Origin of the sequence: Peribacillus sp. NPDC096379, assembly GCF_044762875.1 — a bacterium.
Lineage (GTDB): Bacteria > Bacillota > Bacilli > Bacillales > DSM-1321 > Peribacillus.
This window is the reverse complement of sequence record NZ_JBIWFD010000006.1, coordinates 1-162,819: the sequence shown is the minus strand read 5'-3', so window position 1 is coordinate 162,819 and position 162,819 is coordinate 1. Positions and strand designations below refer to the sequence as shown.

The window sequence follows — 162,819 nt, the reverse complement described above, 5'->3', positions numbered from 1 at the left end:
GCCAGCGTTCGTCCTGAGCCAGGATCAAACTCTCCAAAAAGTGTTTGACTTGCTCATTGTTTTTATAGTGTGTACTCACTTCAATTAAAACGTTGACGTTTCTGCTTTGTTTAGTTTTCAAAGAACTATTTGTTTAAGACAGGATATTAATATATCATCTCATCTTCCATTTTGTCAATTACTTTTATAAAATACTTTTACCTCGATAACTGAAAACAGAATAACTTAAAATCCATACCCGTTTCGTTATCTTCTGTAATATTTCACAAAATGAAAGTGTCTAATTTGCTAGAACTCCTTAGCAACAAATTAAATATTACTATTTCACAATACGGAAGTCAACAACTATTTCAAAAGAATTATAATTGAATGAAAAAAATCTGCGGCGCTTTAATTACTCCACAGATTTTTTCATTCATTCATTTATCAAACTTCAGCTTAGCTAATGCGTCAGCAAGTGCAGTATTAATAGGTTCTTCTTTTTTATCCTGGTGTTTAAGATACTTCGAAACATCTTGTTTGGTAGCCCTTTGATTGTTATTTTTCCCTTTTCTCTTAGTAAAAGAAGATAGTTTTTCATGATACCCACATTTGCAGACGAAGGTTTGCGCTTCTCCTTGACCACGCATTTCCATTTTCTTATGACATTGTGGACATCTAGCGTTTGTGGCACGAGATACACCTTTTCGATAGCCGCATTCACGGTCCTGACAAACAAGCATTTTGCCTTTTTTCCCATTCACTTCTAATAAAAGCTTGCCGCAATCCGGACATTTACTTCCTGTGATATTATCATGCTTAAATCTCTTATCACTGTTTTTGATTTCTCGGACAATATTTTTTGCATATTCTCTCATCTCACCAATAAAGGCTTGCTTCGGCAATTTCCCTTTGGCAATGGCTGTCAGCTTTTGCTCCCATTGCGCGGTTAATGCAGGGGAACGTAGCTCTTGCGGGGCCAAATCTAGCAGTTGCTTGCCCTTTGATGTAACATGAAGTCCTTTTCCTTTTTTCTCTATTAAAAAAGAATTAAACAGCTTCTCTATAATATCAGCTCTTGTAGCAACGGTCCCGATTCCACCTGTTTCCCCTATTGTCTTAATCAGTTCTTTGCTTTCTCCTGACATAAAACGTGCTGGATTTTCCATTGCTGAAAGCAGTGTAGCTTCATTAAATGGTTCAGGCGGCTTTGTTTCTCCCTGTGTTTCTTTAATAGATGAAATAGAAAGGATATCTCCCTTATTTATGGCTGGCAGTAATTGTTCAGCAAGACCATCGCCTACTTCCTCATCTTCAAAATGAGAATCATATACATCTTTCCATCCCGACTTCAGGACCACTTTTCCTTTGGCCGCAAAGTTTTCCCCGCCAATATTAACTTTGATCGTTGTTTGCTCATATTCAAATGGTGGCATTAGAACCGCTAGAAACCTTTTGACAACTAAATCATAAATTTTTAATTCCTTATCACTTAGCTTCCCCGGAAGCGGTGTTTGCTCGGTCGGAATGATGGCGTGATGATCGGAAACTTTACTATCATCCACAAAAGATTTATTAGCTTTAATCGGACTACGAAGAATTTTAGCCGCAAATGGAGCGTAAGGTTTAATGCTAACTGCTTGAAGCCGTTCCTTCAATGTATCTACTAAATCTGTTGATAAAAAGCGTGAATCTGTTCTTGGGTAGGTTAAGACTTTATGACTTTCGTACAATCTTTGCATGATCGATAATGTCTCTTTTGCTGAATAACCAAACTTTTTATTCGCATCTCTTTGCAATTCTGTCAAATCATATAACTGTGGAGCAAATGATTTTTTATGTGCTTTTTGTACATCCACCACTTCTGCTTTTTTATTTTTCACAGCAGTAAGTACATGCTCTACCTTTGCTTTATCAAAGGTCCGGATATCATTTGTCTTGCTGTCCTGCCAGACAAGACGGAGCTTAGGTTCAGTTGTTACAGATACACCATAAAATGGTTTTGGCTGAAATCTTTTAATTTCTTCTTCGCGTGTACCGATCATCGCCACTGTCGGCGTCTGCACCCGCCCACATGATAATTGGGCATTATGCTTTGTCGTTAATGCACGTGTCGCATTCATGCCGACAATCCAATCCGCCTCAGCGCGTGCAACGGCTGAAGCATATAGATTTTCATATTCCTTCCCATCACGCAACTTGTTAAAGCCATCTTTAATCGCTTTATCTGTTACAGATGAGATCCAAAGACGCTTCACAGGCTTTTTTATATTTGCCTTTTCTAGAATCCAACGAGCAACGAGCTCCCCCTCACGACCGGCATCGGTTGCAATCACAACATTCTTAACATCAGGACGGTTCAGCTGGGTTTTGACAGCTTGAAATTGTTTGCCTGACTGCTTAATCACGACCAACTTTAATGTAGGCGGCAACATTGGCAAATCTTCAAGCTTCCATGCCTTATATTTTTCATCATAGGCCTCAGGGTCTGCATGGGTCACTAAATGTCCGAGTGCCCATGTTACAATATATTGATCACCCTCAAAAAAGCCATTCCCTTTTTTGTGCGCATTCAAGACCTTTGCTATATCTCTTCCGACTGATGGCTTCTCAGCCAGCACGACAGTTTTACTCATAAAAAAACACCCTTTCAAAATTCCATAATAAGAAAACGTAAAACTTGTTAGAAATCTATACACTTTCTTATTTTTCCTTAAAAAGCTTTACGTTTATTATCTCACAAAATGGCTTGAAGGGCGAAACATCGATTTCCTGGGAAATTTGTCGATAAATCCTTCACTACGAATTCCCATTCAATTCTTCTTGGTGAAGCATAGTAATCTATCAAGGATTTTAGTATGATAAAAAATAGAGTTTTTTACTTTTCAATGGAGGTTCCAAAAGAAATGAGTTTACTTTCTATAGATAAATTAGGCCATTCATTCGGTGATCGTACACTATTCAAAGACGTATCATTCCGCTTGATGGCTGGTGAACATGTTGGGTTAGTCGGTGCAAACGGCGTTGGAAAATCGACCATGATGAACGTCATCACAGGACAGTTGATTCATGATACTGGACGCGTGGAATGGACACCCGGTACCGAATACGGATATTTAGATCAGCATACCGTCCTTACAAAAGGAAGAACAATGCGTAATGTGTTGCGTGATGCTTACCTTCCTTTATTCGAACAGGAAAAGTTATTGAATGAAGTAACGGAAAAAATGGGAACTGCCACTCCAGAGGAATTGGAAGATCTACTCGAGCAAATGGGGAAGATTCAAGATAAGCTAGAAGCTGGCGGTTTTTATAATTTAGATATTAAGATTGAAGAAGCTGCCCGTGGCCTTGGTTTGGATGCCATCGGTCTCGATCGTGACGTCGCTTCCTTGAGTGGTGGCCAGCGAACAAAAGTATTATTAGCTAAGCTCTTGCTTGAACAACCTGAGGTCCTTTTACTCGATGAGCCTACCAACTACCTAGATGTGGAGCATATTCGCTGGTTAAGCAGTTACTTGAAAGAATATCCACATGCTTTTCTTTTAATTTCCCATGATACAGAATTTATGAACGGGGTAGTGGATATAATTTTCCATCTTGAATTTTCTAAGCTAACTCGATATACAGCTACTTATGAAAAATTCCTTGAACTTGCGGAGATTAATAAAAATCAGCATATCAACGCCTATGAAAAACAAAAGGATTTCATTAAAAAGCAAGAAGACTTTATTGCCAAAAACAAAGCTCGTTACTCGACATCTGGCCGTGCGAAAAGCCGTCAAAAACAACTTGAACGAATCGAACGAATTGACCGTCCTGAAACAGCTATGAAACCAACCTTTGACTTCAAGGAATCACGCGGTAGCGGTCGTTATGTCTTCGAAGGCGAGAATCTTGAAATTGGCTATGACCACCCACTACTTCCGAAACTAACCATGACGATTGAACGCGGCGAAAAAATTGCAGTTGTTGGCATGAACGGGGTTGGAAAATCAACATTATTAAAAACCATTCTCGGGAAAATTGAACCGCTTAGTGGAAAACGGATCCTCGGAGACTTCCTTTTCCCTTCTTATTTCGAGCAAGAAGTGAAAGCTGGGGACACAACGCCGATTGATGAAATTTGGAATGCTTTCCCTGGCTTAGAACAAGCACAGGTTCGCGGCATTCTTGCACGCGTTGGTTTGAAAAATGAGCACATCACACGCCCAATGAATCAACTAAGTGGTGGAGAGCAATCAAAGGTACGTATTTGTAAATTAATGATGAACGAAAGCAATTGGCTTATTTTTGACGAGCCGACAAATCACCTAGATGTTGTAGCTAAAGAAGAATTGAAACGTGCGATGCAAGCATATAAAGGGACTATCGTCCTTGTCTGCCATGAACCTGATTTTTATGAAGATTGGGTGACAAAAGTTTGGAATGTAGAAGACTGGGTAGATAAAAACGAAGCACAGGCTTAACGTTTATAAAAAAAGTAAAGGGTCAGACCCCGCAACAACTAAACCCAGTACAAGATAAGTGTATGAAACACTGCATACTGATTTAGAGTGCGAGGTCAGACCCTTATGAAACACCCTCGTTTTTTCAACTTAACAAAAGAGGCTCCTCCTAATTTTAAGGAGGAGCCTGCATTACTACTATCTAACAGCCTCTGTTGTTTTCAATTGTGCCCCTAAAAACTTCGCCAATTCAAGCATGCCATACTTTCCAGCTGCCTTCTCAGCGTCTGAATTATAATTAGTATTCGTATTCACATCGTATGTGAATATCTCACCTTTTTCATTGCGAATAAATTCGATGCCAGCAACGGTAATTTGATTTGCCTTTAAAAATTGTTCATAATTTTCAATGATTGACTCTTCAATACCTTCTACAATTTGGAATTTTGGCTTTTCTTCAACTTCCTCCCCCACTGGGCAGAATAGATCACCGATTTGACAAGCATCAGCTGGACAAAGTTCAAATCCTTCTGAAGTATCCACTTGAACCGCATAGACAAATTTCCCACCAACAAACTCACAACGCGTGATAAATGGTTCTGGAGCTTTAATATACTCTTGAATCAAAGTAATACCATCTATGGGTTCTTCGAATGCCGCCCCATCCAAATATTGTTTTAATCCGTCTATAGAATGGAATAATTGAACACCAAGCCCTTTTCCTGCCCGGTTATGCTTAGTAATAAACGAAGCTGTACCGATCTTTTCAGCTGCAGCAAGAATGTTATCTCTACCAATTGCCGCAATCGTTTTCGGTACCCTAATCCCTTGTTTTCTTAAAGCGGTATACTGATTAATCTTGCTTAACTCTAAACGTAATGCACGCGTGCCGTTAAATACAGTGCGATCATGTTCTTCTAGCCATGATAAGACACCTTCCGTTAATTCTGGAGCATAACGATGACCTCTCGTATGAGAAGAAGCACTCATCCGACTATAAAATACTCCTTCCGGCGGAGCTTCCGTCAAATCGACGATCCCTTCATCAAGATGCCACTCCTCATATGGCAATTGAAGTTCTTCTAACCGTTTCGTTAGATGGGCGGTCCACTCGCTATTTTCATGAATAACGTAAATTTTACTCATTTTATTGCCTCCTAAGTTCATCTTTGTCTTTATACTTGAATTCTTGTACGTTTTTCTTCAACGAGCGGCATTACTTGTTTAGCAAATCGCTCCATCTCTTCAAGCTGAGGAGAAAATTGCAGCAATAACAAATCAACGCCCACTTCTTCAAATGCAAGAATTTGGTCAGCAATTTGGTCGGGGGTTCCAATTAGATTCGGACGCAGCCCACGATTTGAAACAGAGTAGTCGAATAACTTGACCTGTTGCTCAAGCTGTGACTTGCTTATAAAGTCATTATATCCAGCATAGGCACTCGATTCTTTCACATCCGTAATTCGTGCTAGTTCTTCCTGGGCTTGTTCTTCTGTATCTCGGCATACGACGTAAGCAGCCATTCCGAAGCTTGAAAATGGTGATTTCCCTGCCGCTTCTCTTTGCTGCTTCATTCCTTGAATTTTCACAGCAACTTCCTCAACTGTGCCACCATGCATGACATATGCATCACACTGATTGACAATTGTCTCTTTGCCACGTGGACTTTCTCCACCCGCATAAAGAATTGGATTCGGGCGCTGTACAGGCTTCGGATGCAAATGAGTATTGGTAATCGAATAATACTTCCCATCATATGAAAATGTATCTTCTGTCCATAAACCTTTAAGCACCTCAAGGAATTCCTCTGTTCGCTCATAGCGTTCATCATGGGCTGTAAAAGCTCCGCCATACTGACGAGCCTCTTCCTCCCACCACGCAGAGACAACATTCAATGTAAATCGGCCGTTTGAGATTTGATCAATATTCGCCGCCATTTTTGCCGTTACCGCCGGATTATGAAAACCAGGTCTGACAGCTGTCATAATTTCAATCTTATCCGTCACAGCTGCAAGGGCAGCTGCCGTTGACCAAGCTTCAAGTGAATCACTCTCAGGACCTTTAATATCATTTAAATTGAGTTCAGCGACGAGGGTTGTATCATAGCCCCACTTTTCTGCAGCTTGTGTTACCTTTTTCGCATACTCAAAAGTTGGGGGCATTTTCTCATCTTCTACATTCCGTAACCATCCGCCGAATATCGGCAACCAATAACCATATCTCATTTCCCTATCTCCTCTATGATTAAATTATTGGCTCCTTCTTCGATAAGACAAAAAAACTTCTCCGATAAGAAGAAGTTTGCGATTGCATTCCACCTTATCTGCCAGAGCCATTACTCCGCTGGAATTAGCACCGTACTGACAATTGTCAACGGTTGCCGGGCTTCAAAGGGCCAGTCCCTCCACCTCTCTCGATAAGAACATATTAAATTATAGTAATAATTAGAATAATCTTATATTATACCTTTGGTGTTCGTCAAGACATATGTTTGCATAAATCAGAAAAATGAAATATCATTTATAAAAAAGAGGATATTCAAAAAAGGCCTGACCTTTTTTGAATATCCTCTCACCGTTCTTTCTAGTATCCTTTAAAGGGCATATCGACCACGATTCGCCACTTCCTGCGCCGGAAGTCAAATTTACCCATCCATTGTAAGTTAAACAAAAGGCCTTCCTATCCGCTGACTTGACTATACAACTTGCACAAAATAGATTGCTCAAGGTCTTAATATTCTTTATCCTTTTTCCGCTACAAGCGTATACGTTTTTGGTAATCCAATATCATGCATCTTATGATTCGGCTCTTCTTCAAGTACTTTGATAACGAGCCCTGATTTACCAACTGCAGTGACAAGCTCTCCTATTGTCCACTTCCGCTGTACTACTTGTAATAGTTTTTCTTGTTCACCATCTGGCATATGCTTGGAAAATGCTACATTATTTGATTCAATCGTGGGGTCAAAATAATTACCCATTACTTTATGCTTTTTTCCAGATGAAGTAATTAGTTTAGTAGATATCGGGTGAAACTCATGTAAAATAAAGCGGCCGCCCGGCTTTAGGATTGCTTGAACAATCTCCATTAACGGTGCTAAATCAATTAGATAATGCAAAACGCCAAGCTCCATCAAAACTAGATCATGATTATTATTAGCATGGTCCCCAGTTATCGACAGGACATCCGATATAATATAATCCACTGAAACTTGTGCTGCTTCGGCCAATTCCTTAGCAAATGCTGCATTTTCCCGCGAAAAGTCTACAACCTTAACCTCAGCCCCAAGTGCAGCCATTGCTACAGCCTTCACTCCATTAGAACCCATCAGATGCATCACTTTCTTCTTTTGCAAGTCCCCCATATACTGGTAAAAAGGTTGCAGACGCCATTTCGGATTATAGAGGATTTTCGATGCAAGCTGCCCAGGCTCTCCGTAGCGATTCACTAAGGCAACATAATTATTCTGATTCCACGCAGCTTCATTCCCTTCGGTAAAACCTTGCTGAATCCCCGCTAAATGGGCATGAATAGGTCCACTGAACACCGCCATCTCTTCATCATAAAAATAACTATAGAGAGATTGGCACCAAAGTTCTACTCCTTCGGTGACTATTGAAATCCGATACGGGTCGGTTTTTATCGTCGTATTATAATTGCAAACCACAGTAACTAACTGCTCTCCCACACTAAATTGAAATGACGCGCTCTCAGTCGTCTTTGTAGGATGAGATGGCGAAAAGCCCTTAAATAACTGATGAGCCTCATTAAATAAATCCCACTGTACATCAACTGTTATTTCAAATGGTTCTTGTACTGAGACACCTTGAATTAGCAGGGCCGCAGCATAAGTAAATTGATACGGGATACTCTCCCCTTCTAATAAACGACCTACCTCTATCGCAGTTTGTGCGTTTGATGATTTCATAAACCCTCCACATTGCATTTTCTTGTTTTACATCTAGGATAAAGACCTAGCTGCACTTACTTAAAAAAGTGTACAAAAAGCCCGCTATATAGCACTGGTCGTACTATCTAATTGGAGTTGAGTTTACTTTTTTAACGAAGAGTTCTTCATACTGGTAACAAGCCAATGAACGCCCCTCACTTCTTATTCCACCAAAGAATGTTTAAAGGCGTAAATAACCGCCTGTGTACGATCTTGAACATCAAGCTTACTTAAAATGCTGCTCACATGCACTTTGGCTGTTTTTAAAGCAATAAACAGCTCATTTGCAATCTCCTGATTTGTTTTCCCCTGAGCCATTAGTAGTAATATTTCCATTTCCCGATTGGTTAATGATTCATGAGCAGCTGTTTCTGGTTTCTTCCTCATCTTCGCCATCATTTTACCGGTAACTTCTGGTTCAAGAACGATTTGACCATGAAATGTAGAACGCACAGCGTTGGCAATTTCACTCGCTTTTGAGGTTTTTAGCATATAGCTTGTCGCTCCTGCTTCTAAAGCAGGATATACTTTTTCATCATCCAAAAAGCTCGTCACGATAATAATTTTCGCCTCTGGCCATTGTTCAATAATTAATCTGGTTGCTTCAATTCCGTCCATTTCCTTCATAACCAAGTCCATCAAGATAATATCAGGTCGCAATTCAAGCGCCATTTTCACACCTGTTGCTCCATCATCCGCTTCGCCAATCACTTGAATATCTGTCTGTGCCGATAAATAAGCTGAAACGCCAATTCGAACCATTTCATGATCATCGACAAAAATAACATTAATCATCTTGCTCACCTCCCGCATTTAGCATCGGTATTTTCACTTCAAGTCTTGTTCCTTTATCCAAGAGGCTAATCACCTTTAAGGTTCCTCCCACTTCAACTGCCCGTTCATACATATTGTTCATGCCATATGAGCCAGCTTTACTAGCTTCTATGTCAAAACCAACTCCATCATCGACGATTCTTAAAATCAACAAACCATCCCGCTCAATCAATAAAACTTCTAAAGAATTCGCCTTTGCATGACGTAATGTATTAGAAACAGATTCTTGGAGAATTCGAAAAAGATGATCTTCAATCCCTTTTTTCAACGGAATGGGCTCAAGCTTCCATTTTACCTTCATTGGCACTTTTTGCGATAATTCTACAAGCAATTCTTCGATCCCTTCTTGAAGAGATTTATCATGAAGCGGTACAGGACGTAAATGTAATAGCAACGCCCTCATCTCGAGCTGTGACTGATGAATCATACCCTCAACCATTCTTAGCTGTTTAGCACTGCCAGTATCTTCATCGCCGTTTGACTCAGTAATAGCCGACATAAGCATTGATGCGGCGAATAGTTGTTGGCTAACAGAATCATGTAATTCGCGCGCTAATCGGTTTCTTTCCCTTACAACCATCTCTTGAATTCTTTTCTCCTGATCTTCCGCTTTATCATTTGCTAACTTCTGTGATAATTTCGTTTGTTCGGAAACTTGGTGATGCACTCGGACAATTTGTTTAGAAATCGCCGTTAATTCCTGAACAAAGTAATTTTCATTACCGGCTGGCGGTCGTCCTTGTTCTACGAAATAGAGCTCGTCGCTAATCTCTTTTAGTTGCCGCTTCCAAGACAAACCTGTTATAAAACCACATCCGATCCCAATTAGGACAATCAAGCTAATATAAAACAAGATAAATGGCAGATCCATCACTTTTGTTTCCCACAACATCTCCCAATTGTTCAAAGGGAAGGAAAAAAATAGTCCTGCCGTTAACACAAGACCAATCAAAAATGCTAAACCCATAGAAGCTGCAATTTGCCGCGTTACAATGTTCATACTCGCTTCACCTCGATATCGCCTACGACAACCGAAGTGATGAGATGGATTCTTTGGTCTGCCGTTTCAAATTCTGTCGTTTGGTAAGAAAGAATTTGGTTGTATACCTTTGTTTCTTGCTTTTGAAAAATGGATGCTCTTCCAGCAATGACAGAATGATGGAGCCTGACTTCTGTATCGTATGGGATAAGGACTTGCAAATTACCAACAAAGCTTTGAATAGAGATGACCACTTCACCCTTCGGAAGGATTGTGTGACTTAAATCAATAACCGTATCGCCAATCCCACGTTGAATATTAATATTATTCCATTCATATACATCATCCGAGGTTTTCTGGTGACCCATCAGTTTATTTTCAAACAAGTACTCTTTTTTCAATAAAGGTTCTGACTCAATCTGTTCCTTTTTTCGTTCTGGTTCAATCAAATACGGTTTTACCCACTCTGGGTTTTTCTTCGATTGGAAATATACGAGCAAGATATAACCAAATACAGCAAAAACAAAAAATTTAAAAATCATCATATTTAACACAATAACAACTGAACTGACAATCCCAATTAAGTATAAAATTTTCCCCATAGAGCGCGGGGATAGTTTTCTACCGATATACAGACAACCCGTCGCTAAAGCAAGCGAGTAGATAAGTCCTCCATCAAAGAAGACGAGTTCAGATATAAGAAGGATGATACCGATGAGAAATATCCAACCTAAGTATTCTGTTTTCAGTTGTTTAAACAAGGGATCTCCTCCTTTAGCTGTCTCGTTCGATTCTATTAATTCGCTGTCATCCGCCACCTAGTTAGGAGATGAAGGTTTTTCAACAATTTAAGATAGAATGAAAGGCGCAGAAATCTACGCCTCTCTAGAATACCATGAGTTTTATATGAAGGAAAAGGGAACGAATTGTCATTAACTTAAAGGGCGTAAATAATTAAAGTGGATTCCCCATTCCTCCTCTATATTTAGACGGTTTTTTCTATTCTCACAAACGTGATTTATGATATTGATTGTGTATCTTTATTTTTCATATCCTTTTCCAACTGAATAATCTTTGCATCAATTGTGTTGCGGTGATAAGAAGAGTTAATCCCGTGTTCAAGCCGGTCCAAGTAGCTCTCCATTTCTTCAAATTTTGCAATCGGCTTATTAGGATGAATAGTCGTATCTAAAACCGTATTAATACGGTGATGAGCACGTGCGATGTTTTCACGCCCCATTAACTCCATACGCTTTATGCTCATGTCTTTTAGTTTATGCTTCATTTCACGATACTTTTGTTCAAGCTCGCTTAATTGCTTTTCATTTTCATGAAGAGCCTCTTTAAGACGTACAGCCCGCTCTGCGTATTGTTGACTTTCTATATCCGCAAAGCTTTGCAACTCACTTTCTCCTGCCTGTTCCGCAATCCCAGCTTGGTGCTTTCGTTTTTCTGCAAGATCTGCCGCTTCTTGAAGTTCTCTGTGAAATTCATTTTTTAATAGATATTGACGTTCTACCATTTTACGCACTTTTTCAGTTTCAGCCTCACATTGACGCAAGTACTGATTCAATAAAGCAATTGGATTTTTTTCTTCTTTTTTATCTAATATTTCATGAAAGTCTGCTGAAATAGTTTGCTTAATTCTTGAGAATAAGTTGGTCATTTGAATTCCTCCTAATAATTGGGGCGTGTTCTCCGCCGCCTTGTTATCCTAGCTAAACTAGCAACTCTAACGTATTTCATCGTTTACCTTTACGAATGATGTCGTAACTTTTTTCTTATTTGTTTAAATCTGCCCATTGCTTTTCAAAGTTTGTAAAAGGATCATTACTTTCTTCGATGATCGTTTCTTTAGATTTATTCCATTTGCGGTACACCACAAAGAGAATGTACGCCGCAACTAGCCCTAATACTGAAGGGAAACTTGAGATAGCAAAGCTTAGAGCAATTAATAGGACGATCACCCAAGCAATTTTTGCAAATACTGACTCTACACTTAGTAACTGTTTGCAACTGTAATACAGAATTCCTAAAGAGATAGCTAAACCGATGAGTGGTCCTACATTCGCCAGCAAAATGAGCGCTGCAATCGCCCCCACTATCAATAATCCGAATTTTTTCATTTCGTTTTCCTCCTTTCGTCATTTCGTATTACTAGCATATCTAGTTTTCATATTTCCCATAACGAGCTAGAGGTATATTTTCAAGTACGTCTTAAGGCGTATATTTTCTAGACAGGCCAAAAGAGCGTACAAAAAAAGGCCGATCCCATGCCTACTAGATACAGTATTAGATGCGTATGTTCCGCACTATCTACTATATAAAGAGGACGAGATCAGACCCTTATGGCATCTTTTTTACTATCTAGATCGCCGATCGCTATTTCCTTTTGATGAAGAAAAACGAGTAGAAGCTGTTGAATCCTGAGAACCCTTGCCTTCGCCCCCACGTTTTCTCCCGCTTTCTTTCTTCGTTCCTTTACTCTCTATTCCATGACGTTTGTTGTAATCCTGACGCGCATTATTTCCTTGAGAGCGTTTTGGCTTACGCGGAGCTTCTGTTGCTTCGTTCACTTTAATTCCTTCGATTCTTCTTCGCTCCAATTTCAAATGTATCCCTTTTTCAATTTCCATCAGTTCTTCCTCATCCTTTGCCGCGACAAAGGTAACTGCCAGACCATGTTCGCCAGCCCGTCCTGTACGCCCAATCCGATGAATATAGCTTTCTGTATCTTCGGGAATATCATAATTAAACACATGGGTAACCCCTTCAACATCCAGCCCCCGTGCAGCGACGTCTGTAGCTACCAATACTTGAATCGCAGCCTCACGGAAACTCTTCATTACCCGTTCTCTTTTCGCCTGGGACAGGTCACCATGCAATTCATCCACGTTATATCCCGCACTTTTCAATGCATCGTGCAGTTTAGATACTCTGCGCTTTGTTCTACAAAAAACAATCGCCAAAAATGGACGCTCTTCATCAATCATTTTAAACAATGTTGCCTGCTTGGCACGGTCTGTTGTTTCGATGACAACCTGGCGAATCTCTTTAACGGTCACACCTTCACTTTTAACCGATATCGTGACTGGACTTTGCATAAAACGCTTCGAAAGCTGTTTCACCTGATCAGGCATGGTCGCTGAAAACAATAAGGTTTGTCTTTCAGTCGGAAGATGCTCGATAATTTCTTCTACCTCTGGCAAAAAACCAATATGAAGCATTTGGTCCGCTTCATCCAACACAAGCTTGTCAACCTGTGAAAGATCGATCGTTCCACGTCTCATATGATCAAGAAGCCTCCCCGGGGTCGCAACGACAACAGAAATACCCCGTTCAAGCTTTTTCATCTGACGCTCTACGTCTTGACCCCCGTAAACGGCCAAAACATGTAAGCCTTCAATATTGTCTGCAAACTTCTGAAGTTCTGCAGTAATCTGCAGCGCAAGCTCTCTTGTCGGCGTTACAATTAACGATTGAATATGTCGAGCCTCGAGATCTACCGTTTCAATAATAGGAAGTAAAAACGCTAATGTTTTTCCTGTTCCCGTTTGCGCCTTTGCTATGACATCTTTTTTTGCTATAATTTCTGGAATTGCTCGTTCTTGAATCGATGTTGGTTCATGAATCCCATTTTGGTTCAACATCTGTTCAACTGTTAAACGAATCCCAAGTTCCGTAAATTTCATTTTACACCTGCCTACTCTCCGTACATTTTTAGTAAAATACTTATGCCAGTATACCATTTATTTAGGACGATATTGTCTTATAAACAGCATACATAAGCATTATTTTTAGGAAACAAAAATGCGTTACCATGCATCATTGTAGTTTAGAAAAAATAGACCTTTTTGAAATCTTGACTATAATTACTTCAAATATCGTTCCCCTTCTTAACCTACTTAAAACAGACAAGATGATTTCATTTTACAAGGGAGTATTATCATTAAATGAAATACTACAAGAAAAGCAGAACTGTTGGCTTGATTACTTAACTCACTAACTCTAACTTAGGCTCGCATAAGTATCCATACGCTGTTACCATTTCTGTCGTGTTCATAACCCATTTTTTCTTATTTTATTAAACTAGTCATCTTCACTGACAAAGCTGATTACTGCCATCATTATTTCCCAGACAACAAGAAAGGTGCCCCATAACACAAGGCCTGCCCCCACCCACTATCCACAGTTCAAATTAAGTGCATAACTGTGGATAGAGTATGAGGTCAGACCCTTTTGGGGCACCTTCGTTATTTATTCATTTGCGCAAGAAAGTCACCTAATAAATTATCTAGATCTTCTTCTTGTCCACTTTCTTCATGAGATTCTGTTTCTTGATTCATCTGGCCCCAATCGAAGTCATCCAAATCAAGTTCAGTGTCCTTTTGCTGATCCTGTACATCTTCCTCAATCATCTCAGGCTCTATTGAAGCAGCTGGTCCTTCTTGTAAGTACAAGGCATCTTCAATATCGAGTGCGCCGCTATTCAAAGAAGCAAGCAGAGTAGTTGCTCGAAGCGGATCCGTTAAAAGTTGGTATACAATACTCCCAAGCAAAGCTTCAGAGTGCGCATGCTTCAACCAATCCCGTTGTGCTTTACTTAATTTATGAGGCAGAGGAATCGCAACCATTTCTTGATCCTGAAATGCTGTACGGCCCACGCTTTCCATTACATATTCTGCAATCGTGCTGGAAAAGTTGCGTTTTTCTGTCTCCTTTAATTTTCGCAATTGCCTTAATGTGTGATCTGGAGCATCAGAAGGGATTCGGAAGGTAAGGGCTTGTCCCCTTTGAATACTTGAAGTTGGTTTTTTCATTCATTACACCTATTTAGTTGATCCTGCTTTTTGCTCTTGCTTCTTACCTTCTATTTTTGGGTTTTTCCTTACAAAGTCGGTGATCAATTTGTAATACGCATTAGACATCATCCAGATGCTTTCTTTCTCATCTTCAAAGAAATCAATGTTATAGCCATCTAAATGGTTATTCAATGTTTTCAAATAATCCTTCAATACGATGGATCCGCCGCCGATAAAATAACAAATTTCTGTTTGCGAATTTTTTTGCCAAACATTACGTAAATGACGGTATTGTTTTTTTGCAAGTTCGCCAAGAATTCGATCAGTAATATCATGAACACTCGTTCTTGATCCACGAACCATAATGTGATTACGATCGTTTTTCTTGGTAATAATTTCAACTACATCACGTCTACTATCAAGCTCAACTCCGTGTTTTTTGCGAATTTCCTCACGAATGGCTTCCAACGCCTCTGCTACACCAAGATTAAAGCCTTGCGCTTTATCGTCATCAACTTTGCGATTTTTAATCACAGCGATATCTGTAGATAATCCACCAATATCCTGAATTAATATTTGTTTGTCAATTAATTCTCTATTAATGACGTTTGAATTGTTATCCATCACAAGGTTAATATACGCCGCAAACCCTTCTGGATACACCTTCACTTCATCAAATTTAATATTTACTTTCACGCCTTGATATTTAGGTGTTATTAAAAACTCTACTTGATGGACAGAGCCCAGAAGTTTAGAACGATACCCAACATCTTTTCCTTCTTTCACTTCACGAAGAGGTAATCCTGTTCCAAGGGTATAGTTTGCATCGATTACATTATTTGTTTTTCTGAACACAGCTGCTTGTTTTTCATTAACTGCATCAAGCGCTAAAGCAGCAAACAACATAACAAGTGTTTGGTCTTCCTCTGATTTGCTACTTCCTGGATCTAATTCAAAAGGATTATCACTTTTTGTTGCCAAATTTCCAACTCGATAAATCGCATTGTTTTCCAGAAGGGCAGGGGAATGAATCCTAATGTGGATTCCTTCAACTGGATCTTGTTGATTAAGATCCTCTATTCCAATAACAGGTCGGTCCTCAATATCACGAGCAATAACGTTCGGGATATATAATTCCGAATCCATCTTTCCAAATATAGCTTTAATTGCATCATTTCCTACATCGACTGCAGCGATTCTTGACGTACTCATCTAATCAATCCCTTCTACTCACTCGGAGTATGTAATGTGGATATTCTATCTATATAAGAATATGAAAGTTTAAGAGATTGGTCAATAATCCAATAGATGCAATTATCTTTTTTTGTATACATTTTTGTACACAATTTCCTTAAACGCACACGCATGCCTACACACCAACATGTATACAGTTTCGTATACATGTAAACATATTTCGTATACACGTATACATTTTTGTTTACATGTATACGAAATTGTAAACAATAGTCCTTTTCTTATAAATGTGGTTAATATTACCGGAGCTGGGCGAATCGGAGAGCCCCTTCCACCCCTCCTTGCAGTTTCACTTTGTCCGGTACAACCTCCCCTTTTTGATTATAAATATCGTCTTAAAAAGTAATGTGTATAATCCAACAAACCTGGGTATGGTAATAATTGGACGGTATTGAGCAATATTATTCTTTCCCTTAGACGAGTTTCCGCTTGTATATAGGCAATTTTCACACAATGTTACACGCTTTAATTAATGAATTAGGAGGCAACATTCCATGCCAAACCAAAATAAACATTATCAAGATTTACCTCAATTCCCTGAACCTTATTGGCGAGACCATCTCTCCTTTCCGAATTTCCCAAAGCTTACACAAAATATAGAAACTGATGTCGCCATAGTTGGCGGTGGGATCTCTGGTATCACAGCCGCATATCTACTTGCGGAAAAGGGGATACGGACGGTTCTAATCGAAGCAGGCTCTATTTTGACAGGAACGACCGGACATACTACCGCGAAGATTACTGCACAACATGGTTTAATTTATGATCAACTCATTACAGATCACGGTGAAGAAAAGGCGAAATTATATTATCATGCGAATAAAGAAGCCATGGATTTCATTAAGAAAACAGCTGAAACACATGATATTGACTGTGATTTAACTATGGAAGATGCATATGTTTATGCTGAAACAGATGAATATGCTAGTAAAATTAAAAGCGAAATGAAAGCATATGAAAGGCTCGGAATTCCTGGTGAATATACGAATACCATTCCTTTTTCCGTTCCATGTCAAGCAGCAATCATCATGAAAAACCAATATCAATTCCACCCATTAAAATATTTAACTGGTTTGATCCCTCTTATCACAAACGCTAACGGGGCAATTTTTGAACATACGACAGCTATGAAAGTCGAAGATGGGGAAAAACCAGTGATTATTACAGACAATGGAGCAAAAATAGTATGTAATTACATGATCACAGCTTCGCATTTTCCTTTTAATGACGAAATGGGGCTTTACTTTGCGAGAATGCACGCAGAACGTTCTTATGTATTAGCTGTTAAAACGAAGAATGATTTCCCTGGTGGGATGTATATTAGTGCAGACACTCCATCGAGAACATTCCGTTATACCACTTTAAACGGGGAAAAGCTTGTTCTTATAGGAGGAGAAACCCATAAAACGGGGCAAGGAATTTCAATGATAGAGCATTACGAGGCGATCCATGACTTTGCAGAAAAGCATTTTGGAATTAACGACATTCCATACCGTTGGTCAGCCCAAGACTATGTAACTCCTGATCATTTACCATTTATCGGGCCTATAACGTCCAATCATCCAAACGTGCTGGTTGCAACAGGTTTTGCCAAATGGGGAATAACGAAAGGAACAATAGCCGCAAAAATCATGACAGATGCGATAACAAACGAGGATAATCGCTACGCAGAGCTCTTTAGCCCTTCACGCTCACACTTGAAAGGTGCAGCAAATATCGTAAAAGATAATCTTGATGTTGCAAAACACTTAATCCAAGGGAAATTCGCTATGGTGTCTAAATTGCCTGAGGAGTTAACAAATGACGAAGGAGCCATTGTAAGGGTTAATGGGGATAAGGCAGGCTGCTACCGCGACACAGAAGGAACTTTGCATATTGTAGACTCCACCTGTACCCATATGGGCTGTGAAGTGGAATGGAACAGCGGGGAGCGAACATGGGACTGTCCTTGCCACGCTTCTCGATTCTCGATTACAGGCGAGGTTTTAGAAGGGCCAGCAGTTGAGCCATTAAAACAAATTACATTGGAATAGCTTTCAATGCAAAGGTCACGACCCCGTAACATCTAAAGACAGTATAAGGTACGTGTATGAAACTCCACACACTGATTTAGAGTGCGAGGTCAGACCCTTATGTGACATCTTCTTTTTAATTCTTTTAAAAAAGAGGTATGTTCCCCTGACGATTATCGTATCTTAATGAATACTCCCGCCACAAAACTTTCTAACAAAAGTTTTATGGGGGTTTCTAACGTATCGAACATTTTTGAACGCTTAACGTACGTTGCGTTGACACCGTGGTGTACTAGAAACACCCAACCCTCTATCCCATTGGTCTTGCCGTTGGGACTTCTTTTTTCAGCTTATTGGGTTCACACCATTGTGTGTCTCGGCTGTTAGTTTTAGCTTGAACATCTTACGGTACGAAGCCTTTCTCGTACTAACCTCCTATGTTCAGTTGTCAATGAACAATCTGTTCAGGAATATCACACCACAAGAACATGTGTTCTGATACACGAAAAGGCCATTCATCCCCTCCCTACTCATTGGGCTATGCCCTTCACATTCCTTGAGGAAGGGGTACTCTTGCCTGAAGTTGATAGAAGGATCTAACGAAAGGATGTGTTTTCACTTATGAATTACCAGTCTTCCCCTTTATTTCGAGGCGAAGCCGATCAACATTCACGTGAAGGCCCAAACAAATTAACCGTCATCGGAGAAGCAACCATTCAAGCTCCTCCAGATCAGGCACTCATTACATTAGGTGTCATCACAGAAAATAAGGACCCTATCTTGGCGCAACAGCAAAATGCTACAGCAATGGCCAAAGTTTTAACAGGATTAGCTGACCTCGGCATTCCAGATGACCAAATTAAAACAAAGGAATACCGTATGGATCCTCAATATGACTATCTGGACGGTAAAGAGATCTTCAAAAATTATAAAGTACATCATATGATCGAAATACGAACAAAAAATATTGACCGGGTTGGCAATATCGTCGACACATCCATCAAAAATGGCTCCAATTCTGTTTCAAATATTCGTTTTTCATTATCTCAGCATGATATGTACTATAATCAAGCACTTGCACTCGCCTTACAAAATGCCAAACAAAAAGCATTAGCATTAGCGAAGGCTGCTGACGTTACTTTGCAACAAATTCCCGAAACCATTGAAGAAATCCCAGCTGGATCGACGCCAGTTCTTTATCAAACCAGCTTTGTAGCAAAGGCTGCCTCCACACAGATTCAACCTGGTGAATTAGAGATCAAGGCAATTGTAAAAGTCATTTATACGTTTCACTAACCTTTAAAATACAACCGTTTTGTTGTGATGAACGATGATTCGATCCTCAAGATGCCATTTGACTGCACGCGCCAATACTCTTCGCTCGATGGAACGGCCGATTTTTTTCAGGTCATTCGCATGATCGCGATGATCAACTCGATCGGTGTCTTGCTCAATAATCGGTCCTTCATCGAGGTCATTGGTCACATAATGTGAAGTCGCTCCAATTAGTTTTACTCCACGATCATAGGCCCGTTCATACGGTCTTGCACCGATAAATGCGGGTAAAAAGGAATGGTGAATATTAATAATTCGATTTGGGTGAGCTGAGACAAATTCTGGAGTCAAAATTTGCATATATCTTGCCAAAACAATCAAATCCACCTCATATTCCTCGAGAAGCTTTAGTTGCTTTGCCTCTACCTCTTTACGAATGTCCCTATTAGCAGGTAAATAATAAAACGGAATATGAAGAGATTCAACGATTTCACGAGCATCTTCGTGATTACTAATAACAAGTGCAATATCTGCTAGTAAATCTCCACTTTGCCATTCCCAAAGCAATTCCAGCAAACAGTGAGGCTCTTTTGAAACAAAAATGGCGATTTTCTTAAGGTCACTTACATTGGTACATGTCCATTCCATTGAAAATCTCTTTGCAATCGGTTCAAAAGTTTCTGCCATCCCCTTCGCCTTCTTCTCTAGATCCGGACATTCAAATTCGATTCTTGTAAAAAACGTACCACCATTAGGGTCCATCGAATATTGACTTAATTCGACGATATTCGCTTCAAATTCTTGTAAAAAAGAAGATACAGCTGCAACGATGCCTGGCCGATCGGGACATTTTATCATGAGTCGACCTGTATTTTTATTATTTTCCTTAAATGTAGGTAAGTGATCCTGAGCAAATGGTGTCATTGTTATTCCAACTTTCTTTACTAGATTTGCTCTATTATACTTCATTCCTGCAGTTGCACAAAGTGAATACTTGTAGAACAGCCGATACAAATGGTAGGATGCGTGTACTAGTGCGCTTTTTTTGGGAAACTCAATCCAAAAACAACGCTATCAAAATACATGATCTGTTTTGCCATTCCCCACTCTTCTAGTATCATTCTAAATCTAGGGTATTCCCTGCTTATTTGGAAAAGATATGAATAGGAAGCATGTACAATCATAATTGGTGCAATCCATGGAAAAAAGTCTGTATTTATGGTATATATGAAGATAAAACTAAATGTAAAGTATACGAGTTTATATATGAAAGAGGTCGAACTTAATTGGAACATAACTCTTCAAATTTTATAAGAAATATTATTAAAGAAGATTTAGAGACAGGGAAACGTGATCATATCATCACTCGCTTTCCACCTGAGCCTAACGGTTATTTACACATTGGACATGCTAAATCAATCATTTTGAACTTTAGTGTCGCGGATGAATTTGGCGGGAAAACCAATCTGCGTTTCGATGATACGAATCCGCTGAAAGAAGATATAGAGTACGTAAATTCCATCAAAGAGGATGTAAAATGGCTCGGCTACGACTGGGATAACCTTTTCTTTGCTTCCAATTACTTCGATGAAATGTACGACCGTGCTGTTTTATTAATCAAGAAGGGCTTAGCCTATATTGATGATTTAAATGCTGATGAAATTCGCGAATATCGAGGTACGTTAACGGAACCTGGGAAGAATAGTCCGTATCGTGACCGTTCAATTGAGGAAAACCTGGACCTTTTTGAAAAAATGCGCAATGGTGAATTTGCAAACGGTGAAAAAGTTCTTCGTGCAAAAATCGATATGACTTCTCCGAATATTAACCTTCGTGACCCCGTCATTTATCGAATCGCACATGCAAAACACCATAACACAGGCGACAAATGGTGCATCTATCCAATGTACGCTTTCGCTCACCCGCTTGAGGATGCAATTGAAGGCGTGACACATTCCATTTGTACCCTTGAATTTGAAGACCAACGCCCACTTTATAACTGGGTTGTTGAGCAATGTGAAATGGAAAGTATCCCACAACAATATGAGTTTGGTCGTTTGAACCTAACCAATACCGTAATGAGTAAACGTAAACTGAAGCAACTTGTCGATGAAGGTGTTGTAGACGGATGGGACGACCCTCGTATGCCAACCATTTCTGGGTTAAGAAGACGCGGTTACACACCTGAAGCCATTCGTGCTTTCTGTTATGAAATCGGTGTATCAAAAGCATATGGAACAATTGACAGCCAAGTTCTCAATCATTTCGTTCGTGAAGATTTGAAGCTAAAAGCACCTAGAACAATGGGAATCTTAAAACCGCTTAAAGTGGTCATTACCAATTACCCAGAAGGCCAAGTAGAGTGGCTTGAAGCAGAAATTAATCCAGAAAATCCAGAAATGGGCACAAGACAAATTCCATTTTCTCGTGAGATTTATGTGGAGCAAGATGATTTCATGGAAAATCCACCGAAGAAATACTTCCGCCTTTTTCCTGGCAATGAAGTTCGCCTAAAACATGCTTATTTCATTAAATGCGAGGAAGTTATTAAAGACGCAGAAGGCAATGTAGTTGAGCTTCATTGCACATATGATCCGGAAACAAAAAGTGGCTCTGGGTTTACTGGTCGCAAAGTAAAAGGAACCTTGCACTGGGTGGATGCTGCCCATGCAGTACCAGCGGAATTCCGCAATTATCAACCATTAATTCTTGATGAAGAGCCTAACGAAGAGGAAGAAGAAAAAACATTCCTTGAGCGTATTAACCCTGATTCTCTTGAGATTCTACAAGGATTTGTAGAGCCAAATATGAAAGATATTCTACCACAAGATAAGTTCCAATTCTTCCGTCACGGCTATTACAATGTAGATCCGAAGCACACAACAGACGGGCATCTAGTCCTGAACCAAATCGTTGAATTAAAAAGCTCGTTTAAACTATAAAATAAAAAGAAGAAGATGCCCCAAAAGGGTCTTGACCTCACACTCTATATATCGTTTATATTCTGTCATTGACGCAGAATATAAACGATATATAGTGGATGTGGGGTCTCCCTGCTTGTGGGCAGCCTCTTTCCTCTTTCATCTGATCATGAAATGACTACAATCTTATTCTTCCAATTTTAACCCCTGACTGTTCTAAGGCAGCCGATATATACTGAGCCATCTCCACTGCATGCTTCCCGTCTCCATGGATACAAACCGTGTCTGCTCGAATTGAAAAATCTGTTCCTTGAATTGTTTTCACCTTATGCTCTCGAACCATCTTCAGCACCTGACCAACCGCAAGCTTAGGATCTGTAATTAGTGCATCAGCTTCTTTTCTAGAAGTTAACGAGCCATCCTGTTGATACGTTCGATCAGAGAAAACTTCCGATGCAGTATGTAGACCAATTTTCTCTCCTGACTTTATGAGCTCACTACCAGCCAACCCAAACAATATAAGCTCTGGATCCACCTGATAAACAGCTTCTGCGATAGCATCGGATAAGGCCGCGTTTTTCGCTGCCATATTATAAAGAGCTCCATGCGGTTTTACATGCGCAAGCTTTCCCCCCTCTGCTTTTACAAATGCAGATAGTGCACCAATTTGATACAAAACCAGGTCGTTTATCTCTTTAGGGGTCAAGCTAATTTCCCTTCTACCAAAACCGACTACGTCTTGGAAGCCTGGATGAGCGCCAATTCCAACATTCTTCTCTAAAGCTAACTTCACTGTGTTCCTCATCGTAGAAGGATCGCCAGCGTGAAAACCACAAGCAATGTTGGCAGAGCTAACATAATTTAGTATTTCCTCATCTCTTCCCATTCGATATGCACCGAAGCTTTCACCCATATCACAGTTTAAATCTACCTTAAACATTTTGGTCCCTCCTATCCGTGTAAAAGCGAAATGCCTATTTTTAATTGTCTGATCTGCTCTTCCCTTTCCAAATAGATCAATTGTGACTCTTTGAGGGAAATTAGTTGAAATTGTAGCTTTTCTCCTGGTTTGGCTTGTGCGATGACTGGTAAATCAACCGTTGCGATTTGAGCAATCTTCGGATAGCCACCTGTCGTTTGCCGATCTGCCAATAAGACAATCGGGTTACCCTCAGCTGGCACCTGGATAGTTCCAAATCCCACCGCCTCGGAGACCATTTCTTCTTCAGTGGCCAAGGTAAGTGAACCCCCTTTTAATCGGTAGCCCATCCGATCAGATTGTGAGGTCACCATAAACTCTTCTTGGAACAAGGTCTGTTTGCTTTTTTCCGTAAACCAGTGATATTGGCGGCCTTCGATGACCCTGATTGGTTGTTTGCCCATATTACAAGACGAGATCACCGGATCGATCTTCCACGTAGCTTCGATATAATCTCGCTTACCAAGCTCAGTGGATAATCGTTGAATAATCCTTTTACTGCTTGAACTCATTCGTTCCATACTAAGGACATCCCCAACTTTTAGCGCCCGCCCCAAAAAGCCGCCTATTCCTGCTCTTAAATAGGTGGAAGCACTCCCCATGACTGTTGTGACTTGAAAGCTACCAGCTACCGCTAGATACGCACGACAGCCCGTTTTACACGGGCCGAATGATAGTATGCTCCCCTTGTTTACAAGAATCGGGCGCCACAAGTCAATTGAACATCCATTAATTTTTGGAGATAAATTCCCGCCCGTAAGCGAGATAAGGGTAGTTTCGGTAAATTCAATAACCGGACCTGTTAATGTAATTTCAAGAGTTGGTTTGCTTTCATCATTCCCAACTAGAAGATTGGCGATCCGATGTGACAACTGATCCATCGCTCCACTTACAATGACCCCATACTTCTGCGATCCATATCTGCCTAAATCCTGAACGGTCGTAAGAAGGCCTGGTTTAATAATTTTTATCATCCCTATCCTCCCAATCGATGTATTCCTGATACGTAATTTCTTTAAATGAAATTAAATCCCCTGCCTGCAATAAACTAGGCGCATTATTGAAAGGACGGAACAATTGAATCGGTGACCGACCAATAATCTGCCAGCCTCCAGGAGTTTCAATAGAGTAAATACCCGTTTGTTTACCTGCAATCCCAACTGAACCTGCTGGAATAGCTAAGCGAGGTGTTTCCTTCCTTGGCGCAGCAATTTTTTCAGACATTCCGCCCATATATGGAAAACCTGGCGCGAACCCAATCATATGTACGTTATAAGTAGTTGTTTTATGAATCCTAATGACTTCTTCAACGCTAAGTCCATTATGTCTAGCTACAAAATCCAAATCAGGTCCTAATTTCCCCCCATAGCAAACTGGAATTTCTACCACCCTCGGAAGCTGAGATTCTTCCAACACTAACCCCGCAATTCCCTCTTTCAGTTGCTCACATGCCTGCTCATATGGGTAACGACCATCCTGAATAAGTTCGTGATGCCCAATATCATACAACACAGTCACAGACGTAAATGCCGGAATATACTCAATCATCCACTCAAATTGATTTTGATCAAGAAAAGAAACAACTGCACGGACTTTCTTCTGTATATCTAGAGAAATTGTAGTCCCTAGTTCAATCATGATTCCATTGTCTCCAAATGGGTGTAATTGATAGTCCATGTTCCACCTCCAGCTAAAAAAGAATCGTTTTATTTTCTACCTATATTACTTTGAACTCCCTTTATACTCATCCTATCCATGTTACTCATTATTTCACATGAAATAACAGAAGCAAGTCACCGTAGCCTTCTTTTTTCATTTTCGCTTTCGGGATAAATCGTAAAGAAGCAGAGTTAATACAATAGCGGAGTCCCTTTGGACTAGGGCCATCTTCAAAAACATGGCCTAAATGCGAGTTAGCTTCTTTACTCCGCACTTCCGTTCTTGTCATGCGGTGGCTTACGTCTATGCTTTCCTTCACATATCCGGAAAGAATCGGCTTAGTAAAACTTGGCCATCCACAGCCGCTGTCATATTGATTGCTTGAACTAAATAAAGGCTCTCCCGAAACAATATCAACATAAATCCCTTCCTGCTTATTATCCCAATATTCGTTTTCAAAAGGTGGTTCCGTGCCATTTTCTTGAGTAACAAAAAACTGCATAGCAGACAATCGGTCCTTCAGCTCCGTTTTATCCTTTGGCCAGTGCTTCTTAAGAAAAAGTTCACGACCGCTTCCTTGTCGATATAAAGCATATCGAAATGCATTCTTTTTGTAAAAATCCTGATGATATTCTTCTGCTCTATAGAAAAGCTCAGCCTTCTGGATTGCAGTTACAATCGGTTCTTGAAACCGGCCACTTTCCGTTAATTGCACTTTAGACTTCTCAGCCTCTTGCTTTTGATGTTCATTATGATAAAAAATGACAGACCGATATGCTGGTCCTCTGTCAGAAAACTGCCCGACTGCATCTGTTGGATCGGTCTGCTGCCAATATAGCTCTAATAATTTTGTATAGGATATACTAGCAGGATCATACGTAATCTGGACTGCTTCTACATGTCCAGTGGTGCCTGACTTCACTTGTTTATACGTAGGATTTGGTTCATGTCCTCCTGTATAACCGGAAACGACCTGAAGGATTCCCTCTATCTCATCGAAAGGAGAAACCATACACCAAAAACAACCACCAGCGAACGTTGCTAATTCTAATTCCCTTGTATTACTAATATCATTCATCCGCATCACTCCTTGTTAATATCAGTGAAACTTCCATCAGTGGGATATTACAATTTGTTAAACCAGGATAAAAATACTCTACTCTGGTTCTCGGGAGTTGTCTCAAAAGAAAAAGGGTCCGACCAGGCAACAACTAAATACAGTAAAAGGCAAGTGTATATCACACTTTATACTATATAGAGAGTTCGAGATCAGACCCTTATAAGACAACTCTACCGCTTCAGATTATAGGATAAAGCTTACAATAACTGATGTTAATACACTGACTAAGGTTGCGCCGTATAAAAGCTTCAAACCAAAGCGTGCAACAACGTTTCCTTGTTTTTCATGAAGCCCTTTAACAGCTCCAGAAATGATGCCAATTGAAGAGAAGTTCGCAAATGAAACAAGGAATACAGAAATGATTCCGATTGATCTTTCACTTAAGGTAGAAGCTACATCGCCTAAAGAAAGCATAGCCACAAATTCGTTCGTGACCAATTTAGTCGCCATAATGCCACCAGCTATTACCGATTCTGAGGCAGGCACCCCCATTAGAATTGCAATTGGTGAGAAGACGTATCCAATTAAACTTTGAAAAGAAATCCCGAAAATCGTAGCAAACAAGCTATTCACGGCTGCCATTAGGGCAACAAAGCCAATTAACATCGCAGAAACAATAATCGCGACCTTGAAACCATCCATAATATATTCACCCAGCATTTCGAAGAAGCTTTGCTTATCCTCTTGAACAACGAGGATGTCTTCTTCTTCCGTCACTGTATATGGATTAATGATGGATGAAATAATGAAACCACCAAATAGGTTAATAACAACAGCCGTCACGACGTATTTCGGATCAACCATTGTCATATATGCCCCAACAATTGACATGGAGACCGTGGACATCGCTGATGCACATAATGTATATAGACGATGAGCAGGCAATTGATCGAGCTGTTTTTTTACAGTAATGAATACTTCAGATTGTCCAACAAGTGCAGATGCTACAGCATTGTATGATTCAAGCTTCCCCATGCCATTCACTTTACTAAGTGCCCAGCCAATCCATTTCATTATGAAAGGAAGAACTTTAATATGCTGTAGAATTCCAATTAATGCAGAAATAAATACAATGGGAAGTAGAACATTTAGGAAAAAAGGAAATTCGCCTTTATTGGTAATTCCGCCAAAAACAAAGCTAATCCCTTCATTCGCAAAGCTTAATAACTTCGTAAACCCATTTGCAATTGCTTGAATGATATCAAGACCAATTTTAGTATTCAATAATACATAACTTAAGATTAATTGGATAATAATCATCAGGATTATAGGTCTAATTTTTACTTTTCTGCGATTGTTACTTGCAATCCAGGCAAGAGCAAGAACTACAATTAGTCCTACGATTGAGATTAAATAATTCATTTGTTACCTCCATTAGGTAGTATTTTAAAGTTGAACGTCTGACTACTTATCTTCCATATAAGTTTTCATTTACAACTTATATCATGCCCAAATGCACAGTACATTTCCCATTAACGAAAACGTATTCAAAAATAAAAGCATTCCAATTTCCCCTTGCACATTGTACATATGATAAGATCATTAAGCAAAATTGATTATAGCAAAAACATATTAGGCTAACAAGGTATACTAAATAAAGACTCCTTCTAAAGGCATAAATTCGCGCTATTTTATTTGGTTCTATTATAGTAATCCCTTTTTTCTCAAACTTATTAGTAAAAATAATAATATGATTACGAATTACCAAATCTTTATTTCGTTATACTAATATAAAAATTATTTTGAAAAATAAAAGGCTGTTTTCGTATACTTTGTTGCTTTTAAATAATATTTACACTACTATCCTGGGTTGATTTCCGTTACAGGCACTCGCTTCCTGCGGGCGGTCTCAGGAGTCTCGCATCTTCCACTACAATCAACATCTGCTCGAATTTGTTACTTGCTAAAAACAAAAATCTTTACGAAAAGAGCCAAATAAAATGAAAGAGGATGTCCCAAAAATGTCTGATATTACACTTCATTCACTATTTATCGTGTCATGTACACGACATATACCTATGTATTTTATCCTAATAGAGCAAGTTTTGAAGATGACAAGCACTAGCTACGATTCCATCTTGCAAACGTCTACCCTCGCCATCCAGGTCTTTTCTTCATATTCTTTTAGTTCAGCTCTCTATTTTGCAAATATCCAATAGCCCTCAAAAATCGTATATGAATGCCTTCTTTAGCAAATACGATTGCTGTTACACGTCCACTTACCCCAGTAATAAGTGAAATCGTCCCATTAGATCTTTTACTTATGCACTTCCCTCATTTAGTTAAAAATAACCATCAATATAGATACAAGTCGTACTCTTGATTAGCCTTTTCTAAACGAGGAGGGTTTCGCCCATCAGATGGTTTGTGGGGTTGTTTTGCACTATATTCCAATAGACAAATTAAGTTATCTGCCCCATATAGTACGTTAAATAACAAAAAAGAACCAAGCCTAAGCTGGTTCCTCCTTATGTATCTATAAAACTTTACTTAAAAATGATTGCGTCCGCATATGCTGTGGATGACTAAATAACTCTTCAGGAACGTTTTCTTCCACCACATAGCCACCGTCCATGAACATGACTCTATCGCCTACTTCGCGGGCAAATCCCATCTCATGCGTGACGACAACCATTGTCATTCCCTCTTTGGCAAGTTGTTTCATGACATCAAGTACATCGCCAACCATCTCTGGATCCAAAGCTGAAGTTGGTTCATCAAATAGCATAATTTTCGGATCCATCGCAAGCGCCCTTGCAATCGCGACCCGCTGCTTTTGTCCACCAGAAAGCTGGGCTGGGTAGCTATCTGCCTTTTCTCTCAAGCCTACTTTATCTAGCAGCTCATATGCCCTTTGTTTCGCTGCATCTTTCGTTGTTAACCGAACCTTCATCGGCGCCAGTGTGATATTTTCTAGCACTGTTTTATGCGGAAATAAGTTAAACTGTTGAAACACCATACCAACTTCCTCACGTACTTTATTGATATTCACAGTTTTACTTGAAATGATATGACCATTCACAATGACTTCACCGTCAGTAATCTCTTCAAGTCGATTCAAGCATCGTAAAAACGTGCTTTTCCCAGAACCAGACGGGCCGATCACACAGACCACTTCAGTTTCTTGAATAACTGTACTGATATCCTTCAAAACTTCAAGATCTCCAAATGATTTCTTTAAATTTTGCACTTGAATAATGCTCATCGTAATTCAAATCTCCTTTCTAAGAAATTGGCTAGCAGGGTTAGTGCGTAAATAATAATGAAATAGATCACCCCTACCATCAGCCAAATTTTGAAGGATTCATAGGTAGCCGCTTGCTGGATTTGTCCACGCTGGGTTAAATCGGCTATGCCAATGATCGACAAAAGCGAAGTATCCTTTAAACTAATGATCGATTGGTTTGTAAATGTAGGTAACATCCGACGAAATGCTTGGGGAAGAACGATATATCTCATCGTTTGTGTACTTGTTAACCCAAGTGACCTAGCTGCCTCCGTTTGACCACTATCAACGGACTGTATGCCCGCCCTGATGATTTCAGCAAAATAAGCTCCGGCATTAATAGCGATAGTTACGATCCCCGCAGTTGTTTTGTCCATCGAAATCCACGGGATTGTATTCAATCCAAAATAAATAAAGAATAATTGTACAATGACTGGCGTTCCACGAATGGCATTTATATAGGATTTTGCAATCCAGTTCAGCGGTTTTATCGGTGCCAAACGTAGCAATGCTACGATTAAGCCAATAATGAAACCTAAAATAAGAGCAATTACAAAAATATATAGCGTAACCTTCAGCCCGTCCATTAAATAGGGAAAAGCATTCCTAATTACATCCATAACAGACTCTCCTTTCAAAAAAAGGCACGAGCAGTTTCGCGCCCCGACTAACTATATTCCCCTCCATTATTCATTCAGATATTTATTAATAATCTCATCGTATTTGCCACTAGCTTTCAAATTAGCTAAGCCTTTATTCATTTTCTTTAATAATTCATCATTTTTCCCTTTCAGAACAGCAATCCCGTACTCATCCCCGTTTAAACGATCGCCGACGACTTCTAGATCAAGAGTACTTTGAGCAATTGCATAAGCGATAACAGGGTAGTCTTCAATTAGCACATCTGAATTTCCATTCGCCACATCTTGGAACATTGCTGGGCTGTCATTGAATTGAACCAATTCAAAGCCTATTTCTTCGGCTTTTTCTGTTGCGAATTTAGCTCCTGTCGTTCCCTTTTTCGCAGCTACCTTTTTACCTGCAAGATCCTCAATTGACTTAATACCCGTTTCCCCTTGCTTCACAACCAATGTCAAACCTGCTTGGAAATATGGATCTGTGAAATCAACGACTTTCTTCCGATCATCTGTAATACTCATTCCAGCAATCGCAACGTCAAGCTGACCTGCTTGCATCGCAGGAATAATCCCACCGAAATCCATCGGTTTGAAGTCAATTTTGAAGTTTTGATCTTCAGCAATAGCGTTAATGAGATCAATATCGATGCCTGTGTAGTCTCCATTTTCTTCATATTCAAACGGTGGATATGTAGTATCAATTCCTACTCTATATACCTTATCCTTATCTTGCGTATCTCCTTCTCCAGCATTACCAACATCTTTCGTGCCACATGCCGCCAATACTAGCACTATTACAAATAACAAACTAACTAACTTAAATTTTTTCATCGGACCTTCCTCCTAATACATAATTTTTCCTAACAATTATGTAGCTCTTCGTACAGTACCCTATGTCCTAATACCCCTCCCCTAATCATATAAAACTATGATTATTTTTATTCATAATTATTAGAATAATCAAATAATTATCCACAATTATAATCCAAACTTTATATAAAGTACATGCTTATAAATATTTACAAGGAGAGAGTATATGAATCGAGCATAGGATTTACATGGCAACAACGCACCTAAAGATGATAGGAGGAGTAAAGCTGGGGTAATATACAATGTTCCAAACCGAAAAGACGATTTGAAGCATTCGGATCTTAAAAATAATTTGACATTAGATAGTCGGGACTGTTCAATTAATCTTAAATTTTTCACCCGTCCATTCGCCAATTTCTCTTAGCAAAAAGACTAAGGTAGGGTCAGATACACTCTCTTATATATCGTTTATTGATAAACCTCAGAGAGATATCAGACCCTTTAGGGACCTATTGTACTTTATACCTACTAATTAAACATACTTTAGACATAAATAAATAACTTGGCCCTGATTGTTTTTTTATAGATACATCGGTGCCTGATAAGATACAAATTGGTAAAAAACTGGCCCATTTAAACCATTTATAAAGTGGGTTAGCAATAGGTACCACTTCAAAGCCAAGACGATTCACACCTTTGTCCAACGAAGTAATACCGATGATGCCTTTGATTTGATCCACTTGATGATGCTTTTGAATATAAGACACCAAGTCGGGTAAAGATTTTCTGACAGCCTGAAAAATGAACCGGCCTCTGTAAAGATTACTTTTCGTTTGTCCTAATTCTTTTAAGAGAACGGCATTATGCAGATGAATTTTGACTAATGTATCGTTTTTGTTGATCTGTGTCCCGTCAGAAAGTACAACCATTCTACCTTTGTAACGAGTGAGCTTAACACGTAAAAAATTTTTCTCTGCTTTTCCGTTATGAATGCAAGTCAAATTTGATAGATGATAATATAATGGGTCGATCATATTCCATGCAATGATTAAATAACTTTTCATTCCCTTTCATAAACCTCTCTTCCCTAACGAATGACTACTATTTCTCCAAGTTAGCCTTCCAAAGAAAAAGGGATCTCATTCACATTTATATAAAGTCAAATTTACACCATCAAACTAGTAGTACTGCCTACAAATCTAGGGTAAAGTAAACCTCAATCAGTGGGGGTTTTCTTCTTCCCCACTGATTGTTAGTCACGTTCTAGTGTCGCTAAATCTCCGCGTAGCAAAGGTAAGTTTCACTGTATCTCACCAATCGGCCATTTACAGGCAGTTATCTCCCAACTACGCTTCTTCGATTCCTCTTAGCCTTGAAGTGGGGGTCTTACTGCCCGTTATGTGGGATAAAAAAAGAAGAGGTGCCTCACCCCTTCACAGTCATCCTTCAGTTTTTCGTGACAATGATATTCCCGCTCTCTGTTTCTAGCATGATCGAATGGATGCCATTGCCAAGCTTCGCGGTTCCTTGTCTTTTTTCTTCCGATTCGTTTGCTAGAGTGGAAACTTTCCAGTCAATATTCCCTTTGATTTCCCCATAATTTGTGGAGGCATCCAGTGTAATTGGCTGCTCCTGTGAAAGATTCCAAACAATATCCCCACCAGCTGATTCAATGATCGAACTTCCTGTAAGAACACTATCTGTCAGCACCACATCTCCCCCACGAGTCTGTGCAAACAACGCACCGGTATAGGCATTCGCAGTGATATCTCCATTAGACGTTTGCAGTTTTGCTGGTGCCTGGATATTATCAATCCCGATAGAACCCTTGCCTACATCTACTTTCACCACCGCCTGCTTTGGCACAGATATATGCAGTCGTCCTGTTATTCTTGTCAGATCATTTAGTTCAAACTCAGAATCTAACAAGTCAAGATACACTTTATCTCCAATTTGTTTCAGTGAAAACTGCTCGTCAACTTTATTCTTTAGCTGTTTATCACTTTTTACATTTGCATTCAATTTTCCTTCTATCGTCACTTTCTGTTCATCTGTTCCTGTTATAAATACATCTTCGCTCGGTAACGAAATGATCACTTCCTGAATCGTCGATGATGACGCAAGCTCTTCTTGCATGTTGTAGGAAGAAGCTTGGAAGCTGAACCCTAGTTCATCCATGGCTGCTTTTCCAAAACTGAAGACTAAGGATGCCCCGCCAATTACCATTAATAAAATAATACTAAGCCAATGGATACCTAGTTTTTGATCTTTTCTAAAAAAGTGAAGAACAAGAATTTCCACACCAAGAAAAATACAAATGACCGGCCATGAGTAAACTAGTACTTTTGCAAATGGAATGGATAAGAAGGACTGCAGGAGCCAAAGAAACCCAATGACGATTAAAAGAGTACCTGCTGTAATCGAACCAATCTTCCAATTCCTCATTGCGCTTCCTCTTTCCTACCACGAAGAAGTTTAAATCCGAATCCAACTAAAATAGATGCTAAGATGACTTGTTGCAGGAAATTATAAGGAATATATTGACTGATTGCACTCGGTAGCCAGTTCATGAACATTTGCAGGAAACTAATCAGACCAACTACTATTAGAATCCACCCAACTATATTCTTCTTGCCTTGGAGAACATCCCATTGCAGTAGCATTTCATCTTTTCTTTCTCCAGTTTCAATAATCATCCGATAATGATTTAAGGCATCATAATATGCATAAAAAACAAGCACTGGCAGGAATATAGCAAGACTTCCGAATGATTGGGCGGTAATGAACACTCCCCCGAAAAATAACAACATTAATTGCAGGCCTCTATTCATCAAGCCTAGATAAAATTGCCCAAGTCCCGGTAAGAATGATAGGATATATATCCATTTCTTTGGCTGTCTCATTTATTTTCTCCTCCAGTTTTTGATTGTATTTTCAAGTTAATTTTATTAAGAGAACTCATTCCTTTTTCTAAAGAATGATTGGCTTGCTCTACTGTTACTGACGAAATCCCTACTACATGATTAGAAGTATCGATGATATAATCGACAATCTTCAGTTGAGAAAATAGGATGGTCGCCGCTACTGCAAGGATAAAATGTAGATAGGTATTGCGTTTGTTTTTCCGTGCAGATTTTTGCTTTTCCGTTTTCTCAATCACACCCATAACATCAAGCGTTACATCAACGGATAGCTGAAGAGATGGCTCATTCCATTCATTAGTTAATTCTTCAAGTACGACAAACTCTTTCTGACACTGACTACAACCTGTTAAATGGTTCTCTAGATTTTCTATTTCTTTGCCGGAGAGTTCGTTTTGTATATATGCGATAAGTTGTTCATCAGTGATGTGCTTCATCAAAGTTCCTCTCCCTTCCCCTGTTTCTTCATAATAAGCTTGGCTCGATATAGTCTAGATTCTACGGTTTTGACCGCAACATTTAATGTAGAGGCTATTTCACGATAAGACTGCTGCTGAAAATAATACAGATGGACAACTTCCTTATATGTATCTGGGAGTTTTTCCATATAAGCACGTGCAAGTTCTTTGTCTTCTTTATCAAGAAGGAGGTCTTCCGGTGTAGACCCAAAAGGAATATCATAAAGATTTCCCTCCTCTTCATGAGTTACTTGTCTGATCTGCTTGCGCCGATAATCAAGAGCCTTACTCATCGCAATCTTGTAGATCCATGTAGAAAGACTAGAATCACCTTTGAACTGAGAAAGAGAGCGATACAGCTGAAGAAATACTTCCTGGGTGATATCCTCGGCATCTTTTGTATTCTTACTTACTTTATATGCAACCGCAAATACCCTAGTTTGAAAACGTGTTATCAGCTCACGAAATTGATCCTTTTCTCCAGCTATGATTCGCTTCACAAGCTGTTCATCCTTCTCCACCTGCATCACCTCTTTTCTCTCTATCTATTTAGACGCACAATTATGTAAATACCCTGCAAAATTTTTAAAAAATTGTTTTAGAACAAAAAAAAGACCGAAACAAATTCAGTCGTTTTCCATATAAAAGGGATTTATTTGCACACCGGGAATTTTAATCCTTCTCCAAAGTGCCTGTTACTTTCCTTCGCTTTATAACCTTTTGGTATAACTGATTGATCGCTTCTGAGAACAGCAATCCCATCGCAATGGCTCCTGAAAGCATGACTACTTTGGCTGCAAGCTGAATGGCCATATTATAATCATTTTCAACAAAATGGCGCATGGCGTCATACGATAGTCCCCCTGGTACAAGCGGAATAATCCCTGCCACACTAAATATAATAACCGGCATTTTGTACGTCTTTGCAAAGAACTGACTAATAATAGCCACAATTAATGATGCCACGAGTGTAGCCACAATACTACTAACATCCCGGGAATAAAGAACATAATAGACAGACCATCCTGCCATTCCGATAAAACCGCATTTCACTAAAGATTCCTTTGGGGCGTTAAAAATAACCCCAAACGCTGCTGACGCAATAAAACTAGTAATAAACTGTGTAATCATTTACGTCTCCCTCGCATTATTACAAAAATATTAAGGCAACCGCAATCCCTGACCCTATGGCTGATGCGGTCAAAAATGCTTCGGCTCCTTTAGCAATTCCTGATACTAGATGACCAGTAATTAAATCCCTCACTGCATTTGTAATGAGGAGGCCAGGTACAAGTGGCATAACTGCTCCAATAATGATTTTATCTACATATGTACCCCAGTTATACGAAACGGCGATAAACGCAAAGGTACCAATGATTAAGGAAGCAATAAACTCAGCAAAAAACTTAATCTCCAACAGTTTGTGTAGATAAACAAGAGCTGAAAAGCCCAGTCCTCCAGCCAAACAGGCTACCAAGAAGTCCGTCCATAGCCCCTGATACATGATCATAAAGCAGCCGCTCGCAATAAACGCAGCAAAAATCTGAAGCCATATCGGAAAAGCATAATTTGAACTCTCAATCTCCTTTAACTTTACCAGTGCTTCTTTCGCTGTTAATTCACCATTACTTATTTGCCGGGAAACACTATTCACAATCGTTACTTTATGGAGGTCCGTGGAGCGATCTGAAATTCGGATCAACTTCGTCGGATCATTTCCATCCATTGAAAATATAATGCCTGTAGGTGTCACAAACGAATGACTAGAGCTAATTCCATAAGAAGCAGCAATCCGAGTCATCGTATCCTCAACCCGATACGTTTCGGCACCACTGCGAAGCATAATTTTCCCTGCCAATAAACAGACCTCAATAATCTCATACGTGGTCGTTGTGCGTATTTCCATTGACATCTCTCCAAAACCTATTTTCCTTAATAGTATCGCTATTTTCATGAAAATCAAATGGCTAGTTAATTAATAACAAAAGAAATAAACTAGAACCTGTACATTTTGGATTTGTATTTTTCATCTAGTGCTAATACTTCAATAAATCATCATGATCATGACACTACTTCTCCATACACTTTTCACAAATAAACTGACCCTCGTTTTGTAAATAGGCTTTGATTTCAGTAGACCCTTTCTCTGCAGGGTATTTCATCTGAATATAGACTTCTTCATCACCTTTAATCTCTTTTTCACATTTCGAACATTTTGGTTCAACCTTAAACATGTCTATCCCCTCCTATCCTTATTACGGAAATTCCGGTAAAAGGATTCACTAATAAATGGATTCGACATAAAAAGGCATGGCAAGATGACCATGCTTTTTACAAACTTTCCTAAACGAGAAAACCCACTGCTTTAGCTGTGGGATTGGTCAACAGCTATACAGTTTGTATAAACTGATCAACTACCTCGTTAAACCTGTCTGTTTCTTCAAAAAATGGACAATGGCAGCTGTTCTCAAAGATTTCAAGTTGTGAGCCTGATATATTTTCTTTCAGATGTTCGCCAGCTGCAACAGGAATAACTTTTTCTTCTCGGCCAAAGCAAAGCAGAGTAGGTACCGCGATACTTGGTAGAAACCCCCGATAATCCACAATTGACTGATCAAATAAAATGGCACTCGCAATAGATTCAGGCATCTTTGTTACTTCTTCAAGCATCCAGGCTGCTTCATCCGGTTTCAATTCAGCTTTAAACATGGAAGTTAGAAATCCTGCCAAAAACTGAGAACGATTCGTCTGGATTTCTGTCATGAAGGCACTTAATGTTGCAATATCGAAAGCTCCAATGTCAAAGTCGGGCCATTTAAAGTCCGAAGCCAGCTCATCGACTATGATCGTTGAATGAATATTTTCTGACCCAAACTGCTTCATATAATCCCATACGACGAAAGCACCCATCGACCAACCAACAAGCACAACACCCTTTAAGTCCAATTTTTTAATAAATGTATGCAAATCCTTTGCATAAGTCGCTACTGTATTTCCATGGTGAACATGTGAAGAACTTCCATGACTTCGAAAATCTAGAAGGATCGAGCGGTAATTCTCTGCAAAAAACAACTGCTGCTTTTCAAAAAAACGACTGCTCATCCATACGCCATGCAGGAAAATCACCGGTCTCCCTGTCCCTTTTTCTTCATAATAGATGTCAATTCCTTGCTCAATCGTTAAATAAGCCATCGAAACCCTCCCATTCTGAGGAAAAGGGGCGGGACTTCTAAAAAATCAGCACCGCACCGCCACCTTCATTAGATGATACAATTTGAGACTCTGAACCTTTTTTATCGTTAAGCTGGGGCAGACGTACTCATGGGTGTTTTTATTAATAAATTGGACAGAGTTTACTACAGTCCTTCAAAAGTTTGACTGTAAAACTGTATTTTACATATAATAATAAACTCTATGTATCTATATCATTTTTCATGAAAGTAGGATTAGATGTTTTGAAAAAATTTTTTTCCAATTATAAATCATCACTTACGTTACTTATCGCAATCATCATTGGTGGTATTGCTGGAGTTGTATTCGGAACAAAAACATCTGTTGTACAACCATTAGGTGATTTGTTTCTTAATCTAATGTTTATGATGATTGTTCCTCTCGTATTCTTTAGTATATCAGCGGCCATCGCGAATATGGGCGGTATGCAACGCCTTGGTAAGATTATGGGGAGCATTTTCATTGTCTTCCTTGGGACGGCAATTATTTCTGCTCTGCTGGCCTTTTTGGGAACAAGTATTATAAATCCATTAGAAGGCACAGATACTTCTGCTATTAAAAATTTAATGGCGCAAGCGGAAAAACCAGAAACTTCATTAGAAGATATATCTGCACTTAGCCAGCTGGTAAATACCTTTACCGTTTCTGACTTTTCTTTATTGTTATCTCGAAGCAATATGCTTCAACTCATTGTTTTCTCTGTTCTTTTCGGCCTTGCTACAGCATTGGCAGGGGAAGTGGCCAAGCCAGTTGCTGCATTTCTAACAGGCGGATCAGCAGTAATGATGAAAATGGTCAAGATCATCATGTATTATGCTCCCATTGGACTTGGCGCCTATTTTGCAGCAGTGATCGGTCAGCTTGGACCACAGATTCTTGAAGGGTATGCCAGAGGATTTGTTCTTTATCTCGTATTAACTCTTGTGTACTATTTCGGATTCTTCACGTTATATGCTTATTTTGCGGGGCGCAGTGAAGGCGTTAAGACTTTCTGGAAAAATGCATTTACACCATCCATCACAGCCATCGCTACCTGTTCAAGTGCTGCCAGCATTCCAGCAAATCTTGAATCTACCCGCAAGATGGGTGTACCAAAGGATATCGCCGAAACAGTGATCCCACTTGGTGCAAACATGCACAAGGACGGCTCTGTATTTGGCGGTGTATTGAAAATCGTCTTCTTATTTACTTTGTTTGGCAAAGACATGACAAGCCCTTCAAGCATTTTAAGTATTCTTGCTGTCTCTTTCTTAGTCGGAGCAGTAATGGGTGCAATCCCTGGAGGTGGCATGATTGGCGAAATGCTGATCCTTAGCATTTTTGGCTTTCCACCAAGTGTTCTGCCGATTATCGCCGTAATTAGTACGATTATTGATGCTCCTGCGACCCTTTTGAACTCAACAGGCAACACAGTATGTGCCATGATGGTCACACGACTTGTTGAAGGGAAGAATTGGTTGAAGAAGTCTTTTTCAAGAAGTGAAACCGTATAATGTATGAAAAGAGGATGTCTCGAAGGGTCAATACCCTTCGAGACATCCTCTTTTTTTCTTAATGAATTTCGAACGCTACATATTATGGTGAAAAAATGTTCCACGTGAAACAAAGTTGTCCTAAAGGACGAGCCTGACTCGTTCGTTATCGGACAGCACCATCTTGGTTATCACTTCAGTTTTCTAATAAAAACAACCTTCAAATAATTTCCTTCTTTGAATTCCTTAATCGTATGATAATCATCCGGTAACGAAAATTGCTCTTCTATTTTATATGTAAATCCACTTTCTTTAAATGCTGCGTCGATGAAACTTTTGAATTTTTTCATATCAAAGGAGCTACTGTTGGTAGAGGCGACTATTACTCCCTCATCCTCTGTGATTGCGATTGTATCCTTTAATAGATTCTTGTAATCCTTGGCTGCACTAAAGGTAAATTTCTTTGATTTAGCAAAGCTTGGTGGGTCAAGGATCACCATATCAAACATTAAGTTCTTCTTGATTGCATATTTAAAATAATTGAACACATCCATCACAACAATATTCTGCTCTTCAGGGTTAATACCATTAATGCTAAATTGCTCACTCGTTTTTGGCAGGCTGCGATTAGCAAGGTCAACACTTGTTGTTTTAATCGCTCCACCCACTGCTGCAAAAACAGAAAAAGCTCCTGTATAAGAAAACATATTCAGCACTGTTTTCCCTTTTGCATATGTATCACGAATGGTCTTTCTGACTTCCCTTTGATCAAGGAATACACCAACCATAGCTCCATCATTTAAATACACAGCGAAATTCACACCGTTCTCTTTAACAATCAGCGGAAATTCAGGCGCTTCTCCCATGACGAAATCATCTTCGTCCATATACTGCCCCTTCGTATCGAAGCGTTTCTTTTGATACACTGATTTAACCACAACACTATTAAGCAAGGCTTTTAGCACAAGCTCTTTAAATGAGTAAATTCCCGCACTATACCAACTCAACACAAAGTGACCATCATAATAGTCAATGATTAAGCCACCAATGCCGTCGCCTTCGCCATTAAAAATTCGAAAAGCGGTCGTATTAGGATCTTCAAAAAACGATTTTCTTAACGCAATCGCCTTTTGCAGCTTTTTATCAAAAAAGGACTGGTTCACATCTTCCGATTCACTATGCGTAAGAATCCAGCCAATTCCTTTGTTTTGAATGCCATAATATCCTTTACCTAGAAATTGCCCTTTCTCATCTGTTACTCTGATGATTTTTCCCTCTTCTTTGAGGTCTTGGCTGTTTATCACAGCATCTTTTTCAATTAACGGATATCCCTTAACTATCTTATTAGTGAAGCTGTTTTTAATTTTTATATTCATTTGTAACATCCTTTAAAATAATTTTCACGCTTCTTTCTATCATCTCATGCATAGCAGGAAAAATGCAAAGTGGTTTAAGCATTTTATTGGCATTACCAGATATCTTTTTTGAAAAAAAAGAGAGAATGTCTCATTAGGGACAGTCCTTGAAACACTCTCTTTTCTTAATATCATTTTATTTGTAAGTAAGGCCTCTATTTACAATGGGATAGTCTTTTATTGAATTTCCATTCTCAAGTCGCCAACTTTTACCCAGCCAACTATTTTAACTGCTTTATATAAACCAAGAGTTATTGCAATGGGCAAGACAACACCTGTTGCCATGTAAATTAAAAAGGCACTTACTCCTTGTGTTGATACGATATTAATTGGTGCGATCAATGAATTCAATCCTAATCCAGCAATCTCATAGGAGACTTGAAAGTCAAACCCTAGTGTTGCAATGGGTGCACAAATGATCGCTGCCACAAACGGTGGAATAATAAGCAGTGGGTTTTTTACGATATTTGGGAACTGAACCTTTGGTGTGATTAATGATTGCGCCAAAAAGCCACCCAAATCATTTTGTTTCATCGACATAACCGTAAATCCTACAAACTGAATGGTACAGCCAATTAAAGCAGCCGCACTTGAAACAGGATCTAACTGCAGTGCCATTGCAATGGCTGCAGATGATGCCGGTGACATTAAAAGCATACTAAACACTAAAGATATGACCATCGGAGCAATAAGCGGTGACCCTTGAACCGATGCTGTAATGGCTGCGCTCAATTTCTGTATTAGTGGTGTCGTAACTGCCGCTAGACAGACACCTGAAACACCGCCAACAAGAATGGCTGCAAATGGAATGGCTACCATATCGAGTTTCGTACGTCCAATAACCCATTTGCCTACAATTGTTGCAACAACCGCGGCTAATACGGCACTGATTGGCTGACCTGTGACAATGGTAAACGCCCCTTCAGACGTTTGATGAATGGCCGCCCCGCCAATCGTGCTACAGGCCATTGCACTAAAGATGACCAGTGTATTACCGCCTAGCTGATAGGCAATTCCCGCACCAAGTGCAGGAGCAAGTAACATTTTCGTTGCTCCTCCTATCGTAACAAATGCTTCCCAGCCGAGTAGCCCACCAAATGATTCAAACAAGAGCCCGATCCCAAGTGTCACCAATACCGCATTAGCAATTCCCGCCGAAGCCTTACTTACATGTTCAACCCAATTCCATTTCATCTTGTTCACTCTCCCGTTTTGCTTATATTCTAGTTGGTATAAGATAAATAGTTAGCTCGTTTATTTTGTGAGTGAGTGGTAAACGTATCATACCAGTGTACCTTGTTGAATAACATGAACAATAGAACGAAAACATTCATTTTATATACGGTTACTTCAATCCCATTTAACATAGTAAGAAAATATAATTCCTGTTGTTTATATCTATGTTTCAAACGACTAAAATCTCCCTAATATTGTATATCAATATACTATTATAATATTCAGAAAATGTAAATAATTATTTTCCTTGACAACGCTACCAAAGTTATATTCTAAATATATTAATATGAACTTTAATAAAAAAGACCCCAATACGGGTCTTTTCTTACTAATTCATTTTCCATATCCATTAAGTTTGCAAAGAAATCTACTGTAAAATCATAAAATAACTGTTCAGTAGGTAAGAGCCAACGTTCCTTTGAAATAATAATTCCAACATTTCTCCTTACTACAGGTTCAACGATTGGGACCTTGACTGCATCGTGCGGAAGGCTATCCATTAAGGTAATTTCAGGTATTAAAGCAATCCCAAATCCTGCAGCTAGCGCCCCATAAAGCGGCACAATATTTTGCACTTCAAAAACACCCCGTGGTGTAAACCCAATTGACCCGCATGCCTTAATAAAGATCTCACGTAAGACACGCCCTCAGGAAACAAAATGTAGCCTTCTCCCTGTAACTCCCTCCATCAAATAGAAGATCGATTCGTAAGTGAATGTGTAATTGGCAGGAGAGCTATAACTCCATTGTCAAATAACACTTCGCCCTAACCCTTCTTCTCATCATGTGACAAAGGGCCAAGAAAGACTATTTCGATTTCCGCCATTGCTATTTTAGCTATATAAGCCGCATTATGAATTGTGCTTGATTAAAATAAAATCTTGAATTTGCCCTAGTTTCATAATGTAAACCATCTTTCATCTCAAAAAGGCATGATTTTTATCTATTATTCAGATTGTTAAGGTTACCCGTAAGAGATAAACTATATTCAAAGCAAAAGTAAATTATTTAAGGAGTGATACATCATGGTGGTTCAAGAACCATTACACGGTCAATTACAAGCAGCTGAAGAATATGTAAACAGCGTATTTGAACTAGTTAAAAAACGTAATCCATATGAATCTGAATTTCATCAAGCCGTTAAAGAAATCTTCCTCTCTCTTACTACAGTATTCGCAAAATACCCTCAATATATGGAACACAACATACTTGAAAGGCTTGCAGAGCCTGAGCGAATGATTACCTTTAGAGTACCGTGGGTTGATGATAAAGGTAAAGTTCAAGTAAATCGCGGCTTCCGCGTTCAATTTAATAGTGCAATCGGTCCATACAAAGGCGGACTTAGGTTTCACCCGACTGTGAACGCAAGCATTATTAAATTCCTTGGCTTTGAACAAATTCTTAAAAATTCATTAACAGGTCAGGCAATTGGTGGGGGCAAAGGCGGATCTGACTTTGATCCGAAAGGAAAGTCAGATCTTGAAGTTATGCGTTTTACACAAAGCTTCATGACAGAGCTTTATCGTCACATCGGTCCTGATATTGATGTTCCAGCTGGGGACATCGGCGTTGGGGCAAGAGAAATTGGTTACTTATTCGGTCAATACAAACGCATTCGAGGCAATTATGAAGCTGGAGTACTTACCGGCAAAGGAATTGGCTATGGAGGAAGTCTTGCCAGAACAGAGGCAACTGGATATGGTGTCGTTTATTTCGTACAAGAAATGCTACAGAGCAAAGGATTGAGCTTTGAAGGCAGTACAGTTGTAGTATCAGGATCAGGTAATGTATCAATTTACGCCATTGAAAAAGCCATTGCGCTTGGAGCAAAAGTTGTTGCATGCAGTGATTCAAATGGATATATTTACGATGAAAAAGGCATCGATTTAGCTACTGTAAAACAATTGAAAGAAGTCGAAAGAAAACGACTTAGCGACTACACAGATGTTCATCCGCATGCGATGTACTTTGAAGGTAGCAAAGGCATCTGGACTGTACCTTGTGACATCGCCCTACCATGTGCTACGCAAAACGAATTGGATGAATTTGACGCAGAAATTCTTATTTCAAATCAAGTAAAAGCAATTGGAGAAGGAGCAAATATGCCTTCTACATTAGAAGCAATCGACCTTTTCCACACTAAAGAAGTTCTCTTTGCTCCAGCAAAAGCTGCGAACGCTGGTGGAGTAGCTGTTTCCTCTTTAGAAATGGCACAGAATAGTTCACGAGTTTCTTGGACATTTGAAGAAGTTGATGCAAAATTGCAAACGATTATGAAAAACATTTATGAAAATAGCTTAAAAGCATCAGAAGAATTCGGTGAACCTGGAAACCTAGTCCTTGGATCAAACATCGCTGGCTTTATTAAAGTTGCGGACAATATGATTGCACAAGGTGTTATCTAATTCGAATCGATTTATGTTATACAGCCCAAAACAGATTATCCTGCTTTGGGCTGTATTTATTTAGCGTGCGATTTTATCAGCCGTTTCACGTACTCTATCAGCCTATTCACAAATAAAGGATACTCCCCCTGTCTGAACACTTATGAAGTTGTTATTAATCGCTGCAACGATATTTGAAGAAAAAATAAAAGAGATTGTCTCATAACGAAAGAGTCAGCCCCCACACACCTACTATATACCGTTTAAGACGTGAAAATGACACAATAAACGGTGTTATAGAATGTGAGGTTAGACTCTTTTTTAGACAATCTCTTCTGTTTCGATTACATCGTATTTATTTTCACAGTAACCTTAAATAAATCCCCATCAATTTCAAGATCTAAATCACCGCCATGCATATCCATAATGGACTTAGCAATGGCGAGCCCTAGTCCTGATCCCTCTGTATGACGCGACGTATCGCCTCGTTTAAATCGTTCAAACATTTCATCGACACTGTCGCCAAGCTCATACTTTGTCACATTTTTAAATGTAATCACGGCTTGATTGTTCATTTTTTCAACGGAAATATAAACTCTTGTATGTTCCATTGAATACTTCAAAGTGTTACCAATCAGATTGTCAAACACCCGCCATATCTTCTGGCCATCAACAATGGCATATACAGGATGATCTGGGCAATTCACACGAAATTGTAGCTTTGAATTCTTTATGGCTTCATCATGTTCGGCAAGCGCTTGCTGAAGAAGCTGAACGATATCCGCCTGTTCCTTGTTAAGATTAATACTGCCACTTGCCATTTTTGAAGCTTCGAAAAGATCTTCAATCAATCCTTGCAACCGCTTGGATTTTCGATTGACGATTTCAATATAAGCATTCCGATCTTCATCTGTTAGATTCGGATTCCTCAACAACTCAGAATAAGTAATAATCGACGTAAGCGGTGTACGTAAATCATGACTAACATTCGTAATTAATTCTGTCTTTAATCGTTCACTTTTGGCCTGCTCAGTCTTTGAAGATTTAACCCCTTGTTTCATCGTGTTAATATCTCGAGCTAAGCCAGCTAGTACAGATTTCCCTTTCACCTGTATCTCACCGTTCATATTTCCATTTACAAGCTCATTCGTATGCTTAATGATCCTATTTAAATAACCGATACGACTAAATATATACAATACGGTTGGCAGTCCTACAAGTAATAAACCTAGGACATAACCGATAATAAGCGAAGGTTCCCAAACAACGGCAGCAAATGCAAAACCACAGGTGAAAATAATGAATAGAATAATCATAATCCGGACCCCGACACTTTTATAGAGAAATGACTGCTGCAATGCTCTAAACAAACGAGATAGGAGGGATCGTTCCCATTCAGCTTTTAGATGATTGCTACCTTTTTTATAGGTATTGATTAGTTCAACTGCCTGGAGCATAACCAACACAATCATACATATTGTAATGGCAAAAAGCCCAAGTAGATCGATTACCCAATCGATGCTATTGTCATACCCATACCCATAAGAACCTAAATTGCCATAACTGCCAGGTTTCATATTGAAGGCCAAAGTTGGTAAAGCAAACGTCATAGTAATTCCGAAAATAACCACCCTGAGATCTACTGGAACCCACTCATAATAATTTAGCCACATAGCTCCCGTCATCCGCTGAAACGGCCTTATTTTTTTATAAAAATAGAGGCATAAACAGATTGACAGAACAGTAAGCCCAAGAACTAGATAAAAATAAGCTTTATCAATCTGAAAGTCTTTGTAATCTTGAATCACTGGATTTGCTGCTGGAATAGATTTCGAAACGGCTATTTTCCCCTCAAACTGTTTATCGGCTCCTATTCTTGGAATATCAGTTAATAATTCTAATTCTGAATCATAACTTCCTGGTGTTAGATAATCATATTTATTAGAAGGAAATGTCCGTACATACCGCATACTTTTATTCGTAAAAATCTCATTGATATTGTCGTTTCCATCCATATTCACATTTGTGAACACTTTACCAGTTGAAGTATCTTTAAGGTAGTACCGGAACACATCTTTATACTTATTTAATACATTACGATAATTCAGTTCGCGCTCTTTGAAGTAACGATCTACCTGTTGCTCTTTTTCCTTGCGAATCTTAGCTTCTACATATTCATCACTATTAAAGTTTTTCGTTATATCTGCTATTTTTCTATCACGTTCTTTTGTGTAAGCTTCAGCTGATTCCTTATTTCCCACAACATTCGCTTCAGAAATCCGACTCTCGTATTGATTTTTAATTGTTTGAATCTGCTCAGACAGGCCCCCATACCGATAACGATGTTCTTCAATTTCCTCAGGTGCCACAACAAGATCTCTTTTTACATCATCTGCTGTTACGTCATTTAATTCTAGTAAGTTAAGAGTATCGACAAATTGACTGAAATGATCTTCAAAAAAACCCGTTTCATAATAATCCTTGTTTATATACTGTCTTCCTTGATCGGCAATAAAAAATACCCCTTTTAGACCAATCACAAATAGTACCAACCATATAATTAATGGATAACTATTTCTCCATCTTATACCCAATTCCCCATACCACCTTTAAATATCTTGGATTTTTCGGATCAATTTCAATTTTTTCACGGATTTTTCGAATATGTACGGCAACTGTATTTTCCGCATTATAGCCTGGCTCTTTCCAAACACGTTCATAAATGTCTTGAATCGAGAAGACCCGTCCGGGATGATTCATCAGTAGCTCAACAATTCTATATTCAATCGGCGTCAACTTTACTGCCTCTCCATTGACCTCTACAACCTTCGCTTCCGGATCCAGAGTTAGTCCGTTTAAATCGATGACCTTATTGCTGTCTTCATACGTCCCAAGTGTCACATATCTACGGAGCTGCGATTTAACGCGAGCTATTAACTCAAGCGGATTAAAAGGCTTTGTGACATAATCATCTGCACCAACTTGAAGCCCCAATACTTTATCGGTATCTTCGCTTTTTGCACTTAAGATAATAATTGGGATATTCTTTTGTTCACGAATTTTGAAAGTTGCCGCAATCCCATCCATTCTTGGCATCATCACATCTAGGATAATCAGGTGAATCGGCTGCTCATCCAACTTTTCTATAGCCTCAATACCATCACAAGCTTGAATGACTTTAATGCCTTCATATTTCAAATATATTTCGATCGCATCGCGAATTTCTTTTTCATCATCTACTACCAATACAGAAAATAGTTTTGTCATTTTTTTCACACTCCTTTCTTTACTATAGCAGAGTTAGTTTGAATTAATTTACATTCTAAAGGGTAAATCTTAACATTTACTTACTAGAATTCTTAAGAATTTCTTAAGGTTTTAAAGTAGCACTATCTAGGGTACAATTTGAGGTAACTCGGTTTATACAAAACCTATCTGGCGTTAAAACGCCACCATCTACCATGAAGGATTAATCGTGTATAAAGAAGTGTCGAGATGAGGGATAATCATGAAACGTAATCATACGATGATGCAGTTTTTTGAATGGCATGTTGAGGCAGACGGTACACATTGGAAGCGGTTGGCTGAAACTGCACCGAAATTGAAAGAAAGTGGCATAGACTGTATATGGATTCCCCCTATAACAAAAGGGCAAGCAGCTGAAGATAACGGTTATGGAGTATACGATGTTTACGACCTTGGCGAGTTTAACCAAAGAGGAACGGTACGAACTAAATACGGTACGAAAGATGAATTGCACGAGGCAATCGCTACCTGCCATGATCACAAGATCAGTGTCTATGTCGATCTAGTCATGAATCATAAAGCAGGTGCAGATGAAACGGAAGCATTTGAGGTCATTGAAGTGGACCCATTCAATCGAAAAGATGAGATTTCCGAACCATTTGAAATTGAAGGCTTTACGAAATTTACTTTTCCGAATCGAGATGGTCAATACTCTACCTTCACTTGGAGCTATGAACATTTTAATGGTACCGATTATGATGCCAGAACGGGCAAGATAGGCATCTACCGCATTTTACATAAAAAGTGGAATGACAAAGTGGCAGATGAATTTGGAAACTACGATTATTTAATGTTTGCGAATATTGATTATGAACATCCGGCTGTTACCCCAGAGATGATTTCATGGGGGAAATGGCTGATCGATACCGTTCAATGTGATGGGTTTCGATTAGATGCAATTAAGCATATTAACTACGATTTTATCCGAGACTTTTCAGATGCCATGCTTGAACACACAGAGGGAAATTTCTATTTCGTCGGGGAATTCTGGAATCCTGATTTAGAAGCTTGCCGCTCCTACCTTGACCATACTGAATATAAGATTGACCTCTTTGATGTGGCTCTTCATTATAAATTATGCGAGGCTTCCAAGGCTGGTAGGAAATATAACCTCGCAACGATATTTAATGATACACTTGTCCACTCCCATCCAATGAATGTCGTAACTTTTGTTGATAATCACGATTCACAACCTAACGAATCCTTAGAATCTTGGGTAGAAGATTGGTTCAAACAAATAGCCTATGCATTAATCTTGCTCAGAAAAGATGGCTACCCTTGCGTCTTTTATGGCGATTATTATGGCATAGGTGGGCCTGAACCCATCCCAGGAAAAAAGGCAGACATCGATCCCCTTCTCTTTGCTCGTTACCACAAAGCATACGGCGATCAAGAGGATTACTTCGATCATAAGAATATCATCGGCTGGGTTCGCCGTGGCGTCCGAGAAATTGAACATTCTGGCTGTGCTGTTATTGTTTCTAATGGTGACAGTGGCAAAAAAAGAATGTTCGTTGGCGAAGACCGTGCTGGTGAAGATTGGACAGATCTGACGAATAATCGGCAAGATAGAATTACAATTGCCGATGATGGTTTTGCAGAATTCCCTGTTACAGGCGGAAGTGTTTCAGTGTGGGCATTGGATGAAGTGAGTTCAGACGATGAATAAAACTTAAATACTACAGTAAATTGGATGTTTTCATACAAAACCTATATGGCATTAAAACACCACCATTTACTATGAAGGATCAATCACACGCTACATTCACCTAATCACAATGGTGGCGGTGCGAAGCTGAATTTCAAGGTACTTTCTATAATAAAAGAAGTAGATTGTCTTGATTAATAAGTCGCCAAGCCCCATATCCTTCATACAAGACAAAAGGGGGCAGATTTTGTCTGCCCCCTTTTGTCTCTCTAAAAAGAACTTTCCTTAGCATCTGCAAGCTTTCGCCAGTTTCCCAGTTCCGGATGCTCATACCCCATGATCTTATAATAGCTGTATGCAAGCTGTTCTGATTCAATCATAAACGATTCAATGCCTTCTTCCATATATCCGTCAATGAACGGTTTTGCTTCATCCGTTAATTGATGGGCTAATGCTTCAATGAGAAATGCTGCATCTTCTTCATACTCTAATGCATCGAAGGCTTTCTTCAGTTCTTGCACAGCCAAATCTGATTTAATCGTACCAAGAATGGACGTTCCGTAAATAATGGCATCAGGATTCTTTACATAAGGAGAAACCTCATTCACCACTTGGTCGCTTTGAAAGCTGATCAATACATCTGCTGTAACTTCCAATAAAATATCATCTTCTCTTGTCAGAAGGCCCGCCAGTAGTGAAATATACTCTTTTTTCCCGAGCGCTCCAATTAAATAAACAGTGAAGATCCCTGCAAAATTGAAATAGTCTTCATTCAAATTTTCATTTAATATATGAGCAAGCTCAGCATCCTTAATCCAACCTTTTTTTGCAAGAACATTGGCTGTATGCCTTGTCTGTTGAAAAAGGGCTTCATTATATTCCTGGGAACGATTTAGTGCATCAAGTAACCGACTATACTCCGTCCATACTTGGCGCTCATCTCCATGCAGAAGAATGTCATATAATCGAAAGACATCCTCAGATAAAAGAGCAGATAATTCTCTTTTGTACTTCATCGCTAACTCCGGCTCTACTACTGTAAGTATCTGCTGATACGTATGTAGCTGTTCTGGGGCTGTAGCTTTTGCTCCTTCAATTAGAAACCTTACAGCTTCTTCGTTCAATGTATGCTTTTTTAACTCCATAAGCAGAGAATTAGACTCGGAATCAACCATCCCTTTAACCAATTTTGTCGTCCACTCTTCTGGGACACGTGGAAAATCACGCAATACTTGTAAAACGAATTCCTTGATATGAACATCTTCGCTCATTAGATGAGGTTCAATTCTTTCTAGAAAATGCAATGGTTCTGCTCCCTTCAATTGTAAATCGTACTACAGTTATATCATAAGAAGTGTAGAAAACCCACCACTGAACATTCGTCCTTTTTTCAGTAGGAAACGATGAGCAGGATACTTCCATTCATTCTCATTGTGAAGCTTTGATTAGTTGAGTGAAGGTTGTTTCATGAACCCTCTATGTGAACGGGTGAGCTAATCGTGATAAGATAATCATATCTATTCAAAGGAGCTGAACTAAAATGAAAAATGAAATCATCAAACGCTTTACTACTTATGTTAAATTGGATACCCAATCAAATGAAGAAAGTCCAACTTGTCCTTCAACACCTGGTCAGCTGACTCTCGCACAAATGCTTGTTGAAGAGCTAAAAGAAATTGGCATGATAGAAGTGACGATGGATGCAAACGGGTATGTGATGGCAACATTGGCAGCAAATACAACGAAGAACGTACCAACAATCGGCTTCTTAGCACATATTGATACAGCAACAGACTTCACAGGAAAAAATGTCTTGCCGAAGCTCATTGAAAATTATGATGGAAATGATATTCACTTAAACGAAAATCTACATATCACCCTTTCACCAAAAGATTTCCCTTCTTTGACAGACTATAAAGGCCACACGCTCATTACAACAGATGGCACGACGCTTCTTGGCGCTGATAATAAAGCCGGGATTGCTGAAATTATGACAGCCATGAGCTATTTGATTCAGCACCCTGAAATCAAACACGGGAAAATTCGGATTGCCTTTACACCTGATGAAGAAATTGGACGTGGTCCTCATAAATTCGACGTTGTTGCTTTTGATGCAAAATACGCATACACAGTAGACGGTGGTCCACTTGGTGAACTAGAATACGAAAGCTTTAACGCAGCTGGCGCTAAGATTACAGTGAATGGTACCAATATCCACCCTGGCACAGCAAAAGGTAAAATGATCAACTCGATGAAAATTGCTATGGAGCTACAAAACAAGCTACCAGCTGAACAAGCTCCAGAGCTAACGGAAAACTACGAAGGTTTTTATCACCTGCTTTCATTCCAAGGAGATGTTGAACAAACGAAGCTCGTTTATATTATTCGTGACTTTGATAAAGACGAATTCCAAGCGAAGAAAACGAAACTTGAAAACATCATAAACGAATTAAAAGAAAAATACGGCCATGACAGCATTCTACTCGAAATGACGGATCAATATTACAATATGAGAGAAAAAATCGAACCGGTCAAAGAGATTGTTGATATCGCTTATGAAGCAATGAAAAAATTAGATATCGAACCAAAGATTTCACCGATTCGAGGTGGAACTGATGGATCTCAGCTATCTTATATGGGACTGCCGACGCCGAATATTTTTACTGGGGGAGAGAACTTCCATGGAAAATACGAATTTGTTTCAGTAGACAATATGATGAAATCTGTAAACGTAATCGTTGGCATTGCTGAGTTATTTGAGGAAAAGGCGAAGTGAGCTGATAAGGGTCTGAACTCGCACTCTATATAAAGTCCAGAGTAATACTTACGCTTAATTTGAACAGTATATTGGGATTTGCGGGGTCTGACCCTTTCACGAGGTCAGCCCCTAAGGCATCCTCCTTTATGTTGCACAATATAAGATGCGGTCACCAGTCACTTTGTCTATTTTAAGTCTTCATGCACGATCGCTGGATGAAACTGAAATTCCTGAAGATTAATGGAGCCGTCTAACAAGAATTCAACCCCCTCACTTTGCAAGGATAGCTTTTGAATCTGAAAGTGCTCATCATCTTTCATGGAAATCTTGCCTTTTGCATTTACGACCCGATGCCATGGAAGATGATGTTTTCCACTCATGGAGTGAAGGATTCTGACAACCTGTCGCGCCCCTCTTGGACTACCTGCTAATTTAGCAATTTGGCCATAGGTCATGACGTTTCCTTCTGGAATATTTTGAATAATAGTAATTACCTTTTCAGTAAATGGCTTCATGTTCATCCTTTCATTTTTACTCTGATTAACCATATTTTAACCTTATCGATTAAGAAAGAGTACGAAAACTCTCTTAAACAAGTATAATTCGCTTTATATGAAATGATCTGATTATTATTAACCTTTAATGTATACATAAAAAACTTATAATGAGATGGAAAAGGCAAATTTCTATCGATTACCTATCTCGCGTTTGAATGAATAATAAAGGACGGGTGACTATGTTTAATCTAGCACCATTAATGCTTGAAAAAGTCGGAATTATTGTTATTGTTGCTTTTCTATTCTCTCAAGTGAAATCGTTTCGCCAAATTGTACAAAATAAGCACAAAACAAATGAAAAAGTCATGCTCATTTTGCTTTTCGGGGCATTCGGAGTCATCAGTAATTACACTGGAATTGAAATTCATCATAATACCATTGCGAAAGCTGAGTGGCTATCAGAAATAGACCCTGAAAGTGCACTGGCGAATACAAGAGTGATGGGTGTTGTTATTGGCGGATTACTCGGTGGGCCAACGGTTGGTATAGGAGCAGGTCTAATTGCAGGTGTTCACCGGTATACACTTGGTGGGTTTACAGCTTTTTCTTGTGCACTCTCTACAATATTGGCTGGAATTGCTGCTGGATATTTTGGCAGCAAACGAAAACAGAATGGGAAAAAAATAACGTCTACTTTTGCTGTCTTGATCGGAATGACATTAGAAACTGTACAAATGTTAATCCTTTTAATGACGGCTAAGCCGTTTGACCATGCACTGAATCTTGTTCTAATCATCGGGCTTCCTATGATTTTCGTCAATGGATTCGGTACATTGTTGTTTATGTTCATCATTCAATCGATAATACGTGACGAAGAACGGGCACGCGCAAGCCAAACCAACCGAGCCTTTCATATCGCCGACCAAACCTTACCTTTCTTTCGACAGGGTTTAAACAATCGTTCTTGCATGGAAATATCAAAAATTATGCTGAAGCTAACAGATGCCGATGCAGTGGCGATAACAGATGAACATCAAGTCCTTGCTCATGTTGGGGAAGGTTCCGACCATCATAGACCTAAAGCACAACTTGCTACAGGTTTAACCAAACGAGTCCTTGAAATCGGAAACATTTCTGTGGCAAGGTCAAGAGAAGAAATCTTCTGCTTTCATAACCATTGTTCATTACAGGCAGCCATCGTATTGCCTTTAAAGGTACAAAGTAAAACAGTAGGTACATTAAAGATGTACTTTACCCAACCAGATAAGTTAGATCGGGTACAGCAACAGTTAGCAGAAGGTTTAGCTAACTTATTCTCCACACAATTAGAGCTTGCAGAGGCAGAAAGGCAAATGAAACTGTTGAAAGATGCAGAAATTAAAGCTTTACAAGCACAAATTCACCCGCATTTTTTATTTAATAGCCTGAATACAATCTCCATACTATGTCGTACAGATGTACATAAGGCTCGAAAGTTACTTCTTGATCTAAGTTCATTTTTCCGAGGCAATTTACATGGTGCGAGACAGATGCTCATACCCTTAGAAAAGGAATTAGAAAATGTCAAAGCCTACTTGTCATTAGTACAAACTCGTTTCCCAGACAAGTACGACATTAACTTTCAAATAGAACCCGGTCTCGAGAAAGTACTTATTCCGCCATTTACCTTGCAACCGATCGTTGAGAACTCCATTCATTACGGCAATGGAAAAAGCAAGAACGAAGGATACATCACCATCCAGATTTTCACCCAAAATAAGACCATGCAAATTATTGTCACAGATAATGGGAAAGGAATTCCCGCTGAAAAAATTGAATTACTTGGTAAACAAATCATGCAGTCAAGAAAAGGGACAGGCACTGCCATTTTTAATATTAGTCAGCGCTTAAATGGCATTTATAATGGCCAAGCTAGTTTAACTATAAACAGTGAAGTAAATCTTGGGACAACCATTACGATTGCCATCCCGCTTGATAGTAAAGGAGTTTTCGATCAAAATGTTGAAAGCCTATATAGTTGACGATGAACCATTAGCAAGAGATGAATTGAAATATCTACTCATTCGAAGCAAACAAGTCAAAATCTTAGGGGAAAGTGATTGTCTCGAAGATGCTGTTGTAGATATTCCTAAGTTAAAACCAGATCTAGTTTTCTTAGATATTGAGCTTGCTGAAGATAACGGCCTACAGCTGGCCAAGCAGTTGCTCACTCTAGACCCAATCCCAGCAATTGTCTTTGCGACAGCCTATGATGAATATGCCCTACAAGCCTTTGAATTAAACGCACTCGACTATCTATTAAAACCCTTTGATGAAATTCGCATTCAAAAAACACTGGAGAAAATCCAGCAAATGCAAAGAATAGGTGAGAAAGAAAACAACATTTACCATTCTTTGAAAAAGGACCACACTGGAAAAATTGCTGTCCTTTTAGATGAAAGAATTATTTTATTAACATGTGCTGACATTCATTATTTAGAGTCATTTGAGGGGAAAACCATCATTAAAATGATGGAACACACATATAAAACCAGTGAAGCACTGGTTGTTCTAGAGAAAAAGCTAAACGGAAGACAATTTATCCGAGTTCATCGCAGTTTCATTGTGAACATGGACCATATTATAGAAATAGAACCTTGGTTTAATTCTACCTATCATTTAATCATGAACGACAGCTCCAAAGTTCCTGTTAGCCGTACCTATGTAAAAGAATTAAAGCAACTACTCGGTTTTTGAATATTTTGCATTTCACCTTTCCATTTCTGCAACTCAACTTTCTATTTTTGTATTTCAAAATGAAAACGCTCTAATTTATGTTTTCATTTAGTATGATGGCAGTAGAGGACAAAGGAATGGGGGAACAGGAAAATGAATGCGATTACAATCGTTATTGGCTCTATCTGTACACTCTTAATTGTATACCGTTTATATGGTACATTCATGGCAGCAAAGGTCTTGAAACTTGATGATTCAAAGCCAACACCAGCCCATAAATTAGAAGATGGACAAGATTATGTACCCACAAATAAATGGGTTACGTTTGGACATCATTTTGCGGCGATTGCTGCAGCGGGTCCGTTAGTTGGCCCAATATTGGCTGCTCAGTTTGGTTATTTACCTGGATTACTTTGGTTGCTGATTGGGGCAGTAGTCGGTGGAGCTGTCCACGATATGGTTGTTCTCTTTGCTTCCATGCGTAGAGATGGAAAATCCTTATCAGAAGTGGCAAAAGAAGAACTTGGTCCTGTGGCGGGATTTTGTACAGGTTTAGCGATGTTATTCATTATCACCATTACAATGGCAGGTCTATCATTAGTTGTTTTGAGTGCATTAGAAAGAAATCCATGGGGAACATTCGCTGTTGGAATAACCATTCCGATTGCAATGGGGGTTGGTCTGTATCATAAAAAAACAGGCAACTTAAAAGGTGCGACGATTGTTGGTTTTGCTCTTATTATGGCTGCTATCATCTTTGGGCCAAACATCCAAGGCACAGCTTTTGGCGATTTATTAACATTTGAAAAAAGCACACTTGCTCTTATTCTCCCTATCTATGCCTTCTTTGCTGCGGCTTTACCAGTCTGGTTACTGCTGGCGCCTCGCGATTATTTAAGTACATTTATGAAGATTGGTGTATTCGCAGCATTAATCCTTGGCGTATTCTATGTAAACCCAGCTGTTCAATTCCCAGCATTTACGGAATTTATTAATGGCGGTGGACCCATTATCGCTGGGCCGGTTTGGCCATTCATCTCCATTACGATTGCTTGTGGAGCAATCTCAGGCTTCCATGCATTCGTTGGTTCTGGTACAACACCGAAAATGATTAATCGTTGGAGTGACATTAAAGGTGTCGCTTTTGGCGCCATGCTTGTTGAATGTTTAGTAGCGATTATGGCTTTAATTGCCGCAGTTTCCCTGCAACCAGGAGATTATTTCGCAATCAACTCAACACCAGAGAAATATGCAACACTAGGTATGGAAACGGTACATCTTGATAAACTGAGTGAAGAAGTTGGGATGGATCTCGAAGGAAGAACGGGTGGAGCCGTTACACTTGCTGTCGGGATGACGTATATCTTCACGGAAATTCCAATTTTCGAGAAAATGGCGTCCTACTTCTACCAATTTGTTATTCTATTCGAAGCTGTTTTTATTTTAACTGCCATCGACTCAGGAACACGAGTTTCACGTTATCTTATCCAAGATTTCCTTGGGGACTTCATTAAACCGTTAAAACGGACAGATTCACTACCTGCTAATATTTTTGCAAGTGCGCTAGCCTGCTTTATCTGGGGATATCTCCTTTTCTCCGGTGATATTAGTTCCATCTGGGCGCTTTTCGGAGTATCGAACCAATTAATGGCTGCTATCGGTCTTATTATCGGTGCAACAGTGGTCCTCAAGATTGCAGACAAGCGTTGGTATATGTTGACATGCCTAATCCCACTTGCTTACCTGTATGTAACGGTTAACGTAGCAGGATACTGGATGGTTACGAATGTTTACTTAAATACAGAAAATGCTGGTTACAGTGTATTAAATGGCGCTCTTTCCATCATTATGTTAGTCCTTGGCCTTGTGATCATAATTTCCTCCATTACCAAGTGGATTCAACTATGGAAAATTCCGCAAACCGTACTTGTAGAACGTTCCAAAACGGAAGCTTCCTAATAATAAAGTAGCACCCCATTTTAAACAACCTAAAATGGGGTGCTACTTTATTCTACATTTACTTTGTTTCCAACACGAAAGTGCTTAATGCAGGCACTGTGATTTCATTGGATTGGATTTTCGCTAATGCTTTTGTCCCAGCTTTTTGCCCGTTTACAAGCAGAGAATATTTCCCTTTGTTTGGAATACTAAAATGGATAGCCTGCTTGTTTGCATTATGAACAACAGTTAGTTCAGTTTTTGACTTTTTTTCCGGACTTGTTAAAGTATAGGCAATAACATTTTTCGGTGCTTCCAAGAAGGTTAAATGTTGTTGAACTTCCTCCGCTGTTCCAAGGCGAAACGCCGGATACTTTTCCCTTAACTGAATAAGTCCTTTCATATACTCAACTTCCTGGTAATATTCCGCTTTCCGCTTCCAATCAAGTTGATTGACAGCATCTGATGACTTATAGCTGTTATGGTCTCCACCTTTTGTACGCATAAATTCCTGACCAGCGTGAATAAATGGAATTCCTTGTGAGGTTAAAATGATTGATGAAGCAAGCTTGTGCATTTGTTTCCGCTCCACTTCTGAGGCTTCAGGATTCGTCAATGCAAGCTTATCCCAAAGTGTGTGGTTGTCATGAGCTTCTATATACGTAACAACTTGCTCCGGATCAAGATAGCTGTCCATGCTTTTTCCGGCAATACCATTCTTAATCGTTTCCTCTAGTCCCGATTTACCGTTTACAAAACCTGCATCACGCTCTTCAAATACGCTTCCCTTTAGGCCATCTCGAATACGATCATTGAAATGAGCGATTCGCGGCATCGCAGCTGCATTCTTTTGGTTTGCCTTCTTCTCAGCAGCAAGCGGAGTATTTAGGTCCCAGCCCTCACCAATAACAATGATACTTGGGTCAATTTTATCCAAGGCCTTACGTATTTCATTCATCGTTTCAACATCATGGATCCCCATTAAGTCAAAACGGAAACCATCAAGATGATATTCCTTTGCCCAGTAAGTGACTGAATCAACGATGAACTTACGCATCATTTTTCGTTCAGATGCTGTATCATTGCCAACTCCGGTTCCATTCGCTAATGTTCCGTCTTCATTATAACGGAAATAATAACCTGGAACTAATTGGTGGAAATTCGATTCACTAACGGAATACATATGGTTATACACAACATCCATGACAACGCGAAGGTTCTGTTTATGAAGGGCTTGAACCATTTGTTTTACTTCCTTAATTCGTACCTTTGGTTCATATGGATTCGTTGAATAAGAGCCTTCTGGTGCATTGTAATTCTTCGGGTCATAGCCCCAATTATATTGCGGCACATCCAGCTTTGTTTCATCAACGGTGTGGTAATCATACATCGGAATAAATTGAACATGAGTCACACCCAGGTCTTTAATATGACTAAGTCCCGTTTTCACACCTTGCGGGCTCTTTGTACCAAGTTCAGTGACTCCTAAATATTTCCCTTTATGCTTAATTCCACTTTCTGCTTGGATCGATAAATCACGAATATGCAACTCATAAAAAATAGCATCCTCCGCTTTTTTCAGAGCTGGTTTCTTAGTCGACCAGTTCTTTGGATTTGTACTTGTTAAGTCCACGACCACACCTTTATCACCATTTACCGTAACAGCACGTGCATACGGATCGACTGCTTCGGTCCACTTATCGCCAATCTTCACTTTATACGTATAAATCAAGCCATCCTGGTTCCCTTGTATTTCAAGTTTCCATGTTCCTTTCTCGGCTTGCTTCATAGCTATTTCTTTACCAACTTGATCGTCCCAGTTATCATACGTAACAAGCTTAGCTTCACTAGCTGTAGGGGCCCAAAGACGAAAAGCTGTCTTCTTTTTGGCGTATACATTCCCTAAGTCATTTCCATCGTAATAAAAAAGGGTGTCAAACTCTTCTGATCGAATGGCAGCTCCCATCTCCACATCAGCGGTTCCGAATAACTGCTTCGATATTTTATATGTTTTCTTCAAATCAAGATTATCTTTCGTAATTATTTTTACCCTATTTGTCGTCGTTTCATTTTCTTTATAGGCTTGAATTTCTTTAATTTGTACTCCCCCCAATGTAAACCCAGCAAATTTTCCATCATTTAATGAAAAAGGAAAATTGGTTTCTATCGTAATTTCGTTCATTTTATCAATTTTTGCACTGACGATTTTTGGCGTACGATCTATTTGCGATACATCATAATACACCCGTTCAACCCCTTGTGTAATCCAAATTTCCGCTGTGCCATCTTCATTGAACTTCGTAATAAAACGATCATTAAATTCCCTATTTGCCCAAGCATCTCCACCCTTGCTTTGACGAAGAATGAAACCGAGTTTCTTAATTCCCTCTTCATCCGATACGGTCAACTTGGCAATCTTTCCAAATTCATCTTCATCTGTGAAAGCTATCTCATGTCCATCTTTTCCGTCTGGCCACACCCATAGATTCCAACCTTGATACTGCTGGTCATAGCGGAAGTAGTGAATGGTCACGTCTATATGTTCATAGGAAGGGAAATCACGATATTCTCCATCTGGTGGCTCCATATACGTTCTAGGATCACCTGATTTGACCCAAACCTCTACCTCGCCACTACTAACGTCTATCCAACGGTCTTCTTCGCCATCCTTTTCCCATGATTCTGTACGAACGATAAAGCCAACACGCTTTGCGTCACTAGGTACCTCGATTTCCGCAATCTTTCCAAACTTATCTTCGCTGGTAAACGGATAGGCCTTTCCTTCTCCACCTTCAGGCCAGATCCAAAGTTCCCACTCTTTCTTGTCGTTCGCTGCTTCTTGATAATGAATCGTTACTTTCGTTGTATCCGCGTCAGCAAACGCTTGCACAGAAAACCCTGAAAAAATCATGGTTAGAATAAGTAATATAACCGTTAATGATATTTGTACTTTTCTTACCTCCATTGTTATCCCCCCTTCCTAATTATTAGAATATTCTATATTATCATTATAGTCAAAATAGCATTGTTTGCATATGGTGATTTTAAAAAATACTTGAGAGTACATTCCATTTTTTCTTGAATCCGTTAAGTAACCGTGTTGTTTAAGAAAGCTGAACTAGTGTTGTAAGCTATAACGACTAGTAGAAGCGCAAGACAGACTTCTTTATCGGGAGTGATGACATTGACAACAATGAAATATGAATGGCGGAAAAGAGATAAAGAAATTTATCTACCTAAAAACAAACCAATATTAGTAGATATTCCACCGATGAAATACTTTATGTTGAAGGGAAAAGGCAATCCTAACAGTGAAGCTTTTAAAGAGGCTGTTCAAACATTATACGCATTGTCATATGCTATTCGAATGATGCCGAAGAAAGGATTTACACGGGAAGGCTATTTTGAGTACACGGTATTTCCATTAGAAGGAATTTGGGATTTGGATGAAATCGGAAGACAATTAGATAAGTTGGATAAAGATCGATTAATATATAAATTAATGATACGGCAGCCTGAGTTCGTATCAAACGAACTCTTTATAATGGCCAAAAATGTCGCAGAAAAAAAAGTATCGGAAAAATTGTTAAATCAAGTTACATTTGAGGAAATTAAAGAAGGGTTATGTGTGCAATGTATGCATATAGGGAGTTATGATGACGAACCAAGGACGTTTGCCATGATGGATGAGTTTAGTATAGAAAAAGGTGTACATCGTATTGACAAAAGACACCGAGAAATATACATAAGCGATGCACGAAAAACATCTCTTGGAAAATTAAAAACAGTCTTAAGATTTAAGGTATCGAACTGATTACTTAGTAGTGCGCTTTTCTAAAGCTCTCAGGGAATTTGGCGTCATGGTGAACATTAAACGATGTCATTGCATTAAGTTAGAGCGAGGGTTCCAAAAGGGTTAGGCCTTTTTTGAACCCCCACTCTGACTGTTTGATATTTATTGAGAAACAACTGGTTCTATTTTTAGATCATCGTGTTTAACAAGTGCATGCTTCTCCCATTTTCGGCTCTTCCACCTGAAAAACATGATGATTGCCCGTGTCCACTCATCAGCTGCAATCGCAAGCCAAATCCCCGGTAAACCAAGATCAAGATGGAAGACAAAGAAATATCCTAGAGGGAGACTCATTCCAACCATTGAAAGCGCACCTATCAAGACTGGATATCTGGCGTCTCCTGATGCACGCAATGAATTGATCAGAACGATGTTTATCGTACGACCCGTTTCGAGCAGGATACTTAGTAAGAGGACACTTGCACCCATTCGAATAATCTCAGGGTCATCAGAGAACAGTCCCATCAATGGTTTTCGAAGTAGAATAACAATTACTACCATAGAAAACGTAACGGCTAATGCCCACTGGACGCTTTTCCACACCCGAAAGTACGCGTCATCTTTCCGATTTCCACCGACATAACGACCTACTATAATTGCTGTTCCCATCCCAATTGCCATAGCAAACAAGTAAATGAACATAGAGATGTTTGTAGCATATTGTCTTGCTGCTAGCGAGCTAGCACCGAGATAGGTTGCATAATATAAGAACACGATTTGACATGCTTGATACATAATTTGCTCAAAGGCAGATGGCAAACCAATTTGTAGTATTTTACGAATGTACTCCCATGATAAAGTGAAATAATACTCCAGCCTCACGCGAACTTCCATCACTCGATACAGAAGCCAAAAGAATACAAGCAGCGCAAGAAATCGGCTAATGACTGAAGATATAGCCGCACCTTGAACACCTAACTCAGGAAAACCAAATTTCCCGAAGATGAGTGCATAATTTCCTAGTATATGAATCACGTTCATCCCAAGTGAAACAAACATCGCTTCCTTCGTGAAACCATGAACGCGAATAATGGCAGCCAATGAATTAATAATTGCTTGTAGGAAAATGGCTCCTCCAACAATCTTTAAATAACTTTGTGCATAAAAGAGGATATCACCTGATAAGTTCAAACCTTGCATCATTCTCTCGCTATAAAAAACAAAAACAATGCTTATCATGATACCGACTATTAAATTAAGGACAACTGCGATTGCTGATATTTTAGCAGCTTCCAGAATTTTTCTTGAACCGATATACTGAGCAATAACGATGGCAGCACCATTACCAACCACTTCTAAGATAAGGATGGCAATATGGAGATATTGATTGGCAGCACCTACACCAGAAACAGCATCATCAGAAATTGCACTCAACATAAACGTATCGACAATCCCCATTAACATAAATAGAAAAATCTCTAAAAAAATAGGCCATGTAAGAGAGAATAGATTAAAATCCTTCTGCATCTTCGTTGAATTTTTAACCAAAATTTCACCTTCTTACTCTATATACTTTTTAAAACAAATAGTATCGTATCACAGTTCAATTGCAGATACACCTATTTTTTGAAATGTTTCCAAAAAATAATTATTTCCATATTAACTCATACCCTTTTTTGTAGGAATAGGGTCGAAATTGAAGATTCTTACGTACTTCCTTGTGCAAAGACGTGTATTTGCGTTATCTTAGAATCACAAATCTAAATATAAAGGTGTGCGTACTTTTGCGAATTAACAAATATATTAGTGAGTCAGGGATTACATCAAGACGGGGCGCCGATAAGTGGATTGCTGAAGGAAAAGTGACAATTAATGGTATAACAGCTGAGCTAGGCAGCCAGGCTGAGCCAGGTGATGATGTGCGAGTGGATGGGAAACCGGTTATCATTGAACAACAAAGTGTATACCTTGTTCTCAATAAACCAGTAGGCATTACGAGCACGACGGAAAAACATATTAAAGGGAATATTGTTGACTTCGTGAACCACCCATTGCGGATTTTTCATATAGGGAGACTTGATAAAGATTCAGAAGGGTTAATCTTGCTCACGAATGATGGCGATATCGTAAATGAAATTCTACGATCTGAAAACAAACATGAGAAAGAATATATTGTACAAGTAGACAAGCCAATCACCGACTCATTCTTAAGGAATATGGCTTCAGGCGTAGATATATTAGATACGAAGACTCTTCCATGTAAAGTCATTCAACTTTCTAAAAACAGTTTCAAAATAATACTGACACAAGGCTTAAATCGGCAAATTCGCCGTATGTGCTCTGCTCTTGATTATCAAGTAGTAAGTTTGCAGCGAATTCGTATCATGAATATTAAGCTTGGTGGGCTTGCAGTAGGACAGTGGCGTGATCTCACTAAGGCTGAAAAGGAAGAATTATTTTCTGAGCTCAACTACACGCCTCGAAAACGATAATTCTACAAAAAAGGGTGTCCCAAAAACAAAGGGTCAGACCCCGCAACAACTAAATACCGTATAAGATAAGTGTATGAAACACTACATACTGATTTAGAGTGCGAGGTCAGACCCTTATGAGACTCTTTCACGATTATGACTTAGGTATATTACATGTAACAACTATTTCACGATCCATCACATGAAAATTGATCTGTCCATCATATCTTTTGACAATTTCTTTTACAATAAATAACCCCTGTCCTCTTATCTTGCCTGCCTTTTCTTTCTTCGTTGAAAAGCCTCTTTCAAAGATATTCTCTATCACCTTTTCATTCATAGCAGGTCCAGTGTTCTTCACTTCAAATAAGTATTGGCTGTTACTTACTTTACAGGCTACTTTAATTCTCCGATCGGGTTCTGGAAGTTCAATTGTGGCCTCAATCGCATTATCAATTAAATTAGACAGAATTTTTATCAAATCAGTCGACTTAATGTTTGAGAATGAATCATTGGATATATCAAACTCGATTTCTATTGTATGGTTTTCTGCGGTAAGCTTTTTTGTTTCCATTAATACAGATAAACCTGGGTTGTTTACATTCAAGTTAATATTTTCAATCGCATGTACTTCTTTAAAGAGATGTGCTAAATACTCTAGAGCTTTTTCTTGATTGCCTAGCTTCAACAAACCGTGGATGACTTGGATATGGTTAGAAAAGTCATGTCGTAAAGACTGCACAGAAGAGATTAAAGAACGGAACTCCGATTGATATGTTACTTCTGTTTCGCCCACTTCTTTTTTTAACTCCCTTTGGTACCACTTTTCGATGATTAAAAAGGATAAAAGTAAAACTACTACGAACAATCCGTTAAAAATCAGCATATGTGAATTATTCTTTAATACATTTTCACTGATATGATTGAGCGCTTCTGTACTTATATCAATAGCTAGAAAGCCAATGATCTCTTTTTGGTTATCAATAATAGGTGTCCCGACGGTAAGATATTGTCCAAATACTGGATCATTAATAACGCTCGTATAAAACGCTTCCCCCTTATATGCTTGTGCAACCTGCTTTTCTGGAACGGTACACACCAATCCTATTTCTACATTTTCTGAATTTGGCATTCCTGCTACCATGACTCTCGATATTCTAGGATTATCAACCGCCAGTGAATAGAGATGCAAAACACCAATCTTTTCTCTCACGTCATCAAAGTATTCTTTAAGCGCATTATATTCTTTCCCTTTTACTGGATTTTCAAGAAACTTCTTGTACAACTCTATATCCATAGAAGCAGCGATGCTCTTTGCTCTCTCTACATTGTGGACAGCAATCGATTCTTCTATCGTCTTTTTAATAGTAAAATAAGATGCAAGTATATTCACACCTGTGAAGAATACGACTAAAAATAGTGCCAATCCAAAAATCAATTTTACTTTTGTTTTTTTCATATGAACGTTTTTTCCAACCTTTATTATGGATTTCTAGAGTAGATAAAGTGAAACTGCCTTATATCAACTTAATGATATCGTACGTTTATTCTACTATATTTTAAAGGGTTACATAATAAAAGAAGGCTTTTCTAAATATCCAAGGGAAAGTAGAACGCAATAATGGAAGGAATAGTAACACCTATCCTTCCATTGAAATATTACATATTTCCCCAACGATAAAGTGAAACTTCAATCAGTGAGGGTTTTATTTACTGCTCGTTAATGCGGGATAAATCCCTAGTAGGGAGTTAGCTTGCCTTTAGCCATGGGATGGTCAGTTAATATACTTTTTCCCGACAAGAATGTCCATAATTCCATCTGTCGGAATGATGAATTCTACTGAGCCCATATAGCCTGGTGCTACCTCAAATTGATCAAAGACAATAACTAAATTGTTCTGTTTATTAATGTAAAACTTTTAATTTCTATCAATTTTTTCAAATCTTACCGGATCTGCTTTCATCTGCTCAGCTATCTGAGCTATGATATTTTCACTTAGTACATCTACATAGCTGTCATTTTTAAATAAACTTTTTAAGGTGAGTAAGACTTGATTTTTTTATCTATTGTATCGAACTGCATTTCTGTAGAAGAAGATGCCTGGGTAATGACGTTATAGCAGCGTATTGAGAATATGGTATCATTGTCAGTCAGTACTTCATACCCACTAGTGACAGCCATATTTGTATTTTCTCCTTCTTTAAGTTCTGCCAACGTGTTTGTAAACTCTTGATACAATTGCTTACTTTCTTCAATATATTTTTCATTCAATGAAGCTTCCAGACCTGAATTGTCCAAACCAGGAATCTCGGGTACTTTAATATCCACGCTTGCATGGTTATCCTTCTCTTCTTTCCGTTCCTGGAGCGTAATTACGTCAATGACCTTGCCGATAATCGGAATATCTGACATCGCGTTGGCAGCTGAAGGACTCAAATTGACCGTTGTCATTAACAAAATAGCAGCAGCGACTATACCTATTGACCATTTATATGCTACTTTCTTCTTTTTAACGGGAGTTTGAAGCGCACGATTGATAACATCATTTAACTCCTCTGGAATAGGTATCATATAACGATCTTTTAATTTTTCTAAATCTTTGTCCACCTTCTATGCCCTCCTAAATCCATTAATCTTGTCGCCAGAGAGTAATGCCTTTTTAATCGATTCTTGAATAATATCAAGGGCGTCATCTTTATTTTTTACATAGCTAAAAGCTAGCCGGTAGTAGTTTTCCTTTTTTTCAGTAATTGTTGTGATAAGTAATTGACGGATAGCCTGAATCATTACATGAAAGAGCTCCTTTTCTTGAAGTTGGTACGTACCATTTGATGTTACATTGGATAAACGTGTGAAAATCTAAAAAGGTTTGTACCGTCAATAAAAAAACATTAGTAAAATTTACATGTTAAAAAAGTAAGAAATTTGTAGTTTCCTGAAACAAATCTTTTCCTTCAAACGTCTATCTGATAGACTGATAGTATAAGGGGACTCGTAATATGAAAATCAAAATGAACCGATTAAAAAGAATCAAATTTAAACGTGTTTTTACGTTATTAGCATGTATATTCGTACTAGTATTATCCATAAGATATGTTATTTCTGAAAGAGCGCAAGCCACAGTAAAAAAAGAGACAGAAATTTTTACAGATGCAAAGTATCCGACAGTAGAAATGCAAACATTGATTAAAGACCAAACTCATGGGGGATATTCAGTTAATTATCCTACATTACAAATAAAAGAGATTGATCAAACCTTAAAGGCTTATGTAAATGAAGAGATCGCCAACTATCAGCAAGCGATTGCACAGAAAAAGATCCCAAAGGAAACCTCAACTGAGTTAACAATCACATACGATATCACGCATTATAGTGAACAAACGATAACCATTCTATTTAATGAATATCAATTTACTGGTGGTAAATTAGGAGAGCCGTCAATCCAAACATTTACCTTTGATCTTCCATCACAAAGACTGATTTCATTACAAGATATCTTCTATGAAAATAGTGATTATCTGAACAGTCTATCGATGATTGCTTTTACCGAATTGAAGAAGAGTAAAAAACTTGCAGAATCAGAGACTTTAAAAGCGAAAACTGAACCGAAGCTTGAAAATTTTAGCCAATTTTCTATACTTGGAGATACCATTGTCTTGTACTTCCAGCCATTTCTAGGATCAAATGGTTATTCTAAAACACAATCAATTGCTATTAAAAAGGCTGTATTTGATTCCATTCTTAAAGATTCTTACAAAAACACCAAAACGAACAAAAACAAGATTGAGGAAGCTCCACCCATTCATATTGTGACGGAACTTCCAAAGCCAAGTGGAATTGACCCTACTAAAAAAGTTATCGCTCTTACCTTTGATGACGGTCCAAGTAAAGAACCAACAACTTTAATCCTCGATGCATTGAAAGATTCCGACAGTCACGCCACATTCTTTGTACTCGGAAGTCGCGTTCAATACTATCCAGAAATCATTCAAAGAATGCTTGAGGAAGGCAACGAGGTTGGCAATCACTCTTGGGATCATCCGCAGCTGACCCGCTTGACTGAAGAACAGGTCAAACATCAAGTGTGGGACACTCAAGCAATTATTAAAAAAGTAAGTGGTTATGAACCCATTCATATTCGTCCGCCTTATGGAGCGATTAACGACAGTGTTCATCAATGCTTAGGGGAAATGGGCGTTTCCCTCTGGAATATAGATCCAGAAGATTGGAAGCTACGAAACAAAGACCAAATTGTTCAGTCAGTATTAAGCAAGGTTGCGGACGGTAAGATTATCCTTATGCATGATATTTATGCTACGAGTGCTGAAGCTGCCGTTGAAATCATTAAACAGCTTAAAGCACAAGATTATCAATTAGTGACAATTTCTGAGCTCGAAGAAGTGAAGAAACAGCGGCAAGAGGCTATACCAAGTAAGGGATGATTAAGGCACATGTTTCCAAGCCAGAGCCTGTACATATTCCTGCCAAACTATGTCGCACGATAAAATAGTAAGGTCAAAAACCCCCGCCCAGATTTTATTGTAGGCGGGGGTTTTTTGGCTTGTTTAAGGAAGGTGAATGACCGTACAAATGCTCCACACAATATAGACTGTATTTCGGGTAGGGCACACTTTATGAGCAGTAGGAGTCACAAATTACAAACGTGAAACCTTCGTATTATAATTTCATGAATCTTTTTCTCTAGGTTATTCGTATTAATTGATAAAGTAATAGGACAACTAACTTTAAAAGGGGATGCTTTATGGGTAACATCTTTCTATTTACACTTATTATCGGGATCGTGTCTTCACTGATTCTTTTACCTATTTACAAACGCAAAAAATCAAGTGAAAAAGAGGATAAACAGCTAAAAGGTGGTTTTTTGATAGCTGTGGTGATCTTGTTAGTACTCATTATGTTTTCATTCTACTATCTAACTAATCTGGATAGAAACCTATCTTCTTTATGGCTGTTGGCAATTATTATCACCGCTGTAGGAGCAGTACTCGCAACTGGTAAGGAAAGAATAATTAAATCCGTTCTATTCGTTGGATGTCTCATCATCGCAGCCTATTTCCTAACGGCAGGTCTGTTTAATGCAGATGAAAAATATGACAAGGTAAAAATGGCAGAGAAAACAGAAATCAAAACGTTCGATGAGAAAGCAACACCTGCTAGTGTTCCACCACAATTTGCACGCAATAAAATGAGAAAGGCATTTGGCCAAGTCCCAAATACAAGCTATTACGAGCTTGGAAGCCTACAAATCCAAAAGGTAAACGAGGATTATGTCTATATTGCGCCCGTTGAATTTTCGGGAATTTTCAAATGGTGGAAAGGAGAACAAACTCCTGGCTATTTTACTTTAAGCGCTACTGATTCTACAGCTAACCCTAAATTCGTAAAGGAAGAAATGGTTTTCACTCCTTCCTCTTATTTTGATAAAAACATTGAGCGTCATATTCGGATGCAATATCCAAAACATATCTTTTATGGGGATGCACAATTAGAGATTGACGATGAGGGAAAACCTTATTATATCCGTTCGTTCGGCGAATTTATTTCTGCCCGCAATGGATTTTCCGTCAAAGGTCTTGTCGTAGTAAATCCTAAAGATGGTGAAGCAAAAGCGTATAATTTAGCTGATGTTCCCGAGTTTATAGATGGTGCTGTTTCACCTGAAGTAGTCAGCTTACAAAACAGCTATTTTGGGAACTATGTCCATGGATTTTGGAATAGTAAATTTGGTAAACAAGACGTGAAACTCCCTTCAGACGAAGGAACTGAGTCCAATGTAACGCCAATTTTCAGTGAAGATGGCGATATGTATTATTTCACTGATTTCACCAGCCCAAAAGAAGGCGTGGATTCCATGCTCGGCTACTCACTTACCAACTCAAGAACTGGAAAAGCGACGTACTATACGGGTAATCTTGAAGAATCATACATGGATTCACAGGGAGCTTTGCAAATTATCGAAAAGAAATTCATTGAAAAGAAATGGCATGGGGAGATGTCTGTTCTTTATAACTTTTACGGAGAAGCAAGCTGGCTAACGCCTGTACTTGATTCTAACGGTTTTCTGCAAAATTACTTTATCGTATCAGCAGCTAATCCGGAAATTTCTGTATATGGAATCACTCCAAACGAAGCATTAAGACAATATAAAACAGCCTTGCAAAGAGGTGGAGGAACAGTTGACGGAAGCTCCAAAGCAGAGGAAAAGCAATTAAGTGGAACCGTGATACGAGTGTATAAAGAAAGGGCTGGAGACTTTACTGTTGTTTCTTTTTTATTAAACAACCAACAAAGCTATATCATTTCTTCTGAAAAAAGCCCAAAATCCATCTACTTAAAAGAAGGAGACAAGGTAAACGTTACCTACTTAGAGACCGGTGAAGAATTCTTGCCTGCGAAAGATCTAGTGATTGAGGGACTGGAGTAACCTTATCCTATTATCAATAAAAACACGATGAAGTGATTAAATCCTTCATCGTGTTTTTATTGATAATTTAGTTGATTTAATTTGAAGCTTTTCTTTTTTCAGCTAAATCAGTAGCAAGTTGGATCGTACGTTTCTTATTCAATGGATATAAGAATGTTAAAATTAAGAACACAATTAGAAGGATGACCGCCGGCACTAAAGTAGCTAGTGCATGAATACCATCTAATGCGCCTTGCGTTTGCGCTTCACGAGTTGCATCGTACCCAACAGCTGCAATCGCAAAACCACCAACACCACCAGCAATTGCTTGGCCCACTTTACGAGCAAATGAATAGATCGAATACACCGTTCCATCTTCACGTAAGCCTGTTAAGTATTCATGGTAATCGATCACGTCTGTTACGAATGCCCAAACCACTAAATTAAAGAATCCATATCCAAACATTGCAACAGTTAATAGAGAAATAAATTGAGTAGCAGATATGTTAGGTAAGAAGTATAAAAGAGCATATACAACGGCTGCCAATAACACACCTGATGCGGCTACTTCTTTTTTACCAAACTTAGCAACTAATGGTTTTACCATTGGCATAGCAATAAATGTAGTAGCTGTTCCAAGAAATCCTACGATACTTAATGCTGCAGCCGTACCAAAATAATCTTTAAATAAATACACGTTAACTGCGCCCGTAAGCATGAAACATACTAAAAATATTAGAGCTGAGGCAAGAAGCCAAATTAACGGTTTGTTTTTCATAAGACCTTTTACTGTTTGACCTAAATTACCTTTTGGCTTGTCAGTTTCAACTGCGACAACACGTTCAGTCGATAATTTATAACATGCCATATAACAAGAGATAGAAAGAATACCAAAGATAATGGCTCCCATTAGAAAACGGTCTGAATCTGCCTTATTATCTACAAATAAGATCAATGGGCCAACTACATTAATAATTAGACCTGCCATCGCACCACCCAAAGCTCTGAAAGTGGATAAAGATGTACGTTCAACAGGATTACTTGTAATTACAGACGCCATTGAACCGTAAGGAATATTAACAGTACTGTACAAAGTTCCCCAGATAATGTATGAGACAAAAGCATATGCCAGATAAAACCCATCAGACATACCTGGAATGTGAACAAACATTAATACGCCTGAAATAACGAGTGGGAAAGACATTCTGAAAATCCATGGTTTAAATTTACCATTCTTCCCTGATTTTCTTGTATCAATGAAACGACCCCATGTAATATCCGCTACAGCATCCCATAATCGGGCAACTAAAAAGAGCGTTCCCACAGTGGCTGCATTAATATGAAAAACGTCTGTGTAGTAAACCATTAAGAATGAAGCAACAAGAATAAAGAAGAAATCATTCCCGAAATCACCAAACAAATAACCAAGTTTATCTCTCATACCAAACTTTCTATTTACCCCATTTGTTGTTCCTGTTTCTTGAGCTAGTTTCCTGGCAGCTTGACCCATTTTTTACCCCTCCATTTAAAAGAAATATTCACCAACAATTCCTATAAAATTCCCAATTTTCAGTTAGTGAATTATAAATAATTACCAAATTGAGAATTAACCACATGCAGATTTACCTTCCCCTTTGAAGACTGTTCTAAGTTCTATAAATTGGAAACCCTTTCAAAAGTGTATAAAAAAATTTAATTGCATCTCGAGATAGGTAGGTAATTAGTTTAATAAACTAATTAACTACTGTATAAGTAGAATATCACCCTCTTTTACTCCCGTCAACAATAAATTTGTAAGCGCTACAAAAATATTTCAAAGGAGAACATCAAGTAGGATTAAGAAGGATCAGATACTTTATTAAAAATTAGTGATTCCTTATGAACCACAGTAATAGCAGCAAAAGTCACTCTTTTATTACATCCAAATATTTATAGTTTCACAACCGTTTGAGTAACTACTTGGACAAAGCCTTTATTAATAAGCGGAATATTGCCCAAGTTTTCCTATTACACATTTTTCGAGGAATCATCTGCTTGGTTTCTTGCCTCATAATACATATAGACGGTTCATCGTCGTCTTTAGCACAATTTCCCTCTACATGTTAAGTGTCCTTTGCGACCTTTTCTAAACTTAAAATATACAAAAAGAGCAATTTTGTTATATTTAAATAACGATTATTGGAATCTGGCCTTTTTGAACACTCATTTTAAAAAGCTTTCGTTTATTTAATCATTTGTTTAACTAAATCTCTATTCCGCTTTTTAAAGATTTCGTTATGTGAAGAGACCATTGCACTTTTACTAGCGTCAGGTTGTATAAATTGTTTAGCCTTGTTGACGGCGTTTGCTGCATCTTGGAAAGCACCAGCAATTAAATGGACTTTTCCCTCGTATTGTAGAATATCTCCACAAGCGTATAGTCCATCTATTGAAGATTCGCTAGTAGCATTGCCGGCAATATAATAATTCTCTGCTAGAGCAATATTTAATACACTATTTTCAAGTAGTGCCGCATCACTTTCATAACCATGATTAATAATGACTTCATCAATTGGCAGATATGAAACCTCTCCTGTTTCAGAATTAGTCAGTTCAACACGTTCAATGACTTCATGATTCTCACTAGCCATTAGTTTTGTTATTGACGTATTAAAGAAACAAACTGCAGAACTTTGCATTAATTGTGTTACTTGTGATTCATGGCCTGCTAATGCATCCTTCCTATATGTTACATACACTTTTTTGGCAATCGGCTCTAATTCATTGGCCCAATCGATTGCAGAATTGCCTCCACCTGAAATGATCACTGTTTTATCCCTGAATCGTTTTAAAGACTTTACTGTATAATTTAAATTGGTTACTTCAAACCTTTCCGCACCTTCTATTTTTAGCTTTTGCGGATTCAATATTCCACCCCCAACAGCAACAATCACTGTTTTCGAGTAATGTGTTTGGCCAGAGGAAGCTTGTAAGACAAAAATGCCATCTTCATTACGGCTGATCGACTCTACCTTTTCATTCAACACAACTTTTGGGTTAAAGGTCAATCCTTGCTCAACAAGTTGTTCAATTAATTTTGCTCCTGGTATTGGCGTCAGGCCTCCAACATCCCAAATCATTTTCTCAGGATATACATGAATTTTCCCACCTAATTGGGGTTGATATTCAATAAGCTTCGTTTTCATTTCTCTAAGTCCACTATAAAAGGTTGAGTAAAGCCCTGCTGGCCCTCCTCCAATTACGGTCACCTCAAATAGTTCTTGCTGTTCCATCCCATCCACTCCTCAGCACTTAATTATTAATGATTATCATTCTCATTAAAGAATACATCCTATTCTTTACTTTTGCAATAAAATAATGGTTGACAGTAGAAATAGATAGATTTATATTAGGTATGTGTTTGAAATTGATAATCATTATCAACTAATTAAGCTTAGATGTTCCAAAAGGAGGTTGCAACGTGGCACGCCTATATACAGATGACCTAAACATTGGTTATGGGGAACGGTTAATTGTAAAAGATCTTAATATAGAAATTCCAGATAAAAAAATTACTACCATCATTGGTTCCAATGGCTGTGGAAAATCAACACTATTGAAAGCTATCACTCGAATTATTCCCCATCAATCTGGAGCAGTCGTATTAGATGGAGGAAATATCTCAAAAGAGAGCACGAAAATACTTGCAAAAAAAATGGCGATTCTGCCGCAAACACCAGAAAGTGCAAGCGGATTAGCAGTTGGAGAGCTAGTATCTTATGGCCGCTTTCCTTACCAAAAGGGCTTTGGCCGATTAACTAAAAAAGATTATGAAGTTATTGATTGGGCTCTTGAAGTTACAGGAACGAAGGAGTTTAAATACCGTTCGGTAGATGCACTTTCAGGCGGTCAACGCCAACGCGTGTGGATTGCTATGGCTCTAGCACAAGAAACCGAAATGATTTTTCTAGATGAACCTACAACTTATTTAGATATGGCGCATCAGTTAGAAGTTTTGGAACTTTTGCAAACACTAAATAAAGAACAGAAGCGTACAATTGTTATGGTCCTTCATGACTTAAACCAAGCTGCCCGATTTGCTGACTATATTATCGCATTGAAAGATGGTGAAATCGTTAAAGCAGGAAGTTGTGAAGAAATTATCACCCAAGATGTATTAAGAAAAGTATTTCAAATCGATGCTGAAATTGGTAGAGATCCAAGAACAAATAAACCAATGTGTTTAACTTATAATTTATTAAAAGGAGATTCATATCATGAAGAAACTATTCTTTCCGATTACCCTACTACTATTGCTAGTTATTAGTGCATGTAGTAATAACACAACACAAGATGAGAGTAAAAAGGATGCAAATCAAGAAAAAAATCCAGAAACCATTACATACGAATCTGAAAATGGGCCGATTGAGGTTCCTGCTGATCCACAGCGTGTAGTTGTGCTTTCCAGCTTCGCTGGGAATGTAATGTCATTAGGAGTTAACCTTGTAGGTGTCGATGATTGGTCTAAGATGAATCCAAACTTTGAAGAAAAACTTAAAGGCGTTGAAGCAGTAACAGATGAGAGCTTAGAAAAACTAATTGAATTAAAGCCAGATTTAATTATCGGTTTAGACAATGTTAAAAATGTTGATAAGTTAAAAGATATTGCTCCGACTGTAGTATATACATACGGTAAAGTAGATTATTTAACACAGCATATTGAAATAGGCAAACTGTTAAATAAGGAAAAAGAGGCACGAGCTTGGGTTGATGATTTTAAACAACGTGCACAAGCTACCGGTGAAGAAATTAAAGCCAAAATTGGTGAAGACGCAACTGTTTCTGTCATTGAAAACTGGGATAAACAGCTATATGTTTACGGCGATAATTGGGGTCGTGGAACTGAAATTTTATATCAAGAGATGAAGTTAAACATGCCAGAAAAAGTTAAGGAAACAGCCTTAAAAGATGGTTGGTATGCATTATCGTTAGAAGTACTTCCTGAATTTGCTGGTGATTATGTGATTTTCAGTAAAGATTCAGATACAGACAATTCATTCCTAGAAACAGATACGTATAAGAACATTCCAGCTGTTAAAAACAATCATGTATTTGAGGCAAATGCTAAAGAATTCTACTTTAATGACCCACTAACTTTAGAATTACAATTAAACTTCTTTAAAAAATCATTTCTAGGTAACTAAGTTTTAGAAAGAGGATCTCCCATAAGGAAAGGGTCAAGCCCTATTACTGGGACATCCTCTTTTATTTTTTGGATTAACAGGCAATACGCCTACCTCCATTTTAGAGCTAGTAAAATGCACTAAAATTTACCTTTCTGATTTCAAAGGATTAGTAGAACCAATCGGGTTCTCCATATCGCCACCTTCTAATTAGCAGAGATTATTACAACACTAATTTAAAAGGGCGATGAATAAAAATCCCTACTTATTGAAGGTTCACTTTATAAAAGGAAAGATGAGAGACTTATGAAAAAAGATAAACAGCGATCTACTCAACTATTCATTAAATTTGTAGCAGCATTCTTGTTATTTGTTAGTATGTTTATTGTTTCCATCGTATTTGGCGCTGCTGACACTTCGATTAAAGATGTTTGGCTGAGCCTTACATCTAATACCACTAGCAGTGCTATTTCGATTATCCGCGAAATTCGTTTACCGCGGGAAGTTGGCGCCATTTTTGTTGGCGCAGCATTAGCGGTTTCAGGTGCTATCATGCAAGGTATCACAAGAAATCCACTCGCTGATCCAGGTTTGCTTGGTTTATCAGCGGGAGCGAATACAGCTTTAGCGATCACTATTGCCTTTATTCCTTCCGTAAATTACTTTGGTATCATGATAGCTTGTTTTATTGGAGCAGCTGTAGGTTCCTTCTTAGTTTTTGGGATTTCCACCATGAAAAAAGGTGGTTTTTCTCCACTCCGAATTGTTTTAGCTGGTTCTGCCATTTCTGCTTTTCTATATGCAATCGGCGATGGCATTAGCATTTATTTTAAAGTGGCTAAAAATGTTTCCATGTGGACGTCTGGAGGATTGATTGGAACAAATTGGGCGCAGCTCCAAGCAATCATCCCTATCATTTTAATCGGTATTCTTATTTCCATTGTTCTCTCAAGACAGTTGACGATTCTTAGTTTAAATGAAGAAGTCGCTGTTGGGTTAGGTCAAAAAACAACACAAATAAAAGTGATTCTGTTTGTTGTGATTATCCTCCTTGCAGGTGCTTCTGTGGCGCTAGTCGGAAATATGGCTTTTATCGGCTTAATGATCCCACATATTGTGCGAGCAATAGTCGGGACTGATTATCGCTCTATTATTCCTATGTCAGCCATTTTAGGCGCTATTTTTATGCTTCTTGCTGATACACTTGGACGGACGATGTACTCTCCTTATGAAACACCAGTGTTTGCTATCGTTTCACTAATCGGATTACCTTTCTTCCTAATTATCGTTCATAAAGGGGGCAAGGCTTTCTCATGATTCAGCCATCATTAATTAGAAAACAACGAATCATTTTATTTATTTTACTTTTACTAATTTTACTAACGACCATTATCGGAATGGGATTGGGCTATGCCTCCCTTTCCTATGATCGCCTTCTTCCCACACTAATTGGCCAAGGTACGTTTAAAGAAGAATTTGTGCTATTTTCTATTCGATTACCGCGAATTTTTATTACAGTATTAGCAGGAATGGCGCTTGCTTTATCTGGTGCTATTTTACAAGGGGTCACACGCAATGATTTAGCAGACCCTGGCATTATTGGCATTAACTCTGGAGCAGGATTAGCCATTACCGTGTACTTTCTATTTTCCCCAATAGATGTTGGTTCATTCGTGTATATGCTACCATTAGTCGGGTTTGCTGGTGCATTACTAACGGCCTTCTTCCTATACATCTTGTCATATAATCGCAAGGTAGGTTTGCAACCAACGAGGTTCGTATTAGTCGGAGTTGGTTTATCCATGGCTCTTTCCGGAGCAATGATTGTACTTATATCAGCTTCAGAGCGAGAAAAAGTCGATTTTATTACGAAATGGTTAGCTGGAAATATTTGGGGAACGGATTGGCCTTTCATTTTGGCTATGCTTCCGTGGTTAGTCATTCTCATTCCATTTACTTTATACAAAGCAAATCGCTTGAATATCCTTGGATTAAGTGAGCCAGTGGCAATCGGTGTTGGTGTTTCTATCGAAAAAGAACGTATCGTATTGCTTTTAACAGCCGTTGCTTTAGCTGCTTCTGCCGTTTCTGTTACAGGTGGAATTGCTTTTATTGGCCTTATGGCTCCACATATTGCCAAAGCATTAGTCGGCCCACGAAATCAATTATTTATCCCAGTTTCCATTCTCATGGGCGGTTGGTTATTGCTATTTGCAGATACAATTGGCCGTAATCTCGTCGATCCTGATGGGATTCCAGCTGGAATTATGGTTTCATTAATTGGTGCCCCTTATTTTATTTATTTACTATTTAAAAAATAGTCGCATAATTTTTTTTTAGTGAACTACGAAAAATATCTATTAATGATCTAACAAAAAGATCAGGACCCACACATTCCTCTAACATGTAGAATATGTAGGTCCCGATCTTTTTTTGTGTTTGCATGTAACTCACTTAATTGATAGCTGACTCATGATTATCTTGCATTCGGTCGCTCACCTTCTGAGATAAAACTGTTAATGCGTTCTATCAGATTTGGAAGTTCACTCATCGTTTTAATCGTATAATCTGCCCCATTTCGCATAAAAGAGTTTGCTGTTTTAGAGATGACAGCTTCTTTATCAGATTCTGATAAACGATTAAATTCATTTAAGCTTAAACCCATTTCAGAGCTGCCGATTATGACGCCAACTGACCAAACTCCTGCCTGAACCCCCTCTTTAATATCCGAAATGGTATCCCCTACTTTTACGACCTTCCATGATGCTGATAGTTTGAGCCGCTCCATATTCCGATAAATCATATATGGATATGGTCTTCCTAACGAATTTGTTTCATCGGGAGTAATATAACAATCCGGGCTGTAGCCTTTTTTCAAAGCATTAGGAACAACGACATCCATCATCGTATTTGTATACCCTGTTGTTGAACCAATTTTCAAACCTTGATTTCTCAAAACTTCAACTGTCTCAATCACCTCAGGAATCGGATCCGTATACTCTGATAATGAAGCCATAAGTGCGGGTTCAAATTCAGCATATAAACTCTTTACATCTTGTTCACTATATACTCGGCCATATTTTTCTTCCCACAGGGCAGATACTCTAGGCATAGATAACATCTCACGAATATGGTCAATTTTCAGCATCCCCATTGGAGCTCTTGCTTCTTCCATCGTTACGTCAATTCCTGCATTCTTAAAAATATCCACAAATACATTCACTGGTGCAAAGCATCCAAAATCAACTGTTGTTCCAGCCCAATCAAATATTACGCCTTCGATTTTATTCATTTTGTCACCACTCCCATGTATTCTTCTATAATATTGCATAATTCCTGAATATCTTCTTCATAGATTTCACCGATATTTCCAATTCGGAATGTATCTACGTCTGTTAGCTTCCCTGGATAGATGACATATCCTCGCTCTTTCACAAATAAATAAAAGTCTACAAAGTTGAATTGTTCATTTGGAAAAAGAAATGTTGTAATGATAGGTGATTGTTTTTCATCTGAAATATAGGCATGGATCCCTACTTTTTCAAGTCTCTCTCTTAAAAGCTGATTATTACTTTGATATCGAGTAAATCTAGCAGAAATACCACCTTCTTCTACTAATTCATCAATTGCTTTAGAAAATGCAGCCACTACATGTGTAGGCGAAGTATAGCGCCATTTCCCATCTTGTTCCATTTCCTTCCATTGATCAAATAAATCTAATGACAAACTGCGGGCATTTCCTTCACATGCTCTAAGTTTCTCTAATTTAGCAATGACAAACCCGAATCCAGGAACACCCTGAATACATTTATTTGCACTGCTAATTAAATAATCAATTCCTAGATCAGGAACATTAATTTCCATTCCGCCAAAACTACTCATTGCATCAATAATTAATGTTTTTCCATATTCCTCAGACAGGTTTGAAATCATTTCAATTGGATTTAAAATGCCTGTCGTTGTTTCACAATGCACCATGACGATATGTGTAATTTCCTGATCTTCTTCTAGAATGTCCCTGATTTCCGCTTCATTTGGGTATTCATTGTATGCGACACTGTATTCGCCAAAATTTAGGCCAATATATTGAGCCATTTTTACTACACGTTCACCATATGCGCCATTCGTTACGATTAAAACCTTATCCTGATTCGAAATGGTAGAAGTCATCACCGATTCAACAGCAAACGTACCACTTCCTTGCATGAGTACTACTGTATACTCCTCTTTAGAAGCACCTGCAAATTCAAGAAGTTGGGTTCTTATTTTTTGTGTGATTTCTTTATAGTCATGATCCCAAGTACAACGGTCAAAGAGCATTTCTTCTTTTACTGCGCTTGTTGTAGTTAATGGACCTGGTGTTAGAAGTTTATAGTTTTTCATACAATCACTCCCTGATCATTTATTTTGCTGATTTGAAAAATTGTTGATGTTGCTCTAATAATTCGATGGTTAATGGCTTTTCAAATTTCATTGAATGTGCTGGTTTGTTATTAGCTCCAACTGTTTCACCTTCATAAAGTGCAACTGGATAATTCGTTATTAAATTTTTTCTGGCATCTTTTATAATCACTTCTGCCATTTCCATTGCTAACTTCGTTGTCGCATCATCTTTCTTCACAACAGCAACGGATTCAGTTAGTGAAAAATTCCCTTCAATTGGATCAATATAATCAATTGGTAACCCTGACTCTTTCGCTACAACTGCTTGGTGACGCAATCCAAAACCAGCAGCGACTTCCCCAGCTTGTACTTTCTTGATTGGGCCTGATCCTGAACTTTCAAGATGTGGACCACTATTTGCAATTAAATCATGAAGAACTGCTTTCCCTTCTTCTTCTCCATATTGATTAATGACTGCTTGAACTAACAGCCAACCTGTTGATGAGTCCAAAATATTAGGAATCGACACGAGTCCTTGGAATTCTGGTTTCGTTAAATCTTTAATAGAAGTTGGCATCATTAAGCCTTTTTGCTTAATTACTTCTGTATTCACAAAGATTGAACCTGTATTCGCTAAAACTGGCGTGTAAAACGGTGGATATTTCTCTAATGGATTTGTTTGAAACGATAAATCGGCAAACATGGAATGTTTTTCTTGCGCGCTTTCTACAAAATAAGAACTCATTGTTACTAAATTAGCTTCAATTTGATCTCCCTCTGCCAGTAGCTTTCCACCTAATTCAGATGTACCTAACGATTGAAGAATATACTTTCCATCGTATCCCGCGTCATTTAAAGCACTTTCCATAGCCATTGTGGCCTCTTCATCACCATTTGTATAAATCACAACTTTTTTTGATCCATCCTCTTTATTGCTGGTACAAGCAATTAATGCAAATACTAAACCTAGAACAAACAGAGACAACATAATTCCCTTCACCGTTTTAAACATCATTTTCCCTCACTTTACATAGTTAATAGTTAACGATTTATCCCGGTTTCACAGGCTGCACCCCCACACACTGATGGAAGTTTCACTTTGTTAATTGTTTCTTTTGAAGATAATCACAAAGTAACTTAATAAATAAATTTGTAATGAAGATCAGTAAAGATAAGACAAATATTTCATTGAATTTAGCGAAATGCTGTAGCTCTTTAATTTCGCTAGCTACTAACGAAGTTTGAGCTGTGACCAAAAAGATAATCCCGCTAACTGTAACCATTGAATTGATAAAATAGTAGCTAATCATCTCAATCACTGTCGATGCTGAGTTTGGTAGAATTACTCGATAGATTGTCTTTATCCAGCTATCTCCCAATAATTCTCCAGTTGTTTCCCAAGATGGGTTCATTTTAGATAGCGAATTTTTCGCCATTAAATATGGTGTAGTAAAAAAGTGAACAATATTACATAGTACGATAATTGTGAATGTCCCTTTTAAACTACTGCCATTAAAAAGCAGTAAATACGATAAACCTAATACCATACCTGGGACTGTGTTCGTCATCATTGAAATAATATCAATCGATGACTTCCATCTTAAAGGTGTACGGGCGTTTAGAATGGCTGAGCAATAGGCGAACAACGTGCCTAATACAGCCGTTAATGTAGCAACTAGTAATGAATTTTTATAAACATCTGTTAAATCGCTAGATTGAAAGATGTTCATAACATGTTTCAATGTGAAAGTAAGATCATAAGGAAAACTATTTAAAAATGGGGCAATAAACATGACGGCAAAAATAGAAAGCATTGCTACTATAATTACCGAGGAAATAACCCCCAAACAAATATCTCTAAATTTATGTTGAATCAGCTCTATATTGCTAAACTTGTCATAATGAAAATTCAGTTTTTCAAGATAATTTAGTAGTAATACACCAAACACGGCTGGTAGTAACATCAGTATGGCAATGACTGCACCATGATTAAAATCGGGAATGGAACCAAGCATCACTTGGTATAGTTGAGTCGCCACAACATAATACGTCCCACCTACCGAAGCTGGTATTCCGAAGTCTGTAAAGCTCAAGATAAACGAAAGAACAAAAGCCCCACCTAAAGTTCCCAATAATGGCCGTACGATTGTATTCATGAAACTTCTTAACGATCCATCCCCCATTAACTTGGAAACGACGATAAATTTTTTATCAATGTATTTAAAGGAATTATTAAGTAGAAGAAACGCTGCTGGTACTGTATAAATCACATAGCCAATTAATAATCCATTAAATCCATAAATTTCAAATAAATTTCGTCCAAAGATTTTTGTTAGTAAGCCCTGATTTCCAAATGAATACATAATGGCGAACCCATACGTAATCGTTGGAAGTAACATCGGAATTACAATACCAGTTTTAATGACGGTTTTTATCGGGCCGTAGATTCTTGTACAATTGACGGCATAAGCAAGAGTAAATGCTAGAATCGTTGTGATGACAGCCGTCATGGTAGAAATTTTTATGCTATTTCCAAATGCCTCAATTAAGTCCTGATTAGACAGAATCGAAAGATAGTTTGAGATACCAAACCCCTGATTTGTTTCAAACGAGCGAACAAATAAAGTGCCAAGCGGGAATAATAGAAACACTGCAAATACCACTAGTATAGATAAATAAATGACTCGCATTTCTGTTTTTACATTAGGCATATTTTTCACCGAATAAGTTATAAATATTTTGTCTCTTAATCTGTAATTGTTTAAGAATAAATTCTTTAACAAAATCATTTTTGGGTTGATTGATAATTTCCCGTGGTGTTCCAAATTGAGATATATTTCCCTGATTGATAATTAGAATTTTATCTGACAAAGTTAATGCTTCTTCCGGATCATGCGTTACAATAATCGTCGTAAGCTTAAACTCTCTTGCAATAGATTGAATACGCTGTTTAATGGATTCTTTAATGACCCCGTCTAGTGCACTTAAAGGCTCATCTAGTAATAATATTTTTGGTTTCATAACTAATGTTCTTGCAAGAGCCACCCTCTGTTTCTGACCACCTGATAACTCGCCAATTTTCTTTGTTAAATGAGGTTTTAACTCTAAGAATTCGATGTATTCTTGAAGCTCTTTCTCAGACACTAATCCCTTCTTATTTCTTAATCCATATACAATATTTTCATAAGCACTTAAATGGGGAAAGAGCGCATAATCTTGGAATACGATATTAAATCCTCGATTCTTCATTGGCACATGACTCATATCCATATCATTAAAGATAATCTTTCCATGGTCCAATTGGGTTAAGCCTAAAATAATATTTAATAAAGTGGTTTTTCCACTCCCACTCGGACCTAATAGGGAAACAATTTCACCAGCTTTAATTTCAATATTTATGTCATCTAAAACTACTTTTCTATCGAATTGTTTGCTTACATTTTGTAATTTCAGCAAACTGTTCACCCCCTTAAATACAACCTTAGTATAAAAACTCGATGTAAATTAATATAAAGATTCACGTAAATACTGTGTAAATATTGCGTAATTTATCATTAACTTGATACAAACTCATGCCTAACTTATTCTATATTCATGATCAACTCATCTTATTATTTATGTAAATATATTGAATATATAATAAGCAATCAGTACACTAGAATTAATACTTCTTTAAAAAATGATAACTTTGAGTAGGTGAATATATGTTTCCAGTTGAAAGACAACAGAAAATTACTGAATTATTAATGGTCAAAAAGGTTCTCAAAATATCTGAGCTAACTGAAGAATTAAAAGTCTCTGTTGATACTCTTCGTAGAGATCTAAACCTGCTCACAAAACAAGGGAAAATTGAAAAAATTTATGGTGGAGTTAAGCTCGTTGAAGCAAAATTTGGGGAATCGACAATTGACGAACGCTTGGTCAGCCATATAAATGAAAAAGAAGTAATTGCACAAAAATGTAGCGATTTGATCTATGACGGTGATTGTATTTTTATAGATAGTGGTTCGACAACCTATCAAATTGCAAAATATATTAAAAATAAGAAGAAGCTAACGGTAGTGACGAATTCAATTCCTGTTGTATTAGAACTAATAAATAGCGATGTAGAGCTAATTATCATTGGTGGAAAGGTTAGACATAATGAACAGTCTGTAGTAGCTTATGATTATTTATTCAATTTTAGCGAATTGAATATAGTAAAAGCGTTTATTTGTGCTAGTGGGATTACAGTCGAAAAAGGAATCTCTGATTATAATTTAGAAGAAGCAATTACGAGGAAAAAAATGATTGAATTATCTAAAGAAATTTATGTTGCCGCAGACAGTACAAAATTTGGTAAGGATGTCACCATTGGTATTGCAACACTTGATAAAATTCATTACATTATTACGGACCAAAATGTAAATAAGAATCTCATCGATTCATTTAAGAAAACAAGCACCCATTTAATCATTTCAGAATAATAATCCTCATTCAAAACCTGAATGGCGTTAAAACGCCATCCTTTACTATGAAAGATATATCATGAAGCACGCTACACTCGCTTAATCACAATGGTGGCGGTGCAGAGCGGGCATTTCAGCTACTTTCTCGATAATATAAGTATGCCCGCTAAGTAGATTGGCTATATTAGTAAGTCGCGAAGCCTCGTCCCATGTCCTTCATACAAAAAACGGAAATTCCACTCGTAATGAACGAATTAAGTGGAATTTCCGTTTTTCTATTATCATTTTAAAATTTTACAATTTATATGGAACACATATAAAGTGAAACTTCAATCAGTGAGGGTTTTCTTCATCCCCCACTGATTGTTAGTTGAACCAATCGGGCTTTTACGGGCAGTTCCCCCCCACCTACGCTTCCTCGATTACTCCAAGCCTTAAGGTGGGGGGGTTACTGCCCGTTAAAGCGGGATAAATTAGTTAAATCTATCATATGAAATTCATAACTTTAGGTGGATTAAATAACCTTATCGACAATACCCTTACCTTGTTTCAACGATTAACGATTGTCGACTTTTTCAGGATAAAGATCATGATTCATCAAACGGAAACTGGCCATCTCTTCGTACTTGGTACCTGGTTTCCCATAATTGCACCATGGATCGATGGAAATTCCACCACGTGGTGTAAATTTCCCCCAAACTTCAATATACCTTGGGTCAAGTAATTTTATTAGATCGTTCATAATAATGTTAACGCAATCTTCATGGAAATCACCATGATTACGAAAACTGAAAAGATATAATTTTAGTGATTTACTCTCGACAATTTTTTGATCTGGAACGTAAGAAATATACATCGTTGCAAAATCAGGCTGGTGTGTCAGTGGGCATAAACTAGTGAACTCCGGACAATTAAATTTCACGAAATAATCACGATTCGAATGAAGATTATCTACTGCCTCTAATACCTCCGGTGCATAATCAAATGAATATTGTGTATGTTGATTACCTAATAATGTTAAATCCTTTAAACCTTCTTCATTGCTTCGGCCAGACATAAAAATCCCCCTTGTAAATGGTTTCCCGACACTGTTTTAAAAGAGAGATCCGCTAATCATTCTATTGCAACTAAAAGAATAAAACATAAAAAGCCATGCCCAGTATGGACATGGCAAATTCCCATGTATCCATAGTTTTTTATAGAGGGTATCAGCTATGAACCTCTCCCGCTTACGTACGGGAATTCTCTTTCATATCATAAAGAACACTTAGCAAAACGTCAATTGAAACTTTATATCGTTTTATTATAGAAGGCGAGTATACAACATAGTTAATACGCTCAAAGAAGGTTTTGGAAATCCCTAACACGCTTTTCTACAAAAGTGCAAATGTTAAATGAATCTGAAGGTATCGTCAATATCCCATCAATTGTGTAGTATATGCTACAAATCCTATGATATAAGGAGGAATTGGTAGATGTAGCGGGCTTCTAGTAGTCTAAGCACCAAGCAACCGCAATAATGACGTTTGATAATTCCCTAGTTATATTGATATATTGAATATAGAGTGTAGCGGGATGATGAATCTGTGCATAGCAGCCAGAAACTAATTTGTGAAATAATACACAAAAAGGAGTAGATACGTATGAGATCTGTCAATGTAACAGATCACAAAGTGAAAGAAGAAATGAAAGATGATTATTCATTAGATAGAGTGCCACGGCAACAAAGGAATATGGGTTGGTTAAGTATTACAAATATTACCTTTGGTATAGCAACAGCCATTTTTTATTTTCAAATGGGAAGCGTTATGGCGCTTCAATTCGGAGCCATTAATGCCATTATATCCTCCATATATGCGATAATCGTAGCCGGTATACTCGGAACATTCATTGCTTATCTTTCAGCAAAGTCCGGTATGAACGTCAATTTATTATCCAGAGGGGGCGGATTTGGCTATATAGGCGCATCATTAACCTCGTTCATTTATGCAACAAACTTCATTATGTATTGTGCGTTTGAAGGCTTGATTTTAGTTTCAGCCATTCATACCTTCTTCCCGGTCATTCCAGAATGGGCGCTAATCGTTCTCTTCGGAACAATCGTTATTCCTTTGAATTGGTTTGGTATAAAACAATTAGATAAATTACAAAAGTGGTCTTTACCTATTTTTGCTGTTTTTTTGGTAACCGCAATCATTGTATCCATTTACACACCGTCAGTATATGAAGGGAGTTTTTGGACATATATGCCAGATGGCGTTCAAGTCGGGGGTAAGGCTTTACTACTTTGTATCGGCATGCACCACGGGATCATGGGTTTGACAGCCCTGCTTGCTTCGGACTATGCCCGTTTCCTTAAACCAAAAGATATCAAAGTAGGATCGGTTGCGATTGGATTTATTCCACAGATTTTCTGTTTTGGTGTCATGGGTGGTCTTGGCATATGGTTTGGTGTTCGTCTGGGCGAACCAAATCCAGGGGTTTACATCGTACTGCTTCTTGGTATTGGAGGAGCATTATTCACCATGCTAACCCAATTGAGAATTAATGTGACAAATATATATAGCAGTTCCTTATCATTATCTAACTTCTTCGAAAACATCTTTAAATTTACACCTGGCAGACGATTCTGGGTTATTGTATCCGGTATATCGGCGATCGTTTTAATGCTATGTGACATAGTGGATCATTTAGATACAGCAATGACATTCCAGGGAGTCTTTTTATTGGCTTGGGCTGCCATATTAGTCACTGACGCCATGGTTGTGAAAAAATTACTGAAAATTGGACCTGGTTATTATGAGGCTCGCCAGAAGTATTTATATAAATGGAATCCCGTTGGAGTCGTGTCTTTACTAATTGCAAGCGGCTTAGGGACAATAGCAGCATTAGGATATATGGGAGCGTTCTTACAAAGTACTGCAGCATTCTTTGCTGCGATTCTAGCAGCTATACTTACAGTCATTATAGCAATTTTCACAAAAGGAAAATACTATTATAAAAGCGAACCTAATGACATTCACAAGGAAGATCGTATTGCATAAAATAGTAAGTTAATTTTTACAGTCTCCTAATTTTTTATTCTCGTTCTCCCCGGTATCCCCCCTTCCGGATAGCCTTTTTATTGGGCACTTGATTTGTCTCTCGCTATTTTCTCTCTACGTTTTATCCAAGTTGAGACTTGGAATCGATTCAGGGGGGATATACAAGTAAAAAAGGTGCTTAAAGTATGCAGGCTAAAAGAGAGGAATTATGTTGTCAGATTCCTCATTATGCTCAGCTAGCAATCTTTTTCAGGTTTACTCGTAAGTCCTATCCTTTAAACCATCATGCAGTTCTTTTGGATATGCCAACGTTAGCTTAATAGGTTGTTATAACAACCTCATTTTTGAATAAGAGTCAAAGGGAGTGGCCATATAGACTGACTAAGTCTGGCTACCCCTTTTTGGTATCTAAAAGTCCTCGAGGCTCCAACAATTAAATGGTTGAAATACTAATTTAGCGAAATACTCTTTATAGAGGTGGTTCAAAAAGTCCGGTAAAAAAGCTTGCGGATTGCTTCAAAGCTCTGTCTCTACGTTCCTCACGTATTACTCCATACGCGCAGGTTCTCTCGAGATGCGCTCCTCGAACTTTTCGGCTCTTTTTATCCTCTTTTTTGAACATGCACTTATACTTATTTATTTTCTATGATCTCAACAAATTTCGTTGAAGCTGGCGATAATGGTACACTTTTCAAAAAACAGACACCGATATTTCTCTTTGGTATTTCCTCCATTAATTGAACTTCATACACTAGTCCATTATTTAAATATTCTTGGGAAAATTCTTTCGTCACACATGCAATTCCTAAATTTATCTTAGCAAACTCCAATAATAAATCATGGGATCCTAATTCAAATTCTGGCGAAATCTTAATACCTTTAGATATCATAAAATCCTCAACATACTTTCTGGAAATCGATTTCGGTTCGAGTAATATTAAGGGCAGTTTTACTACTTCATTAAGGCTTATTGGCTTAGATAAGCTATTCCTATATTTCTCCCCACAAACAAAAATATCGTGGACATCAATACATGGGATAAGTTCTAATGTAGGATCATCAAGGGGAAAATTACAAATTGCTATATCAACTTCTCCTGATTTTAAAATAGAACAAATCTCTAATGTTGTACCATTAACAATCTTTAATTTAATATTAGGATATTGATTATGAAAGGCTTCTAAATAAGGAAGTAAATAATACCTAGATATCGTATCACCTACACCTATCTTTAATTCCCCTGTCGTTAAATTTTTAAACTCCAAAATCTTTTCTTCCCCAACATCAATTAAATTAAGGGCCAAATGAACATATTCAAATAGAAGACTGCCCTCGTTTGTTAATGATACTCCCTTTGGAGTTCTATTAAATAGACGGATATCTAATTCTCTTTCTAACTGCATGATCGCTTGACTGACAGCTGGTTGTGTCATATAAAGGTCTTTTGCTGCCTTAGAAAAACTCTCGCTTTTTCCTACCTTATAAAATACTTTATATAAATCTAATTTACTTACCATATAAGCACTCCTTATACCCACCATTCGATATATCCATTTTACTTATATCACTAAAACGATGTATAGTACAAGTAGGGACATACTATAAATTAACTTTGTGAGTTTAAGGAGCGATTATTTTGGAAAGAGTTGTAGGAACAGTTGTAAGAGGTCTTCGTTGTCCAATCATCAATCAAGGGGATAACATCGAAGAAATCGTTGTTGATAGTGTGTTAAAAGCTGCAGAAGTGGAAGGTTTCAACATTAATGATAAAGATATCGTTACATTAACAGAATCAATCGTAGCTCGTGCTCAAGGGAACTACGCGACGATTGATCATATCGCTAAAGATGTTAAAGCAAAATTCGCAGAAGATACTGTTGGTGTTATTTTTCCTATCTTAAGTCGTAATCGTTTTTCAAACTTGCTCCGCGGTATTGCAAAAGGAGCAAAAAAAATTGTTTTAATGCTTAGCTACCCATCTGATGAAGTTGGCAATCACTTAGTTGATATTGACGTTCTTGATGAAAAGGGAGTTAACCCTTGGACAGATGTATTAACAGAAAAACAATTCCGTGATCATTTTGGCTATAATAAACATCCTTTTACTGGCGTTGATTATATTGAATATTATAAATCGTTAGTTGAAGAATGCGGCGTTGAATGCGAAGTGATCTTCTCAAATAATGCAAAAACCATCTTAAATTACACAAAAAGTGTTCTTACTTGTGATATCCATACTAGATTCAGAACAAAGAAAATCTTAAAAGCAAATGGTGGAGAAAAAATTTATAGCCTTGATAACATATTAGCAGCGTCTATTGATGGCAGCGGATGTAATGAAGCTTATGGTCTGCTTGGCTCTAATAAAGCAACAGAAGATAGTGTGAAACTTTTCCCACGTAACTGCCAACCTGTCGTTGATAACATACAACATATGCTTAAAGAAAAGACTGGAAAAGATGTTGAAGTCATGGTTTATGGAGATGGAGCATTCAAAGATCCGGTAGGTAAGATTTGGGAACTTGCTGATCCAGTCGTATCACCCGCTTACACATCCGGGCTTGATGGAACACCTAATGAAGTAAAGTTAAAATATCTTGCTGATAATAACTTTGCTGATTTAAGAGGCGAAGAACTTCAACAAGCGATCTCTCAATACATTAACAATAAAGGTGCTGATCTTGTAGGAACAATGGAAGCACAAGGTACGACGCCTAGAAAACTTACTGACCTAATAGGTTCTCTATCTGATTTAACTTCAGGAAGTGGCGATAAAGGTACACCTATCGTCTTTATACAAGGTTATTTTGATAACTATACAAAATAATACGAATGATTCATTGATTAGATAATGATATAAAAGAAATAAGCAATGCTAGCCTTTACTAGTATTGCTTATTTAAATTCTACGCAGTCAAAAAATACGATTTTCTATACTCTTATAACTTAGTTACTATATGCAAGAAAGATGTAGCTTTACTTTCTTTGTTTCTCAACAGTTATATAAGCTTGCCTCGGGTGATTTATTTGATTGGGATATTTCAACCTTACTCTCCCTTTATTTAATAGCTTTACTAAATAATTATTTCTTAATCCATCAGGTGTTCTCTCTAATAAATCTGCCAGTTCTTTTATCATTAACGGCTTATAGGCACAAAGTCTTACAATCATCTCTTCCATTACGCTCGGTGATAAGCGCTTTTTCCTTCTGGCAAGCTCTGATATTTCCCATAATATTTCTTTTATCTCTTTGGGAGAAGATACATTTATTTCTTCCTCTTCTGATCCATTTGTCGAATTACTTACCTCTATATTTGTTTTTCCCTCATTTGTCGCATGCACTTCACTATTATAGGAGTTCAAAACATCATTAAAACTATCCAAAGAGCGCTTTTCTTTGTTATAGGAGTTGTTGTCATTATTACAGGAGTCGCCTTGTTTATTGTAGGAGTTATTTTCACTATTATAGGAGTCAACACCTTTGTTATAGGAGTTACTTTCACTATTATAGGAGATTTCTTCACTATTATAGGAGTTATCATTCTTATCAACGACGTCACTCCCACTATTACAGGAGTTACTTTTTTCATTTTCGGAGTTCTCAAAGACGTCAAAATTCTCCATTAACAGCTCATCTTCTTCGGGAAATAAGGGAAGATCATTTTCGATTATTGTCTCAGATTGTTCTTCTTCCTCTAATAAATTTAGAGTTACATGTAACGTGAGAATCGTACGCTCTGACTCTGAATCTTGGATTAAATCAAAAGCATCATTCCCATAATGTCTCCATGTCGTTTCAATGCCTTTTAATCCGGAACCGGTCCTTTTACAAAGCCCAATTAAAATAAACATTTTAAAGAGATTAGGGTTACGAAGGTTGCTTATATTTCCCTCTAATGCTTGTTCTATTGATATACGAAAAAGACCAGGGTTTGAGAATCGAAATAAGGCCTTTTCTTTTTCAACTACAACCCCACCTTCTCCATAGTAATCGGAGTGGACTAAAGTATTTATCAATGATTCATATAAGCAAGATATAGCAACGATCTCGTCAGACTGAGTAAAATCATTACTTTTATATGAAGTATTAAAATCAGCAACTAAATCAGTGCTCGCTTTAAAATAAAAGTCAAATACATTCCCCGACCAAGTTCCATCCTGTGAAGTAAAACGTTGGGACCATCCCTCATTTAGTGTTTCCTCTAAGCTTTCTCGATACTCAAGAAAATACTGGGGCAATACCTCCGTAATGATCCTTTCTTCACTAAACATCAGTAAACCGGCAAGAGTCAAGCCTTCCTTATTCGTGTTTCGCACCTTTCCCCATGCACCAATTTTATATAAAAACTCCTTCATCTCCAATCCATTCCAAGGATGATCTGGCTTAATAGCAGAGAATTTTTCTCGGTACTTTTTAATAGACTCAAAATTTAGTTCATTTATGCCATAATGTTCTAAAATTAAATTATCCTGTGGAACGGATGAATAATCAGGTGGATGATGTACATTTATATTCACATTCAATCTCCCTCTTATACTCAATTTATTTCTTTGTTACTCTTATTTTATCATCTTTTGCCTAGTCCTTCTCTCCTATATATAAACAAGTAGGATTTCCCATTATATAAATTGCTAAAAGGGAGCATTCAAAACATAAAAATAGATCCCATTAACCCTATTAGTATATTAATATACTTTAATTCATTCCAACCTGCTTCCCTTTTAAACTGCTCAGAAGAATCGTTTGGATGTATAGCCAAACGATTTTGCTACTGTGTCTCTTGACAAGGCTTAATGAGAATGTAAGTTACATAGTCGTCTCAAAACTGCTAGACAATCCAACTCTCTCCGCACCATTAATTTATATAATTTTCCAATTAAGTTTCCCTCCACCTATAACTGTTTCATGTGAAACATTATAGGGCAGATGTGTATACCACACTCCATTATTGGGAAAACGTTCTTGTACTTCTAGCCAAAATTAGTCGCTGGACGTGAACCTTTCCGTCTTGATTTATCCAAAAAATTTTAAGATACAAAAAACGGCTTCCATCTGGAAAGCCGTTTTTTGATGTCTGCTATCTATCAAAGCTTAAATCCTCAAAAAGGATGCCTATTACATCGGCAAGAAATAACCTTCTTCATCAAACTTCATTTCATGCAGATCCTCTAATACTTCGATGTTTTCTTTATCTTTTAGTTCATTAAATATAACCTCAGATACGTATAGCTCACCAAGATGAAGAGTATTGGGGATACGTACAATTCTTGCCTCAACAGACGAAACGCCCCAATTTGCACGTAGAGCTGCTTTTAATGCCTCTTGGTCATTATCAAGAACGATCGGAATTTTAGCTCGATCTAAAAATGTACTCGTTACAACATTTTCATTCATTGCTTGATAATCAATTTTTTCAAACAAACGTTTAGTCGTTAAATCAGACAAGCCAATACCAAGGGCATTCCCATGGCTAGCCTCACTTATATTTGAAGCAATGACATATTTAATACTTGGCTTTTTCGGCTCTTCTACTCCCAATACACGAATTCGTCCGATAATATTTGTATCCATACCCGTGCCACTGTAATTTTTACCAATTTCGTCCACAACTAAAATATCCATTTCTTCTAATGGTAAGCTTGGCATCATATCAAAGGCTTTTACCAACAATTCTCTTTCACGTTCTTCAATTTGTTCTGGCTCGATTGCTTCTATAATTGCTGTTTCCTCATGTGCGTTTTCAACAATAGCGATACCAAACAATGTGTTTGAGTTTTTAATTGCTACTTTTCCAACTTCAGGCATCATATCGCGAATTCCTTTAATGCCATATGTGTGTAATGCAAGTGCCTGCTTATGCTTCCCAATTCCAATGGATGCCATTTTTAAGACACCGCTCTCGATGTCTTTCTTAAAATCTGTATGTGGCTTAACACGTCCCATGATGATAATTCCATCCGCATGATAAGCATGTTTATCAAGATATACAGGAATACCTGCTGATGTGACACCAATTTCAACAACTTCCATAGAAGAACGAATTTCACAGCCCGTTGACTCTTCGGTAACCCCTAATCCATCTAGCACCTCAATTTGGCCTTCAGCTGTCGCTCCTCCATGGCTTCCCATTGCAGGGACAATAAACGGCGTTGCACCTAACTTTTTAATCTCATCAACAACACTTTTGACGATTAATGGTATATTTGCAATCCCGCGGCTTCCAACTGTAATCGCCACTTCCATACCAGGCTTAATTTTATCCTCTGCTTTCACATGCTGAAACTGCTCCGTGATCGTTACAGGGATATTATCTAAACTTTCTACTTCGAATTTTTGTCTTATTTTTGCAATTTTTGGGAAAGACATCATTCTACACTCCTTTCAAACTAAACAACTCTTTATACATATAAGAGCAAAAGATCTCTAATAGATCCCTTGCTTTACTACCACCATTATTAATTATTTCTCAGTAGCTAATTCAATCGCTTCTATTAACGATCGATCGCTCGTCTGCAATATTTTTCTAAAGCGATCAAAAGCTGTTCCATGGTCAACGCTTGTACGAATCGTAGGAAGACCAACAGTGATATTTACTTCAGCCTCTGGACCTAACACTTTAATTGGCCCATGCGCTTAATCATGATATTGCACAACAACCATTTCAAATTTGCCACGTTTTTCTCTAAAGAATCATGTATCCGCTGGAAGTGGTCCCTGTACATTAATTTCTTCTACGCGCGCTTTTTCTATGGCTGAAATAATTTTTCTTCTTTACTATTTCCAAAAAGTCCATTTTCTACAACATGTGAATTAATACCACAAACTGCGATTCAAGGAGATTTAATCCCTGCTTTTTGTAATATTTCGTGTGCAAATTTAATAACTGTATATTGACACTCAACGTTAATTTCATTGATTGCATCAATAAGCCCAATATGGGTGGTCACATGAATAACTCTTAAGTCAGGAGCAGATAACATCATTGCGAAATCTTTCATATTTGTTAATTCTGCACGCAATAATAGTTTGTATTGGTTACGGCTTTTTAATTCGGCTCATACCGTCTATTCATTATTGCATTATAAGTTTTCTATTTGTCGCTCATTTAAATTCTGCAACATACCACTTTTTCTTAAACTGACCCATATACAGTTTTATTTCCAAACACTACAAACGCTTACAGCAGTAATGATAAATCAAAACGTTGCATTTAGCAATTTTTTTAAATGCTTTTTTATAAATATTTATTACGTTGTTATTTGCATCAATTTATACTTCGCTTTGTACACAAAAAAGACGCAAGCTGCTATTTTAGCTTGCGCCACAAGGTAGAACGGTTAATCCCTAAACGTTTTGCTGTTTTTGATTGATTTAACCCTTCCTCTTCAAGGACTTTAGTTATCACTTGTTTCTCTATTTCTTCTAATGTGCCACTTATATCGATATGTGTTAATGCATCATTCTTTTCTTGCTGTTCTAATCGTTTAAAAACTGTTTCAACTTCTTCTTTCTCGATATAATAAGAATGTGATTGTAAAAATAATTGTTCGATTACTTGTTTAAGTTGTTCTACATTTCCTGGCCAATCATAGTCGGTAATCTCTTCCAAAGCATCTAGTCGAATTCCAATCACTTCATTTCCATACCTTGGACGCAACTCTGAAATAAATACATGGACTAAATCCTCAATATCTTTTCTGCGTTCTCGGAGTGGTGGTATGTGAATTTTTAATTGAGCCAATGTATGATACAAATCACGATGAAATGTGCCATTTTTGACCTTTTCTTCAATATTATCCTCAGAAGACACTAGCCATTGCAGCTTTTTATCATTTTCATTCTTGAGTATATGATATAACTCCTTTTGCATATAAGAGTTCAATTTATCGATATTTTTTAAGTACGTAACTCCATTGGCGTATTTTCGAATAAAGTCTTCATTCATTAGATTTTTCAGTTGTTCTGCACTTAATAAGTCACAATTCAATATGATAAATGGTTCATTCATTGTTTTCCTTTTTAAATAAATGGAGTGGGCAGCTAATTCTTTTCCGTTCCCCTTTTCCCCCGATATCCACACAGGTTCTTCACTTTTACTGTATTGATCTATTTGCTTTAACACCTTCTGAATCAGTTCGCTTTTCCCGGAAATAGGGATATAAGAAGCGGATGTATGAAATTCTATTGCATTTAGGTTCACGTCCCCACCCTGTACAATAGTTTGATTAGGAAGTCCTTTTTCAAAATATAATACAGTAGCATCTTCTTTAGGACATGCTGTGATTGTCCAAAATGACTGATTGATGTGAACTGTTTTTGTTTGCTTTTCACGTGTTAAGACGGCTTCTTGTATCAACTTTTGTACATCTGCCGAATTCTCTAATTTCAGCCACTGAAATTCTTTATTGAAACGTTCATTTCCATAAATAATTTTCTCTTCTCTATTAATAACCCCGATTGCCTGTTCGTTACAGTCGAGAATAGATTGAAATAATGAAACATCCTGTTGCAGCCGCGAGAATAAGCCATATGACCTTCTCGTTTCTTCTAATGCATCAATAATAGCTTCCTTTCCGGATGTGATTAAAACGCCTGTCAGACCTAATTGCTTAGCAGTTTGAACCGTAACCACATCTCCGATCACCACTTCATAGCCAAGTTTTTTTAAATTCGTTAATTTCTCTTTAACCTCAGTATCTTTTGTAATCGTTAATGTTTTAATGTCTAAATCAAGAAGCTTGCATATCGTAGCAGCACCTTGTGTAATATTCGAGAACCCAACGATAGCGGCTTTACCTGAAAATCCTTTTACAAGTGTTAAAATACGTAATACATCATAGCCAGACACTTGAATGTCAATCACTGGTATAGATACAGCCTCCTGAATCATTGAAGCTGTACCGCCACGGCTGATTATGACATGGTAGCCATTATTTTCAGCATCCTTAGCAATAGCCACTCCTTCATATAAATTACCTAATTCAATTTGTAATTGAATATCTTCAACTTCTTGACCGATCTCTTTCATCATTTCAAACAGTCCCTCATAAGGGACAATTGCCAATGCTTTAATCATATTCCCCTTCACCTTCTGTTTCAAAAATAAACATAAATACTTCCTAGTAGTGCGTGTTCAAAAAGAGCCTCGAAGTTCGAGGAGCGCATCTCGAGAGGACCTGCGCATATACAATAATCCGTGAGAGAACCAAAATTTTTGAGCAACCGCTAGTAATAGCTTACCTCTTTTTGAAGTAGTATAAAAAAAAACCTCTCAGACTTAAGACAGAGAACTTCCCAATATCTATTTACCTCTCAGGAGGGATTTTATTAATTGGCTCTCTTAAAAGAAATATCGCCTTTTCCTTTTTGATCACAGGCAAGCGGAGGTGTGCCTGCGATCAAAAAGATAGAGACGCTCCTGTGCAAATTCATTTAACCAGCTGCAGCAATCTTTCTAAAGATAGCGGTATAAAGGCAACATTATCTGAAGAAACTATTTTTCTCCCCTTTTTTGATAACTTTCCTTTAGTTAAGACTTGTTGTTAACACTTTATTCATGCTGCCGCTTACATAGCCTTTAAGATCAAGGGTAACATATTTGTAGCCAAATCGTTGAAGATTTTCCATGATATCTTTATGATTTGTTAATACTACCTGCATATCTTGAGGCTCCACTTCAATCCTAGCAATCTCTTGATGCGTTCGAACGCGTACTTGTCTAATCCCTAATCCTTTTATATAAGCCTCAGATTTTTCAACCTTTGTTAGTTTTTCTTGTGTAATTCTTTCACCATATGCGATTCGTGAAGAAAGACATGCGAACGAAGGTTTTTCCCAAGTAGGCAAGTTTAATTGTTTTGAAAGTTCACGAATTTCTTCTTTATAAAGATTCGCCTCTTGAAGCGGTCCACGGACGCCATGTTCTTTGGCTGCACGTACTCCAGGACGATGTTCACTCATATCATCAGCAATTAAACCATATACAACATTTTTAAATCCCTTCTGATGCATGATCGGAACGATTTGTTCGAATAACCCATTTTTACAGAAATAACAACGGTTCCGGTCATTTTCTGCGTAGCCCGGTATATTCAGTTCAGAGGTTTCAATAACTTGATGTGTTGCACCAATCATTTTAGCTAGCTTCTTAGCTTCTTCTAATTCACTTGAAGGGTACGTTTCAGAATCAGCCGTAACAGCCAAGACCTTTTCAACTCCTAAAACATCAACCGCAACTTTTAATAACAACGTACTATCAACACCACCAGAAAAAGCAACAACAACATTGTCCATCTCTTTTAAGATTTCTTTCAGTCGTTCATACTTCTCATTCATCCTAATTCCACCTATCTCTATATTTTTCAAACGATTTTTAATGTATGATTCGATAAATTTATGACTGCAAAGTCAACCCGTTTTCAGAAAGTGAAACTTCAATCAATGGGCGTTTTACTGCTCATTAAAGCGGGATAAAGATTTCTTATCGACCCTAAAAGGGATTTGTGCATTTTGCAACACTATTTGATTATAAGCGAATTTCTACTAAAGTAAAAGTAGTTAGTAAAGCGATTTCAAAAATATCGCATGAATCATTTGACTTATAATGCGATTCACCGTAACAATTCGTATGCAATACATAAAAGGGATTCGGAATAAAGCTATTCCGAACCCCTTTTTCACTTCTGTTATTTTAAAAAATTAAATCTAATAGTAAAGTACATGCTAATCCCGATACAGCAACAATGGTGGAAAGTACAGTATACGTTCCAAATGCTTCTTTCAAAGTCATTCCCAATGATTCTTTAACCATCCAGAATCCAGCATCATTAACATGTGATGCAATTGCACTACCAGCTCCTGTTGCAAGTGCGACTAGTTCTAAGTTAACGTCAGGGATTGTAGCAAGCGATGGAAGAACCAACCCTGCAGTTGTTAAAGTTGCAACTGTTCCCGATCCTAAGCAAATACGCAATATTGCTGCGACAGTCCATGCAAAGAAAACAGGTGACATAGCAGATCCTTCAAATATTTTAGCGACATAATCACCAACGCCACCATCAATAAGGACTTGTTTTAATGCACCACCGCCACCAATAATTAAAAGTAGCATACCCAAGGAATTAATGGCTGAAGAACAAGAATTCATCAAATTCTTTATCGGAACATTTCTTCGGATTCCCATTGTATAGATTGCCAGCAATAAAGAAAGCAACATAGCAAACGAAGAGTTACCAATAAAACGAATAATGCTTACAAACATATTATCAGCAAATCCCATAGCTGGTTGCATCATATCAACCGCGGCACCTAAAGCCATTAAAATAACCGGAAATAATGCTGTAAATACACTGATACCAAAACCAGGTGTTTCTTCTATTTTGAATGTTTTTTGAATACCAAAAGACTCACTGCCTTCTCTAGTAAACGCAGTCGGTACAATTTTTTTAGCAAGCTTAGGATACAAAATACCCGCTAATATAACAGTTGGTATCGCGACAATAATTCCGTAAATTAAAACTAAGCCAATATTTGCACCGTATTCTGCAGCTACTGCTGTTGGGCCTGGATGCGGAGGCAAGAAAGCGTGTGTAGATAATGCAGCAGTAACCATAGGAAGACCTAAGCGTACAATAGAAATTTTTAATTCTTTTGCGATTGAGAATATAATTGGAACTAATAATACGATTGTTACTTCAAGAAATAACGCAATTCCTACAATAAATGAAGCAAATAAAACAGCCCATTGAATTCTTCTTTCCCCAAATTTGTCAATTAATGTTGTGGCAATACGATTGGCTCCACCTGCATCTGCAATTAACCTACCAAGCATTGCGCCCATTCCAAAGATTAATGCAATATGACCAAGCGTTCCGCCTAAACCGCTTTCAATTGATTTCATAACATCCGCCATAGGCATGCCCAGTGCTAAAGCTACAACGACTGAAACAATGATTAATGAAACAAATGTGTTTAATTTGAAGGCCATAATTAAAATAAGTAATAATAGTACCCCTATTGCAATAATTACTAACGGCATAATATCCTCCTGATGTAAATTTTATTAGTTTTTTATAAATAAAAATGCTGCAATTTGTTTCTTTTACACATGACGATATAGATATGTTCCTACATACAACGTTTCTGTACTTTCACCAAATAACTAAAACTGTTCCTCAATTATATTAACTCCTTTACCACACTTGCAATGGCTTACAAAAAAGGGCAGAAATGTAAGGAATTAAAACTACTAATCCTTTTTCCCACTTATTCATTTAGTCTTATACAAAAGTAATCCATTTATAACAGAAATCGTTCTATGAAAATCTGCCATCTTAGCGACAAGATGTCCTTGATCATGGTAAAGAGATAATATTGCATCACATTTTACATTTAATACTTAGAATAATACAGAATTTGCTGTAACTGTTGGTTATCGCATCATCTTGTGAACTTAAAATATCTTATACTCTTCGAATAATCTTGTCAAGTGGATAAATTGGAGCATGTTCGTTTATTTTTTCAACTATTATCATTTATTAATCACAAATCATGTAATTTTATTTCGTTTCATTTTACGATAGGTAGGGTTTTCCTGTCCGTTAATGTAGAATAAAAAAAGACACAACCTGATTAAAGTTGTGCCCAAATGTCTTTTATCTATATTAATACTTACAATATAATCAAATTGTATTTCCCTGCCAATCCCTTATGACAAGCTGTTGGATCAAAGCTCCCAGTATACAACAAAGTCACTGGATTTCGAACTGTCACATCCTCTATTTTTGTACTTCTGGAGCAGGGTAGTCAAAGCCCTTCGTATCCACTTCGACCTTTTTCATTTGCTGATCTTCTAACGGCTTATCTGCAGAATCTCGTTCAGTGGCAACGATCGCATCTACTGTTTCCATACCCTTTATTACTTTCCCAAAAGCAGCATATTCTCCGTCAAGATTTAGCGCTTCTTCTACCATAATAAAAAATTGCGATCCCGCAGAATTTGGATCACTCGTCCGTGCCATTGAGATGACACCACGTTCATGTTTCAGATTATTTTCAAAACCATTTTTAGAAAATTCACCTTCAATAGAATATCCTGGTCCACCTGATCCATTTCCTGAAGGATCTCCTCCTTGGATCATAAAATCAGGGATAACCCGATGAAAAACAAGACCATCATAATAACCTTCTTCAACTAAAGAAATAAAATTAGCTACCGTATTAGGAGCTGTAGAAGGCTCTAGTTCAACAATAATTTTTTCATCATTGTTCATAGTAATCGTTACGATTGGATTTTCTTTCACAGCTGTTGAATAATCCTTTTTTTCATCCGATTCCTTTACCGTCTTCCCCTCTGATCGTCCACTTTCTGTTGATGTCCCACAACCCGTCAAAACAATAGCTACCGCCATCAGGCTAAAGACAAAATAAAATACTTTATATCGCATGAACATATTCTTTTTCAACTCCTCAATATAATCAGTTTATTAATTATATAACTATAAGATCATTCACGACAACTCATTAAAATGGGCATTGCGTGAAAACTCTATCCTCCCAATTCAGAAAAACCTTACTTATGATACAGTTCGGCGTAAGGTATCAAAATGAGGGTTCATTGATATCAATAACAGGCTTTCTGACTTTAGACTTCTCCATTAAACGAAACAAGTCATGCGATTCCCATATGATTATGAGTCGCACGACTTGTTATTGTTTTACGCTTTTCCGCCTGGCAAATGTGCACCGTATTTAGGAACAATGGTATCCTTAGTATAAACATCAACTTGACGAAGCGTCTCAACGATAGTCGGCATATCCAATGCCTTTACAAGTTCATTAATCGCTTGCACACCCGCATCTGCATGAGCTTCTCTTTCTTCAGGTGTTTTCAAAAGCGGTGTAGCCATATGATCAGATGGTTCATCAAAGTAAGAACCCACTGCGCCGGATTGATAAGCGTACTTCCCTAATGCATTACCAGGATTCCTACTCATTCCTGCTAGCATATGTTGAATATCATAAGTAACAGAATGAGATTCAAGTACATTCATTGGAACATCCTCTAATCTACCTAAAACCTTATAAGCACCGATCGTCATATCATGGAATGCATCCATCAGATTGAAATTGGCTGCCTCTGCTGCTTTTAATACATCCATATACAAAACAGGTACTTTTGTTTCATCAAAGAAATCACGAACCATACCACTTAATGTCAAATATGCTGGACCATGACTGGTGATATAAATTTGCCTTCTAAAGCCTTGGTTTAATAATGACTTAGCAATCTTATCTAAATAAGCCATTCCATCTTTTATGCTCATTTGAATCGTTCCCCGACCAACAATTGTTCCACCTGGGAAGAAATAAGGTAAGTTGTGCAAAACAAGCCCATCTGATGCTTCAGCCATCTTTACAGCAATAGCCTCCGCTAAAACTGTTTCAGAGTCCAGTGGTAAAGCTCCATGGGTTTCCGTTACTCCAACTGGAACATATATAAGATCATTTCGATCTAAATAATCTTCGACTTCCCCATTTGTCATTTTTGAAAGAAATCTAGTACGCATATAAACCACTCCTACAATTTCATTTTATATGGATTCACTATAAAGGGGACTCCTAATTAAGACGCTCTTCTTTCCTTTAATGTTGCATACATTTCATTTGTTCTCTTTGCATTTAGGTTATAGATTAAACCTACGCCGATCAACATGATAAGGAATGCAATAATTGGCATACCAGTGTACATTTTTAATACGCCTTCTGCTACTGCTGGTGATTGAGATTTTGCTCCAGTAACAAAGCCAACCCAACCTAAAGCGTAACTTCCAATAGCAGAGCCTAATCCCATCCCCACCTTACGAGAAAAGGAATATAGGGAATAAAGTGTTCCCTCATAATGTTTTCCAGTTTGAAGTTCTGCATAGTCGATACAATCTGTTACAAGAGCCCATACAACCATAACAAAGACAGATGAGCCGATTGTAGCAAGGTTATATAAAGCCATGAACACATATACATTTTCAATCGTAACCAATGTCAATAATAGTGTTGCAGCTAAACTGAAGATTGCTGTAGCAATAACTAAATTTCTTTTATTAAATTTTTCAACCAGTTTAGGAACAATAGCGAATAATACGAGTGTGATACCAATGCTAATGAAAGAGTTAATAGCAAAAGCCCCCGGCATATGATAACGTTCTGCAAAGACAATGGGAGCTAATTGGCTCGCACCATTTATCATAAGAAGTGAGCCAATTGATGCAACCATCATACCGATTAACGGTCTATTTTTAATCGCTACTTTAAATGCATCCTTAAAACTATAATCGGATTTTGTTCCGGCTGGTTTATCATCACGAATACGTTCTGTTGTTAATCTTACCAGGCCTGTATAGGCTAATACCGATAAAATACTAAACACAATGGCAATTTTGAAGAATGCTTCTGGAATTATAGATCCCGATTTATCATAGATAAACATTGGAACGAAAGATAAGAATCCAAGTCCAACAACCATACCACCAATCGCACGAGCACGAGATAATTTTGTGCGTTCAACGGGATCATTTGTAATAACAGACGCAAGAGAACCATAAGGAATGGAATCAGCTGTATAAGCAACACAAAAGAATAAATAAACGAATACTACCCAAACATGAATTGCTGTAGATCCCCAACTTGATACATCAGTAAAAGATAATAAACAAGAAGCTGCTAATATCCATTTAGAAATACTAATATAAGGTAAGAATTTATTACCGGATTTCCCTAATTTCCAACGGTCTGGAAGAGTTCCCATAATTACATTACAAATTGCATCAAAGACTTTACCTAATAAAAACATAGTCCCCATAAAGTAAGGGCTTACACCTAATGCATAGGTACAAAAGATTAAGAAAAACCCGCTTATATATAGGTTAACGAAACTTCCCCCAATATCCCCTAGCGCATACCCTACTTGGTCTCTTACTCCAAACTTCTTCATGAAATACCCTCCTCTGTACTTTTTATAAAGTTAATACTATTCTTATATAGCTTTAAAACTTTTTGTTTAACTCCTTTGTAACCGCTTATATTATCAGTTAACAAAATGTATTCCTTTACTACATAAAGCAGTTTAAAATATGTCCCTAGTTGTATGCGCTTTCCCTGGTGTTTGAATACAACTATACAACGAATAGCAAAAACACTTTTGTACTACAATTGCGCGTTTTTATAGTATAATTGCATGATTTTCTTATCCAAAAGGACAAAATAAATAGGCGCATGATTTCTCATGCACCACTGAAAAGTCCTACTATGTACATAGACCCTTTATTCATCATTTCTTCAGCTTCTTTTTAAATTCAATCGGAGTTACCCCTTCTACTTCTTTAAAGAATCTAGAAAAATATTGAGAGTTGCTAAATCCAACCATAATGGCAATTTCAGTCATGGAAAGATTAGAGAACAGGATAAGTTCCTTTGCTTCCTTTATTCTTCTCAGATTTCGGTAATTACTAATGGTGATTCCCTTTTCTTTCTTAAATGCACGCATTAAATGTGAAGGATGGACATGTAATTTCCTTGCCATTCCCTCCATTGAAATATCCTCCGCAAAATTCATCTCTATATAGTTTTCTGCTTGCTTTACAATTGTTAAGTTGTCACCTTTAGATTTTCGAATTGTAGGGTCGGAATATTCTCTTACCATATTTGAATGAATCTGATCTAGTTCAGAAATAGTCTCGGAATGCTCGATCATAATTGCATATTTTTCTGATAAAAAGTGGCTTTGCAATGGGCTTAGCCCTCCCCTTTCAGCAGCATAGCTATAAAGGGTATTGTGGGATAATAGAATATTTTTATAGGACCGTACTTTATTATTTGGGACTCTGTTAAGAATATTTAATTGGTTATCTTCAAATTTATGAAGCGCATCCATTTCATATTCAGCTATCAAATCCCTGTCACCAAGTTGAATTCCATAGAGTAATTTTTCCCTTAGCTTATGAACAGCATCAATGTATTCAGGCGTAAGTCCATTTCGACTATTATTTGAATTTGGAATATCTGTCTGATGGTGTTCCCTCATTTATCATCCCTGCCTTATGCAATTTGCCTTAGGTTGATCGTATTATATCATTCTTTGTGACTTTTTGTATTTGATTCTATTCTCTGTGATAGTACTTAAGAGGGGATTTCTAACAAAAAATCCATTTTTATTCGCAAGCTTAAACAGTAGCTCTATTCTTTAATAGCTATCCATGCAGTACAAAAGAAAATTAAAAAATAATTGGGAGATAGGTTCATGAAAAAGTGAAATGGATATGCAGCGGAAATAATCAAAGAAAGGGTCCGTGAAGGGAAAATTTATTCAGCTGATGACGTTCTAAAGATGATTGAACAAGGTTAGCTAGACAAGATATTCTATACTAAAATATCCTGTCTAACCTATTTTTTTAATAAATTTTGTAGAGCAATAAAACCTGATAGATCGTAATTAGAAGAATACATCTATGATCTCTTAACTATAGAAAATAGAGGGTAACTGGCACTGCTTATGGGCAGAATACGCATAATCTCTCTTGTAAACCTTCTAAGACTTCTTCTGGCACTTCCCTGACCTCGATATCCCCACCTAGGAAAAGTAGCCAATTTATTATTTCGGTCAATTCTTCGGGATGATTAATATTGATAAAAGTCTTTAAAATGGCTGTGGTTTGGTAGGGATTCGTATAGGAAATTGAAACTTTTAAAGGATGGTATTTTTTGAACTGGGCAATCGCTTTTGGACCAAGTTCAAGGACAAGGTTGATTACTTCTTCCTTCTTACTTAGTTTTTCTAAAATCTTTTTCTTACTTAATCCTTTTTTCGTCGGGTAGGGTTTGACATTGGTGAGATAATCTACAGGAAAAATCCGCTTCTTTTCATCCTTTAAGTCAAAGCCTTCAATCAGCCAAAGTCCTTTTTCATGATAAAGGTGCAAGAGATAAATTGGATACGACTTTATTGCCTTCTCTTCTTTGATAGTAATCAATAAATAGCTATCCAAAAGAAGGCTTTGGATGAGTTTTTCTAACATAGGATGGGGTAGGTCTGACAGATCAAGTAGGTCGGGATTATTGGGGTTGGTCCCTTCAAAAAGCAAGATTTGATTTAAAAGAACAAGGTCATCTTGCTGGTTTTCTGAGATGAGGCCTAGTAATTTTTCAGCTAAAGACTGACGACTCTTTAGATAAGGAAGTTGTTGATTTCTTGTGGCCATAAAGGCAATAAAAAGAGCTTTAATCTCATTATCGGTAAAGCGAACAGTGGGCAAGACAGAGTTGTTCATGACAAAATAACCCCCATCCCTTCCAACTTCAGCGACAAGTGGCATCCCCATAGCTTCAATTTCTCTGATATCTCTAATAGCTGTCGAACGAGAAATGTTAAATTCTCGCATGATTTCAGAAATTGTAAAGTGGGCACGGTTGTTGATATACCGCATGATAATATTGATCCGTTCAACTTTTTTCATCGGGACCTCCTAAACAGTATCACTTTTTGACATGATTTAAGGCTATTATAAACCCATCAAGTGAAAAGACAAATCATTTGATTAATTTAAAAAAGAGGAAGGTTTTGAATATGACAGATTATACCCTAGAAGAAAAAGACAGCTTTACCGTTTTAGGTATTGGAACTGAGCTTGAGAGTGATTACACAGACTTTGCTGGCATAAACAAGGAGAAGGCAGACTTTTGGTGGGCCGTCAAACAAGATGGAAGGCTTGACACTTTAAAAGCCATAGCCACAAATGATTACATTTTTGCTGTGAATGAAGCAGTGAATAACAAGATGATGCATTATGCTGGCGTCATGACAGAAGCGTCAGTACCAGAAGAGTCCAGAGTTATCCAATTCCCCAAGGGAGAATACCTAGTTGTTAAAGGGGAGGAGAAGACGGCTGATGAGTTGAGTAATAAGCTTGCTGGTATTGCCTTTGGTCAAGTCTTGCCAGAAGCAAAGAATTTTGCCTATGTTGGTGGGCCAAATGCAATGGTTGAGATGGGGCAGCGAAACGGCTTGGTATTTGGTGAAATGTGGATCCCCGTTGTTAGGAAATAAAGAGATAAAAAGGGGGATGGAAATGTCCTATATCGTTGATTTTAAAAATGTGTCTACGGTTGGTTTAGAGTCTTCAACAGTAGCAGAAGCGCTTGCTGGTTTACGTGCTAATGAAGCCCGTTACTTTATGAACAAATACAAGCATGAATTTACGGTTGTACCAGCTAGCGAAAGCCAGGAGACCCTTGATTATGTGAACCGAATTTTGAAAGAAGAACGTGATATTGAGTTTGCGGCTAAACCTTTAGGAACTTCACGTTTTCAAGTGGAAAATATCAAATTTGCCTATGTCATTTATGAGGATGGCCTTGTGATCAACGTCATGTATACGGTTGATGATCCTAAGAAGCGGGCTGTTGGTTTTAAGCTCTCTGAGGGGATGGAGGTACCAAAGGAGTTAGAAGGGAAGTTTAAGTTTGCTAGGCAGAAGTCTAAACTAGCTGGAACAATTCGGGGCTCGTTTTTTGTCATTAAAGGAGAATATTAAAGTAAGCAAAAGCGCAAGTGGAGGAATTCAGTCATTTTTTGTATGTAGTCATTCTTTTTCTTCATTTGGATAAGAAAATCCTGATTGAACAAAAAAGGCAGTCATGCAACAATTGTCTATCTACGCATTCAACTAACAAAACAGCACCTCTTCACCAAATTAGAGGGTGCTGTTCCTTTTTTCGCAAAAACCTCACTTACGTATGATGCAGTTCACCGTAATAAATCTAAATGATGTTCCCCTTATTTTTATACGAACCATAAAGCCCTCCCCTAATTCAATACTTATCGGCTCTTTAAGGGCAGTTATCCGCCACCTATTTTCTTTGGTTCGCTTTAATTCTTGAGGTAGGGTTTTTCTGCCCATTAATGCGGGATAAAAAAAGACACAACCCTCTTAAAGTTGTGCCCAAATATCTTCTATCTATTAAAATTAATCTTCTCTTCAAATTGATTTAAAGTTATTGTTGCTTCACTTGGCTTGGTTTCGGCAATAATCTTGCCATGTCTGAAGGAATACCTAACCGTTGCTTGCTTGCGAATCGCCTCATATTCATTTTCTGCAGATAAGATGATGAAGTTAGCTGGTTTACCTTCTTCGATTCCGTAATTCTCTTCAATGTGCAACGTTTTGGCACTATTACTAGTGATCAAATCGATTGAATTTACAATTTGGTCATAGCCCATGAGTTGTGAAGCATGAATCCCCATATGCAATACTTGAAGCATGTTCCCTGTTCCAAGTGGGTACCATGGGTCAAATATGTCATCGTGACCAAAGCAAATATTTAGTCCCGCTTCCTGTAATTCTTTTACCCTTGTTAGCCCTCTTCGTTTTGGATACGTATCAAATCTTCCTTGAAGGTGAATATTCACAAGCGGATTTGATACAAAATTAATGGAAGAAAGCTTTAATAAGCGGAATAATTTATACGTATAGGCATCATTATAAGAGCCCATTGCCGTCGTATGGCTCGCTGTTGTGCGAGTACCTAACCCACGTTTGTAAGCCTCAGCAGCTACAACTTCTACAAATCGAGACTGTTCATCATCAATTTCATCACAGTGGATGTCAACTAATCGATCATATTTTTCAGCAAGGTCAAAAGCGAATTTTAACGACTCCACTCCGTATTCTCTTGTAAATTCAAAATGAGGAATGCCGCCTACAACATCGGCGCCCATTTTCAATGCTTCCTCCATCAATTCTTCCCCATTAGGATATGAAAGGATGCCTTCTTGTGGAAATGCAACAAGTTGAAGATCTACATAGGGAGCCATTTCTTCCTTTACTTCCAACATTGCTTTTAAAGCCGTTAATTCTGGATCTGTTACATCTACATGTGTACGGACATGCTGAATTCCTTGAGCAATCTGCCATTTTAAAGCCGTTTTTGATCTTGTTTTTACATCATCAATCGTTAGCGTTTCTTTTCTTTGCGCCCATCTTTGTATACCTTCAAACAAGGTGCCACTTTTATTCCACTCTGGTTCTCCCGCTGTTAACGTTGTATCTAGATGGATATGCGGCTCAATAAAAGGTGGAAGGACAAGAGACCCATTAACATCGATGATTTCTTTTCCATCAACATCTCCTAGTATTTGAGTAATTTTATTAAACTTACCATCTTCTATAAATAAGTGCCAAAGTCCATCTTTTCCTCTAAGCTTTGCGTTTTTAATGATCACTGATTATCTCACCTTTATCATGTATTTTACTTATTGATCCTTCTTGTTGAGGCATACATTTCATCACAACAACATAAATAATGGCAGACCCTAATAGTGCATTAATTGGAGGGATACCTGGCGCAAAATTTGCGACTGCAACTCCACCTACCCATGCAAATATAGCGATCCAATTTACGGCTTTAAATTTCATCGTTTCAAATGGTTGATATTTCCCGCGCTTTAGTAAAAAATAGTCTGCTAAAATAATGGCTCCTATCGACGGTAGCGTGGAACCCAAAATCGTCAAGAATCCAACAAAATTGTTATAAAGCCACATCGCTGCTATTGTTCCAACGATTCCATTGAAAACAACAACTTTATGTTTTGGTAGTTTTGTAATATTGGAAAATCCTAGTCCAGAAGCATATAACGCGCTATCGTTTGTCGTCCAAATATTCAAACCGAGGACAATGATGGCAGGAATCATTAACCCTTGTAAAAACATCACGTCCGAAATATCAGCTTTATTGTAAACCATAGCTCCGACTGCACCAAATAAAAACATGAGCGAATTCCCAAGAAAGAACGCGATAACATTAGCAGTCACAGCAGAACGTGATGTCTTAGCAAAACGAGCAAAATCGGGCGTAAGCGTACCAGCGCTAATAAAAGATCCGATACAAATGGTTAATGCTAATGCAACTCCCATTGCCTGTGTAGGTTCATAAGCGAATAATTCTTGAATTCCCCCAACTGTATTAGTTGCGTCAAACATGGAATAACTACCGAAAATTGCAATTGCCGGAACAGCAATAAATCCTAAAATGGTTAAGGTCTTCATCCCAAAAATGGCCGATACCGTCATCAACAAACCAAAAATCGCTATTATTAGATAAACATTGACCCCAGTCGCTTTTGCAACAGGTACCGCAAACATTGCAAGTCCAACACCAAACCAGCCTACTTGAGTTGAAGCTAGTAAAAATGAAGATAAATAAGAACCTTTTTCACCAAAAGCATATCGAGTCAATAAATGAGTTGATAACCCCGTTTTTGCTGCAATATAAGCTAATGAACCTGTATAAAGCCCAAGTACAAGATTACCTGTTAACACAATCCATATAAACTGGCTAAACGACAATCCCGTTCCTAATGTCCCTCCAGACCACATGCTCGCTGAGAAAAAGCTAAGTGACAGCATCACCGCAAGTATTTTCCAAAATCCATTTCTATTCGCCTGAGGTACTGCCTGTAACGTGAATTCTTTATCTACTTTTGACATACCAATTCCTCCAATAAGTTAGTAACTGGTACCGAAGAAGGCTTCGATAATTTTAGGAGATTAGGGAATAAAAAAAGCTTCTTGCCATTTCTGACAAGAAGCTTTTTTACACAATGAACCATGGGAAACCTACATACGTAGGCTGCCAAAGCAATGATCATTATTTCCGCTGTCCTTGTCAGCCTCACGGGACTGAATTAAAGGTACCAGTATTTAATTAAACATATTATTACAGGAAAACAATATGTTGTCAACTGATTTTTAGGCGCTATCCCCCGTAGGTCCTCAATCTCTAATATTTTTAACAGATAACATCAAAACCTCATTTATTTATGATACGGTTCTCCATAGCATATCTAAATGAGGTTTCTCAAAAAAGCGGGGACTGGCAAATAATTTTGACATGAAAAAGGCTCCCCCCATGAAGGGATACTCATACATCGTGTTTATTCATTTTTGATTTTCTACATATGCGTTAACAAGCGATCCTTTTGGTCAAGAAAATATGCCATCAGTTTCTTACATTGAGGAATAGAAAATCCTAAAATTGGACCTAATCCAAACGCAATAAACACTGTTCCAATTCCAACAGGCCCCCCTAGCATCCAACCAAGAAGAAAAATGAGTACTTCAATTCCACTTCTAACCAACGGGATACTCCAACCCGTTCTTTCAACAATTAATAACATAAAGCTGTCTCTAGGACCTGCTCCAAAATCAGCAGAAACATATAATCCAATACCATACCCAATTAAAACAACACCTATGATAAAAGCAATTGTTGCTCCTGCTAAACTATCAATGCTAGGTAAAATCCAATTAAAAAGATCAATAAATAATCCTAGAAACAACATATTCAGAAAGGCCCCTATTTTTGGCCATGCCTTATTGAAAATTGAACTGATCAACAAGAGTAAAAATCCACTTATTATCGACCAAGTTCCAATAGTAAAGCCAAATTTAGTAAATAGACCATAATGAAAAACATCCCATGGTCCAATCCCTAAATGCTTTCCTTCAATTGTTAAAGATATGCCAAATGCTAACACTATTAATCCAAAAATAAAAAAAGACCAGCGTAGAATCCATTCCTTTTTCATAACCGCTCCTCTATCTTATATCTTATTTTTTTATTAATATAACATTAAATTTGGACAGAAATAATAATCTATATTTTCTGAAATATAACAAGAAAAGCGTATCTTTAATTTTCTTATTAAAGGAGAATTATGGGTCTTATTCGTTTTAACAATGGGATAACTGACGAGGGCAATATCATATAGCTATGTCATTTTTTTCATTTTGGGGATAAAAATTCCTTCATTAATTTCAAAATCCTAACACTTAGATCTTAGGTGCTAGTCTTGTGGGTATTAGGGCAAACTCCGATGTTAAACAAACGGCAATCCTAACGACTGTTCCCAACAAGAGATCATCTAGTCTACGATGATTATATTCCATAAAAATATTAATCCCCCATTGCATTATATTTGAATATATTTTACAATCAATTGAATAAAAATTCATTAACTTTCACACTACGAAATATTAAAAGGGAGTTTACTAGATGCAGAAAAATATAATACAAAATCAATCTCAAAATAAAAGCACAGGCAAGAAGGCACTTAACATTAATGCATTTGTCTTACTTTTCTTTGTGATCGTCATTTCCGCTATTTTGACATACATTGTGCCAGCTGGTGAATTTGACCGGGTAGAAAAAGATGGGCGTACGCTTGTAGTTCCTGATTCTTTTACTCTGACAGAGTCGTCTCCAGTCGGATTCTTTAATATCTTTACTAGTATTCATTCAGGCATGATCGATGGTGCTGGAATTATCTTCTTCGTTTTGATCATTGGCGGTGCTTTTGGCATTTTAAAGGCAACGGGCGCCCTTGATGCATTAATTGTGAATATAACAAGAAAACTAGCAAATAGGGAATTATTACTCATTCCCGTTCTCATGCTGTTTTTTTCAGTTGGTGGCACATTGATGGGAATGGCTGAAGAAACCATTGTATATATTGCTATTATCACTCCAGTAGCTATTGCCTTAAAGTTAGATGCGATGGTCGGTTTTGCAATTGTTTCACTGGGGGCAAATATCGGGTTCATGAGTGCTGTCCTGAATCCATTTAATATCGGAGTCGCACAAAGTATAGCAGAATTGCCTACATTCTCAGGTATTGGTCTCAGACTAGTATTATTCGCTACATTATACATTGCTGGAGTCCTTTACGTTTACCGCTACGCGAAAAAAGTCAAGTCCAATCCTGAACTAAGGTATTTAGGAAAATATCAAGAAGGTAATCAAGTTGAAGTCGATACAAATTTAAGACTAACCATTCGTCACAAATGGATTCTAACCATTTTTTTACTCAACTTTGTAGTATTGATTTTCGGAGTTATAAAATTTGGTTGGTATATAACTGAAATTGCTGGTTTGTTCTTACTATTTGGAGTCCTAATCGGGATTGTTGGAAAATTAAATCCGAACAATATTGCGGACAGCTTCATCGATGGAGCAAAAGACCTAATTGGTGGTGCTTTAATCATTGGTTTCGCACAGGCCATTCTCGTTGTGATCCAGGATGGAAAATTAATAGACTCTATTTTGTATTTTGCCTCTACCTTTCTAAGTCAACTATCGCCAATTCTGAACGCTATAGGAATGTTTTTTTTACAGCTTTCACTCAACTTTCTTGTACCATCAGGGAGTGGTCAAGCAGCACTCACAATGCCAATCCTGGCACCTTTATCTGACCTTGTTGGAGTGACAAGGCAGACTGCGGTACTAGCATTTCAGCTTGGGGACGGCATTTCCAACTCCCTTTTCCCTACATCAGGTGTGTTACTTGCTGGACTTGCAGTTGCAGGGATTCCTTTTACAAAATGGATAAAATGGATTCTACCTTTTATATTCATTCAAATAGTCATCAGTATTATTTTCCTAATCATTGCACAAGTGATTCAGTACGGACCATTTTAAGAAGAATTAACGGAGGTTCATTATGTTACAAACAAAGCTTGTAGATACAGAATTATTGGCTTGGACAATTGAACAGCGCAGACATTTCCATATTCATCCTGAGCTATCCGGACAAGAATATGAAACAGCTGCTTATGTGAAAGAGAAATTAACTGAATTCGGCATCGCTATCAAAAATAATTATTCTGCACCAAATGTTGTCGCCTATTTTAAAGGAACAGAAGGGAAAAAAACCGTTGCGCTCAGAGCCGATATGGATGCTCTCCCGCTTCATGAAGAAGGAGACAAGCCTTACATTTCAACAGTTCCTGGCGTTATGCATGGTTGTGGTCACGATGGTCATACCGCGACTTTACTCGCGGTAGCTAAATGGATGAGCACTCACCCACATTTAGTAAAAAATAATATTGTATTTATCTTTCAAAGCTCTGAAGAAGCATCACCAAGCGGGGCTAAGCAGCTTGTAGAAGAAGGGATATTAGATGGAGTCGATGTAATATATGGAATCCATTATATGTCTAATATGCCTTTAGGTAAAATTGGTTTTGCAACAGGCCCTGCTATGGCATCCAGCGATGACTTTGACATTATAATTGAAGGGAAAGGTGGACACGCGGGCAATCCACACGAAACAGTGGACCCAATTTACATCGCAACCCATCTTATACAAGCGTTCCAATCGATTGTTAGCAGAAATTTAAATCCCTTACATTCAGGAGTGATTTCATTTGGAGGTATTCAGGGAGGAAATTCATACAACGTCATTCCTGATAAAGTAAACCTTCAAGGTACTATTAGGGCATTAACGTATGAAGGAGCTGAATTAATGCACAAACAAACAGCTCAGCTAACTGAATCAATTTGCACAAGCTTTGGGGCAAAAGGACATTTTCATTTAATAGAAGGAACCCCTCCATTATACAATCATCCGGAAGCGTGCGAATTTGCGAAAGAAATCATCCAAAAGACCTTCGGTGATGATGTGTTCTTACCATTTGAGCCTGTACTAGGGGCTGAAGATTATTCCTACTACTTAAAAGAAAAAGTAGGTGTATTCATTAACGTTGGGATGCAAAGCGAAAAAAGCCAGTATCCTCACCATCATCCGAAATTTGACATTGATGAGGAAGCCATTCCCTCTGCCATTGAACTAATGATTCAATTGGCTTTGAATTCGTGAATTAACTAAGGGCGATTCATCCCATACCATCAGGTAGTGTGGGATGAATTTCCTTTTTTCTATCATGGGCGGTTATTACGGTATCATAGTTGTCGACTGCTTTAAACTGTCGATCTAAAAAGCTTTCACTTACAGGATTTAGATGCTTCGAATTGGTCGTAGCCTTGTATTTTTTGACTGTACAAGCTTCCATTGGTTCTTTGTCATAATGCGAGAGACCGTACGCTCACTTATTTTCACGCTACGTCTTTTCAGCGTTTTAGCGATTTTAATACTGCCGTAACGTTGCTTGAATTCTAGATGAGTCTGTAAAATTTTTTGCGATAATTTCTCATGTTGTTCCTGCCTGTCACTTTTCGGCCGTTTTAACCATTTGAAGTAACCACTCTTGGAGACTCTCAGAACGCAACACATCTTCTCCACTCGGAATTGGGAGCGATTTTCATGAATGAAATCATATTTTACCGAGGGCTTTTTACGAAGTAGTGCATCGCCTTTTTTAAGATTTCATTTTCCTCCTTGAGATCACGAATTTCCTTTTGAAGAGCTCTTAATACAGCCTCTGATGAAGAAAACGACTGTACAGCCTTGATCTCTGATTGTTGGCCATACTTCTTCATCCAGCCATGTAAAGTATTTTCGTTTACACCCACTTCTCTAGCCACTTGAGCTACAGATTTATGGTTTTCACTTATATACATTACCGTTTCAATTTTAAATGCCTCATCGTATCGTTTGCCATTACCTCTTGCCGTACAGACACACCTCGTTATAGTTAATATGTTTATTATTACAATCTGCGTCTACTATTTAGTCTAGCATCAGAACTATATAATTCTGATTTTTTTATTGCCATGATTATCCCCTTAAAAAGCCTTGAAATTTGTAAAAAAATAACTTCGATTTCAAAAAAATATATTATTACAACACATTTCTCTACTAAATAATTATAGCCTGGGTAATAAAGAAGAGCATTTTTCTTCTTTCCAATTCACTGGGATGTTAAGCTTTTTTGTAATAGTGATCCACACTTAATCTATTTAAATAAAAAAGAAGAAGAAATTTTTTCATCTCTTCTTCTGCCCCTGTAATGTTTTAATATGACTTATCTATTCTTATCCTATAACTTAAATACAAATTTCGCCGTTACTTATGGTAAGGTTCACCGCGGCTACTTTATATGCGGTTTTATTTTTCTGTTAGATTGAGTAAAATCAACACAGCTTTTTTTATATCTTAAAGACAGCCTTGCCCATCACTTTACGTGAATTGAGTCTTTCAAAAGCATCTTCATATTCTTCAAGTGGGAACGTTGAATCAATTGTTGGCCGAATATCAAATTGCTCAGCCAACTTGAAAAGCTGTTCTAAAGTTTCTCTGAGGTCTTGATTAGAGTATTTCCAAAGATTAAAACCTGTCAATGTTGCTTGTTTGATGACAAGGTTAATAAGATTAATGTTTGCTTCATTTCCTGTAGAAAAGCTAATGGATACAACCCGGCCATAAGGAGCAACTGAAAGAAGCAATTGATTCGTCATGTCCCCACCAATTGTATCAAGAATAAGATCGGCTCCGTGGTCTCCGGTTATACGGTAAATACCTTCCTTGACGTTCTCCTTTGATAAATCAACAACACGGTTTTCTGCAACCCCTTTCATTTTTTCTGCTTTTTCTGTTGAAGAAACAATCGCAATTGGTTTAGCCCCGAGCGCTTTGGAAATTTGCATAGCCGCATAACCAACGGACCCAGCCGCCCTGGGGACTGTAACCCATTCTCCTGCCTTTATTCTGCCGGCTCTTGTTAGAGCTAAGTATGCAGTTACATAAGAACTTGGGGAAGCAGCTCCTTCCTCAAAGCTAAAGGAATCTGGAAGCCTGAACAGATATGACTCTGGAACAACAATATATTCTTGGTATGTGCCATCTTTTCCCCTGCCTAAATTGTCACCAAATATCATGACACGACTTCCTTTTGAGAAAGTCGTTCCTGATTCAATAATACCCGCGCCTTCATTGCCTAGAACAAGCGGCAGTTCTTTCATGAACGGAGAACCCTCTTTAGCCATTTTAAGCGCAAAGGGATAAAGCGGGGCAGCATGAATTCTTACCAGTGCTTCACCTTGTTTAGGATCAGGGATCTCTATACTTTCAACAGTGATAGCTGGATTTTTGCCATATGCTTTTATTGGCGTTCGTTGGATGACTTACTCGTATATGCAAAAAATGAAAAGCATTTAACTGCTTGGAAAAAGTTCAATCAAAAGGTTGGGAACAATAGTGCAGTTGGGATCTATCATGAAACATATCAAGTAAAAAAAGGTGCTTATGAATCTATTTATGGCAATATGCCTCTCTATGGATTAGGAAAAGCATTAGAATATCTTCCAATCATAGCTGAAAACAATACTGCTAGAAAAAGGCTTCATTCCCGCGCTTGACCTCCAGTATGCTAAAGCTTGTCCTTAATAGGTTCCAACAGACATTCCGGCAGTTAATCCATTAATCCAAAAAGGTGTAGTCTTCTCATTAGGAGAAGACTACACCTTTTTAGTAAACTCTATAAATGAAAAAACATCTGCCTTAGGCTTCCATGTAAGAAGAAAAAGGCAGGCGTTTTCCAAAACCTAATTGTAATACAGGTTCTCAGTCGGATATACTGGATCATTGGTGATGTCGATTCCAAGCTTCTTAAAGGTCTGTTCGTTTTCCCTATTCAATATAACCGTAGAATGAGCTTGTGTGTCTTTTAAATTCGGCAGTTGCTTATAAGCCAGCTCAGAAGTAGGGTTGGTGACCGCACTGATTGCCAGTGCAATCAGCACTTCATTGGCGCTTAGTGTCGGGACTCGGCTGTTCAAATCATCGGTTTTCAACCGTTGAATCGTCTGCAAAATCATCGGTGACAACAAATCAATTTCATCGGCAATATTGGCCAATTTCTTCAACCCATTCAGAATCGCGGCTGCCGAAGCATCCATCAAAGTTGTCGTTCGACCGGTGATCATCTCGCCATTTGGCAGTTCTATCGCAATTACGGCTTGCAAATTCGTGCTGTCAATTCCCTCTTGGATTGCTTTCGCATAATTACGGGCCGGCGATACAGGTGCCCGATCCTCTTTCTTTAAGTCAGTCTCTTCCAAAATCACTTGCATATGGCGCACACTATCTTCATCGGCAAGCCCTTTTTTATAGTCGTTCTCTACGACGAAACTGCGCCGAATGATTTCCTGCCTGGCAGCTTCCTGCACGACCATATCGTCGGTGATACCCGATTTCAGACGATTAACACCCATATCGGTCGGTGAGCGGTAAACAGACTCTTTACCAGTAATCCTTTCAATAATCCGTTTGATGACAGGAAACGTCTCAATATCACGATTGTAATTGATCGCTACTTTCCCGTATGCTTCATAGTGATAATTGTCAATCATATTAACGTCTTTCAAATCGACGGTAGCCGCTTCATAAGCGATATTTACCGGGTGCTTTAACGGCAAGTTCCAAACCGGAAAAGTCTCAAACTTGGCATAGCCGACTTTATTCCCCAGTTTATTCTCATGGTACATTTGGTTAAGGCAGGTTGCAAGCTTTCCGCTGGCCGGGCCAGGTGCCGTTACTACCACGATTGGCTTTGTCGTTTTAATATAGGGATTCATCGCAAATCCCCCCTCGCCAATGACCGCGTCCACATTTGTGGGATAACCTTTGATTTCGCTGTGGGTGCAGACGCTAATTCCGCTTCTCTCAAGCTTGGTCATAAATACTTTGGCTGTTGGCTGTCCTTGATAACGAGTGAGCAAGACACTGTTGACAGAAATGCCATATGCCCGGTATTCATCGATTAAGCGCAAGACATCTTGGTCATAAGTGATACCGTAATCTTCACGGACTTTGTTCCGCTCGATGTCTCCAGCGTACACACAGATGATGATTTCCGCATTTTCTTTCAGCGTATTCAATAATTTGATCTTGGCATCTTCATCAAATCCAGGCAAGACACGCTTGGCATGTTTGTCGCCTATCAATTTTCCGCCAAATTCCAAGTAAAGTTTATCATACTGCTGCACCCGTTCTAGGATGTAGGCAGATTGTTCTTGCAAATATTTCTCCGAATCAAATCCAACTTTTTTCATTTAATTTCCGCCCGCCTTCTATACTTCAAGCTTTCTCTTAAACCGATAGATAAAAACGCCTTAAGAGAGAATACTAACTAAAATACATCTTTTATCATTATAAAGCTTTTAAAAAAATAGACAAAGGAAAACTGGCCCAATCGTTTCAGTGATTGGGTCATTCTAATTTGATTGATAATTTTTTAACTATTTTTAAGAAATACAACAAAATCGTTCTATTCGGACTAGGTCCATCATTTTTTTGTGTGGAATACTTTGCTTATAAATTCGCTCTTGTATCTGGAAAAAATATTTTTTCGACCCAAAGTGAAACGTATGCTCAACATTTGGTTGATGAAGAAACTCTTTTTATTGTTTTTTCAGTAACTGGTAAATACACTTCCTTTGAAAACCTTTTTAATGCAATAAAGTCTTGTGGGACTGAAATATTGCTAATTTTAGAAGAGTATAACAATTCTTCAGCTTTAGAAATTGAAAATATATTTTACTTAACAAAATCTACTCAAAATGAAAGTCTGTTACCTTTTGAAAAAACCCGAACCGTATTCTTTATTTTCATAGAAGAAGTTATTGCAAGATTAATGTCAGAACGTGAGACATAAAAAAGATGACTAAAAGGGACAAAGGGACAGGTCCCGTGTCCCTTTGTGTAAGAGAACAATCTTCCCCAATCCTTAACATTTCCTAGATGAACAAGTTTAAGGATAACAAGAGGTCCATCAACCGCCATATCTGTTCTAGAAAATGCGGGAGGGACAACATGGTACCTGTCCCCTCGTCCTTTGAAGGACTTTTTTACTGAATTCATTTTAATACATTACAATAAAAAACTCATTTACTTATGGTACGGCTCACCCCGATTGATCCGATAAGCCCGATACACCTGCTCGACCAAAATCAATCTCATCAATTGATGAGGGAAGGTCATTCTTGAAAAGGAGAGGGCTTCGTCAGCACGTTGCATCACTTCTTTGCTTAGACCTAATGACCCGCCGATAATAAAAGTAATTTTACTTTTTCCATAAGTCGCTAGCTTATCAAGCGTGTCTGCCAGTTCTTCAGAAGTTTTCATTTTCCCTTCGATTGCAAGAGCTATGACATGGGCATCGGGATTGACTTTGGCTAGAATTCTTTGTCCTTCCTTTTCCTTAATTTGCAACATTTCGATTTCACTTAATGTTTCTGGCGCTTTTTCATCTGGCAGCTCAATAATTTCCATTTTGGCATAGGCAGACATTCGCTTCATATATTCGTCGATGCCCTGTTTTAGATATTTTTCTTTTAGCTTTCCTACAGTTATAATTGTTATATTCATGTTATCCTCACTTTACAAACAGCTTACAAACACGTTATCCACAAAAGTTATCCACATATCCACATTTACTATCCACATCTTGTATAGGAATATTAGTTCCCTACTATATATACCGCCATGTTTTGACAATATTCACAGGTTGTTGATAACTTCAATTCACTAGGTACACTATTAAGAGTCGGATACGTTTCTTCCTCTACTACCACAGTATCCAGTGCCATATCAACATGATCATCACAACAATAAATCATTCATTTCTCTCCTTTATATCGACATTATTCATGTTTAATTTCCTCATTCGCTTATATGAACTAGTTATCCACAAATCTAACGATTGCATTCACTTTATTGCTACTTTTCCGCTTATCCACATGTTATCTTAACAAAAAACTGAAAAAACACAATAAAAACGAGGGTGCCTCAAAGGCAAAGTGTCAGACCCTTGTGAGGCTCCCCCGTTTTCTCATTACATTTGTTGTTCTACTGACAAATCCATCGTCGTTTTCAATTGTTCACCGTTACGATAATAGGTTACGTCTAACTTATCTCCAATTTTCTTTTCGTTATATAAGTATTTACGTAAATCAACAACATCGGTAACTTTCTTGCCATCCAATGCAACAATCACATCAAACTCCTCTAGTCCCGCTTTGGTTGCCGGTGAATTGGATTGAACACCAGTAATAGCTACACCACTCGTTACATCTGTAGGAAGCTTCAATGTGTTTTGCTGATGATATTGTGAAATTTCTTCAACTGATGCAAGGCTTACTCCCATAAATGGTCGTTTTACCTCACCAAACTGTTCAAGGTCATGAATGATTGGGATTGCTGAATCAATAGGAATAGAAAGACCAATCCCCTCCACTGCACTTTCTGCAATTTTCATGGAGTTAATTCCAATGACTTGACCTTGCATATTAATGAGAGCTCCTCCGCTATTTCCAGGGTTAATGGCTGCATCCGTTTGGATAACCTCTGCGTTCCAATCAACCTGGCCATCCTCATTAATATCCACTTCAATCGTACGCTCTAAACCTGAAATGATTCCTTGTGTTACAGACCCTGAAAACTGTAGGCCTAATGGATTGCCAATGGCTACAACTGGTTCACCTGGTTTTAAAGTAGACGAGGTCCCAAAATCAGCAACCGTCGGAACATTCGTACCATCGACTTCTACGACAGCCAAATCCATCCATGGGTCACTTCCTTTCAGCATGGCTGGAAGCTTGGTTCCGTCCACTAACGTTACTTCTAGTTCCGTTGCATTTTCAATAACGTGATTATTTGTCACTATGTAGGCCTTTCCATTTTCCTTTTTATACACAACACCCGATCCCGTTCCTGCCTCACGGTTTTCTTGATTTCCCCAAAATTTAGATTGTTGGATATTTGTAATCCCAACAACCGCTGCACCGACTTTCTCTACCACGCCCGTTACAGCTGACGTAACATTAACAGATACTTGTTGCTGGACTTTCTCTGTTTTCCCTAGTCCATTCACTTTTTCATTTTGATTCTGCCCATTAGAATTTGGATAACCTTGTAACATGAAGAAAACGAGCAATGCCCCGACAATTACTCCTGCGAGCGTTGATAAAAAGTATCCTCCTGGACGTCCTTTTCTTTTTTTGTTGCTGCTTTCATGCATATGATCATCGTAGTATCCCAAATTTGTTCAATCCTCTCTTCCTTTAAAGATTAAATAAATGCCATACACTAGTCTTTGTTTATCTCTTCCATTATACTCATTTAAGACTAAAGATAAAAAAATTTTCCTTCATTCTGTATTCCTACCGTTTTCAACCTTTCAGGAACACCTTACACAAATGTTTCATCAAAAAAAAGGAATGAAAAGAGATCATCCCTTTTCATTCCTAAACAAGTACTATTTCAGTTGGTTTTTTCGGGTCCGTATCATAGAGAGAGAATTGCTCCCCAACGATAATTCCTTTTGTTTGCAATGTTTGCTCAACAGACATACGTGCGAGATCTTTCATATTGTTATCAAGGCTTAGATGTGCCAGATAAATTCGTTTTGTCCGATCCCCCGCAACATCACTCATGGCAATTGCTGCATCTTCATTTGAAACATGCCCAAAATCGCTCAAAATTCGTCGTTTAATACTCCAAGGGTATTTACCCATTCTTAGCATTGACACATCATGATTGCTTTCAAACACGTACATATCGGCATTATCAATAATACCTTTCATTCTATCACTCACATAGCCTGTATCTGTAATTAAGACAAGCTTCTTATCACCTTGATGGAACACATAAAACATCGGCTCCGCTGCATCATGGGAAACACCAAATGATTCAATATTTAAGTTCCCAAATGTTTTAATCTGTTCCATTTCAAATGTGAACTTTTGCTCAACCGGTACTTCGCCAATTATTCTCTCCATCGCATTCCATGTACTCATATTCGCATAAATTGGTAATTTATATTTACGCGCTATGACCCCAAGGCCTTTAACATGATCACTATGTTCATGTGTAACAAGAATGCCTGATAACTTGGACATATCGCGGCCAATTTCACTGAATAATGCTTCCATCGCCTTGCCACTCAAGCCAGCATCGACAAGAAAAGAATGCTCTTCTGTCTCGACGAAAATAGCATTTCCCGTACTCCCGCTTGCGAGAACACTAAAATGCATACTCATACCTCTCACTCCAATAATATTTTCTCCTCCGTATTCAATTCAATCACTTCTCCATCAAATGCATTTACGAACAAGTCCTGTTTGTCATCTACAATCATTCGCCAAGTAGGCACTAACAGAAAAGATGAAGAAGAAGAGTTGGATTGTAAAGAATTATAATAACCAAGCTGAAAATTGGTTATCTCACTATCTGGCGGAATATCTCCTTTTAAATAGAGAGCTTCAATAGCCTTTATCGGAAGGATCATTTCTTTCGGTTCATTAAATTCTTCAATATCCTCTAGATACGTTTGTTCGTATGAAATGATTTCCTTATCTTCATTTAAAAATAGCGTTACCTTGCCCTTACTATTATTATAAAAGATCTTACTATCAAAAGCCTGATAATAAACAATTGAATGACTTGTTTTATCGTATGTCCAATAGCTATAATCTTCACCATGATAGATATTTTCCTTCATGAAAAGATCAATTTCACTCGTTTGTAATTTTTCACTAACTTTGGTTTTATTTTTAAACGTGCCTACTAGTTTCGTTCTTTCTACATCTGCCATCAAAAGATCTTGGTCTTTCAAAGACTTCAGATCATCCTTTTTAAAAACCTTCGTTTTCGCGACTAAATAGTTTTCCTTTTGCTTTTGTTTAGGCATAGGAGTATACGTTATGTTTTCTTCCTTTAAAAGCTCTTCAATAGGAGTTTGAGACATGTAATCATATTTATTATCATTTTTCTTCCCCATAAATTGATCCAAAAGAAAAATATCAAGAATGAGAAACACCATAATGAATATGGTCTTCGTTCGATTCCAGTCCATTATCGATCCGCTCCTTTTTGCTCAAAAGGTAAGAGGATCCATGTTCCTCCATATCGGTAATACCAAGCAGGTTCCAAGATGACACTTTTCGAATTAAGTGTAGACTTGGTCATTCGATAGCCAATTTCAACGTCTCCATTGAAATTACTGATATTTTTCAAAACTGTTATCACTTCTTCACCAGAAGGAAGCGATTTATCAGGCGCTTCAGGATAACGGAAATCTAGATAAAAATACGGACGTTGATATTGATAGATTTCCCCATTCCCCCAAACCTGTTCAATTTCTGCCATTCCTGCTTCGTTAAATACTGGAAGTCCATTAACAAATAAACGAAAGACTACCCTTTGTTCCTGTTCCCATAGCTCAGAAAACCGAAACGAGTTTTTCCCCCAACCTGCATGGTCATTCACAAGGTCAATGCTTTGCTGCAATAATTCACTCGTACTACTAAATCCGTTTTTCTTTTGTGATGGGTTGATGAAATTAATCATCGCTAAATTACGGTCAACAGATAATAGCCGGGTCCCATCAGTAAATTCTTCAACCTCAGAGACATACTCTTGGCGAACGGATGTGGGATCAGTAAATAAGGCATACTTAAAGTTATTAATATTCATATATCCCAGTTGATAGCTGTACTGCTTCATAGGAGTGGGGTCTTTTAAAAGATAGATTTCCTTTGTCTTATTGACCTGGTACGTTATATATTCAGGATACTCATTCGCATTTTTATAGTACATTTCATAAAATGTACGAATACTTTCTCCATTGACGATGGTTTGAATAACCGTCTTATTTTCTGTTGAAATAAAGTAAATCTTTGCTTCCTCCATATTACTATTTGCAGAAGTAAATATAATTTTATCAAAAGAAAACTCAGGAACCTCACTCATTTCAACATTAAATACAGACTTATAGAGCTTGAATGGTATTTGATCAGTAAAGTTAATTTCTGTATTCGCTTTTGAATGGATAAATGTTAGAAATCCCATTTCACTGGCTTGATGAGAAATATCTTCAAAGTTGTATAATGACCAGTTCCAGAACGCGGACTGGATGTTATTCATTTTCTCTTCATCATTCATTTGAAAATGCTGCTCTCCCACATGTAATAAAACATTCTTTGGCTTCACAACATCCGCAATATTTTTTGTATCACTTGCTACTTTAAAATACTCACTCTGATCTGTCTTTTTTAAGGTTGGCTGATAGGTCCAAATTTGCCAAGTTAAATAAGCGCTCATAAAAACTAATATCAATAGAACAATGCTTTTCATTCTTTCAAAACTCATGACCAATCATCCTCTTGCTCCAGCTCGTAAGGAAGGGTGAAATAGATTGTTGTTCCTTTTCCTTCCACACTTTTAGCCCAGATTTTCCCGCCATGGGCGACAATCATTTCCTTTGCAATCGCCAAGCCAAGGCCAGTTCCTCCAAGATTCCTTGATCTAGCTTTATCCACTCGATAAAATCGCTCAAAAATCTTTTCTAAATTACTTTTAGGAATCCCAACACCTTCATCACTAATACTAATGATAATAGACTTTTCCTCATCCTTAACTCTGAATGTAATCTGGCCGCCTTCAGGTGAGTACTTGGTCGCGTTTGAGATAATATTATAAAGAACTTGGGTAATTTTATCTTCATCAATATCAACGAAGAATGATTCTTTAGGAATGTATCGTTTAAATGTAATCGTCTCTTTTTTTGACATTTCAAGACGGTCAATTAGGTGGTTAAAGAAATCATTAAAATTCACCCAGCCACTTTTTAACTTATAGTCCCGGCTGTCCATTTTCGATAACTGTAATAAGTCGTTAACTAGTCGAATCATACGCTCTGTTTCATTTTGTGTTACGTTTAGGAAGGAAGGTGCAATCGCCTCATCCTTCCAAGCCCCTTCCGCTAATGCTTCCAAATAACTGCGCATCGTTGTTAACGGCGTCCGTAATTCATGGGAAACGTTGGCCACAAATTCTCGACGTTCTTCTTCAATCTTTTCCTGCTCTGTAATGTCATGAAGCACCGTAATAAGACCATTCACAAAACCTGTTTCTTTTTGAATTACAGAAAAGTTAGCACGAAGAATATACGGTTGTTTCGGCTTGCTGTAGTCTAAAATGACCGAATCACGCTCTTCTAGTAAATCCTCAAACGTATAGTCTTCTTCAAGATTCAATAATTCAATGATGGGTTGATTTAGTACTGTTTCACGTGAAACATCCAATAACTTTGCCGCAGGTTCATTAATTAAAATGACTCGTCCCCGACGATCAGTCGAAATGACACCATCAGTCATATAGGATAGAATGGATGATAACTTTCTCCGTTCACCTTCCGTACTAGATTGTGAATCCTGCAGTCTTTTCGTTAAATTATTGAAGGTTACAGCCAACTGGCCAATTTCATCATCCCCATATACTTTAACTTTTCTTGAGAAATTCCCTTTCGACATCGCAATGGCTTGTCTACGCATATCAGTCATTGGTCTCGTAATTGTTTTTGCCAACCAAACACCTAATAATGCGGTGATACTTAAGGCGATGGCTGTCCCGGTGATGAAAATGTGATTAATTTCATTTAATTGATCAAAAATGTTTTCCATATCCGCGATTACATAAACTGCACCAATAACCTTTTTATTATAGTCTACTGGAACGGTTAAAACCCAGACACGCCTATTTGTTTTCCGATCATAAAATACATCCTGATCCGCAGCTCCTAAAACAAGAGTCCGTTTAATAATATCTTCCGTCGTCTTTTTACCAACGATCGACTGATTACCAGGGTCAGATGTCCCAAGTACACGACGACTGCGAAGCTCTATGACTTGAACCTCGGTTATATTATTTGAAGATTTATCGCGATCTTTTAAAATTGTGTTAATTGCATCTTCAAGGGTGGGGTCATCATCGTCTCTTTCCTTGACCATTTCTTCACTTATACTATACGTTAGAAGATTCACATGACCACGTATAGAACTCTGAAAGTTATTAACAAGATTGTCTTCTAATTTCCCAATAAAATAAACGCCAATAATTTGCATGGCAACAAAAATAAGTAGTAGATAAATGACTACAAATTTCACGTGAATGGAACGAAGTAAACCGACCTTTTTCATGTTACTTACTCCTGTTCAGGGTTACGAAGGTAATAGCCTACCCCTCTTCTTGTTACAATCCAGCCCGGGTGGCTTGGGTTATCTTCAATTTTTTCACGAAGACGTCTAACCGTAACATCGACGGTACGCACATCGCCAAAATAATCATATCCCCATACCGTTTGTAACAAATGCTCGCGTGTCATCACTTGACCAATATGTTTTGCCAAGTAATGGAGCAATTCAAATTCCCGATGAGTTAATTCAATCGTATCACCGCGCTTGGAAACCACATAAGCATCTGGGTGAATAATGAGTGTGCCAACCGAAATCTCTTTCGATTGTTCTTCAGGATTTGCAGCTGGAGCCGCTTGCTGGCGTCTTAAATTCGCCTTCACTCGGGCAATGATCTCTCGTGTACTAAAAGGCTTTGTCACATAATCATCCGCTCCTAGCTCAAGCCCCAATACTTTATCGATTTCGGAGTCTTTTGCTGTAAGCATGATAATAGGTGTTTCATACTTCTTGCGTACTTCTCGGCAGACCTCCATGCCATCTCGCTGGGGCAACATAATATCTAATAAAATTAAATCTGGCTGAAGTTCTTCCACCATTTTAAGAGCCTCATTGCCATCATAAGCACAATAAACATCAAAGCCCTCTTTTTTTAGGTTAAATTGTAGAATATCAGCAATTGGTTTTTCATCATCAACAACAAGAATTTTCTTTTCCATAAACATTTCCCCTTTATCTACAAATCGTGTCCAATATATATACATGTACCTTTTATTAATTAAACAAAAGATTTATCATTCATCTATTTATAAAAAATCTAGTAAGCTTCTCTCTACCTTACTTTATCATTTTATCATAATGAAATCATCCTATTCCTACTATCACCCCTTATTTACCAGATCTTTTCCTGTTCTTTCTTTTCTACATAAAAAATCTTCGAATCTATAATCCGAAGACTTGCAAAAAAAAACGAAAGTATCCGTTTTATTGTTTCATAAAGTGAAACTTCAAGCAGTGGGGTGTTACTACCCGTTAATGCACGATAAAATCTAGCGGATCAACAAGACGGCCATTTTTCAAAATCTCAAAATGAAGGTGGGTGCCAGTTGAATGGCCTGTTGAACCCATGATACCAATTTTAGAACCACTTTTAACGGTATCCCCTATCTTCACATCCACCAATTCAAGATGGGCATAAATTGTTTCGTACCCGTTATTATGATTAATCCTAATTTTATTACCATAACCACCTGATACTCCAGCTTCAACCACAGTACCGTGATCAGCTGCATGAATGGTTTTCGTAGTTGGTTGCGCAATATCAATACCTTTATGCATTTTCCCAAAGCTTGGGCCTTGTTCACTAGAAATATACCCTCCATCTGCAGGCCAGATAAACGAACCCGTTCCTCGTGATGGAGTTTGCTTTATTCCTTTAACAATTCTCGATACTTCCTCAGCCTCTTCTTTAGATGAAAGATGCGTAAACATCTCATCAGTAATAGCATATGCATAGGCTTCTTCTTTGCCTTCGAATTGTCTTATTACTTCCCGTAGTACCTCACCACTCGCCCTATCAGTATTAAATACTTGCTCCTCTATTAACTGATTTTTATATAAAAAATTTGTCATACTACTTCCAACTTCATTATGCACATAATCTTGATCAATCAGGAGCGTCTCATCCGCGTCTATGGCAGCTTCAGAACCTTTTGGAATAATGGTCATCACAAAAAGAATGATATTAGCCATTATTAATAAAGCAGAACATACACTCTTCCTACTTAACATATCCTTAATCCTCCCTATTGCCATGTAACTCAATTCATTAAACATTTAAGTTGTATAATGAAACTCCAATCAGTGGGGTTTTGCTGCCCGCTAATACTGGATAAATCTAGATAAATTGGACTAGTTTCATTTTCAACTACTCTACCATACTATTAAATGAAACATGGGATAGACTCCGTAATGTAATACAATTGTATAATTTTTGACATAGTGTTACAAAAGGATAACCTATAGCTAAAATGAGTTCAAACCAATTCATAAAAACAAGGCACAAAAAAACACCCCAAAAGGAGTGTTATGGAGTGGCTCAGGACGGAATCGAACCGCCGACACAAGGATTTTCAGTCCTTTGCTCTACCGACTGAGCTACTGAGCCATATTAATAATCCACTAAAGTCTATTGCAGACTCTAAGCTTTTCATTTTCTAAAAAATAAAATGGCGGTCCCGACGGGAATCGAACCCGCGATCTCCTGCGTGACAGGCAGGCATGTTAACCGCTACACCACGGGACCATATCAATATAATCATGTTAAGCATACTATTGAATTCTTACAAGCTAGCTGGACTTGCCAGCTACTTGATTTACTTCAATAGCCGATGACCCCTACGGGATTCGAACCCGTGTTACCGCCGTGAAAGGGCGGTGTCTTAACCGCTTGACCAAGGGGCCGTATTATGGTGAGCCATGCAGGATTCGAACCTGCGACCCTCTGATTAAAAGTCAGATGCTCTACCAACTGAGCTAATGGCTCGTACAAAAATTTCACTCATTTGTGACGACGCTTTTGATAATATCATAGTTCTACTTGTTAGCGCAATAGTATTTTAATTTTTTTTTCAAAATGTGACCTTTAATGTTTCACGTATTGTAAATAGGGCATTCATTTGAGCTCTTTAAAACACTAAGGTGGAGACCTAAAAAGGCCTCCACCTTAGGATTAGATTAGACTATTCTAAACGCCAAGGACTTCTAACGATATTTGTTTGATTTCGGTCTGGACCTACTGAGAAGGTCGTTAGTGGAATACCCGTCAGCTGAGAAATCCGCTCTATATAATGACGGGCATTTTCCGGAAGTTCGTCCAATGACTTGCAGTTCGTAATGTCTTCAGGCCAGCCTGGTAGTTCTTCATAAACAGGCTCACATTCCCCAATCATTTTCAAACTTGCCGGAAATTCATGTATGATTTGATCTTTATATTTATAGGCTACGCAGATTTTCACTGTTTCAATCCCTGACAACACATCAATTGAATTAAGTGATAGATCCGTGATTCCGCTGACACGGCGAGCATGACGAACAACTACAGAGTCAAACCAACCTACCCGGCGAGGTCTGCCCGTTGTTGTTCCATATTCACGGCCCACTTCACGAATTTGATGACCAATTTCATTATCTAATTCAGTTGGGAAAGGACCATCACCCACCCGGCTTGTGTAAGCTTTACATACTCCAACTACATGGTTGATTTTTGTTGGACCAACACCTGAACCGATTGTTACTCCTCCTGCTACTGGGTTTGATGAAGTAACGAATGGATAGGTTCCTTGGTCAATATCTAGCATTACCCCTTGGGCACCCTCAAATAAAACACGTTTTCCTTCATCCAACGCATCATTCAAGACTACTGAAGTATCGCAAACATATTGCTTAATTTGTTGACCATATTCGTAATATTCTTCAAAAATATCTTCTAGTTTGAAGCCTTCTGTTTCATAAAAACGTTCAAGCATGCGGTTTTTTTCCTCAAGGTTAGAAATGAGTTTTTCTTCAAATACTTCTCGGTCAAGTAAATCTGCCATGCGGATTCCGTTTCTTGCTGCTTTGTCCATATAAGCAGGGCCGATGCCTTTTTTCGTCGTGCCAATTTTATTCACACCTTTGCGCTCTTCTTCCACTTCGTCCAATTTCAAATGATAAGGAAGAATGACGTGAGCACGGTTAGAAATACGCAGATTATCTGTTGTAACCCCATGATTATGCAGATATGCCAATTCTGCAACAAGTGCTTTCGGATCCACAACCATCCCATTGCCAATCACACAAACTTTCTCACTGTAGAAAATCCCAGAAGGAATTAAATGAAGTTTATATGTTTGACCATTAAATTTAATCGTATGCCCCGCATTGTTCCCACCTTGATAACGAGCGATGGCTTCTGCATTTTGAGATAAAAAGTCTGTGATTTTCCCTTTTCCTTCGTCGCCCCATTGCGTTCCAACTACTACCACTGATGACATATTAGAAAAGCACCTCCAAAGGTTCACGTAATCCCGGATTATGTACCGGTCTCTTATTCAACAAACCTATTTTAACAGTAATTGTCACCCCAGTCAACTATAATACGAACATTAATTAAAATTAATGAGAAATCATTCGCCAATAACCATAACCATTCTCTTATTTTCTCCATTTTTTTTTTGAATATACGGCTTTCAATTAAAAGGATGCCACAAAAGGGGAACCACTGAAAAAGTAGCTCTTTTTAAAATTTTTGAAGACCTTCATCAAATATACAGATAAAAAAATAAGCTAACGACCAATATGTAGTAGGTCGTTAGCTTATTTTCCTCTTTAAATGGACTTTTTCAGTGCCCTCCAAAAGGGAAGGATCCATGTCACAATAATTACGTACAATAAAATACGAGAATGAACTCAAATTCACTGTGAAAGTGCACTCAAAACCTTATCTACTATCACTATGCCCCCGGTGGCATGCCAGCATCATCCATACGCCTCTCAAGGTTAACGAATTTATTATATTCCTTTACGAAGGCAAGAGATACGGTTCCTACTGGACCATTACGTTGTTTAGCAATGATAATTTCGATAATATTCTTGTTTTCTGATTCTTTGTCATAATAATCATCTCGATATAGGAAAGCGACAATATCCGCATCCTGCTCGATACTTCCTGATTCCCGAATATCAGACATCATCGGTCGCTTGTCTTGTCTTTGCTCGACTCCACGAGAGAGCTGAGAAAGGGCAATGACCGGCACTTGAAGTTCACGAGCAAGCGACTTAAGAGAACGAGAGATTTCAGATACTTCTTGTTGACGGTTTTCACCAGAACGCCCATTTCCTTGAATTAACTGAAGATAATCAATCATAATCATCCCAAGACCGTTCTCTTGCTTAAGACGGCGGCACTTGGAGCGGATTTCACCAATCCGGACACCTGGAGTATCATCGATATAGATTCCAGCATTCGATAAGCTTCCCATTGCCATTGTCAGCTTACGCCAGTCTTCATCTGTCAGGGCACCTGTTCGTAAGTTCTGGGCATTAATATTTCCTTCTGCACAAAGCATACGCATCACGAGCTGTTCAGCACCCATCTCAAGGCTGAAAATCGCAACATTTTCGTCCGTTTTCGTTGCAACATTTTGAGCGATATTCAGTGCAAATGCTGTTTTACCAACAGACGGACGAGCTGCAACGATAATTAAATCGTTCCGCTGAAACCCAGCAGTCATCCGATCAAGCTCAGCAAATCCGGTTGGAATACCTGTAACATCGCCTTTTCGATTGGTCAGCTCCTCTATATTATCGTAAGCTCTGACAAGGACATCTTTAATATTTTGGAAGGCTCCCGAATTTTTCCTTTGGGCAACCTCCATAATACTTTTCTCAGCCTCGCCCAACAGACTTTCCACTTCATCTTCCCGGCTGTATCCTTCTTGAGCAATATTGGTTGCCGTACGAATTAACCTTCTCAATAGTGATTTTTCTTCTACAATTTTCGCATAGTATTCGACATTGGCTGCAGTAGGGACTGAAGCAGCCAGTTCACTTAAATAAGAAACACCCCCGACTTCTTCTAGGGTTTTTGCAGCTGCCAGCTCTTCGGTAACTGTCACTAAATCGACAGCCTTTCCCATGTCATTAAGCTTAAGCATGGCATTAAATACCTTTTGATGTGAAGATCGATAAAAATCTTCAGGTATTAAAATCTCCGAAGAAACTGTTAATGATGAAGGCTCCAAAAAGATGGCTCCCAAAACAGCCTGTTCCGCTTCAACATTCTGTGGTGGTATCCGATCTTGAAATGCTTCATTCATATTTTGGCCTCCTTTTTTACAAAATTCTTTTACAAATTTATTTAAATAGCATAGCTATCGTACAATCAGAATCATTCCATTAAAAAAAGAAGATTGAACGTAAAAGCCCGATCTCCTTTTTTGTGGAAAAAGGGCGGGGCTTCGCAAAATCAGCTCCGCACCGCCACCTTTATTAGGTGATGCAATTTGAGAATCTAACCTTTTTCACCGTTGGGTTTTAGATCAGATGCTCATCGATGTTTCTTACCTATCTCTATTTTATCAATTTTTTATCGATATGATAGTGCTAAAATTAGTTAATTTCTTTTACTGAAACCGTTAGCGTCGCCGCCACTTCATGGTGCAGTTTAACTGGTAGTTTCGTATGGCCTAAAGTACGGATACCATCATTAAGATCCATCTTTCGTTTATCAATCTTGATGCCATGCTTCTTCTGAAGTGCTTCAGCAATTTGTTTTGTTGTAATTGAGCCGAATAATCTGCCACCTTCACCAGCTTTCGCTTCCAGCTCGACTGTTAGGTTTTCGATTGTTTCTTTCAATTCTTTTGCTTGCTGCAATTCTTCGGCTGCAAGCTGATCCTCTTTATTTTTTTGAGCTTCAAGTGTTTTTGTGTTTGCGTTATTCGCTTCAACAGCTAATCCTTGTTTTAAAAGAAAGTTATGTGCATAGCCATCTGCAACATTTTTAACTTCCCCTTTTTTTCCTTTTCCTTTTACGTCTTTTAAAAAGATTACTTTCATTGTCTTTTTCCTCCTTCTAAATATTCATCAATAGCTGCTTTTAATAATGATTCAGCTTCATCAAGCGTACCTGTCACTTGAGCTGCTGCGTTAGTTAAATGCCCTCCGCCATGAATCATCTCCATAATGACTTGCACATTTATATCTCCGAGTGAACGAGCACTGATACCAACCACGTCATCTGAACGCTTCGCAATGACAAAAGAAGCAACGACTCCGTCCATCGTAAGCAATGTATCAGCGGTCTGGGCGATTAATACTTGATTATGGCTTTCGTCAGGCTCACCAACTGTAATGGCAATGCCCTCCTTATAAAAGGAGACCGTTTCAATGAGCTTCGAACGCTCAATATACGTATGAACATCTTCTTTTAAAAACTTCTGAACGAGTACTGTGTCCGCTCCCTGGGTACGTAAATAAGATGCCGCATCAAAGGTTCTTGAACCCGTGCGAAGGGTGAAGCTCTTAGTATCGACGATAATGCCTGCAAGCAGGGAAGTGGCCTCCAGCATATCCATCTTGCTTTTCTTCGGCTGATATTCAAGTAGCTCAGTCACAAGCTCTGCCGTTGATGAAGCATACGGCTCCATATAAACGAGCAAAGAATGAGAAATGAACTCATCACTACGTCTGTGATGGTCAATTACGACCACTTGATCCATTCTGTTCAACAATCGTTCATCAATGACCATTGAAGGTTTGTGGGTATCAACAATGACTAGGAGTGTTTCATCCGTAATTATGTCAGAGGCATCCTCTGGTGTAATAAACCGTCCATATAAATCAGGTTTCGTTGTTTTGATTTCCTCTATTAATCGTTGAACACTTTTATCGATATCTTGAAAGTCAATTACGATATAGCCTTCACGGTCGTTCGTCTGTGCAACCTTTAATATACCTATAGCTGAACCAATCGCATCCATATCAGGGCTCTTATGCCCCATTACAATAACCTTATCGCTATCAAGAACAATATCCTTCAATGCATGGGAGATGACCCTTGCCCGCACCCTTGTGCGTTTCTCCATCGGGTTCGTTTTGCCTCCATAGAACTTAACTTTTCCATTCGGCAATTTAATAGCTACTTGATCACCACCGCGTCCTAACGCCAAATCAAGACTCGATTGAGCAATTGATCCTAACTCAGGCAACGAGGATATACTGGAACCTACGCCGATACTTAATGTCAGTGGTACATTATGTTTCGAAGTTGATTCGCGAATTTCATCCAGTATAGCAAATTTCCCTTTTTCTAGCTGTTGTAAAATACTTTCATTAAAAATTCCAATAAAGCGATCTGAAGAAGTCCGTTTTAGTAAAACTCCATTATCATTTGCCCATTTATTAAGTAAGGAGGTAACCATGCTGTTTAAACTACTTTTGCGTTGATCGTCCATTCCCTGAGTCAAATCATCATAGTTATCGAGGAAAATCACCGCAATAACTGTTCGTTCATCTTCGTACAACTTTTCAATTTCAATTTGTTCTGTGACATCAAAAAAGTACAACAACCGTTCCTCAGGCTTATGCACAATCCTGAATTTTCGATTATTAAGAGTGATTGTATCACTCTCCAATTCCTGCTTAACCAACGGAACAATCGATTCCGCTACATCATACAGCGATCTGCCCGTTAAAGAGTCTTCATCAAAGCAAGAAGCTAAGTACGGGTTCGTCCATTCGATATAATACTCATCATTCATTAGCATAATCCCAATTGGCATTTCGAGTAGTGCCTCTTCACCAACCTTTTTTAAACGATACGATAAGGTTGAGATATATTCCTCAGTTTCACGTCGATTTCGCAATTCCACTTGCAGGACAAGGCCGAACAACCCAATAAAAAGAAAAAACCCTATTGCCGCAGCCCACCAATTGTAATATGCGAGGACTCCCAATAAAAGAATGGCTACCGAAAGCAATCCATATAAACGGGATAGGATCTGGTACTTTTTTAAATATGATGGCATATTTTCAGCTCCTAAAAGCATCATACATTTTGCTCGTTTCAATCATTTTATGCACGTTATTTCTTTTTAGCGCTATTTTGTCTCAAAGGAAATCCTAAATCGATAATACCCAAAAATCTAACGATAAATTGAAACACTGGGTTCATTAATAAAAGGATAATAATAATTATGAGTATGACCTTTGACCGTCCTTGTCTATGTGACCCAAAAAAGACAAACGCCAAACCTTGCAACAAGACAAAAAACTGCAAGATAAATAAAGATTGGAGATTACGGTAAATACCAAATCACCTTGATTAGGATTCGTATTCATCGCTATAATCATTGTAATTAAATAATACCATAAAATACTTTCGGAAGTTGTAGATCTCTAAATGGTGGCCATTTCAATTTCTTATCACTAAATCGTTTTAAAAACGGATGAGCGACTAAAAGGATGATAAAGGGCGAGATCATCGAAATCATTACAAACATAGATGGTATTAGTGTATCTATGAAATCAATTGCAGCATAAATATTTTCTAAGCTCTTATCTGTTGGAGACTTTCCAAATGCAGCGAGTATTTCGCTGGATTGGTCTACTGATATTTTCAGCATTCCAATACTCTCGGTAATAACATTCACATTCATGAACCTCCGAACATCACGATTATACAAGCTAACAAAACAAGCACTGTACTAATGTATATCTTGATGGTTGAGCGACTTTTCCGCAAATGATAGCCAATTACAATCCCTGGAAATCCTGTTAATAAGGCTACCGGTAATGCCAGAATAGTCCCAAAGATCATAGTTAGTAAACAAGCAATGAATAAGAAGCCAAAAGCCCAGGTCATATTTTGTTTAAGCGCTATTAAAATAAAAGGAATCGGTAAAATAAAAAATAAGATTGATCCAATGAAGGGAAGTTGAATCGCCAAAAACAATAATATACTACTCCGCCTTCTACTGCCTTTCTTCCGTTTTTCAACTTTTCAAATCATTTTATGATTACAATCAAAATCGTAAAGAATGGAATAGAGGAAAAGCCTTCTATTATTGTAGCTGTTTGCAGTACTATATTTCAAATTTTCTCTCTGTTTCTTCCACTTTTATTAAATTTATGTACAATTATGTTCAATAAGGGGTCACAGCGACTTGAATGAAGTATCGGGTTCCTTGTAGTGCGTGTTCATAAAGTGAGGATTAAAGTATTATTTTATTTTCACTTACAAAAAACACATTAGAGAAAATCCCCAATGTGTTTTTAACTGTTATTATTCACCAGATACATATGGTAGTAATGCCATAGTACGTGAGCGTTTAATTGCAATTGTTAATTTGCGTTGGTATTTAGCACTTGTACCAGTTACACGACGTGGTAAAATTTTACCGCGTTCTGAGATGAATTTTTTAAGAAGATCCACATCTTTATAGTCGATGTGAGTAATTCCGTTTGATGTAAAGAAACAAACCTTTTTACGCTTTCCGCGTCCTTTACGTCCACCCATTGCCATTGTTTTTTCCTCCTTCTCGTTTAATTTCTTAAGCATGCGATCGCTTAAAATGGTAGATCATCATCTGAAATGTCGATTGTTTTACCGTCATTTGCAAATGGGTCATCATCTACGCGTGTATAGTTATTATTGCTCCGTTGATTCTGATTTGGATTTTGTCCATACGAATTATTGTTATCAAAGCCGTTATTATTGTTATAACTTCTTTGATTCCCGTAAGAACCGCCTTCATTTCTTTCACCCGCTGAACCGCTTCGTGGTTCAAGAAATTGAACGCTCTCAGCTTGAATCTCTGTCACATATACACGTTTGCCGTCTTGTCCTTCATAATTACGTGTTTGGACACGTCCATCCACGCCAGCTAAGCTTCCTTTTTTCAAGAAGTTCGCCACATTTTCTGCCGGTTTTCGCCAAACTACACAGTTAATGAAGTCTGCTTCTCTTTCACCTTGCTGGTTCGAAAAATTTCGATTGACAGCTAATGTAAAAGTAGCAACAGGAACTCCATTTGGTGTGTAACGTAATTCAGGATCTTTCGTTAAGCGACCTACTAAAACTACGCGATTCATCATCAGAATCAACCCCTGTCAATTGGGAATTTATATTTATTTCAAATTATGCTTCGATTTTAGTCACCATATGGCGGATAATATCTTCGCTGATTTTAGCTAAACGATCAAATTCTTGAATCGCAGCTGTTTCACCGTTGATTTTAAGAAGCATGTAGTAACCGTCACGGAAATCATTGATTTCGTAAGCTAGGCGGCGTTTACCCCACTCTTTTGCTTCAGTCATTTCCGCACCATTATCAGTAAGGATTGTGTTGAAACGTTCAACTAGTGCTTTCTTAGCGTCTTCCTCAATGTTTGGACGGATGATGTACATAATTTCGTACTTTCTCATCTCTGTCACCTCCTTTTGGTCTAAGCGGCCCTTATCGGGCAAGGAGCAATTATATAATTACTCACAAGATGAAATTATAGCATAGTTGTTCATTAATTGCAATGAGTCTATGCAGATTAAGTGAGCTAACAAAAAGAGGTGTCCCAAAGGATCCAAACCCCGCAACAATTAAATACAGTATAAGATACGTGTATGAAAACACTACATACTGATTTAAAGTGCAAGGTCAGACCCTTCTGAGACATCCTCCTTACCTTCTTATACGTTAAAACGGAAATGAATAACATCGCCGTCATTCACGATATATTCTTTTCCTTCAAGTCGAACTTTCCCAGCTTCTTTTGCAGCTGAATGACTTCCCGCTGCCAAAAGATCCTCATATGATACCGTTTCAGCGCGAATAAAGCCACGTTCAAAGTCTGTATGAATAACGCCCGCACATTGTGGCGCCTTCATGCCTTTACGGAATGTCCATGCACGAACTTCTTGTACACCTGCTGTAAAGTACGTAGCAAGTCCAAGTAAATTGTATGAAGCACGAATTAATTGATCAAGACCAGACTCTTCAATGCCAAGCTCGGATAAGAACATTTCCTTTTCTTCTCCATCAAGTTCAGAAATTTCTTCTTCTATTTTTGCACAAATGACAATGACCTCTGCATTTTCTTTCGCAGCGTAATCGCGTACCTGTTGAACGTACTCGTTATCATTAGCGTTGGCAACTTCATCCTCACTCACGTTTGCGACATATAACATCGGTTTTGCTGTCAGTAAATGCATGCCTTTTACGACTTTTAACTGTTCATCTGAAAATTCAACCGTACGAGCTGACCTTTCTGCTTCTAAAGCTTCCTTCAAAGCAACTAGAATTTCATGCTCAAACATTGCGTCTTTGTCTTTTTGCTTCGCCATTTTGCCAACACGTTCAATGCGTTTATCAACAGATTCAAGGTCAGCAAGAATCAATTCAAGATTAATAACCTCAATATCGTCAATCGGATCTACTTTACCTGAAACATGTGTGATATTATCATCTGCGAAACAGCGTACAACTTGGCAGATTGCATCCACTTGGCGGATATGTGATAAGAACTTATTTCCTAATCCTTCACCTTTACTAGCACCCTTTACAATTCCAGCAATATCTGTGAATTCAAATGCTGTCGGAACTGTTTTTTTCGGTTGTACCAATTCAGTTAATTTTTGAAGGCGATGATCCGGTACTTCTACGATGCCTACGTTCGGATCAATCGTACAGAATGGGTAGTTGGCGGATTCTGCACCAGCCTGTGTTATTGCATTAAACAATGTAGATTTACCAACATTCGGCAAACCGACAATACCTGCTGTTAAAGCCATATTTTCTTTCACTCCTCTTATGAATTACCTTTTATATCAAATAAATATTGAATTTATAGATGTATAGTTAAACCTTTCACAATTATAGATAGTGGGCATGAAAAAGACAAGGAAATAAAATGAAACTTCAATCAGTGGGAGGGTTCATCCCCGACCCACGCTTCTTCGATTCCTCAAGCATCATAATCGTCACTTCGACGTCATTTTTACCGAAAGCCAGCTCTTACTCTTCCTCGTGCTTCTTCAATACTTTTTTCATTTTACGGGTAAATTCACGTCTTGGCAAAATGACACTATGTCCGCATCCTTCACATTTAATGCGGATATCCATACCTAAACGAATGATTTTCCAGCTGTTCACCCCACATGGATGGGGCTTTTTCATCTCAACTATATCATTAAGGCCAAATAATTTCTCTTCCACTTTTCCTCATCCTTTTCTCTGACAATTTGTAGATTACGACTCTTCTTGGACTGTGACTGTTAGATGGTTTTCATCAATACAATTTTTTATTTCCTTTCGTAACACCCTGCCTATAAAGTAGTGCTGCATTGGAATGGTTTCAGCTGTAATTCTCAGTACTACATCACTTGGGTTCAGTGACTGAATTCCTAACACTTGAGGTGTTTTCACAATTTCTTTGTATTTAGCAGGTAATAATTCAAGCATATGGGAAATCGTTCTTTCTGCACGCTCAATATCTCCGTCATATGGAAGCGTAAGATCAACAACAGCAACACTATTTAGAATGGAGAAATTAGTCACTTCGAGGATGCTTCCATTTGGAATCACAAATAGTTGTCCGATTGAGCTTTTAATTTTAGTTGTCCTCAATCCAATTTCCACTACTTCTCCTTCATAATCCTTAATCTTTATTTGGTCACCCACCGAAAATTGATCTTCAAATATAATAAAGAAACCCATAATTACATCTTTCACTAAGCTTTGTGCACCGAAACCAACGGCTAATCCGACAATTCCTGCTCCAGCCAACAATGCTTTGACTTCAATGTTTACTGCTTCTAAGATCATAATAATGGCAATAAAATTAACGGTATAAGTAAGCACGTTTTTTAATAATCTTAATAAAGTAGCATCTCGACGTTCTGACACACGTAATGGACTTTTCGCGCGCATTAAGAAAAACTTAGAAATAATACCTTTCCCAATCTTAATAACCATACGAGATAAAACGAAAATAATTAAAATTTGCAATAAGCTCTCACCAATTATAAGCCATGTCTCTTCCGAGGAAAATTTTCCCACAAATCTTTCTAACATCTTACTTGAAAACGTCAAACAAATCACCAACCAACAAGTATTTTTTTCTAATTAAAATGATTCTACTAATCGTCTTAGTCTCTTAGATAAAATCTTTGGATATAAATAAAATGAAACTTCAATCAGGGGGGGTACTGCCCGTTAATGCAGGATAAAATGAATAATAAAGTATTTCTTTGAATATAACCAATGATGGTATTATACCATTTTCAATAAGTCTCCAAACTATAATCTCTTTTTAAAGATTTCTTTCCCCACCTTCACGTATACCATTTCCTTTTTTTCCGTATACTGTTAGTACTATTACAGAGGAGTGGAGCCGATGAACCTGAAATCTAGTTTATTTGATAATAAAAATGGGATGAGCCGGATTTTACATGATGAGATAGATGCATCACGAAGAGTTTCTCAGGAAATAATTTCATTACTTCCTGCTAACGGGCAAGCTATCGTTATCGTTTGCATTGGAACAGATCGATCCACGGGAGATTCTCTCGGTCCACTAGTCGGAACTTTATTATTAGAAAAAGCAACCCTTTCTCCATTCTTTGTTTATGGAACGCTAGAAGAACCCATACATGCGATGAACTTAACTGAACAGCTTGCAGTCATTAAGACGAAACACGATAATCCATTCATCATAGGGATTGATGCTTGTCTTGGTCGTTTGAAAAGTGTGGGAATTGTGCAAGTAGGTGAAGGTCCCGTTAAACCGGGAGCTGGGGTTAATAAGGATCTTCCATCTGTGGGAGATGCCCATATTACTGGGATTGTGAATGTGAGCGGATTTATGGAATTCATGGTTTTACAAAACACTCGTCTAAGTCTTGTCTTAAAGATGGCAAAAACGATTGCCGATGGCATTTACTTTGCCAGCAACCAATTTGCGTCTAAACAAACAACAATTAGAAACTTTAACTTCTTGTTAGATCAGGAGAAAAGTATGTAAGGGAAGGGAAAAGTTCATTCCCTTCTTTTTTGGAATTAGCTCTGTTAAGCAATATTGTTATTTCACTCTTTAAAATACGATAGCTTCGCCTTTCTTATAATGATATTTCAAAATAATAAAAGACGAATGTAAGTACAGCTACTACCAATATGCCGGGTAAAAGGTTGGCGACGCGAATTTTCGTAACCCCCATTATATTTAAACCAATCGCAAAAATCATAACGCCTCCAGTTGCCGTCATTTCCGAAATGAAGGCATCCAAATAAGCAGCAGGAACCCACTTATCAATTTGCGTTGCAAAGAGAGCGATAATCCCTTGATAGAGCATGACAGGAACACTAGAGAAAATAACACCAATTCCAAGTGTACTTGCTAAAATAATGGCAGTGAAACCATCAATGATTGCTTTTGTATATAACACATCATGATCATGTCTAATTCCACTATCTAGCGCGCCAATAACGGCCATAGCTCCAATAAGGAAAATGAGAGTTGCTGTCACAAAGCCTTGTGCAATTGAATCTCCTTCCTTCGATCCTCCCAACTTTTTTTCTAGCCAATTCCCCAAGGCGTTTAACTTAGCATCCAAGTCAATCCATTCACCGATCACGGCCCCTAGGACTAAGCTCAATATAACAATAAGGAATTGCTGACTTTTAAAACCCATTTGTAACCCAAGTACTACAACAGCAAGACCTATCCCACTCATAACTGTCTGTTTCATACTTTCGGGAATATTTTTAAGAAACCTGCCAAGTAACGTGCCAAGAATAATACATAAACCGTTAACCAATGTTCCTACTAACACCAACGTGCTCACCTTTATCTATGATAGTATATAAAGAAAAAAACTGATATTTGTCCTTAACATAAGGAAGGGTGAGTTACGTGAACTCTCCCCTTCTTTATGAGGATAAATCTTCTTGTTGAATCAATTCCAAAATCCGTTCAAGGTCTTCACGGGAGTAAAACTCAATTTCAATTTTACCTTTTTTCTTACTTTGTTTTATCGTTACTGAAGTCCCAAATCGTTCGCGTAAAACTGATTCACGCTCTTTGATAAAAATGTCTTTTTTCTCTTGCCCCTTTTTACTTACTGTTTCACGTGGAACTTCTTGATTATATTCTTGGATGTATTGTTCTAATTGACGAACATTCATTTCATCCTTCAGTACTTTATCAACTACAAATTGTATAGCAGCCTTATTCTTCAATGAAAGCAACGCCCGGCCGTGCCCCATTGATATTTTCCCATCGGAAATGTAGGTTTGAATCTCTATAGGCAATGAGAGTAGTCTAATATGATTCGCAACATGAGGGCGGCTTTTTCCTAAGCGTTTCGCTAATTCCTCCTGAGTAACCCCCTGCCTTTCTAGTAGTTTCTGATAGGCCGAAGCTTCTTCGATTGGGTTTAAATCTTCACGTTGAAGGTTTTCTAAAATAGCCAACTCCATCATTTGGGTTTCATCAAGCGTTCTAACAACGACAGGGACGGTCTTCAAACCCGCTTCCTTTGCTGCTCGAAAACGCCTTTCACCAACAACGATTTCGTAGCCCTTAATACTTTCTCTAGCGATGATAGGCTGAAGAATTCCATGCAGTTCAATGGATTGTGTTAATTCCGCAAGTTTCTCTTTCCGGAATACCTTTCGCGGCTGGTAAGGATTCGGGCGTAATTCCTTTATATTTACCTCTATAACAGCGTCCTCTTTCCCTGCTTCAAGATTTGTGAATAATGCATTGATTCCTTTACCAAGTCCCTTAGCCATTTGCTATCACTTCCTTTGCCAGGTCTAAATAAACCTCTGCTCCTTTTGATTTAGGATCATAGATAATAATGGGTTCTCCGTGGCTCGGTGCCTCGCTTAATCTGACATTTCTGGGAATAATGGTTCGATACACCTTATCTTGGAAGTATTTTTTCACTTCCTCGATTACTTGTAAGCCTAAATTTGTCCGAGCATCAAGCATAGTCAGCAACACTCCTTCAATTTTCAAGGATTGATTCAAGTGCTTTTGAACGAGGCGAATGGTGTTCAACAGTTGACTAAGTCCTTCTAATGCATAATACTCACATTGAACAGGAATCAATACAGCATCTGCTGCAGTAAATGAATTCAGCGTAAGCAATCCTAATGATGGTGGACAATCAATGATTACATAATCATATTGATCTTTAACTTCTTCAAGTGCTCTTTTTAAACGGACCTCTCTTGAAATGGTCGGCACCAATTCTATTTCTGCCCCTGCAAGTTGAATCGTAGCAGGAATCGTAAATAGATTCTCAACTTTTGTCTCTTTAATCACTACGTTTGCCTCTACATCATCGACCAGAATATCATATATACATTGTTCAACATCCGACTTGTCAATGCCCACTCCACTCGTTGCATTTCCTTGAGGGTCAATATCCACTAATAATACCTTTTTCCCAATGTATGCTAAACAAGCGCCTAGATTTACTGAGGTCGTTGTTTTACCAACTCCGCCCTTTTGATTGGCAATCGCAAGAATCTTTCCCATGATGTCACCTACTTTCGACACATTTTCATCTTTTATCTATCTCTTATATACCTATATATCCAAATTCAAAAATTTCTGACTCTAATTATCATACTACTAAAAAAGTCTATTAACCTATTCTATTTTATCATGAAAAGGGAGACTTTTATTTCTTTTCTCAAAATCAAAGTAAAAAAGAATACTTCAAGTAACTCAGACTAGTAAACATGTTGGTCAGCTATAGCAAAAAGGCTTGGTAATCAAGGACTACCAAGCAGTAACTTTATAAGATTATGATTTCTTCTTTGGAATTTTTATCGTAAATTGATAATATTCCTCGAATTCCTCTTCCTCTGAATCAAGATTTATTCCATTATCGGTTACCATTGTAAGAGACTGTCTAATAGTGTTGAGAGCAATGCGCATATCTTTACTGAAAGCCTTTCGCTTCGGTTTCGGTTTTCTATCTAAGCTGCTGAGCAATTTCACAACCCGCTCTTCTGTTTGCTTCACATTCCAATTCTTCTCAATAATTTCTGCAAGAAGTTTGACTTGTTTTTCTGAATCTTTCAAAGGAATTAATGAGCGAGCATGTCTCTCGGTTATCTGTTTTTGCAAAATGGCTTCTTGCACTTCTTGAGGCAACTTCAATAACCTTAACTTATTTGCCACTGTAGATTGACCAATCCCCAGCCTTTGTGCAAGTGCTTCTTGTGTAAGTTGATGAAGTTCCAATAGTTTACCATAAGCGAGAGCCTCTTCAATTGGCGTAAGCTCTTCCCTTTGTAAATTCTCTATTAGTGCGACTGATGCCGTCTCTGTATCATTGAAATCTTTAACAATTGCTGGTGCCGTTTCCCAACCAAGTTTCTGCATAGCTCGGAATCTGCGTTCACCTGCAATGATTTCAAACTTGCCTTGTTCGTATTCCCTGACAACAATTGGTTGAATGATACCATGTGTATGAATAGTCTGGGCCAATTCTGCAATTTTGTTTTCATTAAAAACCGTTCTTGGTTGATAGCGGTTTGGTACTATATCAGAAATGGCAATTTTTTTTATTTCTTCATTCCTGCTAGGTGTCTCCATATCTATTTGCTCTTGCTCTTCTTCTTTTTCGCCTAACCCAAAGAACCGCGAAAAAGGATGCTTCATTTCCCTACACCACCTTTAAAAAGCTCCCATTTATCATATTCTCTATAAAAATGACAAGTCCTTCTAAATATCCACACATATTTACTCGAAATGTACAAGGATCTGCCCCTTAACGAAAGAGACAGACCCTTCCTGAGACAACATCGTTTAATTTCGTGAAAAGATGACATGCACATCATTAGCCTCACAGCTAGAAACACGCGAGTATCCTAATTACGTACTGCATTTAATTCATTCCACTAAATTGAAGCATGGTACACTCTACTCAATTGGCATTTTATTCGGTGTACCTGGCTTACGTGGATACTTTTTAGGCGTTGTTTTCACCTTACTAATTGTGATAATTGTTCTCTCACTAAGTTCTTCTGGTAGCAAAAAGCTATGAATTTCTCCTACTTTGCCACCTAATGTAGAGATCGCTTTCTTCCCTGTATCCAATTCATCATTTGTACTGGCAGCCTTCATAGCAATAAATGTACCGTTTTGTTTAACGAGCGGCAAGCAAAGCTCACTCAAAACGGACATTCGTGCAACGGCTCTTGCCATAACAATATCATAAGTTTCACGATGCTCTTGTTTTTGCGCAAACGTTTCAGCACGATCGTGATAAAAGTGAGTATGTGAAAGATTCAGGGTTTTAGCTAAGTGCTCAAGGAAGGAAATTCGTTTATTAAGAGAATCTACAATGGAAATATGTAACTCTGGAAAACAGATTTTTAATGGGATGCTAGGAAAACCTGCGCCCGCTCCTACATCACAGATTTTATATGGCTTAGTAAAATCAAAGTAAAATGAAGCACTAATGGAATCATAAAAATGCTTTAAATATACTTCTTCTTTATTTGTTATGGCTGTTAAATTCATTTTTTCGTTCCACTCAACTAATAGTTCGTAGTACGTTTCAAATTGCTGAAGCTGTAGAGGAGAAAGTACAATGCCTTTCTCTTTCAGCTCAGCTTGAAATTGTTCGATATTCATAGGCTTCAATCCTTTTCAATCCATCTAGTTTTGAGGAATACGAGCAATTTTTCCTTGTTCTAAATAAACAAGTAAAATCGATACATCTGCAGGGTTAACACCTGAAATTCGCGAAGCTTGTGCCACTGATAGTGGATGGACTTGTTTTAATTTGTGACGTGCCTCAGTAGCCAAGCCACTGATAGCATCATAATCAATATTTTCTGGGATTTTTTTATTCTCCATTTTTTTCAAACGGTCTACTTGCTGAAGTGATTTTTCAATATATCCTTCATATTTAATTTGGATTTCTACCTGCTCTTTCACTTCGGTGTCCAAAAGTATTTCACTTGGAGCAAGCTGTTGAATTTGTTCATAACTCATTTCCGGTCGTTTCAATAAATCAGCAGCTCGAATCCCATCTTTTAATTCACTTCCACCATGTTCAACAATTACTTGCTGTACTTGTTGAGTAGGTTTGATAAATAAGGTTTGCAGACGTTCCTTTTCTTCTTCAACTGCTGCTTTTTTCAATAAGAAACGTTGATAGCGATCTTCTTTAATCATTCCAATCGCATGCCCAATTTCAGTTAAACGCAAATCAGCATTGTCATGGCGTAAAAGGAGGCGATATTCAGCACGAGACGTAAGCAGGCGATATGGCTCGCTCGTTCCTTTTGTCACAAGGTCATCAATCAATACTCCGATATAGGCATCAGAACGGCTTAAAATTAACTCTTCTTTTTCCAGTGCTTTTAAGCCAGCATTGATTCCCGCCATTAATCCTTGTCCAGCCGCTTCCTCATAGCCAGATGTTCCATTAATTTGCCCTGCTGTATATAGGTTTTTTACTTTTTTTGTTTCTAATGTAGGCCATAGCTGTGTCGGAACAATTGCATCATATTCGATTGCATATCCTGCACGCATCAATTCTGCTTTTTCTAATCCAGGAATACTTGCTAGAAGTCTTCTCTGTACGTCTTCTGGCAGACTTGTCGATAGGCCCTGTACATAGACTTCTTGTGTATTTCTTCCTTCAGGTTCCAAGAAAATTTGGTGGCGTGGTTTATCATTGAAACGAACCACTTTATCTTCAATAGAAGGACAATAACGTGGACCAGTACCTTTAATCATCCCTGAATACATAGGAGAACGGTGTAAATTTTCATCAATAATCTGATGGGTCCCTTCATTCGTATACGTTAGCCAACATGGTAATTGATCTGTAATAAATTTTGTTGTTTCATAAGAAAATGCTCGCGGAACATCGTCACCAGGCTGAATTTCTGTTTTACTATAATCAATCGAATGACTGTTAATTCGCGGGGGGGTGCCTGTTTTAAATCGAACTAAGTCGAATCCAATTTCCTCTAAATGTTCGGACAATCGAATAGATGGCTGTTGGTTATTCGGGCCGCTTGAATATTTCAATTCACCAAGAATGATTTCTCCACGAAGGAACGTTCCTGTTGTAATAACAACTGTTTTTGCATGATAAACAGCACCAGTTTGCGTGATAACTCCTTTACATACATCATCTTCAATGATAAGCCGCTCAACCATTCCTTGAATTAACGTTAGATTTGGTTCATTTTCAATTGTATTCTTCATTTCCTGTTGATATAAGGTCTTATCTGCCTGCGCGCGTAAAGCACGTACAGCTGGCCCTTTTCCTGTATTCAACATTCTCATCTGAATATGCGTTTTATCAATATTTTTTCCCATTTCGCCGCCTAAGGCGTCAATTTCCCTGACGACAATTCCCTTTGCCGGGCCCCCAACTGAAGGATTACATGGCATAAAGGCAACCATATCCAAATTGATCGTAATCATTAGCGTTTTTGCTCCAACACGAGCTGCTGCAAGGCCTGCCTCACTTCCTGCATGTCCAGCGCCAATGACAATCACATCATAGTTTCCTGCTTCATATTGCATCCAGTTTCACTCCTTACTTCATTATTTCCCTAAACAAAACTGAGAAAATAATTGATTAATTAATCCTTCATGCACGCTGTCTCCAATGATTTCCCCTAGTAATTCCCATGCTTTCGTGAAATCAATTTGTACTAAATCGACTGGCGTGCCTGATTCTATCGCCCAAACTGCATCCTCTACAGATTTTAATGCTTGTCCAAGAAGTGCAATATGTCGTGAGTTAGATACATATGTTAAATCGCCTGTCTCCAATGTGCCAGCAAAAAATAAAGAGGCAATCGCTTCTTCAAGTTCATCCACACCTTGGTCTTCTAACAAAGAAGTGGTAACAAGTCGATGCTCGCCTGTAAGCTCTTTTACACGATTTAAATTTATCTTTTTAGGCAAATCTGTTTTATTGACGATTACAATAACATCCATGCCACTAACTGCTTCAAATAATTTCTCATCTTCAATCGTTAAATGATCTGCATAATTTAAAACGAGTAAAATTAAATCAGCTTCTTTTAAGACCGCTCTGGACCGTTCTACGCCAATTCTTTCAACGATATCTTCCGTCTCTCGAATCCCTGCTGTATCCAGAAGGCGCAATGGAACGCCGCGAACATTTACGTATTCTTCAATTACATCACGAGTTGTTCCTGGAATATCCGTTACAATTGCCTTATTCTCTTGAACTAAGCTATTCAACAATGATGATTTCCCGACATTTGGACGTCCGATAATAACAGTCGATAGTCCATCACGTAAAATCTTCCCTTGTTGTGAAGTACGCAATAACTTCTCTAATTCTACTTTAACCAGACTTGCTTTTTCCAAAAACATACGATGTGTCATTTCCTCAACATCATCATATTCTGGATAATCTATATTGACCTCAACTTGTGCGAGCGTTTCTAAAATCTCCTGACGTAGCTTGCGTATCAGCTGTGACAGTCTTCCTTCCATTTGTCCTAACGCCACATTCATTGCTTTGTCCGTTTTGGCACGAATCAAATCCATCACTGCTTCTGCCTGTGAAAGGTCAATTCTTCCGTTCAAAAAGGCACGTTTCGTAAATTCCCCTGGCTCAGCAAGTCTCGCTCCTTGCGATAGAACAAGCTGAAGAACTCGGTTAACTGAAACGATGCCACCGTGGCAGTTAATTTCTACAACATCCTCGCGTGTGAATGTCTTCGGTCCACGCATCACGGATATCATGACCTCTTCCACGATATCCTCTGTTTTAGGTTGAACCAAATGTCCATAATGAATGGTGTGGGAAGTAGCATCTATAAGTCGTTTTCCTTGCGGGCCTTTATAAATTCGGTCAGCAATTGCAAACGCCTCATCACCACTTAACCGGACGATTGCAATTGCACCTTCACCCATAGGTGTCGAAATCGCTGTAATCGTATCGAATTCCATTTCTTCACCTTCTTTAAGAATTTCAATATAAAATATAAATATATAAGAAAAGAGTACACAACTAGTAACCTGAGCACATGCAAATTCCAGAAAATCCGCTGTACAATCGTTACTCTTCTATCAAATCGATAAAGTGAAACTTCTATTTGTTAAGCCGGGATACATATCGGATAAATCTTTACTTGTTACACGAAACGTTCTATCATCCGAAGTACTACAATATCATAGTCCTGATGTGAAAAAAAGTGGATAGCTATTTCCAAAAAGGTTTATCCACAATCGAAAAACCTATATTTAATTTTAACTTATCCACATGTGAATAACAACATCTCAAGCATCCTCAAGCAAAAAAGTAGAACTTTCCATAAAATATTCCCCCTAAAGCACGTTAAATAAGAAGGTACAAATGTCTTGTTTAACCTAAAAGCCTAGCATATGATAATCAAATGGAAGTTTCACTTTATTCAATCTTAATTACTCGATTAAAAATCGACAAAAAAAGAAGAAGATCTACTTAAATAGATCAACTTCTTTCAATTGGCGAAATAATTAAATGACGATACGGTTCGGCCCCACTTGATGTAGTCTTGATTTTAGGGTAATTCATTAAAGCTGTATGAATCACCTTTCGCTCATATGAAGGCATAGGTTCTAAGCTAATGCTTTTTCTTGTTTTTAAGGCTTTACTAGCCATTCTTTTTGCTAATTGGGTCAGTGTTTCATTCCTGCGAAAACGATAGTCCTCGGCATCAAGTAACACCGTTACATATTGCTTTGAGTAACGGTTGGCTACCAGTTGAACTAAGTATTGAAGAGAATTCAATGTTTGTCCTCTTTTTCCAATTAGCAGTGCAATCTTGTCACCCGATAATTGAAATAATGCTTGTTTTCCTTCTCGTTTCACTGAAATATCCGATTCCACGCCCATTTTCCTGCACACACTTTTTAAAAAAAGTAGTGCTTCTTCAACAGCGTCCGGTATAATCGTTACCTTAACGATCGCTTTTCGATTTCCAATTAGACCAAGAAAACCCTTTTTTCCTTCATCTATAACTTCAATTTCTACATTTTCTCTAGTGGTGTTAAGTTGAGCTAAAGCTGATTCTACTGCTTCTTCGACATTTTGTCCTATAGCAGTTATTAGTTTCACTTTTTCTTTGCTCCTCCCGCACTTTCCGCAGCTACCTTTTTCATATCCGGTCCTTTAATAATCCAGGTTTGGATAATCATAAATATATTACCAACAACCCAGTATAGAGCAAGAGCAGCAGGGAAGTTAAATGCAAAAATCATAATCATGACCGGCATGATATATAACATCATTGTCATTTGTGTAGCCATCTGAGGATTCGAGGTCATGCCCACCATTGTAATTTTTTGTTGGATAAATGTTGTGATACCAGCAACGATTGGCAATACATAAATGGGATCCGGGCTCCCTAAGTCAAACCATAAAAAGTTGTGTTCCGCAATTTCTCGTGTACGACTAATCGCATGATAAAAACCGATTAAGATTGGCATCTGAACAATTAACGGAAAACAACCAGCCAATGGGTTTACGTTATATTTTGTAAATAGAGCCATTGTTTCTTGTTGCAATTTTTGTTGAGTTGCTGCATCTTTTGATGGATATTTGTCCTTAAGTTGTTTCATTTCCGGCTGTAAAGCTTGCATAGCTTTTGAATTTTTCGTTTGTTTAATCATCAACGGTAATAGAACAAAGCGAACAAGCAATGTTACTACAATAATTCCCAAGCCAAAGTTATTTCCTAGCAATTCAGATATCGTAATGATAAGCCATGATAATGGATAAACAATGTATGAATTCCAAATACCTGTGCTCTCTTTAGTAATTGGTTCGCCCACTTCCGTACAACCAGTTAGAAGCATCATTAACGAAGCAAGTCCAATCATGAGTACTATTTGTTTCTTCAACCGCCTTTTCCTCCTGTCAGCAAAAAAATTCTAGCTTTACCTTGAACACTTTTTTAGTCTTCTTCATTTTCTCCAAACATTATGATAGCTATAGCTGATTCATGTTTGTCTATACATATAAAATACCTGATTACACCAATATTTACTATGTATTATATTTCAATTTGAAAAATTCTTATCGTGATGGTTTATACGTGGAAGTTTTGCTTTTATTGAAATTAAGCGATTTGGCTCTTTTTAAGACATGGATTAGACTGCTTTTCACTTCAAATAAATCCATTGTTGCCGCTGGTTTACGAGCAATAATCACATAATCCTTTCCCTCTTTGATGTCATCCTTCAATTCAAGAAAAGATTGTCGAATGTACCTCTTTATTTGATTTCGGACGACGGCATTTCCAATTTTCTTGCTTACGGAAAGGCCAATTCGAAAGAAATCTTGGCTGGGCTTATCAAGGACATAGACAATAAATTGTCTATTTCCGAATGACTCTCCCTTTTGAAACACAAGTTGGAATTCATCATTCTTTTTTATCCTTAGCTTTTTTTTCATTCTTTACACCTTCAATAAACTGAATTGGGGTCTTAATACGTCATATATGGAAAAAAAAGACCACTGAGACTTATCAGTGGTCTATGCAGATAATACTTTTCTGCCCTTACGGCGACGTGCAGCTAACACTCTACGTCCAGTTTTAGAACTCATACGGCTACGGAAACCGTGAACTTTACTGTGTTTACGTTTTTTTGGTTGATATGTGCGTTTCATTATATGACACCTCCCTGAGGAATAACAGTTAAGACAGTCTAGACAATTATATAGATGAAATATGTAAAATGTCAACCTTTCTTTAAATTTTATTACAGCTTTGTTCATAATCATTGAGGAATGATTAGTAGTTAAAACTTAGGAACAACTTCTACTTAAGTAATTAGCTTTGTCTTTGGAAGGGTGATTACTAGATTTAACATCCAGGGTCATAAAAAAACACCGTTTAAAATTAAACTTCGATCAGCACATAAAGTCGGCATTTTCCTCTTAAATGGAACGGTTCACTTTGGACTACGTCCTCATGAAATGAATGACCACTTTTCTATTTCAACAAAGGTTGCTCTTTATACCTAACGCCTTTTATTTTTTTGTTAATCAGCTATCATTCCCTTTGTGGATATCTTTTCGACATTTATTTTACTATCCACAGTTAATTTTCTACCTTTTACACATATAAATGCTTGTGGAAAAGTATAGTCCACAATGGTACAATCTTGTGGATAAAGTTTTTATAGCCATTGCAACAAGGCTGAATTTCTGATATTATATTTGTGTTTTCACTCTGAATAACTTTATCAACATTTCTTAGTTATCCACAAACTGTTGATAACATGTGGATAGTTTATACAACCTGTGGGTAGTTTTTTGTCCACAGTCCGTGGATATTGTCGAAATATCATTTATCTTCTTTATTATATATTTATCCCTTAATCCTGTTGATGAATATTTATACCAGTATCCCAAATAAACTTGTACAAGCCGTGTACAAAGGCTGTTGTTTCACTTGATAATAATGAAATAGATTTGATTTTTTTCCTGCTAAAACCATGGCAATCGGCCATATTTATTGTTATTTCATATAAAACTGTAAAGGAGGGATCTTATTGGATAATATCGAAAGTTTATGGGACCAATCACTGAAAAGCATGCAGAATAAAATAAGTAAGCCTAGTTTTGAAACATGGCTAAAATCCACCAAAGCCCATATGCTGCAAGGAGATATACTGACGGTCATTGCACCAAATGAATTTGCTCGCGACTGGCTTGAAGAACGATATTCCCACCTTATTTCAGAAGTTTTGCTTGAACTCACAGGTGAAGGATTGGAAGTTAAATTTATCATCCCCTCTGATCAAGGGGATGATTCAATGACTGTTTCAACCCGAGCAAAAAAAACAAAAAAGCTTGATGACGATTCAGCTGACTTTCCACAGTTTATGTTGAATACAAAAAACACATTCGATACCTTTGTCATCGGATCGGGCAACCGCTTTGCCCATGCTGCCTCATTAGCAGTTGCTGAAGCACCAGCTAAAGCATATAACCCTCTCTTTATTTATGGAGGTGTTGGACTTGGAAAGACACATCTTATGCATGCGATTGGTCAATACGTACTTGAGCATAACCCTCATGCTAAGGTTGTGTACCTTTCATCGGAGAAGTTCATGAATGAATTTATCAACTCTATTCGAGACAATAAAGCTGGTGAGTTCCGAGACAAGTACCGTACTGTTGACGTGCTTCTCATTGATGATATTCAATTTTTAGCTGGAAAAGAATCTACCCAGGAAGAATTTTTCCATACATTTAACGCTCTTCACGAAGAAAGTAAGCAAATTGTTATTTCAAGTGACCGTCCACCTAAGGAAATCCCTACTTTAGAAGACCGCTTACGCTCACGCTTTGAATGGGGATTAATTACCGATATTACACCGCCCGATTTAGAAACAAGGATTGCTATTCTTAGGAAAAAGGCAAAAGCAGACGGATTGGATATTCCAAATGAGGTTATGCTTTACATTGCTAATCAAATTGACTCCAATATTCGTGAGCTTGAAGGGGCATTGATTCGAGTAGTTGCTTACTCATCATTGATTAATAAAGACATCAATGCTGATTTAGCCGCAGAAGCATTAAAAGATATTATTCCAAGCTCAAAGCCTAAGATCATTACAATCCTTGAAATCCAAAAGACAGTCGGCGAACATTACAATATAAAACTGGAAGATTTCAAAGCAAAAAAGCGGACAAAGACTTTAGCTTTTCCGCGACAAATCGCCATGTATTTATCAAGGGAACTAACGGATTTTTCCCTCCCAAAAATAGGTGATGAATTTGGAGGTCGTGATCACACGACAGTTATCCATGCTCATGAAAAAATTTCAAAGCTTCTTCAAACTGACCCATTGCTTCAAAGACAGGTAAAAGAAATACAAGAACAGCTAAAAGTATAAGTTACTCTGAATTATGTGCATAACTCACTGCCACTTACACACAGTCTGTCCACATGTGGATAGACTGTTTTTCCTTATGTTTCTCTGGGTTATCCACATATTCACAGGACCTACTACTATTACTACTATCTTTTAAATAAATATATATATAAATAACATATGCCATTAGGCTATTCGTTAGAACTATATTGGAGGATGGAAAATGAGATTTATTATTCAAAGAGATCGTTTAGTGCATAGTGTTCAAGAAGTAATGAAAGCTGTCACATCAAGAACAACAATTCCGATTTTAACGGGAATAAAAATAACAGCAGTAGAAGACGGGGTAACCTTAACAGGAAGTGACTCCGATATTTCTATTCAATCGTTTATCCCCATTGAGGACGAAGAAAATGAAATTGTAGAAATTAAGCAAAGTGGTAGCATTGTTTTAAATGCCAGGTTTTTCGGAGATATTGTGAAAAAACTTCCGATGGATACAGTTGATATTGAGGTGTTAAATGGCTTTCAGACCATTATTCGTTCAGGTAAAGCTGAATTTAATTTAAATGGACTTGATGCTGAAGAATATCCTCATTTGCCAATTATAGAAGAGGATCAAACATTTAAATTGCCTGCAGATTTATTGAAGACATTAATCCGTCAAACAGTATTTGCAGTGTCCACCTCAGAAACACGCCCTATCTTAACAGGTGTAAACTTAAAGGTAGAGGATGATGAATTAATCTGTATTGCAACAGATAGTCATAGATTAGCCATGAGAAAAGCAAAAATTGATAATAAGGTAGTCGGTTCATATAGTGTTGTAATTCCTGGAAAAAGCCTAAGTGAATTAAGCAAACTTCTTGATGATACGAATGAATTGATTGAAATGGTCATTACGGAGAACCAAGTATTATTTAAAGCAAAGAATTTATTGTTCTTCTCACGTTTGCTTGAAGGAAATTATCCTGATACATCTCGCTTAATTCCAAATGAAAGTAAAACTTCAATTACCGTTCATTCGAAGGATTTTCTTCAAGCGATTGATCGTGCTTCTTTATTGGCTAAAGAAGGAAAAAACAATGTTGTGAAGCTGACTACTCTAGAACATGGGGTCATTGAGGTATCTTCGAATACGCCTGAAATCGGAAAAGTAAGCGAAGAGTTGCAAGCTGAATCCATTGAAGGGGAGGAATTAAAGATTTCCTTTAGCGCCAAATTTGTAATGGATGCTTTGAAAGCTTTAGAAGGAACAGACATTACAATTAATTTTACTGGAGCAATGCGTCCATTTATTATTCGTTCACTTCACGATGACACAATGCTGCAGTTGATCTTACCTGTAAGGACGTATTAATGAATGAGACAGTGAAGCTTAAATGCGGACAGACAAACTAATTCCTCCTTCAAGAAAAAAGGCCTTTAAAAAGGCCTTTTTTTGAAGGTCAAAAAGGTATAAATCTTTTTAGTACGTTTTAATGTCTAAGCTCTGCTGGACTGTAGAGGGTCACTTTTTAATAAATTATCCCCTAATTAACAGAATGTGGTGCCCGCAACTACTTTTTCTCACAGTGTTTTTGCTTTGCTAATGTTAACTTTGTCTTTATCCAATTTATTTAGTACAATAAAATATTAGAGACTACTTTGAAAGAAGTGATGGACGGATGACTAAAATTCAGATTGACACAGAATATATTACGCTAGGTCAATTTTTAAAATTAGCTGACATTATTCAGAGCGGCGGAATGGCTAAATGGTTTTTAAGTGAATATGAAATTTTTATCAACGGTGAATTTGATAATAGACGGGGAAAGAAACTTAGAGATGGAGACAAGATTGATATTCCTTCGTTCGGTAGTTTTACTATTACGCGTTAAAGTAAAGGGAAGAAGCGCTTATGTATATTGAACAATTAAAACTGAAAAACTATCGGAACTATCAGGATATGGACCTTCACTTCGAAAATAAAGTAAATGTCATTCTAGGAGAAAATGCTCAAGGGAAAACGAATGTGATGGAATCTATTTTTGTTTTAGCGATGGCAAAGTCCCATAGGACATCAAATGATAAAGAACTTATTCGTTGGGATGAAGAATATGCTAAAATAGAGGGTAGAGTGAAAAAGAGAAATACTTCGATTCCACTTGAACTGGTTATATCAAAAAAGGGTAAAAAGGCAAAGAGTAATCATATTGAGCAACAAAAATTAAGTCAATATGTTGGTAATATGAATGTGGTTATGTTTGCACCAGAAGATCTTCACCTGGTTAAAGGGAATCCGCAAGGCAGGCGCCGTTTCATTGATATGGAAATTGGTCAGGTATCTCCAGTTTACCTTCATGATATGAGTCAATATCAAAAAATTCTACAACAAAGAAACCATTATTTGAAATTGCTCCAAACGCGTAAACAAGCCGATAAAGCAATGCTCGATGTATTGACAGAACAATTCATACAATATGCAGTAAAAATTTTACAAAGAAGATTTCAATTTCTTGCTTTGCTTCAAAAATGGGCTGAACCGATACATTCTGGCATCTCTCGCGGCTTAGAAGAGCTGAAAATTGAATATAAACCATCCTTGGATGTATCAGAAAGTAGTAATTTGTCGAAAATGATAGAAGTATTCCAGGAAAAGTTTGTTAAAATTCAAGGGAGAGAAATTGAACGGGGAATTACGCTTATAGGTCCGCATCGTGATGACCTAGTTTTTTTTGTGAATGGACGAGATGTTCAAACATACGGATCTCAAGGTCAACAACGGACAACAGCACTTTCTCTAAAGCTTGCTGAAATTGAATTAATTCATACAGAAATAGGGGAATATCCCATATTATTATTAGATGACGTATTATCTGAACTAGATGATTATCGCCAATCACACTTGTTAAATACCATTCAAGGGAAGGTTCAAACCTTTGTGACCACAACCTCTGTGGAGGGAATTGATCATCAGACCTTGCGTGAGGCTTCTACTTTCCATGTGAGTCAGGGAAATGTGACTAAAGTAAAATGATGGGGTGAATGCATGTATCTTCATATCGGTGAGGACATTCTTGTGAAAACGGATGAGGTTATTGCAATTCTGGATAAAAATTTACTCAATTCATCTCCAACCATGGAGGAGTTTTTGCAAAAAAAGGCAGAAGTCACACGAAATTTAGCAAAGGGTTCAATCAAATCAATCGTTATTACAAATACGGTTGTTTATTATTCACCTCTTGCATCGGCAACATTAAAACGCAGGTCATTACAACGAACAATATTAATCGATGAATAGAATAAGAAAAGTCGTCATCAGTTCTTGACTACGCAAAATAAGTTATTCTGCCATAACTTATTAGTCGAGGAGATGCAATGAACAACATAGCGCTTCGAACATAGGAAAGACCTACTAAGTTTGAGGCGTCCTGTAATGGTCCGAGTGGGGCGACACCAAACCATTTTGAAAAGACCTATATATCCATATCACTTATAATAGGCGGAGGTGCCCAGGAAGAACTTTGACTTTTGTCATCCCCTTCGCTAGTCCAACAAGCAAATCTTTCTAGGTCTCTGGAGTCTCTACTTTTACTTCAGAAGCTTGGAAGTTATTTGAACTCAAGTAGTTAGGTGCTGGACACTAAAACTACTTTTTTAAAATATATGATCTTATTTTTTGAACAAACAAAAGAATGCAAAAAGAAAAGTGTAGGTGAAATCGTATGACAATGGATCAAAAGGAAGTACAAGGTCAGGCATATGATGAAAATCAGATACAAGTTTTAGAAGGACTTGAAGCTGTACGTAAACGTCCGGGTATGTATATTGGTTCTACATCAGGAAAAGGACTCCATCATCTCGTTTGGGAAATTGTTGATAATAGTATTGACGAAGCACTTGCAGGGTTCTGTGACCAGATTCAAGTGATTATTGAAGAAGATAACAGTATAACTGTCATTGATAATGGACGGGGGATCCCGGTCGGAATTCAAGAGAAAATGGGTCGTCCTGCGGTTGAAGTTATTTTGACCGTCTTGCATGCTGGTGGGAAGTTCGGCGGCGGAGGCTATAAGGTATCAGGTGGTTTGCATGGTGTAGGTGCTTCGGTTGTTAATGCTCTTTCATCAACTTTAGAAGTATATGTACATCGTGAAGGGAACGTTCACTATCAAAAATTCATGCGTGGTGTCTCACAAGGCGACTTAGTAGTAATCGATGAAACGGACCATACCGGGACAACAATTCATTTTAAACCGGATAGCGAAATTTTCACAGAAACACTTGAGTATGACTTTGATACATTGGCAACGCGTATCCGTGAGCTTGCTTTTTTGAATAAAGGAATTTTAATAAGCATTGAAGATAAACGCGGTGAAGGCAAGAAGAGTGAATATCATTACGAAGGCGGAATCAAGTCATATGTTGAACACTTGAACCGTTCTAAAGAAGTAATCCATGAAGAACCGATATTTATGGAAGGTGAAAAGGACGGTATTTCCGTAGAAATAGCGATGCAATACAATGAAAGTTATATTAGCAATTTATTCACATTTGCAAATAATATTCACACATATGAAGGCGGAACGCATGAGTCAGGTTTTAAGACAGGCTTGACACGCGTTATTAATGATTATGCTCGTAAAAATGGGTTAATTAAAGAGGCAGATGCGAACTTGTCAGGAGATGATGTCCGTGAAGGCTTAACCGCAATTGTCTCCATTAAGCACCCAGACCCACAATTTGAAGGGCAAACAAAAACAAAGCTTGGAAACTCAGAAGTAAGAGCTGTGACAGATTCGATTTTGTCAGAAAGGCTTGATTCCTTTCTATACGAGAACCCCTCTATAGCTAGAAAGATTGTTGATAAAGGGCTAATGGCGGCTAGAGCACGAATGGCGGCTAAAAAGGCACGAGAATTGACAAGAAGAAAGAGTGCACTAGAGGTTTCGAGTCTACCGGGTAAGTTAGCGGATTGCTCATCAAAGGATCCATCTATTAGTGAATTATATATTGTTGAGGGGAACTCAGCGGGTGGTTCAGCTAAGCAAGGCCGTGATCGGCATTTTCAAGCCATTCTGCCACTTAGAGGTAAGATCTTAAATGTTGAGAAGGCACGCTTAGATCGAATTTTAAATAATGTTGAAATTGGTACGATTATTACAGCGCTTGGTACAGGAGTTGGCGAGGAATTTGACATTGCAAAAGCTCGATATCATAAAATTGTCATTATGACGGATGCAGATGTAGATGGAGCTCATATCCGTACATTGATGTTGACGTTCTTTTATCGATATATGAGAAAAATCCTTGAGCATGGATACATCTATATTGCCCAGCCGCCTCTTTTTAAGATTCAACAAGGTAAGAGAGTAGAATATGCTTATAATGATCGTCAGCTTACTGAAATTATGGCAAACTTGCCAAGTTCACCTAAACCTAGCCTACAGCGTTACAAAGGGCTTGGTGAGATGAATCCAGAGCAACTGTGGGAAACGACTATGAATCCTGAAGCAAGAACGCTATTACAGGTTAGCTTGAGTGATGCAATCGAAGCGGATGAAACTTTCGAAATGTTGATGGGTGACAAAGTAGAACCACGCCGTAACTTTATTGAGGAAAATGCTATTTACGTTAAAAACCTTGATATTTAACAAATAGAGGTTGTTCCAAATCAAAGAAATCAGCCCTTGCAATTAACAATATACATTAAAAGTGAAGTATGGGGGCTGACTCCTTTGGGACATTCCCTATACATACCGTCCTACTGATTAAACAAACTTAGGTCACAGCTTTAAATAAGGAGGTCTGCTCCATGTCAGAAAATCAAAGAGAAAATGTTAAAGAAATTAATATTAGTACCGAAATGAGAACTTCATTTTTAGATTATGCAATGAGTGTTATTGTTTCAAGGGCTTTACCTGATGTTAGGGACGGCCTAAAACCAGTGCATCGAAGAATTCTTTATGCAATGAATGATCTTGGCATGACATCTGATAAACCGTTTAAGAAATCAGCGCGTATTGTTGGAGAAGTTATCGGTAAGTACCATCCGCACGGTGACTCTGCTGTATATGAAACGATGGTACGAATGGCTCAACCATTCAACTATCGTCATATGCTTATAGATGGCCATGGGAACTTTGGTTCTGTCGATGGAGATCAGGCTGCAGCCATGCGTTATACAGAAGCGAGATTGTCGAAAATTTCAATGGAATTACTTCGTGATTTGAATAAAGATACAATTGATTATCAGGATAACTATGATGGTTCTGAAAAGGAACCCGTTGTTATGCCAGCCCGTTTCCCCAATTTACTAGTGAATGGATCATCTGGTATTGCCGTTGGGATGGCAACCAATATTCCTCCGCATCAATTAGGAGAAGTGATTGATGGCGTCTTGGCTTTGAGTAAGAATCCTGACATGACAATTGCTGAATTAATGGAATACATTCCAGGTCCAGACTTCCCAACAGCGGGTTATATTTTGGGTCGCAGTGGCATACGAAAAGCCTATGAAACTGGAAGAGGCTCCATCATTCAACGAGCGAAAGTGGAAATTGAAACGAAGTCAAATGGCAAACAAGTCATTTTGGTTACTGAAATTCCTTATCAAGTAAATAAGGCAAGACTAATTGAAAAAATTGCGGAACTTGCTCGTGATAAAAAGATCGAAGGCATTACAGACTTGCGAGATGAATCAGACCGGAACGGTATGCGGATTGTCATGGAAGTTCGGAAAGATGCTAATGCTAATGTGTTGTTGAATAACTTATATAAACACACTTCTATGCAGACGACATTCGGGGTTAACTTACTTGCACTTGTGGATGGACAACCAAAAGTATTGAACTTAAAACAATGCTTATATTATTACTTAGAGCACCAAAAAGTAGTCATTCGTCGAAGAACTGAATTTGAATTGCGAAAAGCAGAAGCTCGTGCTCACATTCTTGAAGGCTTACGAATTGCCCTTGATAATTTGGATGCCATTATTAAATTAATTCGTGGGTCACAAACGACGGATATTGCACGCGAAGGATTAATGACACAGTTTTCACTTTCTGAAAAACAAGCTCAAGCCATCTTAGATATGCGATTACAACGCTTGACTGGACTAGAGCGTGAGAAAATTGAAGAAGAATATCAAGCTTTAGTTGCACTCATTGCTGAATTAAAGGCTGTTCTTGCGGATGAAGAGAAGGTACTACACATTATCCGTGAAGAGTTGCTTGAAATTAAAGAACGCTTCAATGATGTACGTCGTACTGAAATCTTGATGAGCGGATTTGAAAGTATCGAGGATGAAGATTTAATACCAGTAGAAACAACAATTGTAACTTTGACGCATAATGGATACATTAAACGATTACCAGTATCTACTTATCGCAGTCAAAAACGCGGTGGACGAGGAATACAAGGGATGGGAACGAATGAAGATGACTTCGTAAACCATCTTTTAACGACATCTACACATGATACGCTGTTATTCTTCACGAATAAAGGAAAAGTATACCGTGCAAAAGGGTATGAAATTCCTGAATATGGTCGAACTGCAAAAGGCTTACCCTTAATCAATTTACTTGAAGTTGAAAAAGGGGAATGGGTAAACGCCATTATTCCAGTTAAGGAATTTACCGATGGTGATTTTCTATTCTTTACGACAAAGTTTGGTGTTTCTAAAAGATCACCATTATCCTCTTTTGCTAACATTCGTAATAACGGTTTAATTGCCGTAGGCTTAAATGAAGGTGATGAGTTAATTTCAGTCCGTCTTACAGATGGTGATAAACAAATCGTCATTGGTACAAAAGACGGCATGCTGATTAGATTCCCTGAAACGGACGTCCGTTCTATGGGCCGGACTGCAGCTGGGGTTAAGGGAATTTCCTTGAGGAAAGACGATGAGGTTGTTGGCATGGAGATTCTTGAAGAAAATGAAGAAGTGCTGATCGTAACTAAATTTGGTTATGGAAAACGGACTCCTGCAGAAGATTATAGAATCCAAAGCCGTGGTGGAGTTGGAATTAAAACCTGCAATGTAACGGATAAAAATGGCGAGCTGGTTGCTGTCAAAACAGTAACTGGGGAAGAAGATATCATGATTATCACTGCAGAGGGCGTATTGATTCGTATGGCAGTTGGAGATATCTCAACAACTGGTCGAAATACTCAGGGTGTTAAACTCATCCGTCTTGAAAATACGGAAAATGAATTTGTAGCTACAGTTGCAATGGCTGAACGTGAAGAAGAAAAAGAGAATGAAGACGATCTTGCTGAAGAACAGCCAAACGAAGCTATTGATGAAATAATTGAAGTAAATGACACGGAAGAATGATAAATAAACGGGACACGAGTCAATTAGCTCGTGTCCTTTTTTTGAAGAGTAAATGCTTTAAACGAGTTTTGTGGGCATCCATACCTAAATGAGGCAGGTTTCATTTTATGCTGATACTAACACTTGTATTAAATACTACATGGTTTTTCTTGCTTAAATAAAGTAATATTATGGTAGTGTAATAAACAGATGTAAATTAAGAGGTGAGGAGCTTGCTAGTCAAAACAAAAGACTTGGTAGCAGGATGTATTCTTAGTAAGGATATTAACGGATTTACAAGCCATCCAATAATGAATAGGAAAACGATTTTAACAGAAGAATTGTTAGAAATACTTAAAGCTTTTTTAATCAATGAAGTTAGCGTGGAAAGTACCCTTGTTGATGGACAAAAATTTACACCTCGTGAAATAATTACTGAAGAAGGGGAAGAAGCAAATGAATACTCTAGCTTTATTGCCAATTACTTAAAGGTTGTTCAAACATATAAGCATCAGTTTCAGAATTGGCAGGCGGGAAGTGATGTTGATGTAGCCAAGATAAGAGAAATTATGATTCCGCTTTTTGAAAGGTCTCTAAAAATCCCTCTAGAAATCTTTTCATTACATCATTACTCTAATAAAGAAGATTACCTTTATCATCACATGGTTTCCATCGGCCTTTTAAGTGGATATCTTGCTAAAAAAATGGATTATAATAAAGCGGATGTGTATCAAATCACGCTTGCGGGGAGTCTTGCAGATTGTGGAATGGCTAAAATTTCTCCCACAATATTAGATAAAGGTACAAGTCTAACAGCTCTAGAATATGAAGAGATTCGGAAACACCCAATTTATAGTCTGAGAATGCTTCAAAGGAGTACTATATTAAAGGAGTCAGTTAAATATGCCATTCTCCAGCATCATGAGAGATTGGACGGCAGCGGATACCCGCGTGGGAAAGGCGAACAAAAACCGCATGCTTTTGCAAAGATTGTTGCAGTAGCAGACGTCTATCATGCCATGACATCCGAAAGGACCTATAGAAAGAAACAATCGCCATTTAAAGTCATGGAGATGATCATGCAAGATGATTTTGGGAAGTTTGATATTACCGTGATTAATAAACTCTTGTCTTGTATTATGAATTACTCGATGGGGAGCAGAGTACGATTATCAAATGGATATATCGCTGAGATTATATTTATTGATAAACAATCTCCGACAAGGCCGTTAATTAAAGTTATTGATACAAGCGAGTTAATCCACTTAAATAACAATAGAGATTTATTCATTGAGGAAGTTTTACAAAATGGTAGTAATCATTTCTTAGTCTAAAACTATAGATGGAAAAGTAAATCGCACTAATCAATGTTTGGTATAAATAGATCGGTATCTTTTTAAAATATTTAATTCAAATAAAGCTTGTAATTTAAAAAGATACCATATATAATAATAAAGTCGTCAACAAGTGATAGTAATTTCAAAAGAAATTTTATCCGAAAGAAAAGAAATTATTGACTGAAATAACATGATATGTTATATTAATAAGGTTGTTTCTGATAAACGACGAACATTGCTCTTTGAAAACTGAACAAAACAAAGCGCCAACGTTTAAATTGAAGTGAGTACACACTATAAAAACAAATGAGCAAGTCAAACACTTTTTGGAGAGTTTGATCCTGGCTCAGGACGAACGCTGGCGGCGTGCCTAATACATGCAAGTCGAGCGAATGATAGG

Annotated in this window: 139 protein-coding genes, 4 tRNA genes, 1 rRNA gene, 3 pseudogenes and 2 riboswitches; of the genes and pseudogenes, 38 read left to right on the top strand and 109 right to left on the bottom strand. The window is 37.9% G+C overall.

The features are described from left to right. Positions 1-419 precede the first annotated feature (419 nt). Complete coding sequence (locus ACIQZI_RS21450) at positions 420-2,615, bottom strand: DNA topoisomerase III (protein WP_403077141.1); 2,196 nt, start codon at positions 2,613-2,615, stop codon at positions 420-422. Positions 2,616-2,885: 270 nt separating this feature from the next. On the opposite strand from ACIQZI_RS21450, the gene ACIQZI_RS21445 reads away from it, so the two are divergent. After that, positions 2,886-4,448 (top strand): ABC-F family ATP-binding cassette domain-containing protein, encoded by a 1,563-nt coding sequence (locus tag ACIQZI_RS21445; RefSeq protein WP_403077139.1) that lies wholly within the window; start codon positions 2,886-2,888, stop codon positions 4,446-4,448. A 177-nt stretch (positions 4,449-4,625) separates the two neighbouring features. Here ACIQZI_RS21445 and ACIQZI_RS21440 read toward each other — a convergent pair whose 3' ends face one another. The 11 genes from ACIQZI_RS21440 to ACIQZI_RS21390 form a co-directional block, all read right to left on the bottom strand. Further along, the gene (locus ACIQZI_RS21440) at positions 4,626-5,573 is read right to left on the bottom strand and encodes an ATP-grasp domain-containing protein (RefSeq protein ID WP_403077136.1); all 948 of its coding nucleotides are present in this window, start codon (positions 5,571-5,573) and stop codon (positions 4,626-4,628) included. Positions 5,574-5,602: 29 nt separating this feature from the next. Next, complete coding sequence (locus tag ACIQZI_RS21435) at positions 5,603-6,652, bottom strand: LLM class flavin-dependent oxidoreductase (RefSeq protein WP_403077134.1); 1,050 nt, start codon at positions 6,650-6,652, stop codon at positions 5,603-5,605. Positions 6,653-6,743: 91 nt separating this feature from the next. Then, positions 6,744-6,850: riboswitch (SAM riboswitch) on the bottom strand. A gap of 317 nt (positions 6,851-7,167) precedes the next feature. After that, positions 7,168-8,355 (bottom strand): class I SAM-dependent methyltransferase, encoded by a 1,188-nt coding sequence (locus ACIQZI_RS21430; protein WP_403077131.1) that lies wholly within the window; start codon positions 8,353-8,355, stop codon positions 7,168-7,170. A gap of 183 nt (positions 8,356-8,538) precedes the next feature. Next, the gene (locus ACIQZI_RS21425; protein WP_062186417.1) at positions 8,539-9,171 is read right to left on the bottom strand and encodes a response regulator; all 633 of its coding nucleotides are present in this window, start codon (positions 9,169-9,171) and stop codon (positions 8,539-8,541) included. After that, on the bottom strand, positions 9,164-10,210 hold the full coding sequence (locus tag ACIQZI_RS21420) for a sensor histidine kinase (RefSeq protein WP_403077127.1): 1,047 nt from the start codon (positions 10,208-10,210) through the stop codon (positions 9,164-9,166). The genes ACIQZI_RS21425 and ACIQZI_RS21420 overlap by 8 nt, the downstream gene beginning before the upstream one ends. Beyond that, the gene (gene liaF, locus ACIQZI_RS21415) at positions 10,207-10,950 is read right to left on the bottom strand and encodes a cell wall-active antibiotics response protein LiaF (RefSeq protein ID WP_062186421.1); all 744 of its coding nucleotides are present in this window, start codon (positions 10,948-10,950) and stop codon (positions 10,207-10,209) included. Before liaF ends, ACIQZI_RS21420 begins: the two co-directional genes overlap by 4 nt. Positions 10,951-11,207: 257 nt before the next feature. Further along, positions 11,208-11,855, bottom strand: coding sequence for a PspA/IM30 family protein (locus ACIQZI_RS21410; RefSeq protein WP_403077118.1), 648 nt, complete (start codon positions 11,853-11,855; stop codon positions 11,208-11,210). A 115-nt stretch (positions 11,856-11,970) separates the two neighbouring features. Next, a complete protein-coding gene (locus tag ACIQZI_RS21405) occupies positions 11,971-12,315 on the bottom strand; it encodes a lmo0954 family membrane protein (RefSeq protein WP_403077114.1) in 345 nt (114 codons plus the stop codon). A gap of 237 nt (positions 12,316-12,552) precedes the next feature. After that, the gene (locus ACIQZI_RS21400; protein ID WP_403077111.1) at positions 12,553-13,881 is read right to left on the bottom strand and encodes a DEAD/DEAH box helicase; all 1,329 of its coding nucleotides are present in this window, start codon (positions 13,879-13,881) and stop codon (positions 12,553-12,555) included. Between the two features lie 561 nt (positions 13,882-14,442). Continuing rightward, positions 14,443-15,009 carry a hypothetical protein gene (locus ACIQZI_RS21395; RefSeq protein WP_403077109.1) on the bottom strand — a complete coding sequence of 189 codons (567 nt, stop codon included), beginning with the start codon at positions 15,007-15,009 and terminating at the stop codon, positions 14,443-14,445. A 9-nt stretch (positions 15,010-15,018) separates the two neighbouring features. Beyond that, entirely contained in the window at positions 15,019-16,203 is a 1,185-nt protein-coding gene (locus ACIQZI_RS21390; RefSeq protein ID WP_062186430.1) for an Alp7A family actin-like protein, read from the bottom strand. Between the two features lie 536 nt (positions 16,204-16,739). Here ACIQZI_RS21390 and ACIQZI_RS21385 point away from each other — a divergent pair. Both ACIQZI_RS21385 and ACIQZI_RS21380 read left to right on the top strand, forming a co-directional pair. Continuing rightward, positions 16,740-18,278 (top strand): FAD-dependent oxidoreductase, encoded by a 1,539-nt coding sequence (locus ACIQZI_RS21385; RefSeq protein WP_403077105.1) that lies wholly within the window; start codon positions 16,740-16,742, stop codon positions 18,276-18,278. Between the two features lie 600 nt (positions 18,279-18,878). Further along, on the top strand, positions 18,879-19,553 hold the full coding sequence (locus ACIQZI_RS21380) for an SIMPL domain-containing protein (RefSeq protein ID WP_403077103.1): 675 nt from the start codon (positions 18,879-18,881) through the stop codon (positions 19,551-19,553). A 3-nt stretch (positions 19,554-19,556) separates the two neighbouring features. Here ACIQZI_RS21380 and purU read toward each other — a convergent pair whose 3' ends face one another. Continuing rightward, complete coding sequence (gene purU, locus ACIQZI_RS21375; RefSeq protein WP_062186437.1) at positions 19,557-20,456, bottom strand: formyltetrahydrofolate deformylase; 900 nt, start codon at positions 20,454-20,456, stop codon at positions 19,557-19,559. Between the two features lie 362 nt (positions 20,457-20,818). On the opposite strand from purU, the gene ACIQZI_RS21370 reads away from it, so the two are divergent. Then, positions 20,819-22,474: a glutamine--tRNA ligase/YqeY domain fusion protein gene (locus ACIQZI_RS21370; protein ID WP_062186439.1), complete on the top strand. Its 1,656-nt coding sequence runs from the start codon at positions 20,819-20,821 to the stop codon at positions 22,472-22,474. 157 nt (positions 22,475-22,631) lie between these two features. Here the strand turns inward: ACIQZI_RS21370 and ACIQZI_RS21365 are convergent, their stop codons facing one another. The 17 genes from ACIQZI_RS21365 to ACIQZI_RS21285 form a co-directional block, all read right to left on the bottom strand. After that, positions 22,632-23,393, bottom strand: coding sequence for a 5-oxoprolinase subunit PxpA (locus tag ACIQZI_RS21365; protein WP_062186441.1), 762 nt, complete (start codon positions 23,391-23,393; stop codon positions 22,632-22,634). 11 nt (positions 23,394-23,404) lie between these two features. Continuing rightward, positions 23,405-24,406, bottom strand: a complete 1,002-nt coding sequence (locus tag ACIQZI_RS21360; RefSeq protein WP_062186443.1) for a 5-oxoprolinase subunit C family protein — start codon at positions 24,404-24,406, stop codon at positions 23,405-23,407. Then, entirely contained in the window at positions 24,390-25,109 is a 720-nt protein-coding gene (gene pxpB, locus ACIQZI_RS21355; RefSeq protein ID WP_403077093.1) for a 5-oxoprolinase subunit PxpB, read from the bottom strand. The genes ACIQZI_RS21360 and pxpB overlap by 17 nt, the downstream gene beginning before the upstream one ends. An 88-nt stretch (positions 25,110-25,197) precedes the next feature. Then, the gene (msrB, locus tag ACIQZI_RS21350) at positions 25,198-26,169 is read right to left on the bottom strand and encodes a peptide-methionine (R)-S-oxide reductase MsrB (protein ID WP_403077090.1); all 972 of its coding nucleotides are present in this window, start codon (positions 26,167-26,169) and stop codon (positions 25,198-25,200) included. Positions 26,170-26,394: 225 nt separating this feature from the next. Next, positions 26,395-27,573: a NupC/NupG family nucleoside CNT transporter gene (locus ACIQZI_RS21345; RefSeq protein WP_403077087.1), complete on the bottom strand. Its 1,179-nt coding sequence runs from the start codon at positions 27,571-27,573 to the stop codon at positions 26,395-26,397. 1,114 nt (positions 27,574-28,687) lie between these two features. Beyond that, positions 28,688-29,416 carry an amino acid ABC transporter ATP-binding protein gene (locus ACIQZI_RS21340; RefSeq protein WP_403077085.1) on the bottom strand — a complete coding sequence of 243 codons (729 nt, stop codon included), beginning with the start codon at positions 29,414-29,416 and terminating at the stop codon, positions 28,688-28,690. Beyond that, complete coding sequence (locus ACIQZI_RS21335) at positions 29,413-30,057, bottom strand: amino acid ABC transporter permease (RefSeq protein ID WP_403077083.1); 645 nt, start codon at positions 30,055-30,057, stop codon at positions 29,413-29,415. The genes ACIQZI_RS21340 and ACIQZI_RS21335 overlap by 4 nt, the downstream gene beginning before the upstream one ends. Positions 30,058-30,123: 66 nt before the next feature. Then, positions 30,124-30,906: a transporter substrate-binding domain-containing protein gene (locus ACIQZI_RS21330; RefSeq protein ID WP_403077081.1), complete on the bottom strand. Its 783-nt coding sequence runs from the start codon at positions 30,904-30,906 to the stop codon at positions 30,124-30,126. Between the two features lie 488 nt (positions 30,907-31,394). Beyond that, positions 31,395-31,949, bottom strand: a complete 555-nt coding sequence (locus ACIQZI_RS21325) for a YkoP family protein (protein ID WP_403077078.1) — start codon at positions 31,947-31,949, stop codon at positions 31,395-31,397. Positions 31,950-32,331: 382 nt separating this feature from the next. Then, entirely contained in the window at positions 32,332-33,330 is a 999-nt protein-coding gene (locus tag ACIQZI_RS21320; RefSeq protein ID WP_403077075.1) for a DUF4097 family beta strand repeat-containing protein, read from the bottom strand. After that, positions 33,327-33,788: a hypothetical protein gene (locus ACIQZI_RS21315; RefSeq protein WP_403077072.1), complete on the bottom strand. Its 462-nt coding sequence runs from the start codon at positions 33,786-33,788 to the stop codon at positions 33,327-33,329. Before ACIQZI_RS21315 ends, ACIQZI_RS21320 begins: the two co-directional genes overlap by 4 nt. Continuing rightward, positions 33,785-34,243, bottom strand: coding sequence for a zf-HC2 domain-containing protein (locus ACIQZI_RS21310; protein WP_403077069.1), 459 nt, complete (start codon positions 34,241-34,243; stop codon positions 33,785-33,787). The genes ACIQZI_RS21315 and ACIQZI_RS21310 overlap by 4 nt, the downstream gene beginning before the upstream one ends. Further along, a complete protein-coding gene (locus ACIQZI_RS21305; RefSeq protein WP_403077066.1) occupies positions 34,243-34,785 on the bottom strand; it encodes an RNA polymerase sigma factor in 543 nt (180 codons plus the stop codon). The genes ACIQZI_RS21310 and ACIQZI_RS21305 overlap by 1 nt, the downstream gene beginning before the upstream one ends. 151 nt (positions 34,786-34,936) lie before the next feature. Further along, on the bottom strand, positions 34,937-35,395 hold the full coding sequence (locus ACIQZI_RS21300) for a threonine/serine exporter family protein (RefSeq protein ID WP_403077063.1): 459 nt from the start codon (positions 35,393-35,395) through the stop codon (positions 34,937-34,939). A 19-nt stretch (positions 35,396-35,414) separates the two neighbouring features. Continuing rightward, positions 35,415-36,170, bottom strand: a complete 756-nt coding sequence (locus ACIQZI_RS21295; protein ID WP_062186459.1) for a threonine/serine exporter family protein — start codon at positions 36,168-36,170, stop codon at positions 35,415-35,417. A 163-nt stretch (positions 36,171-36,333) separates the two neighbouring features. Continuing rightward, positions 36,334-36,498 carry a Fe3+ hydroxamate ABC transporter substrate-binding protein gene (locus ACIQZI_RS21290; RefSeq protein ID WP_403077059.1) on the bottom strand — a complete coding sequence of 55 codons (165 nt, stop codon included), beginning with the start codon at positions 36,496-36,498 and terminating at the stop codon, positions 36,334-36,336. A 154-nt stretch (positions 36,499-36,652) separates the two neighbouring features. Continuing rightward, positions 36,653-37,456, bottom strand: a complete 804-nt coding sequence (locus ACIQZI_RS21285) for an alpha/beta fold hydrolase (RefSeq protein ID WP_403077057.1) — start codon at positions 37,454-37,456, stop codon at positions 36,653-36,655. A 242-nt stretch (positions 37,457-37,698) separates the two neighbouring features. Here ACIQZI_RS21285 and ACIQZI_RS21280 point away from each other — a divergent pair, with 242 nt between their 5' ends. Beyond that, the gene (locus tag ACIQZI_RS21280; RefSeq protein ID WP_403077054.1) at positions 37,699-38,988 is read left to right on the top strand and encodes a dicarboxylate/amino acid:cation symporter; all 1,290 of its coding nucleotides are present in this window, start codon (positions 37,699-37,701) and stop codon (positions 38,986-38,988) included. 170 nt (positions 38,989-39,158) lie between these two features. On the opposite strand, the gene ACIQZI_RS21275 is transcribed toward ACIQZI_RS21280, so the two are convergent. From ACIQZI_RS21275 to ACIQZI_RS21265, 3 genes are all read right to left on the bottom strand, one after another. Then, on the bottom strand, positions 39,159-40,352 hold the full coding sequence (locus ACIQZI_RS21275; protein ID WP_062186467.1) for a class I SAM-dependent rRNA methyltransferase: 1,194 nt from the start codon (positions 40,350-40,352) through the stop codon (positions 39,159-39,161). Positions 40,353-40,559: 207 nt separating this feature from the next. Next, positions 40,560-41,576 carry a PTS sugar transporter subunit IIC gene (locus ACIQZI_RS21270; protein WP_403077051.1) on the bottom strand — a complete coding sequence of 339 codons (1,017 nt, stop codon included), beginning with the start codon at positions 41,574-41,576 and terminating at the stop codon, positions 40,560-40,562. Between the two features lie 335 nt (positions 41,577-41,911). Beyond that, positions 41,912-42,247, bottom strand: a complete 336-nt coding sequence (locus ACIQZI_RS21265; RefSeq protein WP_403077165.1) for a LysR substrate-binding domain-containing protein — start codon at positions 42,245-42,247, stop codon at positions 41,912-41,914. A gap of 396 nt (positions 42,248-42,643) precedes the next feature. Here ACIQZI_RS21265 and gdhA point away from each other — a divergent pair, with 396 nt between their 5' ends. Then, positions 42,644-44,023 (top strand): NADP-specific glutamate dehydrogenase, encoded by a 1,380-nt coding sequence (gdhA, locus tag ACIQZI_RS21260; protein ID WP_062186472.1) that lies wholly within the window; start codon positions 42,644-42,646, stop codon positions 44,021-44,023. Between the two features lie 323 nt (positions 44,024-44,346). Here gdhA and ACIQZI_RS21255 read toward each other — a convergent pair whose 3' ends face one another. Together ACIQZI_RS21255 and ACIQZI_RS21250 are read right to left on the bottom strand one after the other, a co-directional pair. Beyond that, positions 44,347-46,596 (bottom strand): sensor histidine kinase, encoded by a 2,250-nt coding sequence (locus ACIQZI_RS21255; protein WP_403077048.1) that lies wholly within the window; start codon positions 46,594-46,596, stop codon positions 44,347-44,349. After that, positions 46,574-47,269 carry a response regulator transcription factor gene (locus tag ACIQZI_RS21250; protein ID WP_062186476.1) on the bottom strand — a complete coding sequence of 232 codons (696 nt, stop codon included), beginning with the start codon at positions 47,267-47,269 and terminating at the stop codon, positions 46,574-46,576. The genes ACIQZI_RS21255 and ACIQZI_RS21250 overlap by 23 nt, the downstream gene beginning before the upstream one ends. Before the next feature lie 241 nt (positions 47,270-47,510). On the opposite strand from ACIQZI_RS21250, the gene ACIQZI_RS21245 reads away from it, so the two are divergent. Next, positions 47,511-48,977, top strand: a complete 1,467-nt coding sequence (locus ACIQZI_RS21245) for an alpha-amylase (RefSeq protein ID WP_403077045.1) — start codon at positions 47,511-47,513, stop codon at positions 48,975-48,977. A gap of 248 nt (positions 48,978-49,225) precedes the next feature. On the opposite strand, the gene ACIQZI_RS21240 is transcribed toward ACIQZI_RS21245, so the two are convergent. Continuing rightward, entirely contained in the window at positions 49,226-50,227 is a 1,002-nt protein-coding gene (locus tag ACIQZI_RS21240; protein ID WP_403077042.1) for a zinc chelation protein SecC, read from the bottom strand. A gap of 269 nt (positions 50,228-50,496) precedes the next feature. Here ACIQZI_RS21240 and pepT point away from each other — a divergent pair, with 269 nt between their 5' ends. Then, positions 50,497-51,732 (top strand): peptidase T, encoded by a 1,236-nt coding sequence (pepT, locus tag ACIQZI_RS21235; RefSeq protein ID WP_403077040.1) that lies wholly within the window; start codon positions 50,497-50,499, stop codon positions 51,730-51,732. Positions 51,733-51,899: 167 nt separating this feature from the next. Here the strand turns inward: pepT and ACIQZI_RS21230 are convergent, their stop codons facing one another. After that, complete coding sequence (locus ACIQZI_RS21230; RefSeq protein WP_403077037.1) at positions 51,900-52,229, bottom strand: MGMT family protein; 330 nt, start codon at positions 52,227-52,229, stop codon at positions 51,900-51,902. A 221-nt stretch (positions 52,230-52,450) separates the two neighbouring features. Here ACIQZI_RS21230 and ACIQZI_RS21225 point away from each other — a divergent pair, with 221 nt between their 5' ends. The 3 genes from ACIQZI_RS21225 (at position 52,451) to ACIQZI_RS21215 (ending at position 56,885) form a co-directional block, all read left to right on the top strand. Then, positions 52,451-54,232 (top strand): LytS/YhcK type 5TM receptor domain-containing protein, encoded by a 1,782-nt coding sequence (locus ACIQZI_RS21225; protein ID WP_403077035.1) that lies wholly within the window; start codon positions 52,451-52,453, stop codon positions 54,230-54,232. After that, a complete protein-coding gene (locus tag ACIQZI_RS21220) occupies positions 54,210-54,947 on the top strand; it encodes a LytR/AlgR family response regulator transcription factor (RefSeq protein ID WP_403077033.1) in 738 nt (245 codons plus the stop codon). Before ACIQZI_RS21225 ends, ACIQZI_RS21220 begins: the two co-directional genes overlap by 23 nt. Positions 54,948-55,079: 132 nt before the next feature. After that, a complete protein-coding gene (locus ACIQZI_RS21215; RefSeq protein WP_403077030.1) occupies positions 55,080-56,885 on the top strand; it encodes a carbon starvation CstA family protein in 1,806 nt (601 codons plus the stop codon). Positions 56,886-56,943: 58 nt separating this feature from the next. Here the strand turns inward: ACIQZI_RS21215 and pulA are convergent, their stop codons facing one another. Next, positions 56,944-59,829, bottom strand: coding sequence for a type I pullulanase (pulA, locus tag ACIQZI_RS21210; RefSeq protein WP_403077027.1), 2,886 nt, complete (start codon positions 59,827-59,829; stop codon positions 56,944-56,946). Between the two features lie 228 nt (positions 59,830-60,057). Between pulA and ACIQZI_RS21205 the strand changes: the two genes are divergently transcribed. Then, on the top strand, positions 60,058-60,678 hold the full coding sequence (locus tag ACIQZI_RS21205) for a GyrI-like domain-containing protein (RefSeq protein ID WP_403077163.1): 621 nt from the start codon (positions 60,058-60,060) through the stop codon (positions 60,676-60,678). A 141-nt stretch (positions 60,679-60,819) separates the two neighbouring features. On the opposite strand, the gene ACIQZI_RS21200 is transcribed toward ACIQZI_RS21205, so the two are convergent. Beyond that, on the bottom strand, positions 60,820-62,184 hold the full coding sequence (locus ACIQZI_RS21200) for an MATE family efflux transporter (RefSeq protein ID WP_062186665.1): 1,365 nt from the start codon (positions 62,182-62,184) through the stop codon (positions 60,820-60,822). Positions 62,185-62,441: 257 nt separating this feature from the next. Here ACIQZI_RS21200 and rluF point away from each other — a divergent pair, with 257 nt between their 5' ends. Further along, complete coding sequence (rluF, locus tag ACIQZI_RS21195; protein ID WP_403077024.1) at positions 62,442-63,149, top strand: 23S rRNA pseudouridine(2604) synthase RluF; 708 nt, start codon at positions 62,442-62,444, stop codon at positions 63,147-63,149. Positions 63,150-63,282: 133 nt separating this feature from the next. On the opposite strand, the gene ACIQZI_RS21190 is transcribed toward rluF, so the two are convergent. The 4 genes and pseudogenes from ACIQZI_RS21190 to ACIQZI_RS21175 form a co-directional block, all read right to left on the bottom strand. Beyond that, positions 63,283-64,587 (bottom strand): sensor histidine kinase, encoded by a 1,305-nt coding sequence (locus ACIQZI_RS21190; protein ID WP_403077021.1) that lies wholly within the window; start codon positions 64,585-64,587, stop codon positions 63,283-63,285. A 316-nt stretch (positions 64,588-64,903) separates the two neighbouring features. Beyond that, the gene (locus ACIQZI_RS21185) at positions 64,904-65,014 is read right to left on the bottom strand and encodes a hypothetical protein (protein WP_403077160.1); all 111 of its coding nucleotides are present in this window, start codon (positions 65,012-65,014) and stop codon (positions 64,904-64,906) included. Positions 65,015-65,163: 149 nt separating this feature from the next. Then, positions 65,164-65,736 carry a polysaccharide deacetylase family protein gene (locus ACIQZI_RS21180; protein ID WP_403077019.1) on the bottom strand — a complete coding sequence of 191 codons (573 nt, stop codon included), beginning with the start codon at positions 65,734-65,736 and terminating at the stop codon, positions 65,164-65,166. Positions 65,737-65,760: 24 nt separating this feature from the next. Then, positions 65,761-65,916, bottom strand: a pseudogene (locus ACIQZI_RS21175) (RNA polymerase subunit sigma-70); the annotation flags it as partial. A gap of 212 nt (positions 65,917-66,128) precedes the next feature. Between ACIQZI_RS21175 and ACIQZI_RS21170 the strand changes: the two are divergent. Further along, positions 66,129-67,571, top strand: a complete 1,443-nt coding sequence (locus tag ACIQZI_RS21170; protein ID WP_403077017.1) for a polysaccharide deacetylase family protein — start codon at positions 66,129-66,131, stop codon at positions 67,569-67,571. A 320-nt stretch (positions 67,572-67,891) separates the two neighbouring features. Next, the gene (locus ACIQZI_RS21165) at positions 67,892-69,574 is read left to right on the top strand and encodes an MFS transporter (protein ID WP_403077014.1); all 1,683 of its coding nucleotides are present in this window, start codon (positions 67,892-67,894) and stop codon (positions 69,572-69,574) included. Between the two features lie 76 nt (positions 69,575-69,650). Here ACIQZI_RS21165 and ACIQZI_RS21160 read toward each other — a convergent pair whose 3' ends face one another. Next, positions 69,651-71,063, bottom strand: coding sequence for an MFS transporter (locus tag ACIQZI_RS21160; RefSeq protein ID WP_403077011.1), 1,413 nt, complete (start codon positions 71,061-71,063; stop codon positions 69,651-69,653). Between the two features lie 712 nt (positions 71,064-71,775). Continuing rightward, on the bottom strand, positions 71,776-72,825 hold the full coding sequence (locus ACIQZI_RS21155; protein WP_062186496.1) for an NAD(P)/FAD-dependent oxidoreductase: 1,050 nt from the start codon (positions 72,823-72,825) through the stop codon (positions 71,776-71,778). Between the two features lie 188 nt (positions 72,826-73,013). On the opposite strand from ACIQZI_RS21155, the gene ACIQZI_RS21150 reads away from it, so the two are divergent. The 4 genes from ACIQZI_RS21150 (at position 73,014) to ACIQZI_RS21135 (ending at position 77,036) form a co-directional block, all read left to right on the top strand. Continuing rightward, positions 73,014-73,859, top strand: coding sequence for an ABC transporter ATP-binding protein (locus ACIQZI_RS21150; protein WP_062186498.1), 846 nt, complete (start codon positions 73,014-73,016; stop codon positions 73,857-73,859). Beyond that, positions 73,810-74,736, top strand: a complete 927-nt coding sequence (locus ACIQZI_RS21145; protein WP_403077007.1) for an iron-hydroxamate ABC transporter substrate-binding protein — start codon at positions 73,810-73,812, stop codon at positions 74,734-74,736. Before ACIQZI_RS21150 ends, ACIQZI_RS21145 begins: the two co-directional genes overlap by 50 nt. Before the next feature lie 285 nt (positions 74,737-75,021). Then, entirely contained in the window at positions 75,022-76,032 is a 1,011-nt protein-coding gene (locus tag ACIQZI_RS21140) for a FecCD family ABC transporter permease (protein ID WP_403077005.1), read from the top strand. Continuing rightward, the gene (locus tag ACIQZI_RS21135; protein ID WP_403077002.1) at positions 76,029-77,036 is read left to right on the top strand and encodes a FecCD family ABC transporter permease; all 1,008 of its coding nucleotides are present in this window, start codon (positions 76,029-76,031) and stop codon (positions 77,034-77,036) included. The genes ACIQZI_RS21140 and ACIQZI_RS21135 overlap by 4 nt, the downstream gene beginning before the upstream one ends. A gap of 155 nt (positions 77,037-77,191) precedes the next feature. Here ACIQZI_RS21135 and phnX read toward each other — a convergent pair whose 3' ends face one another. The 5 genes from phnX to ACIQZI_RS21110 all read right to left on the bottom strand — a co-directional run bounded on the left by phnX (position 77,192) and on the right by ACIQZI_RS21110 (position 82,554). Next, on the bottom strand, positions 77,192-78,007 hold the full coding sequence (gene phnX, locus ACIQZI_RS21130) for a phosphonoacetaldehyde hydrolase (RefSeq protein ID WP_403076998.1): 816 nt from the start codon (positions 78,005-78,007) through the stop codon (positions 77,192-77,194). After that, positions 78,004-79,098 carry a 2-aminoethylphosphonate--pyruvate transaminase gene (gene phnW / locus ACIQZI_RS21125; RefSeq protein ID WP_403076995.1) on the bottom strand — a complete coding sequence of 365 codons (1,095 nt, stop codon included), beginning with the start codon at positions 79,096-79,098 and terminating at the stop codon, positions 78,004-78,006. Before phnW ends, phnX begins: the two co-directional genes overlap by 4 nt. A gap of 19 nt (positions 79,099-79,117) precedes the next feature. Further along, on the bottom strand, positions 79,118-80,110 hold the full coding sequence (locus tag ACIQZI_RS21120; protein ID WP_403077157.1) for an extracellular solute-binding protein: 993 nt from the start codon (positions 80,108-80,110) through the stop codon (positions 79,118-79,120). Between the two features lie 82 nt (positions 80,111-80,192). Further along, complete coding sequence (locus tag ACIQZI_RS21115; RefSeq protein WP_403076992.1) at positions 80,193-81,809, bottom strand: ABC transporter permease subunit; 1,617 nt, start codon at positions 81,807-81,809, stop codon at positions 80,193-80,195. Then, complete coding sequence (locus ACIQZI_RS21110) at positions 81,802-82,554, bottom strand: ABC transporter ATP-binding protein (protein WP_403076989.1); 753 nt, start codon at positions 82,552-82,554, stop codon at positions 81,802-81,804. The genes ACIQZI_RS21115 and ACIQZI_RS21110 overlap by 8 nt, the downstream gene beginning before the upstream one ends. Positions 82,555-82,802: 248 nt before the next feature. On the opposite strand from ACIQZI_RS21110, the gene ACIQZI_RS21105 reads away from it, so the two are divergent. Continuing rightward, positions 82,803-83,564 (top strand): DeoR/GlpR family DNA-binding transcription regulator, encoded by a 762-nt coding sequence (locus ACIQZI_RS21105; protein WP_403076986.1) that lies wholly within the window; start codon positions 82,803-82,805, stop codon positions 83,562-83,564. A 538-nt stretch (positions 83,565-84,102) separates the two neighbouring features. Here ACIQZI_RS21105 and queF read toward each other — a convergent pair. Further along, positions 84,103-84,603 (bottom strand): preQ(1) synthase, encoded by a 501-nt coding sequence (gene queF / locus ACIQZI_RS21100; RefSeq protein ID WP_403076983.1) that lies wholly within the window; start codon positions 84,601-84,603, stop codon positions 84,103-84,105. 125 nt (positions 84,604-84,728) lie between these two features. Then, a riboswitch (PreQ1 riboswitch) is annotated at positions 84,729-84,775 on the bottom strand. A 414-nt stretch (positions 84,776-85,189) separates the two neighbouring features. Between queF and ACIQZI_RS21095 the strand changes: the two genes are divergently transcribed. Continuing rightward, positions 85,190-86,590 (top strand): purine-cytosine permease family protein, encoded by a 1,401-nt coding sequence (locus ACIQZI_RS21095; protein ID WP_403076980.1) that lies wholly within the window; start codon positions 85,190-85,192, stop codon positions 86,588-86,590. A 632-nt stretch (positions 86,591-87,222) separates the two neighbouring features. Here the strand turns inward: ACIQZI_RS21095 and ACIQZI_RS21090 are convergent. Beyond that, on the bottom strand, positions 87,223-88,107 hold the full coding sequence (locus ACIQZI_RS21090; protein WP_403076977.1) for a LysR family transcriptional regulator: 885 nt from the start codon (positions 88,105-88,107) through the stop codon (positions 87,223-87,225). A gap of 119 nt (positions 88,108-88,226) precedes the next feature. On the opposite strand from ACIQZI_RS21090, the gene ACIQZI_RS21085 reads away from it, so the two are divergent. Next, positions 88,227-89,417 carry a coenzyme F420-0:L-glutamate ligase gene (locus tag ACIQZI_RS21085; protein WP_062186524.1) on the top strand — a complete coding sequence of 397 codons (1,191 nt, stop codon included), beginning with the start codon at positions 88,227-88,229 and terminating at the stop codon, positions 89,415-89,417. A 149-nt stretch (positions 89,418-89,566) separates the two neighbouring features. Here ACIQZI_RS21085 and ACIQZI_RS21080 read toward each other — a convergent pair whose 3' ends face one another. From ACIQZI_RS21080 to ACIQZI_RS21025, 12 genes and pseudogenes are all read right to left on the bottom strand, one after another. Beyond that, positions 89,567-91,108, bottom strand: a complete 1,542-nt coding sequence (locus ACIQZI_RS21080; protein WP_403076967.1) for an ATP-binding protein — start codon at positions 91,106-91,108, stop codon at positions 89,567-89,569. A gap of 598 nt (positions 91,109-91,706) precedes the next feature. After that, complete coding sequence (locus ACIQZI_RS21075; RefSeq protein WP_403076964.1) at positions 91,707-92,960, bottom strand: nickel pincer cofactor-dependent isomerase, group 22; 1,254 nt, start codon at positions 92,958-92,960, stop codon at positions 91,707-91,709. A gap of 90 nt (positions 92,961-93,050) precedes the next feature. Next, a pseudogene (locus tag ACIQZI_RS21070) lies at positions 93,051-93,604 on the bottom strand (4-hydroxythreonine-4-phosphate dehydrogenase PdxA); the annotation flags it as partial. Positions 93,605-93,897: 293 nt separating this feature from the next. Beyond that, complete coding sequence (locus tag ACIQZI_RS21065) at positions 93,898-95,667, bottom strand: sigma-54-dependent Fis family transcriptional regulator (protein WP_403076961.1); 1,770 nt, start codon at positions 95,665-95,667, stop codon at positions 93,898-93,900. Positions 95,668-96,116: 449 nt separating this feature from the next. Next, entirely contained in the window at positions 96,117-96,926 is an 810-nt protein-coding gene (larE, locus tag ACIQZI_RS21060) for an ATP-dependent sacrificial sulfur transferase LarE (RefSeq protein ID WP_062186534.1), read from the bottom strand. A gap of 355 nt (positions 96,927-97,281) precedes the next feature. Further along, positions 97,282-98,628, bottom strand: a complete 1,347-nt coding sequence (locus ACIQZI_RS21055) for a gluconate:H+ symporter (RefSeq protein ID WP_403076957.1) — start codon at positions 98,626-98,628, stop codon at positions 97,282-97,284. Positions 98,629-98,865: 237 nt separating this feature from the next. After that, positions 98,866-98,985, bottom strand: a pseudogene (locus tag ACIQZI_RS21050) (4-hydroxythreonine-4-phosphate dehydrogenase PdxA); the annotation flags it as partial. A gap of 382 nt (positions 98,986-99,367) precedes the next feature. After that, the gene (locus ACIQZI_RS21045; protein ID WP_403076954.1) at positions 99,368-100,042 is read right to left on the bottom strand and encodes a peptidylprolyl isomerase; all 675 of its coding nucleotides are present in this window, start codon (positions 100,040-100,042) and stop codon (positions 99,368-99,370) included. Between the two features lie 264 nt (positions 100,043-100,306). Then, a complete protein-coding gene (locus tag ACIQZI_RS21040) occupies positions 100,307-101,158 on the bottom strand; it encodes a creatininase family protein (RefSeq protein ID WP_403076951.1) in 852 nt (283 codons plus the stop codon). Positions 101,159-101,214: 56 nt separating this feature from the next. Then, a complete protein-coding gene (locus tag ACIQZI_RS21035; RefSeq protein ID WP_403076948.1) occupies positions 101,215-102,579 on the bottom strand; it encodes an MFS transporter in 1,365 nt (454 codons plus the stop codon). 336 nt (positions 102,580-102,915) lie between these two features. Next, positions 102,916-103,668 (bottom strand): helix-turn-helix transcriptional regulator, encoded by a 753-nt coding sequence (locus ACIQZI_RS21030; protein ID WP_403076945.1) that lies wholly within the window; start codon positions 103,666-103,668, stop codon positions 102,916-102,918. Between the two features lie 466 nt (positions 103,669-104,134). Next, positions 104,135-105,097: a helix-turn-helix transcriptional regulator gene (locus tag ACIQZI_RS21025; RefSeq protein ID WP_403076942.1), complete on the bottom strand. Its 963-nt coding sequence runs from the start codon at positions 105,095-105,097 to the stop codon at positions 104,135-104,137. A 110-nt stretch (positions 105,098-105,207) separates the two neighbouring features. Between ACIQZI_RS21025 and ACIQZI_RS21020 the strand changes: the two genes are divergently transcribed. Both ACIQZI_RS21020 and ACIQZI_RS21015 read left to right on the top strand, forming a co-directional pair. Next, a complete protein-coding gene (locus tag ACIQZI_RS21020; protein ID WP_403076939.1) occupies positions 105,208-105,687 on the top strand; it encodes a GyrI-like domain-containing protein in 480 nt (159 codons plus the stop codon). A gap of 22 nt (positions 105,688-105,709) precedes the next feature. Further along, positions 105,710-106,174, top strand: coding sequence for a phage tail protein (locus ACIQZI_RS21015; RefSeq protein WP_403076936.1), 465 nt, complete (start codon positions 105,710-105,712; stop codon positions 106,172-106,174). A 419-nt stretch (positions 106,175-106,593) separates the two neighbouring features. Here ACIQZI_RS21015 and ACIQZI_RS21010 read toward each other — a convergent pair whose 3' ends face one another. The 3 genes from ACIQZI_RS21010 to ACIQZI_RS21000 form a co-directional block, all read right to left on the bottom strand. Next, positions 106,594-107,862, bottom strand: coding sequence for a cytosine deaminase (locus tag ACIQZI_RS21010; RefSeq protein ID WP_403076933.1), 1,269 nt, complete (start codon positions 107,860-107,862; stop codon positions 106,594-106,596). Continuing rightward, positions 107,852-109,126 carry a cytosine permease gene (gene codB, locus ACIQZI_RS21005; protein ID WP_403076929.1) on the bottom strand — a complete coding sequence of 425 codons (1,275 nt, stop codon included), beginning with the start codon at positions 109,124-109,126 and terminating at the stop codon, positions 107,852-107,854. Before codB ends, ACIQZI_RS21010 begins: the two co-directional genes overlap by 11 nt. A 464-nt stretch (positions 109,127-109,590) precedes the next feature. Next, positions 109,591-110,226: a YczE/YyaS/YitT family protein gene (locus ACIQZI_RS21000; protein WP_062186554.1), complete on the bottom strand. Its 636-nt coding sequence runs from the start codon at positions 110,224-110,226 to the stop codon at positions 109,591-109,593. A 479-nt stretch (positions 110,227-110,705) separates the two neighbouring features. On the opposite strand from ACIQZI_RS21000, the gene ACIQZI_RS20995 reads away from it, so the two are divergent. After that, entirely contained in the window at positions 110,706-112,115 is a 1,410-nt protein-coding gene (locus tag ACIQZI_RS20995; RefSeq protein ID WP_403077154.1) for a YfcC family protein, read from the top strand. Between the two features lie 22 nt (positions 112,116-112,137). Beyond that, positions 112,138-113,295: a M20 metallopeptidase family protein gene (locus tag ACIQZI_RS20990; RefSeq protein ID WP_403076922.1), complete on the top strand. Its 1,158-nt coding sequence runs from the start codon at positions 112,138-112,140 to the stop codon at positions 113,293-113,295. Between the two features lie 16 nt (positions 113,296-113,311). Here ACIQZI_RS20990 and ACIQZI_RS20985 read toward each other — a convergent pair whose 3' ends face one another. The 4 genes from ACIQZI_RS20985 to ACIQZI_RS20970 form a co-directional block, all read right to left on the bottom strand. Continuing rightward, positions 113,312-113,488, bottom strand: coding sequence for a hypothetical protein (locus ACIQZI_RS20985; RefSeq protein ID WP_403077168.1), 177 nt, complete (start codon positions 113,486-113,488; stop codon positions 113,312-113,314). Beyond that, positions 113,434-113,709: an IS3 family transposase gene (locus tag ACIQZI_RS20980; RefSeq protein ID WP_403076919.1), complete on the bottom strand. Its 276-nt coding sequence runs from the start codon at positions 113,707-113,709 to the stop codon at positions 113,434-113,436. Before ACIQZI_RS20980 ends, ACIQZI_RS20985 begins: the two co-directional genes overlap by 55 nt. A 47-nt stretch (positions 113,710-113,756) precedes the next feature. Beyond that, on the bottom strand, positions 113,757-114,068 hold the full coding sequence (locus tag ACIQZI_RS20975) for a transposase (protein ID WP_403077151.1): 312 nt from the start codon (positions 114,066-114,068) through the stop codon (positions 113,757-113,759). A 456-nt stretch (positions 114,069-114,524) separates the two neighbouring features. Continuing rightward, positions 114,525-115,406, bottom strand: coding sequence for a quinone oxidoreductase family protein (locus ACIQZI_RS20970; RefSeq protein WP_403077149.1), 882 nt, complete (start codon positions 115,404-115,406; stop codon positions 114,525-114,527). On the opposite strand from ACIQZI_RS20970, the gene ACIQZI_RS20965 reads away from it, so the two are divergent. After that, entirely contained in the window at positions 115,392-115,733 is a 342-nt protein-coding gene (locus ACIQZI_RS20965; RefSeq protein WP_082675230.1) for a monooxygenase family protein, read from the top strand. The two genes, ACIQZI_RS20970 and ACIQZI_RS20965, sit on opposite strands and share 15 nt — an antisense overlap. A 186-nt stretch (positions 115,734-115,919) precedes the next feature. Here the strand turns inward: ACIQZI_RS20965 and ACIQZI_RS20960 are convergent, their stop codons facing one another. After that, positions 115,920-117,428, bottom strand: a complete 1,509-nt coding sequence (locus ACIQZI_RS20960) for a DUF1846 domain-containing protein (protein ID WP_403076915.1) — start codon at positions 117,426-117,428, stop codon at positions 115,920-115,922. A 167-nt stretch (positions 117,429-117,595) separates the two neighbouring features. Here ACIQZI_RS20960 and ACIQZI_RS20955 point away from each other — a divergent pair, with 167 nt between their 5' ends. Next, on the top strand, positions 117,596-118,030 hold the full coding sequence (locus ACIQZI_RS20955) for an SIS domain-containing protein (protein ID WP_403076912.1): 435 nt from the start codon (positions 117,596-117,598) through the stop codon (positions 118,028-118,030). A 233-nt stretch (positions 118,031-118,263) separates the two neighbouring features. Here ACIQZI_RS20955 and rlmH read toward each other — a convergent pair whose 3' ends face one another. The 26 genes from rlmH to ACIQZI_RS20825 form a co-directional block, all read right to left on the bottom strand. Further along, positions 118,264-118,743 carry a 23S rRNA (pseudouridine(1915)-N(3))-methyltransferase RlmH gene (gene rlmH, locus ACIQZI_RS20950; protein WP_403076909.1) on the bottom strand — a complete coding sequence of 160 codons (480 nt, stop codon included), beginning with the start codon at positions 118,741-118,743 and terminating at the stop codon, positions 118,264-118,266. Between the two features lie 92 nt (positions 118,744-118,835). Then, the gene (locus ACIQZI_RS20945; RefSeq protein ID WP_082675231.1) at positions 118,836-118,994 is read right to left on the bottom strand and encodes a CxxH/CxxC protein; all 159 of its coding nucleotides are present in this window, start codon (positions 118,992-118,994) and stop codon (positions 118,836-118,838) included. 215 nt (positions 118,995-119,209) lie between these two features. Next, complete coding sequence (locus tag ACIQZI_RS20940; RefSeq protein WP_403076906.1) at positions 119,210-120,415, bottom strand: S1C family serine protease; 1,206 nt, start codon at positions 120,413-120,415, stop codon at positions 119,210-119,212. 205 nt (positions 120,416-120,620) lie between these two features. After that, on the bottom strand, positions 120,621-121,415 hold the full coding sequence (locus tag ACIQZI_RS20935; protein WP_403076903.1) for an MBL fold metallo-hydrolase: 795 nt from the start codon (positions 121,413-121,415) through the stop codon (positions 120,621-120,623). A gap of 5 nt (positions 121,416-121,420) precedes the next feature. Further along, on the bottom strand, positions 121,421-122,230 hold the full coding sequence (locus tag ACIQZI_RS20930; protein ID WP_403076900.1) for a two-component system regulatory protein YycI: 810 nt from the start codon (positions 122,228-122,230) through the stop codon (positions 121,421-121,423). After that, complete coding sequence (locus ACIQZI_RS20925) at positions 122,230-123,525, bottom strand: YycH family regulatory protein (RefSeq protein WP_403076897.1); 1,296 nt, start codon at positions 123,523-123,525, stop codon at positions 122,230-122,232. The genes ACIQZI_RS20930 and ACIQZI_RS20925 overlap by 1 nt, the downstream gene beginning before the upstream one ends. After that, positions 123,522-125,354, bottom strand: a complete 1,833-nt coding sequence (gene walK, locus ACIQZI_RS20920) for a cell wall metabolism sensor histidine kinase WalK (RefSeq protein ID WP_403076894.1) — start codon at positions 125,352-125,354, stop codon at positions 123,522-123,524. Before walK ends, ACIQZI_RS20925 begins: the two co-directional genes overlap by 4 nt. Before the next feature lie 5 nt (positions 125,355-125,359). Then, complete coding sequence (gene yycF / locus ACIQZI_RS20915) at positions 125,360-126,067, bottom strand: response regulator YycF (RefSeq protein WP_062186589.1); 708 nt, start codon at positions 126,065-126,067, stop codon at positions 125,360-125,362. A 313-nt stretch (positions 126,068-126,380) separates the two neighbouring features. After that, positions 126,381-127,139 (bottom strand): M23 family metallopeptidase, encoded by a 759-nt coding sequence (locus ACIQZI_RS20910; protein WP_403076890.1) that lies wholly within the window; start codon positions 127,137-127,139, stop codon positions 126,381-126,383. 303 nt (positions 127,140-127,442) lie between these two features. Beyond that, positions 127,443-127,515: transfer RNA gene (locus ACIQZI_RS20905), tRNA-Phe, on the bottom strand. A gap of 62 nt (positions 127,516-127,577) precedes the next feature. Then, positions 127,578-127,653: transfer RNA gene (locus tag ACIQZI_RS20900), tRNA-Asp, on the bottom strand. An 86-nt stretch (positions 127,654-127,739) separates the two neighbouring features. Beyond that, positions 127,740-127,811, bottom strand: a tRNA-Glu gene (locus tag ACIQZI_RS20895). Positions 127,812-127,817: 6 nt separating this feature from the next. Continuing rightward, positions 127,818-127,893 (bottom strand) — tRNA-Lys (locus ACIQZI_RS20890). A gap of 196 nt (positions 127,894-128,089) precedes the next feature. Then, positions 128,090-129,382 carry an adenylosuccinate synthase gene (locus ACIQZI_RS20885; protein ID WP_062186593.1) on the bottom strand — a complete coding sequence of 431 codons (1,293 nt, stop codon included), beginning with the start codon at positions 129,380-129,382 and terminating at the stop codon, positions 128,090-128,092. Between the two features lie 459 nt (positions 129,383-129,841). Beyond that, positions 129,842-131,206 (bottom strand): replicative DNA helicase, encoded by a 1,365-nt coding sequence (dnaB, locus tag ACIQZI_RS20880; RefSeq protein WP_062186595.1) that lies wholly within the window; start codon positions 131,204-131,206, stop codon positions 129,842-129,844. Between the two features lie 292 nt (positions 131,207-131,498). Further along, the gene (rplI, locus tag ACIQZI_RS20875) at positions 131,499-131,948 is read right to left on the bottom strand and encodes a 50S ribosomal protein L9 (RefSeq protein ID WP_062186597.1); all 450 of its coding nucleotides are present in this window, start codon (positions 131,946-131,948) and stop codon (positions 131,499-131,501) included. Beyond that, a complete protein-coding gene (locus ACIQZI_RS20870) occupies positions 131,945-133,918 on the bottom strand; it encodes a DHH family phosphoesterase (RefSeq protein WP_403076885.1) in 1,974 nt (657 codons plus the stop codon). The genes rplI and ACIQZI_RS20870 overlap by 4 nt, the downstream gene beginning before the upstream one ends. A 56-nt stretch (positions 133,919-133,974) precedes the next feature. Then, the gene (locus ACIQZI_RS20865) at positions 133,975-134,172 is read right to left on the bottom strand and encodes a DUF2232 domain-containing protein (protein WP_403077146.1); all 198 of its coding nucleotides are present in this window, start codon (positions 134,170-134,172) and stop codon (positions 133,975-133,977) included. A 76-nt stretch (positions 134,173-134,248) separates the two neighbouring features. Beyond that, positions 134,249-134,542, bottom strand: coding sequence for a DUF2232 domain-containing protein (locus tag ACIQZI_RS20860; protein ID WP_403076881.1), 294 nt, complete (start codon positions 134,540-134,542; stop codon positions 134,249-134,251). Between the two features lie 2 nt (positions 134,543-134,544). Next, positions 134,545-134,844, bottom strand: a complete 300-nt coding sequence (locus tag ACIQZI_RS20855; protein ID WP_403076878.1) for a DUF2232 domain-containing protein — start codon at positions 134,842-134,844, stop codon at positions 134,545-134,547. Positions 134,845-135,174: 330 nt separating this feature from the next. Beyond that, positions 135,175-135,414: a 30S ribosomal protein S18 gene (gene rpsR, locus ACIQZI_RS20850; RefSeq protein ID WP_049683486.1), complete on the bottom strand. Its 240-nt coding sequence runs from the start codon at positions 135,412-135,414 to the stop codon at positions 135,175-135,177. A gap of 44 nt (positions 135,415-135,458) precedes the next feature. Next, positions 135,459-135,986, bottom strand: a complete 528-nt coding sequence (gene ssb, locus ACIQZI_RS20845) for a single-stranded DNA-binding protein (RefSeq protein WP_403076873.1) — start codon at positions 135,984-135,986, stop codon at positions 135,459-135,461. 43 nt (positions 135,987-136,029) lie between these two features. After that, positions 136,030-136,317, bottom strand: a complete 288-nt coding sequence (gene rpsF / locus ACIQZI_RS20840) for a 30S ribosomal protein S6 (protein ID WP_062186606.1) — start codon at positions 136,315-136,317, stop codon at positions 136,030-136,032. Positions 136,318-136,575: 258 nt separating this feature from the next. Beyond that, positions 136,576-137,676 carry a redox-regulated ATPase YchF gene (gene ychF, locus ACIQZI_RS20835; protein WP_403076869.1) on the bottom strand — a complete coding sequence of 367 codons (1,101 nt, stop codon included), beginning with the start codon at positions 137,674-137,676 and terminating at the stop codon, positions 136,576-136,578. Between the two features lie 223 nt (positions 137,677-137,899). Next, complete coding sequence (locus ACIQZI_RS20830; RefSeq protein WP_062186610.1) at positions 137,900-138,100, bottom strand: DUF951 domain-containing protein; 201 nt, start codon at positions 138,098-138,100, stop codon at positions 137,900-137,902. 33 nt (positions 138,101-138,133) lie between these two features. Further along, positions 138,134-138,859: a mechanosensitive ion channel family protein gene (locus ACIQZI_RS20825; protein ID WP_403076866.1), complete on the bottom strand. Its 726-nt coding sequence runs from the start codon at positions 138,857-138,859 to the stop codon at positions 138,134-138,136. Between the two features lie 421 nt (positions 138,860-139,280). Between ACIQZI_RS20825 and yyaC the strand changes: the two genes are divergently transcribed. After that, positions 139,281-139,907 carry a spore protease YyaC gene (yyaC, locus tag ACIQZI_RS20820; RefSeq protein ID WP_062186612.1) on the top strand — a complete coding sequence of 209 codons (627 nt, stop codon included), beginning with the start codon at positions 139,281-139,283 and terminating at the stop codon, positions 139,905-139,907. Between the two features lie 94 nt (positions 139,908-140,001). On the opposite strand, the gene ACIQZI_RS20815 is transcribed toward yyaC, so the two are convergent. From ACIQZI_RS20815 to rpmH, 11 genes are all read right to left on the bottom strand, one after another. Then, the gene (locus ACIQZI_RS20815) at positions 140,002-140,718 is read right to left on the bottom strand and encodes a DUF554 domain-containing protein (RefSeq protein ID WP_062186614.1); all 717 of its coding nucleotides are present in this window, start codon (positions 140,716-140,718) and stop codon (positions 140,002-140,004) included. Positions 140,719-140,812: 94 nt separating this feature from the next. After that, positions 140,813-141,676 carry a ParB/RepB/Spo0J family partition protein gene (locus ACIQZI_RS20810; protein WP_403076863.1) on the bottom strand — a complete coding sequence of 288 codons (864 nt, stop codon included), beginning with the start codon at positions 141,674-141,676 and terminating at the stop codon, positions 140,813-140,815. After that, a complete protein-coding gene (locus tag ACIQZI_RS20805) occupies positions 141,669-142,430 on the bottom strand; it encodes a ParA family protein (protein WP_403076861.1) in 762 nt (253 codons plus the stop codon). The genes ACIQZI_RS20810 and ACIQZI_RS20805 overlap by 8 nt, the downstream gene beginning before the upstream one ends. A 270-nt stretch (positions 142,431-142,700) precedes the next feature. Beyond that, entirely contained in the window at positions 142,701-143,564 is an 864-nt protein-coding gene (gene noc / locus ACIQZI_RS20800; protein WP_403076859.1) for a nucleoid occlusion protein, read from the bottom strand. A gap of 261 nt (positions 143,565-143,825) precedes the next feature. Then, positions 143,826-144,542 carry a 16S rRNA (guanine(527)-N(7))-methyltransferase RsmG gene (gene rsmG / locus ACIQZI_RS20795; RefSeq protein WP_062186623.1) on the bottom strand — a complete coding sequence of 239 codons (717 nt, stop codon included), beginning with the start codon at positions 144,540-144,542 and terminating at the stop codon, positions 143,826-143,828. A 24-nt stretch (positions 144,543-144,566) separates the two neighbouring features. Next, entirely contained in the window at positions 144,567-146,456 is a 1,890-nt protein-coding gene (gene mnmG, locus ACIQZI_RS20790; RefSeq protein ID WP_062186625.1) for a tRNA uridine-5-carboxymethylaminomethyl(34) synthesis enzyme MnmG, read from the bottom strand. 21 nt (positions 146,457-146,477) lie between these two features. Then, positions 146,478-147,863, bottom strand: a complete 1,386-nt coding sequence (gene mnmE / locus ACIQZI_RS20785; protein WP_403076855.1) for a tRNA uridine-5-carboxymethylaminomethyl(34) synthesis GTPase MnmE — start codon at positions 147,861-147,863, stop codon at positions 146,478-146,480. A gap of 523 nt (positions 147,864-148,386) precedes the next feature. Further along, a complete protein-coding gene (gene jag / locus ACIQZI_RS20780; protein WP_062186629.1) occupies positions 148,387-149,013 on the bottom strand; it encodes an RNA-binding cell elongation regulator Jag/EloR in 627 nt (208 codons plus the stop codon). After that, on the bottom strand, positions 149,010-149,798 hold the full coding sequence (spoIIIJ, locus tag ACIQZI_RS20775) for a YidC family membrane integrase SpoIIIJ (RefSeq protein ID WP_062186631.1): 789 nt from the start codon (positions 149,796-149,798) through the stop codon (positions 149,010-149,012). The genes jag and spoIIIJ overlap by 4 nt, the downstream gene beginning before the upstream one ends. A 175-nt stretch (positions 149,799-149,973) precedes the next feature. After that, positions 149,974-150,351, bottom strand: coding sequence for a ribonuclease P protein component (gene rnpA / locus ACIQZI_RS20770; protein ID WP_062186633.1), 378 nt, complete (start codon positions 150,349-150,351; stop codon positions 149,974-149,976). An 81-nt stretch (positions 150,352-150,432) separates the two neighbouring features. Further along, positions 150,433-150,567, bottom strand: a complete 135-nt coding sequence (rpmH, locus tag ACIQZI_RS20765; RefSeq protein WP_034302547.1) for a 50S ribosomal protein L34 — start codon at positions 150,565-150,567, stop codon at positions 150,433-150,435. Between the two features lie 887 nt (positions 150,568-151,454). Between rpmH and dnaA the strand changes: the two genes are divergently transcribed. The 9 genes from dnaA to ACIQZI_RS20720 all read left to right on the top strand — a co-directional run. Further along, on the top strand, positions 151,455-152,804 hold the full coding sequence (gene dnaA, locus ACIQZI_RS20760) for a chromosomal replication initiator protein DnaA (protein ID WP_062186635.1): 1,350 nt from the start codon (positions 151,455-151,457) through the stop codon (positions 152,802-152,804). 202 nt (positions 152,805-153,006) lie between these two features. Continuing rightward, positions 153,007-154,143, top strand: a complete 1,137-nt coding sequence (gene dnaN, locus ACIQZI_RS20755; RefSeq protein ID WP_062186637.1) for a DNA polymerase III subunit beta — start codon at positions 153,007-153,009, stop codon at positions 154,141-154,143. Between the two features lie 307 nt (positions 154,144-154,450). Further along, on the top strand, positions 154,451-154,663 hold the full coding sequence (gene yaaA, locus ACIQZI_RS20750) for a S4 domain-containing protein YaaA (protein ID WP_062186639.1): 213 nt from the start codon (positions 154,451-154,453) through the stop codon (positions 154,661-154,663). A 20-nt stretch (positions 154,664-154,683) separates the two neighbouring features. Then, positions 154,684-155,802: a DNA replication/repair protein RecF gene (gene recF / locus ACIQZI_RS20745; RefSeq protein ID WP_062186641.1), complete on the top strand. Its 1,119-nt coding sequence runs from the start codon at positions 154,684-154,686 to the stop codon at positions 155,800-155,802. 12 nt (positions 155,803-155,814) lie between these two features. Continuing rightward, complete coding sequence (gene remB / locus ACIQZI_RS20740) at positions 155,815-156,066, top strand: extracellular matrix regulator RemB (protein WP_403076845.1); 252 nt, start codon at positions 155,815-155,817, stop codon at positions 156,064-156,066. 430 nt (positions 156,067-156,496) lie between these two features. Next, positions 156,497-158,419 carry a DNA topoisomerase (ATP-hydrolyzing) subunit B gene (gyrB, locus tag ACIQZI_RS20735; protein WP_403077143.1) on the top strand — a complete coding sequence of 641 codons (1,923 nt, stop codon included), beginning with the start codon at positions 156,497-156,499 and terminating at the stop codon, positions 158,417-158,419. 161 nt (positions 158,420-158,580) lie between these two features. Next, on the top strand, positions 158,581-161,103 hold the full coding sequence (gyrA, locus tag ACIQZI_RS20730; RefSeq protein WP_403076841.1) for a DNA gyrase subunit A: 2,523 nt from the start codon (positions 158,581-158,583) through the stop codon (positions 161,101-161,103). A 212-nt stretch (positions 161,104-161,315) separates the two neighbouring features. Next, on the top strand, positions 161,316-162,416 hold the full coding sequence (locus tag ACIQZI_RS20725; RefSeq protein ID WP_403076835.1) for an HD-GYP domain-containing protein: 1,101 nt from the start codon (positions 161,316-161,318) through the stop codon (positions 162,414-162,416). Between the two features lie 326 nt (positions 162,417-162,742). Further along, positions 162,743-162,819 (top strand): 16S ribosomal RNA (locus ACIQZI_RS20720); the annotation flags it as partial.

Excerpts from the sequence above, each read along its gene's own strand:
- pxpB (WP_403077093.1), bottom strand. The coding sequence starts at position 25,109 with ATGGACTATCAATTACACCCATTTGGAGACAATGGAATCATGATTGAA.
- ACIQZI_RS21230 (WP_403077037.1), bottom strand. The coding sequence starts at position 52,229 with ATGAAGCCATTTACTGAAAAGGTAATTACTATTATTCAAAATATTCCA.
- phnW (WP_403076995.1), bottom strand. The coding sequence starts at position 79,098 with ATGAAAAACTATAAACTTCTAACACCAGGTCCATTAACTACAACAAGC.
- ACIQZI_RS21390 (WP_062186430.1), bottom strand. The coding sequence starts at position 16,203 with ATGAGTACGTCAAGAATCGCTGCAGTCGATGTAGGAAATGATGCAATT.
- ACIQZI_RS21330 (WP_403077081.1), bottom strand. The coding sequence starts at position 30,906 with ATGAAAAAATTTAAGTTAGTTAGTTTGTTATTTGTAATAGTGCTAGTA.
- rplI (WP_062186597.1), bottom strand. The coding sequence starts at position 131,948 with ATGAAAGTAATCTTTTTAAAAGACGTAAAAGGAAAAGGAAAAAAAGGG.
- gyrB (WP_403077143.1), top strand. The coding sequence starts at position 156,497 with ATGGATCAAAAGGAAGTACAAGGTCAGGCATATGATGAAAATCAGATA.
- mnmE (WP_403076855.1), bottom strand. The coding sequence starts at position 147,863 with ATGGAATTCGATACGATTACAGCGATTTCGACACCTATGGGTGAAGGT.
- rnpA (WP_062186633.1), bottom strand. The coding sequence starts at position 150,351 with ATGAAAAAAAAGCTAAGGATAAAAAAGAATGATGAATTCCAACTTGTG.
- ACIQZI_RS21345 (WP_403077087.1), bottom strand. The coding sequence starts at position 27,573 with ATGAATTATTTAATCTCAATCGTAGGACTAATTGTAGTTCTTGCTCTT.
- ACIQZI_RS21170 (WP_403077017.1), top strand. The coding sequence starts at position 66,129 with ATGAAAATCAAAATGAACCGATTAAAAAGAATCAAATTTAAACGTGTT.
- ACIQZI_RS21225 (WP_403077035.1), top strand. The coding sequence starts at position 52,451 with ATGTTTAATCTAGCACCATTAATGCTTGAAAAAGTCGGAATTATTGTT.
- ACIQZI_RS21295 (WP_062186459.1), bottom strand. The coding sequence starts at position 36,170 with ATGGAAATACGCACAACGACCACGTATGAGATTATTGAGGTCTGTTTA.
- ACIQZI_RS21425 (WP_062186417.1), bottom strand. The coding sequence starts at position 9,171 with ATGATTAATGTTATTTTTGTCGATGATCATGAAATGGTTCGAATTGGC.
- ACIQZI_RS21385 (WP_403077105.1), top strand. The coding sequence starts at position 16,740 with ATGCCAAACCAAAATAAACATTATCAAGATTTACCTCAATTCCCTGAA.
- pulA (WP_403077027.1), bottom strand. The coding sequence starts at position 59,829 with ATGGAGGTAAGAAAAGTACAAATATCATTAACGGTTATATTACTTATT.
- ACIQZI_RS20985 (WP_403077168.1), bottom strand. The coding sequence starts at position 113,488 with ATGGAAGCTTGTACAGTCAAAAAATACAAGGCTACGACCAATTCGAAG.
- noc (WP_403076859.1), bottom strand. The coding sequence starts at position 143,564 with ATGAAGCATCCTTTTTCGCGGTTCTTTGGGTTAGGCGAAAAAGAAGAA.
- ACIQZI_RS21160 (WP_403077011.1), bottom strand. The coding sequence starts at position 71,063 with ATGGGTCAAGCTGCCAGGAAACTAGCTCAAGAAACAGGAACAACAAAT.
- recF (WP_062186641.1), top strand. The coding sequence starts at position 154,684 with ATGTATATTGAACAATTAAAACTGAAAAACTATCGGAACTATCAGGAT.
- ACIQZI_RS21030 (WP_403076945.1), bottom strand. The coding sequence starts at position 103,668 with ATGAGGGAACACCATCAGACAGATATTCCAAATTCAAATAATAGTCGA.
- ACIQZI_RS21135 (WP_403077002.1), top strand. The coding sequence starts at position 76,029 with ATGATTCAGCCATCATTAATTAGAAAACAACGAATCATTTTATTTATT.
- rlmH (WP_403076909.1), bottom strand. The coding sequence starts at position 118,743 with ATGAATATAACAATTATAACTGTAGGAAAGCTAAAAGAAAAATATCTA.
- ACIQZI_RS21335 (WP_403077083.1), bottom strand. The coding sequence starts at position 30,057 with ATGGATGTAATTAGGAATGCTTTTCCCTATTTAATGGACGGGCTGAAG.
- ACIQZI_RS21395 (WP_403077109.1), bottom strand. The coding sequence starts at position 15,009 with ATGAAAAAACCAACTTCAAGTATTCAAAGGGGACAAGCCCTTACCTTC.
- ACIQZI_RS20935 (WP_403076903.1), bottom strand. The coding sequence starts at position 121,415 with ATGAGTATGCATTTTAGTGTTCTCGCAAGCGGGAGTACGGGAAATGCT.
- ACIQZI_RS21140 (WP_403077005.1), top strand. The coding sequence starts at position 75,022 with ATGAAAAAAGATAAACAGCGATCTACTCAACTATTCATTAAATTTGTA.
- ssb (WP_403076873.1), bottom strand. The coding sequence starts at position 135,986 with ATGATGAATCGCGTAGTTTTAGTAGGTCGCTTAACGAAAGATCCTGAA.
- dnaB (WP_062186595.1), bottom strand. The coding sequence starts at position 131,206 with ATGAATGAAGCATTTCAAGATCGGATACCACCACAGAATGTTGAAGCG.
- ACIQZI_RS21040 (WP_403076951.1), bottom strand. The coding sequence starts at position 101,158 with ATGCGTACTAGATTTCTTTCAAAAATGACAAATGGGGAAGTCGAAGAT.
- ACIQZI_RS20945 (WP_082675231.1), bottom strand. The coding sequence starts at position 118,994 with ATGATTTATTGTTGTGATGATCATGTTGATATGGCACTGGATACTGTG.
- ACIQZI_RS21065 (WP_403076961.1), bottom strand. The coding sequence starts at position 95,667 with ATGATTAAAGCATTGGCAATTGTCCCTTATGAGGGACTGTTTGAAATG.
- ACIQZI_RS21440 (WP_403077136.1), bottom strand. The coding sequence starts at position 5,573 with ATGAGTAAAATTTACGTTATTCATGAAAATAGCGAGTGGACCGCCCAT.
- ACIQZI_RS21055 (WP_403076957.1), bottom strand. The coding sequence starts at position 98,628 with ATGCCGTTAGTAATTATTGCAATAGGGGTACTATTATTACTTATTTTA.
- ACIQZI_RS21430 (WP_403077131.1), bottom strand. The coding sequence starts at position 8,355 with ATGAAATCATCAAACGCACAAACTGCGATAGAGGTAGGTCGTTTATTA.
- ACIQZI_RS21315 (WP_403077072.1), bottom strand. The coding sequence starts at position 33,788 with ATGAGACAGCCAAAGAAATGGATATATATCCTATCATTCTTACCGGGA.
- yaaA (WP_062186639.1), top strand. The coding sequence starts at position 154,451 with ATGACTAAAATTCAGATTGACACAGAATATATTACGCTAGGTCAATTT.
- ACIQZI_RS21045 (WP_403076954.1), bottom strand. The coding sequence starts at position 100,042 with ATGTTCATGCGATATAAAGTATTTTATTTTGTCTTTAGCCTGATGGCG.
- larE (WP_062186534.1), bottom strand. The coding sequence starts at position 96,926 with ATGAATGAGAAGTATGAACGACTGAAAGAAATCTTAAAAGAGATGGAC.
- ACIQZI_RS20990 (WP_403076922.1), top strand. The coding sequence starts at position 112,138 with ATGTTACAAACAAAGCTTGTAGATACAGAATTATTGGCTTGGACAATT.
- ACIQZI_RS20870 (WP_403076885.1), bottom strand. The coding sequence starts at position 133,918 with ATGCCATCATATTTAAAAAAGTACCAGATCCTATCCCGTTTATATGGA.
- ACIQZI_RS21310 (WP_403077069.1), bottom strand. The coding sequence starts at position 34,243 with ATGAAGCACATCACTGATGAACAACTTATCGCATATATACAAAACGAA.
- ACIQZI_RS20960 (WP_403076915.1), bottom strand. The coding sequence starts at position 117,428 with ATGAAAAAAGTTGGATTTGATTCGGAGAAATATTTGCAAGAACAATCT.
- ACIQZI_RS20810 (WP_403076863.1), bottom strand. The coding sequence starts at position 141,676 with ATGGCTAAGGGACTTGGTAAAGGAATCAATGCATTATTCACAAATCTT.
- ACIQZI_RS21240 (WP_403077042.1), bottom strand. The coding sequence starts at position 50,227 with ATGAGCGAAGATGTTCATATCAAGGAATTCGTTTTACAAGTATTGCGT.
- dnaN (WP_062186637.1), top strand. The coding sequence starts at position 153,007 with ATGAGATTTATTATTCAAAGAGATCGTTTAGTGCATAGTGTTCAAGAA.
- queF (WP_403076983.1), bottom strand. The coding sequence starts at position 84,603 with ATGTCTGGCCGAAGCAATGAAGAAGGTTTAAAGGATTTAACATTATTA.
- remB (WP_403076845.1), top strand. The coding sequence starts at position 155,815 with ATGTATCTTCATATCGGTGAGGACATTCTTGTGAAAACGGATGAGGTT.
- purU (WP_062186437.1), bottom strand. The coding sequence starts at position 20,456 with ATGACACCATTTGCTCAGGATCACTTACCTACATTTAAGGAAAATAAT.
- ACIQZI_RS21000 (WP_062186554.1), bottom strand. The coding sequence starts at position 110,226 with ATGAAAAAGGAATGGATTCTACGCTGGTCTTTTTTTATTTTTGGATTA.
- walK (WP_403076894.1), bottom strand. The coding sequence starts at position 125,354 with ATGAAAAAGGTCGGTTTACTTCGTTCCATTCACGTGAAATTTGTAGTC.
- ACIQZI_RS21220 (WP_403077033.1), top strand. The coding sequence starts at position 54,210 with ATGTTGAAAGCCTATATAGTTGACGATGAACCATTAGCAAGAGATGAA.
- ACIQZI_RS20930 (WP_403076900.1), bottom strand. The coding sequence starts at position 122,230 with ATGGACTGGAATCGAACGAAGACCATATTCATTATGGTGTTTCTCATT.
- codB (WP_403076929.1), bottom strand. The coding sequence starts at position 109,126 with ATGTCAAAAGTAGATAAAGAATTCACGTTACAGGCAGTACCTCAGGCG.
- ACIQZI_RS21420 (WP_403077127.1), bottom strand. The coding sequence starts at position 10,210 with ATGAACATTGTAACGCGGCAAATTGCAGCTTCTATGGGTTTAGCATTT.
- mnmG (WP_062186625.1), bottom strand. The coding sequence starts at position 146,456 with ATGCAATATGAAGCAGGAAACTATGATGTGATTGTCATTGGCGCTGGA.
- ACIQZI_RS20885 (WP_062186593.1), bottom strand. The coding sequence starts at position 129,382 with ATGTCATCAGTGGTAGTAGTTGGAACGCAATGGGGCGACGAAGGAAAA.
- rpmH (WP_034302547.1), bottom strand. The coding sequence starts at position 150,567 with ATGAAACGCACATATCAACCAAAAAAACGTAAACACAGTAAAGTTCAC.
- ACIQZI_RS21095 (WP_403076980.1), top strand. The coding sequence starts at position 85,190 with ATGAGATCTGTCAATGTAACAGATCACAAAGTGAAAGAAGAAATGAAA.
- ACIQZI_RS21075 (WP_403076964.1), bottom strand. The coding sequence starts at position 92,960 with ATGATGTCTTTCCCAAAAATTGCAAAAATAAGACAAAAATTCGAAGTA.
- ACIQZI_RS20805 (WP_403076861.1), bottom strand. The coding sequence starts at position 142,430 with ATGGGAAAGATTCTTGCGATTGCCAATCAAAAGGGCGGAGTTGGTAAA.
- gyrA (WP_403076841.1), top strand. The coding sequence starts at position 158,581 with ATGTCAGAAAATCAAAGAGAAAATGTTAAAGAAATTAATATTAGTACC.
- pepT (WP_403077040.1), top strand. The coding sequence starts at position 50,497 with ATGAAAAATGAAATCATCAAACGCTTTACTACTTATGTTAAATTGGAT.
- yyaC (WP_062186612.1), top strand. The coding sequence starts at position 139,281 with ATGAACCTGAAATCTAGTTTATTTGATAATAAAAATGGGATGAGCCGG.
- ACIQZI_RS20965 (WP_082675230.1), top strand. The coding sequence starts at position 115,392 with ATGAATTCTTACCAGTGCTTCACCTTGTTTAGGATCAGGGATCTCTAT.
- ACIQZI_RS20980 (WP_403076919.1), bottom strand. The coding sequence starts at position 113,709 with ATGTGTTGCGTTCTGAGAGTCTCCAAGAGTGGTTACTTCAAATGGTTA.
- ACIQZI_RS21270 (WP_403077051.1), bottom strand. The coding sequence starts at position 41,576 with ATGAAATGGAATTGGGTTGAACATGTAAGTAAGGCTTCGGCGGGAATT.
- ACIQZI_RS21120 (WP_403077157.1), bottom strand. The coding sequence starts at position 80,110 with ATGTTTAAAACGGTGAAGGGAATTATGTTGTCTCTGTTTGTTCTAGGT.
- ACIQZI_RS21215 (WP_403077030.1), top strand. The coding sequence starts at position 55,080 with ATGAATGCGATTACAATCGTTATTGGCTCTATCTGTACACTCTTAATT.
- ACIQZI_RS21280 (WP_403077054.1), top strand. The coding sequence starts at position 37,699 with ATGAAAGTAGGATTAGATGTTTTGAAAAAATTTTTTTCCAATTATAAA.
- ACIQZI_RS21250 (WP_062186476.1), bottom strand. The coding sequence starts at position 47,269 with ATGACAAAACTATTTTCTGTATTGGTAGTAGATGATGAAAAAGAAATT.
- ACIQZI_RS21285 (WP_403077057.1), bottom strand. The coding sequence starts at position 37,456 with ATGGCTTATTTAACGATTGAGCAAGGAATTGACATCTATTATGAAGAA.
- ACIQZI_RS21340 (WP_403077085.1), bottom strand. The coding sequence starts at position 29,416 with ATGAGCATTATTCAAGTGCAAAATTTAAAGAAATCATTTGGAGATCTT.
- ACIQZI_RS21190 (WP_403077021.1), bottom strand. The coding sequence starts at position 64,587 with ATGAAAAAAACAAAAGTAAAATTGATTTTTGGATTGGCACTATTTTTA.
- ACIQZI_RS21245 (WP_403077045.1), top strand. The coding sequence starts at position 47,511 with ATGAAACGTAATCATACGATGATGCAGTTTTTTGAATGGCATGTTGAG.
- ACIQZI_RS21300 (WP_403077063.1), bottom strand. The coding sequence starts at position 35,395 with ATGATTACACAGTTTATTACTAGTTTTATTGCGTCAGCAGCGTTTGGG.
- ACIQZI_RS21275 (WP_062186467.1), bottom strand. The coding sequence starts at position 40,352 with ATGTTACAAATGAATATAAAAATTAAAAACAGCTTCACTAATAAGATA.
- ACIQZI_RS20825 (WP_403076866.1), bottom strand. The coding sequence starts at position 138,859 with ATGGTTATTAAGATTGGGAAAGGTATTATTTCTAAGTTTTTCTTAATG.
- ACIQZI_RS21020 (WP_403076939.1), top strand. The coding sequence starts at position 105,208 with ATGACAGATTATACCCTAGAAGAAAAAGACAGCTTTACCGTTTTAGGT.
- ACIQZI_RS21410 (WP_403077118.1), bottom strand. The coding sequence starts at position 11,855 with ATGACCAACTTATTCTCAAGAATTAAGCAAACTATTTCAGCAGACTTT.
- ACIQZI_RS21445 (WP_403077139.1), top strand. The coding sequence starts at position 2,886 with ATGAGTTTACTTTCTATAGATAAATTAGGCCATTCATTCGGTGATCGT.
- ACIQZI_RS21435 (WP_403077134.1), bottom strand. The coding sequence starts at position 6,652 with ATGAGATATGGTTATTGGTTGCCGATATTCGGCGGATGGTTACGGAAT.
- ACIQZI_RS21450 (WP_403077141.1), bottom strand. The coding sequence starts at position 2,615 with ATGAGTAAAACTGTCGTGCTGGCTGAGAAGCCATCAGTCGGAAGAGAT.
- ACIQZI_RS21155 (WP_062186496.1), bottom strand. The coding sequence starts at position 72,825 with ATGGAACAGCAAGAACTATTTGAGGTGACCGTAATTGGAGGAGGGCCA.
- ACIQZI_RS21090 (WP_403076977.1), bottom strand. The coding sequence starts at position 88,107 with ATGGTAAGTAAATTAGATTTATATAAAGTATTTTATAAGGTAGGAAAA.
- ACIQZI_RS21365 (WP_062186441.1), bottom strand. The coding sequence starts at position 23,393 with ATGTTTAAGGTAGATTTAAACTGTGATATGGGTGAAAGCTTCGGTGCA.
- ychF (WP_403076869.1), bottom strand. The coding sequence starts at position 137,676 with ATGGCTTTAACAGCAGGTATTGTCGGTTTGCCGAATGTTGGTAAATCT.
- ACIQZI_RS21400 (WP_403077111.1), bottom strand. The coding sequence starts at position 13,881 with ATGAAATTTACGGAACTTGGGATTCGTTTAACAGTTGAACAGATGTTG.
- ACIQZI_RS21380 (WP_403077103.1), top strand. The coding sequence starts at position 18,879 with ATGAATTACCAGTCTTCCCCTTTATTTCGAGGCGAAGCCGATCAACAT.
- ACIQZI_RS21325 (WP_403077078.1), bottom strand. The coding sequence starts at position 31,949 with ATGAAAAGTTATTTAATCATTGCATGGAATATGATCGACCCATTATAT.
- ACIQZI_RS21145 (WP_403077007.1), top strand. The coding sequence starts at position 73,810 with ATGAAGAAACTATTCTTTCCGATTACCCTACTACTATTGCTAGTTATT.
- rpsF (WP_062186606.1), bottom strand. The coding sequence starts at position 136,317 with ATGAGAAAGTACGAAATTATGTACATCATCCGTCCAAACATTGAGGAA.
- ACIQZI_RS20925 (WP_403076897.1), bottom strand. The coding sequence starts at position 123,525 with ATGAGTTTTGAAAGAATGAAAAGCATTGTTCTATTGATATTAGTTTTT.
- ACIQZI_RS21015 (WP_403076936.1), top strand. The coding sequence starts at position 105,710 with ATGTCCTATATCGTTGATTTTAAAAATGTGTCTACGGTTGGTTTAGAG.
- ACIQZI_RS21405 (WP_403077114.1), bottom strand. The coding sequence starts at position 12,315 with ATGAAAAAATTCGGATTATTGATAGTGGGGGCGATTGCAGCGCTCATT.
- ACIQZI_RS21025 (WP_403076942.1), bottom strand. The coding sequence starts at position 105,097 with ATGAAAAAAGTTGAACGGATCAATATTATCATGCGGTATATCAACAAC.
- ACIQZI_RS21320 (WP_403077075.1), bottom strand. The coding sequence starts at position 33,330 with ATGAGGAATTGGAAGATTGGTTCGATTACAGCAGGTACTCTTTTAATC.
- ACIQZI_RS20910 (WP_403076890.1), bottom strand. The coding sequence starts at position 127,139 with ATGTTAAGTAGGAAGAGTGTATGTTCTGCTTTATTAATAATGGCTAAT.
- ACIQZI_RS21105 (WP_403076986.1), top strand. The coding sequence starts at position 82,803 with ATGTTTCCAGTTGAAAGACAACAGAAAATTACTGAATTATTAATGGTC.
- phnX (WP_403076998.1), bottom strand. The coding sequence starts at position 78,007 with ATGAATAAAATCGAAGGCGTAATATTTGATTGGGCTGGAACAACAGTT.
- ACIQZI_RS21360 (WP_062186443.1), bottom strand. The coding sequence starts at position 24,406 with ATGATAAAAATTATTAAACCAGGCCTTCTTACGACCGTTCAGGATTTA.
- rpsR (WP_049683486.1), bottom strand. The coding sequence starts at position 135,414 with ATGGCAATGGGTGGACGTAAAGGACGCGGAAAGCGTAAAAAGGTTTGT.
- ACIQZI_RS21200 (WP_062186665.1), bottom strand. The coding sequence starts at position 62,184 with ATGCAGAAGGATTTTAATCTATTCTCTCTTACATGGCCTATTTTTTTA.
- ACIQZI_RS21035 (WP_403076948.1), bottom strand. The coding sequence starts at position 102,579 with ATGAAGAAGTTTGGAGTAAGAGACCAAGTAGGGTATGCGCTAGGGGAT.
- ACIQZI_RS21205 (WP_403077163.1), top strand. The coding sequence starts at position 60,058 with ATGAAATATGAATGGCGGAAAAGAGATAAAGAAATTTATCTACCTAAA.
- ACIQZI_RS21115 (WP_403076992.1), bottom strand. The coding sequence starts at position 81,809 with ATGCCTAATGTAAAAACAGAAATGCGAGTCATTTATTTATCTATACTA.
- gdhA (WP_062186472.1), top strand. The coding sequence starts at position 42,644 with ATGGTGGTTCAAGAACCATTACACGGTCAATTACAAGCAGCTGAAGAA.
- msrB (WP_403077090.1), bottom strand. The coding sequence starts at position 26,169 with ATGAATGATATTAGTAATACAAGGGAATTAGAATTAGCAACGTTCGCT.
- rsmG (WP_062186623.1), bottom strand. The coding sequence starts at position 144,542 with ATGAATATCGAACAATTTCAAGCTGAGCTGAAAGAGAAAGGCATTGTA.
- ACIQZI_RS21290 (WP_403077059.1), bottom strand. The coding sequence starts at position 36,498 with ATGTTTAAGGTTGAACCAAAATGTTCGAAATGTGAAAAAGAGATTAAA.
- ACIQZI_RS21165 (WP_403077014.1), top strand. The coding sequence starts at position 67,892 with ATGGGTAACATCTTTCTATTTACACTTATTATCGGGATCGTGTCTTCA.
- yycF (WP_062186589.1), bottom strand. The coding sequence starts at position 126,067 with ATGGAAAAGAAAATTCTTGTTGTTGATGATGAAAAACCAATTGCTGAT.